Here is a 225120-nt window from a genome sequence, read left to right as displayed (position 1 = left end):
GTTTTTAATCGTTAATTAACCACAAAACCTGGTGGTCAATTTGCTCCGGAATCAGGTGGTCAGTTTGCTCCGGAACGGGTGGTCAATTTACTCCGGAATTAGGTGGTCAAATTGACCGGTTTTTCCAATATTGTTGGGGATAAAACAATTATTTCGGGTTGTATCACTACCGGTTCTGATGTAAGTAACGGAGTTGTTTATGTTAATGGTGAAATGTACGAATTTCGAGGGGGTTTAGCGCAAACGAAAGTGATTATTAAAGAGGAAACGACCAATTTAGTTTATAAAAACAACAACTCTTACCCTGCCGTTAAGACTAATTATGTGACTTTTGGAACGGGTATAGACGCAATGAATTGGTCAGATTTTAAACCAGGTTATCCAACTAAAGATATAGCCACGGGACTTGCAGGAAAAGCGGATCAGGCTGCGTTTGATTCTCTGGCTAATGCTTTCACGATTGTTGCAACAAAAATGGCTACTATTGAAATGGGGGCTCAAAAAAATGTGCAAGCGGATTGGAATGAGGCAAACAACGGCAGTAATAGTTACATTAAGAATAAACCAAATATTTCGAATCCTTTTTTACACAAAGATAAATATGACATTGGTGATGTCTTTGATGAAGATTTGCTGACTGTGACTTTTTCTGATGTTGGTACCGCTGATTACATAGTAAGTGGCGGTTTAGTCGGAACTAATAGTGACTTTACTCAGGACGCTAATGTTTACTTTCAAACGCGAGAACATACCAGAACTTCTTTTAAGCTTGTACTTACCGAACAAGCAGGCGGACGATTTCAAAAATTATGGCTCCATTATGCATTAATACCTTTATAAAAAATGGCACTTAAAGAAACAGTAAAACAATGGTTTAAGACGGGCTACAAGCCTACCGAATCCCAGTTCTATCAGTTTTTCGATTCTATATGGTGGAAAGAAGAAAAGATTCCGGCTAATAAAATCGAGAATTTACAGGAGATACTGGATGATAAGGCAGATTTGGATTGGGTTCAAAATAGTTTAGTACAAGCAAAGGACAGAGCCTCACACACCGGTACACAGCTCAGCAATACTATTTCAAATTTCAATGAGAGTGTAAATGCGTTACTGGCAGTATTTAAAGCGGCAAACTATCTTGATGCCACAAGTAGCATTCAGGGGCAAATAAACGCCATTAACAGCCTTCTTTCTTCCAATGATGTTAATTTGGATCAGTTACAGGAAATCGTTGATTACATTAAATCTATACAAACCAATCTTGATACTTTATTGGTCAATGACTTGGTTACAGGTGGTACATTGAAAGCTTTAACCGCCGAAATGGGAAAAGTAATCAATAATCGTTTACTCGATTTGGAGGCACGACCAATTCCTGAAGGGTTTTATGTCACCACTTTAATTGCAAGTTCTAAGCTTTTATATTTTTCGGATCAATTTCGCGAAGTAGATTTGCAGCCTGTTCTTCCGACAACCACTATCGTAAACACAAACGAAATAGTTCGAAATGGTAATGATTTGTTTATTGTTGGGAATTACTCACCAGATGGTAGCTTGACAACTTTTATAATGCGCCTCGTGAATTGCAGGTTGAGAGATAATATACTTGTATGGGAGAAATCTAACGCTATCGAACTTTCCGGACAAATTCACGGATTAATATTTCACAACGGATTTCTCTACACAGCAACAATTACAACGGTGACCAAAATAACAAAAATAAATCCTTATGACTTTACAGATGTTAGAACGCTGACCATGCCAGCAACAGCAGATTTTGACGGTCTTACTAGTGATATTGTTGGTTACAAAGATAAACTTTACATTTTGGTGGCAACCGCCTATTATCAACCATCAAAATTTATTGAGATTTCGGATGATTTGACACGTTATCGCCAGGTATTTTCACAAACGAGTAGTACAAGTTACAGAACTGCTCCGGGTATTCCTTTTCTCATATACAATGACGAATTGTACATCCCGTTTTTTATGAATGCGACTAATATTTCCATTAGGGTTTATGATCTACAGGGAAATCTTAAGAGAGAACGCACCAGTATAACGATTAATACAATAGTTGGTGGTGGTTCGTTCGCTGTGCCACACTGGCTAGGAACATTTAACAACAAACTACTAATAACAACCATATATGGTAAATCATTGGTTAGATTGGACTGCCAAACGTTAGCAACTGAGGAAAGTGTAGCATTGCCAACATCCGTTACAGACGATAACACAATTTCTAAAGATGGATATGTTTACTTAAATGGTGAAAAAAGCAGTTTTGACACAGCAGCGCCAGTACAATTGTTAAAGTTTAAGTACAATAATTTTACAGACAAGACTATCTTATTTGCGGATTCGGCTTTTAACAATGGAAACGGCTCGTATGGCTCAATCAACAACAACACTGATAAGTCAGCTCTGAATTTGAATGCGAAAAAGAATAACTATTTGACCAAAACGGCAGATTACACAATTGTGTTAAATGATTTTCCAAACAATAACTGCCTGTTAATCTTCGCAGATGCTACTACCGCAGCTATTACAATTACTCTACCTACAGCCCTAAGCAGTAACGGTTACGAGGTTACAGTTATCAAAACTGATTCTTCGGCAAACACAGTAACTGTAAAAGGAAATGGAAGCCAACTGATAAATGCGTCTAACACGCAGGTTTTAGCGGCTCAATTCGATAAAATCAATGTAAAATCAAATGGTGTTCAGAACTTCATAATTTAAATGTTGGTTAAATAGTGTTTAAACAGTAACACAAAAGCCTGTACGAATGACGTACAGGCTTTTGTGTTTTTGCTCAGAGAATGTACATTTTATAAAAAAAAACGGTACATTTCATTTTTGCGATTATACTTTTCTATTTCAGTACTTCAACTGAAAAATATTTTGAGATTCTTATCAGTAACAATTCCATCAGGCGTTAGATTACTGTGTACTCATAAAACCTAATAATCATCACTTATTTGATGAAAATCGGTACCATCACTTTGAATACTATAAATTCTACCATTTATTAAAACAGCAGAACCCGCTCCTGTTCTGTTATAAAATGTACTTATGCTTATATTAGCACCCGATATATTTTTAAGGATATAAATCCTTCCCTTACACGTATTCGCGTAAGGTAATGTGACCCCTGTACCCGTATAAGTTCCAGATTTTAGAATAAGGGTGTAATCGTTCTCGGTTAAAGTGGTACTGGCGGTTACTGCTCTTATGGGTAAAGAAAGCGATCCTCCAACCTGCAAAACCGAATTGGCAGTTACTCCGTTTGTCATTATACCAACTCTAGAAGTACTGTTTGCACCAACTCCGTACCCTTCTATGCGCATCATCTCTTTTATACCATCAGTAAAATGCATCTTTTTAAATACAATAGGTTCATTCCCATCGTCTCCGGTAATAAATTCTAAAGAACCATTATTAGCGGTACCTGCCGATCCCATTTCAAAATAATCACTATAGCCAACACCTGCAGCAGCAGCTCCTTTGATCCTAAAATTTCCATCTGTGGTCGTATAAAGTACAGGTTTCCAAGAGGGAGCTGCGGAAGATTCAAATTGTAACGCCGAGACTCCGTTGCCCTTCAGGTAAGCCATGTATTGATCTGCATTGGAGGCCTCCGGACGTGCTGAATCCACTAACCCCAATGTACCTCGTTTTCCTAATTCAAGAATCGAAGTGTTATTAGAGGCCAGGGCTACTTTGGTATCAGTGGTCGTTCCTAATAAACTGGTGGCTGTTGCATTTGAATTGCCATTTAAGCCCCAACCATTTTCATTTCCGATTTGATACCAATTTGAACCATCACTTTGAAAAGTAGTAGCTGCGTTATAAAATACAACATCATAACTAGCTCCGGTTATGTCCAAAAATGGAGTCGCTTTTAAATTAGAACCCGAAGTATTTCTAATGACATAAATTCTTCCCTTACACGTATTAGCTGCGGGAAATGTGATCGCTGTACCCGTATAAGTTCCGGGTTTTACAATAAGGGTATAATCGTTCTCGGTTAAAGTGGTACCGGCTGTTACTGTCCTAATAGGTAAAGAAACCGACCCGCCAACCTGCAAAACAGAATTGGCCACCGCTCCATTGGTCATTATACCTACTCTAGTGGTACTGGTTGCACCACTTCCCTGCCCTTGGATGCGCATCATCTCGGATGTACCATCAATATAATGGTTCTTTTTAAATACAATAGGTTCATCACCATTGTCTCCGGTAACAATTTCTAAAGAACCATCATCACTGGTACCTGTACCACCTATTTGAAAAAAATCATTAGCGCCTGCAGCGCTTCCTTTCAACCTGAAATTTCCATCTTTGGTCGTAGAAAGCACAGAATTATGACCGTTCGTTACGGGAATTTCAAATTGCAAAGCCGAGACTCCGTTGCCGCCTCTAAGGTAAGCCATGTATTGATTTTGATCTATATCAAAATTTGTTACCCCCAAAGTACCCCGCTTTCCCAATTCAAAAATAGAAGTGTTATTAGAGGCCAGACTTAATTTTGTATCCGTGGTCGTTCCTAAAAAACTAGTGGCGGATGCATTTGAATTGCCGTTTAAGCTCCAATCACCTTCATTTCCGATCAAAGAAAGGGTTCCATTGCTCAGGCCAATATACAATTGTTTGGTATCGGAGGTGAGATACAAATCACCCAGTCCGGCATTGGTAATCGTTGGAGCCAATGCCGAAGTGGTACTAATTTGCGAACGGGCAATGGTACTGATGAGTACTATTAAAAATAGAAATTTAATCTTCATTTTTTCTTCAATCTATTTGATTCTTTTTACAAGTAAGGACGATCCGTTATTGACCATCGTTAAGGCTAAAACAGCAGCTGTCGAAGCGTAGGTACGCCCTTTTACCTTAATTACAGTAGAGGCTGTTGTTGTTACTATTGTTTTAGTCACCGAAACGGTGTTTTTATCCACAACACTATTTCTGGCATAGGTATAGGCTCTTGTACCGGGTGATTCTGTACCCGCAACCTCTAAGTAGAATTCTCCTCCCGATCTTTCATTGTTATTGGCATCTGTACTTACTCTGTAGGTTATTTCATAACGACCGATTTTTTTAATGGTGACAGAAGTTCCATTTACAGAGAAGTCTGAAGTATCAACAATTCCGGAATCACTAAAAACAATGTCTGAAAAGGCACCCGCAAGTGTCTGCGAAGTAGATGGGCTGCCAATATAGAGTTCGGCAAGGTTTCCTATTCCCTGCTCTATAGTGACCAAAGTTCCCTTATTGTCAACTACTTTGGCAGTTTGCGCATAACCTAAATTACAGACGACTGCAAGAAAAACCATCAAAACATTGCATTTAAGAGACATATTTAAATTTTATAAAAAAGTTATCTAATATATTGAACTTCAATAACATCACCAGCATACATTGGCAAGTCGGCTGCACTATACTTAATGCTAACGGTACCTGCTGTTGCCGTAAAATCTGTCCCTGATCTTAATTTAATACCGTTTCTAAAAACAAATAATTTGGCATCTGTAGTTCCGGCTGTCAAAGCTGGTAAACCCACTACAGCGACGTCTACATTCGCGGCGGCATTGGCTGCTTGTGTATACTCTACTCTGATTCCGCTCACTAAATTGTCGGCTGCCATTTTTTTGGTAGCCCCTGTGGCTTCGTCTCTTACTAACAAAGTCCAGCCTGTACCTGTTCCGCCATGGATGGATGTTGTAGTGGCATTTGTAGATGCGGCGCCTGTTTCTAAAGCAATACCATCCAAAGCAAATACTTTTCCGTTAACGTCTATATACGTATTATCCGTCAGCTGTCCTCCTAATTGCCAGGTGGTGGTCGTAACATCGCCAGTTGTATTTACAATTTGTGAAATACCGTTATTGGATTGAAAATACTTTATGGTACCTTTATTATCCACCACTTTAATCGCTTTGGCTCCTTTGACTACATCTTTAGTCGATTGTGCATTTAGGGCGTTAATTCCAAGCATAAATACCGTAAAAAGCGCGCATTTAAATAATTTTGTTTTCATTTTCTTCTGTTTTAATTATTGATTTAAAGTTTAAGGTTTTGTATTAATAAATCAGTACAATTCGTACTTCATCGTTTTGATAACAAACAGCACTGGGCTCTAATTTTATAGTACCGGGTTTTACGATCGAAAAATCTACTCTAATGCCATTTCGATAGACGTTTACTTTTTCGGGATCCGAAATGGGCGATACCGGTGTAAATTCTGCCTGACCGTCTTTGGCGATAAACAATTCCTGTTTTTCCTGAACAAAAGAATTTGTTGCCACTTTTTTCAGCGTTCCTTTCGTTTTATCTACGACTACAAATTCGTCGGTTTTTAAATCTCCGGTTTCCAAACCCTTTAGGGCCAATGTATTTGATGCTGTGGTTGTGAGTGTAGTGGAGATTTGTAATGCACCTCCTAATTGTAGTTTTCCGTTAGACATGGTCAGACCGTTCTCGGCTGCTACTGACAAATTATCACCTGTGATCGCTATTCTGTTCCATTTGTTATTGGACCAGTAATAATATCCGGGTGTAATATCTGCAGCTGTTGCGGTGTTGTAGACTAATAAACTTTCCACATTACCGCTTTTAATGGTAGTTAAATCTTTGCTTCCCACTAATGCAATTCTTGGAATAAGAAGCCCTCTATTTGCTGAAACGATATCAAGCATTGCCGAATTATCGGGATTAGAATTTCCGATTCCTACCTGACTATAGGAGAGATTACATAACAGTAGTAAAATGGGAATAAATAGTATTTTTCGACTAATCTTGTTTGATTTTGCATTAAGTAATTTCTTCAAATTCACCTAAATCTTATACAAGTGTACTGCAAAAAACAGATTGGATTTTCGTCAAATTAATAAGCGCCAGCTACATTGATATATGTGTATCTCAATAGTTCATAAATGGTTTAGCAGTACTGATCAGCTATCAACTTTACGCATTTGGGTTTGAAGTTGCAGTTCGCTTTTTTCCATAAAAAAAGCCCCCAAATAGTGTCTGACTATTTGAGGGCAATACATGTAAATATCTTTCGGTTTTACCGCTTCAAACTACTTCCAGTTAAAAGTAATATTCTTTTCTATTTCAGTGTTTAAACTTAAAAATACAGGGCAGGTCATTGCCGCACGTTCCAAAATCGTTTTGCTTTTTTCATCGGCATCCCCTTTCATTTCAAAAACAATTTCAATGGCTCCGATACGTCTTGGTTCTGCATTCATTATTTTGGTTACCTCGGCAGTTGAGTCGATTAAATTGACGTTCAAATCACGGGCTTTAATCCCCATAATCGTCATCATACAACTGGCTAAGGCATTGGCAACTGTATCTGTTGGAGAAAAAGCTTCTCCTTTTCCGTTATTGTCTACCGGTGCATCCGAAATGATTTCACTTCCCGATTGCACATGGATTGATTTTGTTCTTAAATCGCCTAAATAGGTTACTTTTGATGTCATTAATTTGCTACTTTTAAAGTTAAATCATTATCGTAATATAAGATGTAGACCCCTTTGTTGGCGTGCCCTCCATCTTCTTTTTTATAAAATTGAAATTTATTGTCAACTTGTTCGGTTGTCATTAAATCGGCTGTTTCCTGATAGGTTTTTCCCTGAACCAAACGCATCATGGTATCAAAAGTAACGTCAAACCCTCTGGTAGCGTAGGTATTTGGATTTACTTTATTTTTCAATCGATATTCTTTCTCAAAAATCAAAACCGACGGTTCGTCGCTGTCACGCGTAACAGACGGATACATCAATTTTAGTTTTATCAAACTGTCAAAACTAATTTCATCTGAGTCCAGCGTACTGTTTGGCTCTAAAACCACCAATTGTACCTGACAGGTTTTTTGAGCATCCAACAACGCTTTTATAGTGGTTCTAACCATGGCTGTATTGGCGGTTTCCATTACCACATAGTTCACTCGGTTAGGCAATAATAAGCTTTTTAAATTGGCCACATCCAAAGCTCCGGTTTCGGTCAGACTGGCAAACACAACTCCTTTTTGGTTTTGCTTGATGTAACTGATAACCGATTCTTTCTTTTTATCGACCACCGCAACGATGTTTCCATTTTTGCCGCGCATGTACTCAAACATCGCATTTCTAACCATATCGTTTGACGGAATGGTCTGATACAAATTATCAATCGGGTTGGCTTTATCTTTTGACAATGGCGAAATCACCGGAATATTATACAAACGCAAGGTATTGGCCGTAGATTCGGCATTACTCTGATAAAAAGGTCCCACTACAGCATTGGCATCCTGTAATTTGTTTTGCGCTATTAAACCCGAAACATTGGAACTGTTTTTGGTTTCCTGAGAATCATAAATGGCAACATCTATCGGCAATTTTAAAGTTCTCGCAGAATCGATTGCCATCAACGCTCCCGAATAAAAATCAAGAGTCATGTTCAGGAATTTATCATTTTTAATTCTGGTAGCCGAACTGGTGGTATCGTTTTGCATTTTAGCCAAATTAAACGGCAACAATAAAACCAGTTTTTGACGTTCTGTTTGTCCGCGTTTTTTAGTCAGCTCAACCACTTCAGGATTTACAGAAACGGTTTCCGATTTTACTTTGTCTATAATTTGTATGCCTCCTGTGCTTTTATTTTCGACTGCTTTTTCAATTGTTTGCTGTGGCTGTTCCTGTTTTTCCTGTAGAACAATAGGTGTTGGCGCTAAATATCCTGCCGGAACTTTTAAAACCATTCCTTCTTTAACTCCTTCCGAAAGTGCCGGATTCAAAGCCGTTAACTCTTCCTGAGTAATATGAAAAGTGTGTGTTAAACTATAAAAAGTTTCTTTTGGCTTTACCTGATAGTCCATATAAGAAACTGCTTTTTTCGCAGGTTCTGCCGCTTTTTTAACTTCTGCCGGTTTAGCAACATGAGTCGCAGGCTGAGCCGAAGCCTCCGTTTTAGGAGCCGTTCCTTTTATAGTCAAACGATACCCAACCGGTAAATTGGAAACAATCTCAGGATTGCGTTTTTCCAATTCTTCAATTGTCATTCCGAATTGTTTGGCGATCGAAAACTTAGTTTCTTTGGCCACCACATCATGATAAACATATTTTTCAGGAGCTGCCGATTTCGTTTTGGCAGGAGTCAGAGCTGCTGCTTTTACCACACTTCCTTTTGACGGTATCACAAGAGTCTGTCCAATTTGCAAACCGTCTTTTACCAAAAATGGATTGGCTGCTTTTAAAGCTTCATCCGAAACATTATATTTTTTCTCAATGCCAAATAAAGTTTCTTTGGGCTGTACTTCATGCGTAGTTGCTTTTCCCGGGCTAGAGCTCTTCGCTGCAGCAACCTCAGTTTTAACCGCCGCTTTAGTACCGGAGGTTGGAATCAATAAAACCGTATTCGGTTTAACACCATTTCTGGCATCCGGATTTAGTGAATAAATATCATAAGGCGTAACCTTAAATTTTACGGCAATCTGATTAATAGTTTCTCCGCCTGAAACCGTATACTTCACCACTTTTTCTTGTGAAAATGCGGAACTGGTTGCAAAAAAAATCAGAGACAATAATGTTGAATAATATTTCATAATAAAGCTTAAAACAATTTAATTTCAATTTCAATAACAAGTTACAAAATTCTCTTTAAAGCAAGATTCCTGCCACTTATTATTTCTGCACTGCTTATTCTCTAAGATCAATCTCGACCTTAGCAATAACAACCTCTTTATATAACTCCTCTTCCTCCTTTTTCTTGCATTGATACAAAACTTCTTCCATATTTTGATACTTATCGGAGTATACATAGTACGAAAGACTGTTGATATTAAAGAAGAAACTGGCGTTAAAATCGCCCGAATCAATGAGTTTCATAATGAACCTGTCTCTTAGCGTTGCGTCTGTAAATATACCTAAAACTAAGTAATAGCCGTTTGAAACTTCTTTAAGATTATCAAAAACTTCAACCTTTACCGTTTTGTCTTTTCTAAGCGGATTTTCCTTTAACTCGCGCTTCATTTCTTCTGACGAAACGATCTTCGCATCTGCAGTTGCACCGTTTTTTTTCTGATTTTTAATCGCCTGATCCTGATACTTTTTGAGTTTGACCAAGGCTACCTTGTCATCAAACTTTCGGGCTTCCATACTGTAATAGGACGCTTTGCTAATGTGTCTTTTTACTTCGATCTTTTTCTGACTGTCCAGCGAATCGATTTTAGCAATCAAAAGTTGATTTTGGGCATCCCCCTGCTCCTGCTCTATTTTGTAACGCTTTATTTCTTCCAGCGAAAGACGTTGCTGCAGCGAAGTTGAGTTGTTATTTTTTTCGCTTTCGCGGATTTTCTTCTTGTATTCCTGGTTTTCCTCGACAGCAATTTTCTCCACCTTATTCATTAAACCGGCATATGCTTTTCGGTTCTCGGCGAGTTCTTTCTTCAACTGAGACGACAATTCATTGGTTTTTCCGATGCTTTCATACGATCGTTTTTCGAGTCTTTTTGATTCGTCGACATTTAAAACATCCATTCTCTTCAAATCGACCAGATCGTTACTCATTGCATTGACCAGTGAATCCAGTTTTGCCATTAAAATATCCTGAACATTTTTATTGGCTTCCAATACCAATCGCAGCTTTTCAACCGAATTTTCTTTGGAGCCGTTCATGTCGTTCAGATTCACTTTCAGATCGTTAATTTTTATGATTTTCTGATTCATTTCTTTCTGAACCACCAATCGGTCTTTCAAATCTTCGAGTTCAACCGTTTTGGCTTTTGTTTTTTCGACCACGACCTGCTTTTCAGCCAGCGCCAGCATCAACTCTTCGCTTTCGTTTGCCGGTTGTACTCCTTTGGTATTGATCGCCAGCTTGTTCCCTACAATCAGTCCGTTTACCGTTTCAGGATTTTGAGATTCCAGCTGATCAATCGAAATTCCGTATTTTTTAGCAATCGAAAACTTGGTTTCTTTGGGTTCTACCACATGAAAAACAGTTTCCTGATTGATGACACGAACTCGTCCGTCCAGTGTTTTTCGTTTGTTCGGAATCGCAATAGACTGTCCTATTTGCAATCCGTTTTGAAGAAGGTTTTTGTTTAAATTTTCTAAATCCAGCACGGAAACATTGTATTGTCTGGCAATACTGAATAAAGATTCCTTAGCGACAACCTGATGGTTTACTTTGGAAGAAGTGGTGCTTTCATTTTTGGAAAGGGTTGCAGGTCCTTGCGGAATAACCAATTCCTGACCAATCTGAAGTCCGTTGGCAAGAATCGCCTGATTGGCATTTTGAAGGGATTCAACCGAAACGTTGTACTGTTTCGATAAACCAAAAAGGGTTTCTTTTGCGCCAACAATGTGGGTAATTTGGGGAGCGGGGTTTGTTTCCTCAACCGGGTGAACAGGAATCTTAATAATCTGATTGTCTTTGATTCCACTCTGTGATTCGGGGTTGAATTTGTAAATCTCTTCGACAGAAACCTTGTACTTTTGGGCAATAAAATAGGCGGTTTCTCCTTTTTGAATTTTATGCTCAATAAATGAATCTTGCGCAGTTATTTTGTTAAAAGACAAAACAAAGACAAGAGAAAACGTTAAAAATTCTCTCATAAATAGTAGGTTTAAAAAATTAAGGCGTTACAAATGTAACGCCTTAATTGGAAAAACAATACTATTCCCACTCAATTGTTGCAGGTGGTTTTGAGCTGATATCGTAAACAACACGATTCACTCCTTTTACTTTATTGATGATGTCATTTGACACTTTCATTAAGAATTCATAAGGCAAATGTACCCAGTCAGCCGTCATACCATCTGTTGATTCTACAGCTCTAAGCGCGACTACTTTTTCGTAAGTACGCTCATCACCCATTACACCAACACTGTTTACCGGAAGCAAGATTGCTCCAGCCTGCCAAACTTTGTCATATAACCCCCAAGATTTTAATCCGTCGATAAAAACAGCGTCAACATCTTGTAAAATCTGAACTTTCTCCGGAGTAATATCTCCTAAAATTCTGATGGATAATCCTGGTCCCGGGAAAGGATGTCTTCCTAACAACTCAGGATCTATTCCTAAAGTAGCTCCTACTCTTCGAACTTCGTCTTTGAACAACATTCGAAGCGGCTCTACAATTTTTAATTTCATATAATCCGGCAATCCACCCACGTTATGGTGCGATTTAATGGTTGCCGATGGTCCTTTTACCGAAACTGACTCGATAACATCAGGATAAATAGTTCCCTGTGCCAGCCATTTTACATCTTCGATTAGGTGTGATTCATCATCAAAAACTTCAATAAATACACGACCAATTGTTTTACGTTTGGTTTCAGGATCACTGATTCCGGCTAATTCAGACAGAAAACGATCTCCGGCATCTACTCCTTTTACATTCAATCCCATTCCTTTGTACTGATTCAATACATTTTGGAATTCGTTTTTACGAAGTAAACCGTTATTTACAAAAATACAATATAGGTTTTTACCGATTGCCTGGTGCAATAAAACAGCCGCTACGGTTGAATCTACTCCTCCGGATAATCCTAAAACTACTTTATCGTTTCCTAATTTCTCTTTTAACTCTCCCACCATTTCTTCTACGAAAGCATTTGGTGTAAAGTTCTGCGGAACTTCAGCGATATCTACTAAAAAGTTCTTCAGCATTTTTGATCCGTCAGTCGAGTGAAAAACTTCCGGGTGGTACTGAATAGCATAAGTCGTTTCGCCTTCAATTTTATAAGCGGCAAATTCTACGTCATGTGTGCTTGCTAATTTCACAGCATTGGTTGGCAAAGCTTTGATACTATCGCTATGGCTCATCCAAACCTGGCTGTTTTCAGAAACTCCGTTAAAGAAAACTTCATTCTCTTTAATATAAGACAAATTCGCTCTACCATATTCTCTGGTATTCGAAGCGGCTACTTCACCTCCACTAAAATGAGCTAAGTATTGTGCTCCGTAACAAACTGCCAACATTGGAAGCTTGCCTCGAATTTGAGATAAATCAGGATGTGGAGCATCTTCTGCACGAACAGAAAAAGGACTTCCTCCTAAAATTACGGCTTTATAAGGTGATAAATCACTAGGAAAGTGATTGTAAGGGAAAATTTCGCAGAATATATTTAATTCGCGAACTCTACGCGCAATAAGCTGAGTATATTGCGATCCGAAATCTAAAATAAGTACGTTGTGTTGCATGCGCAAAAGGTATAGTTGTTTGTAATTCTCTAATTTATAAATAAAAATGACTTCTTCTAAAGTGGGACAAAAAGTGGTAAACTTATTGTCTCTTTTTTTATTTTAAATGATGCAAAGGTAGTAAAAAAGAACAGAAGACTCATTAAAGTCAATCGTTTTAAAATATTAAAGATCATACATTAGAACTGTATATACTTGCCAATATATTGAAGCAAAACTCTCGACTGTTTCTTTTAAAAAAACACTTCCCTATTCTTATATATAATATATGAATTGAATCGATTTGTTTTTAATTCCAAAAAAAGAAATTATAATATGAAAAAGAAAACACACTTACATACCAACTTTGTTAATTTTATTGTTGAAAAATATGATCAAGAAAACCAAGAACTAACCGGAAGAAGAAACAAATAAAAAAGTAGTCGATGATATTGACGATATTTTAAACTATAATGACGAAATTGAAGAGCAAGATGAAGACGAAAACGTCGATAACCTCTTAAAAGAGTACAAAAAAATCAGAAAAAAATAATAGAAATTAAAGAATGGTAAAATTTATAAAAGACAATAATATACTATATGATATTAAAACTATCAAACTGATCTTAAGAGTTCCTCTTTCAAAAGTTCAAAGAGAAATAAAGAATTATCACTCCTAGGGTATTTCTCGTTAGCTCTCTAATCATTCCTTCTTCACGTTCAGCAAGAGTAGCAAATATGTGAATAGTAAAATTGTATGCAGTTGGAACATTACATTTCTAGTTAAGCTATCCAATTTAGAAATCAATAAAACGACATCATTATCTTTTGTATATGTAATTGCTTTACTTAAATTTATTCTATGATTATTTTGTTCTCTTTCCTTTTCAGTAAATACTTTTAATATTTTATCATTTTCACTTATGTAATTACTAATAATACTTAATTGAGACTCTAAACCAGGTTCTTATTTGGTGGTTGATACTCTTATGCAAGCGACATATTTTTTTATTATTCTTTTTTAGTTTTTTTACCTGTCTTGCTAAGATACGGGCAAAAAAACATATTACAAAGAACTGTCTGTAATATATTTATGCATATTCCTTATAGCAAATTATTGAAATATTGGATTTTGTCTATCGTTAAAGTTAATAATTATTTGTAAACTTTTTTTTAATATCTTAGGTTAAAATAAACACGAAACTTATTTAATTAGCTTACAGAAAGTCTGGAACAAGTGCTATTTTTTCTTTTTATATTTATCAAATTGAGAAATATCAATAGTATTAATTAAAGTTAAGCCTTTCAATTTAGGTCGTTCTAAATTTTCTATTTTAATAATTTCTTTATCAGATTCTATGATATCTGCAATAGATTCTACCTCTTCAATATCTTGATCAAAACCTTCAATTTCAAATTTTTCACTTTCGACATATACAGGCTTTATACTATTTATCCTTGTAACTTCCCAAGCAGTAAGTCCATTATATCTAAAACCAACATAAAATTTTACTTTAGTTACACCTTCATCTTTCCCTTTTTCAAATCCTCCTCTAGCCGGAACAAAAAATGTTTCCAAACCACATTCCAAAATTATTTTCCCGCTCTGTCTGTCAAATATATTTGAGATTGTTCCTTGTACCTCTCCTAATTTTTCTACTTTTTCAAAAAAACCTTTATCATTCTTCATAGATCCAAGCTCTCCATGATTAACCATTTTTTTTATTCCCTTTCCATTTCCATACCACTCAAAACTATATTTATCGTTTGTTGACTTTTGTTTACATTCATTAATGTATTTTTTTGCTTCAGTAACATCAAAATCGCCAAAACTTTCACCTTCGTCTATTGCTTTACAAGCATGTAAAACATACCTGTAATACAATGCTTCCAGATGTGACATTTCAAAATTTAAACTATTATCATACCAAGTTTTTACTGGCCCTAATGCTTGTTCAAAACCAAAATAAACATTTGAGTGTCGCATTGCTTGAATAAGCAATTTATAACTGTGAGGATTTTCGGGTTGCTCTCTTATACTTCTCTCTAAAGTCGTTTTTAGTGTTTGAAATTCAAAATCACTTAATTTTTTCCATCCTTCTTTAAGTTTTCTCGGATCATTTCCTACTTTGCTGGCTAATGTTGAATAAACGTACATTTTTCCGTAGAAAGGTCTTGATTGTCTATCCCCTAATTCAGATAACCTCTTAAATTTATTAATTGCCTTGGTAAAGTTTCCTAAAACACTAAAAAAGGTCCCCTCAGATGCTTCAATCATGCTTGTCGATTTTGAAATAACTCTAGATTGTTCAACATCTCTAGATAAGTCAATTACATACTGCGCTTCATCTAATAAATTAAAAATATCACTAACCTTATTCTCATACCAACTATTATTTTTATCTAAAAGGAAATCTTGACTTGATTGATAGGTAGATATTTGTTTTCCGAAATTTATTACCTTATTTAACATCTGGATTTCGGAAGTATGACTATGTAAATTATGCTCGTTATACTCCCTACTTTTTGCGAAAGCCTCTTGAGCAATATTGCTTAATTCTTTTATAATATCTTCAACTTCATTATTTTCGCTTAAATATTCATATTCTCTAATTAAATATTCAATCTTTCTTCGATTACACATGCCTTTTAAATGCCACAGATTATAATCTTTTTCACCAAAATCTAAGGCGTTTAAAATTTCAGTTTCTGCATCCTCAAATTCTTTGGCCGTGATCGCTGTTTCATATAGAAATCTACCTAAATGGCCATAGTAATGTGCTTCATCATTATATTTATTAACAAGTGTCTGAAATATTGCAATTTGATTTTGTTTGTTTGCAATATTTTGGATGATTTGAGAGAATTTTTTACTTGAAGTATTTGGGTCCTCAAAATCTTCATCTTGACCTAATAAATCTTCATAATTTCTATTTAAATATAAGTTTTTATATAAGATTCGCAAATCCTAAGTCAGTATTTGTGTACTATCTTTGCATATAGAAATAAAATCTACCGACCATTGAGCTAAGTAATCTTTCCAAGTGTCTATTTTTTCTACATTAAGACCAACCAATACTAATTTTAGGATTATTTTGCCAAATCTATCAAATCTTGGCTTCCAGTATCCGGTAGGCTCACCTTCTTCATTATATTCCTGTATAAGTATTTTTTTAATATATCGTTCTTCATAAGGAATGCCTAATAAATCCTGTGTCAGACTTTTGCTAGTAAATAAATTAGCTACCCAATATTCATATGTACTTTGTTGAGTATAATAGTTAATCAAACAAGTAAAACCAATAAATTGTAACTGATTCGCAGATAACTTATTTAAATAAGCCAAGAGATATTCCTCAAGTGATTTCTGAGAAAAATCATTTTCATAATTTACTAAAGAAAAATCAATTACTTCACATTCATTTAAAGGGCGATTTTCTAATTTTCTGACATTTTCTTCATTTTCTGGTAATATAGAAGAGTACTTACTTACAAATCGTTTTCTTTCTGCCAAATCAGCCATGTTATCAGTGATTGTAACAAGTTTAGGATTATCTGTTTTTTCACGTATAGCACTAAAATACCTCCTTACATAAAGAATAACTATATGTTTTTTATCTATGTTTACTTCCCTAACTAAAGCATCTCTATCGTTTAAGTTTACTTGATATGCTTCAATAATAGCTAAAATTGGTTTTTGTGTTATTTCTGAAAGTTTAAAAATAGCTTCTTTTGTTTTATTTCTTTGATATTTTGAAATTACAATTGTTGGGTACTTGTCGTGAAATTTATAAGCTATATTTCGTGCTAAGGTTGTACCTCCAGATCCAGCTCTATGAAATAATTCAACAACATAAGCGCCTTTGCTTAATTCAAGTTGTTTTCGAATTTTAAATTCTAACTCATCAGTTTTAAATCTTTTAACGTCTAATTCATCAAAAATATCTTTCCAAGTTATCTTACCACCTTTATAAAACACATCTTCAGCTTGAACAATTTCATCTTGATTTTCTATTCCTACATAGAGAATTTCAATGTTTTTTTCTTCGAAATAAAACCTTTCTGTGTTTATATCCTTATAAACATCACGATCTTGATCTCCTCTAGAGGGAATTTGTACAGTTAATTTATCGCTACTATTGTTTTTGGTTGCAACAGTAGTACTAATCCCATGCACAATATCTAAATTTTTAAGATTATATAAATTAACGTCATATTGTGAAAACTCCTCTTCTAATCTATCTAATTTTAAAGCATTATCATAAACTAACAAAAACTTTACCCATCCTGGATTCGAGTTTTCTGCAATTTTTTCAAAAATTGGTCGTATATGTGTAATTGAATCCCACAAAAAAACAACTATAACATTCTGAAGTTTGTTACTAAAATATTCTTTAATTAATTTATCAATGAACAGCGGATATTTAAGATCTTGACGCCACTCACGATCAGTAGCACTTACGGTACTAGGCATACTAGAAATACCATTGGCAAAAAACCAATTTAAAGCAAAATTAGAATTGCTAATAATATTTTTTTCTCTAGGATTATTTTGCTCAATATTAATAGGCTTAATTTCTTTATTTAGATATACATCTTTTAAAATCTTATATAAACCCGACTCCTGAGAAGTCGGATCAAAATCAAATATAAAATGCCAATTGATTCTTCCTAAAATACCCATTTGATTTTCGGTCAAACCCTCTAATTTTGGTGGTGATACCAAAATAAATTTTTGGTCTTTCGAAAAAAAGTTAGTCTCATTATAAAAATCATTCCATGTCTGACCTCCAAATCCATCAATAAATTCTAACCCTATTATACCATTAAAAGCATTTTCGATTTCCTGAGGAAAAGCTCTTTGAAGATATGAATTCCAAAACCAACGTAAAATCTCTTTAAATTGAGCGATACATAAATCCACATCTTCGTTAGAAACCTCATTCTTAATATTAATAGGGTCATGAGATGCATTATTACCTCCATACCTAATATCTTGACATCTAAAATATATACTTTGAGGACTAATAAAGTTTTTAGTTTGTTTCAGTAGTTCATTCAATAAAGGAGGTTGATGCTTACCATTAATAGCATTTATAGGTCTTAAATTTTTATCTATTTCTCCTAATATAATTTTGTCTCCATTTATCTCGCCAAATTGTTGTAATAAAATTGCTCGACACATTGCTTCACAAGATTTTCGCGCATTATTTAAAGTATTACTTGCTTGCTTATCCTTTAAATCTTTAAATGCTTGCACAGCAAATGCAGTAACATTAGTAATTTTATAGTTTAATTTTGACGACATTCTCTAATAGATTAAATATATTTTATAAATATATGAGATATATTCAATAAAATTATAATTATTTTCGTACTTACTTTTTTAATTCTTGAATATTTTTTTAACTTCTCCTAAAATTTATAATTTATCTCAATATTTACCAAATTAGATTTTTAAAATCAAATCCCATCTGTACATATTTTTGTAATTAATAAGATAGTATGTCCCAATACAATTCTAATATCATTGACGTTAACTCCATTAATTTCTAATAACGTATTTGTAAAAGTAAAACGAGGAACATTTGTTGTTATGTCTTCAACAGATAATTTATAAAGTTTATCCATCCTTTTTAATTTTGCATTAAAATAAGACATAAACCTACTTTTGTATGTGTCAAACTGCAACTTATTCATTGGTCGAGTTTATTATAATCTTTAAAATATTGCCACTTTACAAAATCCTTAAGTAACAATTCTTTTGGGTCTAATTTTTTAACATCTCGACTAATAATATTTTTACAATGTGCATTTATGTTTTTTTTCTACAATCTTTCCTCTTCCTTCTACATAAGTTACAAAAAGACACCCTTTTTCATCCGCCTTATTTTTCTTTGAAAATACAATACTTTACTTCATACAATAATTATTTTTTATGATAAACAAATACTAAAGTTGGAAAGTTTTTTATAAAAAAAAGACAAAAACAAAACCTAAAACAATATTAAACACCTAATTACCAACTCTTAATTACCGACTCTTAATTAACAACACATAATTACGTTGTGTTGCCTACATAAAAATACTTTTCATATTCTAATCTGAAAAATGGAATTTTGATTTTTTTATTTAAAGGTTCTAAGTTACTGAATTCTTAAAAAGAGAAAAACTTAGCGCCTCAATATCTTAGCAACTTAACTCCTTTAAAAAAGAATAAACTTAGCACCCAAATACCTTAGCAGCTTAGTACCTCCAAAAAAAAAACTTAGCACCTTAGTACCTTAGCAACTTAGTATCTTAGTACCTTCGCAAAAAATCCAAAAACCAGATTATTTCGTACGTAACGAAAAACCCCATTAAAATTTAACTATGAAATCAAAATTAATTGCCCTTTCCCTTTTCCTGTCTTTGTTTTTAAGCTCTTGTGATGCCGTTGATGATTTATTGACGTTCACTATTTCCAACGAAACTTCGATTCAGATTAAAAGTACCTCTCCTATCAATTTGCCTTCAGAAATTATTACTCCGGATGTAACGACCAATTCATCAGCTGAATTTGAAAACAATAAAACGAAGGCAAGCTTAGTAAAAGATGTTAAGTTGAAATCGTTAAAACTAATGATTACAAATCCAAGTGATAAGACCTTTACGTTTTTAAAATCGGTTCATTTGTACATCTCCACCACAGATTCTGATGAGATAGAACTTGCGTATCAGGATAACATTAATGCCTCAACCAACAGCATCGATTTAATTTGCACGGATGCAAGACTTGATCAATACATCAAAGCCGATAAATATAAAATCAGAACAAAAGTTACTTTAAAAGAAACGCTTACCAAAGATGTAACCGTAAAAGCAGAAATGAAGTTTAGAGTGACTGCGGATCCATTTTAGAAAAGGTTCTGAGGTTCTGAGATACTAAGGTTCTAAGTTTTGAAAGACTTAGAACCTTAGTTGCTTAGTCCCTTAGCAACTTAAAAAAGCTATTCTTTTGTCACAATAATCGAAGCCTTAAATCCTGCGGCGAGATTGTCCCAATAATCATTGGTTACCAATTGTCCTTTATCGTCGTAGACTTGAATTTCGGCGGTATTTCCTCCTAAGGTACCAATATTCAGTGCTTCAAAATCAAGTTTATTGAAGCCATCCGTCAGCATGATTTTTACGTCTTTGAAACTGGAATCCAAAAACAGCTGATCTTTTATTACTTTATCATTAGAAGATACTTTGACCAAATCGCCATCAATGGCTCCAAAGTCACGGAATTTCACAATAAAATATTGCGATTTTGTTCTAAAATCTCCCAGAGAAATATTTCTTTTTACCAATATTCCGCGTCCTTCTTTTAAACCGGCATCTCTTAAGGCTTTGTCTAAATCCTTCTCCATTTTAGGTACGTAACGATCACCGGGATTGGCAAAATCAGTTTCGGTAGACATCGTAAATTTGCTTTTTTCGGCCCCAATCTGAAATTGAGATTTTGGCGTAATACTCGTATTGTCAAAAACATTGGGCGTTTTAATTCCCGGCATATCCAAATTCTCCCCCTGAGGATCTTTTATTTCCGGAATTGGAGTCTTTTTCGGTTTTGCCCCAAATTTTGGTGCTGCGATAGGCTTGAATTTAGTTCCAAATTCCTTTTGTGCTGATACGGTGACAGCAGTAAAAAATAATATAAAAAATAGGATGTGTTTCATTGAAAAGGTATTATCGAATCGGCTTTTATAATTGGAATAAAACAGGGTCTTGCATCACAAAAATAATATAATATCATTAGGCACTACAACTTTAAGAGTTTTATAACACTATATTATGCATTTTTTTGGAATCAAAAAACCTGCCAAAAACCACAAATTGGAGCAAAATTAATTTCAAATTCCAAATTCCAAATTCTGAAATTCCAAATTCCAAATACCAAACTCCAAACTCCAAATACCAAATCAATCGGGGCTTCTGAAACTATTGAAATGTTATTTTTTTAAGATTCGAAAAGCATCGTTTTGATAATTAACAACTTATTCCTAACTTCAATCTTTTTAAAAGCAGCACTACAGATGACCCTCTGCAAAAAAAATGCCTGAGAGAAAGTTATTTCTCTCCCATAAGGCTCTGCGTTTTATTTAAAGTGAAACGTCTTTTTTTCAGTGAGAAAATCTATGTCCCTATGTGTTAAAAATAATGACAACCAACAAATAAAACATACTCTTACCCCCTTTAAAATACCTGATGAAATAGCTAATTTATTAAATTTTCAAGCCATGGATTATATTGATTATTATAAAGTATTAGAAATCACAAAGTCTGCAACTGAAGCGGAAATCAAAAAGGCTTACCGGAAACTGGCGCGAAAATACCATCCTGATCTGAATCCGAATGACAAAGAAGCGGAAAGGAAATTCAAAGAACTCAATGAGGCCAACGAGGTTTTAAGCAATCCGGAGAATCGTAAAAAATACGACAAGTACGGAAAAGACTGGAAACATGCCGACGAGTTCGAAAAAGCTGGTTACGATCCCAATCAGCAGCAACATTCCAGACAACAGCAAGGCAATCAAAGCTACACTGATTTTGGCGGAGGAGATTTTTCAGAAAGTGACTTCTCTGATTTCTTCCATTCTATGTATGGATCCTCAGGAAGAAGTTCCAGAGGTCAGGCAAAATACCGGGGACAGGATTTTAACGCCGAATTACAGCTAGATCTGGCGGCGGCTTACACCACACACAAGCAGAATTTAAGCGTCAATGGAAAAAATATCCGAATCACTATCCCGGCCGGGGTCGAAAACGGACAGATTATCAAAATTCCAAATCACGGTGCTCCCGGCGCGAATGGCGGGCCAAATGGCGATTTGTACATTACTTTTTTGATCGATAACAATTCCGATTTCAAACGCGAAGGCAATAATCTCTACGCCGATGTTGAACTGGATTTGTACACTGCAATTTTAGGAGGAGAAGTTTTTGTGACCACTTTTGATGGAAAAGTAAAAATAAAAGTCCCTGCCGAAACCCAGCCCGGAACTAAGGTAAAACTAAAAGGCAAAGGCTTTCCCGTGTACAAAAAAGAGAATCAGTTTGGCGATTTATACATTACCTACACCATAAAAATCCCGACCAAACTGTCTGTAAAGGAAAAAGAATTATTCGAAGAACTAGCTAAACTAAGAAATCATGAGTAGTAAAAACTTAATCCAGATAAAACAATTTTGTTTGTACCACGAAATTGAAAATACCTTCATCACGGAGTTGCACAACTATGGTTTGATCGAAATTATAGTGTTTGAAGAAGATGAATATTTCCAACCCGAACAATTACCGGCAGTCGAAAAAATGATACGCCTTCATTACGACCTGAAAATTAACCTTGAAGGGCTTGATGTCATTGCAAACTTACTCAGCAAAATCGAAGCACTGCAGCAAAATCTTACGACAACCCAAAACAAACTCAGGTTGTACGAGCAGCATCAAATCGATTAAAAAAACAGCTACTAATTAGTGAAAATATCACAAAAAAGAAGGAATCCCGAAATGATTTCAATTCAATCGTGCTCTTTTTCATCGGCATATTTCATAAATTGCAATGCTATTAACGAACCCGAATTTGCTTAAAAACAAAGAGTCAAATTCAAAAAAAACAAAAAAATGAAAAGAGAAAACATCTTAACAGGATCGCCTTGGGAGGACAAAATGGGATATTGTCGTGCTGTAAGAATTGGCAACATCATTGAAGTCTCAGGGACTGTGGCTATTGTTGATGGTGAAAAAGTAAAAGCCGATGATGCTTATGCCCAAACCCATAACATCCTGGAGCGTGTTGAAAAAGTTTTAGAAGATCTAAATGTTGCCATGAAAGATGTCATCAGAACCCGAATTTTCACCACCGATATTTCGACTTTTGAAGAAGTAGCCAGAGCACACTCTTCCTTTTTTAAAGATATAAAACCTACAACCGGTTTTTATGAAATCAGCAAACTGATTGCGCCGGAATATTTAGTTGAAATAGAATTCACGGCTGTTGTACAATAACTTTTTAGTCCCGAATTCACGATTTTTTTAAACCATAGGTTAAGGAATTAAAAAGATTATTTTTGTCTAAATTTAAAAAATCAAAATTCGTTTTATTCGTGAATTCGGGACTAAAAAACTAAGTTTATTAATGACTTTTCAAGACCTCAAAAAAACACTGCTTACTATTTTCAAATGGATTCTCATTTGTGTCCTAATAGGCATACTGTCCGGATCTGCTTCGGCATTTTTCTTAGTTTCTTTAGAATGGGTTACCCAATTTAGGATTCAGCACAACTGGCTGATCTGGCTTTTGCCTTTCGGCGGATTGTTAGTCGGATTGAGTTACAATTACTGGGGAGAATCTGTCGTAAAAGGCAATAATTTATTGCTTGAAGAATACCAAAATCCCAAAAAAATCATTCCGTTTAAAATGGCTCCTCTTGTACTTTTAGGAACCTTACTCACGCATTTATTTGGAGGTTCGGCAGGACGTGAAGGAACTGCTGTGCAGATGGGCGGCGCTATCGCCGATCAGTTTACAAAACTTTTTAAACTGGATAATGCAGAACGCAAAATTCTAATCATCCTCGGAATCAGTGCCGGTTTTGCTTCTGTTTTTGGAACTCCGCTCGCAGGAGCAATTTTCGCGTTGGAGGTTTTATATTTCAGTAAAATCAATTTCAAGAGTATGCTCTTGTCTTTTTTGGTTGCTTATACTGCATATTTTACAGTCGAATTCTGGCAGGTAAAACACACGCATTACAGCATTCCTGTTGTTCCTGAGGTTAGCACAACCACTTTATTCTATGTGATCGTAATTGGAATTTTATCCGGTTTCGCAGCTTTGCTTTTTTCAAGAAGCACTCATTTCTGGGGATCTCTTTTTTCAAAAAACATCAAATATCCCCCACTCCGCCCTTTTATTGGAGGAATTGTTCTGGCCCTTGCCACTGCAGGTTTCGGACTAACGAAATTCTCCGGTTTAGGTGTGCCAGTCATTGTCGATTCTTTTTCAAACGCTAATCCGTGGTACGACTTCCTGCTTAAAATTCTCTTCACTGGATTCACTCTGGGAGCAGGTTTTAAAGGAGGAGAAGTGACTCCATTGTTCTTTGTAGGCGCTACTTTAGGAAGTGCTTTGTCTTTAGTAATTCCACTTCCAATTGCTTTCTTAGCTGGCCTGGGGTTTGTTGCTGTATTTTCGGGAGCTACTCACACTCCTGTTGCCTGCACCATTATGGGTATGGAGCTTTTTGGCATCCAACCCGGAATTTTCATCGCGATCGCCTGCACCATAGCCTATTTTTCATCAGGTTCGGTTGGAATTTACAAATCACAAATTGTCAAAGGAGCCAAATACAAGTTGTATCAAAAACTACAGCGAAAAGAACTGGAAAATCTTTAGTTAGGCTGTAGGCTATATGCTGTACGCTTTAGGCTTTCAATCTTTGACTTTGAAACTTGAAACTTGGAATTTGGAATTTGGAATTTGGAGTTTGGAGTTTGGAGTTTTAGAATTTCCACTTTCAATTCAGCCCAAATAACTTATAAAAAAATGATTTCAGCATTACATTAAAAAAATGTAAATTCGCACACTATGAAAATACAAGATATTCAAGCGATACAATTATTACTCGCAACCCCAAAGAAAATCGCTATCATTCCGCATAGAGGTCCTGATGGTGATGCTATGGGTTCAACCTTAGGTTTATACCATTTTTTATTAAAAAACAATCATCAGCCAACGGTGATTGCTCCTAATGATTTCCCCGATTTTTTAGCCTGGCTTCCGGGTTCTGAAACAGTTAAAATATTTGAAAAAGATACAGAAAACTGTACCCGAATATTAGAAGAAGCTGAGCTTATTTTTACACTCGATTTTAATGCCTTTCATCGTACCGGTGAAATGGAACATACTTTAGCCAAGCTAAGCGCTCCGTTTATCATGATCGATCATCACCAAAAACCGGATGATTATGCGCTGTATACCTACTCGGACACTTCCTTTGGGTCAACCTGCGAGATGGTTTACAACTTCATTTCTTTCTTAGGTAAAAAAGAAGATTTAGACAAAACCATCGCCACTTGTATTTACACAGGAATACTAACGGATTCCGGTTCTTTTCGCTTTCCGGGAACAACAGGAAATACGCACCGCATCATTGCAGAACTAATTGATTTAGGAGTTGAAAATACACAAATTCCGGTTTTATTGTTTGACAACAGTTCGTACAGCCGTTTGCAATTGTTAGGTCGTGCGCTGCAAAACATGAAAGTTCTCGAAGAGCACAAAACGTCTTACACTTCGCTTACTCAGGACGAACTGGATGCTTTTAATTATGTAAAAGGCGACACTGAAGGTGTTGTTAATTATGGATTAAGTATAAAAGGTATTGTTTTTACTGCTATTTTTATCGAAAATAAAGAAGAGAAAATCATCAAGATCTCTTTCCGTTCGCAAGGCGGATTTGACGTGAATCAGTTTGCCAGAGATCATTTTAATGGTGGCGGACATAGTAATGCAGCCGGAGGAAAATCAGAGGTTTCGATGGAAGAAACTTTGAAGAAATTTGAAGATTTAGTAAACAAACTAAAAATATAACCCACATTATGAACTACTTAAAACGAAGCAGTTGCGCCCTACTTTTTGCTGTTTTATTGGTTAGCTGTAAACAACATGAAGACGCGAGAAGACCTATTTCTCAGGCTTCAGGTACTTTTATGAAAAAATCGGCCGATCGAAATAAAAAATTAGTAGCCAATGAAGAGGATGTTATCAAAAAAATAATCAAAAGCAATCCGAAAACAAAATACTATGCCACCAGAAAAGGATACTGGCTGTTTTATGACGAACGAAACGAAACCGATCTAAAAACTCCTAAAAAAGGCGACATCGCTTATTTTAATCTGGAAGTAAAAGACATAAACGGTAAAATAATCTACTCAGAAGCCGATCTTGGTCCGCAGACGTATTATGTAGACAAGCAGGACATTATGATGGGATTGCGCGATGGTATCAAAATGATGCATAAAAATGAAACCGTGACCTTCTTATTCCCTTCACATATCGCATACGGATATCACGGAGACAACAAAAAAATAGGACCAAATCAATCCTTAATGTGTACCGTTACACTTCGCAATTTTGTACCGGATCCGACAGCTGCACCAGCAACAACGGCCACACAAACGCCTAAAACAACGGCTCCTAAACCCGTAACTCAGACTAAAAAAGATACATTAAACCCATAAAAACAACCGCTAAAAAATGAAAAAAAGTATTCTACTAGTATTACTTGCCGTTAGTTCATTATACTCTTGTAAAGACGAACACAGCAACTTACCTGATGGTTTATATGCCGATATTGAAACCAATAAAGGACACATTATTGTTGAATTAGATTATAAAAAAGCACCTGTTACAGTTGCTAATTTTGTAACCTTAGCCGAAGGTAAAAGCGAGTTTGTAACCAAAGATTACCTTAAAGGCAAACCTTTTTATGACGGATTAAAATTTCACAGGGTTATTGACAATTTTATGATTCAAACGGGAGATCCTGAAGGAACAGGTTCCGGAGATGCAGGATATAGATTTAAAGATGAAATCACCGATTTGAAATTTGACAAAGCAGGTGTTTTGGCAATGGCAAACAATGGTCCGGCTACCAACAGTAGTCAGTTTTTTATCACTCACCTTGAAACTCCATGGTTAGACGGAAAACATACTATTTTTGGTCATGTTGTTGAAAAAGGACAAGAAGTTGTCAATCAAATCAAACAGGACGATAAAATTGTTTCGGTAAAAATCATCAGAAACGGTGAGGCTGCCAAAAAATTTGATGCAGTAAAAGTATTTCACGATTATTTCTCTGAAATTGCTAAAGAAAAAAGCAAATACAACGGAGTACAAAAAGAAAAAGTAGCGTATTTAGCTTCTGTAAAACCTAAAGCAACCAAAACCAATTCAGGTTTAGAATATGTAATTACTCAAAAAGGAACAGGTAAAAAACCAGCTCCGGGAGCTCAATTATACATTAATTATTCAGGTTTTCTGGAAGACGGAACTTTATTTGATTCAAGTGTAGAAGAAGTTAATAAAGCTTTTGGAAAATTTGACGCTGCAAGAGCTGAAGCAAACGGATACCAGCCAATTCCTTTTCAGGCGGGCCGCAAAGACGGAATGATCCCGGGCTTTATCGAAGGAATTGAACAACTTTCATTTGGAGACAAAGCAGTTCTTTTTATTCCGGCACATCTGGCATATGGAGCAACCGGTGCAGGAGGAGTAATCCCGCCAAATGCAAATATTATTTTCGAAATTCAATTATTAGAAAAACCACAATAATTTATTTAAAAGAAACCAACTTAGACTTAAATTCAGAACATCATGAAGTTTAAATTTCTATTTTTATTTTGTCTGGCTGTAGTAAACATTCAGGCTCAGGCTACAAAAAAACCAGCTGCGAAACCAAAGCCAAAAACGACAGCTACAGCAGCCAAAGCAGCTCCTAAAGCTAATCCGGGCGAAGGTATTTTTGCTACCATAGCAACTACAAAAGGAGACATCGTGCTTTCTTTAGAATATGTAAAAGCACCGGTAACCGTAGCGAACTTTATTTCGTTGGCAGAAGGAACTAATCCTAACGTTAAAGTTGAAAAACTTAAAGGAAAACCTTTTTACGACGGATTGAAATTTCACAGAGTAATCAATGATTTCATGATTCAGGGTGGAGATCCTGACGGAAATGGTTCAGGAGGTCCGGGATATGCTTTTAAAGACGAATTTGTACCGGAATTAAAATTTGAAAAAGGCGGAGTTTTAGCAATGGCGAATTCAGGTCCTGCTACAAACGGAAGTCAGTTTTTCATCACCCATAAAGATACGCCGTGGTTAAACGGTAAACATACTATTTTTGGTCATGTCGTTTCGGGAATGGACAATGTTAATAAGATTGTTCAGGACGATATTATGACTAAAATTACGATTACGCGCAAAGGTGCTGCAGCCAAAAAATTTGATGCTGTAAAAGTACTTGCTGAGGATGCTAAAGGCCAGGAAGCCAAAAAAGCAGAATCTCAAAAAGTAATCACTGAAAAAGCAGCTTATTTTGCCGCTACTAAAGCCAAAGCTACTACAACAGCTTCAGGTTTAAAATATGTTGTTACTAAAAAAGGAACCGGAGTTAAAGGTGCTGAAGGCTCTAACATTTACTTCCACTACGCAGGATATTTTGAAGACGGAAATCTTTTTGACAGCAGTATTGCGGGTGTAGCAAAAGCTTATGGTAAATACGATGCCAACCGCGACGCTCAAAAAGGATACAAAGCGTTCCCTTTTGTTGTAGGTAAAAAAGACGGAATGATTCCTGGTTTTATTGAAGCTTTAGACATGATGACAGACGGAGAAAAAGCAATATTTTTTCTTCCTTCTAATTTAGCTTACGGAGAAAAAGGTGCCGGAGGAGTAATTCCGCCAAACGCAACTTTGATCTTTGAAATCGAAACTTATAAAGAACAGCCTGTAAAGTAATAAAGTACTTTATCAGACTTAAAATCAACCACCACGATGTATTTCTGGTGGTTTTTTTATTTTACAAAAGATGTTAAATCTTCAATTTTAAACCTCAGGAAAAGAGCCAAATAAACGCAATCTCAACGTTTATAAATATTTTATATTAATTCCTAAACAAAATAGCTTACCTTTGCCGGCTTAAATTTTTTAAAATAAACAGATTAAAATGTCACAAAACAACGTATTAAAAGGAGTATTTTTAGTAGCATTAGGAGCCACTACTTATGGAATGTTAGCCACTTTCGTAAAAATGGCCTATACAGAAGGATACACTACCGCCGAAGTAACTACCTCTCAATTTGTATTGGGAATCATTGGTATCTTGCTGATTAATACGTTTCAGAAAATAAAACACAAAGACAAAGTAGTCAAAGCTACTCCAAAAAATATATTCAGTTTAATGCTTGCCGGTACTTCTTTAGGAATGACCAGTTTGTTTTATTACCTGGCTGTAAAATACATTCCCGTTTCGATTGGTATCGTTTTATTGATGCAAACGGTTTGGATAGGTGTTTTACTTGAAATGATCTTAGAAAAAAAATTACCTTCGAGACAAAAAGTTTTTTCGGTATTTATCGTTCTTATCGGTACCGTTTTAGCCACTAATATTCTGCACAATGAAATTGAACTGGACTGGAGAGGTCTTGTTTGGGGAATGTTAGCTGCAGTATCTTTCACGACAACCATGTTTACAGCCAATCGCGTTGCAACCGAAATCTCATCGGCACAACGTAGTTTGTACATGCTTTTTGGAGGTGCCATCATCGTGTTTTCGTTTGCATTGGTAACACAGGTTACTCCTTTTAACCTTGCGATCTTTGCAAAATGGGGAATCATACTAGCCTTATTCGGAACCATCATTCCTCCAATGTTAATGAACTTAGGTTTTCCATTAACTGGAATTGGTCTTGGAAGTATCGTTTCTGCACTTGAACTTCCGGTTTCTGTAACTATGGCTTACATTTTATTAGACGAAGAAGTAATCTTATTGCAATGGGTTGGAATTGTTTTAATCATCCTGGCCATTATTATTATGAATGTAAATTTCAAACGCAAAAACTAGCTAATTTAGAAACACTCTAAAAAAAAGCCTCTTTGTAATGCAATAATTGTTAATTTTTTTATAAATTCGTGAGAAACAATCCTGTATCATGAATTTACCCTGGCATTTATATTTAATGGCGTCGCTTTATATTATTGCCGGATTAAATCATTTTAGAAAACCGGGAATGTACATTCGAATCATTCCCCCATTCTTTTCAAACCCCAAATTAATAAATACTTTAAGCGGAATTGCCGAAATCCTTTTCGGCATACTTCTGATGATTCCTGCTACTTCCCATTTTGGTGCGTGGGGAATTATAGCTACTTTAATTGCTGTATTTCCTGCCAATCTTTTCATGTATCAGAATAAAAAAGCAAGTTTTGGTTTACCCAAGTGGATTTTGTTTGTACGCTTGCCCATTCAGATTGTCTTGATTTTATGGGCATACCAATATACTTTTTAACAATCAACTATTAATTAAAACTATTTATTATGAAAAAATTATTTGCAGAATTTTTTGGAACTTATTGGCTGGTTTTTGGAGGTTGTGGAAGCGCAATTTTTGCTGCCGGAATTCCTAGTTTAGGAATCGGATTTGCTGGTGTTGCTCTGGCCTTCGGTTTAACAGTACTAACAATGGCTTATGCTGTAGGACATATCTCAGGCGGACACTTTAATCCTGCTGTTTCCTTTGGTTTATGGGCAGGTGGCAGATTCCCTGCAAAAGATTTAATCCCTTACATTGTTGCGCAATGCGTTGGTGCAGCTGCCGCAGCCGGGACTTTATTTACCATTGCATCAGGAAAAGCCGGTTTTGCAATCGATAATACAAAAGCAGGAGCTTTTGCCTCAAATGGTTTTGGAGCATTTTCACCTGACGGATATTCTTTGCAATCTGCTTTTATCGCTGAGTTTGTACTTACGCTGTTTTTCTTATTGGTAATTTTGGGTGCTACAGATAAATTTGCCAACGGAAGATTTGCCGGTATTGCTATTGGTTTAGCATTGACTTTAATACACTTAATCAGCATTCCAATTACCAATACTTCTGTAAATCCTGCAAGATCATTATCTCAGGCTGTTTTCGTTGGCGGAGAGCCATTGTCACAAGTCTGGTTGTTTTGGGTAGCTCCTATTCTGGGTGCAATTGTAGCCGGATTTATTTATAAAACATTACTGCAAAATCATGCCGAAGCATAATCAACTTATTACTAACTTTTAAATTTTATCCTATGGAATTTTTATATTTTTTACTTATTGGTGCAATATCCGGATGGCTTGCGGGTCAGATATGGAAAGGTGCAGGTTTTGGATTATTGGGTAATATCATCGTAGGAATTGTGGGTGGTATCATTGGTGGCTGGATAGCCGGTAGATTGAGTATTGGCGGTGGCGGACTTCTATGGCAAATTATAATTGCGGTTGGAGGAGCCTGGGTGCTACTTTTTATCATCAGCTTAATCAAAAAAGCGTAAAACATTTATTTATAACTTACTTTAAAAGAGAAAATCAAATAATTGCTATTCGGTTTTCTCTTTTCTTTTTGGTAAAACTTCCGTAACTTAATTCCGTTTTTTTCGTATCACTTTATTCTATTCTTATGAATGACATTATTGCCTATTTCAGTACGATTCCGTCTTCACATAGAAGTTTAATTCTCATGGGAGGAATCACCTTCTTTTGGCTGATCGAAAATACCTTTCCTTTGTTTCACCTGCAATATCGAAAATGGCAGCATGCCGGGATTAATTTTTTCCTCACCTTCACTACTATTGTTGTCAATTTCGTTTTGGCTTTTATCTTAATTAAAACCGCCAACTGGACAACCGTGAACAACTTTGGACTGTTACAATGGCTGCCTGTTTTACCGCTGTGGCTTTACACCATAATTGGTTTATTGTTATTGGATTTAATTGGCGCTTATCTTGCCCATTATGTACAGCACAGGTTCAAAATTTTATGGCGTTTTCATCTGGTACACCACACCGATACCTGGATCGACACTACATCGGCAAATCGGCATCATCCGGGCGAAAGCATTATCCGGTTTATCTTTACCACTCTTGGTGTTTTGATTGTAGGAAGTCCGATGTGGATGGTTTTTCTTTACCAGACCTTATCTGTTATTTCCACTCAATTTACACATGCTAATATCGCATTACCTCAGAAATTAGATGTTTTCCTGAGTTATTTTATTGTTTCCCCAAACATGCATAAAGTACATCATCATTATGTTCTTCCGTATACCGATAGCAACTATGGGAACATTTTTTCAGTTTGGGACCGTCTTTTTGGGACTTTTACAAGCTTGCCCAAAGACAAAATTATTTATGGCGTAGACACCCATATGGCTGTTGAAGAAAACAACAATCTCAAAAATTTATTAAAAATACCGTTTCAAAAAGCGAGATCCATAAAAAACAGTTAAAATCAGTAAAAAAAATATCGTTGATCGAACCAACTAATTATTTTTTTTATTAATATTGATACTTAAATTGAAAATCAATCTATTAATCATTAACCTCTATTTTGAATTAATTTTCACGTGATGAAAAAGAGTAACCGCAAAGAATTGAATTGGGAACAAACTGAAAAAGTTGTTTCGTTAGCCTTAGAAGAAAAAAATCCATTTGAAATCATAAAAAAAGAATTTGGATTGGCAGAAAAAGAAGTTCTGGAAATCATGAAAAAGAAAATGCCACTTGAGAAATTTGAGATGTGGAAAAAAAAGGCAATTGCAAATAAACCAAAACCAAAACCAGTTAAAATAGACGATTTTGACGAAGATTTGGATGGCAAATATTATATAAAGAATAAACTAGACTAAGATTAGAACTCCTGAGATTCAGGAGTTTTTTTTTTATTTTTAATCAAAATGTAACTTTTTTACCTTTTGTAAGTCATATAGCAATAACCAAACATGAAGAAATGAAAAAAATACTTTACACCCTAGCTCTCGCAGTTACACTTTGGAGCTGTAAAACAGGGAGCCCTTCAGGTGCCGCAAAAAGCAATGTCGTAGATGTTAATATTAATCTTGTAGACGTTAAAGACGATAAAGTTTTGGTAACGGTAACACCTCCAAAAATCAAAACGGACGAGGTAATTTACAGCATCCCAAAAACAGTTCCTGGAACTTATTCTACGGACAACTACGGTAAGTTTTCAGACGATTTTAAAGCCTTTGACGCCAAAGGAAATGCATTAGCCGTAAAAAGAATTGATGACAACTCCTGGTCGATTTCTGATGCTAAAAAGCTTCAAAAAATAACTTACTTAGTAGGAGATACTTTTGATACTGAAAAAGGAACAGGATTTGGAAATGACGACGTCTTTTCTCCAGCTGGTACCAATATCAATGCCGGAGTGAATTTCTTAGTAAACACACATGGTTTTGTAGGTTATTTTAAAGACAAACTTGAAATTCCATATAAAGTTACCATTACTCACCCGGAAACCCTTTGGGGAGCAACTTCTATGACCGATGAGGATGCAAGCAAAACAAGTGATGTTTTCACTACTTCGCGCTATGCAGTTTTAGTCGAAAATCCAATCATGTACTCTAAACCTGATTATACGACATTCAACGTAAACGGAATGGATATTTTAATCGCCGTTTATTCTCCAACAGGGAAATTTACTGCCGAAAGTATCACTCCGGAAATGAAAACGATGATGACGGCTCAAAAGAACTTTTTAGGCAAAGTAAATGCTAACAAAAAGTATACTGTTCTTTTGTATCTGTCAAGTATGGCTAAGGATGATGCCCACGGTTTTGGAGCATTGGAACATCCAACCGCTACAACAGTTGTTTTACCGGAATCTATGCCTAAAGAAAAACTGGTAGAATCTATGAAAGATGTAGTTTCTCACGAGTTTTTTCATATTGTAACTCCGTTAACGATTCACTCTAAAGAAATTCAGTTTTTTGATTACAATGCACCAAAAATGTCAGAGCATTTATGGATGTATGAAGGGGTAACCGAATATTTCGCCAACCTGTTTCAAATCAATCAGGGGTTGATTAACGAGGCTGAATTTTACACCCGTATTGCCGATAAAATTGAGCAGTCTAAACGTTTAAACGATACCATGTCGTTTACTGTAATGAGTAAAAATGTATTGGATCAGCCTTATAAAGACCAATACTTAAATGTATATCAAAAAGGTGCTTTGATCGGGATGTGTATTGACATTATCATCAGAGAAAAAAGCAATGGCGAAAGAGGAATTCTGGATATAATGCACAAATTAGCAAGCGAATACGGTGTTGAAAAACCATTTAACGATAACGAGCTTTTTGCTAAAGTAACTGAATTGACTTATCCTGAAGTTGGTGAATTCCTTAACAAATATGTGGCTGGCACTACTCCTATTCCTTATGACTTTTATTTGGCCAAAGTTGGTGTTACCAAAGCCTCTGAAAAAGTTCCGGGATCAATTTTCATCAAAGGCCAGGCTCCTTACATTGGAGTTGACAAAGCTACTAAAGCGATAAACGTTCGTTCTAACATCGACCTAAATGTATTCTTTTCCAATTTGAATCTAAAAGCTGGTGATATAATCCTTTCGGTAAACGATAAGACCTACAATTTAGACAATATTTATGATTTGATCGGGGAAAGTGAAAACTGGAAAGAAAATGATCCTATTACCGTTAAAATCAAACGTGCAGGTGCTGAACAAACCATCAAAGGAACAGTGAAAGTACCATTTGAAGAAAAAGAAACTTTTAAAGCAACTGATACTTCAAAAGAGAAACTTAAAAATGCATGGTTAAAAGGTTAATCTCTTTTTATCCAAATAATAAAAAAACCGACAAGTGATTGTCGGTTTTTTTTATTGATTATACTGTTATTCCGAAGAATGAGGAATCTTCATAAGTAACTTGTGTAATTAATCATTTATGTAAGCTGGTGAAGCTTTTTCAATTCAATGCATTGCGGAGTTACTCGTGGAGATTCCTCATTCTTCGGAATGACAATAGTGGCGTAAATAGTTGAATAAAAAACGACAAATGATTGCCGTTTTCTTTTAATTCAAACAATAAAAAACCGGCAATCACTTGCCGGTTTCTTTATTGATCATTTTGTCATTCCGAAGAATGAGGAATCTCCACAAGCAGCTCCACATAGTATAATTATTCCGTCATAATAAAAAAAAGAAAGAAAAATCTTTCATTTTTATAATAAAAAATCAATTAAAACTATTACTTTAGTTTTATGAAATACGCAGACGGATATCATACATACTATATTTATATCATAACAAATAAATCAAGAACGGTCTTTTATACCGGAGTAACCAACAACTTGAGAGTTCGTTTGAATCAGCACAAGGAAAATTGTATAACAGGCAAAAAAACTTTTGCATCAAGATATAAGGTAGAATTTTTACTCTATTATGAAAAATTTACCTGGATCCAGGAAGCCATACGTCGAGAGAAAGAAATTAAAGGCTGGCGAAGAGAAAAGAAAATTGCACTGATTAAAACCATTAATCCGGATTTAGATTTTTTGGATTACTTATTTCTATAGACTGGTAAAGGCTTTACAATTCAATGCATTGCGGAGTTACTCGTGGAGATTCCTCATTCTTCGGAATGACAATAGTGGCGTAAATACTTGTATAAAAAAACCGGCAATCACTTGCCGGTTTTTTTATAACTATTATTATCAGACTAAGTAGTAGCACCGTTTAGCTTGTGGGACTTCGACTTCGCTCAGTCTGACAATACATGTTCATGCTTTAGCTTTTTAACTACTTCTTCTTCACCGGAAATTTCCAGTCAAATTCGTCTTTATCGTTGATGATTGCGCCAATTTCAAACTTAACAACCTCCTCAAATTCTGTTTGAAGAATGAACCAATTGTCTTCATTGAAGTAATTTTCAAAAGTATCAAAAGTCTCCTGATTGTATTTTGTAATTCCTTTTGTTGCCAGATCTTTCTTGACATCAGCAATTTTTCTTCCGATTAATTTGAAACCAAAAACATCCAAATCGTTGCTTGATGCTACTAAATAACCTAATTTCAGGTCTTCTTCCTGATAAAACGTCAATCTGATTTTTTGTGCATTGTATACAAAAATCACATTATCATCTTCGTCTTTATAATTTTTATCAGGCTTTCCTAAAGCAGCTGTAACGTCATTCTGCTTCATTCCGAAAAGCAATTTATCAATTCCTGATTTTAGATTTACTTTCATATTTACTTTTATTTAAAGTGCAAATTTCGTGAAGTTTCTTGTTGTTCCGCTATGAATTGCACAAATTTTCTCAAATTTTAATATTAGACAGTGCAAGGCTGAGCGAAGTCGAAGGAACTTCATAACGAAAAAGAGGGCTTCGACTTCGCTCAGCCTGACATATATAAAATTAATATTGTTTCTTATTTGGTTTGGCACTCATATAAAACGTGATTTTTCCGCCGTTTATCACCTCCGAATGTTTTAGAAAAGGCTTATCCAATTGTTTTCCGTTTAAAATCACCTTATTCACAAACACATTTTTATCGGATTGATTTACCGTTTCGACTTCAAATTTCTTTCCGTTCTCTAAATTAAAAATCGCTTTTTTCACTAACGGACTTCCCAATGCATACTCATCTGAGCCCGGAGCAACAGGATAAAACCCTAAACTGCTAAAAATATACCAGGCACTCATTTGCCCAAAATCATCGTTTCCTCCCAAACCGTCGGCTCCGTTTCGGTACATTTTTTTCAGGATCATCCTGATTTTATCCTGAGCTTTCCATGGTGAATTTGTCCAATTGTACAAATAAACGACATGATGAGAAGGTTCGTTTCCATGAACATAGTTCCCGATGATTCCGTCTCTTGTAATGTCTTCTGTGTTTTCAAAATATTTGTCCGGTAAATGCATGTTAAACAAAGAATCCAAGCGAACTTTAAACTTCTCATTCCCTCCCATCAATTTGATCATATCGGCGGGATCCTGTGGTACATACAAACTGTAATTCCATGAATTTCCTTCAATAAAACCCTGTCCGTGTGTATCCAGCGGATCAAATTCTTTCTTAAAAGTTCCGTCATTTAACTTTGGACGCATAAACCCCGTCTTAGCATCGTAAACATTTTTATAATTTTTAGATCTTTCGATGAACTCTTTATAAATTTCTGTTTTGCCTAACTTTTTTGCTGCCTGCGCAATCGCCCAGTCATCATAAGCATATTCCAATGTTTTTGAAACCGAAGCACCATTTTTGTCTTCAGGCACATAACCTTTTGTCATATAATATTCCAATCCGTCATAATAAGGTACTTTTGCAGTGTTCACACAAGCCTGAAGTGCTTTTTCAGCATCAAAATTTGTATTGCCTTTTACAATCGCATCCGCAATTACAGAAACGGAATGATAGCCGATCATACACCAGTTTTCATTGGCATAATGCGACCAGATAGGCAACATCTTATGCACACTTTGATCTGAATGTGCCAGCATAGAACTAATCATATCCGAGTTTCGACCCGGCTGTAATAAGTTGAATAACGGGTGCAAAGCACGGTAGGTATCCCACAACGAGTAACTGGTGTAATTTTTAAAGTTTTCGGCTTTATGAACGTTCATATCCAAACCTTTGTAGTTCCCGTCTAAATCCATGTATTCCGTTGGTCCTAAAAAGGCGTGGTACATCGCTGTGTAAAAATTCACCAAATCTTCTTTCTGAATGGTTTCAATCTGAATTTTATTCAACTCGTTGTTCCAGACTTCCTGGCTTTGTTTTTTTACTTTTTCGAAATCCCAGCCCGGAATTTCTTTTTTCATATTTTCAAGTGCACCGGCAGAACTTACAGGTGATAAAGCCATTTTTATTTTAATTTTTTCTCCTTCTTCCGTGTTAAAATCAAAAAATATCTTTAAGTTCTGACCTGCCATTTCGGGAAAGTTTTTCGTCTGATCAAACCTACCCCAAAAACCTCTGTACACGCTTTTTTCTGATGCCGCCTGACCGTAGCTTTTTATAGGCTTACTAAAGCTCATCGCAAAATAAACCGTTCTGGTTCTCGCCCAGCCGTTCGTCTGGCGGTAACCCGTAATCAAAGTATCATTTTCTACACGAACAAAAGTCCATACATTTTTTTTATCATAATTGTAAATTCCGGAAGTCAAATCCAAAATCACATGAGCTTCATCCGACTTTGGAAAGGTGTACTGATGCATTCCTACACGTGTGGTGGCTGTTAGTTCGGCTTTGATTTTATGGTCTTCCAGAAGCACACTGTAATAGGCTGGCTCTGCTTTTTCGGTAGTATGAGAAAATGCCGATCGGTAACCCGATAATGGTTTTGAAGCAATACCCGGATTCAATTGTAACTTTCCTGTAGTGGGCATAATTAGAAAGTCGCCTAAATCAGAATGTCCTGTCCCGCTAAAATGAGTGTGACTAAATCCTACGATTGTTTTATCTTCATATTGGTATCCCGCACAATATTTATAGACCTCTCCGTTGTATTTTCCATTTGTACTGTAAGCTATAGTATCAGTTTCAGGACTTAACTGCACACTTCCAAACGGAACTGTTGCGCCAGGATAGGTATGTCCCATTTTAGCTGTCCCAATCATAGGATCAACGTACTGAATCAGATCTCGTTTTTCAGGCGTTTTTTTCTGAGCATTTACAGTACAACCAAATATTAAAAAGGATAATCCAAAAACAAAATTTTTACAATTTATTCTATTCATTAGTTTTCTTTTAATGATTATTTTTTGCTTAAAGCAGTATCTGGCATCTACTAAATCGATTTACCAATACTTTCAGATTTGAAAAATACAACAAAATATGCTTTTTAAAAAATATAAAATGATCCGTTCTCAAAAGCTTTTAAATATCTTTGATTCTGTAAAATGTCATAACATACATGAAAAAATATATTTTATTGTGGATTCTTTTTTATAGTACATTCAGTTTTGCACAAAAAATAGAAAGCCACAGACTGACAAAAAAAGAAATCACTCAAAGAGAACTCAACAATCTTTCTGATTTTCCAATCTATAAAGCCTTCGAATGTTCCGATAAAGGTGGTGTTTATGAGTTGCTATTCTGCGAAAATCAAAAAACAATCACCCAAAATGACACTTTAAATACAAAAATACAGGCCATTTATGTCCTTAATGATCATGGAGGTTTTCTTGAAAAATGGCGAATCAATGATTTACTGGAAGATTATGATCCCAAAGAAACAAATATCTGGTTCTGGACAAAATACAGCAGTACCAAAGATCTTGACGGAGACGGATATATCGATCCCGTAATCGTTTACGGTACAAAAACAGAGTACAATGAAATAAGACGTGTCAAAATTATTACGGTATACCAAAACAAAAAGTATGTGATTCGCGCCGTAGAATGTGATCTGGATTATTGCAGAAGTTTTAAAAAAGACAGTAATTGGAATTCTTTACCGCAAAAAATAAAAACGCATATTGATCAATTGGTTGTCAAACTTAGAAAAGAACAAAATTTAATTTTGAAAGACGGTTAGAAATTAAATGGGAAACCCCAAATTTTAAAATTCTAATGAATTCTATTCTTAAATTCTGTTAATAATATGGGTCGAACCGGATGGTTCTTCTTTTCTTTCCATTACGTTTTGACCGGATTAAAATCCGACCCTACAATATGGGCCGAGGCTAGCGCCTCTTTTTTAAAAGCTTACGCTTTTTTCTCTTACCTCATCAAAAAAATCTTTTCTTAGCGAAGTATCTTCATTTATTACAAAACTAGATGTTCTGTTTAGGAGTTCCGTAGGAACGAAACATATTGTAGCAACGGATTTTAATCCGTTGTAAAATAATGCATCCCACCCAAGAGTTCCGTAGGAACGGCACATATTATGACGACAGATTTTATTTTTTTAGAGAAATTACAAATCCACAATGGTTTTTTAAAATAGGGCGAACCGACGGTTCCTCTTTTCTTCCCATTCCGTTTTAACCGGATTAAAATCTGGCTGTACCAAATGAATCGAGGCTAGCGCCTCTGTTTAAAGCTTACGCTTTAAATTTTCTCTTACCTCATCAAACCATTCGTTTCTTAAAATACTTAAAACAATGGAATCACGACGAACATCACTATTTGCGGTTGGCATATGACTTCTTAAAACCCCCTCGACTTTACAGCCGATGCTTTTCATCGCAGCAATACTGCGTTCGTTATTATTATCGGCACGAAATTCTACTCGTTCCATACCAAGTGTTTCGAAGGCAAATTGTAGCAATAAAAATTTACAATGTTTGTTCAGTCCGGTACCTCTAAATGCCGATCCGTACCAGGTGAATCCTAACTGAAGTGTTTTATATTCGAGATTCATATCGTAGAAACGAGTTGAACCTGCATATTTTTGAGTTTTTTTATCAAAAACGATGAACGGAAATTCTTTTTGATTTTCGCGTGCTTTTATTGCCAGCTGAATGTATTTGATCAGATTTTCTTTTCCATCTGCACCTACGAGTGAGTACTTCCAGGTTTCCGGTTCGTTGATCGAAATTTCCAATAAGTTATCGACATCAGATTCTTGTAAAGGGCGCAATAAAACGGAATCGTCTTCTAAAATTATAGTATCGGAGAAATTAAAATTTGATGTTGTCATGGAATCTTTTTTGTGATGTGCGGCTTGATTTTATGAAAAAGCTATTAGAGAAGTGTATGAAATTTTTCGGAGAAATTGGCCATCATAAAAACACTAATTCTATTCACTCATTTCGTCATAACGCTCCGGAACTTGCGGATCGTATAACGGACATTTGAATTCTTCCATCAAAGAGACCAGTTTGTTCATCGTTTTTCCTTCGGTTCCGTAACAATCAATTTTGATACTTTGTGGTGTCGTAATGACCTGAAAAGCCCCTTTTCCTCCGTTGTTTTTCCAGCTGTTTTCGTCCACTCTCTCCCATTGAGAAAAAACCGAGTTGATTCGGTTTAAGATAACTTCAACGGGAAGGATCTCAAGACCTTCTACTTCTTCTTTTTCCACAAGGGCTTCATAAACTTCATGATGGTTTAAATAAACCTCTTCTAAATATCTCCAAAAAAGTAATTCGTACATGATTTGATGTTTTTAGCCCCGATAGAAGTGAAAATCCTTTTGTGACGGGGTTCGGCACAAAAGATTATAACGAATAGCGGGATTAGCTTCTAAAAAAGCCAATGATTAATAAAAAAAGGTTCTGTGATAAACTCCAGCATAAAAACCTTTGCAACTCAGAACCTTTGTATCTTAGTATCTCAAAAAATATTAATATTCGAATGTTCCGTATTCGCTGGTAATGGTAAGTTTTTTAGCAGTTGCTGCTTCTACTCTACCAACAATTTGTGCGTCTACATTAAATGATTTTGAAATTGCAATAATATCTTGTGCAATGTTTTCAGGAACATAAATTTCCATACGGTGACCGCAATTGAAAACCTGGTACATTTCTTTCCAATCGGTTTTAGATTGCTCCTGAATTAACTGGAACAATGGCGGAACCGGAAATAAATTGTCTTTTATAATATGTAAGTTCTGAACGAAATGTAAAATCTTAGTCTGAGCTCCTCCACTGCAATGCACCATTCCGTGAATATCATTTGGTGTATAAGTATCCAATATTTTCTTGATGATTGGCGCATACGTTCTGGTTGGAGAAAGCACCAACTGCCCTGCATTTATTGGACTGTTTTCGACAGCATCGGTTAAATTTACCTGACCTGAATAGATTAATTCTTCGGGTACAGCTGCATCGTAACTTTCCGGATATTTTGCCGCAAGGTATTTTCCGAAAACGTCATGACGTGCAGAAGTTAATCCGTTGCTTCCCATCCCTCCGTTATAGCTTTTTTCGTAAGTAGCCTGACCAAAAGAAGCCAATCCAACAATTACGTCGCCTGCTTTTATGTTGGCATTATCTACGACATCACTGCGTTTCATACGAGCAGTTACCGTAGAATCGACAATAATAGTACGAACAACATCACCCACATCGGCAGTTTCGCCTCCTGTTGAATGAATGGTTACTCCAAAAGATTTTAATTCGTTGATTAATTCTTCGGTACCATTGATGATCGCCGAAATGACCTCAGCCGGAATTAAGTTTTTGTTTCTTCCAATTGTTGACGAAAGCAAGATATTATCGGTTGCTCCTACGCACAATAAGTCATCAATATTCATGATTAAAGCATCCTGAGCAATTCCTTTCCAAACTGAAATATCTCCGGTTTCTTTCCAGTACATATAGGCTAATGATGATTTTGTACCGGCACCATCGGCATGCATAATCAAACAGTGCTCCTGATCTTGTGTTAAATAATCAGGTACAATTTTACAAAATGCCTGCGGGAATAAACCTTTATCAATATTTTTTATGGCGTTGTGTACGTCTTCTTTTGATGCCGAAACACCTCTTTGTGCGTACCTTTTGCTAGAATCTGAACTCATGTAACTTAGTTTGTGTTGATGTGGTGCAAAGATAATCCCTTTTTTTAATTCTTTGATTGATTCGTATGTCTGATTCGCAAAAAAAAACGGCAAGCTTTTAGGCACTGCCGATTTTTTTCAATAAAATTGGTTATCAAAAATTGAGTTTTTACTTTTTTACCTCCAATCCGGCATTGAGGCGTTCTGAAACAGTGTTGTTCGGGAACCATTACTATTGCTGCTCGAAATAGTAACTTTTTGTATAGTGTTGGCTGATAAACCATCATTTGATGTATTGACATAAATCAGCTCCGCTTCATTTGGAGAGAATTTTACATCGAAATCATTAAATCCATTTGGTTTTTGACTTGCCAATTCGGTTGAAGTATTATCCACGACTGTGTAAATAAATATTCTGGAGTCTAATCGTCTGTAAGTCGAATTTTCGAATCCTGAAATATCTCTGGTATAGGCAATTTTACTATTGTCTACAGAAATACTAATACCACTTGCGCCACCCGTTACTCCGGAAAGCACCTGATACAATACATCACCAGCGGTATTGATAACATATATCTCAACACCGTATCCCGACATATCATTTACTTTAAGTACAATTTGTGACCCATCCTGACTCCATTCACATTCTGAGATGAATTTTCCGTTTGGCGTTTTAAACAATTGAACCAATCCCGATCCGTCAGAATCAATGCGATACAATCTGTCAAAATTTGGATAAATAATTTGTCTTCCATTGGTGCTCCAGCAATAATTAACATACTCCATATTAAATCCTGCTATCGGTATAAAGTTTGTAATTTTTTTGACATCAGTACCATCCGGATTCATGGTAAATATTTGATTTAATGATCCGTCAGAACTTATATAAGCAATTCTGTTGATGCTTAAATTTTTTCTCGGTCTGTAGCTGTTTACTTCGGCAGAGGATAATTGAACTTCGTTTCCGGCTTCATCGGCTGTATAAATGACATTGTTATTTTTTACTTTTTTAACATACAAATATCTCGGATTTGGAAATGCTAAAGTCGTAAAGGAGTTTGTGACACTATTTATGGGTTTGTTAATTCCATCGTCTACGGTTACCTGCCAATAGTATTTTGTGCTAAAACTTAAACCTGAAATGTTAAGTTTTGTCTCTTTTAGATTGGCATAGGTTTTAGTTTCGTCTGTTGTTCCGTTTTTCACCGTAACGGTATACGTCATCGGATCTGATTCCGGATCTTTTGCTGTCCAGGTTAAATCTACGGTCAGTGGCTGTGCTGTGGCATTGTCTGCCGGTGCGGTTAGTACGGGAACATCTGGTGGTTTGTTATTGGCGGTAGAGACTTGTAACTCAAAAATAATCTGAGCTGTTATGTCTTTCTCAACAGTGGCAGGTTCAAATCTGGCAGTAAAACCATCTTTTTGGGCCTGAAAAGAATATTTTCCCAATGTTATTTTATCGATCTCGAAATATCCGTCTTTATCCGAAAATACGGTACTCGTAGTTGGGCTTGAAGAAATACGTGCGTTTTCTATTCCTTCATATGTTCGCGCATCTACTACTCTTCCTTTTATTGCTCCCGTTCCTGTTTCATCGACTTGATCTTCACTACAAGAAATCAAAAGCATAAAGCATATCAATATTTTTAGTCCTATTTTCATTGCGGTCTTGATTTGGTTAAACTTATCTTGACTTTTTTCTCTATTTTTTATTGAAAAAATATCGCTCTTTGGCATTATACTGCCGAACTATTTTTTCTTATGCTTGAAACTTTTTGGGAAGTAATAAGTGAGTCCCAAACCAAGTTTCCAGTAATAATCATCTCTTTTACCTCTTACGATATAATCGACATTGTCGCTAAAGGCCATATTATATTCTGCGAATAATTTTACTCCTAACTGACTGGTAGCCATATATTCGACACCACCTCCAAATTGAACTTTACTATGGAAATTTTTGTAGTCCTTATTAAATTCAAATCCGTAACCCCCATAAATAAAGGGCGTCAGAATATCACGAGGTAATATGGTGCATTCGAGATTGAGATCTGTAGATATATACCCCAAATCGTCTTTTCCTTTATTCTGAATTTTGAATACATTGGTTGAAGCGCTTATGTTAAAAGCCGGAGTGAAAAAATATTTCACAGCCCCTCTGGCCATTGGACGCGGCTCAGGACTTTTATAATCGCCTTGTATAATAGTTGTTCCACCGGAAATCTCTATACCAAAACGGCCTCTTTTACCTTCTAAATTTCTATCGTATAATTGGGCCAGATCGGCTTCGCTTTTTTCTTTATCGTAGGCTGATACAAAATTATCGATTTGATTTTGAGGCGCATTCACTTCCCAAAGCTTGTCTTTGATTCCTTCTACAATAAGACCTTCAACGGCTTTTTCTATGGCTTCGGTAACTGCCAGCTGAATGGGTTCATTTCTGGTAAAACCGGTTTCTACTTCCAAAAGTCGATTTAGATTTACGTATCGAAATAAACTGGCGTCTATACTTTGTGATAAGATGGTCTTAGAAACGTAAACCGTGTTTAGTATTTTTCCATTTGAGGTGGAAACCAATCTTAGATATACCGTAACCCGATCTTGTCTGTATCGCGTAGAACCTCCGGCGCCAAAATATCGGGCTCCAAAACCTCCGGTAATAATATTGGTGTCATAAGAAATAATACCGCCCTCTAATAAAACTCCCGCAAAAAGTAAAGGCGTCAATACTGCTTCACTGCCTTCTTTTTTTGCTTCATATTCCTGACGTGTAGACCGGATAATGTTTCGTTCGTTTAATAAATTTCCCAGATTCTCACGTTCTATAGGAACAAACCATTTTGAATCTTGAAGTGCTTTTATTAAAATAGATGTAGCACCCTGAGTAACTGCTGTGCTAAATGTGCTTCCAACTTCCGTCGCTTTGTATTGACCTGTCTGGTCTTTAAATTTATACACGCCCACCACAATCTGTTCTTTTGGTTTTGGCATATCGACTAAGTGTTCAGTTGCAGAAGTGTTTTCTCCAAAAACAGCTTTCTGAACTCCTACGGGTTGATTAAAATAAGCGCCACATCCTGAGAAGAGTAGGCAGGTTATTAACAGTAGAAAAAGGAGAGTTTTATTCATAATTAGTTATTTTTTAATAATAAAACATGAACTTACTTTTTATAAAAATCGAATACCAGACTATTTACCCGGTATAATAACTTGCGTTTGCTCGCCAGTTTCTATATCCAGAATATTGACAACCATTCCTAAGTTAGAATTGTAAATATCCACAGACAGCGTTCCGAATACATAATTACCCGGAGTAAGTCCTTGGCCACCGCCAGTACCACCGCCAGAACCTGTACCTGACCCAAATTGACCTTCAAATAATGAATTTGAAATTCGATTGAGCAATTGGTTATTTAAAGTACTTTTAAAACGCTCCAGATCTGTTGGCTGCTTATATCCGTTTGTATTGTCTTCTTTATAATCATTTTGTGCCTGTGCAGAACTAAGCATCCATTGATAATTAAAAGTTTCACCACCGCTAAAAGCCGGATTTATAGGCTTATAAGCAAGATCCTGTGCAAAAGAAACGGTGCAAAAACCCAACACAAATACGAATGAAATTAAATTTTTCATATTGCTGTTATTTAGTTTCCTACATTAAAAAAAAAAGAAAAACTCCTCTACAAAAATTACTTCTCGATTATTAATATTGAGTTATTTATTAATACTGAGTGATTATTTTATTCTGTTTTTCGATGTCTTTAAAATACTTAAATGCTTTCGATGCGGCAGATTCTGCCATGTATTTTAAAAAATCTTCGTCCGGACGTGAAATAAATTCTTCGACTATTTCTCCATCTACCAGAATAGTAATTTTTGTTGTACGTCCAAAAGTCAATTCCTCCTGAACGGTCACGATTTTAGTTGTATTAATTCTTAGCTTTGAATATTGTGCGTAAAAAAAATCATAAAAATCATTCCCCAATTTTGTTTTGGTATCGTTAGCAACAATCCCGATCATTTCAATTCCATCTACAGGAATTGACTTTCCGGTATCTGATACTTTATCTTCTCCAAAAACAACACGGTCTTTGCCTATCAGTTCATTTTTTTCATCATAAATCAATAGCAATATTATGATCTCATCTTCTGGTGTAAAATTAACCTGCGTTTTAGAAAGTTCCACTTTTTGAATCGGTTCTAATGTGACTCTTCCGTCCTGCGCATTATTTGATTTATTCGAGTTTTTTTTGTTTTTTTTAAATACAGTCAATTTATATGATATGTTCTTAAACTGCGATTTTAAGTTTTCTGCAGTTCCCGTAATAGCAAGTAAATTTTCTATTTCTTTTACTTCTATTTTGGCTTTTACTTCAATGTGAACTTCCTGAGAAAATCCAGATTCAGAAAAAAAAATAGCAAAAATAATAATCAATATGCTCCAATACTTTTTCATGATACTATCGATTGAATATGTAAATTGTCCCCGAGTTTCCCGTTTGATTAATTATTAAATCTTTAGATATCGAATTTGAGCCGGTACTGATTACCGATAAATTATTGCCGTACTGATTGATTGCCATGGAAGTCACTCCACGCGAATACATCGAAGTATCATTTATATAATTGTTATTGCCTGTTTGTGTGTAGGACTGATTGATTTCATCAGCATATTTGTAGACACTCATGTAGTTATTGTTGCCTGTCTGTTGTGCGGTAACATAAGCATTATTACTTATGATGGTTAAATTGGCTTGATTGTAGTTTCCAATTTGAGCAACAGTTACGATGTTGCTGCTTTTAATGTATTGATTTACTGCTTGATTTTGATTGCGATTGTAGGCTTCATTTAATAAATAGTCACTCCTATACACATCAATTACCTGAGAGAATAAAACTCCTGTGATTAGTAAGAATACAAAAGTGGCTAAACGTTTCATGACCTTTTTTAATTTAAAAAAAGGAAGAACTTAATAGTTCAAGTTCTTCCTTTTCCTGGTTTATTCTTAGTTAGATTGAATTACTACACTTCCATTTAAGAAACCTGTTTGAGTAACTGTACTCATATGATCGTTTCCAAATTGTGCAGTGGCTGCAAAGTTGCCGGCTCCGTATTGTTGAATACTAGAAGTGTTGTCCCAGCCTAATTGTAAAGTAGCTGCATTGTTAAACAGTCCAAATTGATCTGTAGATGCGGTGTTGTCATTTCCGAATTGAAGTGTCAAAGCGTTATTGGCAAGACCAAATTGATTAGTAGTAGCTGTATTGAAGTTACCAATCTGTAATACATCAGAATTGTTGTAAGCTCCAATTTGAGTAGTAACTGCAAGATTACCGAACCAGATTCCCTGAGCGATGCTAGAGTCGTTATTGTCTCCGATTTGTGTTACTATAGCAACATTTCCTCCTCCTAATTGTCCAACAGTAGACTCATTATCATCTCCATATTGTCCTACAATTGCAACGTTGGCAATACCTATTTGGTCAACATCTGAGCTATTAGTTGCTCCTACCTGAATTACTAGTGCACCATTTAATAAACCTGTCTGGTCCACATCACTCATGTTACCTTGCGCAAAAGCTGCGACTCCCACAAACAGCATCGCGGAGATGCTTAAAATTGCTTTTTTCATAATAAATATATTTAATTGGTTATTAATTCAATTTATTACGTAGGTCAGTATGATTTAGGGAAATCATGCACTCAAAATCTTCATTCAAAAATAAAAATCAAAGCTCTTATTTTCTTTCTTCATGATCAAAATTAGAAAACTTATCACCAACCAAAACAGGTATAAATACCTATTTTCCAATATCTTAATTACTTTTCGATGAACTGTAAAACTATCTCGATGAACTACTTTAATGCGTTTTTTTCTTAGCAGGAAAAAAGCTACTTTTCATAATTTGATCACAATTTGACCTAGACATTTGTTAAAACAAAATCATAATATCAATTTTTTAACAAAATCATAAAAAAAAATCCTGTCTTGGGAAAGACAGGATTTAAGAAAGTGTATATGCTAAATGTTATTTGGTAAACAACAATTCTCTGTACTTCGTCAAAGTCCAGCTTTCATCATCTACTAACAATTCTAATTTATCACAGTGATTGCGGATGTCTTCAAAATAAGGTTTTACTTTGTTACAATACGCTTCTGCCATTTTTTGCGCATCAGTCAATTGATTTGCTGTTTTTCGTTCACTAGTCATCGCCAATACTTTAGAATTGATTCCTTCTATATGACCTGAGATTTCTTTGATCAGAACGATTTGTTCTTTTGCTATAGTTTCAAACTCTTTACCAAAAATCTCTTTTAACCCTTTTACATTTTCAATTAAAGTATTTTGGTAGCGAATAGCAGTTGGAATAACATGGTTTCTCGCAATATCTCCTAATACTCTTCCTTCGATCTGGATTTTCTTAGTGTATTCTTCCAATTCAATTTCGTAACGCGCTTCCGCTTCAACGTGATTCAGAATTCCAAGCTCGTCAAATAATTCCAGGGCTTGTTTCGAAACTTTCGCTTTAATCGCTTCCGGAGTGGTTTTAAAATTACTCAACCCTCTTTTAGCCGCTTCTTTTTCCCAGGCATCACTATAACCATCTCCTTCAAAAAGGATTTTTTTAGACTGCTTGATGTATTCTCTTAAAACATTAAAGATCGCATCATCTTTCTTCATGTCTTTAGATTCAATCAAACCGTCTACTTCTATTTTAAAATCTTTTAATTGTTTGGCCACAATAGCATTGAGAGTAGTCATTGCGTTTGAACAGTTGGCATTCGACCCTACCGCTCTAAATTCAAATTTGTTTCCTGTAAAAGCAAAAGGCGAAGTTCTGTTACGGTCTGTATTGTCCAAAAGAACGTCCGGAATTTTCCCAACAACGTTTAATTTTAAATCTGTTTTTTCCTCAGGAGATAATTTTCCGGTGGTTACACTTTCCAATTCTAACAATACTTTAGACAATTGCGCTCCGATAAAAACAGAGATGATTGCCGGAGGTGCCTCGTTAGCTCCCAAACGATGATCGTTGCTTGCCGTTGCAATAGAAGCTCTCAATAAAGTTTCGTAATCGTTAACTGCCTTAATCGTATTGATAAAGAAGGTTAAAAACTGCAAATTGCTCATTGGCGTTTTACTCGGACTCAATAAATTAACTCCTGTATCTGTTGCCAACGACCAGTTGTTGTGTTTTCCGGAACCATTCACTCCTTTAAAAGGCTTTTCATGAAACAACACTTTAAAATCATGACGCTCCGCTACTCTTTGCATCACATCCATTAATAAAGAGTTGTGATCTACTGCCAGATTGGTTTCTTCAAAAATTGGAGCTAATTCAAACTGGTTAGGTGCTACTTCGTTGTGACGTGTCTTTACAGGTATACCTAATAACATACACTCCTGCTCTAAGTCTCTCATATAAGTTAATGCACGAGTCGGGATCGATCCGAAATAATGATCGTCTAACTGCTGTCCTTTTGCCGAAGTATGTCCTAATAAGGTTCTTCCAGTCATCATTAAGTCGGGACGGGAATTGGCCAATGCTTTATCAATTAAAAAGTATTCCTGTTCCCAGCCCAAAGTAGCGGTAACCTTCTTTACGTTTTTATCAAAATATTTACACACTTCAGTCGCCGCTTCATCCATCGCAGACAAAGCTCTTAACAATGGAATTTTATTGTCCAAAGCCTCTCCTGTGTAAGCAATAAAGACCGTTGGAATACACAAAGTGGTACCATAAATAAATGCCGGAGAAGTTGGATCCCAAGCGGTATAACCTCTCGCTTCAAATGTATTTCTGATTCCACCATTCGGAAAACTTGAAGCGTCCGGTTCCTGTTGTACCAATTGCGCTCCTCCGAACTTTTCTACAGGGTCGCTTCCGTCGTAAGACGTTTCAAAAAAGGCATCATGCTTTTCTGCAGTTGTTCCTGTAAGAGGCTGAAACCAGTGTGTATAATGGGTAACCCCTTTTGATAATGCCCATTCTTTCATACCCATGGCGATATAATCTGCCAGTTTTCTGTCTATTTTAGTCCCATGTTGAATGGCATCTCTCACTCCTTTTAAAGCATCAGAAGTTAAAAATTGCTTCATTGCTTTTTCATTAAACACATTTGAACCAAAGATGTTCGATTTTCTGTCTATTTCTTCAAAATGTACCGGCTTTCTTGTAGAAGCTTCTTGTAAAGCTTGGAAACGTAATGTTGACATGTATATAAGTTTAAAGATTTGTAATTATTTTCATTAAAAAAAGAGAAACAAATATAAACAATAAACTCCCCTGTTTGAAACATAAACTTTAGAATATTATCCAACGATTTATCAACATTAAACGCTTTTTTCAAAGAATAATGAATTTGATTCAAAGAAATATAACAAAATGCCGCAGTATTATTCATTAAATCAACATTTTTTCACAATTCTATGGTTTAAAAATTTAAAAACGGCCCCTCATTTTTACGAATTTGCCTTTTTACACTATCTAAAATTACTTTTTTTAAAATATACCCCTTCAAAAATTACGCTTATCTAAAAAATAGTAACACTCAAAACAAAATAGCCCCCTAATTTTTAGGAGTGAAAAAATAAATCTATCTTTGACCCAACGAAAAAAAACAAAAAAATTAATTTATATTATTATGGCTAAAATTAAGTTAGAATACATTTGGTTAGATGGATATGAACCAACCCAAAATCTTAGAAGTAAAACTAAAGTTGAAGAGCACGAAAATTTCAAAGGAACATTAGAAGAACTTGGGAATTGGTCATTTGATGGTTCATCAACCAAACAAGCCGAAGGCGGATCTTCTGACTGTCTTTTAGTTCCAGTTGCAATCTATCCGGATCCAACGCGTATTAACGGATACCTGGTAATGTCAGAAGTTATGTATGCTGACGGAAGACCACACCCTTCTAACGGTAGAGCTACAATTGACGATGATAATGATGATTTTTGGTTTGGATTCGAACAAGAGTACTTCATCATGGATACTAAAACTCAACTTCCTCTTGGATTTCCTGTTGGAGGTTACCCAGCTCCACAAGGGATGTACTACTGCTCTGTAGGTGGAAAAAATACACACGGTAGAAAATTGGTGGAAGAACATGCTGATTTATGTATCGCTGCCGGTATAAACTTTGAAGGTATCAACCAGGAAGTTGCCTGCGGACAATGGGAGTTCCAATTATTTGCTAAAGGAGCTAAAAAAGCCGGAGACGAAATCTGGGTTGCCCGTTACTTATTAGATCGTTTGACTGAAAAATACGGTTACTATATCGAATACCACCCAAAACCACTTGGAGATACCGACTGGAATGGTTCAGGTATGCATGCTAACTTCTCTAACGAAGTATTGAGAACATGTGGAGATCAGGCTACTTACGAAAGAATCTGTGAGGCTTTCCGTCCTGTTACTGCTGAGCATATTGCAGTTTATGGAGCTTATAACGACCAACGTTTGACTGGTAAACACGAAACAGCTTCTATTCATGATTTCTCTTATGGTGTTTCAGACAGAGGATGTTCAATCAGAATCCCGTTAATGACGGTACAAAAAGGATGGAAAGGATGGTTAGAAGACAGAAGACCTGCTTCAAACGGTGACCCATATAAAATCGCTGCCAGAATTATCAAAACTGTAAAATCAGCATTGTAATTCTTAAAGTATATCATACTCAAAAGTGCCCTCCATTAGGAAGGGCACTTTTTTATACGGCCTATTTTCTAAAATCCGGACAACAGGAATAAATTACAGCAATTTGCCGTTAACTTTTCAAGAATTCATTTTTAGATTTAATTTAAAAACTATCTTTGTGAATCACTAAAAAAGCACCCTAATGGTTTGGATTTTCTTCTTAATAGCTGTCGCACTTATTCTTGCTTTAGACTTAGGCGTTTTCAACAAAAACCCACACATCATCAGTACTAAAGAAGCAAGTAAATGGACTCTTATCTGGGTAACCCTGTCTTTTCTTTTTTCAGGAGTTATTTACTGGCTGTACACTACAGATTATATTGCAAATCCCGACAATCTGAAACCCGCCGTGGCTTCTATGAAGTTTATAACCGGTTACCTGATTGAATTATCGCTAAGCGTTGACAATATTTTTGTGATCGCAATTATTTTTGCTTCTTTCAAAATACCTCAAAAATATCAGCACCGTGTTTTATTTTGGGGAATTCTGGGTGCCGTTATTTTCCGCGGACTCATGATTTTCTTTGGAGTAATGCTTATCAATAAGTTTGCCTGGACAACTTATTTGTTTGGTGCTTTCCTGCTTTTTACAGCCATCAAAATGCTGTTTACCGGAGACAATGAAGATTTTCAGCCCAAAGACTCTTTTATCTACAAAACACTCGGGAAAATTATTCCGATTACCTCGCAGATGGACGGAGAGAAATTTTTCATTAGCACAAAAACAGCTAAAAAAGCGGCAACCCCATTATTTGTAGCTCTGATTGTAATAGAATTCATGGATGTTCTTTTTGCGGTAGACAGCGTACCCGCTATCCTCGCCATTACTTCTGACCCATTTTTAGTATTCAGTTCTAATATTTTTGCTATTCTGGGATTGCGTTCGATGTACTTTTTCCTGGCCAATATGCTGGCAAAATTCAGTTATCTGGAATACAGCCTTATTGCGATCTTAAGTTTCGTAGGATTAAAAATGCTGCTTCACGATGTCTTCCATGTACCGGAATGGGCTTCTTTGGCATTCATTGCCCTTTCTCTTTTAGTTGGAATTCTGGTTTCTTTAAAATTCGGAGAAGAAAAAGAATTGACAGATGCAGATCCGGAATAGAATTAAAAATATCACAAATAAAAAAAAGGAGATCTTTCGATCTCCTTTTTTTTATATCATACTCTAATGATTAGTTTAGCACCTTAACCTTACTATCATCAATGTTGTATTTTTTAATAACCGCATTGTAATCAGAGTAATCGGCTTTATTAACTGATTTACCTGTACTTGAAAATGCTCCCGGCACAATTACAATTCTAAAAGTTTGATTTTTTATAAACTCAGGCGTCAAAGCCAAATCATAACTTCCTCCTGCAAAAATGGTAAAATCGTTTTTACTAAAATCGAAGTCATAATCGAAATCCCCTTTTGAAGTATAAACTGTTCTAGGAATTTGCTGCCAGATTGGAGTAGTTGGATTAACCGTTCCCGCCAATCTATAAATTATAAGTACATCGGAATCAAAAATCGCTGGTGTCAATTTCTGATAGATATTATAACCGTCAGTGCTATTAAAGCTAAAATTTACATTTTGAAGTTCAAAAACTTCTGCCGCAGGTCCCGGATCACCAATAGGTCCTTCTGGTCCTTCACAACTTGAAAATCCGATTAGTCCAACGACTGCAACTGCGAAAAGTGTAAGTATCTTTTTCATAATTTCTGTGGTATTACTTGTTTTTAGAATATATATAAAGGTATTCCAAAAATCAAACCAAAAAAAATATTTAATACCGTTCTTGTTAGAATTTTCTATTATTTTTTCGTAACCTGCTGATTTTTAAGTAGTATTTTATTAAAAAATAAAGCATGATAAGGCAATGAATTCTCCCAATAATCCCAGGTATGTGCTCCCGCTCGTTCGGTATAATCATGATCTACCTTATTATAAACCAATCTTCGATGTAATTCTCTGTTGGGTTCTATCAAAAAATCATCGACACCACAATCTATAATTAAAGGAAGTTTATTTGTTTTTAATTTGTCCAACATCCCCATTACAGCATATTGTGCATACATTTCAGAACTGTCACTTTTATCCCCAAAAACGGGCTGCATTAATTTTACAATCTGTCCCGATGCATCTCTGTTTAACATTACACTCATATCTACTGCACCACTCATGCTACCTGCTGCACAAAACAAATCCGGGTGTTTGGCAGACAAATACAAAGCACCATGGCCTCCCATAGAAAGACCCGTAATAACTCTTCCGCTTCTGTTGCTTATGGTTCGGTAGGTTTTGTCTACTTTCTGAATCACTTCCTGTGTGATAAAGGTTTCAAACTGACTTCCTTTATTGACCGGGCTATCCAGATAAAAACTAAACGTTTCTCCTTCGGGCATGACGATAATCATATTGTATTGATCGGATAAATTCTGCACTAATTTTTTATTGGGTGTGTTTTTCAGCCAGTCGCTAAAATGTCCGTAAGCCCCATGTAATAAATACATCACCGGAAATGCCGATTTGCTTTTTGCATACGAATTTGGCAAAACAACCGCAGCTTTGTAGGTCTTGCTCATGGCTGTACTCGCAACTTGTAACGTATCTACTTTTGCCGCATAACTCATTGAAGTAACGCCCAAAAAAACAGCAAATACTAAAATTCTAAAGTTTTTCATATTTAAATTTTTCTGATTAAGGATTGTAAATATAACTTTTTCAAAATGAACCATATGAAAAATCCGGTCGTTTTTTTGACACAGAAATGAGGAATTTGTTGGATTTTTTTATTTAGGTTGAAAAGATAGTTTTGCCACGAATTTCACAAATTTCCACCAACATTCACACATCTAATTCGCGTAATTCGTGGCAAAAAAAACCAAATAAAAACCATTCTAATCCCCAAAATCTGTGGCAAAAAAAAACCACTCGTCGAAACGAATGGCTTTGATATTTTGAAAAAATAAGCGTTACCAGATTACTACTCGCAAACTATCCTGCTGGTACATCTTATCTCCTTTTTTAACGTTGAATGCCTTATGGAACTCCGGAATATTACTCAACGGCCCGTTAACCCTGAATTGTTCAGGCGCATGTACATCCGTCATAATATGATTGATTTTTGACTCGTTCCTTCTGTTGATCATCCAGGAATAGGCATAGGCCAGAAAATAACGCTGCTCCGGGGTTAATCCGCTGATCTTTTCCTTGTTTTTATATTGAGCTGTTTTTTGAAATGCTTCGTACCCCATAATCACACCACCCAAATCAGCAATATTTTCACCTTGAGTAGCATCTCCGTTTACATTTTTCCCCAGTATACTGTATTTGTTGTACTGATCTACAATTAATTGTGTTTTGGTTTTAAATTTCTTCAAATCCTCTGCTGTCCACCAATTGTTTAAATTCCCTTTTTCGTCGTACTGACTTCCCTGGTCGTCAAAACCATGTGTGATCTCATGTCCGAAAAACGAACCTCCAATGATTCCATACAACACAGCATCGTCCGGCATACGTCCCTCATAACCCGGAACAATAATGTTACAGGCCGGAATTACAATCTCATTATTACTCGGATTGTAATAGGCATTGTAGGTTTGTGGCTGCATAACCCACTCGTTTCTGTCAACCGGTTTACCATACTTGTTCACCATAAATTTATACTCCCAAACATTGGCTTTCATTACATTCCCACAGTAAGAACTTCTGTCTATCGAAAGTTGACTCATATCCTTCCATTTGTCAGGATAGCCTAATTTCATTACCATTTTGCTCAGTTTGTACAGTGCTTTTTGCTTGGTAGCCTCGCTCATCCAGTCTAGCTTTTTTATGTGCGAAGCAAATACATCACGAATATTGTTTCCTATTTCGAGCAGTTTCTCTTTCACTCCTTTTGGCATATAATCGGCAACATATACCTGTCCGATCAATTCCCCCAAAGACGAATCGGTTTGCTCTACTACCCTTTTCCATCTTGGTTTTTGCGTCGATACACCGTTTAATACTGTAGAATAGAATTTGAAATTTTGCTTTTCAATGGCCGAATTCAGATAAGGAGAATAACGGTTTACAAGATTCCATTTCAGATACGTTTTCCATTCTTCGATGGAATAACTTTTAAGAGTCGAATTTAGGGCTTTAAAAAATTCCGGCTGCCCCACAATTACTGAATCGGCTTTGGCTACTCCTAAAACCGGAAGTACTTTCTTCCAGTCGATATTGGATGTTAGCGCATTGAACTGATCGATACTTAATTTATTGTAATTTTTGATCGGATCACGTAACTGCTCTAGTTTTCGGGATGCTTTTGCCAGTTCGGTTTCAAGCTTCAATATTGTTGCCGCATTTTTTGCCGCAAGCAACTCTTCTTCCCCTGTTAAACGCATCATTGTTTTAAGATGTGCCAGGTATGCAGCACGAATTTCCACATTTCGTTTATCAGTATCCAGATAATAATCTCTTTGCCCCATTCCAATACCACCTTGTCCGAAGAACAACGCATACTTGGTGCTGATTTTATCATCCTGTGCAACATAAAATGAAAAACCTGGATCTGCTCCAACGGTTTGCAAATGTGCAATTGTATTGACCAGGCTCGAAACATCTTTAATTTCACTGATCTTTTTAATTTCTGTATGTAACGGAGACAAACCAGCTTTTTCAATCGCAGTGGTATCCATTCCTGAAGCGTAAAAATCACCTATCTTTTGTTTGTTGCTGCCTTTGGCGAGGGATTCGTCTTTTGCCGAGTTTTCACAGATACTTTTAATTTGTTCATTAATAGTATCCATTACAATTCTCATGATACCATTATTACTATCAGTAGCAGCAATAGGATTTTTTTTAAACCAGCCATTATTAGCATAGTTAAAAAAATCTTCCGCAGGATTTACCGTGGTGTCGCGGTTGGTTAGCAGTGGATCTGAAAATACGGTTTCTTTTTTACTACAGCTTAAAAAAGCCATTCCAACAAGAAAAAATGCAATTCGTTTTCTAAATAAATTCATGCAGTTATAAAGTTTAGTTGATTGTATTAGTCTATTCCTGACCAACTTGTTACATTTTAAGTACAACAAGCCTGTAAATATAAATTTTATAACAACAACCTTTATAAGTAAATTCACAAAAAAAACGATACGAGCTGTAAAAACTCGATTTCATGCTTCAAAAAATATAAAAGAAGCTTTTACTTCTTTAATATCCTATAGCAAAATTCCTTTAGCTAATAATAATTTTATGTTCGAGGCGGTACTGCGAAGCGCTTTTACCAGTATACTGCTTGAAGGATTTACTAAAGTGACTAAAATTATTGAATCCGCTTTCATAACACACCTCATTAATACTTATAGGTTTCTCTGCCAAAAGTTTAGAAGCATGTACCAAGCGGTATTCATTTACAAACTCCGTAAATGTTTTATTGGATATTTTTTTAAAGTAACGACAAAAAGAAGGTGTCGTCATGCTAATCAGACTCGAGACTTCGTCTATAGCAATCGATTCCTGAAAATGATCTTTCACATAATTAAAAATTACATTCATTCGGTCATTGTCCTGCGTTTGTAATTCTAACGAAAAACCGTCGGCATTCAGGATGGTATATTCTTCTGATGAGTCTAATTCATCCAAAATACTTAAAAGCGTCAACAAGCGCTCAAACGGAAGTTGATTTTCCATCATCTCGATTCGTTCACCTACCCTTTTCTTGGTTTCTCCACCAAAAGCAATTCCACCCTTTGACTGACTCAGTACATTTCGAACCTTTTTCATTTCGGGTCCGGCGAAAAAATCATTCCCTAAAAACTCAGGCTTAATATGAATTACGGTTTCATCTTTATTTCCGGTTAGTTCATTTGTAAAACCACAATGCGGAAGGTTTGCCCCGATCAGAAGCAAGCTGCCATTGGTGTAATACGAAACATGACTCCCTATTTGTCTTTTTCCCGCGCCCCCATTTATGTAAACCAACTCAATTTCGGGATGGTAATGCCATATATGTGCCTTGCTGTTGGTTTTCTCAGCATGTTTGGTATAGGTAAATGAGCTTCCGTAGGAATTAGATATCACTTCAAGAGCTGGGGCAATCGTCTTCATGATAATGACTTTAAAAAATAATAACAAATTTAACAAAAACACCTAACATAATTCACATTTTAACCTATAACGGTTTCGTAAATGAGAATATCTCATGAAAAAGCAAAAAACCAATATCTCAAATTACGATTATTGCGTCATTTTTTTTAGTACTCCTGATTTTTTGATTCTTTTTTTTAACATATACTATTTAAACCCGTCTTTTTATAAACATATAACATTTCTGTAAGAATTAAAGACATTTTTCAAAAAACTAAAAAAACTCCAAACATTAAAAAATAAGAACATAATTAACTAAAACACCAATAATAATTCAAATTTTAACCTATAACGGTTTCGTAAATGAGAATACAGCACATAAATAGGCAAATAGAGTTGTGAAAAAAAACCTGATACCAAAGTAATTTAGCCTCAGAGAAATGAACCAATCATTTAAAACTAAAAGCTATGAAAACGATTTTAAAATTAAGCTTAGTCTGTGCAGTACTTTTAACCGGATGGAACACTTACGCCATTGACGGAAATGAAAACGGCAACAACGATTTTAACCTTCATGTATTAAAAGCCAATGGAAAGCTCATTACGTTTGCTCTGAACCAGGTACACAAGGCCAGTTTGAGTATTTATGATAAAAGTGGTTCTTTACTATATACCGAAAATGCTTCAGGCAAAGAAGGAATTTTAAGAACTTTTAGTTTAGAAGAATTTCCGGAAGGAACCTATTTTCTGGAAGTTGAAGACAGTTTTAAAAAAGTGAGACATGAAATTACGATAACCGACGACAAATCTGTGTTATCTTCTAAAGCAGTTTCATCAACATACAAAGCAGATTTCTCTGCTCAAAATTCAAACGTAGCAGTACGTTAAAAAAGTTTATACTCGCATAAAGTATAAAAATGAGGTTAGATAGTTAGTAAAGTAAAAACGTGATTGTTTTAAAACAGCTCTTTGTGGTTATTGAGCTGTTTTTTTTTGCCTATAAACTAAGCAGCTTAAACCCAAAGTGCGCAAGGCTTTTTTATATATCTTTTTATACAAACGCAAAGTTCGCAAAGCTAATTATTGATAAAGCCTTGCGAACTTTGCGGTTAAATCTTAAAATACATTTTGTAAGAAAGAGAGGCAAAAACACGTTGTCTTAATTTTTACAAAACATTAAAACATAACCACAGAATTAACACTAACACTTAAAATAATTCAAAATTTAACCTATAACGGTTTCGTAAATGAGAATATAGCATAGAAATAAGAAAATAGAGTTGTGAGAAAATTACCATCTCCGAAGTAATTTAGCATCAGAGAATTAGAACTATTAATCTAAAAAACAAAAGTCATGAAAAAGATTTTAAAATTAAGTTTAGTATGTGCAGTGCTTTTTACAGGAATGAGTACGTATGCAATTGACGGGAATGAAGATTTTAATCTTCATGTATTAAAAGCCAACGGAAAGCTGATTACGTTTGCCCTTAACAAAGTGAAAAAAGCAAACCTGGCGATTTATGATAAAGATGGTAGTGTGCTTTATTCTGAAAACGCTTCAGGTAAAGAAGGCATTTTGAGAACTTTTAACCTGGAAGAACTTCCGGCAGGAACGTATTTCTTAGAAGTGGAGGATAGTATAAAAAAAGTAAGACATGAAATTACAATTACCGATGCTACAACTGTATTGTCGAGAAAAGCAATTTCATCCAGTTATAAAGCAGGTTTTTCTGCCAAAAAAACAAGCGTAGCAGTACGCTAAAAAGTTTATGCTTCAAAAGTATAAAAGTGAGTTTATCTAGTTAGTAAAAATAGTACATTTTAAACAGCTCTTTGTCGTTATCGAGCTGTTTTTTTATGTTCGTTTTTAATCTCAAACAACTGATCTTTATAATTTTAGAAAAATATTCTTAATAATTATAAAAAGGTATTTTATACACTATTAAAAAAATAACAAATAAAAACATCCATCATCCCAGTAAATACGTACATAGTTCAGGTAAAACACAGAAACATCTTTAATTCAGCAATTTAAGTATTGAAAAAAGTAAGTTTTTTGCATAAAATTAAATTTCTATTTGTAGTTTTACGCGTTGCAAAATGAGTAATAAACAATTAAAAAAGACATGACAAATTTAACGAAGGTGGGCTTAGTTGTTGCCGTATTTCTAACAACAATTTTTACGTATGCATTTGATGGAAAAGGGGATTATATTTTGAATATAAAAACCGGAAATGGAAAGGTAGTTAGTTTTACTTTAAACTCCATTGAGAAATCAGTTTTTACTATCTATGATGAAAACAATAATTTGGTTTACACAGGAGAAGCTGCTTCAAACCAATTAGAGACTTCAAAAACTTTAAGTTTAGAGGCATATCCTGCCGGAACTTACATCCTGGAAGTAAAAGAAAATGGTAAAGTTGCCAAACATGAAATTAAGGTTTCTACTAAGAAATCAAAAACTGTAAAGATGGACGAATCAGTGAATAAAAGCCCTGCTTTCCGTCGCTAATTGTTTTTACTTGAAATTGAAAAGCATCAGCCCGGCTGATGCTTTTTTTGTTTATTCCTTTTCTTTCCCTCGTAATTCCTTCCCTATTTGAACTAGTTTCCAAAACACAACAACATCTTGCGGTATAGGAATTTTTAGTTCATCTACTTTTAAATCTTGGCTATAAAGTGACGAATGCAAAATAGCATAACTTAAATCGAAAACATCAATTGCTGTGCAGCTTTGTTTAAACTCAGGTCGTAATTCCTGACTGTCAGCAAAACAAACATTCCCTGTTTCTTTCTCATCAATAAACAGTAAGCCGCAACCATTTGCAATAAATTGAAACGTTTCGGGATTTAATGCCATACTATTATTGTCTGTTTTTTGAAAAAGCATCTCCAGCGTAAAATAGCTTTGACTGTTCTCTAACGCTATTTTTAAAATAAGCTCTTCCAACTCAGCATTAACAGCAAGCCCAACTCTATGTTCTACAAGATGTAAATTATTTATTTTACTTAAATAGTCTTCAATTCTCATACTCCCACTCTCTAAATCTATATAAAGTTAGATTATTTTTTAGCGTAACTAAAATAATTACAAGCCTTAAACGTTTTTATATCCATAAGAAATTATTTACCAGACAAGAATTTACTATTGTTTTCGACTCTAATTTTATCGATAAAGTCAAAAAAACATCGCCAAAATGCACGTTATACTACTGATTTAGATATATTTGCAAAAAACACAATCAGCTAACATTAAATAATTCTCTTGCTTTTAAATTGTTCCAAAAAAATATAAATAATATCAAGTCCCCATTTAAATCTATTTCCATGAAAGAAAAACTAGCTGTTCTAGTGCTATTGATTCTTTTTTCAATTCGTGTTTCTGCTCAGGATGAAAAATTTTATCAAACGAATAAAGTAAGCGACAAATACGTTTATGTTGATGTGATGAAAACCTACGAAAGGGTTGCCGCAAAAGGCTACAAATCTGTAGATTTATTTCAAAAGTTAGGAAACTCCTCGTACGCCAAATGTAATATGGACAAAGCCGCCAAATGGTACCGCGAGCTTTTTGCCCTTACCACCGATTTAGAACCTGAATATTACTACCGCTATGCAGAATCATTGCGATCGATTTCCCTATATCAGGAAGCTGACGCTCTTATTGAAAAATTAAAAACAAAAGTCCCGGTAAAAAAGAAAGCTTAAAACCTTTACAGAAATGACAAACTATATGGAATTTCATTCGTATGCTAGCGCGAGCTTCGAGCTCGTGCGCATCAACAGAATTTCAATTTTGTTATGTAAACTTTGAGGTCACAAGCGGGTAGGATTGAATAGTAATTCTTCAATGTATTTCTATTTTAAAGTTAAATATCTTTCCAAATCTGTTTCCGCAAGAAGAGAAATTAAGATATTAAACAAATCAGATTGAGATTTCATTATAGCTAAAACATCATAATAGGCCATAATTTGCCCTTTTATATAATCTTTATCTTCTTCTTTACAAATTGATATTTCATATTCTAGTTCTTTTAATTTTTCTAATTGTATTGACACGAGATCAATTAAGTAATTTTCATACTTATTCATATTATTTCATTTCTGATATTTTTTTTCTAAAATATTTTGTTTCCCGCTCGTGCGCATCGACATTTGTTTTATAAACTTTGGGTTCACTGGCGAGACGTTAGCTCTAACAAGGAATTATTTTTGTAATCCTATTTCTTTTAATAAACTTGGTACTCCAGTACAATTAAATCCCTTAGAGTTACTTGAAATCCTTTTTCATCTTTGTCTTCCGGTTCCAAATAAGCGAGCATATCCTCATATATTTCGCTGTAATTATAAACAACCAATATGAAATTTTTCATTAGTTTGGGTGCATAGATCCTATTACCAACATTCAAAACCGTATATTCTGTTATTACTTTCATGCATACTTTTTTTATAGTATTAATTGACCATTGTCTGTGGAAAACTGTCTAACATTTTTTTACTCGTCCTTCTGGTACGAACATCTCACCAAAGCACAATAAATCTTTATTCACCCAAAAGTTCACGAAACTTATTTTTTATTTCTAATTGAATTGGCTCTATCAATTCTGGAATTTTTTTATACGCGGTTGCTGCTGACATATAGACTTTACTGTCAAACAAGACCCCATCTCGATTTACAAACTCATTTTTAACATACTGATTCAAAATATCTAATGAAGAAGTAAAATATTTTTCTAGTAATTCTTCGATTTCATCATTAAAATAAATCTTATTAAAACTGTAGTATTCGTAAAGTTTCTTATCAGCTTCAGTATAATCGGTAAATTGTTTATGATTAGTTTCTACATTAGTTTCATTATTAAGTGCACCTTTTAAAGGACTTACATAAATCCTTAGCTTAAACAAAGCATCGTTCAAATACTTATAAGTTTTTGCCATTACCTCAAATCGCTTTTCATGAAGTTTAGTAAACTTAAAACTTTCTTTTGATTTCAAATAATTAAGTTCCGATTGGAATTGAGAAAGTTCTTTTGAATGCTCTTTTTTTACTTCTTCGAGTTTTTTGCTGAAAGAATTTTGAACACTCCCTTTTACTTTCTCATTCAGCCAAAGCGTAATTAATGTTGGAACTAAACCACAAACAAGTACTGTAATAACATCCATCTTTTTTTTTATTTAAATATAATATTTTTTCTAACACAAGGGATTCACTACTTCAATTTCAATAAAAGTCACAAAAAAACCTCTCATTTCTGAGAGGTTTTACATATCATTAAAAAATAAAAAGCTTACATATTCCTTCTATACTGCCCGCCAACCTCAAACAAGGCAGAAGTAATCTGACCCAACGAACAAACTTTTGTGGCTTCCATTAAATGGTCGAATAAGTTTTCGTTTTTAATGGCGGCTTCCTGTAGTTGACGCAAGTGCTCGTTTACTTTTGCTTCGTGAAACTGGTGTAAGTTATCGAGCATCGTAATTTGATATTGTTTTTCTTCTTCGGTGGCACGAATTACTTCTGCTGGAATTACCGTTGGAGAGCCTTTTGAGCTTAAGAAAGTGTTTACACCCACAATTGGGAAGTCTCCGTTGTGTTTTAGGGTTTCGTAATACAAACTTTCTTCTTGAATTTTAGAACGTTGGTACATGGTTTCCATCGCCCCTAATACTCCGCCACGTTCTGTGATTCGGTCGAATTCCTGTAAAACGGCAGCTTCTACCAAATCGGTTAATTCTTCGATGATAAACGATCCCTGAATTGGGTTCTCGTTTTTCGCCAGACCTAATTCTTTATTGATAATCAACTGAATCGCCATTGCTCTACGCACTGATTCTTCGGTTGGCGTGGTAATCGCTTCGTCGTAAGCATTGGTATGCAATGAATTACAGTTGTCGTAAATCGCATACAAAGCTTGTAAAGTAGTACGAATATCATTAAAATCAATTTCCTGTGCGTGTAACGAACGCCCGGAAGTTTGAATGTGATATTTTAGCATTTGTGCTCTTTCGTTGGCTCCGTATTTGTTTTTCATGGCTTTTGCCCAAATCTTACGTGCCACACGACCAATTACTGAATATTCAGGGTCTACTCCGTTTGAGAAGAAGAACGATAAGTTTGGTCCAAAATCGTTGATGCTCATACCACGGCTTAAGTAATATTCCACGTAAGTGAAACCATTCGAAAGCGTAAAAGCCAACTGTGTAATTGGGTTCGCTCCTGCCTCAGCAATATGATATCCTGAAATCGAAACAGAATAAAAGTTACGAACATTTTTGGTAATAAAATATTCCTGCACATCACCCATCAATCGCAAAGCAAATTCGGTAGAGAAAATACAGGTGTTTTGTGCCTGATCTTCTTTTAGGATATCAGCCTGAACCGTTCCACGAACCTGTGATAAGGTTTTGGTTTTAATATCATTATAAACGTCCAAAGGTAAAACCTGATCTCCGGTAACCCCCAAAAGCATTAATCCCAAACCGTTGTTTCCTTCCGGTAAATCACCTTGGTATTTCGGACGTTCTGTTCCTTTTTCTTTGTATATTTTGTTGATTTTAGCTTCAACTTCTTTTTCTAAATCATTGGCTTTGATGTAATATTCACATTGCTGATCGATCGCCGCGTTCATAAAAAAGCCTAACAACATTGGCGCTGGTCCGTTGATGGTCATACTTACCGAAGTTAAAGCGTGAACCAAGTCGAAACCAGAATATAGTTTTTTAGCATCATCCAAACAACAAATCGAAACTCCGGCATTACCGATTTTCCCATAAATATCAGGACGAATATCCGGATCGTTTCCGTATAAAGTCACACTATCAAAAGCGGTCGAAAGTCGTTTTGCCGGCAATCCTGCACTCACATAATGAAAACGTTTGTTGGTTCTTTCCGGTCCTCCCTCACCTGCAAACATTCTTGACGGATCTTCACCTTCACGTTTAAACGGGTACAATCCGGAAGCAAACGGAAATTCTCCAGGAACATTTTCCTGTAAATTCCAACGTAAAACATCACCCCAGGCTTCGTACTTAGGCAAAGCAATTTTTGGGATTTGTAAATGCGATAAGCTTTCAGAATGGGTAGCGATTTTAATTTCTTTATCACGCACCTTAAAGCTGTACACCGGATTTTTATATTTGGCTACTTTTTCGTCCCAATTCAGGATAATTTCCCAGTTGTATGGATCTAAATCCATTTTTACCTTATCAAACTGATTTAGTAACAGGTTCAAAAAGATTCTGTTTTCGTCATGTGCTTCCGTAGCGCTTGGTAAAACAGTAGAATCATCGATTCCGGCTTTATTAATTTGCGGAACTTTCCCTGAAACCGATTCTATGGTTTTAAAGATTCCGTATAATTTCTGTGCTACTTTTTGCTGCGAAAGCGCGCTTTCGTCATAAGATCGGTTGTTCTCTGCAATTTCTGATAAGTAACGGGTTCTGTGTGGCGGAATCACGAAGATTTTCTCACTCATTTCCTTCGTAATCTGAAAAGTAGATTTCAACTCTGATTGCGTTTTCTCCACAATCTTGTCCATGATCGCTTTATAAAGCGTGTTCATTCCCGGATCGTTAAACTGAGAAGCAATGGTCCCAAAAACCGGCATTTCATCCGGGTTCTTATCCCATAAGTTATGATTGCGCTGGTATTGCTTTTTAACGTCACGAATCGCGTCAAGAGCACCTCTTTTGTCAAACTTGTTCAAAGCCACCAAATCGGCAAAATCAAGCATGTCGATTTTCTCCAATTGCGTTGCTGCTCCAAACTCCGGTGTCATTACATATAAGGATACATCAGAGTGATCCATAATCTCGGTGTCGGATTGTCCGATTCCTGAAGTTTCAAGAATAATCAAATCGTATTTTGCTGCTTTTAAAACCTGAATGGCCTCGGCAACATATTTAGATAAGGCCAAATTGGACTGACGTGTCGCCAGCGAACGCATATATACACGAGGATTATTAATGGCATTCATACGGATTCTGTCTCCCAATAATGCTCCTCCTGTTTTTCTTTTTGACGGATCGACAGAAATCAATCCGATTGTTTTTTCCGGGAAATCAATTAAAAAACGACGAACGAGTTCATCTACCAAAGACGATTTTCCTGCTCCACCTGTTCCCGTAATTCCAAGAACCGGAATTATAGAATTGGTATTGCTTTCGTGAATCTGATCAAAAACAGGTTTTGCGATTTCAGGGAAATTTTCCGCTGCCGAAATCAAACGTGCAATTGCTGTTGGAATTTTATTTTCGATATGATCAATTTCTCCGTTTAACTGATCTCCAATTGGATAATCGGCACGTTGCACCAGATCATTAATCATTCCCTGTAAACCTAAAGAACGGCCATCATCCGGAGAATAAATTCTCGTGATACCATATTCGTGTAATTCTGAAATCTCGCTAGGCAGAATTACTCCGCCTCCGCCTCCAAAAATTTTAATATGTCCTGCTCCTTTTTCTTTTAGCAAGTCATACATATATTTAAAATACTCATTATGCCCTCCCTGGTAGGATGTCATCGCAATCGCATTTGCATCTTCCTGAATAGCAGTATTCACCACTTCTTCAACACTACGGTCGTGCCCAAGGTGAATAACCTCAACTCCAGTGGACTGAATAATACGTCGCATAATGTTTATCGCTGCATCATGTCCGTCAAAAAGTGACGCTGCGGTTACAATTCTTACTTTATTTTTAGGAATATATGGTATTTGTTGTTCCATTTTATGAATATGATAATTTTAAGGGAGCAATTTACAAAATATTACAACATTTGATCATGCTAATATCTTTTTGTTAACAAAAAAAAGAATCTTTTTTAATTCAGAGGGGTAACAATTTGAATACTAAGTTGATTTATCCTATATAAGTCTTATAAAAATGTTAACAACATGGCAATCTTGAAATATTTAAACAAAATACAACAACTTGAAAACCAGTATTGTAAACTAATTTAGTAGTATAGAAAAACCCCAAATTTTTACTTAAAACTACCTACAAAAGTAACAATGTAAAAATTAAAAAAATGAAAACATTATATCCACTCAGCCTAATTATAGTCCTAAGTTTTTTTATGTCTTCTTTTGCCAAAACTGATCATAAGAACGTTTCTTATAAAAAAACTTCAACTATCGCACCCTTTTACAAGAATTCAGGTTCTGATAATGTAAACGAAATTTCAAATGACTTCTTTAAAAGATATTCTGATTTGAAAAAATATAAGTCTGACGTCATGTCATTATACAAAAACAGAACTCCGGGAACTATTTGGTTTGATGAAGATGCCATCAATGAGTTTGGTTCTGCATTATATCAAAAAGCTAAAAAAACGAATGATTTAGTTGTTCCTTATCAAAAAGAAATCGATGCTCTTTTTTCTTCTTCAGCGACAACAAAGCTGTCTAAAATAGATGCAGATATGCTTTTGAGCACTTTATATATTGCTTACGCTAAAAAAAGTAATGCAGATGCCGGGAAAAAAATATCGTATGATGCTATGCTGAAAGATTTTTTAAATTACAGTACAATCGAAGAAGCCACTACTTCGACCACTGAAAATGTTAAAGTAACCTATGATCAATATTATAAATTACAGGACGTTCTGAAAAAATATAAAAAACTAGACCGTTCTAATAAATGGAAACCTATTGTTCCGGAAGAAACACCTTATAAAGATTTGCGTCCGGATGCTGTTTCAAATACTATCGCCCAAGTCAGAACCCGTTTATACTTATTGGGAGATTTAAAAAATGATTCTAAAAGTAACGTTTACGACCGTGAATTAATGGATGCTGTAATGAAATATAAAGTTCGTAACGGTTTCAAACCTAACTATATTTTAGCAGAAGAACATATTAAAGAAATGAATGTTCCTCTTGCCGATAAAATGGAAACCCTAAAACTTAACATGGAGAGATGTCGTACTATTTCAGATCAAATGGCCGGTTGCGATGAGTATGTTTTAGTCAACGTTCCTTCGTATGAATTGATTTATGTAAAAAATGGGAAGGTGCAACTAACTTCCAGTGTTTTTGTTGGAGCACCATTAACTAAAACAACCATTTTTAATGGCGAAATTGAGAGAATCGTTTTTAGCCCTTACTGGACCGTTCCGCAAAGTATTGTAAACAATGAGTTGAAAAGTAAAATCGCTGAGGATAAAAATTATCTGGCCAAAAAGAATATGGAAATCGTAAATGGTCAGGTACGACAAAAACCAGGACCGGATAATTCTTTAGGATTGGTAAAATTTATGTTTCCGAACCCTGATTACATCTATATGCATGATACTCCATCTAAAACTTTATTCGATTTTGAAAAAAGAACGTTCAGTCATGGTTGTATAAACGTAAAAATGGCAAAAGAATTAGCTGCTGCCATGCTTAAAGATTATCCTGAATGGACTCCCGATAAAATTGATAAAGCTATGGCGGGTAAAACCGAAAACAGTTTTAAACTAACTAAAAAAATACCTATTTATATTACTTATTTTACTTCGCTGGTCAATGAAAATGGAGAAATTGGTTTCTTTCAGGATGTTTATGAGCGAGATAGTGAATTAAACCAAACGGTTTCTCCTCAGACGGGAGTAGTATCTAACTAAAGTCTAGCGAATTAGTTAGTTCGCTTCATCAAAAGATTTTTAATTGAAGCTGTAATTTTTAATGGGTAATTTTAGATTTGAATTAAGAGTTTGGAAGAATAATAGTATCTTTAATCCTTCAAACTCAAATCTAAAATTACCCTTTTTATGGAAGACGATTATACTGAAGTTAGAAAAAGCTGGTGGGACAGAAACTGGAAATGGTTTGTACCAACAGGATGTTTGAGCCTTCTGGTGCTGTTTGGTTTGTTTATAGCCGGACTTTTCTTTGGAATAACTTCTATGCTCAAAGAATCCGATTCTTATAAAGCGGCCATGAACGAAGCGCAGCATAATACCATAGTACTGGAGAAACTGGGCAGTCCAATTGAAGATAACGGAATTGCCTCAGGCAGTGTTAATTCGAGCAACGACATAGAACATTGCGACTTACAGATTCCAATAAGAGGTTCTAAAAGCAGAGGGACTTTATTTGTGGTGGGGACCAAAAACGGAACATGGAAATACGAGGAAATGAGTCTTTATGTTGAAGACACTAAAGAACAAATTGATTTACTTAAAAAGTAAAATTCCACTCCAAACCAACCAGATTCAATATTAATTCTAAGATCCAGCTGCGTAAATAACTGATGGAATACCGTTTATTTCGCAAGGTTTTTTTCTCTTTAAAAACATTCTTTTTAGTAGTTTGCTTCTCGTCCATATTCCTATATTTGGGCAAAAATTAACCTATGAGAAAAATTACATTGTTCTTACTGCTAACCCTAATCAGCAGTACTTCTTATGCTCAAAAAGCAGACACTAACAAGAAAAAAGTTAAAATTACCATCCCAAAATCGGATTCTTTCAAAAACATTAAAACCTACAACATTATCATCCAGGGAGATGATACCTGGAATGCGACTTATGCTAAGAAGAATTCAAAAACTTATGAGCATAATGTTGTTAAAAATACAATTGAAGATTACACTAAAAAAGATACAACAAATCCTGACGTTCGCGTTTTAATGGGATACAAAGGAGCTACTTACAAAAGAGCCGATAATGGTACCTACCTTTTAGATGGGGATTTCAAATATTTAGTTTTAGGAAAAAACAATGAAATCTTATATGAAAAAGGTACAAATGCTAAAATGTATTCTGGTACTTATGTTAACGGAAAACCAAATCAAAGTTTAGCCAGTGATTTGAATAACATTGGATACAAATACCTTACTGACAATAACATTCTTGCAACTGAAAAAGAATTTGCTTTAAACTACGGTTTGTTTGAGAAAGCGGAGGAGTTTCCTGAACTTGTTGAGTTTAATACTAAAACAGATGAGTTTTTAAACAAAATTGCAGCCAATTCTTTAGACCAATCGTACCTTACTGAATTAGAAAAATTCTACTTGAGTTATGTTGGTAAAGAATACAAAAAATTAAAGCCGAAAGATTACAACAAAGTAATTTACCTGAACCTTGCTTTGACACAAATGTTTCTGCTAAATTTTGATAAGTCTTTAGAATATCTTGAAACAGCCAAACAAGGTGCCGGTATGATGAGTTTATGGCCAGACGATGCCAAAGCAAATATCACAAGTTTAATGACCGTTAACCAGAAAAACTTAACGGCCAAAGTTGAAAATCCAACATTTGATTCTGCTTACTTTATCTACATCAACGGAAGTGTATCTCAAAATGACAAAAAGCTGACAGGAAAATTAAAAACCGATCGTTTTACCAATCACGCAGAGGGTGGCATTATGCAATCTAATGATCCAACAGAAGCAAAGGTTTGGGCGTACAAAGATAATGGAGAAGTTGATTTTGTAGTAGTGAATGATAAAACAACCATTACCACTGATAAAGGTCTTGAGCTAAAATTCATTTCGTACAACAACAGCTTTATTTTAGTGGAAAAAACAGGAGATTCATGTTTCAAAAAATACGAATCGAGCTCGAATGATGTTTACTGTGAGAAAGACGGTAAATTTGTAATTCAAAAATAAAAATACATTTAGTACTACACGGTACAAAAAATTAAAAGAGGTTCAATTGCTAAAATTGAGCCTCTTTTGCATTTATACGATATCTTCCTCTGTCTTAAAAAGGTACTAAGGTACTAAGATACTGAGGTAATAAAGTTCTGAAAACAATAAAAGCTTAGCCCCTCAGAACCTCAGCATCTTAGAACCTCCAAAAACCCAATGTTAAGGATGCAACAAATTGTTTACCCTCCTGAAATAAAATTGTGGCTTTATTTTTGAATAAGTAGTATTTTTGAAACTTATAAAACTCATTTAATGAAAAAGATTTTAATTCTATCACTTGCCCTTACCTTTTCTTTTAGTTCTTATGCTCAGGTACAAAAAACCTTAGACCAATTATCTCAACTGTCGTCAAAAATTAAAGGCAATAGTGGTGTTGATATCGCTTCGGGATTAAAAGAAGCCCTGAACAAAGGAATTACGAAGCAAGTAAGCAAATTAACCGCTGAGGATGGTTTTTATAAAAATGAAGCCGTAAAAATCTTAATGCCGGAAGAATTACAAAGGGTTGACGCTACCTTACGAAAAATCGGATTGTCCTCTCTTGCCGATGAAGGAATCAAAGTACTTAACCGTGCTGCCGAAGATGCTGTTAAAGAAGCAACACCAATATTTGTTTCTGCCGTTAAAAACATGTCCTTTACCGATGCCAAAAATATTTTACTTGGTAATGAAAATGCAGCAACCAGTTATTTACAAAACAGTACCACAACAGCTTTATACGGAAAATTCAATCCGGTAATCAAAACCTCTTTTGAAAAAGTAGGTGCCGATGTGATCTGGACCAACATCATCAAGAAATACAACACTATTCCTTTAGTACGAAAAGTAAATCCTGATTTAACGGATTACACAACAAATCAGGCTTTGGCAGGTGTTTTTAAAATGATTGCTGTGGAAGAAAAAGACATCCGTACCAATATCAATGCGAGAACATCTCCTTTATTGAAAAAGGTATTTGCCATGCAGGACAAAAAATAATTTTTATTGTTAAACTGTTTAATCGTTTAATCGAATTTACGGTTCAACAAATACAATTAACCGATTAACCAAGAGCCAAAATGCAAAAAATTACCATTTTAATTCACTGTAAAGATCAAAAAGGAATCATTGCCGCAGTGACTACTTTTATTGCTAAAGTAGAAGGAAACATTATCTATATCGATCAGCATGTTGATGTAGAACAAAATGTGTTTTTTATGCGATTAGAATGTGAACTTACCAACAATCAGGTGAGTCCCGAATCGATAAAAGAAGATTTTAGCAAAACGATTGCGGCCGATTTTAATATGTCCTGGGATTTGTACAAACAGGAACAAAAGCCTAAAATGGCGCTTTTTGTTTCTAAATACGATCATTGTTTGTTTGATATCCTTGGGCGTTACAGCGCAGGTGAATTAAATGTAGAAATTCCTCTGATCATTAGTAATCATAACGATTTACGAGCGATTGCAGAGCGATTTGATATTCCGTTTCACTGTGTGCCTTTTACAAAAGACATTAAGGAAGAAGGGGAAGCAAAACAAATTGAGCTTTTAAAAAGATATCAGATCAATTTTATTGTTTTGGCGCGTTATATGCAAATCATCACGCCTAAACTGATTTCACTTTACGAAAATAAAATCATTAATATTCATCATTCGTTTTTACCGGCCTTTCCGGGGGCGAAACCCTATCATTCGGCTTTTAAACGCGGCGTTAAAATCATTGGAGCAACCAGTCATTACGTAACAGCAGAACTGGACGAAGGACCAATCATCGAACAGGATATTTCGAGAGTTTCGCACATTCACTCCGTTGAAGATTTTATCATGAAAGGACGCGATTTAGAACGCATCGTTTTAGCCAGAGCTATAAAACTACATGCCGAACGTAAAACGATGGTTTACAGCAATAAAACGATTGTTTTTTCTTAGGGGCAAAGGTTCAAAGGGACAAAGGTTCTGAACGTATATTTTTAAAAAGTAAACCCGACAGGTTTTAAAAACCTGTCGGGTTTGTTTATTTAGAGGAAAAACTTTGTTCCTCTGAGCCTTTAAACCTTTTTATTAACGTAAATCAAATCGGTCAAGATTCATTACTTTGGTCCATGCTGAGACAAAATCTTTTACAAATTTTTCTTTGGCATCATTGCCCGCATAAACTTCCGCTAAAGCACGAAGTTCAGAATTGGAACCAAATATAAGATCTGCACGGGTTGCTGTCCATTTTACTTCTCCCGTAGCGCGGTTGCGTCCTTCGAAAACTTCTCCGATTTCATCGCTGGCCTTCCAGGTTGTTCTCAAATCTAACAGGTTCACAAAGAAATCATTACTCAATGTTTCGGCTTTTGTTGTGAGTACACCATGTTTTGAACCGTCATAATTGGCATTCAATACTCTCAATCCTCCAATCAATACCGTCATTTCTGGTACTGACAACGTTAACAATTGTGCTCTGTCTACTAAAAGTTCTTCGGTAATGGCAGATGTTGTGGCACTTTTATAGTTTCTAAATCCATCAGCTTTTGGCTCCAACGCGTCAAACGAATGTACATCCGTTTGTTCTAAAATAGCGTCGCCTCTTCCCTGTGCAAATGGAACGTCTACTGATAAACCGGCATTTGATGCTGCTTTTTCAATTGCAGCAGATCCTCCTAAAACAATTAAATCTGCGATAGACACTGATTTTCCCGAATTAGCAAAATCATTTTGTATGCTTTCTAAAACTGCCAATACTTTTTTGACCTGTCCTCCTGCATTAACTTCCCAACTGATTTGTGGTTCGAAACGAATACGGGCACCATTAGCTCCCCCGCGCTTATCAGAACCACGGAATGTAGAAGCCGATGCCCAGGCCGTATTTACTAATTGTGAAACCGACAAACCACTGGAAAGAATTTTATCTTTTAAAGCCGCAATATCATTATAAGTCAACTCCCCTTTAGCCGCAGGAATCGGGTCTTGCCAAATTAATATTTCACTCGGAACTTCAGGACCTAAATAACGTGAAATCGGCCCCATATCTCTGTGCGTCAACTTGTACCAGGCTCTTGCAAAAGCGTCTGCAAATTTGTCGAAATTCTGGAAAAAGTCTCTTGAAATTGGTTCGTAAATCGGATCCAGTTTCAAGGCCAAATCGGCTGTTGTCATCATCGGAGCGTGTCGCTTGGCCGGATTATGAGCATCTTCTACGGTTGTAGCGGCGCTTTCATCTGTTGGTGTCCACTGATGTGCTCCTGCAGGGCTTTTAGTCAATTTCCAATCGTATTTAAACAAGGTTTCAAAATAACCATTATCCCAGGTCGTCGGATTTGGTTTCCATGCTCCTTCGATTCCGCTTGTGATGGCATCTTCCCCTACTCCGGTACCAAAACTGCTTTTCCAGCCAAATCCCATTTGTTCAATACTTGCACCTTCCGGTTCCGCTCCTACTAAGGCAGCATCTCCGGCTCCATGAGCTTTTCCGAAAGTATGACCACCCGCCACCAAGGCAACTGTTTCGGCATCATCCATTGCCATTCTTGCAAAAGTCTCTCTGATATCTCTGGCCGAACCTAGCGGATCTGGATTACCGTCCGGACCTTCCGGGTTTACATATATTAATCCCATCTGTACGGCTGCAAGTGGATTCTCTAAATTTCGATCACCAGTATACCTGCTATAAGGTTTATCACTGGTAGCTAACCATTCTATTTCTGAACCCCAGTTCACATCTTGTTCCGGTTCCCAAACGTCTTCTCTTCCGCCTGCAAAACCAAAAGTTTTAAATCCCATAGATTCCAAAGCACAGTTACCGGTTAAGATCATCAAATCGGCCCAGGAAATTTTATTGCCATATTTTTGTTTAATTGGCCAAAGTAAAAAACGTGCTTTATCCAGATTACCATTATCCGGCCAACTGTTTAAAGGAGCAAAACGCTGGTTTCCTGAACTCGCGCCTCCACGACCATCAGATATACGGTAAGTTCCTGCACTGTGCCAGGCCATACGAATAAATAAAGGCCCATAATGACCATAATCTGCCGGCCACCAATCCTGCGAATCTTTCATCAAATCAAAAAGGTCCTTTTTGACAGCATTCAAATCTAAAGTTTTAAATGCTTCAGCATAGTTAAAACCTTTTTCCATCGGATCTGACAAATTAGAATGCTGACGTAGTATGTTTAAATTTAACCGATTTGGCCACCAATCTTTATTAGAAGTTCCTGTACCAGCAGTTTCTTTCATTTGCCCATTATGAAAAGGACATTTACTTTCGTTTGAATCACTCATTTTTTTCTGTTTTTTTTGATTAAAATTAATGGTCGCCTACCAAATGCTAATTTTTTTAAGAAACCACACCGCATTGATATTTAACACTTTATCAAATATACAAACTTATCTTTGCGATATTAATAAACAAAATTGATTGTTTTTATATTTTAATAGTCAAAAATTATTTAACGCTACAGAAAGCTCAAAACAGCGAATCAAAAAATCTTAACTTATGTTCAACAAAGTAATAACAAAACCTTAACAGCAAAACATCCATATAAGTTGGATCTTTGTAGTGTAATAAACTGGTTATTTATTATTTTGGTTTTGGTTAGTTAAATGATGCCGGCGTCTTCGAGATGCCGGCATTTTTTTTTGATCAAATTCAAATACTTTTTGATTAAATTCCAATAAAAAAAAAACCAAATTCCAATTTATGCTGAACTGGTATTTGGGGTCTATTTTTTTTGCTAAATTCCAATGAAAAAATTCCAAATCCCAATTTATAGTAAGCTTGAAATTTGGAATTTACATTTTGGGATTTATTTTTCTACTAAATTCCAATGAAAAAATTCCAAATTCCAATTTTATAGTAAGTTTGGAATTTGGAATTTACTTTTGGGATTTATTTGTCTGCTAATTCCAATTTATACTAAGCTTGGAATTTGGAGTTTAAATTTTGGGATTTATTTTTCAGCTAAATTCCAATAAAAAAAATCCAAATTCCAAATCTATAGCAAGTTTGGAATTTGGAATTTGATTTTTGGGATTTATTTTTTGGGATTTACATTTTTTGAAATTTAATTCTTCAATCTTTCCTGTAGTATTTTAAAATAAGCAAAAGCCTTTAACAATCGGCTTCCATGCCAGGAGAACATTTCGCCGTCGACGAAAATAGTTTTGGCGTGATGTGTAAAGCGCCCAATCTCAAAGGCATCTTCTTCTTTAAACGGATAGGGCTCTGACGAAAGGAAAACCAAATCAGGATCGCCTTCCAAACGCATTTTTTTGAGTTCAATTTCAGGATAACGGCCTTTGTCACCATAAATATTCTGAAAATGATTCAACTTCAATAACTCATTAATATAAGTATCGTTTCCTGCTACCATATAGGGATTTTTCCAAATAAAGTAAGCTGCTTTTTTCTCCGGAATATCCTGAATGTATTTTTTAAAATCGTCCAAAGCGAAGGTTAACTTATTATTCCATTTTTGAGCTTCGGTTCTGCAGTTGAAGAGCTGGCCAAAATCCGAAATCATTTGGAAATTATCTTCAATAGAAACAATATTGGTTACCCAAACCGGGCAAATTGTGCTTAACTGTGCTACAATCTCAGGAGTATTTTCTTCTTTATTGCAAATGATAATATCGGGCTGCAATAGTTTTATTTTTTCAAAATGAATCTTCTTGGTTCCTCCCACCATTTTTTTAGTCGACTTAAAATGATAGGGATGCACACAAAACTTAGTGATTCCGATGATTTTCTCTTCTAAACCTAAATCGTAAAGCAATTCCGTCTGAGAAGGAACCAACGAGATAATTCGTTTTGGGGCGGTTTCGAAAGTATGTAAAGTTCCGATCTGGTCTACTATTTGTTTCATGCTTTTTTTGTTTCAAGTTTGAAGTTTCAAGTTTCAGGTTCTTTAACCGCAAAGTTCGCAAAGATTTTCCGCAGGGTTCGCAAAAAATAACTTTGCGTTCATAGCGTAATCCTTTGCGAACTTTGTGTTTAAATTCTCAAAGTAAAATAACTTGAAACTTTAAACTTGAAACTTTGAGGTAATAATCTCTTCCATTTCTTTTTGAACCTTAAGAGCTTCTTCCCTTGCTTTTTCAGCAAAGTCAGTTCCTTTTGAGGCGTAGATAATTGCTCTGGCTGAATTGACCAATAAACCAACCTGATCGTTCATTCCGTATTTGCAAACTTCAGATAAACTTCCGCCCTGAGCACCGATTCCAGGAACTAGCAAAAAGTTATCCGGAACAATTTTTCTGACTTCAGTAAAATACTCCGCTTTTGTAGCGCCTACTACGTACATCAGATTGTGGCTGTTTTTCCAGGTCTTGGAAGTTTCTAAAACTTGTTTGTATAATTCTTTTCCGTTAACGTTTAACGTCTGAAAATCAAAAGCTCCTTCGTTTGATGTCAGCGCCAGCATAATGGTATGTTTATTTTCAAAAGCCAAAAACGGCTCTACCGAATCTTTCCCCATATAAGGAGCAACGGTTACACTGTCAAAATTCAAATCTTCAAAAAAAGCTTTGGCATACATGCTTGATGTGTTTCCTATGTCACCGCGTTTTGCATCGGCAATGGTAAACATTTCCGGAAAATTCTCGTTGATGTATTCAATGGTTTTCTGAAGCGAAAGCCATCCTTTTAATCCATAAGCTTCAAAAAAAGCAGTGTTGGGTTTGTATCCCACAGCCAAATCATGAGTGGCATCAATTATTGCTTTATTGAATTCAAAAATAGGATCTTCGGTTTCTAATAAATGAGGTGGAATTTTGGTCAGATCGGGATCCAGTCCAACGCATAAAAATGATTTTTTTAATAGAATTTGTTCGTGTAGTTGTTGTGTTGTCATTCTTGATTTTTTAGTTCTTCTAATGCAGTAGAAATACTTCCATTTTAGAAGTATGCAAAAATAAAAAAAGCCATTCAATTACGAATGGCTTTTTGGTTTTATATTCAAATTCAGCTTACAAATTGCCTAAATAAACAATTTCTGTTCTTCTGTTCTCTGCTCTTCCTTTAGCTGTTTTGTTGGATTGAACCGGTTTTGCAGATCCAAATCCTTGTGAACTTAAGTTCGCCGGATTTACTCCTTTTGCAATCAGAGCCTCCATTACTACTTTTGCTCTTGCTTCAGATAATTTCTTATTTGTTTTAGGATTACCTACGTTATCAGTGTGTCCGTTAATCGCAAACTTAGCATTTGGATAGTTTTTCAGAATTTCTTTGATCGCATCTAATCTGCCTGAAGTTTCTCCTTTTCTGGCATCACTTAAAGTTGCTTTTCCAGTGGTAAAGAAAATAGATTTCGCTTCCACTTTTAGCTGTGCCAATGTTTCTTTGGTAACTTTAGGACAACCGTTGTTTTCTGCAGGACCATATACTAATGGGCAAGCATCATCCTTGTCTAAAACTCCATCTTTGTCAGCATCCAAAATTGGACATCCTTTATTTTCTAACGGACCAGCAGCTTCCGGACAAGCGTCATCTTTGTCTAAAATTCCGTCTTTGTCTGTATCAGACCATGGACAACCTTTGTTTTCAACAGGACCCGCAACCGCAGGACAAGCATCTACATTGTCTAATAAAGTATCTCCGTCTGTATCAGGCCACGGACATCCTTTGTTTTCAACAGGACCCGGAACATTAGGACAAACATCATCTTTATCAAAAACTTTATCTCCATCTGTATCTGGCCAAGGACAACCTTTATTTTCTTCCGGACCAGCTACTTTTCTACAAGCATCTTCTTTATCGATAACACCGTCTTCATCTGTATCTTTGAATTTCTTCTCGTAAACCGGTAATTTTACACCAAGGTGAAAATCAGCCGCTTTTGATTCTTTTGAAACCAAATTGGTAATAACAGAACCTGAACCCACAAAGAAAGCACCTAAGCGAATCCCTGATCCTACCTGCATTCCACTATATTCCATCCAGGTCATTGGTACATAAAAACTAAACCATCTGCTTTCATAACGAGGCGTTAGGCTCACACGATTGGCAATACTGCTTCCGTTTAATTTAGAATCGCTCACCATGCTGATGTCACCATTTAAATTCAGGTAGAATTTTCTGTACATGTTCCAATCTACATCGGCATGAATAGCCGTTGGTAAGTTTGTTTTAACTCCTTTAGAAGTTGAAACCTTTGTATAATGCTCGTTTAGGAAATCATAAAGATTATCAGCATCATTTATCATTTTCTCTGTTACAACTCCGGTAACATTATAGGTATCTAATTTTGAATTCCTGTAGTTAATCGAACCAATATCAGTAACCGAAAGACCAAAACGTACTTTGTATTTGTTTAAATCACGAAAGTTATTGTCGGCTCTTTTTGCTTTGTTTAAATCGTATTTTTCATATTCCGGTCTCCATTCGTAAACAAGTCCAAAGTCAAAACCGAAACCATTTGAATTTGCATCAAATTTATAATCTTCATTAGCCTCAAAATCCTGGCTCGCTCCTATCGTTACTTCTCCTTCAGAAAGAAGAGTGCTGGCTCTTGGGTTAGCTTTGTTTTCTACAAACGCCACTTTTACTCCTCTGCCCTGAGCGTAACCGTTTACACCTCCCTGAAGGTACTTTGCAGTTAAACCTCCTTTTAAGAAATGTTGGTTATTTTGCCATAAAACGGCAGCATAAGAAAGACCAACTTCTCCCCATGAATTAGAAACTGCATTTGGATTGCCTAAGTTAAAATTAAAATTACTGGCATGATCTAAACCATCTTTCACTTCATTTACAAGGCTACCATTAACATTATAGGCATTAGTAACAGATCTGGCTCTTGTAAAAACAGCAATCGTATGTTTTGGAGCAATATTAAACATGAAAGAAGGCCCCATGATATCAAAATTAGCCAAACCATTGTTGGCGTTAGCCGGTGTCATGATCGACTGACGGTCAAAATCATATCCTTTTTTGTACACATCAAAAAGACGAACACCGTAAAGATCATTCGATACCGATCCACTGATCGAGAACAGGTTAATATCGGTTTTAAAACGAGAATCAGCGATAGAAGCCGGATTAAAAAGAACACTTTGAACACCTGCATAATTATCGTGCGTGTATCCCAGATAAGATTGAGATCTCGCCGAAAAAGTAATTGCAATAAGTAATAAACTGAGTAAAGTTTTTTTCATTAAAATTTGTTTTTGTTTGGGTAAATTCGGCGGCAAAACTACACTATTTGAATCACAAACAGGTTAAGTAAACATTGAATTCCTGTAACTTCTTTAACAAATTATGTAAGAAGATCAGAAGGCTCATTTTCTATTTTTGGTAAACAACCTTTAATCAGACAATTATGATCCCTCATATTGGAATAACACCAAAAAATTTAAAAAAGAGTACGGCGCTATTAGCCACGATTTTATCCAACGAAATGACCCTTTATGTGAAAACCAGAAAATTTCACTGGAATATTTCGGGAAACAGCTTTATGGAATTACACCAATTATTTGAAGAGCAGTACCGCATTCTGGAAGCCCATATTGACGAAGTTGCAGAACGCATCAGTCAGCTAGGAGACAAAACAATTGGAACCATGAAAGAATTTATCGAGAATTCAACGCTAAAAGAGTCTCCAAAAGAATACCCTTCACAGAAACAAATGTTAAAAGAACTTTTAGACAACCACGAGCAGTTGGTGACGGAGTTTCGGGACTATATTCCGGTTTTTGAAGCGGAGAATAACGATGCAGGTTCGGCCGATTTTGTAACCGGATTGCTTCAGGAACACGAAAAAATGGCCTGGGTTTTGCGCCGCTATCAGGCTTAAAAAGCTCAAAATGTGAATTATACAACTCTTCTTTAAATGGATGTAACAGAAAACCAACAACTAATCTGCAACTTTACAATACTATTAATCTTTAAAACTTAAGGTCATGAATATTACAGAAATAAAAGGAAATTGGAATGAGTTAAAAGGAAAACTGAAGCAAAAATTTGCAACTCTGACGGATGATGATTTGATGTTTGCTGAAGGAAAAGAAGACGAAATGTACGGAAGAATTCAGCAAAAACTGGGAAAAACAAAAGAAGAATTTCATCAAATCCTCTCAGATTTGTAACCCTTTCTGGCTCAATCGGGATACCGTCTAGTATAAATATTAGACGGTATTTTTTTGAGAATTTTCTTTATTATTTCAAATATTAGTAAATTTCTAACAATTGTTAAACGGTGTAACCAAATTTAAATTAAGTATCTTTAACCAAATTTTTATAGAATGAAACTATTTATAAAGTTTGACATCAACACCATTTGTTCACTTTTTTTAAAGCACAATCTGGATCAGCATAAAATAAATTTTACGACCCTTGGTTTTGGTGAAATTGAAATCAATGATAATATGGATGCTGAGGCACTTGAAGCTTTAAAAGAAAAATTGGGCCCGTGTGGTTTTGAAGTTGTTGAAAATCAAAAAAGTGTTCTGGTTCAAAAAATAAAAGATGCTATAATTGAACTTGTTTTCATGGAAGACAACAACAATTACAAAAGTTCTGTATTTTTAGCCGAAAAGCTCAACCATAGTTATGGCTACTTGTCGAATGTGTTTTCGGAAGTAACCTATTCTTCTATCGAAAATTTTATCATTTTACAGAAGATTGAAAGAGCAAAACAATTAATTATTATCAACGAAATGAGTCTGACCGAAATTGCATTTTTACTCAACTATTCAAGTGTAGCCCATTTGAGTACACAGTTTAAAAACACCACCGGAATTACACCCTCAGCTTTTCAGAGAATAATTAAGAAACGAAGAGAAAATTTAAACTAAAATCCAAATACCCACATTAAAATGCAAAAAAACGCATTACATATTTTATTGGCCGATGATGATGAAGACGATCGCCTTTTTTTTAAAGATGCCTTTGAAGAGATAAAGATCCAGACAAAAGTAGAATTTGCACATGACGGAATGCAGTTAATGGATCATTTGATGAATCCAGACAATACGTTACCTGATATTTTATTTCTGGATTTAAATATGCCTAAGAAAACCGGAAAAGAATGCTTAATCGAAATTAAAAAAACAGAGCATTTAAAAAACATTATTATTGCCATCTACTCTACTTCTTCCTCTGAAGAAGATATTGAAGACACCTTCATTCAGGGAGCGAATATTTACATTAAAAAGCCAAGTGATTTTAATAATCTCAAAAAAATAATTAATGAAGTCGTTACTGTAAACTGGCACTATCATACCTCAGGGTTAAATCGTGATAATTTCCTGTTGCGACTAAAATAGTAAAACACCAATGAAGTGGATCCCAAATTTTAATTCCTCAAACTCTTTGAGAATTATTTTTGTAATCGCAGTTTTCATTCTGTTGTTTCTTTCTTCTATCGCTTACAAACACAACCAGGACCTCAATGAGTCCAGTAAGTTGGTAATGCATACGTATGAAATTAACATTCAGCTAGAACGGTTAATGTCAGCTATAAAGGATGCCGAAACGGGACAGCGCGGTTATATTATAACCCGTAATGCCCGTTTTTTAACTCCTTACCTTTATTCGCGTGACAAGGTAAACACTTCGTTCATCACTTTAAAAAAATTAACGGCTGACAATCCAAAACAGCAGGAAAACCTCCAAAGGTTATTCAAGCTCATCATTCAGCGTTTTGTTTCTTTTGAAAATTGTCTCAAATACAGCGATCCCAAAACTTACGACAAACGAAAACTCGACAATTATATGTTTGGGGGACGAATTTTGATGGAAAACATTCGTTTTAAAGTCGACGAAATGAAAGACAGCGAAAAAAGCTACCTGGCCAAAAGGTTAAAAATTTACGATGCCGAAATTTCCCTGAGCCCGCTTTTTTCTATTTCGCTGTTTCTGGTTGCCCTCACTTTTATTTTATTGGCTTACCGACAAATCAGTCGTGATTTTGAACGTCTGAAAATCATCAACAAGCAGTTGTTGATTTCCAGCGGACTTATGGCAGAATCTGAATCTATCGGTAAATTCAGTACCTGGCAATGGGATTTAGACACCAACAAGATCGATTATTCCGACAATCAATATCGTTTACTGGGGTACGAACCCAACGCTTTTGTTCCTGAAAAGGGTACTTTTTTGAACTTTGTGCATCCTGAGGACAAAGTAACAGTTGCAAAATCGATGGAAGGAATCCTCAATTACGAGCAATTGCCTTTTGTTTATTATAAAATTATGCTTCCGAATCAGGAAGTCAGACACTTTAAAACCACCGGAAAATTATTAACAGACCAACAGGGAAGTAAAATTTTACTGGGCATCAACTTTGACATTACCGACGAACATTTACTGAATATAGAACTTCAGGAACGTAATCTGGAACTGGAAAAAAGCAATAAAGAACTGGCTTCTTTCAACCATGTTGCGAGTCATGACTTACAGGAACCTTTGAGAAAAATCCAGACTTTTATCTCCAGAGTTTCTGATGCCGACAAAGCTGTTATGTCACAGAGCGCCAGAGATTACATAGCCAAAATTGAAGTTTCGGCCAAAAGAATGCGTGTTTTAATTGATGATTTACTTTTATTCTCCAGAACCAATACGACCAAAAAAGAGTTCATTAAATCAAATTTAAATGAATTGCTTAAAAATGCCGAAGCAGAATTAACCGAAATGATCGACGAGAAGAAAGCAGTCATTACCACTACTAAATTGCCCAAACTGTCCGTTATTCCGTATCAGATCGAGCAGCTTTTTATCAATCTTATTGGAAACTCTTTAAAATACAACCGTCCGAATATTGCACCCGAAATTGCAATTGAGAGCCAAAAAGTATTCTCTGTAGATTATCCCGAACTATTGGATCAGAATGTGAAGAAATTCCACAAAATAACTTTCACAGACAACGGAATGGGTTTTGATCCTCAATTTAAAGAAACCATTTTTGTATTGTTCCAGCGACTGCACTCCAAAACCGATTATCCGGGAACAGGAATTGGTCTCGCCATCTGCAAAAAAATTGTCGACAATCATAAGGGGTATATCATGGCCGACAGTCAACCGGATCAGGGTTCTGTATTCACCATTTTCCTTCCGGATTAGTCGCTCAAAAAAGCCTTTAAAAACCACATAACAAACGTTGTATAAATCTTTTATGGGAATTATATAACGTTTCTTTTTTATGCTGTAAAGCAAAATCTTCTATTCGTCGCCATCTTTGTAAAGTAATACTTTATGAAGTAATAATGAAAGCAATCCCCAGAGTAAAAGCATCTTTTTTCAAAGCAATATTTTTATTGTTAACCCTAGTTTTTGTTGCATCATGTAAAAAAAGCTATCCAATAGAAACTTCTTTAAAAAATGAAACTTTTACCAAAAATGAAAAAGAAGAAATTGAAGCCTTTTTTTTTATTGCGGCGGCAAATGTAAGTCAATCCATTATTTCTAAAAGTCAAATTGCACAACAAAAAAGTTCTGACAGTACCATTCTCGAAGTAAGCAAAAAAATCGAAATTAATCAAAATCTGTTGTTACAGGAAATAACCAATCTGGCCAATAGAAAGCTTATTATTATTACTGAAATCAACGCGACCCGAAAACGGGACCTGTACGATTTGATTGATGCCAATGAATACAATTTCAACCACGCTTACTTAGATTCGATGCATGAATCATTGGAAGAACAGATTCGGTTATTGGAATCCATTTCAAAAGAAACAAATGACCAAACGATTCTGAAAATGGTTTTACAGTATCTGCCACAACAATATGAGTTTTCAAGAGAAATACAAAAATCAAAAATAGTACTCTAAACGCCTCTAAACGCTATTATTAACTAAACTATTTAACTATGAAAATGCACTTTAATTTTTTATCCGCCTTAACCCTTTTTTTAACAGCTTCATTTGGAATGCTGCAGGCCCAAAACAATAATGTAAATACCGAGTACGGGATCAAAGGAGGGTTCAACATGTCGAATTTGTATTCTAATGATGCCAACGACGACAATGTCTTGTATGGTTTCAATGCCGGGCTTTATGCAACTTTACCAATCTCTGATTTTATTGCCATTCAGCCGGAAATCCTGTTTACCACAAAAGGAGCCAAACTAGAATACAATAATGCTTTTGCCAGTGGGGACTCAAAATTCAAGCTTAATTATATCGAAGTTCCATTGTTGGTAAGAGTTAATATCACCAAAAATTTTAATATTCATGCCGGTGGTTACGCCTCTTATCTCGTAAGTTCAAAAGTTACGGGTAGCGGAGATATCAACTTCGAGCAAAGAATCGATACCGATGATCTGAACAAGTTTGATGCCGGTCTGGCAGCGGGTGTTGGAGTCGATTTTGACCCAATCAGCATCGGTTTACGTTACAATTACGGACTAACAACCGTTGGAAAGGAAAGAACTGTTGCCGGAACAACCTATACTTTTCCGGACGCAAAAAACAGCAACCTTAGCTTGTATCTTTCGTATAAGCTAAATTAGAAAAGGATTTTATTAACCCTAAATACACAAGTCATGTCAAATTTATTATATACCATCGCAGTAATTCTGATCATACTTTGGGCTTTAGGCTTTTTTGTTTACAGCCTGGGAAGTATCATTCATATTTTATTAGTCATTGCCATTATTGCTATACTACTCCGACTTATTAAAGGTCGTGAAGTTTAAAATACAAATACTATTAACCACTTTATATTAATTACTAAATCGAATATTATGAAAACGAGCAGCACAATTTTAGGAATTTTAGGAGCCGCAGCGGCAGGAGCTTTTTTGGGTGTTTTATTTGCACCGGACAAAGGATCAAATACCAGAAAAAAAATATCAGACAAGTCTAAAGATTACGGAGACAATCTGAAAAACAAGTTCGACGGAATTGTAAGCACAATTACTTCAAACGGTAAAGAAATTATCGAAGAAGGAAAAGCAAAATTCAGCCAGGCAAAAGAAGACTTCAACGCAATTAAAGATGAAGCAAAAGCTGTAAAATCGAACTATTAAGAAAGTGAATTTTGTAAATCCTAAACATACCCCTCTATCATGGAATCAGATGCAACAACAAACGACAACTTAAATCTTTACGAGAAAGCAGAAAACTATACCAAAACGAGTTTAGAATTAATTAAGCTCAAAACGGTATCAGCATCAGCAGATGTTTTATCGACATTGACTTCTAGGATCGCGGTTGGAGCTGTTGTTGCATTTTTTACCTTGTTCCTCAATATTGGGATCAGTTTATGGATTGGAAAAAAATTAGGCGAATACTATTACGGTTTTTTTATACTGGCACTTTTTTATCTCATTGTGGCCATAGTGCTGCACAAACTGCACCACAGACTTATTAAAACCCCAATTGGAAACATGATTGTTTCGAGTATTTTAAAAGAAACTAAAAGAGAAGCCAACTCTGATGTAAGTCAGTCAAAAAACTAAAAAAGACGGTTATGGAAACGATTTACACCCTTGATGCACTGGACCGGAAGATTCAGCTTTTAGAAAACCGCCAAGACGCCGAATGGTGTTCGATTAAAGACGAAATCGATGAAATTAAAGAGCATTTAAAACCTCTTAACCTCATTCGAAACACAGTCGAAGAAATCAACGAAACAGTTGGTTTTAAAAGCCATCTGGCACAGTCGGCTATCAGTATCGGAATTGGTTATCTGGCCAAAAGATTTGTGGTAGGAAAAAGTAAATCTACTTTCAAAAACATCTTCGGATCCTTACTACAGCTTGTCGTTACCAATATAGTTTCGAAACCGCACGAGCCTTCCCACGAAGATTCGGCACCCTAAAAATCGTCACGAGAGTAATGGTCTAACTAAAATTTAATTATTATGGAAAAGTTAAGCGAAATAATAGTCAAAAATGGTGTGTACATGTACTCTAATCTTTATAAATGTTTTGAATTCACAAGAGTATTTTTAGGTATCTAACTTGCTTTATACGTTTTATAAACAAACGGTTAATCGGTTAATATCCTTCACTATATATTTTTTTCTCTGAGGTGCTGAGTGGCTAAGGTTCTGAGTTTTTTTTATTTAAGGCTCAGAGGTGCAAAGGTTCAAAGGCACATAGGTTTACTACAGAGAAAATAAAAAAAGAGCGTATTTCAACCAGTTGAAATACGCTCTTTTTGCTATATAAATCTTAATTGATTTGGAACAAATCAATCCTTTGCAACTTTGTCCCTTTGCGCCTCTGAACCTAAAAAACTTAGCCCCTCAGCCCCTCAGTACCTTTTATTAGAAAACCTCCGAAGCTTCTTTCAATTTCTCCATGTTGTTCACCAACTGAAGTTCGGCAACAATTTTCTGAATGTCACCATTCATAATGTTTCCTAAATCGTATAAAGTTAAACCAACACGGTGATCGGTTACACGACCTTGTGCGTAGTTGTAGGTACGAATCTTAGCCGAACGGTCACCAGAACTTACCTGAGACGTACGTTTCGTAGCATCTTCTGCTTCTTTCTTAGCCAATTCCTGTTCGTACAAACGGGAACGTAAAACCGTTAACGCCTTATCTTTATTCTTATGCTGCGATTTCTGATCCTGACATTGCGCCACCAATCCCGTAGGAATGTGCGTTAAACGTACAGCCGATTTCGTTGTATTTACCGATTGTCCTCCAGGTCCTGACGAACAGAAGAAATCTACACGAACATCGTTCATATCGATTTGTACATCAAACTCTTCTGCTTCCGGTAAAACCATTACCGTTGCTGCCGAGGTATGTACACGACCTTGTGTTTCGGTTTGCGGAACACGTTGTACACGGTGCACACCAGCTTCAAATTTCAGGGTTCCGTACACATCTTCTCCGGTAACTTCAAAAATAACCTCTTTGAAACCTCCCGAAGTACCTTCGTTCATATCAACCACAGAAGTTCTCCAACCTTGTGATTCACAGTATTTAGTGTACATTCTGAATAAATCCCCTGCAAAAATACTAGCCTCGTCCCCACCCGTTCCGGCACGAATCTCCACCATTACATTTTTAGCATCTTCAGGATCTTTAGGAATCAACATAAATTTGATTTCCTCCTCCAGTTGCGGCAAGCGTTCTTTTGCTTCGTCAAGCTGCATTTTGGCCATTTCGGTCATATCTGCATCGCTTCCGTCAGCAATAATTTCGTTTGCTTCGTCAATATTTGCTAAAACAAGAATGTATTCTTCTCTTTTTTCAACCAAAGCTTTGATGCTTTTATATTCCTGGTTGAGTTGCACATAACGTTTTTGATCAGCAATAACATCCGGCTGAATAATCAAATCCGAAATCTCATCAAAACGCTGCTTTACATATTGAAGTCTATCTAACATTTTCTAATTCCTTTTATTGGACTGCAAAATTACAAAATTTTTGTTGAAAATTCTAGTGTTGTTTTTTTCAGAAATTTAATCTCTTTTTATTTTGCAAAACAGGGGTTTTTACTTGGTGGTAGATTTAAATTATGTACGATGTTTGTTTTCTTTAAAATATCAAGCTTAATATCTTTTTATATACAGTTACATTCTCCCCTTAATTTAATTTATTTAAATCAAACTATATTTGTAATTTGCATATTTTAATAACATGAAAATCAAAACAAATGGACATAAATTTTTAAATACTACCAATAGAAATAACTTTTAAAATAAAATTGCGTGATAAAAAAAATAGATAAAATTAAAATTACAGGAATTCTTTTTTTACTGACAGGAATTGGATTAGTTTTTTTTCATAAATATCCTTCTGATGCACCATACCATATATTAATTGGAAACCTATATTCCAATTTTTGCGCTGAATTTATTAGTATTGCTATAACTATCCTTTTAATTGATCAATTATATGAAATTAAAGAAAAGAAAAGTCTAAAATCAAGACTAATACGCGAATTGGGTAGTGAAGAAAGAAGTTTAACTTCAAAAGCTTTAAAAGAGTTACGTGAAAATAATTGGCTACAAGACGGTTCTCTAAAAAATGCAGACCTACAAAATGCAAATCTTAGTAATTTAGATTTATCAAACGCAAATTTAGAAAATGTAAATTTAACAAATGCGAATTTAATAAATAGTAATCTTTCAAACGCAAATTTAAATAAGTCTACTTTAACTAGTTGTAGAATGTTAGGTGCCAAACTTGAAAATACAAACCTAAGTAATTCTACAATTCATAGTGCAAATTTCCAGGAAGCAATACTGAATAAAATTATAGCTTCTAATGCAGATTTTATGAATTGTAATATGGACGTAATGGAAATGGTTGATTCAAATTTTACACAATGTAAATTTGAAGACGTTAATTTTACTCAAAGTAACTTATCAAGATCAAAGTTTATTTCTTGCAATTTTTTAAGAGCAAAAGTTCACAGTACTAACATTAAAGATTCATCATTTGAAAGATGCGATATAAGTTATCTAACAGATTGGCGCTACTTAGAAAATAGATTACCAAATAGTTTTTTGGCCCCTACTGGTGTACCAGCTGAATTTTTAGAATTTCAAAATCTTGTAAATTTATGATACAGTATACTATTGACAAAATTTTCGATTCAATTTCTCCAATAATTTTACACGAATCTACAAAATGGAAACTGAAAGAAGAGATACAGTCCTATGTAAATAATACTTATGAAAAATTCAGACTTACTAAAAATCTATTATTTAGAAATGAACCAATTGATTTTCTTCGCAATTACATTCCTATTACATTAACAATTAATCAAAAGAGAATTCGTCAAAAAAATCCAATGGATCTTTTCGATGAATATAATAAAATTGCAATATTAGGAAATGCTGGGAGTGGAAAAACAACTTTCTTAAAATTCCTAACAATTAGTTGTATAAATCGAGAAGATTATATTCCAGTATATGTAGAACTTAGATTATTTAATATTGAAAATATAGATTTTGAAAGTTTTATCACTGGAATTATCAGCAACGAATCACGATTTAAAGTTATTGAACTCTTTAAAAAAGGAAATTTTTTGTTCCTATTTGATGGTTTTGATGAAATTAATTATAGTGAAGGATCAAATGTTATAAATCAAATTCAAAATTTTATATCTAATTTTAATAACAATCTTTTTGTAATATCATCTAGACCAGGAACAAATGTAGAAAGTTTAACTGAATTTCATGTCTGTGAAATAGCTCCACTTTCTGAGATAGATATAGTGTTATATATTGAACAACTTAATTTATCTAATAGTAAGAAGGAAATTTTTTTTCAATCTATTGAAGATGATGATTATTTCCATCAATATATGACAACACCTCTATTTCTCTCAATCTATATTAATTACATTGTAAATCATAGTGAAACAAATTTTCCAAAAAATAAATCAATATTTTTTAGAAATATTATTGATACTCTTTTTTCAAAACACGATGCAGTTTCAAAATTAGGATTTGTACGACCAAAACTTTCTGGCCTTAATAAGGATGAATTGGAAAGAGTCGCAACAATTTTAGCTTTTAGAGGATTAATAACTGGTCAAAATACCTTTTCAAAAGATATTTTAATAAAAGAGTTAGAATTGATTAAACGCAACCAAATCTTAGAATTTGAAAATGACAAACTAATTTATGATTTAACAATAACAGTTAATGTATTAGTTGTCAACGGAGACTTTTACTCATTTGTGCATATACTTATATTAGAATATTTAGCTGCATTATTTATATCCAGATTACCACAAAAAGAAAAAAGTCTTTTCTACAATAAAATTTTAGGTGAAGAAAAGTTATCCTTAAGCTCTAGTCTATTAAATTTTCTTGCCGAGCTAGATTTTCAAATGCTTATAAAAGAATTCATTATTCCAAAATTAGAAAATTATTCGTTTCCTAATTCATATCTACCGTCGGACTCGTTAATTGTAGAACTATTGAGAAATAAGTTTGAATTTACTTCCAAATATGGTTATAGAGATTTTGTAGCAAGATTAAAAAAAGAATTTAGAATTCAATCAGATAATGATTTAGGTGAATTATTTTCTACTTAGTAATAGTCATACACAACACCCTATGCTGTGCGAAGTCTACCGACTTCGTACCCATTCCAATAAGCAAGAATTATAACGCAATATAGTAATGAGTACAAAGTTGGGAGACTTCAAGCAACTTGCATTAACTAAATAAAACCCTATAACTCAATTCAACTAAAAAACAAACCACTATGAAACACCTTCTTTTACTTTCTTTTTTATTCGTTTTTAGTACCAATTTTGCGCAAGAAGCCAAAATAAAAAAGGAAAAATGGCATTGGAACAATGAACCCAAACAAGATACCGTTATCGGTTATACTCAGGTTTTAAAAGTGGACAATGTTCTTTACATTTCGGGTGCTGTAACAAGCGAACTAACTCCGGCAGGAATCACAGCTGTCTATAACGATTTAAAAGCTTCACTAGCAAGTTATGGTGCCACATTTGCAAATGTTGTAAAAGAAAATCTATATACAACAGATATTGAGACCATGAAAAAGTACAACAACGTTAGAAAAAAATTCTACAATGGTGATTTTCCTGCGGCTACATGGGTACAAATAGTACAATTATACATGCCACAAGCAAAATTAGAGGTTGAATTGGTTGCACATCTGCCTAAATAATTGGGTTAAATAGGGTTACCTATAATCGATAAATCTATCAAAATAGAAGCACAACTTAAATATCAAACAAGATATTTAAAAAACGGCTCTACAAAGTGTCCCAACTTAAAAATTGTGACTGGAATTAAAAAATTTATAGTCACAATAAAGAGCCGTAGGCTCAATCAATATTGTAGAATTGGATTTTAATCCAATTTGAATATGCACATTGAGCATAGAGAACCAGCGGTTCGATATATTTTAACACCTAAAATATATGCCGTTCCTATGGAACTTTTAAAACCCAAAATCCTTTTTTCAACGGATTGAAATCCGTTGCTACAAAATATTTCATTCCTACGGAATTAAAGCATACGATCTCTCATGATTTTTTTAATAAAAAATTATAGAGATTATGATCAAACTGTTTTGCATATTAATATTAATTTGTATTCTTTGCATGGACAAGCGGGACGCTTGCGTCAGCAGCATATTTTTTTACTGAACTACAAATACACATTTAAAACAAAACAGTAATATATTTGGGTTTTAAACTCAACCTTATGAACCAAACACTTGTCACTGTTTTTCTTTTTTTCTCGATCATTGCCTTTTCGCAAACCAACAAGAAAAATGAAAATCCAATTGATGTTTTAGAATCTAAATGTCTGAACAAAGATGATATCTCGAATGCCGATATGTGTAATTGTACCATACAAGCGCGTGAATCCTGGGATAAAGAATTGAATAAATACTACAACCTGTTAAAAGCAAAACTCCCAAAAGAAGCTTTTGACAGTCTGAAAGAATCCCAATTGCAATGGTTGAAGTATCGGGATAAAGAATACGCTTTTATTTCTAAATTTTACTTCGAAGTTCAACAAGGAACAATGTGGTACACTGTTGCCGAAAACAGAAAAAAAGAAATCGTAAAAACCAGAGCAATCGAATTACAACAATATTACAAAATGTTGGACTTTTAGATGGTGTCAGATAGAGAATATATTAATTTCGCCGCTATAAATTCATATTTAATTCCTCCATTTCTGAAGTGTTCTCATCGCAAGATATCCAACAGCAGGACTCTTCCATTTAAAAATCCTCTTTTAAATAGTAAACAATCATATAGAATAAATAAAAAATGAAAAAACAAATTCTAATCGGTCTCGTTTTTTTGAGCTCCATTTTATCCGTAAATGCCCAAAACTGGAGTGGTTCAACACCTGGGAAAATTTATTATAATTCAGGTAATGTTGGTATCGGAGAAGTAAATCCCGATCAAAAATTAAACGTTACGCAATCAGATGATATAGTAACTGCCAATCAATATCGTTTTCCTCTTAAATTAGTACTTAATGATAATATTGGAGGTTTATGGCAGGGAACTGGTGTTGGGATGAAGTTTCATCTAAATGCCTCAGATGCCAACTTTGATACCGCCGAAATAGTCAGCATTGCCAAAACGGCGGGTGTTTCAAATGGAGATTTGGCCTTTAGGACGGCAAAAGCGGGAATACTATCAACACAACTTACGATTGATTCAGAGGGCAAAGTCGGGATCGGAGAAGTAAATCCCGATCAAAAATTAAATATTACCCAGACCGAAGATATATTAACCGCCAATCAATATCGATTTCCGCTTAAATTGGTACTAAATGATAATGCCGGAGGTCTATGGCAAGGAACAGGTGTTGGAATGAAATTTCATATAAATGCCGCAGATGCTAATTTTGATACCGCCGAAATAATCAGCATTGCCAAAACGGCGGGTGCTTCAAATGGAGATTTGGCTTTTAAGACCGCAAAAGCAGGAGTACTATCAACTCAACTTACCATTAATTCAGATGGCAAAGTAGGAATAGGAACTGACACTCCTGCCTACAAGCTTGATGTTGAAGGAACAATTCGTGCTTCTGAAGTTAAAGTTTGTATGCAAGGAACCTGTGTTCCAGATTTCGTATTCAAAAAGCATTATAAATTAATGAGTTTAAATGAACTTGAAAAATTTGTAACCACCCAACAACACCTACCTGAAATAGCACCGGAAAAAGAAATGATTGAAAACGGGCTCAATGTGAAAGAGTTTCAAATGAAGTTGTTACAAAAAATGGAAGAAATGACACTTTACATCATTGAGCAAAATAAGAAAAACGAGAATCAGGAACAAGAATTAAAAATTCTGAAAGCCAAAATTAAAAAGTTGGAGTCTCATAAAAAATAGATTTTATAAGGCAATAGTGCTCCACAATGCACTGGCCCTAAGAAATGTTTAAAATTAACAGTACGCAAATGTCTTTGACTTTGCGTATTTTTTTTGCGTCTTAAAAACCATATCTCTGGTAGAAGTCACAGACCTTTTTACTACTCGTTCTAAAGGAATTAATTGTACAAACATGAATTAGAGTAAAAGTCAGAAATATCGATACAGCGCGATCAAAATCTATTGTTACAATTAGAACCATTTCTAATGGAAGTTACAATCACGCAACAGCACATTCCAAGTTTTTTTGTTCAACAATCTGCATATCGATTATTTTTTGAGCCACTGTACCTCTTTCGAACAAACGAATGAATTTGAAAACAGCACTCACAAAATATCCCGGGTTTGAAACTAAGCGGGCTATTTGGGTTATTCTCACATCTCTTTCGTGTGAACAGGCTTCTCTTTGGTCCTGTGGAACCGCTACAAATTCGTTGGCAAATTTCCAGGCTCCGTCTCTTGCGGTTTCCATGCTAAAGTCAATAAAAAAGGTGTCTGCTTTACCTGTTATTTTTAATATCCAGGTAAGCGTTGGCCAAATTTTAATCAAACACTTTTCTACGCTTCCTACGAGACTGCTTAGAATAGTATTTATTTTATCGAAATCGGCTTTTAAACTTCCTATATCTTCTACTGTACTAATTTCAGCGGCAGCTATACCCAAGTCCAGATTGATATGAGCATTCATTCCGAGTAATAGGTGTTGCAGCACTATCGGCCAAAACTTTTCGGCTTGTTCGAAAGCAAAACCCCAACATTCCGATGGTTTTTCTTTGGCTTTATATTGATAATAAGCCTTTAAATACCGATTGGCAAAAATAACATCCAGTTTTTCCATGCGTTCACCATTTTGAAAAGAACCATTCTGGATCCCTTCTTTTACGCTCACCGTAACTTCGCGATATAGGGTAGCAAACAGACCTATAGCGCTTTGCTCTATCTTTGACAGTTCTATTATTTCGTCCAGTAGCTGAATTACTTCCTCTATAGTCGTAGCTTGTTTTATATTCATTTCTAATGGGTTAAGATTAGTTTTGGCAGAACGAATATAATTATTTTAATCTTTCAAAATGCATTTTTTGAAGCAATTATCTTGTTATTTTTTTTAACTTAGTACTCCAAAACCTCCTATTGAATAGCATTCGGAAGTTTCCCGGCAAGGATATTCCGGCTGTAGCACTATTACTGTTTTATTAATACACCATTTTTTGGGCTTCATACCTAAAAATGGAGCGTTTAAGACATTTTTTAAGAAGTCAGTTTCTTAATTACCTACTTTCAACTATTCAAAAAAAATAACTACAAAAACGAACTAAAGCCCCTCTATCATGAAAACTACAAAAAAGGTATTGCTTTTAATCACGCTAATCGTCTTCTGTGCCTGCAAAAAGGATCCAAAGACAGAAAAGGACACTTATACAACTGTAAATAAAAGTGCCGCTACTTCTACCTGTTTAGCTCCTGCTAATTGGTTTACGATGGTCAACAACACCCGCCAGACTCCTCCGCCAAATGAAGGACCAACGAGCGCATTTGCCAACAATACAACTGTAACGAATTGTGACTTTCATCAATGGTCGTGGCAAAAGTTTCTTTGGCTCACCAATGAAGTCAACGGAAAACCGTTATTTATTTCCAATTTGATTCAGGTGACTGCGGAAGGTAAAAAAGTAGATACAAGTGAAGGAATTGTTGTTCTAAGAGATACCGCTCAGGCAAGTTCTTCCCAGGATATTTTAAAAACCCCTAAATATACATCAGGTGTTCCTAAATCTACTACGGTTTATTATTCTATTTTCATGGACAATCTTATGTACTCAACCATGCTAAAATATGGTCCAATAGCAAAAAAAGATCCTACCAAAATAAAAGATATAACTTTTCCTGTAGGCTCCTTAGAACTTAAAACCTCATGGATTGATGCGAGTGCTCTTAAAGATCCTTCTTCCTATTTTATTACTCAGGGTGTAATCAATGGAGTGAAAAAAAGAGTAGCACTTTTAGGGATGCATGTCGTTGGAGTTGTACAAAATCACCCCGAATTTGTATGGGCTACTTTTGAACATGAAAATCTTGCACCTGCTTACGATTGGTCAAAAGCTACGCCAACCACTGATGCACCGGTGACGAGTACCGTTGATTATCCTTTTTTTAATAAAAACAACACTGCAACCGTTAAAAATATAACTACAAAAAATGGAATTTATACCGATATCTTTTCTCTTTACAAATATGGTGTTCCTGTTGAAAAAGTAACGAAAGGTTCTCATAATGTTCAGGTTTATATGAAAACGAGTCAAAATGGTTCGCAAAACTTCAATAATATTCGTACGATTAATCAAAGCGTTAAAACACAGCTGAAAGGTATCTGGAACAATTATTTTTACAATGGTTCATTATGGATTAATACTGCAGGATACGATACTACTCAGGCTCAAGCGGCCTTATTAAATACGTTATCTGATACTCTTTCAGACTCTAACCCTGGAAAATTAACCCGAGGTTCCGTTGCAGCCTACAATATTACGATGGAAACCTATGTTCAGGCAGGATTTAGTCCAACAACAATAAGCAAAACTTCAGTTAACGATCTTGTTAATTGCTTCTTTTGCCACAATACATCTCATAAAGGAGTTGTTACTCCCCTCAATATAAGCCATGTTTTTACAGGATATGTAGGCAGTCTGAAGGGGTTAAACAGAACACAAATCAAACAAGAACATGTTAATGAATTCTTGAGAGAATCCAATTTGCGTCTAAAATTAAAATAACCCAATAGCAAGCCTTTTACTTTAAGGCAAAGCTGAAATTTATAATTACAAAAAACCACAAGCTACTGTTTGTGGTTTTTATGTTTTATTCGAGGGCTACAAGATTAAAAACATCTAAAGTTTTTTCCTCTCGCAAATCTCGCAGATTTTAATCTTTAATTCTTAATTCTTTCTGTACGGATCTTTTAACACATAGAGACATAGCTCAAAATGCTTGTAAAAGATGTTTCACTTAAAATAAACCACATAGCTATGTGCTTCTTTTCGCTCACAGATTGTGCAGATTTAAATAAATTCTATAAAATCACTCCACGTAAATCTGCGGAAAACAAAAAACCTTTGTCCCTTTGCTCCTTTGCCTCTTTGCAACTTTATAACCCTATAATTTCAATACCACTTTTAAAATTCCTAATTTCGCTTTCGAATAAGAAAGAGAAAAATGAAGGTCTGTATTGCTGAGAAACCAAGTGTAGCACGTGAAATCGCATCCGTTTTGGGAGCCAATACCAAACACGATGGGTATTTTGAAGGCAATGGTTATGCTGTAACTTACACCTTTGGGCATTTATGTACCTTAAAAGAACCCAATGATTACAAACCTCACTGGAAAAGCTGGGATCTGAACAACTTACCCATGCTTCCTGAGAAGTTTGAAACCAAGGTAGTGCAAAATTCAGGAATCCAAAAGCAATTTAAAATCGTAAAAAGTCTATTCGACAAAGCCGACGTGGTTATCAACTGCGGGGATGCCGGACAGGAAGGAGAACTTATTCAGCGTTGGGTGATGAATGAGGCGGATTATAAGGGCGAAGTACAGCGTTTGTGGATCTCGTCCCTAACCACCGAAGCCATAAAAGAAGGTTTTGAAAATCTGAAACCATCCGAAAACTACGATAATTTGTTTTACGCCGGATTTTCAAGAGCCATTGGTGACTGGCTACTGGGCATGAATGCTACACGTTTGTACACCGTAAAACATGGTGGTTACAAACAAGTATTGTCTATTGGGCGTGTGCAAACACCAACATTGGCCATGGTTGTCGATAGATTTAAAGAAATCGAAAATTTTAAACCTCAGCCTTATTGGGAGTTACAGACTTTATACAGAGAGACTCTCTTTAGTTATGAAGAAGGACGTTTCCTAAAAAAAGAAGACGGAGAGCTTTTAGCCAATAAAGTCAAAGAAAGCGAATTCGAAATTGTTTCAGTTGAAAAAAAGAACGGAAACGAGTACGCTCCAAAACTATTTGACCTGACTGGTTTACAAGTATACTGCAATACTAAATTTGGATTTTCGGCAGATGAAACGCTTAAAATCGTTCAAACTCTGTACGAACAAAAAGTAGTTACGTATCCCAGAGTCGATACTACCTTTTTACCAAATGACATTTACCCAAAAGTGCCGGGAATTCTGCAAAAATTATCCAAATATGCCGAATTAACTCAGCCAATTTTAGAGAAAAAAATAAAAAAATCGCCAAAGGTTTTCAACGATAAAAAAGTTACCGATCACCATGCGATTATTCCAACCGGAATAGAGGCCCATTTGCAATTCAATCAACAGCAGGTCTATGACATTATTACAAAACGTTTTATTGCCGTATTTTATGACGATTGTTTGGTTGCTAATACCACAGTAATTGGAAAAGCAGCCGATGTTACTTTTAAAGCCACCGGAAAAGAGATCTTAAAAAAAGGATTTCGCGTTGTATTCGAAGATCCGAACGCTAAAGAAAGAGAGGCAGATTTACTGCCCAGTTTTGTGGTGGGAGAAAAAGGTCCGCACGAGCCTTCTTTTTTGCAAAAAGAAACCAAACCACCCAATCAGTTTACCGAAGCAACATTGTTACGTGCCATGGAAACTGCAGGCAAACAAGTAGATGACGAAGATCTGCGCGAACTGATGAAAGAAAACGGTATTGGACGCCCGTCAACTCGGGCTAATATTATCGAAACACTATTCAAACGTCAGTATATCGTTCGAAACAAAAAACAGGTTTTACCAACACCAACCGGAATTCAGCTTATTGATACTATTCAGAACGAACTTATCAAATCGGCCGAACTAACCGGTTCCTGGGAAAAGCAGTTGAAAGACATCGAAAAAGGGACTTATACAGCCGGAGCGTTTATTAAAAACATGAAACGCATGGTCGAGGCTCTGGTTACCGAAGTGCGAAGCGAAACCAGACATGCCAATATTTCACATGCTGCAACAATCGAAAAACCTTTTGCAAAAGCAGAGAAAAAGAAAGCCGCAGGTATTTTAGCCGAAACCTGTCCGAAATGTCAGAAAGCGACTTTAATTAAAGGGAAATCGGCTTTTGGATGTGGTAATTATAAATCGGGTTGCGATTTTCTGCTGCCTTATACTTTTGCGGAGAAAAAAATATCTGAAAATCAATATTTAAGATTAGTTCAAAAAGGATCAACAGTAAATATAAAAGGTTTTAAAACCGAAGAAGGAACTGTTGAAGGCCTGATTCGTTTTGAAGAAAATTACAAACTCAAATTAGAAACGAAGAAAACAACTCCAAAAGTAAAAGCTTCCACAGCATCAGATGAATTAACCTGTCCGAAATGTAAAAAGGGTACAATTCTGAAAGGAAAAACCGCCTACGGCTGTAGTGAATATAAATCAGGTTGTGATTTTAAAGTTACTTTTGATGATGTCAGAACCAAACTAAAAGATCAAAAACCAACAAAAGAACTGGTTTATTCGATTCTTTGTGAGATGTAAAAAATGTGAAATGTTAGATGTAAAATGTAAGATACAGTGTTTCATTGCCCATTTTACTTTTCACAGTTTACTGTTTACAATTCACAACAACCAATTCTTTTTCATACTTTAGTACTTCCATTTAAAACCAAAACTCATAAATATGTTTCAGAAAATTACTCTTTTAGCCCTTGTTTTAGCTGCTGTTTCTTGTCAAAAAAAGGAATCCGTTGAGAAAGATAAAATCAAAGTTGCAGACTGGCTCATCGGGAACTGGGAAAACAAATCTCCAGAGGGTGTTCTGACCGAGAACTGGCAAAAACTAAACGATAGTACTTTTAGTGCTTCTTCCTATTTTATAAAAGAAAAAGACACCATTCATTTCGAAAGTATCGTTTTAACACAAAAAGACGAAACGCTAACTTATATTGCAACCGTAAAAGGTCAAAATAATGATAAACCTGTTTCTTTCTCGGCAACAGCTGAGTCTGACAAACAATTGGTTTTCGAGAATCCTAAACACGATTATCCACAAAAGATAACCTATACAAAAGGTGCAAATAATACTTTAACTGCTGAGATTTCAGGGAATTTGAATGGGAAACCAAGTTCGGAAAAATTTGTGATGACGAAGAAATAGCCAATTAAGTTTTTTTCAAAAGTAAACTAAGTTCAATTTGAAATATAAATACAACTATCTAAAATCCACAATGATTTTTTGTGTCATTGGATTTATTATTCCAGGTTTTACAGCAATGCTACTATTTGGAACCCAGTTTATTCTACAACGATTAGGAGTTGAATGCACTACTACTTGGAAAGCACTTTGGGTACTTTCTTGGATAGGAATGCTCTTTTTACCTGTTTTATTTTACAAAAGTTTAAAGAAAAAAGAAACAGAAAGTTATGACAAATTAAAAACTAATCTGATTTTCTTTAATTTTCTCGAATACATTTTTATGCAAACGGCACTAAGTATCTTTTTCACAAAAGCAAATACATTGTGCTACGTTTCAGATGGTCAGAACGGAATAGAACTTGTCTTTACTGCATGGCTTAGCTTACCAGTCCTTATGATTTTTAGTTACATTTTTGAGTATCATACTGAAACTACAATTTCTTCTGATAAATGAAAAATATATTTTTAATAATTCTATTTTCTATTTTAATAATAAGCTGTGAAAAAAAAACTCAAACTGTAATTAATAACATTTGGGATAACATTTCTTTTAATAATACATTATCAAATAGTACTCAAATTATAATAAAAGTGTACGATTCAACATTAACAAATAAAAGAATTAACGTGGAGTCATATACTCCAGTGAAAGAACTTAAAACTGTAATAAAAAAGCAAGTTGAAAACTTTGAAACTATCTTTATAAAATCCGAAAAAACAGGGTATTGTTGTTGTCCAAAAAGCACCTATTCTATTCATTTTCGTAATCAAAAAGAAGAACTCGATTTCTTTTATGTTGATACTCTTGAATTCAAAAATAAGATACGAATTTTCGAAAAAAGTTACCAATATTCATACATTATTGAAAAACAAAAATGGAAGAATTTTATAAATGAAATAGATGAAAAATGAATGTTCTTCTCAAATAATAAAACTTTATACCTTCGTAAAAAAGACCTCAGTTCCTTAGCCTCTCAGCACCTTAGCTCCTTCAAAAAACACTACTCATTCTCCCCAATCTTATTCACCATAAAGATCATGAGTATTCCTAAAAGCGCCATTACCAAAAATGCCCACTTCATACTTAAATATTCGGATATAAACCCTACCATTGGCGGGACCAGTAAAAAACCAAGATAACCAATAGTAGATATCGAAGTTAAGGCAGAACCACTGCTTAATTTTGATGATCTTCCGGCAATACTAAATACCAACGGAACCACACAGGAAACTCCAAACCCAATCAAGACATAGCCAAAAATAGTCGAATAAACATACGGCAGGATAAAGCAAATACCAAATCCTAAGGTGATTAAAACACCGCTGTAAAACAGAATTCGTTTGGTGCCAAATTTCATTACGCCATAATCACCAAACAAACGTCCCAGAGTTACTGCTGTGGCGAAAAACACAAATGCGGCACTGGTTAATTTTGGAGAGGCCTTCAATATATTTTCAAAGTAAATACCACTCCAATCGTACATGGTATTTTCGCAAGCCATAGACACAAAACAAATCAGGGCAAACTTAACCAGATTTTTTTCGGGCATCGAAAAGAACTTCTTTTTAACTGGTACAGGTTCGTTATGAATACTCAAAGGATAAAAACAAGCCGTTAGCGCAAGCATAAAAACACTTACTCCCAGCAAATGATGTGACGGTGCAATATGCTGCGTTACCATTACATACCCCAAACCTGCTCCCGAAAAAACAGCTATGCTCCAAACGGCATGAAAACGGGTTATAATGGAATATGGATATAATTTTTGAACCTCCAGAGATTGTGCGTTAATCGACAAATTGAAAATATTACGTGATGCACCAAAGAGTAAGAGTACAATAACCAACTGCCAGACGAAAGCAACTAGACCCGGTAAGGACAATGCAATATTAAACATGATTGCTCCGAGCAACATAACATAACGGCTGCTGTATTTGTTTAACAGCTTGCCTGTAAAAGGCATGGTAAGCATTAAACCAATTGGAAAGGCAAATAAAACAGCTCCAAACTGAGCTTCGGACAAATGCAATTGTGCCTGTATGTGCGGAATACGGGATACCCAGGAAGAATAACCAAATCCCGAAAGGAAAAAAAATACAGTATTGGCCAGACGATATCCTTTAGGAGAATGCTGCAATTTTTTCAAGAAAGGTAAAATCATATGAAAAGCTTCATTTTTAAAACGCAAAATTAAGGCTTTCAAAGTGTAACTTCTACCCTTTTCATTTTTTTTAATAAACGTCAGAAATTTAACTCATTCCGATTATTGTTCAAAGAAATTTTAAAAAAGTACATCAGATTTAACTGAAAGTTCATGAAATCAAACGAAATACTATTTGTTAAAGAAGTATTAATTTTTACATTTGCACTGTTTTTATTCATTCTAAATAAAAACAAAACCTTAACCAAATACAATAAAATGAAATATTCTATTTTGAAAACTTCTCGTTTTCTACTTACAATCATTTTCTTCTTTTCTTTTTTTTGTTCGTTTGCCCAACAAAACTTTGGAAAAATAAAAGGAACGATTACTACATCTGATGGCGATGCTGCTGCTGGTGTAAATGTTATTCTTAAAAACTCAAAATACGGTACCGTTACCAACGACGATGGTAGTTTTGATCTCAACAGAGTGCGAACTAATACCTATACCTTACAAGTATCTTTAACCGGTTATGAAACTACTGAACAAGAGGTAGTGGTAACTGAAAGTGAAACAACAGTTCTTAATTTGCAATTAAAAGTTTCCAACAAAGAGTTGCACGAAGTTGTAGTGAACGGCAAGAAAAGCATCCTCTCTAAAAAAACAGATTATGTTGCGAGAATGCCGCTGAAAAATCTCGAAAACCCGCAAGTCTATAATGTAATTCCCAAAGAACTTTTGCAGGAACAAATTACAATAGATATCAGAAGTGCAGCTGTAAATGCACCTGGTGTGACCACAAAAATTTATCCTTCTGGAGGACTTGAAATTTCGTTTAGAGGATTTAGTACCGGAGTTAATGCCCGAAACGGAATGGAAAATATGACGGATCGAAGCTCTATTTCTATTGATAATGCAGAACGTATTGAAGTTCTTAAAGGACCTTCGGGAACCTTATTTGGATCGTCTGTATCTTCTTTTGGTGGTATTGTGAATTTAGTTACCAAAAAACCTTTTGAAACTAAAAAAACAGAAGTATCCTATACCGGAGGAAGTTTTGGATTAAACCGACTAGCGCTTGATATGAATACTCCATTAACACCTGATAATAACGTATTGTTTCGATTGAACGCTGCAGTAAATACCGAAAAGAGTTTCTTAGACTATGGTTTTAGTAAAACATTCCTGATTGCGCCAAGTCTTACCTACAAAGCAACGGATAAATTAACCTTAAGTATCGATACCGAAATTTACAATGTAAACAACACACGTCCTACTTACGGACGTTTCTATGCTCCGGGAATTACAAACCCAACGGATTTAAAGGTAGACTATAGAAAAAGTTTATTTCACGATGATCTTGATGCCAAAACTTCTTCAACAAAAGTTTTTGTTCAGGCCGAATATCAATTGGCAGAAAACTGGAAATCTACTACTGTTTTCTCTTTTATAGATGAAAATGTAGATCGCAGTTATCAATATTACACCCAATGGATTTCACCAACAGAAGTAAAAAGAAGTGTATCGCGTTTTGGCCCGATATTTAATCAGTTTACGAACATACAAGAAAATATTAACGGTCAATTTTCTACCGGAAGCATTAAACATAAACTTCTATTAGGTACCAATTACAGATTTTCAAAAGGTACTTTTAATTATGGTGCAACGCCAGTTCTGGATACGATCGATGTAACAAAACCTTTTGATCCTATCCGAAAAAAACAAGTTGATGCGGTGGTATCGCAACTTACATGGGCAGTTCCGGACGAACAAATATTTAGTGTTTATGCCTCAGATGTGATAAGCTTTACAGACCGTTTATCAGCCATGCTAAGTCTTCGTTTGGACAACTTCGTTCAAAAAAAACTGGAAGACACGAAGGGCTATAACCAAACTGCTTTATCGCCTAAATTAGGTTTGGTTTATGAAGTGGTTAAAAATCAGGTTTCTTTATTTGGAAATTATATGAATGGTTTTCAAAATTCAGGTCCGGTAAATCAACCCGATGGAAGCTTGTTAATATTAAAACCGGTTTATGCCAACCAATACGAAGGTGGGGTAAAAGTAGAAGCATTCAATAAAAAATTAAGTACTACATTAAGCTACTACAACATTACAATTGATAATGCTACAAGAACAACTTCTGACGGATTTAGTGTTCAGGACGGTAAACAAGTGAGTAAGGGAATTGATTTTGAATTTATTGCCAATCCGGTTGCGGGTTTAAATGCTATGCTTGGGTATGCTTATAATGACAATCGTATCGTAAAATCATCAGATGCTGCTATTGAAGGAAATAAAGCCAGCGGAGCTCCGGAAAATGTAGTTAACTTTTGGATATCATATAAATTTCAAAACAAATTAAAAGATTTAGGACTTGGTTTTGGAGGCAATTATGTAGACAAACAATACAAGTTTGAAGATGAAAGTTTTTACAGCCCTTCTTATTCTGTTTACAATGCCACCGTATTTTATGATAAACCAACATGGAGAATCGGCGTTAAATTCAACAACATAAACAATAAAAAATACTGGGATTCTTACGGAATGGCGCAAGCTCCTGCCAACTTATTAGTAAACTTAACTCTTAAGTTTTAATAGCATCTGCGATAAAAAGACACCTCTAAATTAGAGGTGTTTGCATTTAAAAGAAAATTAGTCGCTTATTAATTTCCTACAATTATTCACTGATAACATTAACCAATCAAAAAAATCATGAACAACTTTGAAAAACGAATTAAAAATTCTCAATTCGTAATCTATCTCTTTTTACTTTTTTCTTTCAGTGCTTTTGCTCAGCAAAACAACGGAAAGATTAAAGGAACGATCACTACATCTGATGGCGAACTGGCCGTTGGTGTTAACGTTATCCTTAAAAGTTCAAAATACGGTACTACCAGTAATGAAGACGGTGCTTTTGAATTTAACAGAGTCAAAGCCAACATCTATACTTTGCAAGTTTCTTTAACCGGTTATGAAACGCTAGAACAGGAAGTAATTGTTTCGGCCAATGAAACTACAACACTCAATTTACAATTGAAGGTTTCAAACAAACAGTTGAAAGAGGTGATCATTACCAATAACAGAGGAAAAACTTTCCCTAAGCAAAGTACTTATGTTTCAAAAATGCCTTTAAAAAACGTCGAAAACCCACAGGTTTACAACATTGTTTCCTCTGAATTAATTAAAGAACAAGCCATTACCAATTATGAAGACGCTTTAAAAAATGTACCCGGAATTCAAAAATTATGGGAATCTACAGGGCGCGGCGGTGATGGCGGAAGCTACTATACTTTACGCGGATTTGAAATTCAGGCCAATATCGTAAACGGATTACCGGGCTTAACAAACGGTAGTTTAGATCCTGCAAATGTAGAGCGTATTGAAGTGATAAAGGGTCCATCGGGAACTTTATTTGGCAGCAGTTTAGTGAGCTACGGTGGATTAATTAATACCGTTACCAAAAAGCCGTACAGTGGTTTTGGCGATGAAGTATCTTACCTGGCCGGAAGTTTTGGTTTAAACAGGATTACTGCCGATATCAATACTCCGCTAGACGATGCCGATAATGTTCTTTTTAGAATTAATGCGGCGTACCAAACTGAAAACACTTTTCAGGATACCGGATTCCGTACCTCCCTTTTTGTAGCACCTTCCCTGTCTTACAAAGTAAATGACAAGCTTTCCTTTTTATTCAATACCGAATTTATGCAGGAAGAAAAAACAACGCCTTCGATGTTGTTTTTAGGGAGAGATGCTGCTTTGCAATACGCCAATTTAGCCGAATTAAATTACAATACCGATTTGTCTTTTAACAGTAACGATTTATCGATAAAAAACCCGAGATACAGTCTGCAAGGACAAATGACCTATAAAATTTCTGAGCAATGGACTTCACAAACAGTCTTATCCAGAAGTTCCTCAAAATCGAGAGGGTATTACTCTTATATTTATGACAATGAAGACGGAAATAAAGATTTCGGGTTTAATATCACCAAAGAACAATCACAAACCGCAACGACCGATATTCAGCAAAATTTTATTGGAGATTTCAAAATTGGTAACATGCGCAATCGTCTTGTGGCAGGTCTGGATTATTTTGAAAGAAAAGTAACGAACGGAGGTTCCGGTTACGGTCGTCTTTACAATATTACTGCACAAGGCGAAGTGAGACAATTAGACGCTGCCGCTCCTTATTATCTAACACAAACCTCTGTTGACAAACTTCTGGCCAACCGACCGGCAGGAAACTTCAGTCCGCAGGATGCGACTTACAGTGCATATGCTTCTGACGTGCTTAACATTACTTCTAAACTGTTGGCCATGGCAAGTTTGAGAGTGGATTATTTTGATACGAAAGGTGATATCAAAAATAAAAATGACGATTATACACAAACGGCTTTATCGCCAAAATTCGGGTTGTTGTACCAGCCTATTGAAGACAAATTAGCTGTATTTGCCAATTATATGAATGGTTTCAGAAACATTGCACCGGCCGTAAATTATGATACAGATGGTAATTTAATCGGAACCAAAACTTTCGAACCGGAACATGCCAACCAATTAGAATTTGGTGTAAAAGCGACTATTTTTGAAGACAAGTTAAATGCTACTATGAGCTACTACGATATTAAGGTAGCCAATTTGGTAACCAGCAATCCGCTGTACAGTTCACAAGGAGGTGAAGCTCAAAGCAAAGGTTTTGAATTTGATTTAAATGCCGCACCAATAAAAGGACTAAGCATTATTGCCGGGTACAGCTATAATGACAGTAAAATTACGAAAGGCGATGTTGGAAATGTTTGGCTGGAGCAAGGCAAAAGACCATTTTGGTCAGGTCCTAAAAACCTTGTAAACCTGTGGGCGACTTATAAATTTGAAGAAGGTGCACTAGAACATTTCGGTCTTGGTTTTGGAGGAAATTATGCGAGTGAAAATGCCATTCTGGACAGTTCTAAAACCGGAAAATTTGTATTGCCGGAATATACCGTAATCAATGGCTCTGTTTTCTACAATTCAAATAAATTCCGTGTAGCTTTTAACCTCAACAATATTGCTAATAAAGATTATTTTAACGGTGGATGGTCAACCCTAAACCCGCAAAAACCAAGAAATATTGTAGCGAGTTTCGCGTACAAATTCTAATATACTATTTTCTGAAAGTAAAAAAGGGGCTAATTAAATTAGTCCCTTTTATTTTGAGTAAATAAAACAAACCATCATAGATCCTTCACTGATAGAAAAACAATATGTCAAATTATCTCAGCAAACCGGTTTTACCTTCCTCCCAACCGAAAACTATTATCCGAAAAGTAAAAATGTACCTCTCGCACTAAAAAAAGCAGGTTAAAAAAATGGAGACACAAAACCAGCTGACGATACCCGGAAGAAAATCCAAAATTAGATTTACAGGTTATTATTCATAATTATTCTAAATAAATATTGTCAAACTAATATTAAATTTTACATTTGTGATACTCAATTATTAACTCACTATTTAAATATTATGAAATCTAAAACTTTAAAATCAATAACATTTTTACTTTTAATGTTAGTTGCGAGCCCTGCATTATTTGCCCATGCTTTATGGATTGAAACTAAAGCGACTGGTACTAAAGGGAAAGCACAGGAAATTTCAGTTTTCTTCGGAGAATTTTCAGACAATGATATTACGGCTTCAGCAAAATGGTTTTCAGATTTAAAAGATTTTTCATTGGTTGTCATCAGCCCTTCAAAAAAGGAAACAAAACTTACGGCTAAAGCTTTAGAAAATAAATATCAGGCCTTTTTTACACCTGAGGAGGATGGCGTTTACACGGTTGTCATGCACCACACGGTAAAAGATGTGTACGGAACCATGAAATTAGATTACAATTCAAGCGCAACGGTTACTGTTGGAAATGCTGCAAAAGGAAACGATGCCGCTGCAAACACAAACATTATCAGTGTGTTTTCTAAAGAAGTTACCGCTGCCAAACAAAAAACAGCTATCAACATAAATGCATTGTACGAAGGTGCAGCAGCCAAAAAACAAAAAATAAAAGTAATTGCTCCAAACGGCTGGGAAAAAGAATTATGGAGTGATGACAAAGGAGAAATCTCTTTTACACCGCTTTGGTCAGGAAATTATATGGTAGAGTTCGCTTATACCGAAAAAACTGCCGGAGAACACAATGGTAAAAAATACAACGAAATCTGGAAGATGGCGACTTATTTAATCGCGGTTAAATAATTAATTCTTTCGGTTTTTAAACCTCTATAGTATTGATTAAGCCTTGTTCAGTAAGAACAGGGCTTTTTTATTCGAAAGGCCCTAGCATAGAACTATCCTTCCTTACACAATAAAACTCAAAAAAGCAAAATCTTAAGCAAATCTTAAGACTATTCTAATGAAATTTTAATCTAGAAACCTTTCTTTAAATTTTGTTAAAACATCGATGCGCCCTTATATTTGCAAAAATTTATTTTTATTAAATCTAAATAAGCATCATGAAATATAATTTACTACTTGCTTTATCTTTGATTAGTTTTGCGTCTTACAGTCAGAACTACTCCAGTACAGAAAATACTTCGACTGAAAATGATACTGTAAAAAACAAAAAAGGAGAGGTTCTAAATGAAGTTTTAATTAAAACCAACAGAGAACCTAAAGCGGTTACTGCAGTTCGTTCCGGACTAAAACCAATGGATAACCCGCAAACTATACAGGTTATTGGTTCTGAAATAATTGAACAACAGCAGGCAATTCGTTTAAGCGAGGTTATAAAAAATGCCAATGGTGTTTATGTAAGTTCTGCACGTGGTGGTGCACAAGAATCCTTTTTCTCAAGAGGTTATGACATGTCTGCCAATAATATGTTTAAAAATGGCTTCCGTTACAATTCTGGTTCCATTCCTGAAGTTTCCGGTCTGGAGAAAGTTGAATTCTTAAAAGGAGGTTCGGCTTTATTGTTTGGAAACGTTGCACCGGGAGGTATCTTAAACCTGGTAACGAAAACACCTTCATTCAAATCAGGCGGTGAAATAGGGATGCAAATCGGAAGTTATGCTTTCTACAAGCCTTCTTTTGATTTTTACGGTCCACTTAACAAATCTATTGCTTTCAGAATAAACGGTTCTTACGAAAACTCGGAGAGCTTCAGAGATGTCGTAAAAAACGAACGTTTGTACATCAACCCGTCTTTGCTTTTTATTGTTAGCCCTAAAACACAAATTACGGTACAAGGAGATTACCTAACAGCAGACTGGACTCCTGATTTTGGAACAGGACTTATAGGAAAACAAATTCTTGACTTGCCTCGTAATGCATTCTACGGATCACTTTGGTCTACTGGTGCGACAAAATCAGCAAGTGCTTCGGTTTTATTAAACCATGATTTCAATAAAAACTGGAAACTAAACTTCAATAGTTCTTTCCAAAGTTATGATAGAACTCAGAAATCTACAGCTCAGATGTCTAATATAACCGATAAGGGAGACTGGACCAGAGCATTAGTTCAAAATAAGAACCTAGAGCAGATATTGGGAGACCAATTAAGCTTACAAGGAAATTTTAATACCGGGTCAATAAAACACCAAATCTATACTGGTGTAGACTGGGAAAATTCATTTGCTACCGGATACACTTACGCTTTTGATCCTGCAAATTACGACACCATTAATTTATTTACTTTTGATCCGTCAAAACAAAAGAATGATATTCCAAATGCAAGAGCGACTCAAATTCTAAAAACAGAAACCAATCGTTTTGGAGCCTATTTTCAGGATCTGATTTCAATTACAGAAAAAGTAAAAGTATTGGCTGGTATTCGTTGGTCATGGCAAGAAGGAGAAGCTACTACTTATAAAGAAACTTATAACACCAGCACAAAAGTTCAAACGGTCGCTCCGGAAAATGCAATAGCTGAAGTTGGCGCTAAAAGACTTGACAATGCATTCTCTCCAAAAGTGGGTATTATCTATCAACCAACAAAAAGCACTTCATTATTTGCCAGCTACTCGAACTCATTTTCACCAAATTCAGGGTTCACTGTTGACAACAAAACAATTGAAGCATCGATCATCGACCAATACGAAGCAGGTATTAAGAAAGATTTCTTTGATGGCTTGTTAAGCACAAACTTAACTGTTTACCAAATCTCAAACAGCAATTTGGCTCAGACTGCACCATTTTTAGCTGATGGAGTTACTGAAAATGTGAATTCAAACATAAAAGTACTGGGTGGCGCTACTAAAAGTAAAGGGGTTGAAGTTGATGTTACTGCAACACCTGTAGAAGGGCTTAATATTATTGCTGGTTACAGTTATAATGATATGCGTTATACTAAAACTTCGGGAACAAGTGGAAGTTTTGTAGCAGGAGATCAGGTTGTAAGAACACCAAAAAACACAGCTAACCTAAGTTTCTTCTATAAAGTACCGGAAGGAATGTTTAAAGGAGTTTCATTTGGAGCAATCGCCAACTATATTGGTAACCGTTTAGGAGGTTGGAACGATGATTATCTATGGACAGCTGTTAAACCTACACCTGCTAATCCAAAACCAAATCCTGCTTACATTGTTACTATTAGAGACAGAGATATTCCAATCGAAGGTTACACTACTATAGATGCTTCAATAGGTTACGAGTGGGGAAAATTCTCAGTTTTATGCAAATTATCTAATATTACAAACGAATTGAATTATACCGTTCACGAAAACTACAGTATAAACCCTATTGCACCTCGTCAGGTTATGACAAGCTTAAAATATAAATTCTAAATTTTGAATTAGATTTTACCCTCCAGACTTTTACTGCATTTCAGCAATGAAAACAAAAAAGTTTGGTTTTAAACCGAAAACCTCAGCTGGCAACAGCTGAGGTTTTTTGTTTTCCCTAAAGAAAGTACTTAGATTGTATTACTTTTGTCCGGCAATACCACTTATCAAAATAAAACCCTTTATATGTCAGACTCCAGAAAAAACCAATTACAAAAAAGCCTCGGCTTAAGTTTTAATATTGCTGTATTAATTGGAGGTACGATTGGAGTTGGTATTTTACGAACACCGGGAACTATCGCCGAAATGCTTAACAATTACTGGTTAATTATTGCTTCATGGCTCTTTGGAGGTTTGTATGTTTTGCTGGGAGCTAATTCGTATGCCGAACTTGCGACCATGTTACCAAAAGCCGGAGGTTCTTATAACTATATCAAAAGAGCTTTTGGAGAATATGCCGGTTTTCTTTCCGGCTGGTTCGATTATATTACCAATGTTATTCCGCCAGCTTTTTACTGCATTGTCATTAGCGAATATGTTATTATTTTATTTCCTGCACTTGCCAATTATTCTACCATAATGGCCATTTCGTTATTGCTTGCTTTTGTACTGATACACCTGAGCGGTGTAAAAAACGGAAGTGTCATCCAGCAAATTACAAGCTTACTAAAAGTGATTTGTTTTGTCGCCTTAGTTGTTGCCTGCTTTATGTATAGCGGTATTGAAACCACACCCATAAAAACAGACAGCTCTTTCTTTCAGATTGGCTTATTATTTGGATTTTTCAAATCATTACAACTCATCATTGGTACTTATAACGGCTGGAACAGCGTTTGTTTTTTTGCTGAAGAAAATGACAACCCGGGCAAAAACATTCCGAGATCATTGTACAGTGGTGTCCTACTTGTTATGTCTATTTATATTTTGGTAAACGCTGCTTTTTTTCATGTCTTACCCATCGAAACTTTAGCCAAATCAAATCTCGCAGCTGCCGATGTTGCCAAAATTCTTTTCGGAGAAAACGGCGCTCTTATCGTTACGGTAATTTCTATTTTTTCCTTAATCAGTATTTTGAATGCTTTTATGATGATTCCACCAAGAATTTTGTACGGATTAAGCCGTGACGGGTTTTTCATCGAAAAAGGAACGCAGGTAAACAACGGCGGAACTCCTATAGTAGCGCTTTTAGTATCATCTCTTTTCAGCTTGTTTTTAATCTGTATCGGCTCTTTTGAAGTACTGTTCTCCTTCGCCGCTTTTATCTCGATTATCGTTTGGGGACTGGCCTATTTTTCGCTTTTAAAACTAAGAACTAAAGAACCTGATCTGCCAAGACCTTACCGTTCTTTTTGGTATCCCTGGACCACCATAATTGCCATTATCATCTCGATTGCTTTACTAATTGGATTTATTTACAGCGACCCTAAAAGCTTTATCATTATTTTAGGAATTACAGCGATTTCTTATCCCCTATTTTTAGTTTTGAAGAAGAAAAAATAACTTCTAATTAATAGCCACGAATTCAATAATTACAATACCAAACCCGACAGGTTTTTGAAACCTGTCGGGTTTGGTATTGTAATGAACAGAGAAAACTAATTCTTATTTCAAACCACCCAAACGCTGCTGACATACGGTTGTCACTCCCTGTGATTTAATTTGCGGTATAAAACGATACAAGATGAGCAAACTAGATTTAACAAAAAGTGACAAAGTATATTATACGGCCAAAGCCAAGCCCGAAATACTTTATATCGAAAGAACAAACTATATATCGATTACCGGAACAGGAGATCCTTCGGGAGCAGCATTTTCAGAAAAAATTCAGGCCCTGTATACCACCGCTTATTGCATTAAATTTATGCTGAAAGCAGTCGATAATGATTTTGTCGTTCCAAAACTAGAAGCTTTATGGAGTTTTGACGCCGAAAAATACAAGGATATTTCAATGGATGAAGCTCCGTTAAAAATACCCCGAACGGAGTGGGATTACAGAATTATGATTCGAATGCCGGACTTCATAACCAAAGAACATATGCAAGAAGCTATTCCTATTGTCGTCAATAAAAAACAAATAGTATTGGCGAACTCCATTGAATTTTATGAAATGGCAGAAGGCAAAGTGGTGCAGATTCTTCATGTTGGCCCTTTTGAAAATGAACCGCAAACGCTGAAAAAAATCCAGGAGTTTACTACTGCACACCATTTAGAGCAAAACGGATTGCATCATGAAATTTATCTGTCAGACTTTCGAAAAACACCTCCTGAGAAATTAAAAACGTTACTCAGAGAACCTGTAAAGTAAACTATTTTGATAGCCACGAATTCACAAATTATTCTACTACAAAAGTGTTTAAAATTCGCGAATTCGTGGCCTTTAAAAACAACAAACCCGACAGGTTTCAAAAACCTGTCGGGTTTAATTTTTATAATCATCAGAGAAATCTAATTCTTATTTCAAACCAGCCAAACTCTGCTCGATTGTAGCAATTTTTGCTAAAGCATCGGCTTGTTTTTGTTTCTCTATGTTCAGGACTTTTTCCGGAGCTCCATTTACAAATTTTTCGTTAGAAAGTTTTGCTTCTACAGATTTCAGGAATCCTTTTGTATAGTTTAATTCTTCGGTCAGTTTTGCAATTTCAGCTTCAACATCAATACTTCCGGTAATCGGAATGAAATATTCATTTGATTTTACACGGAAAGATAACGCTCCGTCAACTTTTGCCGAAACATATTCGAAAGCTGAAATATTACCTAGTTTTGTTACGATTGAATCAAAATACGTTGTAATATTCTCGCTGTTGATTGCCTTTAATTCGATCGCATCTTTAAACGGAATGTTTTTGTCTTTACGAATCGTTCTGATTCCTGAAATCACTTCGATAGTACTATCAAAATCAGAGATTAAACTCGCGTTGAAAGGCTTTAATTCCGGCCAGGTTGAAACGATTAAAGCTTCTTCAGCAGTTCTGTCTGCAATTAAATGCCAAATTTCTTCGGTTAAGAAAGGCATGAACGGATGAAGCAACTTCAAATTACTTTCCAACATTTCGATTGCTTTGTCAAATGTCGTCTTATCAATTGGCTGTTGGTACGCCGGTTTAATCATTTCTAAGAACCATGAACAGAAATCATCCCAAACCAATTTGTAAATGGCCATCAATGAATCTGAAATTCTGTATTTCTCAAAATTATCTTCAATATCAACTAAAGTCTGCTGCAATTTTGCTTCGTACCATTCGATGGCTACTTTTGATGATTCCGGTTGCGAAATCGTTTCTGAAACTTCCCATCCTTTAATCAGTTTAAAGGCATTCCAAATCTTGTTTGAAAACGCTTTCCCCTGATTACACAATTCTTCATCAAACATAATATCGTTTCCTGCAGAAGCACTCAAAAGCAATCCTACACGAACTCCATCGGCACTGAATTTATCGATCAGGTCTAATGGGTCAGGAGAATTCCCTAATGATTTAGACATTTTACGACGCTGTTTGTCACGAACCAAACCGGTTAAATACACATTTGTAAATGGTTTTTCTCCCGCATATTCATAACCTGCAATGATCATTCTCGCCACCCAGAAGAATAAAATATCCGGACCGGTAACCAGGTCATTTGTTGGATAATAATATTTGTAATCGGCACTTTCCGGGTCCATGATTCCGCCAAAAACTGACATTGGCCAAAGCCATGATGAAAACCAGGTATCCAAAGCATCAACATCCTGTGTTAAATCTTTTGTTTCAAGTTTCAGGTTTGAAGTTCTTTCCTGCGCTAATTTTAGAGCATCTTCGATATTTTCTGCCACTACGAAATCTTCTTTTCCGTCTCCGTAATAATAAGCAGGAATTTGTTGTCCCCACCATAATTGACGTGAGATGTTCCAATCACGAATATTGTTTAACCAGTGCGCATACGTATTTTCAAAACGTTTTGGATGCAATTTAATATCTCCGGTTTCTAAAACTGACGTAATAGCCGGTTTTACCAAATCTTCCATTTTCAAAAACCATTGATCAGACAATCTAGGTTCGATTACTGCTTTGGTTCTTTCAGAAGTTCCAACTTTATTCAAATGGATTTCGGTCTTTGCCAAAGCTCCGATTTCTTCTAATTCTTTTGCAATTTCAGTACGAACCACAAAACGGTCTTTGCCCTGATAATGCAATCCAAAACTATTTAACGTAGCATCTTCATTAAAGATATCAACGATTTCAAGATTGTGTTTCTCTCCTAACGTTTTGTCATTCATATCGTGTGCCGGAGTCACTTTCAAACATCCGGTTCCGAATTCAACATCAACATATTCGTCTTCGATAATCGGAATAACTCTTCCGCAAATTGGAACGATAGCCTTTTTACCTTTTAAGTGTGTAAAACGCTCATCGTTTGGATTGATACAGATAGCGGTATCTCCAAAAATAGTTTCCGGACGTGTTGTAGCAATCGTCAGAAAATCTTCTGAACCTTCAATTTTATATTTTAAGAAAAATAATTTTCCTTGTTGTTCTTCGTAAATAACCTCTTCATCAGACAAAGTTGTTTTGGCTTCCGGATCCCAGTTTACCATTCGGTATCCTCGGTAAATCAAACCTTTGTTGTACAAATCAACAAACGATTTAATTACAGAAGCTGACATATCAGGGTCCATCGTAAATTTAGTTCTTTCCCAGTCGCAGGAAGCTCCTAATTTTTTAAGCTGTTCTAAGATTACACCACCGTATTTATCTGTCCATTCCCAGGCGTGTGCCAAAAACTCTTCGCGGGTTAAATCATTTTTATTGATTCCTTCTGCTTTCAATTTCTGAACTACTTTTGCTTCTGTAGCAATAGAGGCATGATCGGTTCCCGGAACCCAGCAGGCGTTAAAACCTTTAAGACGCGCTCTACGAATTAAAACATCCTGAATGGTATTGTTCAACATATGCCCCATGTGAAGGACTCCTGTCACGTTTGGTGGCGGAATTACAATTGTATAAGGTGTTCTGTGATCAGGCTCTGAATGAAAATAATTATTCTTCATCCAGTAATCGTACCATTTATTCTCGATTGTTTTAGCGTCAAATTGTGCTGGAATTGTCATTTAAATAGATTGTTTAATCGTTAATTCGTGTATTTGTTTAGTCGTTATTCCCGTATTTGTTTAATCGTTTTTTACTGCAATCACAGCTTTTACTAATCATCAGTCGATTAAACGGTTAAACGATTAAACAATAAAACAGAAAAACTGGTTCAATTTTTGTAATCATTACTGACAGCAAAAGTAAATAATTAAGTACACTATAAAAAGCGAATTAATAATTTGTGTGTTAATTAAAAGAATGTATATTTACTTACAACTTAAAATAAATTTCAAATGAAAAATGTAGCCTCTTTTATTGCAGTCGTATTGTTTAGCACAATAAGTTATGCACAAAACGGCCCAAAAATTGAATTTGCAGCCCAAGACAATACAATTGATTATGGAAAAATTTCTAAAAGTGACAACGGAGTTAGATCTTTTGAATTTACCAACACAGGTGACGCACCACTTTTGATTACAGGTGCCGAATCGACCGTAAGTTCTATAGTTGTTACCAAACCCGCAGCAGCAATTATGCCAGGTAAAACAGGTAAAATTGATGTAAAATACAACATGGTTGCCGGTCCGATCCGTAAAACAATTACTGTTGAAACCAATGCCGTAAACTATCCTGACGGTAGAGTAGCCTTAAAAATTAAAGGTGAAGTTTTATAAAAAACTAAAATCTAAAAATAGTAAAACCGCTTCTCAAATTAAGAAGCGGTTTTTTTTATCCGCATTTTTAACCTAAATCCCACAGGTTTCAAAAACCTGTGGGATTTGTTTTGAGAGGTTATTATTTTTTCTCTGCACAAGCTGCAACATCAAATTTATACTTTACACGGTCAAAATCGATAGGTTTGTCTTTTACCAAATAAGTTACTCCCATAGTCGTCTGCATGGTTCCGTTACCCAAAATAAGTTTATTATCCTTCTTTAAAAATGCCATTGGGTTTTTAAAGGTTTTATTCTTATTGGTAACCTCTTTAAAAGTATAATCGGCAAATAAGGTATCTCCGTGAAACTCTCCCGCAAGTTCCCCTACTCTTTCTGTTGCCGCGGCAACTTTCATAGTCATGTTACCACTTATCTTTCCATTTTTTAGCGTGTTTACTTTTAAATCGATTGTATCTTTTTCATATATGGCTTTATAACATTCTGTACTCACGATGGTTTCAGCAGCTACCTTAGCTGCTTCGGCCGCTTTCTGTTTTTCATTGTCTTTACAGCTTTGAAGTCCGACACAAGTCACAAGCAAGCAGGATACCACTAATTTTTTCATAATTATATTTTTTAAAGATCATTGTTATTCTATAAAATTAAATAAAAAAGAAGCCAAAAAAAGGCTTCTAAATTAAAATTTTAACTGTAAAACCAAAACCGCAGGATTTCAAGAACCTGCGAGCCTGGTACAGCCGCTCTGTTTATAAATTCTTAATTACAAATTCACTTCTTCTGTTCAATTCATGTTCTTCTTCTGAACAGGCCTCATCAGGCTGACATTTTATTATAGGTACTGATTCTCCGTATCCTTTAGCCTCAACCCTTTTGGCATTGATACCCGATTCTATTATAAAATCTCTGGTTGAACTGGCTCTTTTCTGAGACAAATTGGCATTAAACTTCTCATTCCCTCTTGAATCTGTATGCGATCCTATTTCGATTACCATGTCGGGATATTTCTTCATTAATTCTACCACACGGCCCAATACTACTTTAGATTCTTTTCGGATGTACCACAAATTATAATCAAAGTAAATCGGATCTGTTTTTATAATTAACCTTCCTTTATTGTCTTTGACCACATCTTTTTCCTGTGCAATAATCTGAGCTATTTTTTCTTTCTTTCTGATTTCCCCCGCTGTAATTTCTTCGGCTTTCGCTTTTTTATCGGCTTCTTTTAAAGCAATAATCGCCAGAGCTTCTTTTTCTTTTCTTCGCTTGGTTTCAATTTCTTCCTCTTTCTTTTTGATTTCGGCAATTTGCAGCTCTTCTTTCTTTTTTGTTTCAGCAATCAGCAGTTCTTCCTGTTTTAGCACTTCCAAAGATTTTAATGCCATAGAAGCATCATGACTTGCCTCTCTGGTTGTTCCCGAAGACACTGTTCTCGACTCACTTGTATAACCTTCCTTAGCGCCCAAAACAGTAAACGTACTTTCACAGACAACGGTAAAATTAAATTTCCCAGCTGTGGCAGTTGTCGTTGTGCTCAAAACCTTTCCATCGGAATCCTTTAAGGTCACAACTGCATTTTCCAGAGGCAATTTGGTATCGATATCCGTAATAACCCCCACAATAAATTGTTTACAATCTTCTACCAGTAAAGCTTTGATTTCTTTAATTTGATAAATATCGTCACTCCCTTTTCCGCCCTCTCTGTTGGAGGCAAAATAACCTTCTTTGGTATCGGAATCGATGTTAAACGAAAAATCATCCCGATTTGAATTCAAAGGCAAACCAACATTTACAGGTTTACTGTAGTCGTTCCCATTAATTTCAGAAACAAAAACATCCAATGAGCCGTAACCTAAATGCCCGTCAGACGAGAAATAAAGTTTTTGATCGTTTGAAACAAAAGGAAATTGCTCTCTTTTATCTGTATTAATTGTCGGGCCTAGATTTCGGGGTGTATCAAATGCACCTTTATTAATATTGACCGAATAAATATCAAACGAACCTAAAGTTCCCGGCATATCTGAGGCAAAATACAATACCTTTTCATCGGCACTCAGCGCCGGATGTTCAACCGAATATTCCGAACTATTAAACGGAAGCGCTACTATATTAGTCCATTTTCCTTCAACCAGTTCGGCTTTAAAAATTTGAAGATTCGAAATTTTCTGCTCGTTTGTTTTCTTGCTTTTGTTCTTTGAATTGTTGCGTGTAAAGTAAATCGTTTTACCGTCTTTTGTAAAAACCGCATTGGCCTCGTGCATCCCTGTTTTTAGTTCTTTGGCAAAATAATGCACAATAGAATCAGCCGAATTGCTGTTTTTTAAAGGGATCGTAACCAGATTCAAATAAGTTTCATTGTCCCATTTGAACTTTTTATCCAGCAATCCCGGTTTTAACTTTACACCCGCAAAAACCAGATTATCTTTGTATTTTACAGCCCCAAACTCTGAATTAGGTGTATTGATCGCCAGATTTTTAAGTTCGTAACGCTTCCCGATTGCTGAAACATTTTCTAAAAACTTAAGGTCTTTTTCAAAATTAGAAACAGCGTCAGCGTTACCTGATTTTGCATAATATTCTTTTAAAGCTGCATTGGCATCGGCATAACTTTCGCTTGCTTTTAAAGTTTGCGCATATCTGAAATAATAATTCCGATCTAAATCATTACTGTAATTTTGAATCAAAAGCCTGTAGTAACGCTGGGCTTTTATCAAATCGTTCGTATAAAAATAAGAGTCCGCTAAATTTTTTATCACTTCCTGCGAAGGTTTATTCTCTGCTAATTTCTCATACAAAGTAATAGCTTCGCTGTAATGGGTTTTATCAAAAAATCGTTTGGCTCTGGCCAATTCAAAATCCTGAGCACTTATAAACTGTATTGAAAATACGAATACAATAACGAGTAGTTTTTTCATATTTTTCATTTTAAAAGAATCTTGGCGATTTATCATATCCTTTTCCTAACAGATCTAAATCAAAAAGCAGCATAATTTCGTGCGTGCCAGAGTTAAACCTGCCCATATTGGATAAAGTATGATCGTAGGCATACCCCACTCTTAAAGTTGGTGTTACATTTATGTTCACTAAAGCACTCACCGCATCGTTTATTCGATAAGCAGCTCCCAATTCAAATTTATTGTTGTACAAAACATTTGCCGTCAGGTCTACAGCAACAGGCGCTCCCGGAACAAATCTTGACATAAATGCGGGTTTCAGCTTGACCTTATCATTGATTTGAAAAACATATCCGGCAGTTAAAAAGGTATGAATCGCTTCTGATCCGTAAGCATTAATTCCCGATTTTTCTTCGATATGTTTGCTGCTCAACAAATTCGGAACCGACAATCCAACATAAAAATTATCCCTGAAATAATAAGCTCCCACTCCAATATTGGGTTTGGTGACGTTTATATTTTGAGCGAAAGCCAAATCTGTAGCAGTATCACCGCTTTCTAAAACAAACCCGTTAAAATTAGTTTGAAGAGACGTAAATCCGGCCTTTAATCCCAGCGAAAGTTTATTTTTTCCACCCAGGTTTAAGACATAAGCAAAATCAGCATAAAAATTATTTTCTTTTTTAGCACCATCACCAATATCATCTGAAACCAACGACAGGCCTACTTCAATTTTATCGCTTAATGCCGTATGTCCAAAAAAGGTAAAAGTCTTGGGTGCGCCAACAGCTCCCACCCATTGGGTTCGGTACAATCCTCCAAAATTCATCATTGCAGGAACTCCTGTAGCGTATGCAGGATTTACCACACTCATATTGTACATATAATGGGTATATTCCGGATCCTGCTGTGCTGAGGCTGAAGCAATGTAAAAGAGGAAACTTATAAAAAGTAGTACTTTCTTCATTTGAAACTTATATTAAATAGTGTAAAAAGGAAATTATCGGTTCAGGTAAAGTCGGCCTTGTTGTGGGCGTCTGTTGTCTTTATTAAAATTAACAACATAAAAATAGACCCCGTTTGGCGCGATTCCGTCACCAAAACCAGCTGCTTCCGAATTTTTCCCGTCCCAATTGGGTTTGTTTTTATTTCCTTTAAACATCACATTTCCATATCTATTGAAAATTTCCAGCGTGTAATCAGGATATAAAAATTCTATATCCGGAATCCTGAAAGTATCGTTTACATTGTCTCCATTTGGCGAAAATCCGTCCGGAATAAAGAAGGTATATTCTTCGGGATTACAATCGAATAAAGAAACAGTAACCCCCAAATAATTATCCGAAATACAATCTGTGACAGTCGAAAGATCAAAACCATAGTAGGTTACTTTGTCTTTAAGTACTGTTGTCGAAGCCAATAAGTTTCCATTATTTTCTGCATCATACCAGGCAACTGTTGAAGAAACATTGGTTGCTTTAGACAGATCTGCAATAGTAGGATTTTTTAAGCCGCAAAAATTTTCTCCTCCCGAATTTAAAGTCGGAGCCGGTGTATCGTTTACTACCACCGAAACTAAAGTTGGTGCTGATGTACAATTTGCAGCCGAAGTCTCTCTCAAATACAACTGTTCCGATTTTAAAACATAAGTACTCGCAAGTGGCGTCGTTGACGTTGCAGAACTATACCATTTGTACTGAGCTCCACGCGGAGTTAAATTTGCAATTACTGCTCTTTCTACTTTACAAAATTCCTGCGGGCTTACTGAAAGTGGAGCGTTCGGAATTGTATTTATGATAAAAGTATCCAATACATTATTTAAATTAACATCACATAATGTTGTGTTGTTCTTCAAATTACGCGCTATAATTACTGAAGCACCGGTATTCAAAAGCAATTCCTGAGGAATAACAAAAGTAGCTTTTCCGTTTGCAACTGCTAAAGCAACCATTTGTAATACCGAAGCATTATCACCGGAAAGTGTGTAAGAGAGCGTAACGTCAGTTAAATTTCCTAATCCCGAAACATTAACCAGGACAGGCTCTCCAAAACAAAAGTTTTCAACCTGTACAACAACAGTTGATCCATCTGGTAGAGGATTAATACCCTGATTTCCTTTTACATTGGCCACATTCGAACATTGAGGAGTCGGATTGGTAATGTCTGTGATACTTGTTATCGTAATTGCTGACGACCCGCTTTTTACATTTAAACTCGCCGGAATTACAAAGTTGGCATTGCCACCGGAAACTGCAATATTTACTGTTCTTCCGGTAACAACATTATCTCCCGTCAGATTGTAAGTAATCCTGTAATTTCCATTAGTCAATAATGAAGCATTTGAAATCTGAACTGTCGCTGGCTGATTCTGGCAGACTGGAGTGGTTGTCAATACGGCACCATCTAATCGCGGCAATGGACTAATGACTAGATCATCCGATAAATTACCGATTATATTGGTACATAATTTTTTACCTGCGGTTGCTATAATACTGGTTACCGCAACGCTAAATGTGCCTATTTGCCTAAAATAATTAGAATTAAGCGGAAATACCAATACCCCATTGGTAAAATTAGCCTTTACAGTTGCCGATGCAACAGTAGGTCCTGTAATATTATATTGAACTTCATATTCTCCATTCGGAATCATTTGCGGCCCTTGTGTAATTTTTGCGGTATACGATGCCGTTGTAATTTTATCTTCACAAATATCTGAATCTACTTCTAACTTCGCGCCTGTAAAATCTAATCTCTTTTCCAGTGTAATGATTACTGTTTCAACATCATTTTGACAGATATTCTGATTCGGAACTGCAAAAACAGTGTAGGTATACATGTACTCTCCCGGTCCGGACGCATTAAACAATTGCTGAAGATTAACCGAGTGGTCTCCCGGCAAAGTTATACCTGGTCCACTCCATCTTCCCCCCATATCTTCCCCGGAAAGCAGATCGTGCAGATCAAAATTAGTATAAGGTCCAAGGTCAGTCGTGCCGCATAAATCTTTATTTGATGGAGTTCCGGCTTCGGGCTTCCTTACAACCGTTACCTCCACTGCAGAAGTAAGTGGTGCCGTTTCACATTCCAGTACGGGCGGTACGGTATAAGTAAAATTATAAGTTGTCTTCACTTGTACCTTTGGTACCGTAAACGTAGATCTTACAATCTGACCGGCGCTATCTCTCCATGTTCCGTTGGAATGCGGCCCCATAACTGCACTATTAAATACGGTAAAAAGATTATACTCCCCTCTGTCATTACAGATTGTAGCTTCAGTTCCAATTCCGGAATATGCTCCAATAATTAAAGTTACGGTTGCTTTATTTACAGTACATCCTGCTGCTGTTACGGTATAAGTATATTGGTAAGTCCCCCCACTTGAAATAAGCTGAGCATTTAACATTCCTGTAGCGGGATTCAAACCTCTTAAATTATTAGTATCTGTCCAGGTACCTCCCGGAGTCGGTGTCCCGCCCAATAGTGCAAATAAAGAAATCGACTGATTAACCGGATTTTCGATATCACAAATTATTTTTTGAGCATCGGTACCCGCACATTGTGCCTGAATTTTTGGAGTCCAAACCAAAAAGGCGATTAAAAACGATACAAACTGCAAGAAATTAGTGTATTTTTTTACCATAGACTCCCAATTATATTTTCTACAAACATAACAAAATAATAATGTTTATTAAACACTTGAAGTCTGCTTTAATAATTAAATCTTTACAAAATACACCCAAGCTAAAAATGACTATTCTTGTTTTACTAAAATTTAGTATTTACCTCTTTTTACAATTCATCTTCCAGTTTAAATTTGAATTTTAAAAGCAGGCTGTTTCTTTCTACTTCCAGCTCTACCCACACATCTTCTTCAGACTTTAAAAGTAAGTTTATCTGTTGCAAAGTGTATTTATAGGGAAGCGTGTGATTGATTCGGACAATGACATCCCCTACTTTCAATCCACATCGTTCTGCAGCTGATTTTTTGCGAATGTTTACAATTTCGTAAACCGGTTTTAATGAAAATTTATATCGGAAGTCATCATTTTTTTTATTAGTATAACCCGCATCTTCTATTGAAGAAATAACCTTTACGGTTTCCAGATGAACTGTTTCCTGAACCCATTGAAGTCCATTGTGCTGGACTGTTATACCGCTTTTATTGTAGGTAAAGGGTTCTGAAAATTTACTATTTTTTTTAAGGTACATGGTTTTACCGGCATAGTCCATTACCAATGTAAATCGTTTTAAAATTTCACCGCCAACGGAGCCTATACGATCGGGTACCATTTTTACATTTCGAACCGAGCTTGAATCGGGAAAAGCGACAATCGGATGTTTGAAATCAAACTCATCTATAGAAAACTTCTCGATTTTGGCTCGATGTCCCTCTATATCACCACTAAAACCTTTTCCTAAAAAATCAGGAAAATTCTTTTTAGGAAGCTTAATTTTATTATTCTGAAAAATCCAGAAAGCATCACTGTTACCAATATCAATTAGCATTTTTGCCGGTATCACGACACTGTCTACAAGAGCGGTAGAATAAAGATAGGGCTTCGCTCTTTCAACGGTAATAGGAACGGCTTTAAATTTCTTATTGAGTTTTTTACGGAGTTCTTCATTGTTTTGGTGAACGTAGACCTTCTTTTTTTGATAATTGATCTCCACCAGATTGTTTCTGAAAAATTTATATCCAATAATACCATTCACCGGAATTCCGATATGCGATGACAAATTAAAAGTTTGATCCAAAATCACATACAACAAATGGTTATTGGATTTCAAACCATGGCTTTCCAGTATATTATTGGTCGATTTTAAGCCTTCTATTTCTTCTTCACTTCCTAAACCTCTCAATTTAATCTTCTGAACATTTTTAAAACTAACTTCCTGCCTTTCTTCCATGCTAAACAAAATGGTTTCTTCCACACCGGAATCCAGCAAGAAATTTAGTTCTACTCCGTTTACTTTTATCGGAATAAAAACCAGATTATTAATTAATTTGAAAGGTATAGTAACCTTTGAAGCGTGGTTTTCGATTTGGAAATCTTCTTGCGCGTGAAGTGCAAAAGCTGTCAAAAGCCCAAAAAACAACATGAAATGTTTTTTCATTGATAAAATTTTAAGATAAAATTACTAAAAATATCGATAATTACTACAAATTAATAAGTACCCGTAATGTTTACGTTAAATTCGAAAAAAAAATGCAAATTTGCACTTCAATAAGAAAACTCATGCCAACAATTTCTCACAAAGGCAGAAACATGCCCGAATCACCGATACGTAAACTAGCTCCTTATGCAGACCTTGCAAAGCAAAAAGGAAAGAAAGTGTATCATTTAAACATTGGTCAACCGGATATCAAGACACCCGAAGTGGCCATCGAGGCGGTAAAAAACATTGATTTAACTCTTATAGAATACAGTCCGTCAGCCGGATATGAAAGTTATAGAAAAAAATTAGCTCAATTTTACCAGCGCCAAAACGTAAATGTAAACTCAGAAGACATCATTGTAACCACTGGTGGCTCTGAAGCCTTATTATTTGCACTGGCCACGATTACGGATCCGGGAGATGAAATCATCATCCCTGAGCCTTTTTATGCTAATTACCATGCTTTTGCATCTTCAACAAGTGCGACAGTAATTCCCGTAATTTCAACTATCGAAAGTGCCTTTGCTTTACCAAGCATTGATACAGTCGAGCAATTGATTACGCCAAAAACAAAGGCCATATTAATCTGTAACCCGGGAAATCCAACGGGATATTTATACTCTGAAGAAGAAATCAGACAGCTCGCAGGCTTAATCAAAAAACATGATTTATACCTGATTGCTGACGAAGTGTATCGCGAATTTTTGTACGATGGAGACGATAAACATTTTTCGGTAATGAATCTCGAAGAGGTTCAGCAAAATGTAATTATGGTCGATTCGGTTTCTAAACGTTACAGCATGTGTGGCGCCCGAATTGGATGTCTGGTAACCAAAAATAAAGAAGTCCTGGCAACCGTAATGAAATTTGCGCAGGCACGTTTGAGTCCGCCAACAATTGAACAAATTGCCTGTGAAGCCGCAATAGATACTCCGCAAAGTTATTTTGACGAGGTTATTACCGAGTACAAAGGACGCCGTGACACTTTGATTGCTGAATTAAACAAAATCGAAGGTGTAATTGTAACGAAACCAAAGGGAGCTTTTTACTGCATCGCACAATTGCCTATTGACAATTCTGAAGATTTTGCACAATGGCTTTTAGAAAGTTATGATCTTAATGGCGAAACGGTGATGGTGGCTCCCGCGGCCGGATTTTACTCGACTCCGGGAATGGGGCTCAATCAGGTAAGAATTGCCTATGTTTTAAATAAAAAAGATTTAATTACTGCTGTAAACATTTTAAAAGAGGCTCTTTTGGTTTACAACAAGAAATAATAATACAAAACCAAAACTTTCAAAAGACAATAACAGCCTGTGTTATTGTCTTTTGCATTTTAAAGAAACCACATTTTGGAAACAATTTAAATTATATACCAAAAGGAGTGATTAAATAGTAAAAACCATAGAAAAGATTTCCTATTTATTAATTATCTTTACCGCCTTAAAAAGAAATACCCATACTAATAGTAAGTTTTTAATGATAAATAACGAAGATTTTTTAGACGAAATAGGAGACAATCATTTTAGCAGTAATGCAAAAAATCCTTTAAGACAGGACGCTTTTGACTTAAGTGATGACGAAAAAATAGAAAAGATAAAAAAAGATGTTGAAAACATTCTCCAAACTCTGGGAATGGACTTGACAGATGACAGCATAAAAGGTACTCCAAACCGAGTAGCAAAAATGTTTGTAAAAGAGATTTTTGGAGGTCTTAACCCTTCAAGACAGCCAAAAGCTTCTACTTTTGACAATAATTACAAATACGGTGAAATGCTGGTAGAGAAAAACATTACAGTTTATTCTACCTGTGAGCACCATTTATTACCAATTATCGGAAGAGCGCATGTGGCTTATATTTCTAACGGAAGAGTTATTGGTTTATCCAAAATGAACCGTATCGTAGAATACTACGCTAAAAGACCTCAGGTTCAGGAGCGTTTAACCATGCAAATTGTTCAGGAATTACAAAAAGCACTTGGAACCGAAGACGTAGCCTGCGTTATCGACGCCAAACACCTTTGTGTAAACTCAAGAGGAATCAAAGATATCGAAAGCAGTACCGTAACTTCTGAATTTGGTGGTAGATTTAAAGATCCGCAAACTAAAAGAGAACTTTTAGACTATATTAAATTAGATACGCAATTTTAGTTGAACCGGTAAATCGTTAATTTGTTTAATTGCTTGGCCTGGTCCTACGTCTGCGATTCAAAAAATCAACAATTAAACAGAAAATAATGTACGTTTTTTCATTTGAAAAGTTAGAAGTTTGGCAAAACGCCAGAGGATTAATTTTGGATATTTATAAATTAACTGGTAAATTTCCATCAAATGAACTATTCGGAATAACTTCTCAAATCAAGAGAAGCTCTTCTTCAATTGCGACAAATATTGCAGAAGAAACTTCGAGAAATTCGAATAAAGACAAAGCTCATTTCCTGACGATTTCATACGCATCGGCAATGGAAACTTTAAACCATCTGATCATTGCAAAAGATTTAAATTACATATCTGACATTGATTACATCGAATCACGTGAGAAAATTGAAAAAATTTGCAATCAGATAAACAGCTTAAAAAAGTATTATCTTTCCAAAGAATAAGACTTAAGTAATTACAAAACGTTTACACGATTAAACAAGCAACAAATAAACGATTGAACAATAAAAAATAAACGGTTAAACAAATAAACGATTAAACAACAAACAAATGCCTTTATACACAGCTCAACATCTAAAAATATACAATTCACTTTCGGGTGAAAAAGAAAATTTCAACCCTATACATGAAGGAAACGTTGGAATGTATGTTTGCGGACCTACGGTTTATAGCAATGTACACTTAGGAAATGTTAGAACTTTCATGTCTTTTGATGTGATATTCAGGTATTTTTTACACCTTGATTACAAAGTAAGATACGTGCGTAACATTACTGATGTTGGACATATTGTAGACGACGTTGACGAAGGCGAAGACAAAATTGCCAAGAAAGCACGATTGGAACAATTAGAACCAATGGAAGTGGTGCAGCGTTATACGGTAGATTTTCACGATATTCTGAAATCGTTCAACTTTCTACCGCCTAGTATCGAACCAACTGCTACGGGACACATTATCGAGCAAATCGAAATCGTTAAAAAAATCATCGCGACCGGAATTGGTTATGAAGCCAACGGATCGGTTTATTTTGATGTTGTAAAATATAACGAAACCAACAATTACGGAGTTTTAAGCGGCCGAAACATCGAAGATATGTTAGCCAACACTCGTGATCTTGATGGACAATCGGACAAAAGAAACCCACAGGATTTTGCGCTTTGGAAAAAGGCAGAACCCCAACATATCATGAGATGGCCTTCACCGTGGAGTGATGGTTTTCCGGGCTGGCATTTAGAATGTACAGCCATGAGTACCAAATATCTGGGCAATCATTTTGACATTCACGGAGGTGGAATGGATTTGAAATTCCCACACCATGAGTGTGAAATCGCTCAAAACGAAGCTTGTACAGGTCAGTCTCCGGTAAACTACTGGATGCACGCCAATATGCTGACTTTGAACGGAAAGAAAATGGCAAAATCAACCGGAAATAACATTTTACCGGGAGAGATTTTGAGCGGAGACAATGCCTTTTTAAGCAAAGCTTTTTCGGCATCAGTAACCCGTTTCTTTATGCTACAGGCGCATTACAGAAGTATTTTAGATTTTTCTGATGATGCTATTGTGGCTGCTGAAAAAGGATATAAAAGATTAATGGAAGCCGTAGATGCTTTACCGTCTCTTACAGCAGACGCAACAAGCTCTATCGACGTTGCATCATGGAAACAATTGTGCTACGATGCGATGAATGACGATTTTAATACGCCAATCCTGATTGCGCAATTATTTGAAGCGGTTCGTTACATCAATTTATTAAAAGAGAAAAAAGAAACCCTGTCGGCTGAAGACTTAAACACTTTCACAACTACAATTAATGCTTTTGTTTTTGATGTTTTAGGTTTGACCAGTGACAAGGCCGCAGACGGAAATACCGATAAATTAGCAGGAACTGTCAATATGCTTATCGGAATGAGAAATCAAGCCAGAGCCGATAAAGACTTTGCTCTTTCAGATCAAATTCGCGATCAGTTGATTGCCCTGGGCATTCAGTTGAAAGACGGAAAAGAAGGAACAAGTTTCTCGATATAACACAATCACTCTCTAATAAACCATGAAAGTAATCACTCCATTTGTTTTATTAGTCCGCTTTTATCAATCTGCAATATCGCCTTTTACTCCGGCGAGTTGCAGATTTGAACCAACGTGCTCTACTTATATGATTCAGGCCCTGCAAACACATGGTTTGTTTTATGGAGGATACCTCGGCATGAAAAGAATCCTAAGCTGTCACCCTTGGGGAAGAACCGGTTACGATCCCGTTCCGGAGAAAAAATGTTCACATAAACATTAACTTTTTATAAAGTAGAACTCCATTTTTAATATTTATTTTTACCAAATACTCAAAAACAACAATACATGACACAGCCCTTAAATATTGTTTGGAATCCTTCAGAAGGAATCGATTTAGGTTTTTTTATGATTCGCTACTACAGCTTAATGTTTGTAATTGCCTTCGGTTTAGGATGGTTTTTAATGAAAAAAATCTTCGAACGCGAAAACGAATCTATTGACAAACTGGATTCTTTATTTGTCTGGACTGTTCTGGCAACTTTAATAGGCGCCCGCTTAGGACATGTTTTATTCTACGATTGGGAATATTTTAGAAATCACCTACTTGAGATATTTTTACCGGTTAGATTTGAACCAAAATTCGAATTTACCGGCTTTCAGGGATTAGCCAGCCATGGTGCTGCTATTGCCATTATTGTTGCGATGTATTATTACAGCAAAATGATCCTCAAACGTCCTTTATTATGGATTTTGGACCGTGTGGTAATTCCGGTTGCCAGTGGCGCTATTTTTGTTCGTTTAGGAAACTTTTTCAATTCTGAAATTATCGGACATGAAACGACTTCTGCTTTCGGAATTCGTTTTTTACACGATCAATTCAGCAAAAACGAAGCGGTAAATGCTACGCAAATAGCAGATCCAAAAGCGGCTTATACTGCTATTGCAACCGATCCTAAATTTGCTGACTTACTGGCTCAGGTTCCGGCAAAACACCCAACACAATTGTATGAAGCAATTTTATATGTATTTGTTTTTGCTGTTTTGTTTTTCTTATACTGGAAAACGAATGCCAGACTGAAATCAGGATTATTGTTCGGACTGTTCCTGGTTCTTTTATTTGCAGTACGTTTTGTCGTTGAATTTGTAAAAGAAAGTCAGGGTGGATTTGAGAACGAATTAGGCCTTTTCTCCACCGGACAATGGCTAAGCATTCCGTTTATTATTATTGGCCTTTTCTTTATCATAAGAGCACAAAGAAATCCTTTAGCGGAATCTTAATAACAATACAAAAAAACAAAAGAAACGCCCGATATGTCCAATATCGGGCGTTTCTTTTTACAAACAATACGAAATACCAAATTCAATATTTCGCGTGTTAAATCCTGCGTTTTCACTATTTAGTCCGGCGTTTGAGACGTGCCGAATCCCTGAACGAATATCAAACCGTAGCTGTTCTGCTTGAACCGAGAAACCCAGCGCAAAAACATCTGCAAAAGCAAAACCCGCCGACAATCTTTCGGTGTCCCGGTCCGTTATCAGAGGCCCAATACTTCCTAAAGCATAAACCGAAAAAACCTTACCAATCGGCTTTCTGACTAAAAAACCAAGATTTAACACATACTCATGTACGTCTTTCAGCTTGGTATATTCTTCTCTCTTTTCAAGATAATCCGGCTCTTCTGGTTTTACAAAATAAAAGTTCAACAATTGGTGCCTTCCAAAATTAACTTCCGGCTGAATTAAAATTTCAAACTGAAAATGCCGTGTTTCTTTTACCCGGTAGTACAACTCAATTTTATAAAATTGATTGGTAAAAGTATAGTTTCTGTTGTTAAACTCACTGCCAAAACCATAGTTAACACCCAGCGCCAGTTTTTCCTTTTTAACTTGCCCTGAAACCTTAAATACGCCAAAAAAAATAATTAAAAACAATAGTAGTTTTCTACTCATAGGCACTTCTTTTTACTAAACTAAATATAACAAAAAAAAGATCCGGTTTTCACCGGATCTTTTTCTATAACTTAAGCATTTAATTATGCGTTGTGCTTGTCTTCGATTGTGTGTTTATCATCACTTGAAATTGTATCAACCAATACTGGTGTAGCAATAAATAATGATGAATAAGTTCCTACCACAATACCAATTAACATGGCAAAGATAAATCCTCTGATAGATTCTCCACCAAAGATAAACATTGTTAATAATACGATGATCATCATTAATGACGTATTCAACGTTCTTGACAATGTAGTGTTAATAGATGCGTTTACGATATCTTCAAAACTTCCTTTACGGTTTCCGATGATAAACTCTCTAATTCTGTCAAATACAATTACAGTATCGTTCATAGAGTAACCAATTACAGTAAGGATAGCCGCAATAAAGTGCTGATCCATTTCCATGTGGAAAGGCATGAATTTATAACATAAAGAGTAGATTCCTAATACAAAGATAACGTCATGCGCTACCGCTGCAATCGCACCTAATGAATATTGCCATTTACGGAAAGAGATCATTAAGTATAAGAAAATAACTGCCATTGCACCTAATACAGCCCAGTAAGAGTTTGTTTTGATATCCTCAGAAATAGAAGCTCCAACTTTAGATTGTTGCACTACTCCAATTCTCTTACCATCAAATGAGTTGATGAATTTTTCATAAGAAGTGTTAGGGAAATATTTCGCTAACGACTTGTATAAAATTTGATTCACTTCTTCATCAACAGCTACACCGTCTTCTTTAATTTTATATTTAGTTGTGATTTTCAACTGATCATCATCACCTAAAATTTTAGCCTCAACCGGAGTACCAAAAGAAGCAGATAATTCATCTGATACTACAGTAGCATCAATTGGTTTTTCAAATTTCACCTGGAATGTTCTTCCTCCAACAAAATCAACACCTTCATCTAATCCGTTTACGAAGAAGATAGAAACTAAACTCACTACAACTACAATTGAAGAGAAGATGTAAGTAAATTTCTTAATCTTAATAAAGTCAAAGTGGAAGTTTGTAAACCAGTTTTTAGTAATGTTTGTAGAGAATGTTAAATCTCCTTTTCCAGCAATGTTTCTGTCAATAAAAATTCTTGCAATAAAGATTGAAGTAAACAATGAAGTTACGATACCAATCAATAATGTTAAAGCAAAACCTTTAATTGGTCCTGTACCAAAAATGAATAAGATCGCACCAGTTAAAACGTGAGTAACGTTTGCGTCGATAATAGAACGCATTGCTCCGTGCCATCCGTAAGAAGCTACAACTGCTTCTGACAATGATTTTCCTTCACGTAATTCTTCTTTAGCTCTTTCAAATATAATAATGTTCGCATCTACCGCTGTACCTAATGTTAATACGATACCTGCAATACCTGGTAATGTTAATACAAAACCAAAACTTGCCATAATTCCAAATAAGAAAAGTAAGTTCAATAATAAGGCAAGGTTAGCATACCAACCTGCTTTACCATAATAGAACACCATCCATAAACAAACTAATAAAAATCCTAATACAGAAGAAATTGTACCTGCATCAATTGCAGCCTGACCTAAAGATGGCCCTACAACTGTTGACTGAATAATATCTGCAGAAGCTGGTAATTTACCTGCGTTTAATACGTTAGCTAAATCTTTAGTTTCCGCTACATCAAAAGAACCTGTAATTTCAGATCTTCCACCTGCAATTGGTCCACTTGTAACACCTGGCGCAGAGTAAACGATATTATCTAAAACAATAGCAATATATCCTTTTTGAGAGAATGCTCTTCCTGTTAATTCTTCCCAAACTTTAGCTCCCTGGCTGTTCATTTGCATAGAAACAGCTGGTTTTCCTAATTGGTCAAATGTATCTTTTGCATCTGTAACAACACCACCGCTCATTGCAGGAACATTGTCTCTGTTTCCTTTTAAAGCATATAATTCAACTGCTTCAATATCTTTTCCTTTTGCATCTTTAATAGTAGTTGGTTTACTCCACACAAATTTTGCATTGTGTTGGTCAGCACCCAATAAAATTCTGATGTCAGCTCTTTTAAAATAGTTGTTTACAGTAGCTGTATCTTTAGGAGCAAAGTATCCTAAAACTGGTCCACCACCCTGACCTAACATTTTGTCAAATAATGGGTTGTTTCCTTTTTTAGTATCTACTGAATCTTTAGCGTTATCCGTTAATAATGCATTTAATGAATCTTTAACAACAGTTTTAGTCTCTGTTTTTTTGATTTCAGTCTTTTTTAAAGCTTCGTTAGTCGCTACTAAAAAGTTACCGATTTCTTCGATTTTAAAAGTCTCCCAAAACTCTAACTGAGCTTTTCCTCCTAATAATTTTTTGATTCTGTCTACATCCTTAGCCCCTGGAAGCTCTACTAAGATTCTTCCTGTTTCTCCTAATTTTTGGATGTTTGGTTGCGTTACACCAAATTTGTCGATACGCTCTCTAAGTACTTTGTAAGCACTTTCGATAGACTCATCTACTTTTTTCTTAATTACTTTTTGTACTTGCGCATCAGACATTTGAAAATCTACACCACCTTCTCCTTGTAAACTTCTGTTTGCAAAAATATCAGGTGAAGCTAATTTCACTGTCCCTTTTGAGTTAGCCTCAAAAGCTTCAAAGAACTTATTTAAATAGGTTTTGTTTCCTTCTAAATTTGCAGTTGCATCAGCTAATGATTTATTAAATACTGGATTTTTAGAATTGTTTGCTAATCCTTTCAAAACGTCTTTAACCGAAATTTGAAGAATCACGTTGATTCCTCCTTCTAAGTCAAGACCTTTGTTAAGTTGTTTGTTTTTTACTTCATTATAAGTAAAATCAGTAAAACCAAGGTTTAACACTTTCTCTTTTCCAATAGAATCTAAATATTTTAATTCTTTATCAGGATTATCTCCTGCAAAAGCTTTAGCTTCACTTTTGACGTTATTGGCCACAAAAGTGAACGAGAGTTGGTAAATACTTACCAATGCAAATAGAATTGCGAAAAATTTAATAAGTCCTTTATTCTGCATTATTACTAAAAATTAATTATGTTTTATTGTTTGTTTTTGTTTTAAAGTCCCATAAAATAAGCCCTGACGTGAGTTTTTAAAACTAAAAAATCGAGATCACGAATTACAACATTTTTTTTAAACCGAGCAAATATATAATTAACGAAAAGATTAACCAATTTATTTATTAATTAATCTCAAAAAAAAGACTGCAAAAGTGCAGCCTTTTCCTTTTTTTACGAAATTCGTTATACTAAAATCGATTTTAGAGCATCATTCATGCTTCTGACCGCAGCTGCACTTTTTGCAAACAGCTCTTTTTCCTGATCGTTTAACTGAATGTCTAAAATTTCTTCTACTCCGTTTTTACCAATTATACATGGCACTCCTATGCAGATATCCTCTTGTCCATACTCTCCTTCCACAAAAACAGAACAGGCGATCATTTTTTTCTGATCATTTAAAATACTGTCTACCAAATAAGCCACAGAAGCCCCTGGCGCATACCAGGCCGATGTTCCCAAAAGACCTGTAAGAGTTGCTCCTCCAACCATAGTGTCAGCAGCTACTTTTTGTAAGGCTTCTTCTGAAAGAAATTCGCTTACCGGAATTCCATTATAAGACGCTAAACGGGTTAACGGAATCATCGTTGTATCACCATGACCACCAATAACCATTGCCGAAATATCGTTAGCCGGTTTATCCAAAGCCAAAGAAAGATAGGTTCTGAAACGTGAACTATCTAAAGCTCCACCCATACCAATAATTCTGTTTTTTGGTACTCCGGTAGATTTCAATGCTAAATACGTCATTGTATCCATCGGATTAGAAACCACAACTATTATAGTGTCCGGAGAATGTTTCAATACATTTTCGGCAACTGTTTTTACAATTCCTGCATTTATACCTATTAATTCTTCACGAGTCATTCCTGGTTTTCTTGGAATTCCTGATGTGATGACTACTACATCACTTCCGGCAGTTTTAGAATAATCATTGGTCACCCCAGATACTTTGGTATTAAAACCTGTATTTGTGGCGCATTGCATAATATCCAACGCTTTCCCTTCGGCAAAACCTTCTTTAATATCCAACAACACTACTTCGCTAGCAATTCCTCTATAAGAAATAACATCTGCACATGTAGCTCCAACATTTCCTGCTCCTACAATGGTAACTTTCATATTTTATACTTTATCGGTTATTAATTAATTTGTTTGTGTATTTGATAAATCGACAATTCGTTTAATCGTTTAAGTAAATTTAAACAATTAAACGAATTGATGATTAAAATTTATTACGCATCGATATTAGCGTAAACTGCATTTTTCTCGATAAATTCTCTACGTGGTGGTACTTCATCCCCCATAAGCATAGAGAAAACTCTGTCGGCTTCAGCCAGACTGTCAATGGTTACCTGACGTAAAGTTCTGAAGTTCGGATCCATTGTTGTTTCCCACAATTGTTCCGCGTTCATCTCTCCAAGACCTTTATAACGCTGAATCGCGGCGCTTCCACCCATTCTCTCATTGGCCTGATCGCGTTGAACATCATTCCACGCATATTCTTTTTTGTTTCCTTTTTTAACTAAGTATAAAGGTGGTGCAGCGATATAAACGTGACCTTCTTCGATCAACTCTTTCATGAAACGGAAGAAGAATGTTAATATTAAGGTAGAAATGTGACTACCATCGACATCCGCATCACACATGATGATTACTTTGTGGTATCTTAGTTTTTCAAGATTCAAAGCTTTACTGTCTTCTGCTGTACCAACGGTAACTCCCAAAGCGGTAAAGATGTTACGAATCTCTTCGTTTTCGAATACTTTATGATGCATCGCTTTCTCTACATTCAGAATCTTACCACGCAATGGTAAAATCGCCTGAAAGTTACGATCACGACCTTGTTTTGCTGTTCCACCAGCCGAATCTCCCTCGACTAAGTAAACCTCACATCTTGCAGGATCCTGCTCCGAACAATCGGATAGTTTTCCTGGCAATCCACCGCCACCCATTACGGTTTTACGCTGTACCATTTCACGCGCTTTTTTAGCAGCGTGACGGGCTTGAGCAGCCAGAATTACTTTTTGGATAATGATTCGGGCATCATTTGGATTTTCTTCCAAATAGTTCTCTAACATTTCTCCAACAGCCTGAGAAACCGGAGAAACTACTTCTCTGTTTCCTAATTTTGTTTTGGTCTGACCTTCGAATTGAGGCTCTGCCACTTTTACCGAAATAATAGCGGTTAATCCTTCACGGAAGTCATCTCCCGCAATTTCGAATTTCAACTTATCCAACATTCCGGATGCATCTGCATATTTTTTCAGGGTTCTTGTCAAACCACTTCTAAAACCTTGTAAATGCGTTCCTCCTTCGTGTGTGTTGATGTTATTTACATAAGAGAAAATATTCTCGGTATAACTGGTGTTGTAAATCAAAGCAACCTCAACCGGAATCTCACCTTTTTCGTGATCCATGCTGATTACGTGCGAAATAATTGGCTCACGGTTACCATCTAAATAACGAATGTATTCTTTAAGACCTTCATCTGAATGAAACACTTCGCTTTTAAATTCTCCTTTTTCATCTACTTCTCTTTTATCCGTAAATGTAATGGTGATTCCTTTGTTTAAGAAAGAAAGCTCACGCATACGAGCTGATAAAGTATCATAAGAGAACTCTGTAGTTTGAGTAAAGATGGTGTTATCAGGGTAAAATGTCTGACGTGTACCTCTTTTATCTGTTTCTCCGATTTGTTTTACCGGATATAATGATTTTCCTCTTTCGTACTCCTGCTCGTAGATTTTTCCTTCTCTAAAAACGGTAGACTTCATGTGAACGGAAAGGGCATTTACAACCGAAACCCCAACCCCGTGCAAACCTCCGGAAACTTTATAAGAATCTTTATCAAATTTACCCCCGGCACCAATTTTAGTCATTACAACCTCAAGCGCCGAAACTCCTTCTTTTTTATGTAAATCAACTGGAATACCACGACCGTTATCTTCAACTGTTACTGATCCGTCTTCGTTTATTGCAACACCAATGGTATCACAATGTCCTCCCATCGCCTCATCAATAGAGTTATCAACAACCTCATAAACCAAATGATGTAGCCCTCGAACCCCCACATCTCCAATATACATCGATGGACGCATTCTTACGTGCTCCATTCCTTCTAATGCCTGAATACTATCTGCTGAATAATTGTTCTTCTTGATTTCTTCGCTCATATAATTTATTCTAAAAAATGTATTTATTGTCTAACACGCAAATATATAAAAACGCAAATTATATATCCGTTAAATTACCATTTAAAGCGGGTAAGTTATTAACACAATTGTCTTAAAAACCCAAAAATAAGCCTAAAAGAAGACTTAAATTCAAAATTTCTTAAATTCCAAAATTCAAATTCCAAATTCCATTTTTTTTCAAATTCTAAATTCCAAAAATTAAAAAGGCGGTAAAAAATTCAATTGCATTTATAAAACCTAAATTATTTTTCAAACAGCATAAAAAAACCGAAATAACATTATAAAATGCATTTCGGTTTCTATAAATTTTAAATCCCTAAAAATTGGAATTTGGAATTTCAATTTTGGAATTTAAATCCCCTAAACTTTATTGTTTCTTATTAAAATCTCCTGCATAAATAGAAGTCATTTTGTCTAAGCTTATATACTTTCTCACCACAGCATTTACCTCTTCTACTTTTAGTGCTTTTACTTTACTTTCAAGAGTATCATAATCTTCCAAAGGAATTCCGTATTGCAGATAGGTATTTGTCAAAGTTGCTAAAGTTCCGTCATCACCTAATCTGGTTTTTCTTTCATTAAGCCAGCTTACCAAATTTGTTTTTAATTCTTCGGCCGTAAAACCGTCTTTTAATGCTTTAGCAATTTCCTCTTTGGCAGCAACTTCAACTGCATTTTTTTTCGTTGGATTTAAGAAAGCGTAGTAGGCCCAATAAGCAACATCATTTGTAATGGGTACATTTACAAAAGATCCTGCTCCATAACTGATTCCTTCTTTTTCTCTCAATCGCATCGGAATTCTGGCAGTCAAAAAGCCTCCGCTTCCTAAAATTTCATTTGCCATTACAAATGCCGGGTATTCAGCATCTTTCTGATTCATTTTAAAACTAATTTTCCCTACCGCAACGGCATTTTCCTTATCCGGTGTGATATAGTCTTTGTCTGCTTTCTGAGTTTCGAAAAATACAGGTACTGCCTTTTCATACTTTGATTTCGAATTCCATTTTCCAAAAGTACTCTCTAAAATCTGAGCGGTCGATTTAGCGTCTAAATCTCCAACTACAGTTCCAACTCCGTTGTTTCCTCCTAAAATGTTTTTATAGAAATCAACAATTTCGGTTTGTTTTATCTTTTTGTAAGCGTCCATTTGCTCCTGAACAGTTGACGTATAAAAAATACTCTCTTTCGAATATTTAGAAGTTTGTCTTGAAAGTTCTATAAATGCCACAGAACGAGGATCGTTTAAACTCGATTCTAAGTAGGTGTTGTATTCGCTAATCGTTTTCGTTAGCTCATTTTGAGGAAAAGTAGCATTAACCAGCAGATCTCCTAAAATATCCATTACTTCTTTAAAATTTTCTTTGTAGGTATGAACCGTTACGGACAAGGTTTGTTCTGAAAAATCAAAATACAAACTTGACTTCAATTGATCTAAACGATCACTGATTTGCTCTTTTGTTCTGCTAGTAGTACCCGTTTTTAACAACTGAGCCAAAATAGCCCCTACATCTGATTTTCCGGCTAAATCCTTTTCATTACTTACCGGAAATTTAAAGCTTGCCTGAACTTTTCCTCCTTTGATTTCTTTTTTAATCAAGCCATACTTTGCACCATTGCTCAACTTTCCTTCTACAAAATTTTGTTTTAAATTCTTGATAGAAGCTTCAAACGGAGCCGCTTCTTTTTCAAGAGCTTTCCCTTTGTAATCTTTAGTAAAGGCTAACAATTGTTCGTCTGTATACTCTACCGGCTTAACTCTTTGTTCGTCTTTTGAAGGAATGAATACTCCAACGGTTCTGTTATTGCTTTTAAAATATTTCTCTGCAACTCTTTGTACGTCTTCTTTCGTCAGATTTTCGATTGCATCCCTGTATAAAAATCCTAATCTGTAATCTCCTGCTCCAATAATTTCGGTAAGATTAATAGCAAAAGAAACAGTGTTGTTTTTTATTCCTTCAATTTGCTTGATCAGTTTAGCCTTAGCTCTGCTTACATCTTCGTCTGTATATTTAATAGCTCCTATTTTATCCAATTCGGCTCTCACTAATTCTTTTGTCGCTACAACATCTTTGTCATTAGGAACAGCTACTCCAAAGTACACAAAACTAGCATCTCTGGTGGTCGGCTGCCAATAATAAATACTGGATATTTTTTGAGTTTCAACTAAAGCTTTATACAAATAACCTGATGGATCGGCCGTTAAAATCTCGCCCAAAGCATCAATGGCAGCATAATCTTTGTCTGCGTAAGCTGCAGTATGGTATAAAGCGCCAATATTTTTACTGTCACCCGCTCTTTTCAACTCCACATATTTTTCACCATCCTGCGCAGGCTCTATGGTATAGGTTTTATCTAAAACTCTTTTCGGTTTTGGAATACTACCAAAATACTGACCTACGTATTGCAAAGCTTTTTTCTCATCAAATTTTCCGGCAATTATTAAAGTTGAGTTGTCCGGCTGATAGTACTTTTCGTAGAAAACGCGTAATGTTTTTGCCTTTACGCGCTCAATATCTTCTTTACTTCCGATGGTACTTTTTCCGTAATTGTGCCATAAATAAGCCGCAGAAAGTACTCTTTCCTGCAAAACACCGTCAGGGTTGTTTTCGCCTATTTCAAACTCGTTTCTAACTACAGAAAACTCCTTATCTAAATCTGTTTGTAAAATGGTCGCATTGATCATTCGGTCTGCTTCCATTTCAATACTCCATTTCAGATTTTCATCACTGGATGGGAAAACTTCATAATAATTAGTACGGTCTAACCAAGTGGTTCCATTGGCAGCCCCTCCTTTTTCGGAAAGCATTTTTTTGATATCTCCTAAATTCTTCGTACTTTTAAAAAGCATGTGTTCTAATAAATGGGCCATCCCCTTCTCTCCGTACCCCTCATTTCTGGAGCCCACATTGTAAACAATATTTACAACCATATTACTTTGCGAGGCATCCGGAATTAAAAGAACTTTCAATCCGTTATTTAAGGAATACTCTTTGACTCCTTCAACATTTTTAATATACTTTGGCACGTCAGCCTTTTGTGCATAAACAGCACTTAAGGACGCAAATGAGCAGCATAAAATACTACTAAACAATAAATTTCTCATAGGTAATTTTAAATAAGGTTAGTTTTTAATGGTAGCCAAATATAGTATTTTTCCTAAACAGGCTGCATCGTATTAACATGGTTTTTAGAAATTTATATCACAAAAAAAATCCGGAGAGATCTATTAAATATCTTTCCGGATTTTTTATATTAATTTATTCCCAGGTTTCACCTTTTAAACGGTAACTCCGGCTTTCGAAGTTTCAACACCTGCTTTTACGTGTGCTGCGTTCGCTCTTCCACTTGGGTCCTGATTTTCCTGCCATCTTGGAATCCATTTTCTAACGGTATGTGCGGCGCTGACTTGTGGGTAATACTTATGAAAAATCGATCTGTACAAATAAGCTTCTTTGGTTGTTGGCGAATTATACGGAAATTCGGCACTTGCTCCCGCCAGCTGCTCGTCCGAAACCTGTCCGGCGCAGTAGTCAATCAATTCATCCACCCAGCTGTATCCTACTCCATCCGAAAACTGTTCTTTCTGTCTCCATAAAACTTCCTCAGGCAAATACGGATTCTCTGGTGTATCAAATGCTTTTCTTAAAATGTATTTTTCAATTCCATCGTATGTTTTTGGCTGTTTTTCTTCGGTTTTAATTCGAATTGCAGCTTCTAAAAATTCTTTATCCAAAAATGGTATTCTCGCTTCTAATCCATGTGCCATTGGTATTTTATCGGCACGTAACAAATCAGCGGTAAACATTTTTTGTACTCTTTCGATTGTTTCATCCTGAAACTCTTGTGCTGATGGTGCATTTCTAAAATACAAATGACCTCCAAAAACTTCATCGGCACCTTCACCCGAAAGAATTACTTTAATTCCTTTATCAGCAATCGCCTTTGACAGCAAATACATTGGTACTCCGGATCGTACTGAAATAATATCATAAGTCTCAATATGATAGATTACTTTTTCCAAAATTTCAACTCCTTCTTCTACCGTAAAATGTATTTCATGGTGTTCTGTACCTAAAAACGCTGCCGCTGCTCTGGCCGCTTTGTTATCGGGTGCATCAGCATCCAAACCAATAGAAAATGAATGTAGTTTTTCACCGTTTTCTTTCAATAAACGGGCAGCAATCGCCGATGTTAATGACGAATCTAATCCTCCGGAAAGTAATACTCCAACAGGAACTTCGCTCATTAAACGTTTGCGGGTTGCTTCGATTAAAGTCTCCCGAATTAAATCTAAATTTAATTTTTGAATAGCATTTGAATGGTCCTCATATTCCGGATTGTAATATTTTACAAAACCCGTTTTACCCGTATAATAATGTCCGGGAGGAAAAGTCGAAAAGGATTTACACTGATCTGAAATGGACTTCATCTCTGATGAAAAATAAATTCTTCCTCTCTCGTCTAATCCATAATATAAAGGTTTTACACCTACTGCATCTCTGGCAGCTATATAATTATCGCCGTCGATAATTACAAAAGCAAAATCGCCATCCAACATATTACAAAACTTGTATCCAAATTCTTCGTACAAATGCACGATAACTTCTGAATCCGATTTTGTTCTGAAGGTATGCTCTTTTAAAACTGTATCTTTTAGTTCCTGATAGTTATAGATTTCTCCGTCATGCACCATCCAGGCCTTATTAGTTCCCTGAATAGGCTGCTTTCCTGATTTTAAATCAATAATCGACAAGCTTTCATGGCAAATAATACTGCCATTTTCCATAATATGCAAATCGCTTTCATCGGGACCACGATGGGACATCCTTGCGGAAAGCTCTTTTACGAGTTGCGGGTCCTTTCCTTTACCAATAACAGCTAATAATCCAGACATACTGTTCTATTTTTTTTATTATTCTCTATTTTTTACCGATATTAAATCAGTTAATCAAATATCTTATGTTTTTCTAATGTTCGGCTAAGCTAAATATTATTTCTGACTTTATGTACTTAATAAGCTACATTTTTAGTTCTTTTCATTTTTATTTCAGCGAATGTCAAATATAAAAAAGAAAGTCAAACTATTTTCCAAAAATACATTTAACTAACTGAAATAACATCATTTAACACTACAAGACAAGAAAAACGCCCTCAGTACTGAGAACGTCTTTCGGAAATATATATACTAATTCTAAAAATACTTGTTTATGCTTTCGCGTAAGCATCATCATGCACGCTTGCCACAGCTCTTCCTGATGGGTCGTTCATGTTTTTGAAAGCTTCATCCCATTCCAAAGCAATTTTTGTACTGCAGGCGACACTGGCTTCCTGAGGTACACATAACGCCGCGGCATCACTTGGAAAATGTTCTGCAAAAATCGAACGATAGTAATACTCTTCTTTCGATGTTGGTGTCTGCAATGAGAATTTATATTTTGCGTTTGCCAATTGCTCATCCGAAACTTCTACGGCTACCACTTCTTTCAAAGTATCAATCCAGCTGTATCCAACACCATCCGAAAACTGTTCTTTTTGTCTCCAGGCAACACTTTCAGGCAACATGTCTTCAAAAGCTTTACGAACCACCCATTTTTCCATAGGATGCTCTTTGTTGATCATTTTATCCTGAGGGTTGATTCGCATTGCCACATCCATAAATTCTTTATCTAAAAACGGAACACGTCCTTCAATTCCCCAAGCCGCTAAACTTTTATTGGCGCGAAGACAATCGTACATGTGCAGTTTGCCTAATTTACGAACGTTTTCTTCGTGAAATTCTCTCGCATTTGGTGCTTTATGAAAGTACAAGTAACCTCCAAACAACTCATCTGCTCCCTCACCTGACAAGACCATTTTGATTCCCATTGATTTGATCACTCTCGCCATTAACCACATTGGGGTTGACGCTCTAACGGTGGTTACATCATAGGTTTCTAAGTTGTAAATAACATCACGAACAGCATCTAATCCTTCCTGAATGGTAAATTTAATTTCGTGGTGAATTGTTCCGATATGTTTGGCAACCACCTGTGCTGCCGCTAAATCAGGAGAACCTTCCAATCCTACTGAGAAAGAGTGCAACTGAGGGTACCAGGCATCAGTAGTATCATCTGACTCAATACGTTTTTGCGCAAATTTTTTGGCTACCGCCGAAGTGATAGACGAATCTAAACCTCCGGAAAGTAAAACACCGTAAGGAACATCACTCATCAATTGTCTGTGAACTGCTGCTTCAAGCGCTTTCTTGATTTCAGGAATACTGGTTTCGTTATCTTTTACCGCCTCATATTCTGTCCAGTCTCTTTTGTACCATTGTACAAATTCGCCATCTTTGCTTGTCATATAATGTCCTGGAGGAAACAATTGGATTTTTGTACAGTATCCTTCTAAAGCTTTTAATTCAGAAGCAACATAAAAAGTTCCATGCTGATCCCAACCAATATACAATGGAATAATTCCCATGTGATCACGGGCAATGAAATACTCGTCTTTCTCAACATCATAGATTGCGAATCCGAAAATTCCGTTCATTTCATCTACAAAATGAGGTCCTTTTTCTCGGTAAAGTGCCAAGATCACTTCACAGTCACTTTCAGTCTGGAAGTTGTATTTTCCCTGAAACTGTTTGCGTAATTCTCTGTGGTTGTAAATTTCACCATTTGCAGCCAAAACCAATTTTCTATCCTCCGTAAATAAAGGTTGCTTTCCTGAAGCCGGATCTACGATTGCCAAACGCTCGTGTGATAAAATTGCTTTATCATTGCTATAAATTCCGCTCCAGTCCGGTCCACGGTGACGGATAATTTTAGACATCTCTAATACTTGAGGTCTTAAAGTTTCGGCTTTTTGCTTTAGATCAAAGGCACATACAATTCCACACATAACGCTATATTTTTATTTTTAAACTTCATTTTGATAAAGCAAAGATGCAATATCAGTTATAATTGAAAAACACATATCGCTATTTTAATTACAATTTAAAACTAAAAATACATTTTTACATATAAAACATAAAATTTCAGCATTTAAAAAAGCCTCAAACTTAAAAATTTCAATTTCAGGTTTGATAAAAACAAAAAACGCAAATCCAAAGAACGATCTTTAGGTTAAATTACACGATATCTCAGAATCATTGACAGATTTCATATGGGTCGTTCCTACGGAACTTATGACTCGTTTTTATACCTTTTCGACGGATTGAAATCCGTCGTTACAAAATAAAGCGTTCCTTCAGAACTTTTGCATAAAAACCTTAAACTCGACATATATTGCAACAGAGAATTTTAATCCGTTGAAAAAAAATCACCTAAACAAAGTTTCGAAAGAGAGACGAATAAAAACGGTTCTGGAATTGTTATTATAGTTCATACTGAGATTTCTAACCAAGTCGCCCAAAGATTGACAGATTTTATATGGGTCGTTCCTACGGAACTTATGGCTCGTGTTTATACCTTTTCGACGGATTGAAATCCGTCGTTACAAAATAAAGCGTTCCTTCGGAACTTTTGCATAAAAACCCGGCTCTCTACACATATCTAAGCAGAGAATTTTAATCTATTGAAAAAACAATTATCGAGACAAAGTTTCGAAAGAGTGATGTACAAGAGCCTTAGGCTCGATACATATTGTAGCAACGGATTTTAATCCGTTGAAAAAAAGCAATCACCTAAACAAAGTTCCAAAAGAGTAATATACAAGAGCCTTCGGCTCGATATTTTTATAGCAACGGATTTTAATCCGTTGAAAAAAAACAATCATCAAAGCAAAGTTCCAGAGGAACGACACATTTAGATTTAAAAAAGTTTAAGCAAAAAAAAGCAGCTCCAAACAAAGAGAAGCTGCATATTAAATAAAGGTAATCCATTTAACTAATTTCCTGAATTAGATATTTCGTTCCGTTAATTTCAAAAGTAAACCCAATTTTGTTTCCCATTAAATGGGCTCCTAAAGGCGATTGTGGCGAAAGCGCAATAACATTTGTACCCTCAATATTGATTTTAGGAAGCGCTACACTTACATACAAATAAATTCCGTTGGCTTTCACCAAACTTCCCGAAATGATATTTTCAGTAGTTTTTAAGGCATCTATTTTATCTAAAATCGCTTTTTGAGCAATCCCTTCTTTCAATTTATTGGTGAGTTTTTCCTGCTCAATGTGCATCATCGACAAAGCCGTTTCATGTTTGTCTCCGGCAGAACCTTTGGCATCGTTTTTAGAATCTTCGGTTAAAGCCGAAATCATGTCTCTAAAAACATCTATTCGGTCCTGAACCATTTGCAGGTAATGTGAGTGTATTTTTTGTTTAAAAGTCATTTTTTTGAGGTACTGAGATTCTGAGGTACAAGGTGCAAAGATAAAGAGGTACAAAGGTTTTCTTTTTATATTTTAACCGATTATTTCATCGGGAATCCATCCTTCCTCATTATTCACGATTTTCCGCACCCAAGTCCAACCGTTTAAGCTTTTAATTTTTACAATTTCATCATCCTTATCAACATTCAATTCTTTTGCCGTGTAGTATTCTAAAACTTTTGCCTCCTTTTTATCCAAAGAAATTTCGAGTATCTGTAACGGTACCCAACCTTTGTTGACTTCATTTTCGGCCCAAATCCATCCTTTCCACTTTTCTTCTTTCTCCTCTTCTCCTAATTTTACAGTCTCGCCCGTATGAAGAATAATAGGATTTTCATATTGTGTTTTATAGGTTTCAAGAATTTTAAATACTTTCATCATTCACTATATTTTGAAATGAGGTATACAGTTCTTTCGTAGTCAAAATCATCTTTTGTCACGAAGTTCTAAAGATCGCAAAAAGCAGTTAAAAAAAGCTTACCCTTTTTACTCAAAAAAAGCAGTCGGATAAATGACTTTCCCGTGTACTCCTGATAATCCGTTTTCGGTTAAAGCGATGACCATGCAATTCTCTGCAGGAACCTCAAAAGGCATTTCGATATGGTGCTTTTCACAAAGTTCGTAACCAAATCTCGGATAATAATCGGGATGTCCTAATAATATAATCGATTTATAACCCAACTCTTTTGCTACTTTATGGCTGTACAGTATCAGTTTTGAACCGATTCCTTTCCCTGAAATTCAGGCAGTACAGAAACCGGTGCCAGTGCCAAAGATTCAAAAGATGCCGTATCGTTACTGATTTCTAACTTTGTCAATAAAATATGTCCGACAATTTCATTCTCCACTTCGGCAACAATTGATAGTTCCGGAATAAAAGCAGCTGATTTTCTTAATCTTTCGACCAAAAATTGTTCTTTGTGATCGCTATATTCTTCCTTTTCAAAAGCTTTTTCAATTAAGGTGAAAACACTTTTGTGGTCCTTTTCATTTTCTTGTCTCAGTTTAATTTCCATTTTTTTGAGGTACTACTGTTATTAATTACAAAGATGCAAAGGTTTTATACAGTCTCAAAAAAAGTGAGCCGCGAATTCACTAATAATCCTAATTACTTTGTGAATTCGCGGCTCAAAAACTTTATAGCTTTCTGAAAATCTCTTTTAAAAATCGAATTTGTAGTTTGCTCCAACGACTACCTGAAATCCTTGTACCGGATAATTCAGCCATTTTTCGTAAGCTTGATTTCCAATATTATTAAGCTTTAAAAAACAAGTCAAACGTTCGTTGTATTTATACCCTAAATGTGCATTGGCGTCAAAATAACTTTTTAGTGTTGTAATCACCGGATCTGTTCCTAAATTCAGATTGGATTGCATGTCTTTACGCTCTCCCACATAGAAAACATTCAGTCCTGCATACCATTGTTTGGTAATATTTACGTCCAAATTAGAACTCAATTTCATAGTCGGTAAATTCCATGCTTCTGTACCATCAAATTTATAACTGTTAAAAGTTCCGTTGATTCCGAAAGAGACATTTTGAGAAAAATCGGCTTTTAATTCTCCATAGAAACGGAAAGTCCTCACATCGTCATAAACCACTCCAAATGAGTTCCCAAAAGCATAATTTTGGTTAGAGAAATCTTCTGTGTAATCATTGCCTTTGTATAAGACTTTGTCTTTTTCGTTTAGATAAGAACCAGTAAGATTGTAATTGATATTATTGGCCAGCTTTCCTTTTAAACCTGCAAAAACAGTGTACTGATTGTTAGTCGGTTTCATATGAAGCGTTGGAGATAAAAACGGATTCCCTGTCACCAAATCAGCATAAGAATTTTGATTTAAACCGCCGTTGACTCCTGTATAGAAAATCATCAAATCTCCTACCAGTTTATAGGAAGCATTCACTTTCGGATAAATATAAAACTTGTTTCCGCTATTTTCAGAATCCAGACCGTAAAACAATCCCGCTCCTAACTCCAATGTCCAGTCATTTTCTAAAATCACAAAACTTGGTTCAATTCCGAAATTCGTCAGACTGTATTTTAATGGAGCTGTATTATCATGCGTATAATTATGTTCAAAAGATCCGCTAACATGATCCACAATAATATTGGTATTAATAGACTGATCCATCACTTCTACCTTAAAAGAAGGTTTTACATAGAAGCGATTTTCTGACGATGAAAAACTATCTGAGAAATGCGTAAACTTGGTCGAGATCTTACTGAAAATCCCCTCTGTAAAAGCCACATTACCACCTACGGAAATGGTGTTATAAGAATGATTTGGATTTATTCCTCTTATTAAATCATCGCGGGTTTGTCCGGCCAAAGTAGCTCCAAAATCAGCTGGTAAACCATACCAGTTGTACAATTGATTCTGATAGCCTAAATCAACATTCCAGGACATATCACGATTGTTTACACCATAGCCCACATTTAACGCTGTATCGTAAAACTCATCGTTTAGATCTACCCCTTTAATTCCGCCCTGAGAGGAGTGATGACGAAACATCCCTGCTACATAATCGTTATTCCCCAACTCCTGATTGACAAATAATTCAGCATTTAAAGTCCCATAATTCCCTACTCCTAATGTCGCGTAATTGTTAAACAGTTTTTCTTTTTTAGATTTCTCAACCCCTTCGGCCTTTCCTTTTGAAGGTGTGAATGTAGAAGCCACGGGAACAGATAAAATACTATATTTTATGGTTTCTTTTGGCTGATTTCCGGTATCGTCAAGCGAAGGTGTTTCCTTCACTTTAAAAGCATCTGAAATCGTTGGAGAATAAGGTTTTACTACGTTTACTGTTTCTGTTCCTATTGTTTCGTTTTTCTTTTGCGAAAACGAAAGCTGTACAACAAACAATACTAGTAAAATGATGATTTTATTGTGGCAATTAATTTTCATATTTATTTCTTTTTGTGAAATGTTAGTTGTAAAATGTAAGATGCATTTCAGTTCACATTTCACAATTAACATTTTACATTATTAACTTTTCTATTTGTTATACTTCCCAATCTCCTTTTGCAACAAACTGTGCTTTTCCCCCTATTTTAATCTCAAACTGATTTTCGGTTACTTTTCCTTTAAAATAAATTTGCGACGGACGATTGATATAATCTCCCTGATAATTAATCATTTCAATTTGCGGCAAATGATATTTTAACAGAAAAGCCTGTAAACAGGTGCTTGCACTTCCCGTTGCTGCATCTTCAACCAATTGATTGTGTTCGACGCACAGCATTCTGCTAAACAATTTGGAATCTTCTAAATAATAGAAATACAGACCTCTATGAGAAGTTTTGCAATTTCTCTTCATCCATTGATCGGTTTTATCTTTATCTAAAACCAAATTTTCCAGTGCTTTTTTATTGCTAAGCCCCACCATTACAAACGCGCTTCCGGTTGTCACTTCCTGAATTGGAAATTGATTTTCGAAATCTTCCTTTTTCAGATTACTGAATAATATGAAATCTTCTTTCGAAAAAATATCCCAAAATTTTGGCTGTGCCGCTTTTAACCAAATTAAATCTTCGGACTGGTGAATTGGAATTCCTCCAATGGGAACATTTAATGTTATGTTTTCAGGGGAATTCTCAAATATTTTGTTGATCAAAACCCAGGAGGTTCCAATTATGGGATGTCCCGCAAACTCCATTTCATGAGCCGGTGTGAATATTCTGATTTCGGCCTTATTTTTCTCCCGGTCAAGTTTTGTTATGAATGTGATTTCTGCGAAGTTTATCTCTCGCGCCATCTGCTGCATTTCTTCTGAACTTAAATTTTCAGCATCTAAAAAAACCGCCAACTGATTCCCGGCATATTTTTTATCCGCAAAAACATCAATTATATAAAAAGGTAAAGTCATATTTTGTAAAATGTGTTTTGTGAGATGTAAAATGTTATCTGTTATTCTGATTTCACAGACAATATTTCACATTTCACCAAATGAACTATTTTGTAATTGAAGAATTCGTTTTAGACTCTTCTAATTTTATCGCACTTAATTCTTTCTTAGCTTCTTCCACAACATCCGGATAATCGGTAAAATTGTTAATGACGTTGTCCAGAATATAGGTGGCCTGATAACTGTCTTTTAATCCGTAGAAATTTTTTGCCATCAGGACTAAACTTTTCGCTCCGTAATATTTGTAAGCCGAGTAATTTTTAGCCAGCTTTTGTACAGAAACATTCGACGCATCAAATTTCCCTTCTTTGGTTTTAAAATAAGCATCATAATACAAAGCTTCCGCAGCTAATTCTCCTTTTGAAGTTGCCGATAATTTCGCGTAAGCTGCTTTGGCTTTATCTTCATTTCCGGTCTGCATTGCTGCACGTGCGACAATAATTTGAGCATCGGCTTTTACGTTTGCATCGGCTTTCGCATTTTGCAATACTTTATCAGCATACACCACAGCATTATCATAATCTTTCTTATCATAATAGCATTTCATCAGATTGGCCTGTGCAAAGCTTTTATTTTGAGGAAAATCGGCTTCATTTTCTAAACGCACCAATACCGGAACCGACTGATCACAGTCTTTTGCTTTTAGGAAAATTTGTGCCAGTCTGCTCAACGACTGCTCTGTAAATTCACTTCTTGGCTGATCAGCGACATACTGATAATTTGCTGTCGATTTTGTTTCTGAGCCTTCAGCAAAATACAATTGTGCCAGATAAAAGTTTGCTTCAAGCGCATGCATTCCTTTTGGAAACTTACTTACATAACCTGTAAAACCACTTATGGCCGGCTTGCTGTTATTCTGACTGTATTGTTTGAAAGCCGCATCATAAGTATCATTATCCAACTCGGCATCAGTAACTGCCACAAAATCTAACGTACGAACCCAGGTTGCATATTCATCCACTTTTCCTGAATCAACATAAATCAATCTTGCAGTTGAAACTGCTTCCAGAGCTTCGGGAGTTTTAGGAAACTCAGCTGCTACTTTCTTAAATTTCACCAAAGCCTGATCGTCACGATCTGAATTGTAATAAATCAACCCTTGTTTTAAAATCGCTTTTGAAGTAAACGAACCATTTTTAAATTCTGAAATTAACTGATCGTATGTTTTAAGGGCCTGCTCGTTCTTTTTCTCTGCTACATAAGTATTCCCTAATTCATACAAAGCATCATCACGATAAGACGACTTTTTATACATTTGAAGGAAATTGTTCAATTCATCGGCTTTCTTGTCATTTTTAGACATAAACCCGAAAGAAATTGCTTTTTGAAACTGTGCATAATCGGCATCAACACCTTTTGCTTCAATGGCTTTTGCATACGCTTCATTTGCGGCACTGTACTTCGTGCTCACAAATCGGCTGTCACCTAAACGCAGGTACGAATCGTTTAAACGCACTTTATCTTCTTTCGAATTATCAATTTGTGCCTGAAAAGAATTCCCTGCCTGATCGTATTCTTTGAGTTTAAAATAGGCGTAACCAATATTATAGTTGATGTTTTTGTACTCAGTGGTAGTTTTAGCAGCAGGTAATCCGGCAAACTGTTTGTAGCTTAATAAAGCGTTCTGAAAATCATCAGTCATGTATTCTGTTTCTGCTTTCCAAAAAGTCGCTCGGGCTGTAAATTCAGGTGTTTTTTGTTCACTGATAGCGCTTTTAAACATTTTTCCTGCCTCCTGATAATTTGATTCATTGTACAATTCTACACCTCTGTAAAAAAGTACCTTTTGATAAGCTGCTTTATTTTCTGCCGATCTGTTTTTCTCTAATAAAGACAATGCTTCTTTGTAATTTTTAGAAGAAATATAAGAGTCCACCAATAACTTTTCTACTTCCGATTTACTCGAGTTATTCGGGTATTTTTTTAAGAAATCAAGTAAAATGCCCGGAACGGTTTGATAGGCATTTCCAATTTCATAACTCAATTTTGCATAATTCAAAGCGGCATCTTCCTGAATCTGGGCATTGAAATCCATTTCCGAAGCATTCTTAAATGCATTTAAAGCTTCTTGTTTTTTACCTGTGTTTAAATAAGCCAAACCTAAATGATAATACGCATTTTGAGCAACGAAATCTTTCCCCTCGATAATTTTATTGAATTGAGAGATTGCTTTTTCATACTCTTTTTGCTCGTAATAAGCATATCCCAACTGGTAGAAATCAGTATTGTTCCACTTTCCTTTTTTGCCGGCATATTGCTCCAAAAACGGAATCGCTTTGCCGTATTGTTTTAAATTGAAATAACTCTCTCCTATAATTTTATTCAATTCAGATCTTTCCAATTCATTGGTTTTGCTCATTGCTTTTTGGCCCAAATCGATTGCTTTTTGGAAATTCCCCAACTTAAAATTCATGTCGGCCTGATAATACGAAAGCTTTTCTTTGTATTTTTCTTCGCCTGAAACTTCATCAAAATATTTAGTTGCTTCTTTGTAATCGTCACCTTCATACGCCATAAATCCTAAATAATATTTGGCCTGAGAACCAAATTCAGGAGAGTTTACCACTTTATTAAAATAAGTTGTAGCTTCTTTTTTCTTTTTAGCATTGAAATAACTGTAACCTTTCTGGAAATTAAATTTATCCGAATCGGATTTACTCATGTAACTTTCATCGACTTTGTCAAACCATTGCAAAGCTTTCGGATAATTCCCCTGCTCAAAAAAGTACTGGGCCACTTCAATATAGGCCTGATTTTGTTTTGTACTTGTTGGATAATCGTTTACAAATTTTTCGATTAAAGCATCGGCATTTACTTTGTTTGTCCGAATAGCGCAATTGGCAATATAATAAGCACAATCTGACTGAACTTCTTCAGTTGTGGCATTGTTTTTTACCTGTTCGAAAATAAGTTGGGCCGAAGCATATTGTTTGTCATTGTATAAAGCCAGTGCTTTGTCAAAATCCTTTAAATCGTAAGTGTAAATAGCTGATTTTTGTGCCGAAACTATGGTCGAAAAAAGGATAATTGGAAATAAAAAGAACCAGGGAAGTTTACGCATTTTAATTATATTTAGTATTCAAATGTATCATTTTATACCGTTTATAACGAAACGTTTCAGGCTTTTATTATGAACAAAAAATTAATTAAACCCTATCAGTCGTATAAATAATTCTAAATTAGATGCTTTATCAACTGAGTTTAATTGCATTACCAACCTTCCATTAATTCCGTCTAAAAATCGTCATCACTCATTCGTAAAACAAACCTGTGCAACTTCTTACGGTTCCTTTTTTCGCTATTTTTTATTATAAAATTTCTACTCAACAAAATTTAAGTTTTCGTCTAAAAAGAGAATCAAATCCTTCCAATCCGTTTAATTCGTGGCAGCTTTTAAAAAAATTCCCTTAGAAATGATTGAAATTTATTTTGAATCCAAGCGTTATCTTATTACTTTTACCATTCAAATCAATTTTATTATGTCGCAAACCGTACTGTCTCTTAAAGAAGTCACTATATATCAGGAAGGAAAGAAAATTTTATCTCATATTAATTTAGATGTTCAGCATGGTGAATTTATCTATATAATTGGAAAAACTGGTTCCGGAAAAAGTAGTTTCATGAAAACGCTGTACGGAGATTTACCATTAACTGAGGGTGAAGGTCATATTGTAGAATTTGATTTGGCGACTTTAAAAGAAAGCGAAATCCCGTATCTGAGACGTAAAATCGGAATTGTATTTCAGGATTTTAAGTTACTTCCGGATCGTTCTGTAAAAGACAATATGCTTTTTGTTTTAAAAGCAACCGGCTGGTCTGAAAAAGAAGCAATGGAACATAAAATCGATGAAGTTCTCGACAAGGTAGGCATGAAAGAATTCTTAAACAAAATGCCACATCAACTGTCGGGAGGTGAGCAGCAACGTGTTGCAATTGCAAGAGCGCTACTAAATGATCCTGAATTCATTTTAGCCGATGAGCCAACCGGAAATCTTGATCCACAAACAAGCTCAGAAGTTCTTGAAGTTTTGAAAAAAATCAATGCCAACGGTAAAACAGTTATCATGGTAACTCATGATTATGCTTTGCTGATGAAATTCCCTTCCAAAACACTAAAATGTGAGGATGAAAGAATTTTTGAAGTGGTGCAACGCAGCGTGTAATGCTCTCTATTTTAATTCCGGTTTTTAATTATAATGTTTTACCACTTGTTAAAGAAGTTGCAAAGCAATGTGATACTATTGGAATTAATTTTGAAATTCTTTGTCAGGACGATGCTTCCGATTCTCACAAAACCACTCTCAATGCGGAGATCGATCTATTGCCTAATTGTTCCTTTTTTAAAAACGAAACTAATTTAGGAAGAGGAAAAAACATCAATTCACTGGCCCAAAAAGCCATATACGACTGGTTGCTTATTTTAGACTGCGATACCTTTCCTGCTCAAAATAATTTCATAAAAAAGTACATAGATATTATTTCTGATTTGAAAAATAATATCTTATTTGGCGGAATCATTTATGAGAATAAAAAACCTCATAAAGAGCAGTTTCTTAGATGGTTTTATGGCAATAAAAGAGAAACTCGTTCTCTTCTCACTTCAAATTTAGTAGTCAAAAAAGATATTTTCATTCAGTTTCCCTTTGACGAATCCATCACAAGGTATGGTTATGAAGATTTGTGTTTCTTTTCTGTTTTGAAAGCAAATCATTTTAAAGTTCTCCGAATAGAAAACCCAACTTTTCATTTGAATCTGGAAACTTCAAAGGTGTTTTTAAACAAGACCCAAATTGCTTTAGAAAATCTTGTTTTTCTTTATGATTCAGATAAAATATTAAAAGAAGAGAGTAAAATTATAACTTCGTTTGAACTTTTAAAAAAACTAAGACTAATTTCTTTTTCAGCTTATCTTTTCAAAAATAACAGATCAAAAATCGAAAAAAACTTGCTTTCGCAAAAACCTTCTTTATTTCTATTTGATCTTTACAAGCTGGGATATTTCTGCAACTTAAAAAAGTCTAGTTAATAGCTGTCAGTTAATTGATTAGTTTAATTACAACCTAAATACAACTAAAGTCAATTTTACAAAGCAGTGTTCTTTTTTCTATTTACTAAATAACCAAACAGAGCGGCTGTAAAAAACATAATAAGACTATATACAGCTGCCGGTATACTCATGGTGCTATTGCCAATTACATTTAAAGCAACATAAATAGCCAGGGTACCATTATGAATCCCTATTTCCATCCCTATCGATATTGATTGTTTCTTATTTATATTTAACAACATCGGAACATAATAACCAATTGCCATACTTGCAATATTAAATACCAAACAAGCTATTCCTACTTGTTCAAAATAGTGCAGGAATTGGTCTTTTTCTTTGATTATGGCTCCAATAATGATCAGCACTAAAAAAATGGCCGAAATCATTTTAACCGGTTTTTCCATTATTTTTGAAATTTTAGGACTGCGATAATTAATCAGCATACCGATGATAACCGGGACAAGTACAATTACAAATACCTCAACTATTTTCTTAAACTGCATAGGGATAACCTGATCCCCCATCATAAAAATATCAATCGCCTTATTTACTATAAAAGGAAGCGAAAATAAAGTAAGTACACTATTTATTGCCGTAAGCGAGATATTGAGAGCCACATCACCTTTTGCCAAATGACTGTACAGATTAGCTGTTGCACCACCGGGAGATGCAGCTAATAGTATCAGACCTACTGCAAGTTCAGGAGAAAGATTGAACGATAGACTTATACTAAAGCAAATAACAGGCAAAAGTAGCATCTGACAAAACAAGCCAACAAAAATTGCTTTTGGGTAATAAATCACGTTCTTAAAGTCATTCACCTTTAAATTTAAGCCTAAGCCCAACATAATAATACCAAGAGCAGCGGGAAGAAATGCGGTTAATAAAGAATTTTGTTCCATTTTAGATTTGATTGATTAAAATTGTTTGCCTTTACTGGTTTTCAAAACATTAAAAATTAATCAAACTTACAGATTTACGATTGAAACTTTTCAACACAATCTCTATAAGGCATCTATCTTGTAATATGCGCTAGATTTTTAATCATAATTAGCATCACTAACATAACTAAAGGGTAAACTCAAAGCCATTTCTTCTAACAAAACCATTGGTAAAACCAGAACGAAATTTACTTTAACAAAAACCTTCTTTGTTCTTGTTCGATCTTTATAAATTAGATTATTTTTGTACTTTAAAAAGTAAATAAATATGGCTTTTTTTTCTGTTGTCATTCCATTATACAATAAAGCTGATTATATAGAAAATACGATAAAAAGTATTCTCGATCAAACTTTCACGGATTACGAAATTATTGTAGTAAATGACGGATGTACAGATAATAGTATGGCAAAAGTCGAGGCATTTGATGATAGCCGAATACAACTTTACAGCCAAAAAAATCAGGGAGCCTCTATGGCAAGAAATCTCGGAATTGAAAAGGCAAAATATGATCATATTGCTCTCTTGGACGCAGATGATTTGTGGATGCCCAATCATCTGGAAACACTAAAAACTTTAATACAAAAGTTTCCAGACGCTGGTATTTTTGCTTCGAGCTATGAACTTGTATTTAGTAATGGAAAAAATTACACTCCGAAGTTTAAAGGTATTGCTACTGATTTTAAAGGTATTATTCCAGATTATTTTGAAACCAGTATACCTTATCCTATTGCTACATCTTCTTCAATTGTAATCCCAAAACATATATTTAAAAAACTTGGTGATTTTAAACCTGGTATATCAAGTGGTCAGGATGTCGATATGTGGATTCGAATTGCATCACAATATCCCGTTGCGTTAAGTAATAAAGTTACAGCATCTTATCTACACTACATCGAAAACAGTCTTTCAAAAACACCAATACTTGAAAAAAAATTAAAGGATTTTAATGACTATAAGCAACTAGAAGAAAATAATCCAAGCTTAAAAAAATACCTTGACCTTTATCGAATAGAATACGCCTTACAATATAAAATTGCCGGAGAGCGTAAAAAATCTAAAGAACTATACAAGAACATCTTAAAAGAAAACATTTCTTTAAAAACTAAAGTAATATACTTCTTGCCCAGGTACATCCTAGTGATTCTTTTAAAAATTAAAAAACTTCTGAGAAAATATGGTTTTAATTTCTCTATTTATCAGTAGCTTTTTTTGAATTTATAAATTCATCAAAATCTCTAATATAATCGTCTTCTATGTAAACGTCTGAAGCCACTACCAAACATACTGCTCCGGAAGAGAAATTCTGAAGCTCTCGCCAGATTCCAGAATTAATTAACAAACCTTCATACGGTTTATTTAAGGTAATAATCTGCTTTTCTTTTCCATCATTTAGAACAACTTCAAAGCTTCCACTTAAAGCTACTAAAAACTCTTGTAAGTTTTTATGTGAATGTCCTCCACGTTCTGATCCACTGGGAATATCATACACATAATAAACCCTTTTAATTTCAAAAGGAATAATATCTTTTTCTATTACCGATAAATTCCCTCTTCGATCTTCAATTTTTGGAAGTGAAATCAAATTTCTTTTACTCTTATCATTTTCCATAATTTATGGCTTCAATTTTTTTTCGCCCTTTATTAGCATTATCAATTGCTTTAAAAAAAGAACTTATTTTTATTTTTTTTTGTTTTATATCGAAGAATATCTTTACCAGCAACCAAAATACGCCATTTTTCATTAAAACTCTTCTTATTATTGCTCCATAAATATAATATCGATGTAAATCTTCTATTTTATCAGAAGACGTCAACCCTTCATGCTTAACAATTACCTGATCTTCAAAAGCGATACACTGATCTTTATCTTTTAAATCAAACAAAAAAACAGCTTCTTCTCCCATTTCAAAATTACTTCCTAAACCAAAATTTTCATCAAATCTAATTCCGACTGAATCTAATTTTTCTTTGTTTATTGTTATTTCGATAGAACTAATATTTAAAATTTCCTTTGTATCTAATTCAGATCTGGAGCCTCTAGGATATTTTTTTAGACAAATCCCATCTTCTTTAATTGCGCAGAAATTTACAATCGTTGCTTTAGAGAACTTATTATGTGCGGTAATAATTTTTTCGATAAAATCCTTTTGATAAATCACATCATCATCTGCAATTAGCAAAATTTTTTCAATCGCATTTTCTATTGCTAAATTCCGACTCTTTGACAAACCTACATCCAAACTATTGATTACTCTAACCGAAGGAAATTCAGAGGATAGTGTATTCGTTTTAGACTGATTAATTATGAGGATATTATAATTAGAAAAGTGTCTAAGAGGAAACATTTGAAGTAAAAAATCAAGACTGCTTTGATTCATTGTAGAAACCAAAATCTCACAATCACTTTCTATAAAAGTCTTTATCATTTTTAATTATATGCTTACAAATATAAATGTTTTTCGAAAATAAAATCAAAACCGAATAACCCGTATGTAGTGAGAAAATTATTGCTTCTAAGCAGGACAACATCTTATAAAAATTCCCTATTCTGTCTTTTTTTTGCAATAAATTACTATTTACTATTCCAGAAATCAATATACTGTTGCGCTACTTGTATATAACTATGGTGCTGCTCGACAAATTCCCTACTTTTTCTTGAAATTTCAGGAATAATCTTTTTATTCTGTATTAATTCTTCTAATTTAATGTAAATATCGTCTTTTGAAGGATATACATTAATAATTGGACGATTATAATTTTCTTTTATCAATTCATAAATTTCCGGCTCTCCACCACCAACTAAAACCAAACCTTGCGCCATACCAAGCAGGCCGTTCATTGCAGGGGTATAAGAATAGAGTTGATCTAATATTACATCTGATTCTGACATCATCTTAACATATTCCTTCCAAGGCAAAGAAGTAACTTTATTTACTAAAACTTCTTTAGGATAAACTTTCTGGAGTTTCAGTACTTCTTCCAAAAGTAAATCTGTACCTTTCAGCTTAGATTTAAGCTTTTGAATCCCAATAAAAAACTTAATTTTATCCTCTTGAATTTCTTTTTGCTTAAAAGGAAGTAAATCAGTATTGATAGGTAGTGGAATATATGCTAATTTACTTTTGTAGAGGGGTTCATATGATTTATAATACTCATACAAGCAAGAAATTATACCATTACAGGTTTCCGCTACTTCAATGTTTGCATCTTTGAATTGACTTCCCTGCCATTCGCATTTATATATGTCAAGAGATTTTTCTCCAATAAACAAATCACTATATCTAAGTGTTTTATTTTCTATACATAATTTTTCCCAAAAATAATCAGTTCCAAATGCCCCTAAAAATACTTTTGAATTATTTTTTAATAAAAATCTGTAAAAATTAAGATTCCTTTTAATGTTTAAATCTAAAAATGAAGGGTTTTTAATTTGTACGATATCATACCCTTTAAATTTTGCAAAAATCTTATGTACTTTTCCCAGATATTTAACTGAATTAAAAAAGTCGTATCCGGGGCGAAACAAATTGATATCTCTATCGTTTTGCATCCATTTACATCCATCAGAAGCTACAGTAACCTCATGTCCTAATATTCTTAGTCCTTCGGCTAATGTAGAATGAAGAGCACTATACTCACCCAATAAAAGAATTTTCATATTGCTACGCTACTATAATACTCATCAAAAAAAAAATACTTATCCTAAAATCTTGTAAAAATATATAAGATAAAATAAAAAAAGGGCAATTTTATACTGATGAATCAAAAAAACTATCCAAAAGTAACTACTTATCTCTTCTCTAATAAAATTTTAACTTGTCTTTTTAGTTCTTGGATATCTTTATTCAATTGCTCATTCTTTTTGTTTTGCTGAACTAAATAAAGAGTCAATTCTTCTATTTTTTCTTGTTGAATTTTAGCCATTTCTCCAAGCTCCAAACCATTTTCTACAATTTCTTTTGCGGAGGGTACATTTTTTAAATGACCATTTTCAATTATATACTTCTCCACTTCTTTTAAATCTGGCAATTTATAATCTTTACTAAAAACATAATCTGCCCACGTATTATAAACCTTTATTTCCTCAGCTCTGATTTTTCCCTTTACAGAAAGTTTGTAACTATCAGTTCCATCCGTAAAGTTTGAAGTTCCTATACCTATACCTGATGCGAAATAGCCTGTACCATTGACAGCAAGTGTATTAGAATTAGTTGTATCAGGAATCCATTGATCGTATCCAATTTGTAATCTACTGTTAATTTGAGAGACACCATCTGTTAATGCTGCAGGTATGGAACAAAGCCAAATATTTTGTTTATTATCTCTCCCTAAATGCAAGGAAGGATAAGGCATTCCTGAAATATCATTTGAGATTCGTAATCCAACATCTGTAATCCCACTTAAACTTGATCCAGTTACTGTCCCCCACCCTTTAAATAATTCAAAAAATTTCCCCGCACCAACAGTTTTTCCATTTATTGCGAGGCCATAAAATGTCGTGTTCGCTGTTAATATTGCAACTGGATCTGAAAAAATACTGGTCGTAAACGTTTTTTTTCCAGCAAATATTTGAGTTCCTGTTGTAACTAACCCTGTAGCCGTTGAACTAGCATAGGGAATATTCAAAGTTATCACGGGAGCAGTAGTACTATTCATTACAGTAGAAGTCACATTTGTACCTGAAGTTCCAATACTTAATGCACCAACCGACGTAACTGTTCCTGTTTGACCAAAACATATCATTGTTCCTAACAAAACTACTGATGATAAAATCATTTTTTTCATAACTTATTACACTTTTTTTTATTATTACTACTAATCACAACACTTTCAAATATTTTTCCTCAATAATAAATCTTAACCTGTATTCTTTCCAAATAATGATTCAAACCAGCAACTACTAATCCAGTCACAGCTTCTTATCAAAAATCTCTCCTATTAAAGATGCCCCGACTATTACTGAAACTGTACCAAAATCTATCATCCCTAAATCTCCAGTTCCAGCTCTGAGACCTGCATATTTTGTTAAAGACATCGTATAATTACCATTATCAGTAACTGTATCTCCTCCTCCCCACATACTACTCGCAATACTACACAATATCCCCGTAGTAAAACAACCCCAAAATTTACCTCCTGAAATCGCGGTCATGCTTCCCTGAAAAGTGCCGTATGCTGCCGCCTGCGAATAGAAATTAGCAAAAAGCTCTCCAGCTGCAGTTCCAATACCAAAGGTAACCGCCGCACCTGCCGCTCCAGTAAAAGTCGATTTCACTACCCTCCCACGCTAAAAGGCACATTGGCCAATAAAGCTGCCACTAGATAACTTAAGGCAGCGATCGCTGCACCGATACCAGCAGCTGCTAAAAACCTAATCTCAGCATATTCTCCACTTGGGTCAGTATAGTTTTAAAACGTAAATTATTTACTGTTTTTTGTTGCCAGTAATAACCTTACCTGAGACTTCAGTTCTTCTATTTCTTTATTTTGTTCGATTAAGTAAAGAGTAAGTTCCTCAATTTTTTCCTGTTGAATTTTTGCCATTTCACCAAGTTCAAGACCATTTTCTGTAATTTCTTTGGCAGAAGGCACATTTTTTAGATGACCATTTTTTAAAATATAACTTTCAACTTCTTTTAAGCTCGCTAATTTGTAACTTGGACTAAAAACATAATCCGCCCAGGTGTTATAAACTTTTACTTCCTCTGATCTTATTTTTCCTTTTACAGAGAGCCTGTAAGATGTAACTCCATCGGTAAAATTTGAAGTTCCTATTCCAATATTAGCATCTGTCAAAACATTTCCTTCTATTTTTGCACTGCCTGAAACTACAAATTTATGTTCTGGCAGATAATTTCCCCAATTTCCAATAACAACTCTAGAATTGGCTTTAGGAAAATGTACATATACATTTTCATTTCCATCGTCATAAATTTTCATTATCTCTGCTTTGCTTTTGTCAGATACTAACATTTGTGTAAAACCACCTGTCGTAGCAGAGAACCTAAGCCTTTCATTACCAACCCTATCATTAATAACTAAATATAAAAGAGACTTAGCATCCAAATTTGATTGAGGAAAATCGTAAAAACGTAACATTCTAATATTTGAATTAGGATCTGCTTCTAATGAACCTCCTCCAGAAAACACTAAACATTTAGCACTTCTTTCATCGTAAGAAGAGAAGATTGATCCATTTGGCATACTATTAGTAAAAATTCCTGCTTTCGCTTTAATATTACCATTAACTTCCAATGTAGATGTTGGATTAGTTGTTCCAATTCCTACATTCGTATTTGAAGTTGAATTATTTGGCAATACACTTGCAGCCCCTCCTACACCAGTACTAATTTGTGCATTGGCTGTCAATACAACTAAAAAACAAAGTACTGAGTATGTTTTTCTTCTAATATTTTTCATTTTATTTTCTTTCAAGGTTAAATTAATCCCTCAAATATAAAGAAGAAAAATCATGCAAATAAAATAATATTTACTTTATACAGAAATTTATCAATTAACAAAAACTAAAAACATTCTATTGTTTAGAAAGGTGGTAATAATTAATAGTAATTCTTACTTTCAAAATTAAAATAAACTTTTCCTGAAATAAACACCCAAAATTATCAAATAAATAAAATTATCTAATGCCTGAGCCATAACTACCCCACGAATTCCAAATATGGTAACTAACCAACTACTAAAAAGATACAACACAACAAGAGATACAATTTCTGAAATTATAAAGGCTCTAGTCATCTTCTTTGCAAAAAATTGAAATCCTAAAATCCATGAAGCTGCTCTTAAAGCATCACCTGCAAGTTGCCAAAAAAACAAGGTCGAAACTGGTAGAAATTCATCTGTAAGAAGTACTTTAATAATAAAAAAACGAGTGCAATAAATTACAATTAATACAATTACAAAAGGAGGTAAAATATTTTTATAAAAGCTCCAGAAAATTTTTTTTGTCTCGTGATTACTTGTGGCTGCGGCTAATTTTGGAAAAAAATAAATAGATAGTATCGTTGTAACAAACATCATATAATAATTTGAAATTCTCGTAATTGTTTCCCAAAAACCAGCTTGTTCCAATCCGACGGTCCCAATTACATTTTTTCGAATTGCTAAATAAACCAACGGTCCCAAAACTGACGAAACCAAAGCCATAAGAGAATAAGACGATAAATTCTTTAAAACAAAAAGATCTAAGTAACGAAACCTAATTATTTTAAAAAACTTAAAATCTTTATTAATAAAATAAAATGTAGCAAAAAACAATAAAGCTGGCGAAATGACTATTGATAGTAAAGCTCCTAATGTTTTAAAATTTAAAATCATGTAGATAGAAACGAACAAACCAATTGTATTTCCTAATATATTTATCCAAATTACTGCCTTAAACTTCCCCAATCCATTAATCAACGAAAGCAAAAAAATAGACATCGAATACCATGGTAAAACTAAAGCGGTTGCCTTAAAAACTATAGGGTAATTAAAACTATTTCCAAAAATTTGAATGCTCCAGAATGATGCAAAAAAGTATAAGATAAAACTCAAAGCAAGGCTAACTGCCAACAAACTTATAAATACTGTTGAAACTATTTTCTGCAGCTGGTCCTTATCACTCTTACTTTCTGCTACATATTTTACAATTCCGTTTGAAAATCCTAAAGTAGAGATACTTTCCAGTGATGATGAAAAATTTCTAAGATTTCCAACCAAAGCCATTCCCGTCGGACCAACAAAAACAGCCATTAATTTTGAAGTAATAAATCCTATCCCTATCTTTAATAAGATACTCAGACTATTTAAAGAAGTAATTTTAAATAGATTCGTTTGTATTATTTTTTTTACAAAATTCAACTTAATAACCATTTAAAACTTCAACAATAAGATCAACTTCAGCAGCTGTCAAAACAGGGCTGATAGGCAAACTCAAAACTTCATTGTGAATTTGCTCTGTAACCGGAAAAGACAAATGATTCCAGTCCGGAAATGCTTTTTGTTTATAAGGTGGAACCGGATAATGAATTACAGTTTGAATATGATGCTGAATTAAATATTCTTGTAAAGCTTCTCTGTTTTTAACCCGAATAACAAACAAATGAAAAACATGATTGTTTGACAAATCCCAACAAGGAAGCACTATTTTAGCATTTTTAATCTCAGACAGGTAGCGCTTTGCAATTTTACGACGTTTACTGTTGTCTGAATCTAAATTGGGTAATTTCAGATTTAGAAAAGAAGCCTGAAGCTCATCTAATCTCGAATTTACGCCAATGTATTCGTTATAATACTTTTTCTCTGAACCATAATTACGAAGCGAAAAAAGTACTTTTGCCAGTTCGGAATCATTTGTAACAACTGCTCCGCCATCTCCTAAAGCGCCAAGATTTTTCCCCGGATAAAAACTAAAAGCTTTTGCTCCCGATACCCCTTCTACTTCCCTTAAAACGACATTCGTCAGTTTTGGAATTTGGAATTTAACTTTATTGGAATTTGCAACCGCCCCATGCGATTGCGCTGCGTCTTCTACAACAACTAGATTATATTGAGCCGCAATTTCATTTATTTGGTCCATTTCAGCCAATTGTCCATACAGATGAACCGCTAAAATAGCTTTTGTTTTTGAAGTAATTTTCGCCTGAATCAAATCCGGATTTAAATTGTATGTCTCTAACTTTGGTTCCACCAGAACCGGAATCAAATCTGCCTGTAAAATAGCCAAAATACTTGCAACATAAGTATTTGCAGGTACAATTACTTCATCTCCTTTCTGAAGTTTCCCAAGTGTTATATATCCTTTAAAGATTAAAACCAACGCATCAAAACCATTCCCCACTCCAATGCAATAATCGGCCCCGCAATATTTCGCAAATGCTTTTTCAAATGTTGCTACTTCTTTTCCTAATATGTACCAACCATTCTCTAAAACCTCTTTCAGTTTTTCCTGAAAAGCCGTTTCGTATGGCTCATTTATTTTTTTAAGATCCAGAAATGATATCATTATTCTTTTTTTTCAGTTAAATTAAAACACCATTTAACTTATTATGATTTAGGGTTTCAACTTCATAAAAATCATGAATTATGGTACCTGCGCCAAAACTTTCTTTCCAGTATGACAGCCCTTCATTCAGGTTTCTTCCCTGATTCTCATTTGAAATTCCGAAATCAAAAAAAAGCTTGCTTTTAAATCTTTCGTGAATTAAATAATGAAACAAGTAATCCAAACTGCCTAAATTTTCCTGATTTTGATTCTTTGAAATGTATTGACCATGCGCAACCGTTTCCGTTTCAAAAATAGTTGTTCCTGCCACAATTTTATCCTCCAGATAAACATTAAACTGATGAATATTTTTAGGGAAACGCATTTTTAAGTAATTCATTTCTTCTATTGAATGAACAGGTTTTGCATTATGTTTCTGATCTAAATTCGGAATCAGAATTTCATTCCAAAACAATTCAAAATCGTTTTCTTCCTTAATAACCAATTGTTTTGAAACTGCTTTTTGAATTCCTCTTTTTCTAATTTTTGAAAGGTTACTTTTTTGTGACAAATCAATAACTGAAAGAGTATCTCGTCGAATCAATTTTGCATCCGTTAAAAACAAACTATATAAAATCTCTTCCGCAGGCTCCAAATGATAAATAGAAGGAAATGCTTTAAGGTATAATTTCTGAATTTTAATTTCATTTAAAAAAAGTAAAACAGCCTGAAAGACTTCCATAACTGATGCTACTTTTGTTTGTTTTTGATATACCAGTCCCCCATAAGTCAATCCCTGATGAGAGTAAACAGAATCGTTGGCTTTATTTGCCGGTAAAACTGCTTTTAATTTGTTGTCTTCAAAAACAAGAAGTGAAAAATCTTCAAACCGATCCTGATGGTATTCCATAAAATCACGGTGAAACAGGAATGTTGCATTTTTAGCCTGTGCTACAAATGCATTCCAAATCTCATAATCGTTTTTATGGTAATTCCTTACGGTATATTTCATCATAATTCCGATGGTCGTTTTAGGGTTCTCCTCTTGCGTTTTATTTGAACAAACTTATTAAAAAAATAAGCCGCGAATTCACAAATTTAATTTTTATTGAACAACAAAAATTTAAATTACGTTTGTGAATTCGCGGCTCTTAAATTTTCAGCACGCTAATATCGTTTAAAAAATCTTACCTGTGTTCAAATGCGGGCAAATACCATTTATATTTTACGGCCAGTAAACGTGTAATAATCATCACAACAGAGGTTACTAAATACAAAATATCGTCTTCTAAATTCAGTTTTTTAAGGATAAAAAATACTACTCCCCCAAAAATACAAATGGTTGCGTAAATCTCTCTTCTAAAAATCGTTGGAATTTCGGTACACAAAATATCCCGGATCACACCTCCAAAACAAGCTGTCATCGTTCCTAAAGCGATACAAATAACAGGATGTAAACCAATCATAATTCCTTTTTCGAGTCCAATTAAAGTGAAAACACCCAATCCGATCGTATCAAACAGAAACAACGAAGTACGCAATCGGTCAAACTTTTTTCTGAAGAGAATGGCAAAGGCGAAACCAATGATAATTACATATACATATTGCAAGTCCAACATCCATCCTACCGGAGTTCTGCCTATCAGTACATCGCGGAGCGTTCCGCCGCCTACAGCCGTCACAAAAGCAATGATAAAAACGCCAAACGGATCCAGTTTTTTATGCATCGCCGTCAAAGCACCCGACATGGCAAAAGCCATAGTACCGATAAGATCTAATAAATGAAACATTTTTTACTTTTTAGCTGCAAAGATACAGAGCTGCAAAGGTACAAAGGTTAAATTTGTTTTTTATTCTTTAAGAGTTCTTCTGTCTGAGAATTTATTTTTTTACATAAATCGGACTTCTTTTTAACAGATAAGAAACAGAATCCATCCAACTGTCTTTTACATTTAGGAATGGCTTACGGGTTTGAGAATAAATTTTCGTTCCGTTTTTGTACATGTCAAAATAAACCATGTAGTTATAGTAGGTTTGTGTGCTTGCACTTGTGGTTGAAACATCGCTCGTTTTTACTTTTTTATTATTGTCACTCACCTTAGCACTTCCACTATTGTAAGTTGAAGCTATTGAGCCTTCTGTTATCGTATACGAAACTTTTGTTGCTATAATATTGTCAACGCCTAGAATTTTTTGAAGATCTTCGATTGGGGTTTCGTCAATATTTTTATAATCAATTCCTGCTTTATGCAGCAAACTGTTTGTTACTCTTAGATCCTGAACGGTTAACGGAAATAAATTTGATGACTTATCCAGCAGTTTATTGTAAAGATCATTTTGAGCAAATTTTGCCATTTCCTCTGAACTTTCTAAAGTGCCCGAATTCAAATAAGGAACTGGCAGTACAGCAATGGTATTGGGTTTCATTTCGGCTGCAGCAAAAGACTGTCCTGAATTAACAGAATTCGCAGTATTGGATACTGAAGTATTTGCAGACACATCAAAAGTTTGTGAACGCCCGCTGGCAAAATCAATTCTGGCAATCTGAGATACATCCAGTGAAATTTGTAAGGTCTCTCCCGGTAAAGAATACTCAACCGTTTTATCGGACATTTTTGCAATTGTACCTTCTATAATCTGATAATCTCTTTTTATTATTTTATCCAGTTTTTTGCTTCCGGTCTGAGCAAAATTGGCAATGGAAAACAGTAACATTATAATCGCAAAAACCTTTGTAATTTTCATTCTTTCTATGATTTAAATGATCCTACTCTTATGGATTTTCGGTCCCTCCTTTTCAAAAAATAAATAATAAACACAATCTGCTAATCAAACTTATAACAAGCTGATTTTAACAGTAGTAAAATTAAAGGATTTCTCGTATTTAAAAAATGATATTTGTCATAACCTTCATTTATCCTTTTTACGGCTACATATTCTGGGTATAAAAATTATAATCTTTGAGGATAACTCTTAAGAAATCAGTATTATTTCCGGATTGATTTTTAATTCCGGTAACACTCTCTATTTTAGTGACCAGTTTATAAATAATTTCGTGATCGTTTTTGGCTAGTGCACTTTGAAAAGTTTCCTTAATAATTCGCATATCATTATCCGACAATTTAATCACCAAAGGATAGGTCGGAACATAAGCGTCTCCTATTTCTTCGAGGATGGTGTGGCTGATATTGATTTTATTTTTTAGCGTGATTACGGCCGTTCCTGCAACCATATCTCCTAATCGCTGTCCTTTTTGACTTGAGATTATCGATATTAACCCCACGATTCCTCCCAGGATTGAAATGTCAACAAGTCTAAAAAACCAACGCATCAAATAATCGCCAAAGCCCGCCTGATAACCATCAATTTTTACCACTTTTATTTTGACCAGTTTCTTTCCTATGGTCTGTCCTTCAAAAATACTTTCTAAGACTAGTGTGTAAATAATAAAGGGAAAATACAATAGTAAAAGTACCGATGCTCTTGACCAGCTGTCTAAGGTATCCAGCACTTTATCAAAATTAAAAACGTAAAAAAATATCAGGGAAATTACGATCCCATAGGCCACTTTAATCGCCAAATCGATGAAATAAGAACCTATTCTTTCCCCGACAGTTGCGGCGATAAAATTTATTTTGACATTTTGTGTTGTATTTATAGATAATTCTGACATATTTTATATTTTAGCCTGCAATGAGAGAAGTCGCCTTCATAAAACAAAATAAAGAAAAATGGCTGGAATTTGAACTAGCTATTTTTGGTAAAGCTAAAAAAAATCCGGACGAGTTAGCTAATTTGTACATTCAGATGATGAATGACTTGGCGTATGCCCAAACGTACTATCCGAAGAGTAAAACCGTTATTTACCTCAATCATCTTGCCTCACAAATTTATCAGAAAATTTATAAAACCAAAAGAACAGAAAAAAATAAGTTCCTGGAGTTCTTTATGACAGAAGTTCCCTTGCTGATGTACGAGTACAAACGCTATTTAATGTATGCTTTTGTGCTATTTTTTATCACGGTTGGAATTGGCGTCGTTTCGGCAAGATACGATCAGGATTTTGTTCGTCTCATTCTAGGCGATGGTTATGTTAACATGACCCTGGAGAACATCAAAAAAGGAAATCCAATGGCCGTTTACGGCTCCGGAAGCAATTGGGGAAGTTTTATTGGCATCACCATGAACAATCTTTATGTAGGGGCACGGTGTTACATTTATGGAATTTTTGGCGGTCTTGGTACTTTTTATATCTTCCTTCAAAACTGTATTATGCTGGGGTCTTTTCAATATTTCTTCTACGAACAGGGCGTTTTCTGGAAAAGCGTACGCGGAATCTGGATTCATGGGGCCATGGAAATTTTTGCAATTGTAATCGAAACTACTGCCGGTTTTATTTTAGGAGCTTCGATCCTGTTTCCCAAAACTTTCTCGCGAATGAACTCCTTTAAAATAGGTTTCAAAAATAGTTTCAAAATATTTCTGAGTACCTTTCCGTTTACCATCAGTGCAGGTTTTCTTGAAGGTTTCATCACCCGATATTCAATTGATATGCCCAATTGGTTAAGCAGTCTTATCATTTTGCTTACATTAGCCGTAATTTCATTTTATTATTTGATTTACCCTTTTATTGTTCACAAAAAAACAACTTTATCATAATGTTTGAGCTTTACAAAAAACGACAATTAGGCGACTATATCGTAGATACCTTCAGTTTTTTCAAAACTTTTGGAAAACACTTTTTTAAAATCTTTTTCATCATCAACGGAGCCTTTCTGCTTATCGTAGGTGCTTTAGTATTTTTCTTTCTAAAAAGTAATTTTCAGGCGGTAATTAATGAAAGTTTAGACCATCCGGAATCTGACAATCTTGCAGGCTACTTCAACGATAATTTTGGTCTTTTAATTGGTTTTATCGTCCTTTTTTTTGTTGTTATTATCGCCTTATCGCTCTTCAATTCGACTTATCCAATACTATATTTAAAACTGGTCGACCAAAAAAGCAAAAACAATTTCACCACAGAAGATGTCGTAACGATCTTTAGACAAAACCTCTGGAAGATCATCAAATTCTGTTTTGGACTTATATTTTTAGTCGTTCCAATGCTGTTTGTTGTTATCATTTTACTCTTCTTCCTGTGCTTTTTAATCGTTGGTATTCCACTGCTTTTAATTGCGATACCCACTTTATTTACCTGGGTCAATTTTAGTTTTTATACCTACCTGTCAGAAGACAAAGGTTTCTTTCAGTCCTTAAATCATGCTTATCTTTTGCTGAAAAAAGATTTCTGGACTTCGATAGGGGCAACTTTTTTAATACTTATTATGATGCAGATGATTCAGGGATCGATCACTATGGTTTTCTATTTTGCAGGCATATTTATGTTTTTCCTGACCGCTCTGGGGAGTTCAGAATTTAATCCGGAAACTATGGGCGATTCTCCGTTCTTAATTTTCTTTCTGACTTTTATTTTTATTCTGATCTTTACGCTGAGTAATATCTTCAACAACATGATCATGATTAATCAGGGAATTATGTATTATAGTCTGGGAGCAGAAGAAAAAATTTCAAATAGCGAAATTGAGTTAATCGGAACCGATAATGAATAAAATTCTATTCTTTTTATCCTTTCTGCTTTTCTCGGGTATCTCTCGTGCCCAGGACACTTTGGCTACAGCCGAACCTCCGAAAATAGCTACCGTAAAATACACTGAAAAAGATATTCGGGTAACTTCTGACACCATAGAAATTAAAAGTTTCGCTAAAAACTTCAAAAAAAAATATACCGATTCCAGTTTTGTTTACGAATTCAAAGCTCCCGAAAAAGGCCTATGGCAGCGCTTTAAAGAGTGGTTGGCCAGTCTTTTTGGAGATTGGTTTGAGTTTGAAAGTCCTGAGACCTCCGTTAATTTTGTTTCGGTTTTATTAAGAGTACTGGCGGTTATCATCATCATTTTTGTCATTTATTTGATTACAAAAGCCATAATCAATAAAGAAGGACAGTGGATTTTTGGAAAAAATGCGAAGAAAAAAAACATTTACTATTCAGACATCGAAAAGAACATACACCTTTTAGATTTCGATAAACTAATTAAAGAAAGCATACAATCCGGAGAAAAAAGAACTGCCGTTCGTTATTATTATCTCTGGCTTTTAAAAGTGATGGCACAAAATCACTACATCGAATGGGATATCGAAAAGACCAATTCTGATTATTTGTACGAACTTCAAAAACCCGCACACAAGGAAGAGTTTACCTATTTGTCTTATTTGTACAACTATATCTGGTATGGTGAATTTGAAATTGATGAAATCACTTTTAAAAAGGCCGAAAATCGATTTAAGAAAGCCATAAAAACGTTTAGCAATGAGTAAAACACTTAAAATTTATATTGCTGTACTGCTTTTTATTCTAATCTTAATTTTAGTAGCAGATCACGACCGTCCGAAGCCTATCGACTGGAGGCCAACCTACTCTGTCAACGACAAAATTCCTTTTGGACTTTATGTTTTTGACAAAGAAATCAATGGCTTTTTTAAAAATCATACCGTAGAACGCATTGCAACTTTAACGCCTTACGAGTATTTAGATTCAAAATACAACAATGATACTCTGGTAGAAGACTATAAAATAAAAGGAACTTTCATCAACATTTCCGAATCAAATACGATTGATGAAGAGTCGGTAAACGAGCTTTTTTATTTTGTATCGCGTGGAAATAATGCTTTTCTGAGCATGAAAACCTTTCCCAAATACCTGCTAGACAGTTTAAAAGTCGAAGTAAATTCCGATTATCAAAACTCGGGCAGTACAACGGTTTGGCTGGCCAACCCACAGCTGAAAGCCAAAAAATATAAGTTCGCACAAACTTTGGAAGATTATTTTTCTAAAATTGACACCGCTAATACAACTGTTTTGGGTTATCAGATGGCTTCGCTCAAAAAAGCAAAAAAGCACATCAATTTTATAAAAGTACCCTATCATAATGGGCATTTTTACCTGCATACTCAACCGCTTGCTTTTACAAACTACCATTTACTGAAAGCAAACCATTATGAATATGCCGAAAGTGTCCTGTCTTTCCTGCCTAAAGGAGATATTTTTTGGTACACCAAAGGACAAAATAACGAGAGTATCTCCGAATCGCCGCTGCGTTACATTTTAAGTCAGCCCGGTTTAAAATGGGCCTGGTATTTCTTTTTGTTCGGAATGTTGATTTTCATTATTTTTAATGCCAAACGAAAACAGCGAATTGTTCCCATATTAAAACCTTTGCCCAATTTAACCGTCGATTTTACAAAAACCATCGGGAATTTATATTATCAGGAAGGCGATCATACCAATATTATTGATAAAAAAATCATTTACTTTTTAGAAAAAATTAGAAATGAATACTTAATCGACACCACAAAGCTGGACGATAATTTTATTCAAAAATTGCATCATAAAACAGGTAAAAAGGTAACCGATATTCAGGAACTTGTATTCCTGATTAACGAACATCGAAATAGTTATCACGGCAGCCTTGAGGAAGATTTGATCCGAATCAATACTGCGATAGAGAAGATTTTACATTAAAAAAATTACAGCCGAATTCAATAAAAAGAAAACAAACCCATCATGGACGATATCAATACAACACCGGAAATCACAAATGAAAATGTGAATTTTGAAACCCGAATCAACTTAGCTCCCCTATTGGATCATGTCAGCGCGATCAAAAAAGAACTCGAAACTGTAATCGTAGGACAGCACAAGATGGTCGATCAGCTTTTGGTTGCTATTTTATCCAACGGGCACGTTTTACTTGAAGGAGTACCCGGAGTTGCAAAAACCATCACGGCCAAACTTCTGTCCAAAACCCTGAACATTGGCTTTAGCCGTATCCAATTTACGCCGGACTTAATGCCGTCGGATATTTTGGGAACTTCGATTTTTAATTTAAAAACATCTGAATTTGAATTTAAAAAAGGGCCTATATTCTCCAACTTAATCTTAATCGATGAAATAAACCGTGCTCCTGCCAAAACACAGGCCGCGCTTTTTGAAGTAATGGAGGAACGCCAGATTACGATTGACGGATTGGCCTATCAGCTGGAAACCCCATTTTTGGTCATTGCCACTCAAAACCCAATTGAGCAAGAAGGAACTTACCGTTTGCCCGAAGCACAATTGGATCGTTTTTTATTCAAAATCACTATTGATTATCCGAAACTAAACGAAGAAATTCTGATTATCCAAAGAGAGCATTTACTACAGGATCATGGAAAACTGGAAGCCATCAAAACCATACTGTCTGCCGCTGAAATAAAAGAGTACCAGGCTTTGGTAAAACAAATCAGAGTCGAGCAAAATCTATTGGAATACATAGCCAGAATAGTAGTCAACACACGTGAAAATGCTTTCCTGTATTTAGGAGCCTCTCCTCGTGCCTCAATTGCAATTTTGAATGCTGCCAAAGGTTTCGCTGCCATCCGCGGGCGCGATTTTGTCACTCCTGAAGATATTAAAGAAGCGGCTGTTCCGGTTTTACAACATCGTGTAATCGTAGCTCCCGAACGTGAAATGGAAGGTATTACCAGTTCAGAAATCATCAGACAAATTATTGAAACGGTCGAGATTCCGAGATAGTTTTTTAGTCGCAGTTTTCAGTCGCAGTGGCAGTTTTCGGTACTATGTCTAATAACAAACCTTTTTTAAATGAAATATTCTAAAATTTTCTTTTTGTTTCTTCTGGGTATCACATTGGTAAGTTTTAAACCTATGAATACTAAACAGACGAATACTACCAATAGATCAATTTATTTTTTAGCGGACAAACAACAAATTGAAACGTTAATAAGAAAAGTCTATGAATGGATCGAAACCAAAAAAACACAAGGTGACTTTGATGTTATAGAAAATAAAAAGGGAGATAAATATGTGGCACTAAATACAAAAACACATAATAAAATAATAAACGAGCTTAAAAACTCTAATTTTTTTGCACAACAATTTATCGACAATTATAACAAAATTGCACTGAAAATTGGAGAGAATCTTAAGAACAATAAAATCGAATATTGGGTTGGAGAATTACCTCCATACGGTAACGATAGCAACCCATGGTGTGATTGTCAGGATAATCCGGAATCGTATTGGAAAACATTAAAAGTAAACGACTTAAAAATCCAAAATAACAAAGCTACATTTTACTGGACATGGACAGAATGGAAAGATAGTCCTAAGTATAAAGTAACAGTAGTTAAAGAAAATGGAATATGGAAAATAGCCGCCTTAGACGGTTTTGATTATAAAAGCTTTACTAAAATATAGTATAAAAGATCTTTAACCCTAATTTTATTAAAATTGAAATTCATCAAAAGCCTTTACCTCAATAACTTTTTCTTCTATGTGCTTCTGGGCATTATTGGATTGTTTGTTTGTGCTTTTATTTTTCCAAATTTGTACAACGCAGTTTGGTTTATCGTTTTAATTTTATTGACTTTTTTGGGACTCGATATACTCCTGCTCTATCTTAGCAAAACGGGTATTGAAGCAGAAAGAACTACACCGGAAAAACTTTCCAACGGAGACCTGAATCCCGTTACGATTAGCATCAAAAACCATTATACGTTTAAAATTTCAGTCAAAATTATTGACGAAATTCCGTTTCAGTTTCAGGTACGTGATTTCAAAATTGTAAAGACCGTTAAAGCTGCAGAACAAAAAGAAATTGGGTATGAATTACGACCTACAGAACGTGGCGAATACTACTTTGGCTACCTGAATGTTTATGTTTCTTCCCCATTAAGATTAATTTCCAGAAGATTCTCTTTCGATAAAGATAAAATGGTTCCCACCTATCCGTCTTATATCCAATTAAGAAAATATGATTTACTGGCTTTTTCAAATAATTTATACCAATACGGAATCAAAAAGATCCGCAGAATTGGTCATACCATGGAATTTGAACAAATTAAAGAATATGTTCAGGGTGACGACCTCCGAACGCTGAACTGGAAAGCCACCGCCAAGAAAAATGCTCTCATGGTCAATCAGTTTCAGGATGAGAAATCGCAGTCTGTTTACATGGCGATCGACAAAGGCCGCGCCATGCAAATGCCATTCGACGGACTGAGTTTGTTGGATTATGCGATCAATTCGACCTTGGTATTGTCTAATGTTATTCTGAAAAAACAGGACAAGGCAGGAATTTTTTCCTTCTCTAAAAAAATAGAAAACCGGGTTTTTGCCGAAAAAAGAGCCTCTCAGATGCAAAAAATTCTGGAGACCCTATACAATATCAAAACCGATTTTTTCGAAAGTGACTACAGCCGTTTGTACGTAGACATCAAGAAAAACATCAATCAAAGAAGTTTGATCATTTTATATACTAACTTTGAAACGATGGACGGTTTAAACCGACAATTACCATATTTAAAAGGAATTGCAAAAAGTCACTTATTGGTTGTCGTTTTCTTTAGCAATACAGAACTGAATACGATCATCAACAAAAAAACGGATACCATTCAGGAAATTTACGACAAAGTAATCGCTGAAAAATTCATGTTCGAAAAACGTTTAATCGCAAACGAACTCAAAAAATACGGCATACACTCTGTTTTAACACAACCTGAAAATTTAACTCTGGACGCGATTAATAAGTATTTAGAAATTAAAGCCAGAGGAATTTTATAGCAGTGAGGAATACTTTTCTTTGTGAGAAGTAAAATGGCAGGGATCGTTTTTTGCAAATATTATTAAAACGTCAAGTTCTTTATAAAAATTAAGATTAGTCAAAAAAACTTTGAACCTTTGTTACTTTGAACCTTTGTAATTCCTTAAGAAAATGAAAAAACTACTTGTACTTGTATTCGTTTTTACAAGCCTTTTGTCTCATGCACAAAAAACAGAAAACATCATCATTATTACTACTGACGGCTTTAGATGGCAGGAAGTTTTTAAAGGAATGGATGCTGCAATTGCCAATGATAAAAAATTCAATCAGGGAGACAGTACCTATATCCACAAAAAATATGCAAGTGCTGACCTGAAAGAAAGCCGAAAAAAAATCATGCCTTTTCTATGGTCTGAAATTGCCACAAAAGGGCAAATTTATGGCAATCGTGACTTAGGCAGTAAAGTAGACGTATCAAATCCGTATTGGTTTAGTTATCCCGGATACAGCGAGATCATGACCGGAAATGTTGATGTTGCCGTCAATTCCAATCATTACAAAGACAATCCGAATGTGAATGTTCTGGAATTTTTAAACCAGCAATCGAAGTTAAAAGGAAGAGTTGCCGCTTTTGGTGCCTGGGATGCTTTTGATCGAATTTTAAACGAAAAAAGAAGTGGTTTTCCTGTAATATCTGCTTTTGATAACGTGGGAGGAGATAAGCCTACCGAGACTCAGAAATTGTTGAATGAAATGCGCAACAACTCTTTCAAACCTTTTCATCAGGATGAATGTCTGGATGTTTTTACACATTATCAGGCTTTGAACGAACTTAAAACCAAAAAGCCAAAAGTACTTTACATTGCCTACGGAGAAACCGATGAATGGGCACATGCCGGACATTACAGATCGTATCTTGACGCTGCAAACCAGGTAGACAAATGGATTAAGGAAATCTGGAACTTTGTACAAAATGATCCGCAATACAAAAACAAAACGACGATATTAATCACCGTAGATCACGGCCGTGGCGACAAAATAAAAGCACAGTGGACCGATCATGGGGCTGATGTTGAAGGTGCTTCACAAATCTGGTTCGCTGCTATGGGACCTGAAATCGCAGCAAAAGGAGAAATCAAAACAGACTCTCAATTGTATCAAAAACAAGTTGCACAAACCATTGCAAAAATCATGGGCTATACTTTTGAAGCCTCACACCCCGTAGCAAACGAGATTTCGGAAGTACTTCAAAAATAAGAAGATTCTTTTTTGCCACGAATTTCACCAATTTACACTAATTTTTACCAGCTTTAAGCAAAATATGAATTAGCGAAAATTCGTGAAATTCGTGGCAACTTTTTTATACCCGTTTTACATCTCTACTCCCTATAAAAAACCCTCAGTACCTTAGCACCTCAGAACCTAAGTACCTCCAGAAAAACCTTTGCAACTTTTAAAAAAAATCTCAGTACCTTAGCCCCTCAGAACCTAAGTACCTTCAAAAAAAAATGAAACAAATTACTTCAATACAAAATCCGTTTATAAAATCGCTTGTTTTACTACAGGAAAAGGCCAAAGCCCGCAAACAAACCGGAACATTTTTGATTGAAGGTTTACGTGAAATTCAATTGGCAACAAAAGGAGGTTACGAAATCGAAACCGTTTTATTTTTACCCGAGCTGGTTACCGAAAATCAGATTCAAAAATTAGTGAACGGTCCGGTTCAACTCATCGAAATCAATAAAGAAATTTATCAAAAACTAGCGTATCGCGACACCACCGAAGGGATTCTGGCTGTGGCTAAAACCAAATCGATGCTGTTATCTGATCTGAAATTATCAGATAATCCGTTAATAGTGGTTGCCGAAGCACCGGAGAAGCCAGGAAACATCGGCGCGCTTTTACGCACTGCAGATGCTGCAAATCTGGATGCTGTATTAATTGCAAACCCAAAAAGTGATTTATACAATCCAAATATTGTACGCTCCAGTGTCGGTTGTTTGTTTACCAACCAAATCGCAACAGGAACAACAGCTGAAATCATTGCCTTTTTAAAAGAAAAAAAGATTGACTTTTACTGTGCCACACTGCAAAATTCTACCTCTTATCATACACAGAATTTCACAACCCCAACCGCTTTGGTTGTAGGCACGGAAGCCACCGGCCTAACGCAGGATTGGAGGGATGCTGCCACTCAAAACATTATCATCCCCATGCAGGGCGAAATCGACAGTATGAATGTCTCGGTCGCGGCTGCTATTCTAATCTTCGAAGCCAAACGTCAGCGCGGATTTAACTAAACCAAAACATACTGTCATGAACTACAAATTATCACTTTTAGCCTTATTATTTAGCCTTACTCTTTCAGCTCAAATAACCAATCCGGAAGTCGATGAACTGGTCAATCGCACCCTAAAAGCATTTGATGTACCCGGAATTGCAGTCGCTATTGTAAAAGACGGAAAAGTAGTTCTGGCAAAAGGTTACGGAGTAAAATCAATCACAACACAGCAAAAAGTAGATGCCAATACCCTTTTCGGGATTGCGTCTAATAGTAAAGCTTTTACCTCAGGAGCATTGGCGATGCTCGTGGATGAAGGCAAAATAAAATGGGACGATAAGGTCGTAAAATACCTTCCGGATTTTAAAATGTACGACGATTATGTAACCCGTGAATTCACGATTCGTGATTTATTAACTCATCGAAGCGGACTCGGACTCGGAGCCGGAGATTTAATGATCTGGCCGGACGGAAGCGATTTTAAAGCAGCCGATATTGTGCATAATCTAAGATATTTAAAACCCGTTTCCAGTTTTAGAACCAAATACGATTACGACAACTTACTGTACATTGTAGCAGGTGAAATTGTACACGTGGTAAGTGGTAAAACCTGGGCCGAATTTGTTGAAGAACGCATCATGAAACCTCTGGAAATGAACAATAGTGTAGCTTCAGTAAAACGTTTAAAAGACACCACCAACGTTATCACCCCTCATGTGCCGGTTGATGGCAAACTTAAAACCATCAAACGTTATGAAAATCAGCTTTTCGATGGGGCAGCCGGAATCTATTCCAGTGTAAATGATTTGAGTAAATGGGCCATTTTGCAAATCAATAACGGAAAATACGGCGATAACAAACAATTGTTTTCAGAGAAAGAACACGATGAAATGTGGCAACTGCAAACCATCATTCCGGCAAAAACGAGACCTCCGTACAACACCCATTTCTCAGGTTATGGTTTAGGCTGGTTCCTGAGTGATGTAAAAGGGTACAAACAGGTTTCGCACACGGGAGGATTAGAAGGAAATGTAACGCAAACTACTTTGATTCCGGAATTAGGCTTAGGCATTATTGTTTTAACCAATCAGCAGTCAGGAGCCGCTTTTAGCGCGATCACCAATACCATAAAAGACAGCTATCTCGGAGTTAAATCCGATGACTACGTAACCCTTTACAGCAACCGCATGAAAGCCAGTGAAGCATCAGCCGACAAGGTAACCGATGAAGTCTGGGCAACCGTTGCCAAAAACAAAAAAGACAAACTTAAAACCGATTTTTCTAAAATAACCGGAACTTACAAAGACAATTGGTTTGGAGAAATCACCATTACAGAGAAAAAAGGAAAAGTCTATTTTGCTTCCAAACGCTCTCCGCAGCTGGCCGGCGAAGTATTTTTCTACAAAGACGGAAATTATGTCGTAAAATGGAACAATGCTTTCTTTCATGCCGATGCACATTTACTTTTCAAATACGATGAAAACGGAAAAGTCGCTAACTTAAAAATGCTCCCAATTTCTGAATTAACTGATTTTAGTTACGATTTTCAGGATTTGGATTTTTTAAAAGAGTAATTCCAGGTTTCAAGTTTCAGGTTTCAGGTCGAAAACTGCATCTAAAAGCAGTACTCAAAAACTTGAAACCTGAAACCTGAAACAAAATAATCTCATTCTAAAATCAACCCTCCATTCCCTTGCGTATATTCAAACTTATTCTTATTTTTAGTACTTGAACTATGCCGTTATGATAGAAATAGATATTGAAAAAGAAAACAAAGCAATTGCACAAGAGTATAAAGAGTTACTTCGAATCAGTTATCAGACTTTAAGCCCAACCGACAAAAAACTTATCCGTAAAGCATTTGATGTTGCTGTTGATGCACACAAAGAACAAAGACGTAAATCTGGTGAGGCGTATATCTTTCATCCTATTGCAGTTGCAAAAATAGTTGCTTCTGAAATTGGTTTGGGAGCGACCTCTATCGCTGCGGCCTTATTACATGATGTTGTTGAAGATACCCCTTTGACTGTGGAGGATATCGAACGCCTGTTCAATCCGAAAGTAGCTCAATTGGTAGAAGGTCTAACCAAGATTTCATTAGTTCAGAGAGACCTGAATGCCTCTATGCAGGCAGAAAATTTCAGAAAAATGATTCTGACACTGAATGATGACGTTCGTGTTATTCTGATCAAACTGGCCGATCGTTTGCACAATATGCAAACCATGGATTCTATGGCGGAATACAAACAAACCAAAATCGCCTCAGAAACACTTTATATTTACGCTCCACTTGCCCATCGTTTGGGACTTTATAATATCAAAACCAAACTTGAAGATTTAGGTTTAAAATATACCGAACCAGCTGTTTATAATGATATCGTAAGCAAAATTAGAGAAACAAAAGAAGAACAGGATGCTTACATCAAAGACATTTCGGATGTTTTGAAGAAATCCTTAGACAGTGAAGGCATCGATTATGTTATTAAAGGACGTCCAAAATCCATCTATTCGATTCGCCGAAAAATGCGAGCTCAAAATGTGAGTTTTGACGAAGTATACGACAAATTTGCCTTAAGAATTGTCTATAAATCCGATCAGCATGACGAAAAATTCGTAGCCTGGAAAATCTATTCCATTGTTACTGATCATTACAGACCGAGCCCGAGTCGTTTGCGTGACTGGATTTCCTCTCCAAAATCGACCGGTTACGAAGCTTTGCACATTACCGTGATGGGACCAAAAGGCCGTTGGGTTGAAGTACAGGTTCGGAGCGAACGTATGGATGAAATCGCAGAAAAAGGATATGCCGCACATTACAAATACAAAAACGGCGCAAACGAAGAAAGTGGTCTGGACGTTTGGCTGAATTTACTTCGCGAAGCATTAGAGAATCAGGAAACCAATGCGGTAGATTTTGTAGAAGATTTTAAAATGAATTTATATTCAAAAGAAATCTTCGTCTTTACACCAAAAGGAGAAATCAAATCACTCCCAAAAGGAGCCACATCACTTGACTTTGCTTTTAGTATCCACTCCGAAATCGGAATTAAAACCAGAGGAACCCGCGTCAATGGACGATTAGTACCTTTAAATCACGAATTAAAAAGTGGCGACCAGGTAGAAGTGATTACCTCTGCCAATCAAAAACCAACCGTCAACTGGTTAGAATATGTAACCACTTCGCGAGCGAAAAATAAAATTAAAAATGTTCTGAACGAGAACACCAAAAAAATCGCCGAAGAAGGAAAAGAACTGCTTACCAGAAAACTAAAACATCTAAAAATCACTATTAACGAACAGGTGATTAATGAACTGGTTAACTTTTTTAAACTTAAAACCAGTTTAGATTTATTTTACAGAGTGGGTATTGGTGCGATCGAAAATCAGCAATTAAAAGATTATGCGGCGCAAAAAAGCAATACGTTTATCAATTTCTTTAAAAATAAAATTAAGAGAAACAAAGATACCACTGCTTCCGAAGACATTCACAAACCCATCATCAGCAGCAACTATGACATGCTGGTTTTTGGAACAGAACATGATAAACTGGATTACAAACTCTCACCCTGCTGTAACCCGATTCCGGGAGATGATGTTTTTGGATTTGTAACCATCAACGAAGGAATCAAAGTTCATAAAAAAGACTGCCCTAATGCGATTGGCATGCAGTCCAATTACGCTTACCGAATTATGAGCGCCAAATGGATTGATTCTTCTCAAGAGGAATTCAAAGCCATTATCAACATAACAGGAATGGATGTTTTAGGACTTACGAATCAACTGACCAGGGTTATTTCCAACAACATGAGCGTAAATATCCAGAGTATTTCACTAAGTACCGATGCCGGAATTTTTCACGGGCAGATTGCCGTTATCGTTCAAAACAACACCATTTTGAAGAAAATGATCAATGCCATTAAGAAAATTGACGGAGTTGATAAAGTAACCAGAGAATACAGAACTTAATTCCAAATTGAATTTAATCGAATCTGACTTTTTGATATGAAAAATGAGGTACTGGAGATTCCTAAGATCCATTTAGATGAAAACGGCGAGCTTATTATCATTGCTTCCGATACTTCGTCAAAAGATGATTTTGATTTTTTTCAGGGAAAATCGGATATTCGAAACAAAAAATTAAAACAAAGGCTTTCAAACTGTACAGAATGGATTGAATTTCCCTCCACACAGGAAATGTATAAAATCCTGCACGGAATTGGCAATATTGATAATTTTCTTGCCACTTTTGACGGAAAGCCCTTTGAAGGCATGACCGTCAGATTATTCAATCCTGAAACCCGATTGTGGAGTATTTACTGGTCCGATTCAACTACCGGAATCCTAGACAAACCCGTAATAGGCTCTTTTGAAAACAAAGTCGGGCATTTTTTCTCTAAAGATACCTTTGAAGGCAAAAAAGTTTTTCAGGTATTCCGATGGGATGCAAGAGATGAAAATAATCCGGTATGGAGTCAGGCTATGTCTGCAGATTCTGGAAAATCATGGGAATGGAACTGGTACATGTACATGACAAAAAGGAAGTAAAAAAATGTTAGTATTTTCATAAATAAAAACAATTATGTTAATTATGTTCGTCTGATTTTTTTAAATTTATCACTACAAACACCTGTAATTGATACTTTATTACGGATCGAATACAAATTAAAACGTTAAACTTTAAACCCGAAACTTTTATTCATTAAAAATAAAAAATTACCTTTGCCGGATATGACACTCATTTCAACTGACAACACTAGAAATCAAGAAATTGTAAAAAATGTTTTTACAATGTATCTTGAGCAAAAAGGGCATCGCAAAACTCCTGAGCGTTATGCTATACTTCAGGAAATTTACGATAGCGAAGAACATTTTGATATAGAAAACTTATATATCAAAATGAAAAACAAGAACTATCGTGTGAGTAGAGCTACATTGTACAACACGATTGAGCTTTTGTTAGACTGCGCTTTGGTGAGAAAACATCAATTTGGGCAAAATCAGGCTTACTACGAAAAATCATATTTTGATAAACAACATGATCATATTATCATGACAGATTCTGGTGAAGTAATTGAATTTTGCGATCCAAGAATCCAAACCATCAAAAAAACAATCGAAGAAATATTTGATATTGAAATTACAAATCATTCTTTGTATTTCTACGGAAACAAAAAGCAAAAACAATAATTCCTAAAGGCATTATTCAAAAAATATAAAAAAAGAAAATTAACTACATTAATCAGTAGGGCAACTCGGATTGCCTCAACGCAAATTAAAAATAGAATGACCGTAGATTTATTACTAGGATTACAATGGGGAGATGAAGGTAAAGGAAAAATTGTTGACGTTCTTACCTCAAATTATGATATTATTGCACGTTTTCAAGGAGGACCAAATGCAGGACATACTTTAGAATTTGACGGAATTAAACACGTACTTAGAACCATTCCTTCCGGAATTTTTCATAAAAAATCAGTAAACATCATTGGTAATGGTGTTGTAATAGATCCGGTAGTTTTTCAAAAAGAAATTGAAGGTTTAGAGAAGTTTAACCTTGACATCAAAAGCAAACTGATCATTTCAAGAAAAGCACATTTAATTTTACCAACACACCGTTTATTAGATGCTGCATCTGAAGCATCAAAAGGGAAAGCAAAAATCGGCTCTACTCTTAAAGGAATTGGACCAACTTATATGGACAAAACCGGAAGAAACGGATTGCGTGTTGGAGACATCGAATTAGAAGACTTTAAAGAGCGTTACAGAGCGTTAGCTGACAAACATGAAGCAATGATTGCTTTTTATGATGTAGCGATTCAATACAATCTGGCTGAACTTGAAAAAGAGTTTTTTGAAGCTATTGAAGAATTAAAAAAACTGGATTTCATTGACAGTGAAGAATACATGTACCAGGCTCAAAAAGCTGGTAAATCAATCTTATGTGAAGGAGCTCAGGGTTCTTTATTAGATGTTGATTTCGGAACTTATCCGTTTGTAACTTCATCAAACACTACAGCTGCCGGAGCTTGTACCGGTTTAGGAATTGCTCCTAACAAAATCAAAGAAGTATACGGAATTTTCAAAGCTTATGTTACACGTGTAGGTAGCGGACCATTCCCTACTGAACTTTTTGACGAAGTAGGTGCAACAATGGCGAAAGTTGGAAACGAATTTGGATCTGTTACAGGAAGACAAAGACGTTGTGGATGGCTGGATTTAGTAGCTTTAAAATATGCCGTACAGGTAAATGGAGTAACTCAGTTAATGATGATGAAAGGTGACGTTCTTTCAGGATTTGAAACCTTAAAAGTTTGTACTGAATACAACTACAAAGGACAAAACATTTCTCACTTTCCATACAACATCGAGCCTGAAAATGTAACTCCTGTTTATAAAGAATTTAAAGGATGGCAAGCTGACTTAACCGGAATGACCTCTTACGATCAATTGCCAATCGAGCTAAAAGAATATATTGAATTTATTGAAGCAGAAGTTGGAGTGCCAATCAAAATTGTATCGGTTGGACCAGACAGAAAGCAAACGATAACAAAATAATCCCTCTAAACGCTCTGATAATCAGAGCGTTTTTTTTATATAAACATTTCTAATGATGAAAAATCCAAAAATTAAAGTTACCGAAACTCAGTTATTATCAGACAATTGGTACATCCTAAATAAGGTAACTTTTGATTACGAAATGAAAGATGGTAAAATAGAATCTCATATTCGTGAAGTATATGACCGTGGAAACGGAGCCGCTATTTTACTCTACAATACCACTAAAAAAACGGTTATTCTGACCCGACAATTTCGTTTACCTACCTATTTAAATGGAAATAAAACCGGAATGATGATCGAAGTCTGTGCCGGTCTTTTGGACCAGGATCATCCCGAACAGGCTATTATTCGCGAAACCGAAGAAGAAACCGGGTATCGTCTGCAAAAAGTAGAAAAAGTGATCGAAACCTACATGTCACCAGGATCTGTAACCGAAATTTTATATCTGTTCGTTGGAGAATACGACGAAACAATGAAAGTAAACGACGGTGGCGGATTAGACGCGGAACAAGAAAATATTGAGGTTCTGGAATACACCTTTGATCAGGCCTACGCCATGATTCAATCCGGCGAAATTACAGATGCGAAAACTATTTTATTGTTACAGCATGCGAAAATAAAAAATTTATTGTAAGATTTATTTTACTATATTTGACAAAATAAAACTGATCAAATGCACTATTTTAGAATTTTTCTTATTCTGTTTCTTCCTTGTCTGCTCTTTTCACAAAATGAAAAATGGCCTGCTGCAAAACTAAAACAGGATTTATCGACTTTTAAGGAAATTAGAGAAAAAGCCAATTCAGGAGTTTATAAATACCGAACCAAAAAACAGATCGACAGTATTTATTCGTGGGCGTTTTCAGAATTAAAAAAACCTAAATCGCTACTGGATTTCTATAAAATAGTCCTCAAAATCACTGATTTTGAAGGCAGCGTACACAATGACACCAAACTTCCCGATGAATTTCTAAAAAAATACACATCGGGAAAAGTTTTCTTTCCCTATCCTGTAAAACTGCTCAGTAATAAAATAATTGTCAATTTTAAGAATTCCGAAATTCCTATTGGATCTCAAATTCATAAAATCAATGGTATTAAAATCGAGAAAATAATCTCTCATTTCTACAAATATTACACGACCGACGGTTACAACATGTCGGGGAAATCAATAGGAATCACTGCTTCATTCGGAAGGTATTTCGAACTGGAATACGGCCCAAAAGAGCATTTCCTGGTCGAATATTCACTCCCCGATCAAACTCAAAAACAATCCAAAACGATTGCCGCTGTTTCGAACGATCAAAGAAAACAAAACTTTAAAAACCGACATTCTTTACCTATTGATAGCCTGTTCTATGGGGAAATTAAAAACAAATACACTTTCAAACTCGCTGCTCCAAATACTGCATTACTTTCTATACCCACTTTTGCAATTGGAATAAATGCAGAAGACAAAGAACATATAGTTTATAAAAAGTATCTCGACAGCTGTTTTCAGCTTCTCACGCTGCATCCGAAAATCAAAAATTTAATTGTAGATGTTCGAAGTAATGGTGGCGGAAGCGATCCTAACGACCTTGTCGCTTTTTCTTATCTAACACAAAAACCGTATCGAGAAAATACATCGGCATTTATTAATTTCCAAAAAGTTCCCTACCCTCAGTATTTTATTTATCAAGAAACTGAGCCACAAAAAAAGATCGAAGAGCTCCATGAATTTGAAGCCGAACTTAAAGAAGAATATCCTGAACTGAAAGGAAAACTGTACCTGCAAGATCCTAAATTCAATCGTTTGTTACAGCCCGATAAAAACAGCTTTAAAGGACAGATTTATCTATTAATAAGCCCCAGAATAGCCTCTGCTGGATCGCTCTTTGCTTCTTTAGTCGCAGGCCATACCAACGCTATAATTGTTGGTGAAGAAACAATGGGTGGTTATTACGGTCATAACGGACACACACCCGTGGAATACGAACTTCCGAATACAAAAATAAAAACGCAATTTTCGATTGTTAACCTCGAACAGGATGCCCCTAAAAAACCCAATCAGATTTTTGGCAGGGGTGTAATTCCCGATCATGAAGTCATACAGACTATTGATGATTTTGTACAAAATAAGGATACGCCGTTTGAATATACGTTGAAATTAATTGACTCAAAAGATAAAACAGAAACAGGTTCCAAATGAAAATCCAACAAACTATTCAGGTAATTGTATAAACGATTTGACTGGTAATCAAATAACTTTACTAGTATAAAAAATACAATTATGAGAAAGTTACGATACCCCTCAAGTATTTTACTACTGGTCGTTTTGGTTTTAATAAGTTCTTGTAAAAAGAATGAAACAACCGAAACGAAAGGCAAAGTAAAGCCTAAAAAAACGATCGAACGTACGCAACCGAAATTAATCTCCTATCATTTTGAAAACACAAAAGAATGGCTTAAAACCAATGCCTCCGACAGCAGTAAACTTCGCATTGCCTACGCCATAAACCGAACGGATCAAAAGAACTTCGTCAAAATGGACTCAGTTGTTATTCCTGCTGATTTCACAGGTGATTTGGTCTACTATCTTCCATTTCCAACTCATGTCGCCGCTTTAGAAGAAGTTTCGAAAGTGATCCTTTTCTCCTATCCTACTCAGGCATTTGCTGCTTATGAGAATGGAGAGTTAATATACGCAGGTCCAACCAATATGGGACGAAAAAAAGATCCCACACCAACCGGATTGTTCTTTACCAACTGGAAGGCCGAGAAAACAACCAGCACCTTTAACGACGAATGGGACTTAAAATGGAATTTTAATATCGAAAATAAATTGGGAGTCGGTTTCCATCAGTATGATTTACCGGGATACCCTGCCTCGCATTCTTGTTTGAGATTACAGGAAAACGACGCCAAAGATCTTTACAAATGGGCTGACGAATGGATTTTGAAAGACCGGGAAAATGTAAAAGTAAAAGGAACTCCAGTGATTGTTTTTGGAAATTATCCTTTTGACACCCCAAAACCCTGGTATGCATTAGTAAAAAATCCTAAAGCACTGGATCTATCAGAATCAGAAATAAAAACCCAAACCCAGTCCTTTATACAGGAGATCTTAGAAAATCAAAAACTTAGAGAAGCCGAACAATCTGCTACGCCCTAACTCTATTTTATAAAAAGCGACAGCATTACAATCAGTCAAAACCATCTCTCAAAAGGTTCTGACTGATTTTTTTTTATAAAATTCACGCCCCCACTGAGCCTATGAACCTTTGCACCTCTGCGCCTTTAAAACTATTTAACACTTAAATGAATAAACGTTCATTTATTATTTATATATTTGTTGCCTAATTCAACAAGACATGAACCATTCACTTATAAAAAACAAAAAGATCGTCATTATTGGTGGCGGGCCTGTTGGTTTAACCACAGCGAGAATTTTACAAATTAACGGTGCTGATGTAACCGTTTACGAAAGGGATCTAAATGCACAGGCCAGAACTTCGGGCGGGACATTGGACATTCATTCGGATTCAGGTCAAAAAGCAATCGAAAAAGCAGCTTTAATGGAGGTCTTCTATCAGTACGCACGTCCAACCGGCGAAAAAATGGCTGATATGCAGGGGAACATTACTTCAGCTGAGATGCCGGGCGAAGAAAATGCCTATGCACGACCTGAAATTGATCGTAATGATTTGAGAAAAATCATGCTCGAAAATCTAAATGCCAATACGGTAATTTGGGACAGTCATTTAACCCATATTGAAAAAACGGGAGCACAATACCATTTAGAATTCAAAAATGGCACTACCACAACCGCCGATTTTGTGATAGTTGCCAATGGCGGAAGATCGAATGCGAGAAAATTTGTAACGCATAAGGAACCTCAACTTTCGGGAACGTACATTATTCAGGGAGAAATTACCCACCCTGATCGTGATTATCCAGAATTCAAACCCAAATATGGCGACGGAAATGTAATGGCAATGGGCGAACAGAAAATGTTTTATACGCATACCTTACGCGACGGTTCCGTTCATTTCGGAGTTTCTTTTAAAGCAGATGAAAACTGGATCTCAAACCACGGAATTGACTTTGAAGATCTCACCGCCGTACGAGCTTTTTTGAATGAAACTTTTAAAAACTGGGGTGATGACTATAAAAAATTCTTTGCCGTTGCAGCTGATTTTTCTGGGCTGCCTTTGCGTTTATTCTCTTTGGAAGAACCCTGGGAAAAACATTCTAATATTACACTTGTTGGTGATGCCGCACATTTAATGCCTCCCTTTGCAGGCGAAGGTGTCAATATGGGACTGATGGACGCCTATCAATTAACCGAAAACTTAACCAATGGAACATTTGAAACGCTACAGGACGCCATTGACGATTATGAACAAAAGATGTTTGGCTATGCCTTAGAAGCACAACGACAAACTTCTAAAATGGAAAATCTACTGCACTCTGACATCACAACCGAAGACATTATGAACAGCCGCATTGGTCATAAAACCGAATCGTAAAAATCAAAAAAGGCATAAGAAACGAACTCTTATGCCTTTTGTTTTATGTCGAAAACTAAAAATTATCTTGAATAATTTGGAGCTTCTTTTGTAATTGTAACGTTATGCGGGTGACTTTCTGTAATTCCACTTGATGTAATTCTAACAAAACGTCCGGACTCCTGTAAAGTTGGAATGTCTTTTGAACCACAGTATCCCATTCCGGCACGAAGACCACCAATGAACTGAAGCATACTTTCGTTTAACTCTCCTTTGTAAGGAACACGTCCAACAATTCCTTCCGGAACTAATTTTTTAACATCGTCTTCAACATCCTGAAAGTAACGGTCTTTTGAACCACCTTGCATGGCTTCTACAGAACCCATTCCGCGGTAAGATTTGAATTTTCTTCCTTCGAAAATGATCGTTTCTCCCGGAGATTCTTTTGTTCCTGCTAGTAATGATCCTAACATTACACAATCAGCACCTGCAGCGATAGCTTTAGGAATATCTCCTGTGTAACGAATTCCACCATCAGCAATTACCGGAACTCCTGTTCCTTTGATCGCCGCAGCTACTTCAAGAACTGCTGAGAATTGAGGAAAACCAACACCTGCAACGATACGGGTTGTACAGATAGAACCAGGTCCGATTCCAACTTTAACACCGTCAGCACCGTTTTCAACTAAGTATTTAGCCGCTTCCGGAGTCGCGATGTTACCTACAATTACATCTATGTTTGGGAATTTAGATTTTACTTCTTTCAGGGTATTTACAACCCCTTCAGTATGTCCGTGAGCAGTATCAATAATAATAGCATCAACACCTGCAGCCACTAAGGCTTCAGCTCTTTGAACCGCATCACCAGTAACTCCGATTGCCGCTGCCACTCTCAAACGTCCGAAAACATCTTTGTTTGCAATTGGCTTTTGAGTCAGTTTTGTAATATCTCTGAAAGTAATTAAACCAACTAGTTCGTAGTTAGCATTTACTACCGGTAATTTTTCGATTTTATGTCCTTGTAAAACTACTTCTGCCTGCTCTAAAGAAGTACCTTCAGCAACAGTCACTAAGTTTGTGCTAGTCATTACCTCAGCGATTGGTCTTGCTCCGTTTTTTTCGAAACGTAAATCACGGTTGGTAACGATTCCTTTAAGTATTTTATTTTCGTCAACGATTGGAATACCACCGATTCCGAATTCTTTCATTGCATTTTTTGCATCTGCAATAGTTGAATTTGTTGGTAAAGTTACCGGATCGATAATCATTCCCGACTCCGCACGTTTTACTCTTCTAACTTTCGCAGCTTGTTGCTCGATCGTCATGTTTTTATGTAAAACACCAATTCCACCTTCCTGAGCCATAGCAATCGCCATTGAACTTTCGGTAACGGTATCCATAGCAGCTGATACTATAGGAACATTAAGTGTTATATTTCGTGAAAACTTTGATTTAATACTCACTTCGCGAGGAAGCACATTCGAGTAGTTAGGTACTAATAATACATCGTCGTAAGTTAAACCTTCGCCGATAATCTTGGAGTTGTGTGCTATCATGGTGCAATTTCTAGTTGAATTGCGTGCAAATATAGTGAATAAATTGATAACTTGAATGCTAACTTATTCATAAATTTATATTTACAGGAAAGGTATTACAAATTATGACAGGGAAATAAAGACATCATTAATAGTCTCAGTCGCAGTTTTCAGTCGCAGTTTACATTTTACAATTGAGAAAGGCTATTCATCAGAATCTTCATTAAAAATAAAATTAAACCCAAACTGAAACGCCATACTATTGGCTTTTGAAACGTCTTTGAATTCTAAAACATTATTGACGAGAACATACATATTTAGTTTTCCCAATGTGCCGGAAAGTCCCAAACCTATATTCTTACTCGAATAAGAGTCAACGGTATAAGTCGCTTTTACATCTAACTTTTCGAAAATACTGCGTCGGTAAAAAGCGGTTACCGCAACAAAAGGTTCTACAGGTAAAGCCATAGCAAACAACTGCCCTCCTACACCATTCACGTATTTTCTGGTGACTTTTCCTTTGCAATTACAGTCTTCTTCATCAGAACGTGATTCGCCAAAGGAGTACTGTAGCGAAGAATAGAATTTCGTTGGTCTGCGGGTGGTGTATTTATTGTAAAGTGTGTCGCGTGGTATTGCCTTATCAAATTCATCAAAAATGTTCTTTGGTTCGTTTGAATTCATAAAATCAGGATTTACACCCTGGTATTGATACGTTCCTTTATAGGTTAAAGTCTCAATATCTTTGGACTGTCTCACAAACCCCAGATCAACAATACTTCCGGTAAGCTGAAGATTATCTTTAAAATAATAGGTAAATCCTGCGTCAAATCCCAAACCTAAACTTCCGTTAAAAAAAGTATTGTGTACAAGATCCTTTGGAATACTCCCATCGTACTCATCTTTTGTAAATGCCGCAATCCCGGAAGTCCTTATTTCCAAATTAGAAGAAATTACCTGATTGTACAAATTAGGAGTTCCCGCAGCCTGACCGGTATAAATAAATCCTGAATTTCGGGTTGATGTAGCATTGGCACCACTCGAATAAATCTTGGCACGACCACCCAGTACTAATTTCTCACTTAGCTTTTTATGAAAACCTACATGAAATACGGAGAGTATTTCGGCTCTCATGTTTAAATCGGCCAAATTGAACGATTTCCCAATATGATCTTTATTCCCGTCTAATGCCAGTACGGCAAGATCCTTAGGAACGTACATTAAAAAATCAAATTCCTGATAGAGACCGAACGAAATGTACGACTTACTGTCTCTTCCTCCAACCCTGAAACCTCCCGAAAACAACTCGAGCTGCTGATTGATCTGAGTTTTGTCTTTACTTGATGATTTATTAATGACATTTCGGACTTTATCGTTGAAATTCACCCCATTATTGGCAAACAAATCATAAGCCGAAAAGCTGCCTGAACCCAAATTTGCCGAAACTCCGGACAAAACCGGAACTCCAAAATAATATTTATAGGCAACATCTGCCCCCGGATTTACAAGCGAAGATTGTGGAATGGCGATAAAATTATACAGCACTTCTTTATTTTGAGCCAAACAAGAAAGCTGAAACAACACTATGAAGACTAGCTGTATCTTTCTCATTCGATTACCATATAAGCGGTTGCACTTGAACGTAATTTTAAACTGCCTGCACTGGTTCCGTTTAAAGGCGGACCGGGTGCCATTACAACTACAAAACCAAGTTTTCGGGATTGCTTTAATAAATCTAATCGTTGATTTTCGAATACTTCAGTAGGATATTTTATAACATTTGTGCCTCCTGAATAGGCAGGAATGGCAAGTGTGATGGTTTGAAGAATTTTATTGTTATCGTCCAGAAGCAATACATTAAGTGTAAAAGCCCTGTTTATCGTATTCTCCATTTCAAAATCAAACTCAGCTTTAACGAGATTGTCTCTTAAAAATTTTTCTTTAAAAATATCAAAATCCTGAACATCAAAAGCTATTTGCTGTTCGGTACCATTGTCTATAAACGAAGCTGCAGGGACATCAAAATAAGCCAGATTAGCCACAAAAGCAGGTTCTAACTTTAAGTCTTTAGTCTGATCAAAGTCCAGATCGCTGGAACATGAAGCAATAAAGATGGATAAGAATAGTATTTGAGAAATTCTCTTTATAAAATGTAGTCCCATGGTATTTATACATTATCTAAATACTAACAACGCTGATTTGCTATCACTTATTATTTGTCTTTGTTTAGTAAATATAGTTATTTTCTAATGAAATTTCCCAAACAATTTTGATGCTTCATTGTAGGCACTCTCAAAACTTAAAGAGTTCAGGCCTGTGGTTTTTTTATTAGATGTAAAGTAAGAGATCAGCTTTTCGGTAGGCATATTACCTGTGAGTTTATCGGTTGCCATCGGACAACCGCCAAACCCCTGAATAGCCCCGTCAAAACGGGTACAACCTGCTTTTGAAGCCGCATCTATTTTCTCGAACCAGCTGTTTGGTGTGGTATGCAGATGCGCGCCAAACTCAATTTGCGGATACTTCGGAATCAAATTTGAAAAAAGATAGGTGATTACTTCCGGTGTAGAACTACCAACAGTATCGGAAAGCGATAATATTTTCACCCCCATTCCGGCCAGCTTCTCTGTCCATTCGCCTACGATCTCTACATTCCACGGATCACCATAAGGATTTCCGAATCCCATAGAAAGATAGGTAACGACTTCTTTGTTTTTCTGATCGGCAATTTCAAGAATTTCTTCGAGCGTAATTAAAGATTCGGCGATGGTTTTATGGGTGTTTCGCATCTGAAAGTTCTCAGATATCGAAAAAGGAAATCCAAGGTATTGAATAGGTTCATGTGCTGCAGCCAGCGATGCTCCTTGTGTATTGGCTATAATCGCTAACAACTTGCTTGTAGTTTGCGATAAATCAAGCTGCGCCAAAACTTCAGCAGTATCCTGCATTTGAGGAATTGCTTTTGGAGATACAAAACTTCCAAAATCAATGGTATCAAAACCCACTCTCAACAGAGCCTGTATATACGAAACCTTATTTTGGGTAGGTATGAAAGTTTTGATGCCTTGCATAGCATCACGCGGACATTCGATAATCTTGATTTCTTTATTCAAAGCTTACTCTTTTATAATGGCTAAGTTAGTTTCTTTTTTAAAGAAATAAAAGTTATAATTTTCTTTAATTACATTACGTGATATGGTAACAATTAACAATATTACGCAAAAACGTAACAATTGACAATGTTACATAAAAACGTAACATTTAAAAAATATTAACTACATTTGTAATACTATTATTATTCTTTTTATTTATATTTGAAGCTATGACTAGTGTAATTACAGGAGATATAATCGATTCCAGAAAGCAAAAATCAAAAGACTGGGTAACCTCCTTAAGGGAAATCTTATCTCCTTTTGGAGAAACACCTCTCCAATGGGAAATTTACAGAGGGGATGAATTTCAAATCGAAATAAAGAATCCTGAAGAAGCTTTATTGGCCGCCATTCTAATCAAAGCACATTTAAAAGCCTTAAAACTGGATGCACGAATGAGTATTGGCATTGGAAATAAAACGCATGATGCTGAAAAAGTTTCTGAAAGCAATGGTTCTGCCTTTATACATTCGGGGGAACTTTTTGAGACTTTAAAGAAACTAAAAGTAAGTTTAGCGCTGCGAACCGGCAATACCGTTATCGACGAAAGAATGAATTTAATGATTCAGCTTGCTCTTACTTTTATGGACAATTGGCCTGCTCAATCTGCCGAATTTGTAGCAATTGCAATAGAAAATCCAAGTTTGTCACAAGAAGAATTAGCCCCGAAATTAGGGATAAAAAGAGCCGCTGTAAGCCGAAGACAAACACGAGCTCAATTTGATTTAGTATTGAATTTAGACCGCTATTTCAGAACACAAATAAAACAACTTGTAACGTTATGATTTTATTTATAAAACTACTTTTAGCACATTTACTAGTGATTTTACAGCGCAGCCCAACTCGTGGGTAACCGACAAAGAAGCCAAAAAACATAAAAGTGTTTATTTATACCTTCATATTCTTTTGCATGGGATTTTAGCCGCCATTTTGGTTGGAGAAATTCAATTTCTTCCATATGCACTCCTAATTGCCGTATCTCATGGTATTATCGATTTAATCAAGCTCCATTTACAGAAAAATAAAACAAAACGCAGTTGGTTTATAGTAGACCAATTGCTGCACATTTTAGTTTTAATTGGAGTTGTTTTTCTCTACAAAGGCGAAACAGTCCATTTTCATTGGTTCAACAATCAATTTTGGATTTTAATCACTGGAGTTTTATTCATCACAAAACCAACTTCTATTCTCATTAAAACCATTATTTCGATTTGGAACCCGGAAAGTCAAAATAGCCACAATGAAAATTCGCTCTCCAAAGCAGGAAATTACATTGGTATCTTAGAAAGATTGTTTGTCTTCTGTTTTATCTTAACAGGTCATTTCGAGGCTATCGGCTTCTTATTGGCTGCGAAATCAATTTTTAGATTTGGCGATTTAAAAGAAGCCAGAGACCGAAAACTAACCGAATATGTTCTAATCGGTACGTTAATCAGTTTTGGAATTGCGATTGCTGCCGGGCTACTTGTTCAGGTATTGCTTTTACAATTGTTTTAAAACCTTTTTATTGATTGCTTTTATCAAGGCTGGCCCTTCATAAATAAAACCGGTATACAACTGCACCAAACTCGCTCCTGCATTTAGTTTTTCGATAGCATCGTCTGCGGTGTGAATTCCCCCAACTCCAATGATTGGGAAAGCTTTATTGCTTTTTTCCGAAAGAAAACGAATGACCTCTGTCGAGCGTTTCGTTAATGGTTTTCCTGACAATCCTCCCATTTCTACCTGATTGGCAGACTGTAATCCGTCGCGGGAAATTGTAGTGTTTGTTGCAATCACACCTGCAATCTGGGTAGTTTTTACAATATCAATAATATCCAGCAACTGCTCGTCTGTAAGATCGGGAGCAATTTTTAGTAAAATTGGTTTTATCTTTTGTGTACTTGTTTTTTGCTTCTCTACGTTTCTGTTTTGCAGCGTTTGCAATAAAGCCGTTAAAGGCTCTTTGTCTTGCAGGGCACGTAAATTTGGTGTATTTGGCGAACTTACATTGACCACAAAATAATCTACATGATCAAACAAAGCGTCAAAACAACTGATATAATCGTCAACTGCATTTTCGTTTGGTGTTACTTTGTTCTTTCCAATATTACCACCAATCAGAACTCCTGAATTCTTTTTCAAACGCTCTACGGCTTCCAGAACTCCGCCATTATTAAATCCCATTCGATTCACAATCGCCTGGTCTTCTTTCAATCGGAATAAACGTTTTTTAGGATTTCCCTCCTGTCCGACAGGAGTCACGGTACCGATTTCAATAAAACCAAATCCAAAATCCGACAATTCTTTATACAACTTGGCATCTTTATCGAATCCAGCGGCCAGTCCTACGGGGTTTTTAAATTTGATTCCAAAAACTTCGCGTTCCAAACGGCTGTCTTTTACTTCGTAAATGGCTCTGATAATTGATGAAACACCAGGAATTTTTGAAATGAATTTAACAAATGAAAAAGTAAAGTAATGTACTTCTTCCGGATCAAACCAAAAAAGTATCGGGCGAATTATCAATTTATACATAGTAGTGTGTTGTTGTTTTTTTGGATGCAAATTTAAATATAATACTTGAAAGTGACTATGATTTATAGAAAACTGTTTCCAACATTCTTTTCCCCCATATATAACGCTGAAAACAAACACGAAGCAATTGAAATACAACAGGGCAAACAAAACAATAGTAATTCTATAAAATAAATATAGTTTTATTAAATTCTCTTTTAAACTTTATTCTTATTTTTACCCACAACTACTATACTCCATAAAAACACTTGGGATGAAAAATAAAACCTATTGGATTTTCGCAATTCTAACAATCTCCATTATTACAATTGCTTACAGCTACACAAAGCTTATTGTGCCGAAACAGAAATTAGTCGCAATGGATTGTGCCGAAACTCCAAATCCAGCAGAAGCTTCATCATTTAAACCAACGATCGAAAACAAAAACAAACCTTCCGGTAAAAATCCGGCGGGAATGGTCTGGATTCCGGGTGGAGAATTTTCTATGGGAAGCAATGTGGAGGACGAAAGCCTGTGCAGCATAAAAGGAGTTACTAAAGATGCCGCCCCAATACATCGCGTTTATGTAGATGGATTTTATATGGATAAAACCGAAGTTACAAATGATCAGTTTGAAGCTTTTGTAAAAGCAACTGGTTATGTCACTTTTGCCGAAATAAAACCTACACATGAAGAATATCCGGACGCGCCATTAGAAAATCTTGTGGCCGGATCGGCCGTATTTACCCCTACTCCCGCTAAAGTAGATTTAAACAATTACATGCAATGGTGGTCTTACAAACGCGGTGCAGACTGGAGACATCCTGAAGGAGCCGGAAGTTCTATAAAAGGAAAAGGCAGCTACCCTGTTGTACAGATTTCTTATGATGATGCCGCTGCTTACGCAAAGTGGGCCGGAAAAAGATTGCCAACAGAAGCAGAATGGGAATTTGCAGCCCGTGGTGGAAAATCAGGCGAATTGTATGCCTGGGGAAATACGTTAAAACCCAAAGGAAAATTTCAGGCTAACATTTATCAGGGACAGTTTCCTCTGGAAAAAGGAGACACTGGCGAAGACGGTTATGTCGGTATTGCACCAACTGCAAAATTTGCACCCAATGCTTACGGTCTCTATGATATTGGAGGAAATGTTTGGGAATGGACAAACGACTGGTATACCGCAGACTATTACAAGATACTAAGCGAAAACGGTCAGGTTGCCAAAAATCCTAAGGGCCCTGAATCTTCTTATGATCCGGCAGAACCGGAATTGCCTAAAAAAGTACAGCGTGGCGGCTCGTTTTTATGTACCGATCAGTATTGCACCCGTTATATGGTGGGCACCAGAGGCAAGGGAGACTACAAATCACCCGCAAATCATATTGGTTTCAGATGTGCTCAATAAGGCTTTTTGCCACCAATTACGCGAATTAAAATATCCTTTATATCGCTTACAAATCCAATTTCACGAATTTAAATTTGTGAAATTGGATTTTAACTTTCAATAGCTAGTGTAAATTCAGAAAATTTGCGTCAAACTTTTTTCAGTCTAATTTACAGTTTTCATAATTAGTCGCTTTACAACCCTTAACTATTTACTTATATTTGCCTAAAAATAAAATAAAAAAATGCAACATATTATAGATCGTTTTATTAGTTATGTGACTATTGACACTGAATCAGATCCAAATTCAAAAACAACACCAAGTACAGAAAAACAATGGAATCTTGCCAATAAACTAGTCGAAGAACTAAAAGCAATTGGCTTATCAGATGTTACGATAGACGACAAAGCCTATATCATGGCCACATTGCCTTCAAATGTTAATCACGAAGTTCCTACAATTGGTTTTGTATCTCATTTTGACACTTCACCGGACTTTAGCGGAGCCAATATAAAACCTCAAATCGTTGAAAATTACGACGGAAAAGACATCCTTTTAAATGCGGAGAAAAACATCGTTTTATCACCGTCCTACTTTAAGGATTTACTACAATACAAAGAACAAACCATTATTACTACCGATGGAACTACTTTACTGGGAGCCGACGACAAGGCGGGAATTACCGAAATTGTCTCAGCAATGGAATACTTAATTCAGCATCCTGAAATCAAACATGGGAAAATCAGAATTGGTTTCACGCCTGACGAAGAAATTGGTCGCGGTGCGCATCATTTTGATGTGAAAAAATTTGGCGCTGCATGGGCTTACACTATGGATGGAAGCCAGATTGGTGAGTTAGAATATGAAAATTTTAATGCAGCCGGAGCTAAAATCACTTTCAAAGGAAAAAGCGTTCACCCGGGTTATGCCAAAGGAAAAATGATCAATTCGATGTTAATCGCCAATGATTTTATCAACGAGCTTCCCAAAGGAGAAACGCCACAAGAAACCAAAGGTTACGAAGGTTTTTTCCACGTTCACCACCTTACCGGAAGTATTGAAGAAACTGTTTTAGAATTGATTATCCGCGATCACAACAAGAAAAAATTCGAAAAACGCAAGGACCTCATTGCTAAGATTGCCAAAAAAATCAATAAGAAATACGCGAAACAATTCGGAGAAGACATTGTAATTGCTGAAGTAAAAGATCAGTATTACAACATGAAAGAGAAAGTACTTCCTGTAAAACATATTGTTGATATTGCCGAAAAAGCAATGCGCGAACTAAACATCAAACCAATCATCAAACCTATTCGTGGGGGAACTGACGGGTCTCAATTGTCATTTATGGGACTTCCATGCCCGAATATATTTGCTGGCGGTCACAACTTCCACGGAAAATACGAATATGTTCCTGCTGAAAGCATGCAAAAAGCTACGGACGTCATTGTAAAAATAGCCGAATTAACCGCAATTCAGGGTATTTTTGACGCACCTGAAAAACCGAAAAGAAAAAGATAAATCCAAAAAATATGTCTGACAAAAAACACGTTTGGGACAAAGTCAATAACTGGGAAGAAGAACTTCTTTTCCTAAAATCGATTATTGACAAAACCGAACTGATTGAAACCGTAAAATGGGGCGGCCCGGTTTATGTGTACAACAAAAAAAATGTTATCGGCATAGGAGGTTTTAAAGAGTACTTTACGATTTGGTTCTTTAATGGTGTTTTTCTGAAGGATGAGAAAAAAAAGCTCATCAACGCTCAGGAAGACAAAACAAAGTCGTTACGTCAATGGCGTTTTACTTCAAAAGACGAAGTAAACGAAGCTGACGTTTTAGCTTATATTGCAGAAGCGATTGAGAACGAAAAACAAGGTAAGATTATAAAACCTACAAAGAAAGAAGCTATTGTTTCTGAGCTTTTTGAAAAAGAAACAGCTCAGAACCCTGCTTTAGCAGAAGCATTTCAGAAATTTAGCCCTTACAAACAATATGAATTTCTGGAATATATTGAAACCGCTAAGCAAGAAAAAACCAAGCTTTCAAGGATTGAAAAAGTTATTCCGATGATACTACAAAACATCGGACTGAATGATAAATACAGATAGGGGGTGAATTTTAATTTTTAAAAAATTCCAAATTCCAAATTCCAAGCTATACAAACCTTTGTCAAAGTTTAAAACTTTGACAAAGGTTTTTTTCTTTACACAAATGACAATAAAAAAAAATCCCAAACTCCAGTTTTGGAATTTGAGATTTCATATTTTGAAATTTATTTTTTTCGAAGAAAAAATCTATGCTTTCTTATTCAAACTAGCACTCATTTCCATAGAAATTGCTGAACGCTCAATTTTTAATTTTCCAGACATTGTTTCGATTACTGCACTTGTATCAGCAAGCTCAACAATTTTTCCGTGAAAACCACTTTTAGTAATTATTTTGTCACCTACTTTCAGGCTGCTTTCAAATTCTTTTTCATTTTTTACTCTTTTTTGTTGTGGTCTGATCATAAAGAAATACAACACTACAAACATTAGTAAATAAGGCGCAAATTTCATTAAATCTTGCATAGTATTCAGTTTTTATTTTTGTTATTAATATTTATGTTTTAAGCTCTTCTAACCTCACCTGAAGTGACATCATCAACAAGAGTTTGGAAATTTATTTATAAAACCCGTATCAATTACATTAACCCGCGTCCTACTTTAACCATCTTTTTATTCGCTGTAAGCTCTTTAACCAGATTGTCTAAAATTCCGTTGATAAAAATACTACTTTTTGGTGTAGAATACTCTTTCGCAATTTCTAAATATTCGTTAAGAGTTACTTTTACAGGAATAGAAGGGAATTTTAAAAATTCGCAGATTGCCATTTTCAGGATAATCGTATCAATTTCGGCAATCCTTTCACTGTCCCAGTTTGGTGTTTTATCATCGTATTCTTTTGCCAGAATCGATTCGTTTAAAACTGTTCTTCTAAACAAGTCTTTAGCAAAATCCTTATCCTCAACATCTTTATACAATTTAGGCACTCTAAAATCATCCGGATCTTCTGTTTTAATAGCTTTCAACTGTTTGATAATATGTGTATTTACCACCGGAATATCATCCACCCAGGTTAATTTATCATCCTCTAAATACTCATATAATTTTTCATTTGGAACAATTACATCTGCAAACAAATCAATTACAAATTGTCTGTCTTCTTCAAAAGTATTTGTTGTAGTGCTCATGTATTTCGCATACAATTCGCTTGACTTGATATCATTTAAAAGCAAAATGATATAATCATCGTTCAGATTCCAGTTGTTGATTTTACGATTTTCTAAAGCAATACTAAGAGAGTTGCTTTCGGCTAGAAGTTGAAAAATTTTGTTTTTTACAAATTTTTCATTCGGATTACGTTCTGCAGCGGTTGCAAGATGTTTTTTACTTGAAAGATGTAAAAAAACTGATTCTTTTTTGCAAATTTCAATCAATGAAGAAAGCATTATAAGATATAGATCCTGAATATTATCAATACTGTAAAAAAGAAATTTCTCTTCTTTTTCCATATTATCAGAACCGCTTTGATGCATTGCATAAATGGATTGCATTACTTTAACGCGTATGTGTCTTCTATTTACCACCTTGTAAGAACATTTAAAAATTAGTCTGCAAAAGTATGAATTTCGCAGTTGATATTAAAATTAATTTGTAAAAAAGTATTTCTTTAAGTCTCAGTTTTCAATCTCAGTCACAGTTTTCAGTGATTTAGAAACCGCATAAAAAAAGTCTCAGTTTTCAGTCTCAGTTTTCACTTTTTGCGAAACTGAGACTAAAAACTGAGACTGTTAACTTAAAAAATTATTTTTTCGCGTTCTCAATTCTTCTCAAATCGATACGATTTTGAGCAATTGTAAGAGCCGCTTTGTGAGTTGTCATTCCGTTTTTCACAGCATAATCGATAATTTCTAAAGTTGTGTTATAGATATTTTCGGTTTTTGTCATGATTTCCGCTTTACCGTAGTGCTCTAATTCAGCATATACGTTGATGATTCCACCAGCATTGATTAAGAAATCAGGCGCATATAAAATACCTCTTTCCTGTAATCTTGCTCCGTGAATATTTTCGTCAGCCAACTGATTGTTAGCCGCTCCTGCGATAACTTTAGCTTTAATTTTATCTACTGTTGCATCGTTAATGATCGCTCCCATTGCACATGGCGCGTAAATATCAACATCAGCAGTATATAAATCTTCACCAGAATAGATTGAAGCATTGTATTTTGAAGCTACCTGATACAATTTCTCTTCATTGATATCTGTAATGGTAACTACTGCTCCTTCTTTAGTTAAATACTCAACTAAAGCCTCTCCTACGTGACCAATTCCCTGAACTAAAACTTTTTTACCTTCTAAAACATCAGTACCAAACTGACTTTTAGCAGCAGCTTTCATCCCTAAATAAACACCATAAGCTGTTATTGGAGAAGGATTTCCTGAACCACCTCTTTCTTCAGAGATACCCGTAACATAAGGCGTTACATCTCTAACAGTGTCCATATCTTTTGTCTCCATTCCAACATCCTCAGCAGTAATATATCTACCACCTAAAGAGTGAACAAATTCACCAAACTTACGCATTAATTCAGGTGTTTTTTGCGTTTTAGCATCACCAATAATTACTGCTTTACCTCCACCGATGTTCAATCCGGTAATGGCAGATTTATATGTCATACCTCTTGAAAGACGCAAAACATCGTTTAATGCTTCCCATTCAGTATTGTAATTCCACATTCTAGTACCTCCCAAAGCTGGTCCCATAACCGAATTATGAATACCAATAATTGCTTTTAAACCTGTATCTTTGTCATTACAAAATACAATTTGTTCGTGATCGTCAAAAGACAATTGACCAAAAACAGGATCCATTTTTTGAAGTTCTTTTCCAGTTGCGAAAGTTGCATCCATAGCGCTACTATATTATTTGTTAAAATTATGAATTTGTCAAAAAGACTTCTCAAATTTATATAAAAAATATACATGTGCTAATTTATTATCTTTAAAATAACAATCTAACAATCGTTTTGTTTTGATAATTTTATACATTACATTAATTTTTATTCATAATATTTCCCGAAATCAAAACATTTTAACATTGAATCTCTTAAAAAAATGAAAGAATTAAGCTATTTAAACAAATATTTCATCAAATATAAATATAGTTTCTCTTTAGGAATTTTAATCACCATAATCGCACAAATCTTCTCTCTCTTCACTCCAAAGCTAATTAGCAAGTCGCTAAACGCTATCGAAAAGTTTGATAAACTACCCGAAGCCGATCAAACTTCGCAAATCGTTATCGATACGTACCGCCAAGGATTAATCCATAACGTGCTGTTAATCATAGCCACTACCATTGTTGCCGGTTTTCTAACCTTCTTAATGCGTCAGACTTTGATTGTAATGTCGCGTCATATCGAGTTTGATTTAAAAAATGAGGTTTTCAAACAGTATGAAAAACTCTCGCAAAACTTTTACAAACAAAATCGCACCGGAGATTTAATGAACCGTATTAGCGAAGATGTTTCAAAGGTTCGTATGTATGTGGGGCCTGCGGTAATGTACACGATTAATACTTTCATCCGTTTCGCCATCGTCATTATATATATGTATAACGTTTCGCCGCGATTGACACTGTATACCATTTTACCTTTGCCAATCCTTTCGTATTGTATTTTTAAGTTGAGCTCAGAAATCAATAAAAGAAGTACCACCTTTCAACAATATCTGTCTAAAGTTTCCAGTTTTACACAGGAAATTTTTTCCGGTATCCGGGTTATAAAAGCCAACTCACTGGAGAATCAGCATCAGAACAATATGATCGCTCTGGCAGACGAAAGCAAAAAAAAGAGCTTAGACTTAGCTAAAGTTCAATCCCTGTTTGGTCCTTTGATGATCGCCTTAATCGGAATCAGTAACCTGGTGGTGATCTATTTTGGCGGTGTTATGTACATTAACGGAACAATTCCGAATATTGGTACTATTGCCGAATTTATTCTATATGTAAACATGTTAACCTGGCCGGTAGCTTCATTAGGATGGGTTTCTTCAATGGTTCAGGAAGCAGAAGCCTCTCAGAAACGTTTGAACGAATTTTTGAAGATTGAACCTGAAATAAAAAACAGAAACGAAAATCACTCTGACATCCAGGGCACAATAGCCTTTGAAAACGTAAGCTACACCTACGAAGACACCAATATCGAGGCACTAAAGAACGTTACTTTTACAGTCAAAAAAGGAGAGACATTGGCTATCTTAGGAAAAACAGGTTCCGGTAAATCCACAATATTATCTCTGATCTCACGTTTATATGATGTAACCGAAGGCAGAATCATGATCGACCAAAGCGAAATCAGCAGTTTAAACCTGTATGATTTGCGTAATAATGTTGGAATTGTGCCACAGGACGCTTTTTTATTTTCGGACACTATTAAAAACAATATAAAATTTGGCAATCAGAACGCTACAGACGAAGAAGTAATCGAGGCCGCCAAAAATGCGGTAGTTCACGATAATATTGTTGCTTTTAACAAACAATACGATACTATTTTAGGAGAAAGAGGGATCACACTATCGGGCGGACAAAAGCAGCGAGTGTCTATAGCGCGGGCCATTATTAAAAATCCGGCGATTTTACTTTTCGACGATTGTTTGTCGGCAGTAGATACAGAAACAGAAGAAACGATTTTAAGCAATTTGTTTGAAATTTGTAAAGATAAAACTACAATCATCGTAAGCCACAGGGTATCATCTGCAAAGAACGCCGACAAAATAATCATTTTGGAGGACGGCAGGATCATTCAACAAGGCTCTCATAATCAATTAATAAATCAGGAAGGCTATTACGCATCGTTATATTTAAAACAACTTTCGGAAAAAGAATTACTTTAATTGTTGCGTAATCGATAATTTTTTATGATTTTTGAGTACTATTAATTCCAAAAATGATAGAACGTATTATGAGAGAAAATGACATGTTAGAAAAAGAAGAGATTTTTTCTAAAGTATTACGAGCAGGAAGAAGAACTTATTTCTTTGATGTGAGAGCTACTAAAGCTGACGATTATTATATCACAATTACCGAAAGTAAAAAATTTACTGAAGAGGATGGTTCGTTTCATTTTAAAAAACACAAAATCTACTTGTACAAAGAAGACTTTAGTGCTTTTGCCGAAATACTAGAAGAAATGACTTCGTACGTCTTGAACCACAAAGGCGAAGAAGTAATTTCTGAAAGACACCAAAAAGATTTCAAAAAAGAATACGGTTCTGATAAACCTGAGGGACAAAGAACCAGTTTTACCGATATTGATTTTGACGATATTTAGTCAAAAACATACTTTTTAAAAGTATAAGTCCATTCTGTTCTGCATTTTGGACTTTTTTTAAATCTTAAAACTCTACCATTTTAGTCGACATTTATCTTGTAGTCTAAAAAGTAGTCTGTCAAATATTTTTATAAAAACACCAGAAATGGAAACGCAACTATTAATCCTGCCCGGACTTGGAAATTCCGGAGTCAGACACTGGCAAACGTTTTGGCATAAGAAATTCAAAAATTCAACCCGTATTGTTCACGACGAGTGGGACGAACCTATTCGTGAAGAATGGCTTAAACGCTTAAACGAAGAAATCTCCAGACTAAACAGCCCAACGGTATTGGTAGCACATAGTTTAGCCGTTTCGCTTGTTCTGCACTGGGCAGAGGCAAACCACAATCCAAATGTTGTTGGCGCCCTGCTGGTAGCACCTGCCGATGTAGATTCACCTCAGCATACCCCCGATTCTATTCGGAACTTTTCTCCAATGCCCATTTCGAAGCTGCCTTTTCCCTCAATTGTGGTCGCAAGCGAAAATGATCCTTACGCCACTTTCGAAAGAAAAAAATATTTTGCCGAAATGTGGGGAAGTGATTTGGTCAATGTGGGACAAAAAGGACACATCAACTCTGATTCTGATTTAAAATACTGGGAAGAAGGACAATTGATTTTGGAACAATTGATCGAGAAAATTTAATAGTTCTCAGTCACAGTCTCAGTTTGCAGTCCCATACTGAAAACTGTGACTGAGACTGAGACTGAAAAAATCACCCGATTCGCAATCCGTTTTCTATTTTAAAATCGGGAGCAAGTAAAATAACATCTCCTTCCTTGCCTATTGCGCCAAGAACCAGACATTCACTCATAAATTTCCCGATTTGTTTTTTGGGAAAATTGACTACTGAGATAATTTGTCGGTTTAATAAATCTTCTTTTTTATAATGTGTTGTTATTTGGGCCGATGATTTACGGATTCCAATTTCGGCACCAAAATCAATGGTAAGCTGGTAGGCTGGTTTTCTGGCTTCAGGAAAATCATTTACTTCCACAATAGTTCCTACACGCATATCGGTTCTTTCAAATTCATTCCAGGTTAAATCCATTTTATTTTTAGTATTTGATGATTTACAAACCTATTAATTTTGTAATTATTATCCCTAATTCTATAACCGTTTTTTTTGAGTAGCTTCTAATTTTACGTATCAAACAGGTACGCTAACGCTAAAAAATATAAAAATGGAAAATAACCTTCTAAATAACAGTACCTCCCTTAGAGATTCCGACTTTGACATCCAACTTTTAAACAGCGATAAATACATCGAAACGGCTAAAAATGTAAAGCTATATGTTAAAGATTACGGAAAGGGAAAACCGGTAATTTTGATTCATGGCTGGCCGCTTTCAAATGAAATGTGGGAATATCAGATTGATTTTTTAGTACAACACAATTATCGCGTCATCGCTTATGACCGTCGCGGATTTGGCAAATCATCACAACCTTATGACGGCTATGATTATGATACGCTAACCGATGATTTAAAAGAGATCATAGAGCAGCTTGAGTTAGAAAATGTTACTCTGGTAGGGTTCTCAATGGGTGGCGGTGAAGTGGTTCGCTACTTTAGCCGTTATGGCGGAAAAGCCGTTACAAAAGCCGCCTTAATTTCTTCAATCATCCCGTTTTTATTACAAACTCATGATAATCCTGATGGGCATCCGAAAGAAAAAAGCGAAACTACAGCAAATAATATCAAACAAGACAGAATTGGTTTTATAGATAATTTTGGCAAGATCTTTTTCGGAATCAATATCATCAACAGACCTTTAAGTACTCCTCTGCTAGAATACTACAGAATGCTGTGCTCTTTTGCCTCACCGCGCGCTACACTAAAATGTGCTGAGTCTTTTTCTTTTACTGACTTTAGAGACGAACTGGATACTATAAAAGTGCCCACTTTAATCATTCATGGTGACGATGACAAAATTGTACCTATTGATCTTACGTCAAAAAAAGCAGCCAAAGCCATTTCTGAAAATACCTTTATTGTTTATGAAGGCGCGCCACATGGCTTGTTTTATACCCATAAAGACAAACTAAACAAAGATTTGTTAGACTTTTTAAACGCCTGATTTATAAGAAACGCCACAGATTAATGGTCAATACTGATCAATGCTGCTTAAATAGTAAAATCTGTGGCAAAAAATTAAAAACAGGTCTATACGCTTTCTTTTACAGAATTTTAAAGCTATTTTTGAGGAACTTATTTCTACAAAATGGCACGAACTCCTTCAAATATGATTCCCCTTGGAACAATAGCTCCGGGATTCAAATTAAGAGATACCAATTCTAATAATGTTTATTCATTTGAAGATTTGAGAGGATCAAAAGGCACTTTGGTTATTTTTATTTGCAACCACTGTCCGTTTGTACTTCATGTTATCAAGGAGGTTGTAATGATCGCCAATGACTATCGTGTACAGGGAATTAGTATTATTGCGATTTCAAGCAACGATATTGAGAAGTATCCACAAGATGCTCCTGAATTAATGACTGAATTTGCTTTTCAGAACAAGATTGATTTTCCATACTTATATGACGAAAGCCAGGACGTTGCCAAAGCTTATGAAGCAGCCTGTACCCCTGATTTTTATTTATTTGACAATCAGGACCGATTGTTTTACCGTGGTCAATTAGACGATTCAAGACCCGGAAATGGGATTCCGTTAAGCGGAAGTGATCTTCGCAGCGCAATCGATGCTCTTATTTACAACAGAAGTTTAAAAGACCCGCAAAAACCAAGTATTGGCTGCAACATAAAATGGAAAACAACGCTTTAGTGTTTTCAAAAAGTTTGCCTATCTTTACCAATCCAATTAATTATTTCCTCAGTGACTACTATTCATTTACTTACGGCCTCTCCGCTATCGTTTTCCCTTACGGGAAGAGCACTTGCTGCTGTATTTATTTCACATAGTAAGGCCTTTATCAATTAGGCCTCCGTCTATTTCAATTTCTTCTCTCAGACGGAGGATTTATTTTTTAGTTTTCAGTTACAATTTATAGTTTTCGGTCGTAGTCTCTGTTTAGAGGCCGCTACTAATGACTTTCATTATAATTTGCATTTGAAAACTCCGAATGTTCAAATCACAATAAATTAGAATCGATATGAAACCAACCCCTACATTCTGTAAAACAGATTATCAGTTTTTAAGAGAACTGATACTGAAAAGTAAAAACGCAACTAATGCCAAAGAAATTGGACAGCTTTCGCACGAATTGGACCGCGCCATTATCCGTAAAGAAAGTGAATTGGACGAAACCGTGATACGAATCAATTCGCAGGTCACTATTGAAGATGTAAAAGCAAATAAAAGCATGAAAATTCAGATTGTCCTGCCATCCTTTGCCGATGTAAAAGAAGGAAAAATATCCATTTTAGCACCCCTTAGTGTTGCTATTATTGGCTTTAAAGAAAATGATGTTGTCGATTGGGAATTACCGGCCGGAATAAAAACATTAAAAATAACAGCCGTTAGCAATTCACCTGAGAGCATTTCTTAGTTTTTTAAACACCTCCTGCGTGAAGGTGTTTTTTTATGTCCTTTTTTAAGCAAAAAAAAACTATCCAACTTAATTGAATAGTTTTTATGAATCTAAAACACCAGCTTCTTACAATTGAGAAGTGATATAATCGGATATCAAAGCGATCTGAGTATCATCTACCTTCGCTTTTTTCTGCATTCTTACCAGAATTGGTTTCCAGTCTTCCTGACTAAATTTCTTCGGATCATATAATTTATGACATCTTGCACAACTGTTTTCGTACAAGTTTTTCCCTTCTGCCAATGCAGGAGTTAATGCTGTAGTTTTTACCGTCTCACTCGCAGCCGGAGTGGCTGTTGCAACCGGGGCTGCTTTTTTCGTACCGCACGAAACCAAAAGCAACGTCGCAGCGGTTAAAGTTAAGATCCTTAATTTCATTGTTCTTGTTTTTTAAGTAAATATAAAAAAAATCCCATTCGACAGGCGAATGGGATTACTATTTAAAACAATACTAAATTGTCTGTAAATCTCTTATTTTACGTCCATTAATTCAACGTCAAAAATCAAAGTTGCGTTTGGTGGAATAACTCCTCCTGCACCTGCAGCTCCATAAGCTAAATCAGATGGAATTACAAAACGAGCTTTGTCACCTACTTGTAGTAAAGCGATACCTTCGTCCCATCCTTCGATTACCTGTCCCTGACCTAATCTGAATTCGATTGGTTTTTTACGTGGGTAAGATGAATCAAAAACTTTTCCATTTTCTAAAGAACCTTCGTAATGTACTGCTACTGTTTTTCCAGCTTCAGCTTTTTTACCTTCTCCTTTTTGAATCATTTTATAACGTAATCCGCTGTCTGTTTTATCAAAACCTGCAGCCAATTGTTCCATTTTTGCTTCTGATTCCGCTTTTAAAGCAGCATCACGCTTCAAACGAGCTCCTTTTAAAGCAATAAAAGCTTCAATAGCATTCCATTTTTGAGCTTCGTCACCTACTCTGATGATTTCTACAGCATCAAGATTATCTCCCTGAGCTACTGCATCAACAACATCCTGACCTTCGATTACATGACCAAAAACAGTATGTTTTCCGTCTAACCATGAAGTTGGAACGTGTGTAATGTAAAATTGAGAACCGTTACTTGCAGGACCTGAATTAGCCATTGCTAAAACTCCCGGACGATCGTGTTTCAAACTTGGGTGAAACTCATCATCAAATTTATATCCCGGATCACCAGTTCCAGTTCCTTTTGGGCATCCTCCCTGAATCATAAAATCAGGAATTACTCTATGAAAAGTTAATCCATCATAGAATTTTTGTCCCTGAGGTTTTACTTTATTCTCCATATTTCCTTCTGCAAGAGCTACAAAATTCCCTACGGTCCCAGGTGTTAAATCGTGTGTAAGTTTTACTAAAATCGAACCTTTACTAGTGTTGAATTTAGCGTATATTCCGTTTTCCATTGTTCTTATTTTTTATTTGATTGCAAATTTACAAATTAATTTTATATCAATTTAAGCTTTCTGTTTTTTAGACTTTGATTTGTAAGTAAGGCCATAAACGACAAATGCCAGTGCCGATAATCCAACACAACCAATGGTTACCGCATGCCATCCGCCCAATTTCCACAACAACAATCCGTAAGCTGATCCGGCTGCTGTTCCTAAAAAACTAAATGACATAAATACCGTATTCAATCGGTTTCTGGCTTCTGGAAGCAGCGAATATACTCGGGTCTGGTTTGAAATATGTACTCCCTGAATTCCGATATCAATAAACACAATTCCAATCGCAATTCCGATCACACTTTCTATTGAAAAATAGAAAACCAGAAAACTAATTAAAATCAATAAACAACCGTATCCTACCGCAATTCTTGAGTTTCCTTTGTCTCCCATTTTTCCTACTAAGGGTGCCGCCAAAGCTCCCGAAGCTCCTACAATTCCAAAAAGCCCAATTGTAGCACTGTTAAAACCGAATGGATCTCCGGAAAGCAGTAAAACCATAGTGGTCCAAAAGGCTCCGAATTGTGCAAAACTGAATACATTGATCAGTGTCGCTTCACGCAAAACCGGCTGCGTTTTTATAAGTGTAAAAAGGGATTGAATCAACTGTCCGTAAGTTCCCTCAAACTGAGGTTTATTGACCGGAAATTTTTTCTGAATCACAAAAAAGATCAGCAAACAGATACCCGCAGCAATATAAAACATAGATCTCCAGCCCAATACCTGACCTATAAATCCGCTTAATGTTCTGGACAATAGTATTCCAACAAGCAAACCGCTCATAATAGTTCCTACCACTTTTCCGCGCTGTTCGGGTGCACTTAAAGAAGCCGCCAAGGGCAAAATAAGCTGGGGTACAATTGAAGTAATCCCGATTAATAAGGAAGCCACCTGCAAAAGAAAGAAACTTTTTGCCGTTGCCGCGATAATCAAAGCGATTACGGAAGCGAAAGTGGTCATTAAAATTTGTTTTTTACGTTCGATTTTATCACCTAACGGAACCATAAAAAACAACCCTATCGCATAACCCGCCTGGGTTAGATACGTTATTGTTCCCGCACTGGCTTCAGGAATTTTAAATTCGTTGGCAATTAAAACAATTAAAGGCTGGCAGTAATAAAGATTTGCAACTATAAGTCCGGTGCAAGCTGCCATAAACAAGACATTCGTTTTAGATAAATTCATTTTGCAAAAATACCAATCTAATTATTACCGAAACTTTAAAAAAATTATAATTTTTCCAAAGCCGACAGTATATCTGACTATTTTTTTAAAGATTATGCTGAATGTTAAAACATTACGATTGTATAAAATCTTCCCGAATCGGGCTGAAAACATCCGTTAAAAGTCCGCTTTCTAAGCAAACCACTCCATGAATGGCATGAGGCGGAATATAAAAACTATCTCCTTCTTTCAGCGTTTGGGTAACACCGCTAATGGTAACATCAAATTTACCGCTTGAAACATAGGTTACCTGCGAATGATAGTGTTCGTGTAAAACACCAATTCCTCCCTTTTCAAAATGAACATTTACCAGCATCACTCTTTCATCAAAAGCAAGAATCTTGCGCCTGATACCTTCTCCAACCACCTCCCACTCGATTTCATCTCCTTTTATAAATTCTTTGCTTGTTTTTGAATGCTGCATATTCAATGTGTTTAATTAACTTTCTATTTGTTGTAAATTTTATAAATCAGTCAACGTTTTTTCATCCTGACTATTTCTATCAAATTTAAGCTAATCTGTTTTCTTATTTTTTACTTCTAAATTAATTCTTTAAAAATAAACCTTTCATCGTAATCGACTTCAGCCTTTTGTAAAAAGTGAATGTACTCCTCTCTCAAGGTTTTCTTTTTGTGGTGCGCTTCCTGATTCTCAATATACTTAATTACGGCAGTCAATTGAGATTTACTGTATGAGAACGCTCCATAACCTTCCTGCCATTGAAAATGTCCTTTGGACAATTTATTCGTATTGATCCACTTTGAGGAATCCTGTTTAACATTTTTCATCAAATCGGAAATTGATTGCGCAGGTCTAATCCCGATTAAAATATGAATATGGTCCGAAACACCGTTTATCGCCAGAAGTTTATGGTCATTATTTTTTATAATTCCGGTTATATATTGATATAATTCTGCTTTCCATTCTTTGTCTATTAACGCACGTCTGAATTTTACTGCGAAAACAAAATGTATGTGTATTTGGGTGTATGTGTTTGCCATAATTTGCCGTTATGTATTCCTAACGGAATAATTTGTGATGTGAAAACTATATATGGATTCGACTTACCGATATGTAATTCCTGACGGAATTATTTGCGATATGAAAACCATATTACTACCAATATGTAATTCCTTGCGGAATTATTTGTCATATGTAAACAATTTTCATTTTACATATCACATCGTAAATTAAAGAATAAAGCTACAATATTTTCATTAATAAATAGCACTTCACTTCAGCTTATTTTAATTATTATTCAAAAAAAATGCTCCATAAGAAGCAAAATGTCGGTAATTCGGTAACCTATAGGTAAGCAAAAGAAATCCAACATCAACGATGTCCCGTAGGGACTACACACGTTTTACATCAGTAGCTGTTCTTAGTTTTCCTCTTCTTCAAAATTATCGAAATAGGTAAAATCTTTGGTGATTAATCCGTTTTCGATTGTAAAAATAGTACAGATCGGCAGTTCAAATTTTGAGTTGTCAGGCGCTGTACCCGATGAAACAAATTCTACAATAATATGCTTCTCTCCCGACGGATAAACCTGAATCACTTTGTCATGCAGATCCGGAAAAGCGGCATTAAGCGCTGCATACTTATCTGCTATTTGTTTACGGGTTTGTTTGACAATCCCGGGTCCTAGTGAAGGATCTTTGAAATCAGCAGTCTCTGTGTACATTTCTGACATCTTTTTCCAATCGTGCTTATTAAAATGTTCAAAATACGCTTTGACTAATTCTTCATTTTTTGTAGTATCCATAGGTTTTAACTGGTTTTGATTCTGACAGGAAATAATTAGAAAAGATACCAAAAGTATCGCCTTTTTTCTCATGATTTATCATTTTAAATCGCTAAAGATCAGCCTAAAGCGGACATAAATATAATCAAATGATTTTGACTGCGATGATAAATTCGCCATATTTTCGCATAAAAAACAAGAAATTAGCCTATTTTACAGCAATTGTTTGAGGCGGCTGTTGTTGTTTATCTGTTTTGTACAAATAAATTTTTCCGTCCTTACGGGTGTATATATAGGTGTAATTCCAGTAGTTTGAGCCGGCCATTCTGGGACCTTCACTAGTAGCTGCATTGGTATACACTTGTTCTGCATAAAGTAATATTTCGCCCTGATCTGAATTTTGTAACGTACGTATAGGTGGTCCCCAAATCTTAATAAGATTTTTTTTGGACTGACCAATCCATTGATCATTTGGATTTTTAGTGGTGGAACATGCCTGTAAAATCAATATAATGAGTAATATTAGCAGCTTTTTCATGGGAGTTTTGTTTTTAAGTAATTCTTTACAAAATCAAATAATTGAAATGTAATAGTAATTAAAATTAAGCATCTTTTTTTTTACATTTCAGGCGTTTTATGTTATATAATTATCATGTATTTAACTGTTTTACAAACACTTAAATAACATTCCAACAACATTAAACGTTAAGTAGCTCGTTATTAACTCTTTCTCAAAAAGTCCTTAATTCTTTTTCCCCATTTTCAAATCTTGAAAATTCACAAAAATTAACTTGTATCTTTGCACCTTAGAACTATTGAAGAAAAAAAATGCGAATTGACATTATAACGATTTTACCTGAATTATTAAAGAGTCCGTTTGAGGCTTCGATTATGAAACGTGCCATAGACAAAGGTTTAGTGGAAGTTCATTTTCATAATTTACGTGATTACACCACAAACAAGCAAAAAAGTGTTGACGATTATCCTTTTGGCGGAGGTGCCGGAATGGTGATGACTGTTCAGCCTATTGATGCCTGTATCACGCATTTAAAAAGCCAACGCGAATACGATGAGATTATTTATATGTCACCTGACGGGGAAACTTTAAACCAAAAAATGGCCAATACCATGTCGATGTATGAAAACATCATCATTCTTTGTGGGCATTATAAAGGGGTAGACCAGCGTGTTCGGGATCATTTTATTACCAGAGAGATTTCAATTGGTGATTATGTGTTATCCGGTGGAGAATTAGGAGCTTTGGTGTTATCGGATGCTTTGATCCGCTTGATTCCAGGTGTTTTAAGCGACGAAACTTCAGCATTGACTGATAGTTTTCAGGACAATCTGCTTTCAGGTCCTATATACACAAGACCAGCAGATTATAAGGGCTGGAAGGTTCCTGAAGTTCTGACTAGCGGTCATTTTGCCAAAATTGACAAATGGCGCGAGGATATGGCGTATGAACATACTAAAAACAGACGCCCGGATTTATTAGAAGAAAAATAAACCAGACTCTTTACTCATTTATTTTTAGTGATTCTTCTAAATCATATGTGAAAGCTGTAATTAATACGTTATCCTTATTATTACCCCCCTTTCTAAAAACTAAAAAATGAATGATTTTAATCTAAAACATATTTACAATACCCGGAATTATATTGAGATGCATTACAATCAAATCATCTCAATAAATTCTCTGGAGGACATTTCGTGTTACTCCTACCGCAATCTGCAACGCATTTTTTATTCTTTATTTAATGAAACCATTGGCGCTTATCAAACCCGATTGAAGGTAGAAAACGGATACAAAAAACTCATATATTCCAACAAACAAATCTCAGAAATTGCGCTTGAAGTAGGTTTTGCCGATGTACAGTCATTTTCAAAAACCTTCAAAAAACATTTTAATTGCTCCCCTTCCCTGGCACGCAATCAAAAGGAGCTTTTACTCAACGATACCCATCCTCTTCAATCTTTTACCACTGTTTTAGCCCCCGATATACTTGTAATTCCTGAAACAACTGTTTATTACCTGAGTTCCAAAACTCCTTATGTTAATCAGGAAATAGAAACGCTGTGGGAAACCCTGCTGCAAAACAAATTCCCTGAAACCGACACCCGCTTTTTTGGAGTCATTACAGACGATATTTTAATTACCGAAAAGATAAATTGCACTTACGAAGCCTGTGTTGCTACAACAACGGTCCTTAAAAATTTACCAAAGAAGCAGATTTTTGGCAGTAAATATGCCCGTTTTTTTCATCACGGCAGTTACCATACTTTAGAAAATACCTATAACCAAATTTATGGAGGCTGGTTTCTAACCAACACTTTTGAACTTTCGCACTTGCCTGTTATTGAACAATATCTGAAAACCAGCGACAATTGTGATAACGAGTCTGAATATATTACCGCGATTTTTATTCCGCTAATTTGATTTGTCCATTTTGGACAACTGCCAGATAATGGATTAGAAATACATTTGTACCGTCAAAATACTAGTAACAAAATGACGCTAAACAAGTTAATCCACAACAAACACAAATTAAGATGAAAAAAATATTTATACCTATACTGTTATTTCCTCTATTTACTTCCTGTCAGGAAGATGCAGTATCCGTAACGCCGGACGAACCGACAGAATCGATTAAAAGTGAAATTATGTACACCATGCCCGAAGAATCTGCTCCGCATGAAGCAACCTGGCTGCAATGGCCGCATCAATATCAATACGGTATTGACTACAGAAATGATTTAGATGCTACCTGGGTCGCTATGACTAAATCATTAGCTACAAGCGAAAAGGTAAATATTATTGCCTATGATACGACTGAAAAAAACAGAATTACCGCCTTATTAAAAAATGCAGGTGTTTCTCTTTCTGCCGTAACATTTAAAATTTACAAAACGGATGATGTCTGGGTAAGAGATAATGGTCCTATTTATGTAAAAGACAAAAACAATCAATTGGTAATTCAGGATTGGGGATTTAATGGCTGGGGGAAAAAAGCGGATTTCAGTAATTGCAACACCATTCCTTCGCAAATCGCAGCAGACCAGAAAACAACAATTGTAGATTTAAACACTATAATGATTAATGAAGGCGGAGCTGTAGAAATAGACGGAAAAGGAACCTTAATGGCTACCAAAAGTTCTATTTTAAACTCCAATCGTAATCCGGGAATGTCTCAGTCACAGGCCGAAGCTATTTTTAAAAAGTATTTAGGTGTTACTCATTTTATCTGGCTTGAAGGAAAAGCGGGAAGAGAGATCACAGACATGCACATTGATGGTTTTGCACGTTTTGGTACTACCAGCACGATCGTAACCATGAATGAAGATGATTTATTGTATTGGGAAGTACCACAAGCCGACATTACGACCTTGTACAACTCAAAAGACGTAAAAGGCAAAAATTATACTTTTGTAAAACTGCCATTGTCCCGAAACAATGTTGTAACGACTTATGGTAAAAAATTAGGATACAAAGGTTCTTATGTCAATTATTACATTGGAAATACAGTTGTTCTGGTTCCGAATTACAACGATCCTAATGATGCAGTTGCAAATCAACTGATTCAGGGTTTATATCCTGACAGAAAAGTAATTGGTATTGACGTTCGTAATTTGTACGCCAATGGAGGAATGATCCATTGTGTTACACAGCAGCAGCCTAAATAAAAAGTTTCTTTTGTTTCAGGTTTCAAGTTTCTTGTGTACGTCATCAAAACTTGAAACCTGAAACTTGGAACTTTAAACAAGCCCTAACCATCAACTTATCAACAACTTAAAATAATTTACAATTTATAATTCATAATTTACAATTATTTTCTACATTTGCACCCGAATTAGACTAACCTCTGGCGAAATCCGTGAATGTTACTCTATACTAAACAATAATAAAAAATTATCATGGCAGATTTATTAAAGTTCGTTCAAAACGAATTCGTTGCTAAAAAAGATTTCCCTGTTTTCGGAGCTGGAGATACTATCACAGTTTACTACGAAATTAAAGAGGGTGAAAAAACAAGAACTCAGTTTTTTAAAGGAGTTGTTATTCAAAGAAGAGGTTCTGGTAACACAGAAACTTTTACTATTCGTAAAATGTCTGGAGCTATTGGAGTTGAGCGTATCTTCCCAGTAAACTTACCAGCTTTACAAAAGATTGAAATCAACAAAAAAGGAGCTGTACGTAGAGCTAGAATTTTCTACTTCAGAGAACTTACTGGTAAAAAAGCTAAGATTAAAGATAAAAGAAGATAATCATTTATCGATTTGTTATAAAAAACTCGTTTCATATCATTTGAAACGGGTTTTTTTTTGCGCTTTATTTTCAGAATATCAAAACCGTAATTTTTTAATAGCAAAATCGTCGATTTGACAATTTAAAGAGCCCGAAATAACAATCTGATAATTTCGGCATTTCTCCTCAAAACTACACCGTTTTCGGACTGTTTTTATTATATTTGCTCCGCTCATTCTGAGCCGACTATACCTTTTACATCGTCATTCTCTGACGATACGATTATAAAAAAAAAAAAAAATGACACAGAATTCAAAAATCTATTACACCTTAACTGATGAGGCGCCATTGTTAGCGACTTATTCTTTTTTACCTATTGTCCAGGCTTTTACGTCTACAGCAGGTATTGCAATTGAAACCAGAGACATCTCTTTGGCAGCCCGAATCTTATCCAATTTCCCTGAGCTTTTAACAGCTGATCAAAAAACAGGAGATGCTTTGGCTGAATTAGGGCAATTGGCAACACAACCTGATGCTAACATCATCAAATTGCCAAACGTTTCTGCATCGGTACCGCAATTAAAAGCAGCTATTGCTGAATTGCAATCACACGGTTACAAAATTCCTAATTTCCCGGAAGATCCACAAAATGATGCTGAAAAGGAAATTAAAGCAAAATATGCCAAAGTTTTAGGTTCTGCCGTAAATCCGGTTTTACGTGAAGGAAACTCTGATCGTAGAGCTCCAAGAGCAGTAAAAAACTTTGCAAAAGCAAATCCACACTCAATGGGTGCATGGTCAGCTGATTCTAAAACAAAAGTGGCTTCAATGCCAAACGGTGATTTCTACGGAAGTGAAAAATCACTTACAGTTGCAGAAGCTGATGATGTGAAAATTGAATTCGTTGCAAAAGACGGTACAACTACTGTATTAAAAGCAAGTACTCCTCTTAAAGCAGGTGAAATCATTGACAGCTCTGTTTTAAGTGTAAAAAAATTAAAAGCTTTTGCTGCTGATGCTATTGCAGATGCAAAAAAAGAAGGTGTTTTACTTTCGGTACACTTAAAAGCGACCATGATGAAAGTATCAGATCCAATTATCTTCGGCGCGATCGTTGAAGTATATTTTGCTGATCTTTTCAAAAAATACGAAACTTTATTTGCAGCATTAAACATTGACACCAGAAATGGTTTAGGTGATATCTATGCAAAAATTGCAGGAAGACCTGAACAGGCTGAAGTTGAAGCCGATATCACTAAAGCAATCGAAAACGGACCTGCTTTGGCAATGGTTAACTCTGATAAAGGAATTACAAACTTACACGTACCTTCTGATGTAATTGTTGATGCTTCTATGCCGGCAATGATTCGTACCTCAGGACAGATGTACAATAAAGAAGGAAAACAACAAGACACGATTGCCCTTATTCCGGATCGCTCTTATGCCGGAGTTTACACTGCTACTATCGATTTTTGTAAAAAACACGGTGCTTTTGATCCTAAAACAATGGGAAGTGTTCCTAACGTAGGTTTGATGGCTCAAAAAGCAGAAGAATACGGATCTCACGACAAAACATTCCAGATGAAAGCTGACGGAGTTGTTCGTGTGACAGACAACAAAGGAACTGTTTTAATGGAGCAAAATGTTGAAGCAAATGACATTTTCAGAATGTGTCAGGCAAAAGACGCTCCAATTCAGGACTGGGTTAAACTGGCTGTAAACAGAGCACGTTTATCTGATACTCCTGCCGTTTTCTGGTTAGACGAAAACAGAGCACATGACAGAGAATTGATTGCAAAAGTTCAAAAATATTTAAAAGACCACAACACGGTAAATCTGGATATCCGTATATTAAACCCTGTTGCGGCTACTGAATTTACTTTAGACAGAATCATCAAAGGTTTAGACACCATCTCAGTAACCGGAAACGTTTTACGTGATTATTTAACAGACTTGTTTCCAATTCTGGAATTAGGAACTTCTGCCAAGATGTTATCTATCGTTCCGTTAATGAACGGTGGAGGATTGTTTGAAACAGGTGCAGGAGGTTCTGCTCCAAAACACGTTGAGCAATTCACTGAAGAAGGTTATTTACGTTGGGATTCATTAGGAGAATTTTTGGCTCTTGGTGCTTCTTTAGAGCATTTAGGACAAACTTTAGACAATTCTAAAGCAATTGTTTTATCTGAAACTTTAGACGAAGCCAACGATAAATTCCTTGCTAATGATAAATCTCCGGCTCGTAAAGTAGGAGAAATTGACAACCGTGGTTCTCATTTTTACCTTGCTTATTACTGGGCTCAGGCTTTGGCTGCTCAAAACAAAGATGCTGAATTGAAAGCGATCTTCACTCCAATTGCTGCTGAATTTGAAGCTAACGAAGCTAAAATTGATGCCGAATTAATTGGTGCACAAGGAAAACCTCAAAATCTTGGCGGTTACTACCAGCCAACTCCCGAATTAGTGAGCAAAGCAATGCGTCCTAGTGAAACATTCAATTCAATTATTGCACAAATAAAATAATCGAATGAAACATAAAGAGTCTTCACAATATGGCTCTGTAGAAAAGACAACTTTAATTAGTTGTCTTTTTTTTTTGAATGGAACCAAACCTCTGTCCCTTTGCCCCTTTGCCCCTCTAAAAAAAGAGTCTTTCTTAACTAATGTTTAACAAACGTTCTGCAAAAATATCTAGTTAGAATTATTAACTATGTGTTTCAAAACCAAGACAATGACCACAAAAAAAAATACCACATTTTTTATTCTGTTCTTTACTATTTTAACATCATTTTCTCAGGAAAAATTCACTTTAAGCGGCACTATTACTGACTTTAAAAACAACGAAACCTTAATTGGTGTGAACGTCTATATTCCAACCTTAAAAATAGGTACAACCACCAACGAATATGGTTTTTATTCGCTTACCGTTCCACAAGGCGAACATCAGATTGAAATTAGTTATGTAGGGTATCAAACCCTTCAAAAGACAATTGCTTTAACTCAAAACACGAAAAACAATTTTGCGATCAGTGAAAGCGGCGAAGAACTTCAGGAGGTGGTAATTATCGACAATAAAAGAAAAATCAATATCAAATCGCCGGAAATGAGTGCCAACAAACTCTCAATTTCCACCATCAAAAAAATGCCGGTTGTTTTGGGTGAAGTCGATGTTTTAAAATCGATCTTATTGCTTCCGGGCGTTACCAATGCGGGAGAAGGCGCTTCGGGATTTAATGTACGCGGTGGTGGTGCCGATCAGAATTTAATTTTATTAGACGAAGCGACCATCTTTAATTCTTCGCATGTATTTGGTTTCTTCTCCGTTTTTAACCCCGATGCTATTAAAGATCTAAAATTATACAAAGGCGGAATTCCCGCACGTTATGGCGGAAGAGCTTCTTCTGTTTTAGACATTTATCAGAAAGACGGAAACAGCAAAGAATTTCACGTTAATGGTGGAATCGGGTTAATTTCAAGCCGACTTCTCGCCGAAGGTCCTTTAGTAAAAGACAAAGGTTCTTTCCTTATTGGAGGAAGAGCTTCCTACGCTCATTTATTTCTAAAACTATCCGAAGATCAAAAAGACAACTCTGCCTATTTTTATGATTTGAATACCAAACTGAGTTATAAATTAAACGACAACAACAGCTTGTATTTGTCCGGTTATTTTGGCCGTGATGTGTTTAGTCTGAACAAAAGTTTTACCAATATCTACGGAAATTCAACCTTAAACCTGCGCTGGAACCATCTGTACTCTGATAAGTTATTTGCCAATTTATCCCTGATTTACAGCGATTACTATTATGGTCTCGACCTGGACTTTGTAGGCTTCAAATGGGATTCGGGAATTAAGAATTACAACATCAAATACGATTTCAAAAACTACCTCTCAGACAAATTCAAACTGAACTACGGTTTAAATGGTATTTACTACGAATTTAATCCGGGGACGATCAAACCAAGCAATGAAACGTCCGGAATTAATCCGGATCAACTGGATAAAAAATACGCCTTTGAACCTTCTGTTTATATCGAAGCCGAGAATCAGCTCTCGAAAAAAATTACGGTTGCTTACGGATTACGATACAGTTTGTTCTATCGTTTAGGATCTTCTACCATCAATTATTATGACAATAATGAACCGGTAGTCTTCAATAGCGACATGCAGATTTACGAAAAAGGAACCCCAACCTCAACCCGCTATTTTGGCAAAAACAAGGCCATTCAGCATTACAATAATTTAGAACCGCGGCTGTCTGTTTCGTACCAACTAAATGACGATCAAGCAATTAAAGCAAGCTATAACCGAATGGCGCAGTATCTTCAGCTGATTTCGAATACTTCATCTCCTACCCCGCTCGATGTCTGGATGCCAAGTGATAATTACATCAAACCTCAAATTGCCGATCAGGTGGCTTTGGGCTATTTTAAAAATATTAACAACGGAGCTTACTCTGTAGAAGTCGAAACCTACTATAAAAAAATCCAGAACCGACTTGATTATATCGATGGTGCCGATTTGATTGCCAATGATGCGATCGAACAGGTAATTCTGAACGGAAGAATGCGGGCCTATGGTGTCGAATTTATGCTGAAGAAGAATGAAGGTAAGTTCAATGGATGGATCTCCTATACTTTATCAAAATCACAGCAGCAAACTCCGGGAAGAACTCCGGAAGAAATTGGCATCAACAGCGGACAATGGTACAGCTCTGCCTATGATAAGACTCATAATTTAGCCATTACATCTGCTTATAATTTAAACGAGAAATGGTCTTTCGGCGCTAACTTTGCGCTGCAATCGGGTCAGCCGGTTACGTATCCAAATGGACGCTATGAGTATCTGGGAATTACGGTACCCAATTATGGATTAAGAAACGAAAACCGCTTACCGGCCTATCATCATTTAGACATTTCGGCAACTTTGACCCCCCGAAAAAATAAAGACCGAAACTGGAAAGGCGAATGGGTTTTTAGTATTTATAACTTGTACAATCGCCAAAATGCGGCTTCGATCAACTTCCGTCAAAATGTAGATACCGGTACAAATGAAGCTGTAAAAACGTCAATTTTCGGAATGGTTCCGGCCGTGAGTTATAATTTTAAATTTTAAGACCAACTTTCTGTAAAAGGAAAACAAAAGATAGATCATGAAAAAAGCAAGCATCTTAATAGTAGTTTTAATATCGATTTTCTTCACAGGTTGTGAGGAAGTTGTAGATGTTAATTTAGATACCGCCCCTCCAAAATTAGTCATCGAAGCCGCGATAAACTGGCAAAAACAAACAACCGGAAAACAACAGACTATAAAACTGACCACCACAACGGGTTATTTTCAAAACGTTATTCCAACCGTTGCAGGAGCGACCGTATTTATAAAAAACAGTCAGAACACACAATTTAACTTTATTGAAGTTCCTAAAACAGGACGATACGTGTGCTCGAATTTTGTTCCGGTGATTAACGAAACTTACACCCTAACCGTGATTTCGGGGGGGATTACCTATACTGCTACCGAAACCATGAAAGCAGTAGCACCCATAAGCCGAATTGAGCAAAATAACCAAGGTGGTTTTACCGGAAAAGATATTGAAACCAGAGCCTACTTTAATGATCCTGCCGACGATGATAATTTTTATCTCTTTAAATATATGTATTCGAGCAAAATTACCTCAACTTATTATGTTACGGAGGACAAGTTTTTTCAGGGAAATGAATATTTTAGCACCTCAGATGATGACGATTTAAAAATTGGAGATGAGATCGAGATCACCCATTACGGCATCTCAAAACAGTATTACAATTATATGAACATACTAGTGAGCATAGCCGGGAATAATTCTGGCGGACCTTTTCAGTCCCCACCCGCAACTGTAAAAGGGAACATTATTAATACTGTTGATAAAGCCAATTATCCGTTGGGTTATTTTTCGCTTAGTGAAACAGATTACAAAAAATACAAAATTAAATAAGCTCTAAAAATGGAAGCCAAAATTCAGATATTACCCGAGAAGAAACTAATTGGTAAATACGTTACAATGTCATTTCTTGAAAACAAAACGCATCAACTGTGGAGTTCTTTTATGCCAAAACGAAAAGAAATTAAAAACACAATCGACGCCAATTTATATTCGCTCGAAGTTTTTCCAACTGCGCACTTTGATAATTTTGATCCCGGTAATACCTTCGAAAAATGGGCTGCAGTCGAAGTCTCCGCTTTTGATGAAATGCCACTGGAAATGAAACCGCTGGTCATTCCTACCGGATTATACGCTGTTTTTGTACATAAAGGTCCGCAAAGCGAAGGTCATAAAACCTATCATGAAATTTTTGTAGATTGGCTGCCAAATTCAGAATATATGGTTGATGAAAGGCCTCATTTTGCCGTAATGACTGAAAAATACAAAAAAGAAGATCCCGATTCTGAAGAAGAAATCTGGATTCCGATAACTCATAAAGCTTAGAATCATGTTGATTGAAACCTTAAAACTGCTTTTTAACAGAGATCTGAACAAATTGAAAGCCGAAATCGAATCGTATCCAAACGAAAGTCAGATTTGGGCAATTGCGCCGGGCATTTCCAATTCAGCCGGCAATCTTTGTCTGCATTTAATAGGAAACCTGAACACCTATATTGGAGCCGAAACTGGAAAAACGGGTTACATCCGTGATCGTCCCTTAGAATTTTCATTGAAAGATGTTCCAAAATCAGAACTAATCGTTAAAATCGAGAATACTATTTTGGTTGTAAACACTGCGCTCGACAGTATGACCGAAGCTGATTTAGAACAAACTTATCCGCAAATTGTTTTCGAAAAAGAAATGTCAACAGGCTTCTTTCTGGTACATCTTTCTACGCATTTAGCGTATCATTTAGGGCAAATCAATTACCACAGAAGATTATTATAACTTAAATTTAAGACTATAAAAAATAAGAAGAAACAAATGCTTTTTTGTCTGTACAAATAAAATATTAACAATATATTTGATACAAAAAATCATTTATGAAAAAACACTACTTCTTATTATTTCTTTTTTTTATATCATTATGGAGCAATGCTCAAGTCTCTTCAAATATTGACCCGGATTTTGACACGAAAGATTACCTTCCCAATTTAACTTTGTTCAGCAAAGATTTTGCTTTACAGCCTGATGGAAAAGTAGTTTTGGTTGGAAATTCCTGTTCTTATAAATTGTACAATGAAAAAAATGCTGTAAAAGGCAACAATATTTTGAGGCTAAATAAAGATTTGTCTCTTGATGAAACGTTCAAAACTGGCTTAGGGTTTAGTTCTTCACCGTCTAGTTTAGCAATACAACCGGATGGAAAAATTCTGGTTAGTGGCGGTTTTACAACTTATGATGGAAAACCGGTCAACAAAATAATCAGGTTAAATTCTGATGGTACTATTGACAATACATTTAATCTTTCTGATAAAGAATTCACTTCATTTACGATTACAATTATACGTTCCATAAAAATACAACCGGATGGAAAAATACTAATAGCGGGAGTTTTCGATGTTTCTATTTATCAAAAATTTACTGGCCGCAATATGCTGCGTTTAAATGCTGACGGTACTGTGGATAAAACTTTTCAACCAGGCTCCGGTTACCCTTATAATATTTTCAAATTTGAACTACAAACTGATGGTAAAGTAGTAAGAGCTTATGAGAATACATACAACAAAGAAACAAGTTATAGAATTGACCGTCTAAATTCTGATGGTACTTTAGATTCAGGATTTACTGCTATAGAAGGATTTGGAGGAATTTGTTCCAACAATACTGTTGGGTATGATAGTATGTTCGATTGTAAATTGGGCATTCAAAAAGATGGAAAAATATTATTTGGCGGTTGCTACAGTACATTCAAATATATTGGGACCTCCGGTTTTATGAGGTTCAACACCGACGGATCTAAAGATACATCATTTAAATACGTTGTGCCCGGATACCCAATGGCAACAGTAAAAGATTTTATTCTTCTCTCGAATGATAAAATACTAAAAAGCGATTTGACATTCATTAATAATGATGGTTCTATTGATAATACTGTTGTAGCAAAATTAGACGCAAACACAAATTCAAATAAAATTCTGTTGTGCCCGGATAATAAATTATTAGTTTGCACGGAGAATATTGTAAACTTTCCAGGTGGAAGTACTTCTTTTAACCGATTTATTAAATTAGATTTAACTACTTCTGAAATTAACGCACAAGAACAACCAAGTACTTTTTATGCAGGAAATGATATTTTAGAAAAACCGAATGGCGACATTCTTGTTCTGGGAAATAGTAAAAGTACCTTTAATACAAAATATCATGATGGTATAAAATTGCTAAACAAAAATGGCAAACTTTCTCAGAATAAAAATTTATACCAAAACCTGTTTACATCACCTAAAAGCGAAAAAAACACCTTCAGAAAAGGAATTGTTCAGCCAGATGGTAAAGTTATCTTAAATAAAATTGAATCTACAGGTGTAAGTAGTTTGGTGAGATACAATGATGATTTTACAATAGATACTTCTTTTTCGGCCCCTATTTATCTTGGACGCATATACAATTTAACATTGCTTTCCGATGGAAAAATCTTAGTTACTGCTGATGGCCAAGATAGTCTTATAAGATTAAATAGCGATGGCTCTAAAGATCTTAGCTTTACTTCAGTCAGAGGATTTAACAATCTCTGCTACACTTCAGCAATACAAAAAGATGGGAAAATAATTGTAGCCGGTAATTTTACTGCTTTTAACGAAACAAAAATCAATCGAATTGCGAGATTTAATAGTGACGGAACATTTGACAATACTTTCCGTCCTGATGAAAACCTAACCGGATTCATCTACACTACAGGCATACAATCTGATGGAAAAATCATCATCGCGGGGCAACTAAATTTTAATTCTATAACAGAGAAAAGTTGTGTACTAAAACGCTTAAATACTGATGGCTCTACAGATACATCTTTTATGGAATATAACTCTACTTATGTAGCGCATCTTGTAAGAGGTATGGAAATACAG

General features: G+C 35.5%; 194 protein-coding genes and 2 pseudogenes (1 of these 196 running past the window's edge). 107 read left to right on the top strand and 89 right to left on the bottom strand.

Annotated features, from left to right (window positions below; genetic code table 11):
• Positions 1-102 precede the first annotated feature (102 nt).
• Together ACN1CN_RS07740 and ACN1CN_RS07735 are read left to right on the top strand one after the other, a co-directional pair.
• Positions 103-840: a hypothetical protein gene (locus tag ACN1CN_RS07740; protein WP_419135235.1), complete on the top strand. Its 738-nt coding sequence runs from the start codon at positions 103-105 to the stop codon at positions 838-840.
• A 3-nt stretch (positions 841-843) separates the two neighbouring features.
• Positions 844-2742, top strand: a complete 1899-nt coding sequence (locus ACN1CN_RS07735; protein ID WP_419135234.1) for a hypothetical protein — start codon at positions 844-846, stop codon at positions 2740-2742.
• Between the two features lie 221 nt (positions 2743-2963).
• On the opposite strand, the gene ACN1CN_RS07730 is transcribed toward ACN1CN_RS07735, so the two are convergent.
• From ACN1CN_RS07730 to ACN1CN_RS07680, 11 genes and pseudogenes are all read right to left on the bottom strand, one after another.
• Positions 2964-4787 (bottom strand): hypothetical protein, encoded by a 1824-nt coding sequence (locus ACN1CN_RS07730; RefSeq protein ID WP_419135233.1) that lies wholly within the window; start codon positions 4785-4787, stop codon positions 2964-2966.
• 12 nt (positions 4788-4799) lie between these two features.
• Positions 4800-5360: a hypothetical protein gene (locus ACN1CN_RS07725; RefSeq protein WP_419135232.1), complete on the bottom strand. Its 561-nt coding sequence runs from the start codon at positions 5358-5360 to the stop codon at positions 4800-4802.
• 20 nt (positions 5361-5380) lie between these two features.
• Positions 5381-6040 (bottom strand): hypothetical protein, encoded by a 660-nt coding sequence (locus tag ACN1CN_RS07720; RefSeq protein ID WP_419135231.1) that lies wholly within the window; start codon positions 6038-6040, stop codon positions 5381-5383.
• 43 nt (positions 6041-6083) lie between these two features.
• Positions 6084-6830 carry a hypothetical protein gene (locus ACN1CN_RS07715; protein WP_419135230.1) on the bottom strand — a complete coding sequence of 249 codons (747 nt, stop codon included), beginning with the start codon at positions 6828-6830 and terminating at the stop codon, positions 6084-6086.
• Positions 6831-7082: 252 nt separating this feature from the next.
• Complete coding sequence (locus ACN1CN_RS07710) at positions 7083-7484, bottom strand: OsmC family protein (protein ID WP_264523360.1); 402 nt, start codon at positions 7482-7484, stop codon at positions 7083-7085.
• Complete coding sequence (locus tag ACN1CN_RS07705; RefSeq protein ID WP_419135229.1) at positions 7484-9586, bottom strand: PBP1 and LysM peptidoglycan-binding domain-containing protein; 2103 nt, start codon at positions 9584-9586, stop codon at positions 7484-7486. Before ACN1CN_RS07705 ends, ACN1CN_RS07710 begins: the two co-directional genes overlap by 1 nt.
• A 94-nt stretch (positions 9587-9680) precedes the next feature.
• The gene (locus tag ACN1CN_RS07700; protein WP_419135228.1) at positions 9681-11600 is read right to left on the bottom strand and encodes a LysM peptidoglycan-binding domain-containing protein; all 1920 of its coding nucleotides are present in this window, start codon (positions 11598-11600) and stop codon (positions 9681-9683) included.
• Positions 11601-11661: 61 nt separating this feature from the next.
• A complete protein-coding gene (gene guaA / locus ACN1CN_RS07695) occupies positions 11662-13191 on the bottom strand; it encodes a glutamine-hydrolyzing GMP synthase (RefSeq protein WP_264523357.1) in 1530 nt (509 codons plus the stop codon).
• Positions 13192-13873: 682 nt separating this feature from the next.
• Positions 13874-14116, bottom strand: a pseudogene (locus ACN1CN_RS07690) (hypothetical protein); the annotation flags it as partial.
• Between the two features lie 294 nt (positions 14117-14410).
• The gene (locus ACN1CN_RS07685; protein ID WP_419135227.1) at positions 14411-16135 is read right to left on the bottom strand and encodes a hypothetical protein; all 1725 of its coding nucleotides are present in this window, start codon (positions 16133-16135) and stop codon (positions 14411-14413) included.
• 3 nt (positions 16136-16138) lie between these two features.
• Positions 16139-18478 carry a hypothetical protein gene (locus tag ACN1CN_RS07680; RefSeq protein ID WP_419135226.1) on the bottom strand — a complete coding sequence of 780 codons (2340 nt, stop codon included), beginning with the start codon at positions 18476-18478 and terminating at the stop codon, positions 16139-16141.
• Positions 18479-19542: 1064 nt separating this feature from the next.
• Here ACN1CN_RS07680 and ACN1CN_RS07675 point away from each other — a divergent pair.
• The gene (locus ACN1CN_RS07675) at positions 19543-20070 is read left to right on the top strand and encodes a hypothetical protein (RefSeq protein ID WP_264523356.1); all 528 of its coding nucleotides are present in this window, start codon (positions 19543-19545) and stop codon (positions 20068-20070) included.
• 89 nt (positions 20071-20159) lie between these two features.
• Here the strand turns inward: ACN1CN_RS07675 and ACN1CN_RS07670 are convergent, their stop codons facing one another.
• Positions 20160-20873 (bottom strand): hypothetical protein, encoded by a 714-nt coding sequence (locus ACN1CN_RS07670; RefSeq protein ID WP_419135225.1) that lies wholly within the window; start codon positions 20871-20873, stop codon positions 20160-20162.
• 561 nt (positions 20874-21434) lie between these two features.
• On the opposite strand from ACN1CN_RS07670, the gene ACN1CN_RS07665 reads away from it, so the two are divergent.
• The 16 genes from ACN1CN_RS07665 to ACN1CN_RS07590 all read left to right on the top strand — a co-directional run bounded on the left by ACN1CN_RS07665 (position 21435) and on the right by ACN1CN_RS07590 (position 35338).
• The gene (locus ACN1CN_RS07665; RefSeq protein ID WP_419135224.1) at positions 21435-22355 is read left to right on the top strand and encodes a DnaJ C-terminal domain-containing protein; all 921 of its coding nucleotides are present in this window, start codon (positions 21435-21437) and stop codon (positions 22353-22355) included.
• Positions 22348-22653 (top strand): chaperone modulator CbpM, encoded by a 306-nt coding sequence (locus tag ACN1CN_RS07660; RefSeq protein WP_291285127.1) that lies wholly within the window; start codon positions 22348-22350, stop codon positions 22651-22653. The genes ACN1CN_RS07665 and ACN1CN_RS07660 overlap by 8 nt, the downstream gene beginning before the upstream one ends.
• A 165-nt stretch (positions 22654-22818) precedes the next feature.
• The gene (locus ACN1CN_RS07655; protein WP_419135223.1) at positions 22819-23202 is read left to right on the top strand and encodes a RidA family protein; all 384 of its coding nucleotides are present in this window, start codon (positions 22819-22821) and stop codon (positions 23200-23202) included.
• A 130-nt stretch (positions 23203-23332) separates the two neighbouring features.
• Positions 23333-24589: a voltage-gated chloride channel family protein gene (locus ACN1CN_RS07650; protein ID WP_419135222.1), complete on the top strand. Its 1257-nt coding sequence runs from the start codon at positions 23333-23335 to the stop codon at positions 24587-24589.
• Positions 24590-24781: 192 nt separating this feature from the next.
• Positions 24782-25786, top strand: a complete 1005-nt coding sequence (locus tag ACN1CN_RS07645; protein WP_419135221.1) for a DHH family phosphoesterase — start codon at positions 24782-24784, stop codon at positions 25784-25786.
• An 8-nt stretch (positions 25787-25794) separates the two neighbouring features.
• Positions 25795-26436: a gliding motility-associated peptidyl-prolyl isomerase GldI gene (gldI, locus tag ACN1CN_RS07640; RefSeq protein WP_264523349.1), complete on the top strand. Its 642-nt coding sequence runs from the start codon at positions 25795-25797 to the stop codon at positions 26434-26436.
• Positions 26437-26452: 16 nt separating this feature from the next.
• The gene (locus ACN1CN_RS07635) at positions 26453-27529 is read left to right on the top strand and encodes a peptidylprolyl isomerase (protein ID WP_264523348.1); all 1077 of its coding nucleotides are present in this window, start codon (positions 26453-26455) and stop codon (positions 27527-27529) included.
• Positions 27530-27571: 42 nt separating this feature from the next.
• A complete protein-coding gene (locus ACN1CN_RS07630; protein WP_419135220.1) occupies positions 27572-28714 on the top strand; it encodes a peptidylprolyl isomerase in 1143 nt (380 codons plus the stop codon).
• A 208-nt stretch (positions 28715-28922) separates the two neighbouring features.
• Positions 28923-29819 carry an EamA family transporter gene (locus tag ACN1CN_RS07625; protein ID WP_173965602.1) on the top strand — a complete coding sequence of 299 codons (897 nt, stop codon included), beginning with the start codon at positions 28923-28925 and terminating at the stop codon, positions 29817-29819.
• Between the two features lie 88 nt (positions 29820-29907).
• Complete coding sequence (locus ACN1CN_RS07620) at positions 29908-30264, top strand: DoxX family protein (protein WP_419135219.1); 357 nt, start codon at positions 29908-29910, stop codon at positions 30262-30264.
• A gap of 29 nt (positions 30265-30293) precedes the next feature.
• Positions 30294-31001, top strand: a complete 708-nt coding sequence (gene aqpZ / locus ACN1CN_RS07615; RefSeq protein WP_264523345.1) for an aquaporin Z — start codon at positions 30294-30296, stop codon at positions 30999-31001.
• Between the two features lie 32 nt (positions 31002-31033).
• Positions 31034-31276, top strand: coding sequence for a GlsB/YeaQ/YmgE family stress response membrane protein (locus tag ACN1CN_RS07610; RefSeq protein ID WP_419135218.1), 243 nt, complete (start codon positions 31034-31036; stop codon positions 31274-31276).
• Between the two features lie 125 nt (positions 31277-31401).
• Positions 31402-32229: a sterol desaturase family protein gene (locus tag ACN1CN_RS07605; RefSeq protein WP_419135217.1), complete on the top strand. Its 828-nt coding sequence runs from the start codon at positions 31402-31404 to the stop codon at positions 32227-32229.
• Positions 32230-32349: 120 nt separating this feature from the next.
• Positions 32350-32628 (top strand): DUF2805 domain-containing protein, encoded by a 279-nt coding sequence (locus ACN1CN_RS07600; RefSeq protein WP_173965611.1) that lies wholly within the window; start codon positions 32350-32352, stop codon positions 32626-32628.
• Between the two features lie 101 nt (positions 32629-32729).
• The gene (locus ACN1CN_RS07595; RefSeq protein ID WP_419135216.1) at positions 32730-34589 is read left to right on the top strand and encodes a peptidase M61; all 1860 of its coding nucleotides are present in this window, start codon (positions 32730-32732) and stop codon (positions 34587-34589) included.
• Between the two features lie 434 nt (positions 34590-35023).
• Positions 35024-35338, top strand: a complete 315-nt coding sequence (locus tag ACN1CN_RS07590) for a GIY-YIG nuclease family protein (protein ID WP_419135215.1) — start codon at positions 35024-35026, stop codon at positions 35336-35338.
• Between the two features lie 223 nt (positions 35339-35561).
• Here ACN1CN_RS07590 and ACN1CN_RS07585 read toward each other — a convergent pair whose 3' ends face one another.
• Together ACN1CN_RS07585 and ACN1CN_RS07580 are read right to left on the bottom strand one after the other, a co-directional pair.
• Positions 35562-36008: a hypothetical protein gene (locus tag ACN1CN_RS07585; RefSeq protein WP_419135214.1), complete on the bottom strand. Its 447-nt coding sequence runs from the start codon at positions 36006-36008 to the stop codon at positions 35562-35564.
• Positions 36009-36177: 169 nt separating this feature from the next.
• A complete protein-coding gene (locus tag ACN1CN_RS07580; protein ID WP_419135213.1) occupies positions 36178-38505 on the bottom strand; it encodes a GH92 family glycosyl hydrolase in 2328 nt (775 codons plus the stop codon).
• A gap of 176 nt (positions 38506-38681) precedes the next feature.
• On the opposite strand from ACN1CN_RS07580, the gene ACN1CN_RS07575 reads away from it, so the two are divergent.
• Positions 38682-39305, top strand: coding sequence for a M949_RS01915 family surface polysaccharide biosynthesis protein (locus ACN1CN_RS07575; RefSeq protein WP_419135212.1), 624 nt, complete (start codon positions 38682-38684; stop codon positions 39303-39305).
• Positions 39306-39806: 501 nt separating this feature from the next.
• Here the strand turns inward: ACN1CN_RS07575 and ACN1CN_RS07570 are convergent.
• From ACN1CN_RS07570 to ACN1CN_RS07525, 10 genes are all read right to left on the bottom strand, one after another.
• On the bottom strand, positions 39807-40412 hold the full coding sequence (locus ACN1CN_RS07570) for a GNAT family N-acetyltransferase (protein WP_419135211.1): 606 nt from the start codon (positions 40410-40412) through the stop codon (positions 39807-39809).
• Between the two features lie 99 nt (positions 40413-40511).
• Positions 40512-40868, bottom strand: a complete 357-nt coding sequence (locus ACN1CN_RS07565) for a hypothetical protein (RefSeq protein ID WP_419135210.1) — start codon at positions 40866-40868, stop codon at positions 40512-40514.
• A 189-nt stretch (positions 40869-41057) separates the two neighbouring features.
• Positions 41058-42236, bottom strand: a complete 1179-nt coding sequence (locus ACN1CN_RS07560) for an AIR synthase related protein (RefSeq protein ID WP_291285141.1) — start codon at positions 42234-42236, stop codon at positions 41058-41060.
• Positions 42237-42392: 156 nt separating this feature from the next.
• Positions 42393-43880, bottom strand: a complete 1488-nt coding sequence (locus ACN1CN_RS07555) for a carboxypeptidase regulatory-like domain-containing protein (RefSeq protein WP_419135209.1) — start codon at positions 43878-43880, stop codon at positions 42393-42395.
• Between the two features lie 87 nt (positions 43881-43967).
• Complete coding sequence (locus tag ACN1CN_RS07550; RefSeq protein WP_264523333.1) at positions 43968-45344, bottom strand: CsgG/HfaB family protein; 1377 nt, start codon at positions 45342-45344, stop codon at positions 43968-43970.
• Positions 45345-45404: 60 nt separating this feature from the next.
• The gene (locus ACN1CN_RS07545) at positions 45405-45848 is read right to left on the bottom strand and encodes a curli assembly protein CsgF (protein ID WP_264523332.1); all 444 of its coding nucleotides are present in this window, start codon (positions 45846-45848) and stop codon (positions 45405-45407) included.
• A gap of 88 nt (positions 45849-45936) precedes the next feature.
• Positions 45937-46671, bottom strand: a complete 735-nt coding sequence (locus ACN1CN_RS07540; RefSeq protein ID WP_291285145.1) for a CsgE family curli-type amyloid fiber assembly protein — start codon at positions 46669-46671, stop codon at positions 45937-45939.
• A 4-nt stretch (positions 46672-46675) separates the two neighbouring features.
• Complete coding sequence (locus tag ACN1CN_RS07535; RefSeq protein WP_419135208.1) at positions 46676-47155, bottom strand: hypothetical protein; 480 nt, start codon at positions 47153-47155, stop codon at positions 46676-46678.
• 66 nt (positions 47156-47221) lie between these two features.
• On the bottom strand, positions 47222-47848 hold the full coding sequence (locus tag ACN1CN_RS07530; RefSeq protein WP_264523329.1) for a hypothetical protein: 627 nt from the start codon (positions 47846-47848) through the stop codon (positions 47222-47224).
• Positions 47849-48245: 397 nt separating this feature from the next.
• Positions 48246-50435 carry a glutamine synthetase III gene (locus ACN1CN_RS07525; protein WP_264523328.1) on the bottom strand — a complete coding sequence of 730 codons (2190 nt, stop codon included), beginning with the start codon at positions 50433-50435 and terminating at the stop codon, positions 48246-48248.
• Between the two features lie 428 nt (positions 50436-50863).
• On the opposite strand from ACN1CN_RS07525, the gene ACN1CN_RS07520 reads away from it, so the two are divergent.
• Both ACN1CN_RS07520 and ACN1CN_RS07515 read left to right on the top strand, forming a co-directional pair.
• Positions 50864-51880 (top strand): glutamine synthetase beta-grasp domain-containing protein, encoded by a 1017-nt coding sequence (locus ACN1CN_RS07520; protein WP_264523327.1) that lies wholly within the window; start codon positions 50864-50866, stop codon positions 51878-51880.
• A gap of 181 nt (positions 51881-52061) precedes the next feature.
• Entirely contained in the window at positions 52062-53027 is a 966-nt protein-coding gene (locus ACN1CN_RS07515; RefSeq protein WP_264523326.1) for a TerC family protein, read from the top strand.
• Between the two features lie 70 nt (positions 53028-53097).
• On the opposite strand, the gene ACN1CN_RS07510 is transcribed toward ACN1CN_RS07515, so the two are convergent.
• The 4 genes from ACN1CN_RS07510 to ACN1CN_RS07495 form a co-directional block, all read right to left on the bottom strand.
• Positions 53098-53622, bottom strand: coding sequence for a hypothetical protein (locus ACN1CN_RS07510; RefSeq protein ID WP_264523325.1), 525 nt, complete (start codon positions 53620-53622; stop codon positions 53098-53100).
• A gap of 98 nt (positions 53623-53720) precedes the next feature.
• Complete coding sequence (locus ACN1CN_RS07505; RefSeq protein ID WP_419135207.1) at positions 53721-54590, bottom strand: alpha/beta hydrolase; 870 nt, start codon at positions 54588-54590, stop codon at positions 53721-53723.
• Positions 54591-54881: 291 nt separating this feature from the next.
• On the bottom strand, positions 54882-56918 hold the full coding sequence (locus tag ACN1CN_RS07500; protein ID WP_419135206.1) for a M13 family metallopeptidase: 2037 nt from the start codon (positions 56916-56918) through the stop codon (positions 54882-54884).
• A 211-nt stretch (positions 56919-57129) separates the two neighbouring features.
• Positions 57130-58002, bottom strand: a complete 873-nt coding sequence (locus tag ACN1CN_RS07495; protein WP_291285149.1) for an AraC family transcriptional regulator — start codon at positions 58000-58002, stop codon at positions 57130-57132.
• 447 nt (positions 58003-58449) lie between these two features.
• Between ACN1CN_RS07495 and ACN1CN_RS07490 the strand changes: the two genes are divergently transcribed.
• The 3 genes from ACN1CN_RS07490 (at position 58450) to ACN1CN_RS07480 (ending at position 60494) form a co-directional block, all read left to right on the top strand.
• Entirely contained in the window at positions 58450-58869 is a 420-nt protein-coding gene (locus ACN1CN_RS07490; RefSeq protein ID WP_419135205.1) for a secretion protein, read from the top strand.
• A gap of 466 nt (positions 58870-59335) precedes the next feature.
• Positions 59336-59743: a T9SS type A sorting domain-containing protein gene (locus tag ACN1CN_RS07485; protein WP_419135204.1), complete on the top strand. Its 408-nt coding sequence runs from the start codon at positions 59336-59338 to the stop codon at positions 59741-59743.
• Between the two features lie 364 nt (positions 59744-60107).
• Positions 60108-60494: a secretion protein gene (locus tag ACN1CN_RS07480; RefSeq protein ID WP_264523319.1), complete on the top strand. Its 387-nt coding sequence runs from the start codon at positions 60108-60110 to the stop codon at positions 60492-60494.
• Positions 60495-60545: 51 nt separating this feature from the next.
• Here the strand turns inward: ACN1CN_RS07480 and ACN1CN_RS07475 are convergent, their stop codons facing one another.
• Positions 60546-61013, bottom strand: a complete 468-nt coding sequence (locus tag ACN1CN_RS07475) for a type ISP restriction/modification enzyme (protein WP_419135203.1) — start codon at positions 61011-61013, stop codon at positions 60546-60548.
• Between the two features lie 296 nt (positions 61014-61309).
• On the opposite strand from ACN1CN_RS07475, the gene ACN1CN_RS07470 reads away from it, so the two are divergent.
• Positions 61310-61690 (top strand): flagellar motor protein MotB, encoded by a 381-nt coding sequence (locus ACN1CN_RS07470; RefSeq protein WP_419135202.1) that lies wholly within the window; start codon positions 61310-61312, stop codon positions 61688-61690.
• Positions 61691-61840: 150 nt separating this feature from the next.
• Here the strand turns inward: ACN1CN_RS07470 and ACN1CN_RS07465 are convergent, their stop codons facing one another.
• The 4 genes from ACN1CN_RS07465 to ACN1CN_RS07450 form a co-directional block, all read right to left on the bottom strand.
• Positions 61841-62074: a hypothetical protein gene (locus tag ACN1CN_RS07465; protein ID WP_419135201.1), complete on the bottom strand. Its 234-nt coding sequence runs from the start codon at positions 62072-62074 to the stop codon at positions 61841-61843.
• 137 nt (positions 62075-62211) lie between these two features.
• Positions 62212-62355 (bottom strand): hypothetical protein, encoded by a 144-nt coding sequence (locus ACN1CN_RS07460; RefSeq protein ID WP_419135200.1) that lies wholly within the window; start codon positions 62353-62355, stop codon positions 62212-62214.
• 169 nt (positions 62356-62524) lie between these two features.
• Positions 62525-63145 (bottom strand): hypothetical protein, encoded by a 621-nt coding sequence (locus ACN1CN_RS07455; protein WP_419135199.1) that lies wholly within the window; start codon positions 63143-63145, stop codon positions 62525-62527.
• Positions 63146-63270: 125 nt separating this feature from the next.
• Positions 63271-66711 carry a methylmalonyl-CoA mutase family protein gene (locus ACN1CN_RS07450; RefSeq protein ID WP_291285155.1) on the bottom strand — a complete coding sequence of 1147 codons (3441 nt, stop codon included), beginning with the start codon at positions 66709-66711 and terminating at the stop codon, positions 63271-63273.
• A 302-nt stretch (positions 66712-67013) separates the two neighbouring features.
• On the opposite strand from ACN1CN_RS07450, the gene ACN1CN_RS07445 reads away from it, so the two are divergent.
• Together ACN1CN_RS07445 and ACN1CN_RS07440 are read left to right on the top strand one after the other, a co-directional pair.
• Entirely contained in the window at positions 67014-68591 is a 1578-nt protein-coding gene (locus ACN1CN_RS07445; RefSeq protein WP_419135198.1) for a L,D-transpeptidase family protein, read from the top strand.
• Between the two features lie 147 nt (positions 68592-68738).
• Positions 68739-69158: a cytochrome c oxidase assembly factor Coa1 family protein gene (locus ACN1CN_RS07440; protein ID WP_419135197.1), complete on the top strand. Its 420-nt coding sequence runs from the start codon at positions 68739-68741 to the stop codon at positions 69156-69158.
• Here the strand turns inward: ACN1CN_RS07440 and ACN1CN_RS07435 are convergent.
• Positions 69148-69294, bottom strand: coding sequence for a hypothetical protein (locus tag ACN1CN_RS07435; protein WP_419135196.1), 147 nt, complete (start codon positions 69292-69294; stop codon positions 69148-69150). The genes ACN1CN_RS07440 and ACN1CN_RS07435 overlap by 11 nt on opposite strands.
• Positions 69295-69322: 28 nt before the next feature.
• On the opposite strand from ACN1CN_RS07435, the gene ACN1CN_RS07430 reads away from it, so the two are divergent.
• The 3 genes from ACN1CN_RS07430 (at position 69323) to purU (ending at position 72537) form a co-directional block, all read left to right on the top strand.
• A complete protein-coding gene (locus tag ACN1CN_RS07430) occupies positions 69323-70582 on the top strand; it encodes a hypothetical protein (RefSeq protein WP_419135195.1) in 1260 nt (419 codons plus the stop codon).
• A 294-nt stretch (positions 70583-70876) separates the two neighbouring features.
• Entirely contained in the window at positions 70877-71602 is a 726-nt protein-coding gene (locus ACN1CN_RS07425) for a DUF4197 domain-containing protein (protein WP_419135194.1), read from the top strand.
• A gap of 80 nt (positions 71603-71682) precedes the next feature.
• On the top strand, positions 71683-72537 hold the full coding sequence (gene purU, locus ACN1CN_RS07420; RefSeq protein WP_419135193.1) for a formyltetrahydrofolate deformylase: 855 nt from the start codon (positions 71683-71685) through the stop codon (positions 72535-72537).
• A gap of 132 nt (positions 72538-72669) precedes the next feature.
• Here purU and katG read toward each other — a convergent pair whose 3' ends face one another.
• The 4 genes from katG to ACN1CN_RS07400 form a co-directional block, all read right to left on the bottom strand.
• Positions 72670-74874, bottom strand: a complete 2205-nt coding sequence (katG, locus tag ACN1CN_RS07415; protein ID WP_419135192.1) for a catalase/peroxidase HPI — start codon at positions 74872-74874, stop codon at positions 72670-72672.
• A 782-nt stretch (positions 74875-75656) separates the two neighbouring features.
• Positions 75657-76457 (bottom strand): ABC transporter substrate-binding protein, encoded by an 801-nt coding sequence (locus tag ACN1CN_RS07410; RefSeq protein ID WP_419135191.1) that lies wholly within the window; start codon positions 76455-76457, stop codon positions 75657-75659.
• Between the two features lie 159 nt (positions 76458-76616).
• Positions 76617-77444 (bottom strand): orotidine-5'-phosphate decarboxylase, encoded by an 828-nt coding sequence (gene pyrF / locus ACN1CN_RS07405; RefSeq protein WP_264523306.1) that lies wholly within the window; start codon positions 77442-77444, stop codon positions 76617-76619.
• Between the two features lie 115 nt (positions 77445-77559).
• Positions 77560-79743 (bottom strand): DUF5723 family protein, encoded by a 2184-nt coding sequence (locus ACN1CN_RS07400; protein ID WP_419135190.1) that lies wholly within the window; start codon positions 79741-79743, stop codon positions 77560-77562.
• Between the two features lie 164 nt (positions 79744-79907).
• On the opposite strand from ACN1CN_RS07400, the gene ACN1CN_RS07395 reads away from it, so the two are divergent.
• From ACN1CN_RS07395 to ACN1CN_RS07345, 11 genes are all read left to right on the top strand, one after another.
• Positions 79908-80381 carry a Dps family protein gene (locus ACN1CN_RS07395; RefSeq protein ID WP_419135189.1) on the top strand — a complete coding sequence of 158 codons (474 nt, stop codon included), beginning with the start codon at positions 79908-79910 and terminating at the stop codon, positions 80379-80381.
• Positions 80382-80487: 106 nt separating this feature from the next.
• Positions 80488-80673, top strand: a complete 186-nt coding sequence (locus tag ACN1CN_RS07390; RefSeq protein ID WP_264523303.1) for a CsbD family protein — start codon at positions 80488-80490, stop codon at positions 80671-80673.
• Between the two features lie 156 nt (positions 80674-80829).
• Positions 80830-81381 (top strand): helix-turn-helix domain-containing protein, encoded by a 552-nt coding sequence (locus tag ACN1CN_RS07385; RefSeq protein ID WP_264523302.1) that lies wholly within the window; start codon positions 80830-80832, stop codon positions 81379-81381.
• A gap of 21 nt (positions 81382-81402) precedes the next feature.
• Entirely contained in the window at positions 81403-81852 is a 450-nt protein-coding gene (locus ACN1CN_RS07380) for a response regulator (RefSeq protein ID WP_264523301.1), read from the top strand.
• Between the two features lie 10 nt (positions 81853-81862).
• Complete coding sequence (locus ACN1CN_RS07375) at positions 81863-83647, top strand: CHASE3 domain-containing protein (RefSeq protein WP_419135188.1); 1785 nt, start codon at positions 81863-81865, stop codon at positions 83645-83647.
• A 143-nt stretch (positions 83648-83790) separates the two neighbouring features.
• Entirely contained in the window at positions 83791-84357 is a 567-nt protein-coding gene (locus ACN1CN_RS07370) for a DUF4142 domain-containing protein (protein ID WP_264523299.1), read from the top strand.
• Between the two features lie 38 nt (positions 84358-84395).
• Positions 84396-85037: a porin family protein gene (locus ACN1CN_RS07365; protein WP_419135187.1), complete on the top strand. Its 642-nt coding sequence runs from the start codon at positions 84396-84398 to the stop codon at positions 85035-85037.
• Positions 85038-85070: 33 nt separating this feature from the next.
• Positions 85071-85223, top strand: coding sequence for a lmo0937 family membrane protein (locus ACN1CN_RS07360; RefSeq protein WP_264523297.1), 153 nt, complete (start codon positions 85071-85073; stop codon positions 85221-85223).
• A gap of 48 nt (positions 85224-85271) precedes the next feature.
• Positions 85272-85556 (top strand): YtxH domain-containing protein, encoded by a 285-nt coding sequence (locus ACN1CN_RS07355; protein ID WP_264523296.1) that lies wholly within the window; start codon positions 85272-85274, stop codon positions 85554-85556.
• Between the two features lie 39 nt (positions 85557-85595).
• On the top strand, positions 85596-85988 hold the full coding sequence (locus tag ACN1CN_RS07350; protein WP_291285167.1) for a hypothetical protein: 393 nt from the start codon (positions 85596-85598) through the stop codon (positions 85986-85988).
• Between the two features lie 11 nt (positions 85989-85999).
• Entirely contained in the window at positions 86000-86350 is a 351-nt protein-coding gene (locus ACN1CN_RS07345; RefSeq protein ID WP_264523294.1) for a hypothetical protein, read from the top strand.
• A gap of 450 nt (positions 86351-86800) precedes the next feature.
• Here ACN1CN_RS07345 and prfA read toward each other — a convergent pair whose 3' ends face one another.
• Positions 86801-87877, bottom strand: a complete 1077-nt coding sequence (gene prfA / locus ACN1CN_RS07340; protein WP_264523293.1) for a peptide chain release factor 1 — start codon at positions 87875-87877, stop codon at positions 86801-86803.
• Positions 87878-88201: 324 nt separating this feature from the next.
• Between prfA and ACN1CN_RS07335 the strand changes: the two genes are divergently transcribed.
• From ACN1CN_RS07335 to ACN1CN_RS07315, 5 genes are all read left to right on the top strand, one after another.
• Entirely contained in the window at positions 88202-89062 is an 861-nt protein-coding gene (locus ACN1CN_RS07335; protein ID WP_419135186.1) for a pentapeptide repeat-containing protein, read from the top strand.
• Positions 89059-90543, top strand: coding sequence for an NACHT domain-containing protein (locus ACN1CN_RS07330; RefSeq protein WP_419135185.1), 1485 nt, complete (start codon positions 89059-89061; stop codon positions 90541-90543). The genes ACN1CN_RS07335 and ACN1CN_RS07330 overlap by 4 nt, the downstream gene beginning before the upstream one ends.
• A gap of 173 nt (positions 90544-90716) precedes the next feature.
• Complete coding sequence (locus ACN1CN_RS07325) at positions 90717-91151, top strand: RidA family protein (RefSeq protein WP_419135184.1); 435 nt, start codon at positions 90717-90719, stop codon at positions 91149-91151.
• 542 nt (positions 91152-91693) lie between these two features.
• Complete coding sequence (locus tag ACN1CN_RS07320; RefSeq protein ID WP_419135183.1) at positions 91694-92113, top strand: lysozyme inhibitor LprI family protein; 420 nt, start codon at positions 91694-91696, stop codon at positions 92111-92113.
• 158 nt (positions 92114-92271) lie between these two features.
• A complete protein-coding gene (locus ACN1CN_RS07315; protein WP_419135182.1) occupies positions 92272-93351 on the top strand; it encodes a hypothetical protein in 1080 nt (359 codons plus the stop codon).
• A gap of 259 nt (positions 93352-93610) precedes the next feature.
• On the opposite strand, the gene ACN1CN_RS07310 is transcribed toward ACN1CN_RS07315, so the two are convergent.
• Entirely contained in the window at positions 93611-94402 is a 792-nt protein-coding gene (locus ACN1CN_RS07310) for a DUF5995 family protein (RefSeq protein WP_419135181.1), read from the bottom strand.
• A 316-nt stretch (positions 94403-94718) separates the two neighbouring features.
• Between ACN1CN_RS07310 and ACN1CN_RS07305 the strand changes: the two genes are divergently transcribed.
• The 5 genes from ACN1CN_RS07305 (at position 94719) to ACN1CN_RS07285 (ending at position 100471) form a co-directional block, all read left to right on the top strand.
• Positions 94719-96161: a hypothetical protein gene (locus tag ACN1CN_RS07305; RefSeq protein ID WP_419135180.1), complete on the top strand. Its 1443-nt coding sequence runs from the start codon at positions 94719-94721 to the stop codon at positions 96159-96161.
• A gap of 439 nt (positions 96162-96600) precedes the next feature.
• Positions 96601-98901 (top strand): DNA topoisomerase 3, encoded by a 2301-nt coding sequence (locus ACN1CN_RS07300; protein ID WP_419135179.1) that lies wholly within the window; start codon positions 96601-96603, stop codon positions 98899-98901.
• Positions 98902-99043: 142 nt separating this feature from the next.
• Positions 99044-99520 carry a DUF6265 family protein gene (locus ACN1CN_RS07295; RefSeq protein ID WP_419135178.1) on the top strand — a complete coding sequence of 159 codons (477 nt, stop codon included), beginning with the start codon at positions 99044-99046 and terminating at the stop codon, positions 99518-99520.
• Between the two features lie 37 nt (positions 99521-99557).
• Entirely contained in the window at positions 99558-100013 is a 456-nt protein-coding gene (locus ACN1CN_RS07290; RefSeq protein WP_419135177.1) for a hypothetical protein, read from the top strand.
• The gene (locus ACN1CN_RS07285) at positions 100010-100471 is read left to right on the top strand and encodes a hypothetical protein (RefSeq protein ID WP_419135176.1); all 462 of its coding nucleotides are present in this window, start codon (positions 100010-100012) and stop codon (positions 100469-100471) included. The genes ACN1CN_RS07290 and ACN1CN_RS07285 overlap by 4 nt, the downstream gene beginning before the upstream one ends.
• Before the next feature lie 89 nt (positions 100472-100560).
• On the opposite strand, the gene ACN1CN_RS07280 is transcribed toward ACN1CN_RS07285, so the two are convergent.
• On the bottom strand, positions 100561-101721 hold the full coding sequence (locus ACN1CN_RS07280) for an MFS transporter (RefSeq protein WP_419135175.1): 1161 nt from the start codon (positions 101719-101721) through the stop codon (positions 100561-100563).
• Positions 101722-101874: 153 nt separating this feature from the next.
• Here ACN1CN_RS07280 and ACN1CN_RS07275 point away from each other — a divergent pair, with 153 nt between their 5' ends.
• From ACN1CN_RS07275 to ACN1CN_RS07250, 6 genes are all read left to right on the top strand, one after another.
• The gene (locus tag ACN1CN_RS07275) at positions 101875-104301 is read left to right on the top strand and encodes a TonB-dependent siderophore receptor (RefSeq protein WP_419135174.1); all 2427 of its coding nucleotides are present in this window, start codon (positions 101875-101877) and stop codon (positions 104299-104301) included.
• A gap of 117 nt (positions 104302-104418) precedes the next feature.
• A complete protein-coding gene (locus ACN1CN_RS07270; protein WP_419135173.1) occupies positions 104419-106848 on the top strand; it encodes a TonB-dependent siderophore receptor in 2430 nt (809 codons plus the stop codon).
• Between the two features lie 361 nt (positions 106849-107209).
• Complete coding sequence (locus tag ACN1CN_RS07265) at positions 107210-107935, top strand: DUF4198 domain-containing protein (protein ID WP_419135172.1); 726 nt, start codon at positions 107210-107212, stop codon at positions 107933-107935.
• Between the two features lie 257 nt (positions 107936-108192).
• Complete coding sequence (locus tag ACN1CN_RS07260; RefSeq protein WP_419135171.1) at positions 108193-110463, top strand: TonB-dependent siderophore receptor; 2271 nt, start codon at positions 108193-108195, stop codon at positions 110461-110463.
• 183 nt (positions 110464-110646) lie between these two features.
• Complete coding sequence (locus ACN1CN_RS07255) at positions 110647-111960, top strand: APC family permease (protein ID WP_419135170.1); 1314 nt, start codon at positions 110647-110649, stop codon at positions 111958-111960.
• 181 nt (positions 111961-112141) lie between these two features.
• Positions 112142-112765, top strand: coding sequence for a GyrI-like domain-containing protein (locus ACN1CN_RS07250; protein WP_419135169.1), 624 nt, complete (start codon positions 112142-112144; stop codon positions 112763-112765).
• Positions 112766-112912: 147 nt separating this feature from the next.
• Here the strand turns inward: ACN1CN_RS07250 and ACN1CN_RS07245 are convergent, their stop codons facing one another.
• Positions 112913-115546: a valine--tRNA ligase gene (locus tag ACN1CN_RS07245; protein ID WP_419135168.1), complete on the bottom strand. Its 2634-nt coding sequence runs from the start codon at positions 115544-115546 to the stop codon at positions 112913-112915.
• 273 nt (positions 115547-115819) lie between these two features.
• On the opposite strand from ACN1CN_RS07245, the gene ACN1CN_RS07240 reads away from it, so the two are divergent.
• Positions 115820-116200, top strand: a complete 381-nt coding sequence (locus tag ACN1CN_RS07240; protein ID WP_264523270.1) for a DUF1573 domain-containing protein — start codon at positions 115820-115822, stop codon at positions 116198-116200.
• A gap of 121 nt (positions 116201-116321) precedes the next feature.
• Here the strand turns inward: ACN1CN_RS07240 and ACN1CN_RS07235 are convergent, their stop codons facing one another.
• The 5 genes from ACN1CN_RS07235 to ACN1CN_RS07215 form a co-directional block, all read right to left on the bottom strand.
• Positions 116322-116807 (bottom strand): hypothetical protein, encoded by a 486-nt coding sequence (locus tag ACN1CN_RS07235; RefSeq protein ID WP_419135167.1) that lies wholly within the window; start codon positions 116805-116807, stop codon positions 116322-116324.
• Between the two features lie 142 nt (positions 116808-116949).
• A complete protein-coding gene (locus ACN1CN_RS07230) occupies positions 116950-119115 on the bottom strand; it encodes an OmpA family protein (RefSeq protein WP_419135166.1) in 2166 nt (721 codons plus the stop codon).
• A 10-nt stretch (positions 119116-119125) separates the two neighbouring features.
• Complete coding sequence (locus tag ACN1CN_RS07225) at positions 119126-120061, bottom strand: type IX secretion system membrane protein PorP/SprF (protein ID WP_419135165.1); 936 nt, start codon at positions 120059-120061, stop codon at positions 119126-119128.
• A 33-nt stretch (positions 120062-120094) separates the two neighbouring features.
• Positions 120095-122734, bottom strand: coding sequence for a gliding motility-associated C-terminal domain-containing protein (locus ACN1CN_RS07220; protein ID WP_419135164.1), 2640 nt, complete (start codon positions 122732-122734; stop codon positions 120095-120097).
• Positions 122735-122883: 149 nt separating this feature from the next.
• Complete coding sequence (locus ACN1CN_RS07215; protein ID WP_419135163.1) at positions 122884-124209, bottom strand: PDZ domain-containing protein; 1326 nt, start codon at positions 124207-124209, stop codon at positions 122884-122886.
• 122 nt (positions 124210-124331) lie between these two features.
• On the opposite strand from ACN1CN_RS07215, the gene ACN1CN_RS07210 reads away from it, so the two are divergent.
• The 6 genes from ACN1CN_RS07210 (at position 124332) to lgt (ending at position 129699) form a co-directional block, all read left to right on the top strand.
• Positions 124332-125528, top strand: coding sequence for a pyridoxal phosphate-dependent aminotransferase (locus ACN1CN_RS07210; RefSeq protein ID WP_264523264.1), 1197 nt, complete (start codon positions 124332-124334; stop codon positions 125526-125528).
• Positions 125529-125730: 202 nt separating this feature from the next.
• The gene (gene folE / locus ACN1CN_RS07205) at positions 125731-126402 is read left to right on the top strand and encodes a GTP cyclohydrolase I FolE (RefSeq protein ID WP_264523263.1); all 672 of its coding nucleotides are present in this window, start codon (positions 125731-125733) and stop codon (positions 126400-126402) included.
• Between the two features lie 86 nt (positions 126403-126488).
• Entirely contained in the window at positions 126489-126854 is a 366-nt protein-coding gene (locus ACN1CN_RS07200) for a four helix bundle protein (protein ID WP_419135162.1), read from the top strand.
• Between the two features lie 106 nt (positions 126855-126960).
• Positions 126961-128439 (top strand): cysteine--tRNA ligase, encoded by a 1479-nt coding sequence (gene cysS, locus ACN1CN_RS07195; RefSeq protein ID WP_419135161.1) that lies wholly within the window; start codon positions 126961-126963, stop codon positions 128437-128439.
• 22 nt (positions 128440-128461) lie between these two features.
• Positions 128462-128701 carry a membrane protein insertion efficiency factor YidD gene (gene yidD, locus ACN1CN_RS07190; protein ID WP_070906973.1) on the top strand — a complete coding sequence of 80 codons (240 nt, stop codon included), beginning with the start codon at positions 128462-128464 and terminating at the stop codon, positions 128699-128701.
• A 65-nt stretch (positions 128702-128766) separates the two neighbouring features.
• Positions 128767-129699, top strand: coding sequence for a prolipoprotein diacylglyceryl transferase (lgt, locus tag ACN1CN_RS07185; protein WP_419135160.1), 933 nt, complete (start codon positions 128767-128769; stop codon positions 129697-129699).
• Positions 129700-129756: 57 nt separating this feature from the next.
• Here lgt and ACN1CN_RS07180 read toward each other — a convergent pair whose 3' ends face one another.
• From ACN1CN_RS07180 to ACN1CN_RS07120, 13 genes and pseudogenes are all read right to left on the bottom strand, one after another.
• A complete protein-coding gene (locus tag ACN1CN_RS07180) occupies positions 129757-130371 on the bottom strand; it encodes an acyloxyacyl hydrolase (RefSeq protein WP_419135159.1) in 615 nt (204 codons plus the stop codon).
• 83 nt (positions 130372-130454) lie between these two features.
• Positions 130455-133427 (bottom strand): protein translocase subunit SecDF, encoded by a 2973-nt coding sequence (secDF, locus tag ACN1CN_RS07175; RefSeq protein WP_264523259.1) that lies wholly within the window; start codon positions 133425-133427, stop codon positions 130455-130457.
• A 227-nt stretch (positions 133428-133654) separates the two neighbouring features.
• Positions 133655-134590 carry a malate dehydrogenase gene (gene mdh, locus ACN1CN_RS07170; protein ID WP_264523258.1) on the bottom strand — a complete coding sequence of 312 codons (936 nt, stop codon included), beginning with the start codon at positions 134588-134590 and terminating at the stop codon, positions 133655-133657.
• Positions 134591-134703: 113 nt separating this feature from the next.
• Positions 134704-136644: a DNA topoisomerase (ATP-hydrolyzing) subunit B gene (gene gyrB / locus ACN1CN_RS07165; RefSeq protein ID WP_173966966.1), complete on the bottom strand. Its 1941-nt coding sequence runs from the start codon at positions 136642-136644 to the stop codon at positions 134704-134706.
• Between the two features lie 388 nt (positions 136645-137032).
• A complete protein-coding gene (locus tag ACN1CN_RS07160; RefSeq protein WP_419135158.1) occupies positions 137033-139768 on the bottom strand; it encodes a M16 family metallopeptidase in 2736 nt (911 codons plus the stop codon).
• Positions 139769-139942: 174 nt separating this feature from the next.
• Positions 139943-141559 (bottom strand): asparagine synthase B, encoded by a 1617-nt coding sequence (asnB, locus tag ACN1CN_RS07155; protein ID WP_419135157.1) that lies wholly within the window; start codon positions 141557-141559, stop codon positions 139943-139945.
• Between the two features lie 311 nt (positions 141560-141870).
• Positions 141871-143547 (bottom strand): asparagine synthase B, encoded by a 1677-nt coding sequence (asnB, locus tag ACN1CN_RS07150; protein ID WP_419135156.1) that lies wholly within the window; start codon positions 143545-143547, stop codon positions 141871-141873.
• A gap of 982 nt (positions 143548-144529) precedes the next feature.
• On the bottom strand, positions 144530-144979 hold the full coding sequence (locus ACN1CN_RS07145; RefSeq protein WP_419135155.1) for a hypothetical protein: 450 nt from the start codon (positions 144977-144979) through the stop codon (positions 144530-144532).
• Positions 144980-145051: 72 nt separating this feature from the next.
• The gene (locus ACN1CN_RS07140; RefSeq protein ID WP_419135154.1) at positions 145052-145399 is read right to left on the bottom strand and encodes an SH3 domain-containing protein; all 348 of its coding nucleotides are present in this window, start codon (positions 145397-145399) and stop codon (positions 145052-145054) included.
• A 105-nt stretch (positions 145400-145504) separates the two neighbouring features.
• A pseudogene (locus ACN1CN_RS07135) lies at positions 145505-146034 on the bottom strand (GNAT family N-acetyltransferase).
• 144 nt (positions 146035-146178) lie between these two features.
• On the bottom strand, positions 146179-147930 hold the full coding sequence (locus ACN1CN_RS07130; protein WP_419135153.1) for a TonB-dependent receptor: 1752 nt from the start codon (positions 147928-147930) through the stop codon (positions 146179-146181).
• A gap of 97 nt (positions 147931-148027) precedes the next feature.
• Positions 148028-148891, bottom strand: a complete 864-nt coding sequence (locus ACN1CN_RS07125) for a PhzF family phenazine biosynthesis protein (RefSeq protein WP_419135152.1) — start codon at positions 148889-148891, stop codon at positions 148028-148030.
• An 85-nt stretch (positions 148892-148976) separates the two neighbouring features.
• Positions 148977-151991, bottom strand: a complete 3015-nt coding sequence (locus ACN1CN_RS07120) for a tetratricopeptide repeat protein (RefSeq protein ID WP_419135151.1) — start codon at positions 151989-151991, stop codon at positions 148977-148979.
• 418 nt (positions 151992-152409) lie between these two features.
• Here ACN1CN_RS07120 and ACN1CN_RS07115 point away from each other — a divergent pair, with 418 nt between their 5' ends.
• Both ACN1CN_RS07115 and ACN1CN_RS07110 read left to right on the top strand, forming a co-directional pair.
• Positions 152410-153093, top strand: coding sequence for a cell division ATP-binding protein FtsE (locus tag ACN1CN_RS07115; RefSeq protein WP_026109865.1), 684 nt, complete (start codon positions 152410-152412; stop codon positions 153091-153093).
• Positions 153093-153956: a glycosyltransferase family 2 protein gene (locus ACN1CN_RS07110; protein WP_419135150.1), complete on the top strand. Its 864-nt coding sequence runs from the start codon at positions 153093-153095 to the stop codon at positions 153954-153956. The genes ACN1CN_RS07115 and ACN1CN_RS07110 overlap by 1 nt, the downstream gene beginning before the upstream one ends.
• Before the next feature lie 56 nt (positions 153957-154012).
• Here the strand turns inward: ACN1CN_RS07110 and ACN1CN_RS07105 are convergent, their stop codons facing one another.
• Positions 154013-154879: a bile acid:sodium symporter family protein gene (locus tag ACN1CN_RS07105; protein ID WP_419135149.1), complete on the bottom strand. Its 867-nt coding sequence runs from the start codon at positions 154877-154879 to the stop codon at positions 154013-154015.
• Between the two features lie 307 nt (positions 154880-155186).
• Between ACN1CN_RS07105 and ACN1CN_RS07100 the strand changes: the two genes are divergently transcribed.
• On the top strand, positions 155187-156122 hold the full coding sequence (locus ACN1CN_RS07100) for a glycosyltransferase family 2 protein (RefSeq protein ID WP_419135148.1): 936 nt from the start codon (positions 155187-155189) through the stop codon (positions 156120-156122).
• Here ACN1CN_RS07100 and ACN1CN_RS07095 read toward each other — a convergent pair.
• The 12 genes from ACN1CN_RS07095 to ACN1CN_RS07040 form a co-directional block, all read right to left on the bottom strand.
• The gene (locus ACN1CN_RS07095; RefSeq protein ID WP_419135147.1) at positions 156109-156528 is read right to left on the bottom strand and encodes a sugar 3,4-ketoisomerase; all 420 of its coding nucleotides are present in this window, start codon (positions 156526-156528) and stop codon (positions 156109-156111) included. The two genes, ACN1CN_RS07100 and ACN1CN_RS07095, sit on opposite strands and share 14 nt — an antisense overlap.
• On the bottom strand, positions 156518-157345 hold the full coding sequence (locus tag ACN1CN_RS07090) for a glycosyltransferase family 2 protein (protein WP_419135146.1): 828 nt from the start codon (positions 157343-157345) through the stop codon (positions 156518-156520). Before ACN1CN_RS07090 ends, ACN1CN_RS07095 begins: the two co-directional genes overlap by 11 nt.
• 146 nt (positions 157346-157491) lie before the next feature.
• Positions 157492-158577, bottom strand: a complete 1086-nt coding sequence (locus ACN1CN_RS07085) for a glycosyltransferase (protein WP_419135145.1) — start codon at positions 158575-158577, stop codon at positions 157492-157494.
• Positions 158578-158708: 131 nt separating this feature from the next.
• Positions 158709-159704: a hypothetical protein gene (locus ACN1CN_RS07080; protein WP_419135144.1), complete on the bottom strand. Its 996-nt coding sequence runs from the start codon at positions 159702-159704 to the stop codon at positions 158709-158711.
• A 124-nt stretch (positions 159705-159828) separates the two neighbouring features.
• Positions 159829-160194 carry a hypothetical protein gene (locus tag ACN1CN_RS07075; RefSeq protein ID WP_419135143.1) on the bottom strand — a complete coding sequence of 122 codons (366 nt, stop codon included), beginning with the start codon at positions 160192-160194 and terminating at the stop codon, positions 159829-159831.
• Positions 160195-160340: 146 nt separating this feature from the next.
• On the bottom strand, positions 160341-161339 hold the full coding sequence (locus ACN1CN_RS07070) for a hypothetical protein (protein ID WP_419135142.1): 999 nt from the start codon (positions 161337-161339) through the stop codon (positions 160341-160343).
• A 165-nt stretch (positions 161340-161504) separates the two neighbouring features.
• Positions 161505-162779 carry an O-antigen translocase gene (locus ACN1CN_RS07065; RefSeq protein WP_419135141.1) on the bottom strand — a complete coding sequence of 425 codons (1275 nt, stop codon included), beginning with the start codon at positions 162777-162779 and terminating at the stop codon, positions 161505-161507.
• A 1-nt stretch (position 162780) separates the two neighbouring features.
• Positions 162781-163923 carry a DegT/DnrJ/EryC1/StrS family aminotransferase gene (locus ACN1CN_RS07060; RefSeq protein WP_419135140.1) on the bottom strand — a complete coding sequence of 381 codons (1143 nt, stop codon included), beginning with the start codon at positions 163921-163923 and terminating at the stop codon, positions 162781-162783.
• 16 nt (positions 163924-163939) lie between these two features.
• A complete protein-coding gene (locus tag ACN1CN_RS07055) occupies positions 163940-164917 on the bottom strand; it encodes a GNAT family N-acetyltransferase (RefSeq protein ID WP_419135139.1) in 978 nt (325 codons plus the stop codon).
• A gap of 172 nt (positions 164918-165089) precedes the next feature.
• Positions 165090-165692 carry a trimeric intracellular cation channel family protein gene (locus tag ACN1CN_RS07050; protein ID WP_264523237.1) on the bottom strand — a complete coding sequence of 201 codons (603 nt, stop codon included), beginning with the start codon at positions 165690-165692 and terminating at the stop codon, positions 165090-165092.
• A 91-nt stretch (positions 165693-165783) separates the two neighbouring features.
• Positions 165784-166647: a hypothetical protein gene (locus ACN1CN_RS07045; protein WP_419135138.1), complete on the bottom strand. Its 864-nt coding sequence runs from the start codon at positions 166645-166647 to the stop codon at positions 165784-165786.
• 184 nt (positions 166648-166831) lie between these two features.
• Positions 166832-167575, bottom strand: coding sequence for an RDD family protein (locus ACN1CN_RS07040; RefSeq protein WP_419135137.1), 744 nt, complete (start codon positions 167573-167575; stop codon positions 166832-166834).
• 20 nt (positions 167576-167595) lie between these two features.
• On the opposite strand from ACN1CN_RS07040, the gene ACN1CN_RS07035 reads away from it, so the two are divergent.
• The 18 genes from ACN1CN_RS07035 to ACN1CN_RS06950 all read left to right on the top strand — a co-directional run bounded on the left by ACN1CN_RS07035 (position 167596) and on the right by ACN1CN_RS06950 (position 187913).
• Complete coding sequence (locus ACN1CN_RS07035; RefSeq protein WP_264523234.1) at positions 167596-168561, top strand: stage II sporulation protein M; 966 nt, start codon at positions 167596-167598, stop codon at positions 168559-168561.
• Positions 168561-169511 (top strand): hypothetical protein, encoded by a 951-nt coding sequence (locus ACN1CN_RS07030; RefSeq protein ID WP_419135136.1) that lies wholly within the window; start codon positions 168561-168563, stop codon positions 169509-169511. Before ACN1CN_RS07035 ends, ACN1CN_RS07030 begins: the two co-directional genes overlap by 1 nt.
• Complete coding sequence (locus ACN1CN_RS07025) at positions 169504-170277, top strand: DUF4129 domain-containing protein (RefSeq protein ID WP_419135135.1); 774 nt, start codon at positions 169504-169506, stop codon at positions 170275-170277. The genes ACN1CN_RS07030 and ACN1CN_RS07025 overlap by 8 nt, the downstream gene beginning before the upstream one ends.
• Positions 170270-171481: a DUF4350 domain-containing protein gene (locus tag ACN1CN_RS07020; protein ID WP_419135134.1), complete on the top strand. Its 1212-nt coding sequence runs from the start codon at positions 170270-170272 to the stop codon at positions 171479-171481. The genes ACN1CN_RS07025 and ACN1CN_RS07020 overlap by 8 nt, the downstream gene beginning before the upstream one ends.
• Positions 171482-171523: 42 nt before the next feature.
• Positions 171524-172534 (top strand): AAA family ATPase, encoded by a 1011-nt coding sequence (locus ACN1CN_RS07015; protein WP_419135133.1) that lies wholly within the window; start codon positions 171524-171526, stop codon positions 172532-172534.
• Positions 172535-172666: 132 nt separating this feature from the next.
• Positions 172667-173218, top strand: a complete 552-nt coding sequence (locus tag ACN1CN_RS07010) for a hypothetical protein (RefSeq protein WP_419135132.1) — start codon at positions 172667-172669, stop codon at positions 173216-173218.
• A 33-nt stretch (positions 173219-173251) separates the two neighbouring features.
• Positions 173252-174583, top strand: a complete 1332-nt coding sequence (locus tag ACN1CN_RS07005; protein ID WP_419135131.1) for a DUF58 domain-containing protein — start codon at positions 173252-173254, stop codon at positions 174581-174583.
• 151 nt (positions 174584-174734) lie between these two features.
• The gene (locus ACN1CN_RS07000; RefSeq protein WP_419135130.1) at positions 174735-175820 is read left to right on the top strand and encodes a phosphoglyceromutase; all 1086 of its coding nucleotides are present in this window, start codon (positions 174735-174737) and stop codon (positions 175818-175820) included.
• Between the two features lie 251 nt (positions 175821-176071).
• Entirely contained in the window at positions 176072-176863 is a 792-nt protein-coding gene (locus ACN1CN_RS06995; protein ID WP_419135129.1) for a TrmH family RNA methyltransferase, read from the top strand.
• A 16-nt stretch (positions 176864-176879) separates the two neighbouring features.
• Positions 176880-178418, top strand: a complete 1539-nt coding sequence (locus tag ACN1CN_RS06990; RefSeq protein WP_419135128.1) for a serine hydrolase — start codon at positions 176880-176882, stop codon at positions 178416-178418.
• Positions 178419-178587: 169 nt separating this feature from the next.
• Entirely contained in the window at positions 178588-180810 is a 2223-nt protein-coding gene (locus ACN1CN_RS06985; RefSeq protein ID WP_264523225.1) for a RelA/SpoT family protein, read from the top strand.
• Between the two features lie 36 nt (positions 180811-180846).
• Positions 180847-181389 carry a hypothetical protein gene (locus ACN1CN_RS06980; RefSeq protein ID WP_419135127.1) on the top strand — a complete coding sequence of 181 codons (543 nt, stop codon included), beginning with the start codon at positions 180847-180849 and terminating at the stop codon, positions 181387-181389.
• Between the two features lie 183 nt (positions 181390-181572).
• Positions 181573-182031 carry a Fur family transcriptional regulator gene (locus tag ACN1CN_RS06975; protein ID WP_029268726.1) on the top strand — a complete coding sequence of 153 codons (459 nt, stop codon included), beginning with the start codon at positions 181573-181575 and terminating at the stop codon, positions 182029-182031.
• A 96-nt stretch (positions 182032-182127) separates the two neighbouring features.
• Complete coding sequence (locus ACN1CN_RS06970; protein ID WP_264523223.1) at positions 182128-183399, top strand: adenylosuccinate synthase; 1272 nt, start codon at positions 182128-182130, stop codon at positions 183397-183399.
• Positions 183400-183454: 55 nt separating this feature from the next.
• The gene (locus tag ACN1CN_RS06965; protein ID WP_419135238.1) at positions 183455-184036 is read left to right on the top strand and encodes an NUDIX domain-containing protein; all 582 of its coding nucleotides are present in this window, start codon (positions 183455-183457) and stop codon (positions 184034-184036) included.
• A gap of 39 nt (positions 184037-184075) precedes the next feature.
• Positions 184076-185593, top strand: coding sequence for a S41 family peptidase (locus ACN1CN_RS06960; protein WP_419135126.1), 1518 nt, complete (start codon positions 184076-184078; stop codon positions 185591-185593).
• 81 nt (positions 185594-185674) lie between these two features.
• The gene (locus ACN1CN_RS06955; RefSeq protein WP_419135125.1) at positions 185675-186556 is read left to right on the top strand and encodes a L,D-transpeptidase; all 882 of its coding nucleotides are present in this window, start codon (positions 185675-185677) and stop codon (positions 186554-186556) included.
• A 199-nt stretch (positions 186557-186755) separates the two neighbouring features.
• Entirely contained in the window at positions 186756-187913 is a 1158-nt protein-coding gene (locus ACN1CN_RS06950) for an FAD-dependent oxidoreductase (RefSeq protein ID WP_419135124.1), read from the top strand.
• Between the two features lie 62 nt (positions 187914-187975).
• Here the strand turns inward: ACN1CN_RS06950 and guaB are convergent, their stop codons facing one another.
• The 4 genes from guaB to ACN1CN_RS06930 all read right to left on the bottom strand — a co-directional run bounded on the left by guaB (position 187976) and on the right by ACN1CN_RS06930 (position 192540).
• The gene (gene guaB, locus ACN1CN_RS06945) at positions 187976-189448 is read right to left on the bottom strand and encodes an IMP dehydrogenase (RefSeq protein WP_264523219.1); all 1473 of its coding nucleotides are present in this window, start codon (positions 189446-189448) and stop codon (positions 187976-187978) included.
• 183 nt (positions 189449-189631) lie between these two features.
• A complete protein-coding gene (locus ACN1CN_RS06940; protein ID WP_419135123.1) occupies positions 189632-191038 on the bottom strand; it encodes a DUF5723 family protein in 1407 nt (468 codons plus the stop codon).
• A complete protein-coding gene (locus tag ACN1CN_RS06935; RefSeq protein WP_419135122.1) occupies positions 191035-191589 on the bottom strand; it encodes a hypothetical protein in 555 nt (184 codons plus the stop codon). The genes ACN1CN_RS06940 and ACN1CN_RS06935 overlap by 4 nt, the downstream gene beginning before the upstream one ends.
• An 84-nt stretch (positions 191590-191673) precedes the next feature.
• Complete coding sequence (locus ACN1CN_RS06930) at positions 191674-192540, bottom strand: hydroxymethylglutaryl-CoA lyase (protein ID WP_419135121.1); 867 nt, start codon at positions 192538-192540, stop codon at positions 191674-191676.
• 209 nt (positions 192541-192749) lie between these two features.
• Between ACN1CN_RS06930 and ACN1CN_RS06925 the strand changes: the two genes are divergently transcribed.
• Together ACN1CN_RS06925 and ACN1CN_RS06920 are read left to right on the top strand one after the other, a co-directional pair.
• The gene (locus tag ACN1CN_RS06925) at positions 192750-193364 is read left to right on the top strand and encodes a hypothetical protein (protein WP_419135120.1); all 615 of its coding nucleotides are present in this window, start codon (positions 192750-192752) and stop codon (positions 193362-193364) included.
• A 4-nt stretch (positions 193365-193368) separates the two neighbouring features.
• Positions 193369-194076 (top strand): DUF3307 domain-containing protein, encoded by a 708-nt coding sequence (locus ACN1CN_RS06920; protein WP_419135237.1) that lies wholly within the window; start codon positions 193369-193371, stop codon positions 194074-194076.
• On the opposite strand, the gene ACN1CN_RS06915 is transcribed toward ACN1CN_RS06920, so the two are convergent.
• Complete coding sequence (locus ACN1CN_RS06915) at positions 194062-195096, bottom strand: quinone-dependent dihydroorotate dehydrogenase (protein WP_419135119.1); 1035 nt, start codon at positions 195094-195096, stop codon at positions 194062-194064. The two genes, ACN1CN_RS06920 and ACN1CN_RS06915, sit on opposite strands and share 15 nt — an antisense overlap.
• Positions 195097-195349: 253 nt before the next feature.
• Here ACN1CN_RS06915 and ACN1CN_RS06910 point away from each other — a divergent pair, with 253 nt between their 5' ends.
• From ACN1CN_RS06910 to ACN1CN_RS06900, 3 genes are all read left to right on the top strand, one after another.
• Positions 195350-196480 carry a formylglycine-generating enzyme family protein gene (locus ACN1CN_RS06910; protein ID WP_419135118.1) on the top strand — a complete coding sequence of 377 codons (1131 nt, stop codon included), beginning with the start codon at positions 195350-195352 and terminating at the stop codon, positions 196478-196480.
• A 223-nt stretch (positions 196481-196703) separates the two neighbouring features.
• Positions 196704-197981, top strand: a complete 1278-nt coding sequence (pepT, locus tag ACN1CN_RS06905) for a peptidase T (protein WP_419135117.1) — start codon at positions 196704-196706, stop codon at positions 197979-197981.
• 11 nt (positions 197982-197992) lie between these two features.
• On the top strand, positions 197993-198571 hold the full coding sequence (locus tag ACN1CN_RS06900; RefSeq protein WP_419135116.1) for a YdeI/OmpD-associated family protein: 579 nt from the start codon (positions 197993-197995) through the stop codon (positions 198569-198571).
• 186 nt (positions 198572-198757) lie between these two features.
• Here the strand turns inward: ACN1CN_RS06900 and yajC are convergent, their stop codons facing one another.
• The 3 genes from yajC to ACN1CN_RS06885 all read right to left on the bottom strand — a co-directional run bounded on the left by yajC (position 198758) and on the right by ACN1CN_RS06885 (position 201415).
• The gene (gene yajC / locus ACN1CN_RS06895; protein WP_264523210.1) at positions 198758-199033 is read right to left on the bottom strand and encodes a preprotein translocase subunit YajC; all 276 of its coding nucleotides are present in this window, start codon (positions 199031-199033) and stop codon (positions 198758-198760) included.
• Between the two features lie 113 nt (positions 199034-199146).
• On the bottom strand, positions 199147-200058 hold the full coding sequence (gene nusB, locus ACN1CN_RS06890) for a transcription antitermination factor NusB (protein ID WP_264523209.1): 912 nt from the start codon (positions 200056-200058) through the stop codon (positions 199147-199149).
• 250 nt (positions 200059-200308) lie between these two features.
• Positions 200309-201415 (bottom strand): Glu/Leu/Phe/Val family dehydrogenase, encoded by a 1107-nt coding sequence (locus ACN1CN_RS06885; RefSeq protein ID WP_291286155.1) that lies wholly within the window; start codon positions 201413-201415, stop codon positions 200309-200311.
• A 204-nt stretch (positions 201416-201619) separates the two neighbouring features.
• Between ACN1CN_RS06885 and ACN1CN_RS06880 the strand changes: the two genes are divergently transcribed.
• The 3 genes from ACN1CN_RS06880 (at position 201620) to ACN1CN_RS06870 (ending at position 204523) form a co-directional block, all read left to right on the top strand.
• Complete coding sequence (locus ACN1CN_RS06880; RefSeq protein ID WP_419135115.1) at positions 201620-203398, top strand: ABC transporter ATP-binding protein; 1779 nt, start codon at positions 201620-201622, stop codon at positions 203396-203398.
• 68 nt (positions 203399-203466) lie between these two features.
• Positions 203467-203835, top strand: coding sequence for a PUR family DNA/RNA-binding protein (locus ACN1CN_RS06875; protein ID WP_017495419.1), 369 nt, complete (start codon positions 203467-203469; stop codon positions 203833-203835).
• Positions 203836-203980: 145 nt separating this feature from the next.
• The gene (locus tag ACN1CN_RS06870; protein ID WP_419135114.1) at positions 203981-204523 is read left to right on the top strand and encodes an RBBP9/YdeN family alpha/beta hydrolase; all 543 of its coding nucleotides are present in this window, start codon (positions 203981-203983) and stop codon (positions 204521-204523) included.
• Between the two features lie 70 nt (positions 204524-204593).
• Here ACN1CN_RS06870 and ACN1CN_RS06865 read toward each other — a convergent pair whose 3' ends face one another.
• Positions 204594-204929: a tRNA-binding protein gene (locus ACN1CN_RS06865; RefSeq protein WP_291286152.1), complete on the bottom strand. Its 336-nt coding sequence runs from the start codon at positions 204927-204929 to the stop codon at positions 204594-204596.
• 133 nt (positions 204930-205062) lie between these two features.
• On the opposite strand from ACN1CN_RS06865, the gene ACN1CN_RS06860 reads away from it, so the two are divergent.
• From ACN1CN_RS06860 to ACN1CN_RS06850, 3 genes are all read left to right on the top strand, one after another.
• The gene (locus ACN1CN_RS06860) at positions 205063-205956 is read left to right on the top strand and encodes an alpha/beta fold hydrolase (RefSeq protein ID WP_419135113.1); all 894 of its coding nucleotides are present in this window, start codon (positions 205063-205065) and stop codon (positions 205954-205956) included.
• A 144-nt stretch (positions 205957-206100) separates the two neighbouring features.
• A complete protein-coding gene (locus tag ACN1CN_RS06855) occupies positions 206101-206664 on the top strand; it encodes a thioredoxin family protein (RefSeq protein ID WP_419135112.1) in 564 nt (187 codons plus the stop codon).
• 328 nt (positions 206665-206992) lie between these two features.
• Positions 206993-207388 carry a GreA/GreB family elongation factor gene (locus ACN1CN_RS06850; RefSeq protein ID WP_419135111.1) on the top strand — a complete coding sequence of 132 codons (396 nt, stop codon included), beginning with the start codon at positions 206993-206995 and terminating at the stop codon, positions 207386-207388.
• A gap of 108 nt (positions 207389-207496) precedes the next feature.
• Here the strand turns inward: ACN1CN_RS06850 and ACN1CN_RS06845 are convergent, their stop codons facing one another.
• The 7 genes from ACN1CN_RS06845 to ACN1CN_RS06815 form a co-directional block, all read right to left on the bottom strand.
• Positions 207497-207808, bottom strand: a complete 312-nt coding sequence (locus ACN1CN_RS06845) for a c-type cytochrome (RefSeq protein WP_291286148.1) — start codon at positions 207806-207808, stop codon at positions 207497-207499.
• Positions 207809-207901: 93 nt separating this feature from the next.
• Positions 207902-208834 carry a peptidylprolyl isomerase gene (locus ACN1CN_RS06840; RefSeq protein ID WP_291286147.1) on the bottom strand — a complete coding sequence of 311 codons (933 nt, stop codon included), beginning with the start codon at positions 208832-208834 and terminating at the stop codon, positions 207902-207904.
• Between the two features lie 51 nt (positions 208835-208885).
• Entirely contained in the window at positions 208886-210031 is a 1146-nt protein-coding gene (locus tag ACN1CN_RS06835; protein WP_291286146.1) for an MFS transporter, read from the bottom strand.
• A gap of 142 nt (positions 210032-210173) precedes the next feature.
• Positions 210174-210524 (bottom strand): cupin domain-containing protein, encoded by a 351-nt coding sequence (locus tag ACN1CN_RS06830; RefSeq protein WP_264523199.1) that lies wholly within the window; start codon positions 210522-210524, stop codon positions 210174-210176.
• Positions 210525-210640: 116 nt separating this feature from the next.
• Complete coding sequence (gene tnpA, locus ACN1CN_RS06825; protein ID WP_419135110.1) at positions 210641-211102, bottom strand: IS200/IS605 family transposase; 462 nt, start codon at positions 211100-211102, stop codon at positions 210641-210643.
• A gap of 380 nt (positions 211103-211482) precedes the next feature.
• Positions 211483-211938 (bottom strand): nuclear transport factor 2 family protein, encoded by a 456-nt coding sequence (locus ACN1CN_RS06820; protein ID WP_419135109.1) that lies wholly within the window; start codon positions 211936-211938, stop codon positions 211483-211485.
• Positions 211939-212053: 115 nt separating this feature from the next.
• Positions 212054-212383, bottom strand: a complete 330-nt coding sequence (locus ACN1CN_RS06815; RefSeq protein ID WP_291286144.1) for a hypothetical protein — start codon at positions 212381-212383, stop codon at positions 212054-212056.
• Between the two features lie 290 nt (positions 212384-212673).
• Between ACN1CN_RS06815 and trmD the strand changes: the two genes are divergently transcribed.
• The 10 genes from trmD to ACN1CN_RS06765 form a co-directional block, all read left to right on the top strand.
• Complete coding sequence (gene trmD / locus ACN1CN_RS06810; RefSeq protein ID WP_419135108.1) at positions 212674-213354, top strand: tRNA (guanosine(37)-N1)-methyltransferase TrmD; 681 nt, start codon at positions 212674-212676, stop codon at positions 213352-213354.
• A gap of 106 nt (positions 213355-213460) precedes the next feature.
• On the top strand, positions 213461-214285 hold the full coding sequence (locus tag ACN1CN_RS06805) for an AraC family transcriptional regulator (RefSeq protein ID WP_419135107.1): 825 nt from the start codon (positions 213461-213463) through the stop codon (positions 214283-214285).
• 113 nt (positions 214286-214398) lie between these two features.
• Complete coding sequence (locus ACN1CN_RS06800) at positions 214399-215529, top strand: agmatine deiminase family protein (RefSeq protein WP_419135106.1); 1131 nt, start codon at positions 214399-214401, stop codon at positions 215527-215529.
• A gap of 231 nt (positions 215530-215760) precedes the next feature.
• Entirely contained in the window at positions 215761-216111 is a 351-nt protein-coding gene (rplS, locus tag ACN1CN_RS06795) for a 50S ribosomal protein L19 (protein WP_017495434.1), read from the top strand.
• A gap of 280 nt (positions 216112-216391) precedes the next feature.
• Entirely contained in the window at positions 216392-218614 is a 2223-nt protein-coding gene (locus tag ACN1CN_RS06790) for an NADP-dependent isocitrate dehydrogenase (protein WP_264523193.1), read from the top strand.
• Positions 218615-218822: 208 nt separating this feature from the next.
• Positions 218823-221204: a TonB-dependent receptor gene (locus ACN1CN_RS06785; protein ID WP_419135105.1), complete on the top strand. Its 2382-nt coding sequence runs from the start codon at positions 218823-218825 to the stop codon at positions 221202-221204.
• 37 nt (positions 221205-221241) lie between these two features.
• Entirely contained in the window at positions 221242-222063 is an 822-nt protein-coding gene (locus ACN1CN_RS06780; protein ID WP_419135104.1) for a DUF4249 domain-containing protein, read from the top strand.
• A gap of 9 nt (positions 222064-222072) precedes the next feature.
• Positions 222073-222555 carry a GyrI-like domain-containing protein gene (locus ACN1CN_RS06775; RefSeq protein ID WP_264523190.1) on the top strand — a complete coding sequence of 161 codons (483 nt, stop codon included), beginning with the start codon at positions 222073-222075 and terminating at the stop codon, positions 222553-222555.
• A gap of 4 nt (positions 222556-222559) precedes the next feature.
• Positions 222560-223000 carry a DinB family protein gene (locus ACN1CN_RS06770; RefSeq protein WP_419135103.1) on the top strand — a complete coding sequence of 147 codons (441 nt, stop codon included), beginning with the start codon at positions 222560-222562 and terminating at the stop codon, positions 222998-223000.
• Positions 223001-223095: 95 nt separating this feature from the next.
• On the top strand, positions 223096-225120 hold the 5' portion of the coding sequence (locus tag ACN1CN_RS06765; RefSeq protein ID WP_419135102.1) for a T9SS type A sorting domain-containing protein. It continues 516 nt past the right edge of the window; the window shows 2025 of its 2541 coding nt (coding positions 1-2025); it begins with the start codon at positions 223096-223098; its stop codon lies off the right edge, out of view.

The sequence above is a fragment of the Flavobacterium sp. T12S277 genome, assembly GCF_048514875.1.
In the GTDB taxonomy this organism is placed as follows: domain Bacteria; phylum Bacteroidota; class Bacteroidia; order Flavobacteriales; family Flavobacteriaceae; genus Flavobacterium.
This window is presented reverse-complemented; position numbering and strand designations above follow the sequence as displayed.

Excerpts from the sequence above, each read along its gene's own strand:
- ACN1CN_RS07735 (WP_419135234.1), top strand. The coding sequence starts at position 844 with ATGGCACTTAAAGAAACAGTAAAACAATGGTTTAAGACGGGCTACAAG.
- ACN1CN_RS07730 (WP_419135233.1), bottom strand. The coding sequence starts at position 4,787 with ATGAAGATTAAATTTCTATTTTTAATAGTACTCATCAGTACCATTGCC.
- ACN1CN_RS07725 (WP_419135232.1), bottom strand. The coding sequence starts at position 5,360 with ATGTCTCTTAAATGCAATGTTTTGATGGTTTTTCTTGCAGTCGTCTGT.
- ACN1CN_RS07720 (WP_419135231.1), bottom strand. The coding sequence starts at position 6,040 with ATGAAAACAAAATTATTTAAATGCGCGCTTTTTACGGTATTTATGCTT.
- ACN1CN_RS07710 (WP_264523360.1), bottom strand. The coding sequence starts at position 7,484 with ATGACATCAAAAGTAACCTATTTAGGCGATTTAAGAACAAAATCAATC.
- ACN1CN_RS07705 (WP_419135229.1), bottom strand. The coding sequence starts at position 9,586 with ATGAAATATTATTCAACATTATTGTCTCTGATTTTTTTTGCAACCAGT.
- ACN1CN_RS07700 (WP_419135228.1), bottom strand. The coding sequence starts at position 11,600 with ATGAGAGAATTTTTAACGTTTTCTCTTGTCTTTGTTTTGTCTTTTAAC.
- guaA (WP_264523357.1), bottom strand. The coding sequence starts at position 13,191 with ATGCAACACAACGTACTTATTTTAGATTTCGGATCGCAATATACTCAG.
- ACN1CN_RS07680 (WP_419135226.1), bottom strand. The coding sequence starts at position 18,478 with ATGTCGTCAAAATTAAACTATAAAATTACTAATGTTACTGCATTTGCT.
- ACN1CN_RS07675 (WP_264523356.1), top strand. The coding sequence starts at position 19,543 with ATGAAATCAAAATTAATTGCCCTTTCCCTTTTCCTGTCTTTGTTTTTA.
- ACN1CN_RS07670 (WP_419135225.1), bottom strand. The coding sequence starts at position 20,873 with ATGAAACACATCCTATTTTTTATATTATTTTTTACTGCTGTCACCGTA.
- ACN1CN_RS07665 (WP_419135224.1), top strand. The coding sequence starts at position 21,435 with ATGGATTATATTGATTATTATAAAGTATTAGAAATCACAAAGTCTGCA.
- ACN1CN_RS07660 (WP_291285127.1), top strand. The coding sequence starts at position 22,348 with ATGAGTAGTAAAAACTTAATCCAGATAAAACAATTTTGTTTGTACCAC.
- ACN1CN_RS07655 (WP_419135223.1), top strand. The coding sequence starts at position 22,819 with ATGAAAAGAGAAAACATCTTAACAGGATCGCCTTGGGAGGACAAAATG.
- ACN1CN_RS07650 (WP_419135222.1), top strand. The coding sequence starts at position 23,333 with ATGACTTTTCAAGACCTCAAAAAAACACTGCTTACTATTTTCAAATGG.
- ACN1CN_RS07645 (WP_419135221.1), top strand. The coding sequence starts at position 24,782 with ATGAAAATACAAGATATTCAAGCGATACAATTATTACTCGCAACCCCA.
- gldI (WP_264523349.1), top strand. The coding sequence starts at position 25,795 with ATGAACTACTTAAAACGAAGCAGTTGCGCCCTACTTTTTGCTGTTTTA.
- ACN1CN_RS07635 (WP_264523348.1), top strand. The coding sequence starts at position 26,453 with ATGAAAAAAAGTATTCTACTAGTATTACTTGCCGTTAGTTCATTATAC.
- ACN1CN_RS07630 (WP_419135220.1), top strand. The coding sequence starts at position 27,572 with ATGAAGTTTAAATTTCTATTTTTATTTTGTCTGGCTGTAGTAAACATT.
- ACN1CN_RS07625 (WP_173965602.1), top strand. The coding sequence starts at position 28,923 with ATGTCACAAAACAACGTATTAAAAGGAGTATTTTTAGTAGCATTAGGA.
- ACN1CN_RS07620 (WP_419135219.1), top strand. The coding sequence starts at position 29,908 with ATGAATTTACCCTGGCATTTATATTTAATGGCGTCGCTTTATATTATT.
- aqpZ (WP_264523345.1), top strand. The coding sequence starts at position 30,294 with ATGAAAAAATTATTTGCAGAATTTTTTGGAACTTATTGGCTGGTTTTT.
- ACN1CN_RS07610 (WP_419135218.1), top strand. The coding sequence starts at position 31,034 with ATGGAATTTTTATATTTTTTACTTATTGGTGCAATATCCGGATGGCTT.
- ACN1CN_RS07605 (WP_419135217.1), top strand. The coding sequence starts at position 31,402 with ATGAATGACATTATTGCCTATTTCAGTACGATTCCGTCTTCACATAGA.
- ACN1CN_RS07600 (WP_173965611.1), top strand. The coding sequence starts at position 32,350 with ATGAAAAAGAGTAACCGCAAAGAATTGAATTGGGAACAAACTGAAAAA.
- ACN1CN_RS07595 (WP_419135216.1), top strand. The coding sequence starts at position 32,730 with ATGAAAAAAATACTTTACACCCTAGCTCTCGCAGTTACACTTTGGAGC.
- ACN1CN_RS07590 (WP_419135215.1), top strand. The coding sequence starts at position 35,024 with ATGAAATACGCAGACGGATATCATACATACTATATTTATATCATAACA.
- ACN1CN_RS07585 (WP_419135214.1), bottom strand. The coding sequence starts at position 36,008 with ATGAAAGTAAATCTAAAATCAGGAATTGATAAATTGCTTTTCGGAATG.
- ACN1CN_RS07580 (WP_419135213.1), bottom strand. The coding sequence starts at position 38,505 with ATGAATAGAATAAATTGTAAAAATTTTGTTTTTGGATTATCCTTTTTA.
- ACN1CN_RS07575 (WP_419135212.1), top strand. The coding sequence starts at position 38,682 with ATGAAAAAATATATTTTATTGTGGATTCTTTTTTATAGTACATTCAGT.
- ACN1CN_RS07570 (WP_419135211.1), bottom strand. The coding sequence starts at position 40,412 with ATGACAACATCAAATTTTAATTTCTCCGATACTATAATTTTAGAAGAC.
- ACN1CN_RS07565 (WP_419135210.1), bottom strand. The coding sequence starts at position 40,868 with ATGTACGAATTACTTTTTTGGAGATATTTAGAAGAGGTTTATTTAAAC.
- ACN1CN_RS07560 (WP_291285141.1), bottom strand. The coding sequence starts at position 42,236 with ATGAGTTCAGATTCTAGCAAAAGGTACGCACAAAGAGGTGTTTCGGCA.
- ACN1CN_RS07555 (WP_419135209.1), bottom strand. The coding sequence starts at position 43,880 with ATGAAAATAGGACTAAAAATATTGATATGCTTTATGCTTTTGATTTCT.
- ACN1CN_RS07550 (WP_264523333.1), bottom strand. The coding sequence starts at position 45,344 with ATGAATAAAACTCTCCTTTTTCTACTGTTAATAACCTGCCTACTCTTC.
- ACN1CN_RS07545 (WP_264523332.1), bottom strand. The coding sequence starts at position 45,848 with ATGAAAAATTTAATTTCATTCGTATTTGTGTTGGGTTTTTGCACCGTT.
- ACN1CN_RS07540 (WP_291285145.1), bottom strand. The coding sequence starts at position 46,671 with ATGAAAAAGTATTGGAGCATATTGATTATTATTTTTGCTATTTTTTTT.
- ACN1CN_RS07535 (WP_419135208.1), bottom strand. The coding sequence starts at position 47,155 with ATGAAACGTTTAGCCACTTTTGTATTCTTACTAATCACAGGAGTTTTA.
- ACN1CN_RS07530 (WP_264523329.1), bottom strand. The coding sequence starts at position 47,848 with ATGAAAAAAGCAATTTTAAGCATCTCCGCGATGCTGTTTGTGGGAGTC.
- ACN1CN_RS07525 (WP_264523328.1), bottom strand. The coding sequence starts at position 50,435 with ATGTCAACATTACGTTTCCAAGCTTTACAAGAAGCTTCTACAAGAAAG.
- ACN1CN_RS07520 (WP_264523327.1), top strand. The coding sequence starts at position 50,864 with ATGGCTAAAATTAAGTTAGAATACATTTGGTTAGATGGATATGAACCA.
- ACN1CN_RS07515 (WP_264523326.1), top strand. The coding sequence starts at position 52,062 with ATGGTTTGGATTTTCTTCTTAATAGCTGTCGCACTTATTCTTGCTTTA.
- ACN1CN_RS07510 (WP_264523325.1), bottom strand. The coding sequence starts at position 53,622 with ATGAAAAAGATACTTACACTTTTCGCAGTTGCAGTCGTTGGACTAATC.
- ACN1CN_RS07505 (WP_419135207.1), bottom strand. The coding sequence starts at position 54,590 with ATGAAAAACTTTAGAATTTTAGTATTTGCTGTTTTTTTGGGCGTTACT.
- ACN1CN_RS07500 (WP_419135206.1), bottom strand. The coding sequence starts at position 56,918 with ATGAATTTATTTAGAAAACGAATTGCATTTTTTCTTGTTGGAATGGCT.
- ACN1CN_RS07495 (WP_291285149.1), bottom strand. The coding sequence starts at position 58,002 with ATGAAGACGATTGCCCCAGCTCTTGAAGTGATATCTAATTCCTACGGA.
- ACN1CN_RS07490 (WP_419135205.1), top strand. The coding sequence starts at position 58,450 with ATGAAAACGATTTTAAAATTAAGCTTAGTCTGTGCAGTACTTTTAACC.
- ACN1CN_RS07485 (WP_419135204.1), top strand. The coding sequence starts at position 59,336 with ATGAAAAAGATTTTAAAATTAAGTTTAGTATGTGCAGTGCTTTTTACA.
- ACN1CN_RS07480 (WP_264523319.1), top strand. The coding sequence starts at position 60,108 with ATGACAAATTTAACGAAGGTGGGCTTAGTTGTTGCCGTATTTCTAACA.
- ACN1CN_RS07475 (WP_419135203.1), bottom strand. The coding sequence starts at position 61,013 with ATGAGAATTGAAGACTATTTAAGTAAAATAAATAATTTACATCTTGTA.
- ACN1CN_RS07470 (WP_419135202.1), top strand. The coding sequence starts at position 61,310 with ATGAAAGAAAAACTAGCTGTTCTAGTGCTATTGATTCTTTTTTCAATT.
- ACN1CN_RS07465 (WP_419135201.1), bottom strand. The coding sequence starts at position 62,074 with ATGAATAAGTATGAAAATTACTTAATTGATCTCGTGTCAATACAATTA.
- ACN1CN_RS07460 (WP_419135200.1), bottom strand. The coding sequence starts at position 62,355 with ATGAAAAATTTCATATTGGTTGTTTATAATTACAGCGAAATATATGAG.
- ACN1CN_RS07455 (WP_419135199.1), bottom strand. The coding sequence starts at position 63,145 with ATGGATGTTATTACAGTACTTGTTTGTGGTTTAGTTCCAACATTAATT.
- ACN1CN_RS07450 (WP_291285155.1), bottom strand. The coding sequence starts at position 66,711 with ATGGAACAACAAATACCATATATTCCTAAAAATAAAGTAAGAATTGTA.
- ACN1CN_RS07445 (WP_419135198.1), top strand. The coding sequence starts at position 67,014 with ATGAAAACATTATATCCACTCAGCCTAATTATAGTCCTAAGTTTTTTT.
- ACN1CN_RS07440 (WP_419135197.1), top strand. The coding sequence starts at position 68,739 with ATGGAAGACGATTATACTGAAGTTAGAAAAAGCTGGTGGGACAGAAAC.
- ACN1CN_RS07435 (WP_419135196.1), bottom strand. The coding sequence starts at position 69,294 with ATGGACGAGAAGCAAACTACTAAAAAGAATGTTTTTAAAGAGAAAAAA.
- ACN1CN_RS07430 (WP_419135195.1), top strand. The coding sequence starts at position 69,323 with ATGAGAAAAATTACATTGTTCTTACTGCTAACCCTAATCAGCAGTACT.
- ACN1CN_RS07425 (WP_419135194.1), top strand. The coding sequence starts at position 70,877 with ATGAAAAAGATTTTAATTCTATCACTTGCCCTTACCTTTTCTTTTAGT.
- purU (WP_419135193.1), top strand. The coding sequence starts at position 71,683 with ATGCAAAAAATTACCATTTTAATTCACTGTAAAGATCAAAAAGGAATC.
- katG (WP_419135192.1), bottom strand. The coding sequence starts at position 74,874 with ATGAGTGATTCAAACGAAAGTAAATGTCCTTTTCATAATGGGCAAATG.
- ACN1CN_RS07410 (WP_419135191.1), bottom strand. The coding sequence starts at position 76,457 with ATGAAACAAATAGTAGACCAGATCGGAACTTTACATACTTTCGAAACC.
- pyrF (WP_264523306.1), bottom strand. The coding sequence starts at position 77,444 with ATGACAACACAACAACTACACGAACAAATTCTATTAAAAAAATCATTT.
- ACN1CN_RS07400 (WP_419135190.1), bottom strand. The coding sequence starts at position 79,743 with ATGAAAAAAACTTTACTCAGTTTATTACTTATTGCAATTACTTTTTCG.
- ACN1CN_RS07395 (WP_419135189.1), top strand. The coding sequence starts at position 79,908 with ATGATCCCTCATATTGGAATAACACCAAAAAATTTAAAAAAGAGTACG.
- ACN1CN_RS07390 (WP_264523303.1), top strand. The coding sequence starts at position 80,488 with ATGAATATTACAGAAATAAAAGGAAATTGGAATGAGTTAAAAGGAAAA.
- ACN1CN_RS07385 (WP_264523302.1), top strand. The coding sequence starts at position 80,830 with ATGAAACTATTTATAAAGTTTGACATCAACACCATTTGTTCACTTTTT.
- ACN1CN_RS07380 (WP_264523301.1), top strand. The coding sequence starts at position 81,403 with ATGCAAAAAAACGCATTACATATTTTATTGGCCGATGATGATGAAGAC.
- ACN1CN_RS07375 (WP_419135188.1), top strand. The coding sequence starts at position 81,863 with ATGAAGTGGATCCCAAATTTTAATTCCTCAAACTCTTTGAGAATTATT.
- ACN1CN_RS07370 (WP_264523299.1), top strand. The coding sequence starts at position 83,791 with ATGAAAGCAATCCCCAGAGTAAAAGCATCTTTTTTCAAAGCAATATTT.
- ACN1CN_RS07365 (WP_419135187.1), top strand. The coding sequence starts at position 84,396 with ATGAAAATGCACTTTAATTTTTTATCCGCCTTAACCCTTTTTTTAACA.
- ACN1CN_RS07360 (WP_264523297.1), top strand. The coding sequence starts at position 85,071 with ATGTCAAATTTATTATATACCATCGCAGTAATTCTGATCATACTTTGG.
- ACN1CN_RS07355 (WP_264523296.1), top strand. The coding sequence starts at position 85,272 with ATGAAAACGAGCAGCACAATTTTAGGAATTTTAGGAGCCGCAGCGGCA.
- ACN1CN_RS07350 (WP_291285167.1), top strand. The coding sequence starts at position 85,596 with ATGGAATCAGATGCAACAACAAACGACAACTTAAATCTTTACGAGAAA.
- ACN1CN_RS07345 (WP_264523294.1), top strand. The coding sequence starts at position 86,000 with ATGGAAACGATTTACACCCTTGATGCACTGGACCGGAAGATTCAGCTT.
- prfA (WP_264523293.1), bottom strand. The coding sequence starts at position 87,877 with ATGTTAGATAGACTTCAATATGTAAAGCAGCGTTTTGATGAGATTTCG.
- ACN1CN_RS07330 (WP_419135185.1), top strand. The coding sequence starts at position 89,059 with ATGATACAGTATACTATTGACAAAATTTTCGATTCAATTTCTCCAATA.
- ACN1CN_RS07325 (WP_419135184.1), top strand. The coding sequence starts at position 90,717 with ATGAAACACCTTCTTTTACTTTCTTTTTTATTCGTTTTTAGTACCAAT.
- ACN1CN_RS07320 (WP_419135183.1), top strand. The coding sequence starts at position 91,694 with ATGAACCAAACACTTGTCACTGTTTTTCTTTTTTTCTCGATCATTGCC.
- ACN1CN_RS07315 (WP_419135182.1), top strand. The coding sequence starts at position 92,272 with ATGAAAAAACAAATTCTAATCGGTCTCGTTTTTTTGAGCTCCATTTTA.
- ACN1CN_RS07310 (WP_419135181.1), bottom strand. The coding sequence starts at position 94,402 with ATGAATATAAAACAAGCTACGACTATAGAGGAAGTAATTCAGCTACTG.
- ACN1CN_RS07305 (WP_419135180.1), top strand. The coding sequence starts at position 94,719 with ATGAAAACTACAAAAAAGGTATTGCTTTTAATCACGCTAATCGTCTTC.
- ACN1CN_RS07300 (WP_419135179.1), top strand. The coding sequence starts at position 96,601 with ATGAAGGTCTGTATTGCTGAGAAACCAAGTGTAGCACGTGAAATCGCA.
- ACN1CN_RS07295 (WP_419135178.1), top strand. The coding sequence starts at position 99,044 with ATGTTTCAGAAAATTACTCTTTTAGCCCTTGTTTTAGCTGCTGTTTCT.
- ACN1CN_RS07285 (WP_419135176.1), top strand. The coding sequence starts at position 100,010 with ATGAAAAATATATTTTTAATAATTCTATTTTCTATTTTAATAATAAGC.
- ACN1CN_RS07280 (WP_419135175.1), bottom strand. The coding sequence starts at position 101,721 with ATGATTTTACCTTTCTTGAAAAAATTGCAGCATTCTCCTAAAGGATAT.
- ACN1CN_RS07275 (WP_419135174.1), top strand. The coding sequence starts at position 101,875 with ATGAAATCAAACGAAATACTATTTGTTAAAGAAGTATTAATTTTTACA.
- ACN1CN_RS07270 (WP_419135173.1), top strand. The coding sequence starts at position 104,419 with ATGAACAACTTTGAAAAACGAATTAAAAATTCTCAATTCGTAATCTAT.
- ACN1CN_RS07265 (WP_419135172.1), top strand. The coding sequence starts at position 107,210 with ATGAAATCTAAAACTTTAAAATCAATAACATTTTTACTTTTAATGTTA.
- ACN1CN_RS07260 (WP_419135171.1), top strand. The coding sequence starts at position 108,193 with ATGAAATATAATTTACTACTTGCTTTATCTTTGATTAGTTTTGCGTCT.
- ACN1CN_RS07255 (WP_419135170.1), top strand. The coding sequence starts at position 110,647 with ATGTCAGACTCCAGAAAAAACCAATTACAAAAAAGCCTCGGCTTAAGT.
- ACN1CN_RS07250 (WP_419135169.1), top strand. The coding sequence starts at position 112,142 with ATGAGCAAACTAGATTTAACAAAAAGTGACAAAGTATATTATACGGCC.
- ACN1CN_RS07245 (WP_419135168.1), bottom strand. The coding sequence starts at position 115,546 with ATGACAATTCCAGCACAATTTGACGCTAAAACAATCGAGAATAAATGG.
- ACN1CN_RS07240 (WP_264523270.1), top strand. The coding sequence starts at position 115,820 with ATGAAAAATGTAGCCTCTTTTATTGCAGTCGTATTGTTTAGCACAATA.
- ACN1CN_RS07235 (WP_419135167.1), bottom strand. The coding sequence starts at position 116,807 with ATGAAAAAATTAGTGGTATCCTGCTTGCTTGTGACTTGTGTCGGACTT.
- ACN1CN_RS07230 (WP_419135166.1), bottom strand. The coding sequence starts at position 119,115 with ATGAAAAAACTACTCGTTATTGTATTCGTATTTTCAATACAGTTTATA.
- ACN1CN_RS07225 (WP_419135165.1), bottom strand. The coding sequence starts at position 120,061 with ATGAAGAAAGTACTACTTTTTATAAGTTTCCTCTTTTACATTGCTTCA.
- ACN1CN_RS07220 (WP_419135164.1), bottom strand. The coding sequence starts at position 122,734 with ATGGTAAAAAAATACACTAATTTCTTGCAGTTTGTATCGTTTTTAATC.
- ACN1CN_RS07215 (WP_419135163.1), bottom strand. The coding sequence starts at position 124,209 with ATGAAAAAACATTTCATGTTGTTTTTTGGGCTTTTGACAGCTTTTGCA.
- ACN1CN_RS07210 (WP_264523264.1), top strand. The coding sequence starts at position 124,332 with ATGCCAACAATTTCTCACAAAGGCAGAAACATGCCCGAATCACCGATA.
- folE (WP_264523263.1), top strand. The coding sequence starts at position 125,731 with ATGATAAATAACGAAGATTTTTTAGACGAAATAGGAGACAATCATTTT.
- ACN1CN_RS07200 (WP_419135162.1), top strand. The coding sequence starts at position 126,489 with ATGTACGTTTTTTCATTTGAAAAGTTAGAAGTTTGGCAAAACGCCAGA.
- cysS (WP_419135161.1), top strand. The coding sequence starts at position 126,961 with ATGCCTTTATACACAGCTCAACATCTAAAAATATACAATTCACTTTCG.
- yidD (WP_070906973.1), top strand. The coding sequence starts at position 128,462 with ATGAAAGTAATCACTCCATTTGTTTTATTAGTCCGCTTTTATCAATCT.
- lgt (WP_419135160.1), top strand. The coding sequence starts at position 128,767 with ATGACACAGCCCTTAAATATTGTTTGGAATCCTTCAGAAGGAATCGAT.
- ACN1CN_RS07180 (WP_419135159.1), bottom strand. The coding sequence starts at position 130,371 with ATGAGTAGAAAACTACTATTGTTTTTAATTATTTTTTTTGGCGTATTT.
- secDF (WP_264523259.1), bottom strand. The coding sequence starts at position 133,427 with ATGCAGAATAAAGGACTTATTAAATTTTTCGCAATTCTATTTGCATTG.
- mdh (WP_264523258.1), bottom strand. The coding sequence starts at position 134,590 with ATGAAAGTTACCATTGTAGGAGCAGGAAATGTTGGAGCTACATGTGCA.
- gyrB (WP_173966966.1), bottom strand. The coding sequence starts at position 136,644 with ATGAGCGAAGAAATCAAGAAGAACAATTATTCAGCAGATAGTATTCAG.
- ACN1CN_RS07160 (WP_419135158.1), bottom strand. The coding sequence starts at position 139,768 with ATGAGAAATTTATTGTTTAGTAGTATTTTATGCTGCTCATTTGCGTCC.
- asnB (WP_419135157.1), bottom strand. The coding sequence starts at position 141,559 with ATGTCTGGATTATTAGCTGTTATTGGTAAAGGAAAGGACCCGCAACTC.
- asnB (WP_419135156.1), bottom strand. The coding sequence starts at position 143,547 with ATGTGTGGAATTGTATGTGCCTTTGATCTAAAGCAAAAAGCCGAAACT.
- ACN1CN_RS07145 (WP_419135155.1), bottom strand. The coding sequence starts at position 144,979 with ATGACTTTTAAACAAAAAATACACTCACATTACCTGCAAATGGTTCAG.
- ACN1CN_RS07140 (WP_419135154.1), bottom strand. The coding sequence starts at position 145,399 with ATGATGAAAGTATTTAAAATTCTTGAAACCTATAAAACACAATATGAA.
- ACN1CN_RS07130 (WP_419135153.1), bottom strand. The coding sequence starts at position 147,930 with ATGAAAATTAATTGCCACAATAAAATCATCATTTTACTAGTATTGTTT.
- ACN1CN_RS07125 (WP_419135152.1), bottom strand. The coding sequence starts at position 148,891 with ATGACTTTACCTTTTTATATAATTGATGTTTTTGCGGATAAAAAATAT.
- ACN1CN_RS07120 (WP_419135151.1), bottom strand. The coding sequence starts at position 151,991 with ATGCGTAAACTTCCCTGGTTCTTTTTATTTCCAATTATCCTTTTTTCG.
- ACN1CN_RS07115 (WP_026109865.1), top strand. The coding sequence starts at position 152,410 with ATGTCGCAAACCGTACTGTCTCTTAAAGAAGTCACTATATATCAGGAA.
- ACN1CN_RS07110 (WP_419135150.1), top strand. The coding sequence starts at position 153,093 with ATGCTCTCTATTTTAATTCCGGTTTTTAATTATAATGTTTTACCACTT.
- ACN1CN_RS07105 (WP_419135149.1), bottom strand. The coding sequence starts at position 154,879 with ATGGAACAAAATTCTTTATTAACCGCATTTCTTCCCGCTGCTCTTGGT.
- ACN1CN_RS07100 (WP_419135148.1), top strand. The coding sequence starts at position 155,187 with ATGGCTTTTTTTTCTGTTGTCATTCCATTATACAATAAAGCTGATTAT.
- ACN1CN_RS07095 (WP_419135147.1), bottom strand. The coding sequence starts at position 156,528 with ATGGAAAATGATAAGAGTAAAAGAAATTTGATTTCACTTCCAAAAATT.
- ACN1CN_RS07090 (WP_419135146.1), bottom strand. The coding sequence starts at position 157,345 with ATGATAAAGACTTTTATAGAAAGTGATTGTGAGATTTTGGTTTCTACA.
- ACN1CN_RS07085 (WP_419135145.1), bottom strand. The coding sequence starts at position 158,577 with ATGAAAATTCTTTTATTGGGTGAGTATAGTGCTCTTCATTCTACATTA.
- ACN1CN_RS07080 (WP_419135144.1), bottom strand. The coding sequence starts at position 159,704 with ATGAAAAAAATGATTTTATCATCAGTAGTTTTGTTAGGAACAATGATA.
- ACN1CN_RS07070 (WP_419135142.1), bottom strand. The coding sequence starts at position 161,339 with ATGAAAAATATTAGAAGAAAAACATACTCAGTACTTTGTTTTTTAGTT.
- ACN1CN_RS07060 (WP_419135140.1), bottom strand. The coding sequence starts at position 163,923 with ATGATATCATTTCTGGATCTTAAAAAAATAAATGAGCCATACGAAACG.
- ACN1CN_RS07055 (WP_419135139.1), bottom strand. The coding sequence starts at position 164,917 with ATGATGAAATATACCGTAAGGAATTACCATAAAAACGATTATGAGATT.
- ACN1CN_RS07050 (WP_264523237.1), bottom strand. The coding sequence starts at position 165,692 with ATGTTTCATTTATTAGATCTTATCGGTACTATGGCTTTTGCCATGTCG.
- ACN1CN_RS07045 (WP_419135138.1), bottom strand. The coding sequence starts at position 166,647 with ATGAAAATTACAAAGGTTTTTGCGATTATAATGTTACTGTTTTCCATT.
- ACN1CN_RS07040 (WP_419135137.1), bottom strand. The coding sequence starts at position 167,575 with ATGTCAGAATTATCTATAAATACAACACAAAATGTCAAAATAAATTTT.
- ACN1CN_RS07035 (WP_264523234.1), top strand. The coding sequence starts at position 167,596 with ATGAGAGAAGTCGCCTTCATAAAACAAAATAAAGAAAAATGGCTGGAA.
- ACN1CN_RS07030 (WP_419135136.1), top strand. The coding sequence starts at position 168,561 with ATGTTTGAGCTTTACAAAAAACGACAATTAGGCGACTATATCGTAGAT.
- ACN1CN_RS07025 (WP_419135135.1), top strand. The coding sequence starts at position 169,504 with ATGAATAAAATTCTATTCTTTTTATCCTTTCTGCTTTTCTCGGGTATC.
- ACN1CN_RS07020 (WP_419135134.1), top strand. The coding sequence starts at position 170,270 with ATGAGTAAAACACTTAAAATTTATATTGCTGTACTGCTTTTTATTCTA.
- ACN1CN_RS07015 (WP_419135133.1), top strand. The coding sequence starts at position 171,524 with ATGGACGATATCAATACAACACCGGAAATCACAAATGAAAATGTGAAT.
- ACN1CN_RS07010 (WP_419135132.1), top strand. The coding sequence starts at position 172,667 with ATGAATACTAAACAGACGAATACTACCAATAGATCAATTTATTTTTTA.
- ACN1CN_RS07000 (WP_419135130.1), top strand. The coding sequence starts at position 174,735 with ATGAAAAAACTACTTGTACTTGTATTCGTTTTTACAAGCCTTTTGTCT.
- ACN1CN_RS06995 (WP_419135129.1), top strand. The coding sequence starts at position 176,072 with ATGAAACAAATTACTTCAATACAAAATCCGTTTATAAAATCGCTTGTT.
- ACN1CN_RS06990 (WP_419135128.1), top strand. The coding sequence starts at position 176,880 with ATGAACTACAAATTATCACTTTTAGCCTTATTATTTAGCCTTACTCTT.
- ACN1CN_RS06985 (WP_264523225.1), top strand. The coding sequence starts at position 178,588 with ATGATAGAAATAGATATTGAAAAAGAAAACAAAGCAATTGCACAAGAG.
- ACN1CN_RS06980 (WP_419135127.1), top strand. The coding sequence starts at position 180,847 with ATGAAAAATGAGGTACTGGAGATTCCTAAGATCCATTTAGATGAAAAC.
- ACN1CN_RS06975 (WP_029268726.1), top strand. The coding sequence starts at position 181,573 with ATGACACTCATTTCAACTGACAACACTAGAAATCAAGAAATTGTAAAA.
- ACN1CN_RS06970 (WP_264523223.1), top strand. The coding sequence starts at position 182,128 with ATGACCGTAGATTTATTACTAGGATTACAATGGGGAGATGAAGGTAAA.
- ACN1CN_RS06965 (WP_419135238.1), top strand. The coding sequence starts at position 183,455 with ATGAAAAATCCAAAAATTAAAGTTACCGAAACTCAGTTATTATCAGAC.
- ACN1CN_RS06960 (WP_419135126.1), top strand. The coding sequence starts at position 184,076 with ATGCACTATTTTAGAATTTTTCTTATTCTGTTTCTTCCTTGTCTGCTC.
- ACN1CN_RS06955 (WP_419135125.1), top strand. The coding sequence starts at position 185,675 with ATGAGAAAGTTACGATACCCCTCAAGTATTTTACTACTGGTCGTTTTG.
- ACN1CN_RS06950 (WP_419135124.1), top strand. The coding sequence starts at position 186,756 with ATGAACCATTCACTTATAAAAAACAAAAAGATCGTCATTATTGGTGGC.
- guaB (WP_264523219.1), bottom strand. The coding sequence starts at position 189,448 with ATGATAGCACACAACTCCAAGATTATCGGCGAAGGTTTAACTTACGAC.
- ACN1CN_RS06940 (WP_419135123.1), bottom strand. The coding sequence starts at position 191,038 with ATGAGAAAGATACAGCTAGTCTTCATAGTGTTGTTTCAGCTTTCTTGT.
- ACN1CN_RS06935 (WP_419135122.1), bottom strand. The coding sequence starts at position 191,589 with ATGGGACTACATTTTATAAAGAGAATTTCTCAAATACTATTCTTATCC.
- ACN1CN_RS06925 (WP_419135120.1), top strand. The coding sequence starts at position 192,750 with ATGACTAGTGTAATTACAGGAGATATAATCGATTCCAGAAAGCAAAAA.
- ACN1CN_RS06915 (WP_419135119.1), bottom strand. The coding sequence starts at position 195,096 with ATGTATAAATTGATAATTCGCCCGATACTTTTTTGGTTTGATCCGGAA.
- ACN1CN_RS06910 (WP_419135118.1), top strand. The coding sequence starts at position 195,350 with ATGAAAAATAAAACCTATTGGATTTTCGCAATTCTAACAATCTCCATT.
- pepT (WP_419135117.1), top strand. The coding sequence starts at position 196,704 with ATGCAACATATTATAGATCGTTTTATTAGTTATGTGACTATTGACACT.
- ACN1CN_RS06900 (WP_419135116.1), top strand. The coding sequence starts at position 197,993 with ATGTCTGACAAAAAACACGTTTGGGACAAAGTCAATAACTGGGAAGAA.
- yajC (WP_264523210.1), bottom strand. The coding sequence starts at position 199,033 with ATGCAAGATTTAATGAAATTTGCGCCTTATTTACTAATGTTTGTAGTG.
- nusB (WP_264523209.1), bottom strand. The coding sequence starts at position 200,058 with ATGCAATCCATTTATGCAATGCATCAAAGCGGTTCTGATAATATGGAA.
- ACN1CN_RS06885 (WP_291286155.1), bottom strand. The coding sequence starts at position 201,415 with ATGGATGCAACTTTCGCAACTGGAAAAGAACTTCAAAAAATGGATCCT.
- ACN1CN_RS06880 (WP_419135115.1), top strand. The coding sequence starts at position 201,620 with ATGAAAGAATTAAGCTATTTAAACAAATATTTCATCAAATATAAATAT.
- ACN1CN_RS06875 (WP_017495419.1), top strand. The coding sequence starts at position 203,467 with ATGAGAGAAAATGACATGTTAGAAAAAGAAGAGATTTTTTCTAAAGTA.
- ACN1CN_RS06870 (WP_419135114.1), top strand. The coding sequence starts at position 203,981 with ATGGAAACGCAACTATTAATCCTGCCCGGACTTGGAAATTCCGGAGTC.
- ACN1CN_RS06865 (WP_291286152.1), bottom strand. The coding sequence starts at position 204,929 with ATGGATTTAACCTGGAATGAATTTGAAAGAACCGATATGCGTGTAGGA.
- ACN1CN_RS06860 (WP_419135113.1), top strand. The coding sequence starts at position 205,063 with ATGGAAAATAACCTTCTAAATAACAGTACCTCCCTTAGAGATTCCGAC.
- ACN1CN_RS06855 (WP_419135112.1), top strand. The coding sequence starts at position 206,101 with ATGGCACGAACTCCTTCAAATATGATTCCCCTTGGAACAATAGCTCCG.
- ACN1CN_RS06850 (WP_419135111.1), top strand. The coding sequence starts at position 206,993 with ATGAAACCAACCCCTACATTCTGTAAAACAGATTATCAGTTTTTAAGA.
- ACN1CN_RS06845 (WP_291286148.1), bottom strand. The coding sequence starts at position 207,808 with ATGAAATTAAGGATCTTAACTTTAACCGCTGCGACGTTGCTTTTGGTT.
- ACN1CN_RS06840 (WP_291286147.1), bottom strand. The coding sequence starts at position 208,834 with ATGGAAAACGGAATATACGCTAAATTCAACACTAGTAAAGGTTCGATT.
- ACN1CN_RS06835 (WP_291286146.1), bottom strand. The coding sequence starts at position 210,031 with ATGGCAGCTTGCACCGGACTTATAGTTGCAAATCTTTATTACTGCCAG.
- ACN1CN_RS06830 (WP_264523199.1), bottom strand. The coding sequence starts at position 210,524 with ATGCAGCATTCAAAAACAAGCAAAGAATTTATAAAAGGAGATGAAATC.
- tnpA (WP_419135110.1), bottom strand. The coding sequence starts at position 211,102 with ATGGCAAACACATACACCCAAATACACATACATTTTGTTTTCGCAGTA.
- ACN1CN_RS06820 (WP_419135109.1), bottom strand. The coding sequence starts at position 211,938 with ATGAGAAAAAAGGCGATACTTTTGGTATCTTTTCTAATTATTTCCTGT.
- ACN1CN_RS06815 (WP_291286144.1), bottom strand. The coding sequence starts at position 212,383 with ATGAAAAAGCTGCTAATATTACTCATTATATTGATTTTACAGGCATGT.
- trmD (WP_419135108.1), top strand. The coding sequence starts at position 212,674 with ATGCGAATTGACATTATAACGATTTTACCTGAATTATTAAAGAGTCCG.
- ACN1CN_RS06805 (WP_419135107.1), top strand. The coding sequence starts at position 213,461 with ATGAATGATTTTAATCTAAAACATATTTACAATACCCGGAATTATATT.
- ACN1CN_RS06800 (WP_419135106.1), top strand. The coding sequence starts at position 214,399 with ATGAAAAAAATATTTATACCTATACTGTTATTTCCTCTATTTACTTCC.
- rplS (WP_017495434.1), top strand. The coding sequence starts at position 215,761 with ATGGCAGATTTATTAAAGTTCGTTCAAAACGAATTCGTTGCTAAAAAA.
- ACN1CN_RS06790 (WP_264523193.1), top strand. The coding sequence starts at position 216,392 with ATGACACAGAATTCAAAAATCTATTACACCTTAACTGATGAGGCGCCA.
- ACN1CN_RS06785 (WP_419135105.1), top strand. The coding sequence starts at position 218,823 with ATGACCACAAAAAAAAATACCACATTTTTTATTCTGTTCTTTACTATT.
- ACN1CN_RS06780 (WP_419135104.1), top strand. The coding sequence starts at position 221,242 with ATGAAAAAAGCAAGCATCTTAATAGTAGTTTTAATATCGATTTTCTTC.
- ACN1CN_RS06775 (WP_264523190.1), top strand. The coding sequence starts at position 222,073 with ATGGAAGCCAAAATTCAGATATTACCCGAGAAGAAACTAATTGGTAAA.
- ACN1CN_RS06770 (WP_419135103.1), top strand. The coding sequence starts at position 222,560 with ATGTTGATTGAAACCTTAAAACTGCTTTTTAACAGAGATCTGAACAAA.